The organism is Bacillus sp. NEB1478 (assembly GCF_031582965.1).
In the GTDB taxonomy this organism is placed as follows: Bacteria; Bacillota; Bacilli; order Bacillales; family Fictibacillaceae; genus Fictibacillus.
Genome location: NZ_CP134049.1, coordinates 2,767,088 through 2,997,773, shown reverse-complemented (window position 1 = coordinate 2,997,773; position 230,686 = coordinate 2,767,088). Strand labels below are relative to the sequence as shown.

The following is a 230,686-nucleotide window of genomic DNA, read 5'->3' as shown; positions in this document are numbered from 1 at the left end:
ATCCATTTCAGGCGGAATCGACACTTTTGTTCTCAAATTTTTCGTTTCAATCACACCCGTATCATTTCTGCCGCCTGGCCAATGTGCTTTTAAGTGAAATACATGTTCAGCCATATTTCTTCACCTCATTTGTTATGTTTCTAGTGTAAAGGATATAGCCCTTTTCGTCATATCATCTGTTCGTTTTTAAAGACCGAATGGTAAAATACATAAGAATATGTATAAAATCTTGAGCAAACACACAGAAAGAAAAAAGAATATTAAAGACGGAAATAAATTGTTGGGGGTCAGTCCCCATAGTATACTTAAGCTTATTAAGTAATATTTGGCAGGTACATAAGGAGATGGAGAGATGGATCAAAGGGAAGGGAATTTGAAATTAGTAGTCGCTGGTTTGCTTCTGGGCATTCTAATGGCAGCTATGGATAATACGATTGTCGCAACGGCGATGGGGACAATTGTTGCAGATCTCGGCGGTTTTGATAAATTTGTATGGGTTACTGGTTCATACATGGTTGCGGTTATGGCTGGGATGCCGATTTACGGAAAACTTTCTGATATGTATGGCCGCAAACGGTTTTTCATTTTTGGACTAATCGTGTTTTTACTAGGTTCCGCACTTTGCGGATTAGCACAAAGCATGGAGCAGCTCATTGCATTCCGAGTCATACAAGGTATAGGCGGCGGGGCATTGATGCCAATTGCGTTCACGATTGTATTTGATCTCTTTCCTCCTGAAAAAAGAGGGAAGATGACAGGACTGCTTGGAGCGGTTTTTGGAACGTCCAGTGTGCTTGGCCCGTTACTAGGTGCTTTCATTACGGATGCCATCAGTTGGCACTGGGTATTTTACATTAATGTCCCTATTGGGATAGCTTCATTTTATTTGATTTTCCGATATTACAAGGAAACTCTTGAACATCGTGAACAGAAGATCGACTGGTGGGGAGCGATCACCCTGGTTATTGCTGTTGTTAGTTTAATGTTTGCTCTTGAACTGGGCGGAAAAACATATGCCTGGGATTCTACACAGATTGTTTCTCTGTTTACAATTTTCACAGTGTTCTTTATCGTATTCTTTGCGGTTGAACAAAAAGCGTCCGAACCGATTATTTCATTTTGGATGTTTAAGAAACGATTATTTGCGACTTCTCAGATTCTAGGATTTTTATATGGAAGTACGTTTATCATACTGGCCGTCTTTATTCCAATCTTCGTTCAAGCGGTTTATGGCGGATCAGCTTCACAAGCAGGACTCGTGCTGACACCGATGATGCTCGGATCCGTAGCAGGCAGTATGATCGGAGGGATTTTTCAATCAAAAACGAGTTTCCGAAACTTGATGATTATCTCTGTTATTTCTTATTTCACTGGCATGTATCTTTTAAGCGGCATGACGCCTGACACGTCTCGGACGATGTTAACGTTGTTCATGGTAATTGTAGGTTTTGGGATGGGGTTCTCATTCTCATTATTGCCTGCAGCTTCCATCAACAAAATGGAATTCCGGTACAGAGGTTCTGCCAACTCAACCAATGCCTTCCTTCGCTCTCTTGGAATGACACTTGGTGTAGCCATTTTTGGTTCCATACAGAACAGAATATTTACTGATGAATTAATGAAAAATTTAAAAGAGCTTGGAGCGGGCGGCGGATTAGCAAACTTTGATCCTCAAAAAGTTTTCCAAGCCAGCCAGCGGGCACATATTCCAAGTGAAGTCTTAAATGGATTAATCAATGCGATGTCTGAATCCATCACAACCGTATTCACTTATGCACTGGTACCGATTGTTATATCAGCGGTTTTTGTATTTCTAATGGGGAATGAAAGAGTGGAGAAATCAAATAAACCAGTAAAGCAAATACAAAAATAAAACACACAAACGCCTGGTAGAAGCGAAACCGGGCGTTTGTGTTATTCAAAACATTAGGTGGCATTAGAATGAGATTTATTCTTTTTAGGAAATAAGGTGTAGGATAAGGAAACGACAATATCCATTGCCAATATTAAAGTCCACAACCAGGTAAAATTATTAGCATTTGCATTTTGATAAAAAAGATCCGTTTCAACGAGCCACTTATTATCAATAACAAAATCCATCCATGATAGCATCCTTTCCGCATTTTTTTCAATAAAAGGATACCGTGGTAACTTAAATGAAACTTCCAACTATTGGATTATTTATTTTGGAAATCATAATGCAGTGTTACAAATTGGTTGAAGGTTTTAACCGATTTCAGATTGAGTGATTTTTCAGGGGTATGCTCATTAAACAATGAAATTCCTCGTCCCAATACAACAGGTATGTACGTTAAAATTAATTCATCGATAAGGTTTTCTTTAAAGAAAGTCTCAGCAAGATTAGCTCCGCCAACTAGCCAGATGTCTCCGGGTTGATCTTTCTTACGTAACTCATTAATTAGTTTTGAAGCACTTCCAGAATAATATTGAAATTCTGGTGGATTTATTTCTTGGGATTTGGATGTAAATACATACACTTCCTTATTGGCATAAGGAAAATGTTCAGATAACACAAGAATATGCTTATATGTGCTGTTGCCCATGATTACGGTTGAAATACTGTCATAGAATTCTTTAAACCCGTTATCACCTTCACCGCCTTCTGATTCGATCAGCCAATCAATCTCTCCGTTTTCCCTTGCAATGAAACCATCAAGACTTGCTGCGATAAATAAAACCACTTTCCGCATATAATCACTCCTCAATAATAATCTTTTGTCTTAAACATACAATAAATTTCCGAAGTAGACATTCCTTTTTATGGTAAAATTTTAGAGAAGTTCTAATTTTTGGAGGTTGTTGTCTAATGAAAAGTTTTATTCCCATTATTTTCGTTTTCCTGCTCATTCTTTTTATATTTTCATTTGTCCGATTTGTTTCTAACACGATTAAACGTCAAAAATACCAACAGAATGAACTTGCCAAACTGAATCATAAATTAGATGAAGTGCTGCATAATCAAAGAGATATGAGAAATAAGTAGAGAAAGGGGCACACCTTATGCATTTATATCAGGCAGATGAACTAAGGAGAATTCGTATTACGTTAGTAGTCATGACCATCATACTTTTATTCTCAGGAGGAAGAAGTGCTAATGTGACAGTGGATCACATTGATGAACAAATGACTGGAATACCAACGTACCATAAGAATCTGGTTCCGCTTGGCAATGGGTATTTCGGTCTCTACAGCGGGGATAGACAGTCAGAACAAGATAACAAAATGAAAGTTTATTATTATAATGATAAAGAAAACAAAATGGTACTTAAACAAGATGTTAATTTGGGTACAGTGGAGGAAAACTTGGAATAAATGGTATGGTAAATATCAGCAGAGTGATATTTACAGTAACTTCTTGTATTTTATGATATACTTTTCTAAATTGATAAAATTTAAATTCTTAGGAGGTGACAACTTATATTCCGGTGCATCTGGGGTATAAGGAGTCTTTTTGGACAGTTTGACCTTACTGAAATTACTTGCAGTAGCTCTTTTAATTCTATTAACAGCTTTTTTTGTAGCCGCAGAATTTGCGATCGTTAAAATCCGAAAGTCACGGATAGATCAATTGGCTGAAGAAGGAAACAAGCGTGCGATTGCCGCGCAAAAGGTTATTAATAACCTTGATGGATCACTTTCTGCCTGCCAATTGGGAATAACCATTACAGCATTAGGATTAGGTTGGCTTGGTGAACCTACGGTAGAAGCGCTGCTTGGTCCATTTTTTGAAAGCTTGAATTTAAATGAGACACTCGTTCATACGTTGTCATTTGCGATTGCTTTTGCAGCTATTACTTTTTTACATGTTGTACTTGGTGAACTCGCGCCAAAAACCGTTGCTATTCAAAAAGCAGAAACAATCAGCTTATGGCTTTCTCCATTTTTGATAGGATTCTACAGAGTGATGTTTCCTTTCATTTGGTTCCTAAACGGAAGTGCTCAGCTTTTAGTGAGAATGTTTGGTTTAAAACCTGCATCCGAACACGAAATGGCACATACGGAAGAGGAGCTTCGCTTAATTTTAAGTGAAAGCTATAAAAGCGGTGAAATCAACAAATCTGAGTTCAGTTATGTAGAAAAAGTATTCGAATTTGACGACAGAACTGCAAAAGAGATTATGGTCCCTCGTACAGAAATGGTTTGTTTGTATGCAGATAATACGCTGCAAGAAAACATTAGTATAATAGGCGAAGAAAAATATACTCGTTACCCTGTCGTAGGTGAAGATAAAGACAATGTATTAGGTATGGTAAATGCGAAGGAAGTATTCTTTGATCTTATAAAAGGCAAAGAATTTCCATTAGAGCATTACATCAGACCGACATTAAGCGTTTTTGAAAATACACCTATAAAAGAAACGTTGTTGAAACTTCAGAAAAAAGGATTTCATATGGCCGTTCTTGTTGATGAATATGGAGGAACTGCTGGAATTGTTACGATTGAAGATATTATTGAAGAACTTGTCGGTGAAATACGAGATGAGTTTGACGAAGATGAATCGCCAATGATCCAGGCTGTAAGTCCGAACGTTAAGCATTTTGACGGAAAAGTATTAATTCCTGAAGTAAATGAGATTTATGGATTATCAATTGATGATAGTGAATTAGATACAATTGGCGGATGGATATTGTCGCAGAATTCCGAGATTCAGGAAAAGGAAGTCATTTCATTTGATGGCTATGACTTTAAAGTTATCGAATTAGATGGACATCAAGTGAAAAAGATCGAAGTATCAAAAAGAAAGCCAGAAGGCGCTCAAGATCCTAAATCCACTGAAGAATCAAAACAAAATTTAGTCGAAAAAGAAGCGTAAATATATGTAAAGATCAGTCATTTGTGACTGGTCTTTTTTGTTTACGAAAAAATGAGCAGGGAAAGTATGTATTAAAGGGAGATGATTCATACATGAAATCTATTACTGTAAACCTTGAATATGATGAGCGAGTACTGCATGAAGGACGGGAAGTAGAATCAAAACTAGAAGAGCAGTTATATGGGACAGGGTTTCAGCTAGTTTCTGTAAAACATGAACCATCTATTGAAGGTGAAAGGAATAAGCTTGTTAAGCCGGATAAAGATTCTGCTGGTGCTGGCGGTCAGTCATCACCGCCACAAGAACCACCCAAAAAACAAAATTAAAAAGGACGAATTCATTCTCGTCCTTTTTTTGCATGATAATGTCGGAAGTTTATATTTTTAGTCGGACAGAAATAATTTGCAACTTATTTCCTAGGAAATCGACTTAAATTGACAGAATATATTGACAAATTACCCGGTTGTCAATTATGATTTATTTATAAAACTTTTATATTAAACATAATAACTTGAAAAAAGAAAAGGGGTTGAAGAAAATGAAGAGTTCCCCGCATTATCGTTTTTTTCGAGTGATCATGGGAGGTGAGATCATTGATATTGATATTTTTCAATATCCAAATAAAACAACAGTGGTTATCAGTATGATTTTTTACAAAAATGAGCAAGTTATTTTAGTTTCAAAGACAGATAAAGATCGAAAAACTGCAATTAAATTAGCCCAGCAAACCTTTAGCTTTTCTCGAGAATGCTGTGAAAAAAAGTACAGTTCACCCCCGATTATGGAAATTCCATTCTAAAACATCCTCCAAGTGGAAATATGTTAACCCGTCAGCAAGAAAGCGGAAGAAGATATTATCGGTAAGCCAATATGAGACAACATTCCTTCAGTAGGTCATGAAATAGTTGAAGTAAGAATTCATTCAAGCAAAAATGGCATTGTTCCGATGCCTCTTGATTAGACTTGGATTACTCAAATAGGAAATCGAATAATTGTTGAAACCATTGGATTCCCGCTCATGTTTTCATCCGATGCTATTGTTAGCAATCGGGTATTACAAAACAAAAACTTGAGGAAACCAAAACAGCCGTCCATTTGATTTTAATTACACCAAGTATGTCGTAAACCATTTTAAAAATTTGCTTTGAAATATTGGCTGGCCATTCCCCTGATGGAATGGTCAGTTTTTACATGCGAGCCAAATTTCTTAGGGTTTTCTATTTAAAGGTTGTTTTCTAAAAGATTGTTGCTTTTTAGTCATTATCGTAATAAGCCTTTATCGACAAGTTGATTGTAGTACAAGTTGCGAGACTCATGAAAATCACATTTTCTTCGTGCGATGTAACGCTGATGAAACTTTCCTTGTCCTGCTGGATCAGTGTGCCTTCCACCTGAGTATCCTTCTAGTAAGGCATTGACGAGTAAGCTCGTATCGGCAGTATTTACTTGTAGACGCAGGCGCACACATGCTCTCGATTCATCCAACTTCAACGGAGGCTCACCGCACGCGCCGCGAAGCGAGCATTCTGTAGCGTGAATTCAACCACTTCTATGAGCAACAAAGAATGCGAAAACAAACTTTGAGAAATAACTTCCAATTTTATACACATTTGGTATATAATCAAAACTGTACTAATAATAATAATACAGTAAATACAGTATTAACTATCTTTGCGAAGGGAGTGTATAGATGTTTGATTTAGACGTTCGAAGCAGGAAGCCCATTTATGAACAACTCGTAGAGAAATTAAAGGAGCTTATTATGAATGATGTGCTGAAGGTTGATGAACAGCTGCCATCTGTCAGAACACTGGCGCAGCAGCTTACTATTAATCCAAATACAATACAAAAGGCATACAGAGAACTTGAAACTCAAGGATACATTTATTCGATTAAAGGAAAAGGCAGCTTTGTAAATGCTACTGTGAACTCTGTAAATACTGAAAAACTTGAAAAGGTAAAGAAAGAACTAGTCAGGCTTTTAACAGAAGCGATGTACTTAGGCGTTACACCTCAAGAATTGCAAACCATTATTTCTGATATTGAATCGAATTTAGGGGGAGGGCAGCCGAATGATTAAAGTGACAAACGTAGATAAGCGTTATGATCAGCACACGGTTTTGAATGGAGTAAATTTTACAATTGAGAAAGGGTCGATTTATGGACTTCTCGGATCTAATGGAGCAGGGAAAACAACCCTTCTTAGAACAGTAAGTGGAATATTAACGCAAGATAAGGGACATGTGTTTATAGACGGAAGCCCTTTGTTCGAGCAGGTAATAATAAAAGATCGGATTGTTTTTTTGCCTGATACTCTTTATTTCATTCCTCAATATACGATCAGACAGATGGCGCAGTTCTACAAAAATATATATACACAGTGGAATGAAGAGAGATTTCAAAAATTAGGTGAAGTATTTGAAATCGATTTAGATAAAAAAATTCATAAATTTTCAAAAGGGATGCAAAGACAAGTAGCATTTTGGCTGGCAATGTCCGCCATGCCCGAGATCCTTATTTTAGATGAACCATTTGATGGACTAGATCCGGTTATGCGGAGGAAGGTAAAGAATTTAATAGTTCAAGATGTGGCAGAAAGGGAAATGACGGTGCTGATTTCTTCTCATAACCTGCGAGAGGTTGAAGATATTTGTGATCATGTTGGAATCTTGCATAAAGGCTCCATTATTCTTGAGAAAGATTTGGACGACCTGAAATCTGATGTTCACAAAGTCCAAGTTGCGTTTAAGAAAAATGTGCCAGCTGCTCTTTTTAATGAACTGGATCTTTTGTACAAAGAAGAGCGTGGCAGCGTTCTGTTATGTATTGTAAGAGGTAAACAAGCTGATGTTATGTCCCATTTTAAAGAATTTGAACCAGACATTTTCGATATTCTGCCATTAACACTTGAAGAAATCTTTATTTATGAAATGGGGGATGCGGGATATGCCATCAAAAACATCTTGGTTTAATAGAGAAATAATCATACAAAGTTTACGAAATTCAGGATGGATAGGTATTGTTTATTTTTTAGGACTAGTATTTGCTCTGCCATTAAGAATTTTGATGGACTATACAAGAACAGAAGAAAGCTATTATCAATCTATCACGGATTCAAATCTATTTGACTATCATTTGGATGTCCAAGTGATATTAATGTTCGGTATACCTATTATTCTGGCGATTTTCCTGTTTCGCTATTTGCAAGTGAAAAACGCTGCAGATTTCATGCATAGTATACCGGTCAAACGATCTACTCTTTATAACCATTATGTATGCATGGGGATTCTGTTTTTACTCTTGCCTATATTATTGGTTGCTCTAATTTTAGTCATCATGCATAACACGATAAATGTAGATGACTATTTTACACTTGGTCAGATTAGTGACTGGATCGTGATTACGTTTGTGGTCTCTGTGTTTATTTTTATGGCAACGGTGTTTGTGGGGATGCTTACAGGAATATCTGCGGTTCAAGGGGTATTTTCATTTGTATTATTAATTTTCCCACTGGCGATCAGTATTTTAATCGCTTTTAATTTATCCTTTTTATTGTATGGTTTTCCAGATGATTATTACATCGAAAAACAATTTGAAAAATACTCACCTATTACTCTCATAGATCGGTTGGCGGACAGTAAGATAGGATCCCTCGAAATTTTAATCTATTTACTTTTAAGTATTATTCTTTTTGTACTGGCTCTTCAGCTCTATAAGCTGCGAAAAATCGAGATGGTCTCCCAGGCTATAAGTTTCCCGCAATTAAAACCAGTCTTTATTTATGGGCTTACATTTAGCTTTATGCTTTTTGGCGGGCTTTATTTTGGGGAAACCCAGCAGCAGGATCTTTGGGTCTGGTTTGGTTACATTGCAGGATCTTTGATAGGCTATCTTATTGCTCAAATGGTAGTGGAAAAGACATGGAGAGTATTTAGAAAATTAAAAGGTTATGGAAAATATGCTGCAGTAATGGCAATCTTGTTCGTTCTGTTTCAGTTTGATATCACGGGATATGAAAAGCGTGTGCCGGAAGTACAGGAGATCGAAGGAGTTTATGTAGGTGACGGTTATTATGATTATTCAGGGGAAGATGATTCCCAATATGTAAGAATCAAAAAGAAGATGTTTACGACGTCGGAAAATATAAAATCGGTTCATGACTTCCATCAAGAATTGGTCAAAGGAAAGAATGATGAAGATGGAATAGAACCAATCTTTTTGTTGTATAAACTTAAAGATGGAGGGTCTCTTACACGTGAATATAAAATAAAATCGAAAAAACAATATTCTTCCTATTTGAAGCCGATCTACGAATCGTCGGAATACAAGAAAGCGAAAAATCCTTTGTTAACTTTAAACACTGAGAAAATTAAACGAATTCAATTTAATGCTGTTGGTCAAGTACCGAAAAGCTTATCCGTATCAGATCCAAAGGAGATAGCAGAAATTCTGAAAGCGCTAATGGAAGATATTAAAAATGAGTCCTTTGAAGAACAAACGGCTGAATTTGCACCACTGGCTTATGTTGAAGTTTATCTGAACAATAAAAAAACACTACCTTTAGATATTAAGCCAAATTACAAAAATACGCAGGAGCTTCTTAAAGATAAAAATAAACTTCAAGACACACTTCTTACAGCTGAAGACTTAAAATATGCAGTTATTTTTAAAAATACAGTGCTAAAAAGGGATCCGGAATCTTATCAAATAGATGAGCAATGGGCAGAAAAGATGGTTCAGGAAGGATCCGCGATAAAAGTAACAGAAAAGAAAGAGCTGGAAGAATCACTGAAAAACTTCAGCTATAATGAGAATGGAAAATATGGAGTAGCGCTTTTTTATGAAAATGAACAAGCGGATACAGGGAGTTTCAACAATCAATTTGTTCCTGATTTTGTAAAACAACAGTTGAAATAGGGAAGGAAGGAGACAATTGACAGCTATACATGATTCTATAAAACATATCGATTTTACTGAGATCTATCAGATGTTCTATAGAAAAGTTTATTCGATTGCTATTCGAATAAGCAGGGATGCTTATCTGGCAGAGGATATTATTCAGGAAACCTTCATTAAAGCTTATAAAAACCTGCATACAATTGTGGATACGCAAAAAATAGGAGCATGGTTATCCGCTATTGCCTCTCATACGGCAATCGATTTTATGAGAAAAGGGAAAAAATCAAACGAAACATTAACAGATTACAGCACATTTAATGGCATAGAAATTAAATGGGTAAAGAAAAATCTTATTGTTCGGGAATCAAGCTGGTTTTCAGAGCAGGAAATTTACGAAAAAATACAGAGATTGAAACAGAATGAACGGAAGGTTTTCATACTCAAATATGTGGAAGGGCTGAAGGAAGAAGAGATTGCTTCCCAGCTTCAGATTTCAAGAGGTGCTGTGAAATCCAGGCTTTTTCGTGTGAGGCAAAAAGTAAAAGCAGAATTATTAAAGTCTATTAAATAAATAAGGAACTGGCTCAAAAATGAACGGATTTGAGCCGGTTTTTTGTTTTAATTCCATACAAGGAGTTTTCGCCAAGCGAAAAGTAAGGTATCTTATAAAAAAGAATTTTGGAGATTTGGTATAAAAATACTCCTCACCCTAAAAGGAATATTCTCTTTCAACTTTACAAATACGCACATGGTAGCTGCTGTACCAGGTTTCTTTTCCCTTTCGCTGTGCGGCTTGGTGCTGCAGGTTTTCCTTCCATTTTTGAATGGCATCTAAAGATTCCCAATACGAGATCGTAATGCCGTATCCGTTGCTGTCTCTAGAGCTTTCTACATTAATAAAGCCTGGCTGTTTCTTAGCGAGTTCTACCATTTTTTCAGACATCGAATGATATCCTGCAGAATCGGATACTGTTCTTTGTGAAGTAAAGATAACGGCATAGTAGCTTTTCATTCTATATCCCCCAGTCTAACTATTTCCTACTATTATATCGATTTTATTAGAAGAAAATGAAAAAGCAGTTCCCAGAAAAAAAAGGGAACTGCCTTATATTACTTTTTATCTTTCATTGCAGCTTTCAACGCATCTGCTAAACTGTTTCCAAATCCCTCATCTGATTGGTTGTTGGCACTATATTTCTTCATCAGCTGGCGTTCTTCGCGTTTTGTAACTTTCTTTTTATTATCTTCGGCTTTGTCTACAATGTTACATGGTTTGCATTGAAAATACGTTCCGGCTTTTCCGTTATGAATCTCCATTTTTTTATGACACTGAGGGCATCGTCTGTTAGAGAGTTTAGGATCTTTGCGGCGGCGATACGAACATTCACGGTCCGAACATACCAGCACTTTTCCGTCACGGCCTTTTACTTCTTTTAATAGCTTTCCGCATTCCGGACATTTCGACCCTGTTAGGTTATGTGCTCTGTATTCTTGTGAGCTTGTTTTGATTTCCATCACAAGCTGCTTTGTTTGTTTGCGGATATTCTCCAAAAACTCTTTAGGATTTCCTTTTCCGCGTGCGATCGCTTCTAGTTCCTGCTCCCACTTCGCAGTTAATTCAGGGGACTTCAATTCATCATTGACTAAATCGATGAGCTGTTTCCCTTTCGGTGTCGGATGAAGTTTGTTGTTTTTTCGATCCAGTACTTCAGAACCAAGTAATCGCTCAATGATGTCTGCACGAGTTGCAGGTGTTCCTAAACTGTACTTTTCCATACGAGAAAGGAGATCAGCTTCTGTAAAACGAGCAGGAGGTTCTGTCAGTTTTTTCTCTAAGTTAACATCTTTAACGGATAACGATTGTCCTTCAGTTAAGTTTGCTAAAGCTCTTGGGCTTTCTTCTTCTTTACCTGACAGTACTTTGAAGCCAGGATCCAGCACAATCGTTTCACGTGCGATAAAGGATTCATGTTCCACTTTTAGCGTGGCAGTTAATGTTTCAGCTCTGTAAACCGGATAGAAAAGTGCAAGGAACCGGCGCGCGATCAAGTCGTACAGTTTACGCTCATCGCTTTCCAAATCACCAAGATGAAGCGGTTCATCGGTCGGAATGATAGCGTGATGATCGGTTACTTTGCTGTCATTGAAAACTTTCTTTGCTGTGACTTTTCCTTTTTGTTTAAGAAGAGGCTGCACTTCATCACGATAACCGGCAGACATTCCTTGCAGGCGGTCATACATAGTATTTTCCATGTCACTCGTTAAATAACGCGAATCCGTACGAGGATACGTGACAAGTTTGTACTGTTCATACAGCTTCTGCAGAACGGATGAAGTTTTCTTGGCAGAGAATCCGAAGCGGCGGTTCGCGTCACGCTGGAGTTCTGTCAGATCGTAAGGCATCGGCTGTGTCTCTGTTTTTTCTTTCTTTAAAAGAGACTCAACTTTCGCCGTTTTTCCTTTTACATGATTTACGATGTCTTTTGCTTTCTTCTCATCAAAAATGCGCTTCTCACCATTTTGTTCCCAAGAAGCTTTAAGAAGACCGATAACGGCATCAATCGTCCAATAGTCTTTCGGCTGGAAAGCGTTGATCTCTTGTTCACGTTCTAAAATCATCGCCAATGTTGGAGTCTGAACCCGTCCAGCGGAAAGCGGGTCGTTGTATTTCGTAGTAAGTGCTCGCGTGACATTCAGTCCAATCAGCCAGTCAGCTTCTGACCGGCAAACGGCAGAATGATATAAGTTATCGTACTGCTTAGCTGGTTTTAATTGACTAAATCCATCACGGATCGCTTTATCGGTTTGAGAAGATATCCATAACCGTTTCACAGGCTTTTGCCATTTTACTTTTTCGATGATCCATCGTGCAACGAGTTCACCCTCACGTCCGGCATCTGTCGCAATAACGAGTTCGCCAAGGTCTTTTCTTTTAGCAAGCTGTTCAATTGCACGGAATTGATGGCTCACTTGGCGGATTATTTTCAGACCCATATGTTTAGGGATAATCGGAAGATCTTCTAATCGCCATTGTTTATATTGTTTGTCATAGTCTTCAGGCATTTTTAATTCAACAAGGTGACCGAGTGCCCAAGTTACAATGTGTTTTGGTCCTTCAATATAACTTTTATTTGTTTGCTTACAGCCTAGTACACGTGCGAGATCACGCGCTACGCTCGGCTTTTCAGCTAGTATTAGTTGTTTCATAACGTACCCCTTTCGACGATCTACTTTAGTCATTATAACAGAGGTAGAAGAGAGATACTTGTTTGTATATAAATGGTATAATTGGAGAGCGTTTAATAGCCGATTAGGAGTAAAAAATGAATATAAACGTTAACAACAATCATTTTCAGTTTCTTGATTTTCTGTCTGTTGAGGAAAGTGAAATCGAAAAGTTTCAGAGATTAGCGGGGTCATATGCGGTTATTTCATGTGAAGGAAAGTTCCTAATTTGCTATAACAAGTGGAGAAATCAATGGGAATTGCCAGCTGGGAAAAGAGAGCGGGGAGAAACACCTAAAGATTGCGCCGCTAGAGAATTGTATGAAGAGACAGGACAACGTGTGGAGAATTTGTATTTCAAAGGCTTGTTAAAAGTTTCTAATCGATCAAACGGAGAATTAAAATTCAATCCAGTTTATTATGGAGATCTAGAGTCTCTACAGCCATTTTATGAAAATGATGAAATTTCAAGTATTATGTTGTGGGATACAAAAAAGGAAATCGGATATTTTGATCTAATTGATTTACAAGTATTGAAAAAATTTTTAAAAGTTCCTGAGAAAAATTGATTTCGGTGAACGGAAGGGAAAAACAATCATGTGGAAAAACCGGAATTTTTTATTGTTGATGTTTGGGCTTGGAGTATCCAGTACAGGCTTATGGGTCGGAATCATAGGGAACCTTGAATTCCTGCAAAAGAATGTGGAGTCATCCTTTTTACAGGCGCTCATTATTTTAGCCGGATTTTTAGTCGGTATCTTTCTTGCGCCGATGGCTGGAAGAATCATTGACCGAAGCAATAAGAAAAAGATATTGATTTATGCAGGGGTTGCCAGATGTGCTGCCATCTTTTTTATGTATTTCGCAATCGCTTCCAATAATGTATGGTGGATGGTGGTTTATACGTTAGTGATTGGGATTTCAGGAACGTTTTCTCAGCCAGCTATGCAGACGATGCTTCCGTTAATCGTAAAAAAAGAGGAGCTGTTGGACGCGAACGGTATCAATATGAACATTTTTACTGGTTCAAGGATTGTCGGTACAGCACTTGGTGGAGTGATGCTCGTTAGCATGTCGCTTTTTTCTTTATATACAGTCACTTTAATCTCTTATGTCATTCTTTTAATCTCTACATTTTTTATTGAAGTAGAAGAAAAGCCGAAAGAGCTTAGCAAGACAAATAAGAAGGAAAGTTTCTTTAGAACACTTGGTGAGCTGTATCCAATGGTGAAAAAGCAGCAGAAAGTGGTTTATGGAATCTTCTTGCTTTTGCCTGCTTATCTTTTTCTTTCGGGATTTAACTTGATGGTAATTGAGATCAGCGACCTTCAGCATAATCCGGGAATTAAAGGGATCCTTTATACAACAGAGGGTGTATGTGTGTTTATTGGAACGTTTTTATCCAAGAAATTTTTCCGGGATAATCCGAAGCTTTCCTATATGTTTATCATTACGTTTATTATCGCAACGGCACATACCTCTTTATTTCTAGCACACCATCCTGCCATGTCTGTAGTATCATTCGGTCTCTTTGGACTTGCGGCGGGAACTCTTTTCCCAGTTGTAACGACTATTTTTCAAACAGATGTACCGTCTGATTATCATGGACGATTCTTTTCAATTAAAGGAATGGTAGATAATATCATCTTCCAAATTCTGATGCTCTTAACTGGATTGTTCTTAGATACAATCGGTCTTGAGAAGATGGTTATCGGATTTGGTATCACCTCATTTATAATAGCATCACTGATTCTGCTGCAATATCAAGTTCGTGGAAAGCAGGGGCAGAAAAATGTTGCACTAACAAAATAAATATTTAAAAAAGACAGTCAGCAGGCTGTCTTTTTGTTTGATAGTCAGACCATAACAGCAAGATAAAGGACGTTTTATGAATGATAAATTGATAAACTATAAGTAGAAAACAATCGGAATAGGAGGTTGAATGATGGAGACAATCAGAATGTCGTTTGAAGAGAAGTGGGATAAGATCATGGAATGTGACCGCTCTTATGATGGCTTGTTCTATACGGCGGTAAAAACGACAAAAATTTATTGCCGGCCTTCATGCAGATCGAGAAAACCGAAAAAGATAAACGTGGAATTTTATCGGTCTTTACAAGAGTGTGAAGCTGCAGGGTTTCGAGCATGTAAGAGGTGTCAGCCAGAGATTGAAAATTGTCCTCAGATAGATTTAGTAAGAAAGACATGTGAGTACTTAGTAAATCACTCTAATAAAAAAATTGTTTTGCAAGATATAGCCGATCACGTTGGTGTCAGTCCCTTTTATTTGGAACGCCTTTTTAAAGAAGAAATGAAGGATACACCAAGAGAGTATTTAGAAAAAATCCGTCTCGACAAAGCTGCATTTCTTCTTGCAACTTCTGAAAAAACAAACTTGGAAATTTGTTATGAAGCCGGTTTTCACAGTCCTTCAAATTTTTATAAAGCATTTCGAAAGTATAAGAACTGTTCTCCAAGTGAGTATCGGAAAAATAAGGAGTCCCAAAATGTTAAAAGCTAATCAAGGCTCTGTACTGATGATTAATACGCCTCTCGATTTTAACTTTATGGAGTGTCTCGTATTTCTAGGCCGGTCGGATAAAGAAATACTGCATCAAATAGAAAGTGAGATTTTATATAAGCTTATTAAAGTAAAAAATCAGCTCATTTTGTTAAAGATTAGAGCTAGTCAGAATACGCTGATGATTGAGTTTCCAGATCGTAAACCATCTGAAGAAGATCTAGAAAAAGTGACGGCCTTTGTTACGGAGTTCTTTGACTTAAAAAGAGATATTTCTGGTTTTTATGAGATAGCGTTAACAGACCAAGTACTTAAGAAAGCGGTGAACACATATAAAGGTTTGCGAATCATAGGAATTCCTGATCTATTTGAAGCGCTGACTTGGGCGATTATGGGTCAGCAGATCAATCTGACATTTGCTTATACGTTAAAAAGCAGATTCATAGAACAGTATGGTGAGAAATTGGAATTTGACGGTCGTACGTTTTGGCTCTATCCACCGTTTGAAAAAATAGCCGCATTAAAAGTGGAAGATTTGCGAAAGTTTCAATTTACAACACGCAAAGCAGAGTATGTGATTCACACCGCAAAAGCGATGGCAGCTGGTGAGCTATCAAAAGAAAAATTACTTACATTACAAGATTCAGACAAGCAGCGGGAGGCGTTGATTAAATTAAGAGGTGTCGGAGCGTGGACAGCTGATTACGTTATGATGAAATGTTTGCTGAGGCCAGATGCTTTTCCAATTGCTGATGTAGGGCTGCATAATGCGATAAAAGTACAATTAGAATTACAGAAAAAACCGAAGATTGATGAAATTATGAATCTAGCGGAAAACTGGTGCGGATGGGAAGCCTACGCTACGTTTTATCTATGGAGGTCATTGTATGAATAACACTTATAAGCTGTACTACGAATCACCTATTGGAACACTTGAGCTCAAAAGTAATGATGATGCTGTTCTTTCAATCATGTTTGAAGATCGAAAAGAAACGGACCATCCAGAATCCGTTCCTCAAGTTCTGAAGGCATGCTATGAGCAAATACACGAATACTTTGAAGGTAAGAGACAGGAATTTACCTTTCCCTATATGTTGAACGGAACACCTTTTCAAAAGACGGTTTGGAATGCATTATTAAATGTACCTTATAGCGAAACCGTTTCTTACCAAGACATTGCGAACGCTATTAAAAATGAAAAGGCCATTCGGGCAGTAGGAAATGCAAATGGAAAAAACAAATTGAGTATCATTATTCCTTGTCACCGGATCATAGGTTCAAATGGAAAGTTAACAGGTTATGCGGGTGGATTATGGAGAAAAGAATGGCTGTTAAACCACGAGAAGAAATTGTCGTAAAAAATAAATTCGTGTAGAAAAATTCACTTTCTTAATATAACTTTTATATCCAAAACATTAATCACATATATTGTCTAAATATTTATAAAATTCAGTAATAACAGTGATTTAAACTCTGTTATTATTTTTTTTGAAAAAAAACCGTCATTTAATTTACAATTTTGAGAAAAAGTATTAAAATAAGAAAGTTCCAAATAATAGAAATACAGGGGGTTTTTTTCTATGAAAAAACTATTAGCTTTTACAGCGGCTGCACTTCTTGCGTTTAGCGTAGGCTGCAGCAAGGAAGAAGCAGAACCGAAGAAAAAAGAAGAAACAAAACCAGCAGCAGCTACAGAGAAAAAAGACGAGACTTTAGCTGAAAAGCAATCACTTTTAGCTTTTGAAGGAGATCTTGTGCTAAAGCTTCGCTCATACCATGCAGCATTTAACGCTTACGCTGCAGGATTAGAAAAAGAAGGCGAAGAAGCACTTCCTAAAGAAGAGCTTGATAAATTAAAAGCTGACGCAAAAGCATCTGGAGAAAAAGCGGTTGCAGAAATTCCTTCTATTGAAGTACCGTCTGATCTAACTGAAGATCACCAAACGGCAGCTAAAGGCGCATTAGAAGAACTTAAGAAGTCTTACGAAGCAAGAGTTGCAGGATTAGAAGATGAAGCGAAAGCTACAGAAGCAGACACTTTATTCACTGCATTCCAAGATAAATTAAATTCAATCCATGAAGATCTTAAATTAATTCCTGGTAACTTTGCTAAAGAACTTTAAGATGTGCTTAAAACTGTTTTCTCTTTTTGAGAAAGCAGTTTTTTTAATGGATAAGAAAGAATTCTCATGTTTCTCCTGATTTTTATTTTTGTCGATTTAACTCGATTCGCGGGTATTTTATGCAAAAGTGTGAGATGGAAGCTGAAATGTGTGAAATGAAAGCTCAAAAGTGTGAGATTCAAACCGAAAAGTGTGGGAATACCCCATTTATTTCATAAATGCGGATCAATGGGTTAAATGAATTTTCCGTTTACCTTATAAAGGATATATTTATTCTGAAATGAAAGAGAGGGGTATAAAATGATTAAGGTAAGATACGAAAATGAAGAAGATATCACTGCCATCCGAAAAGTTAATAATCTTGCTTTTAAAGGAGAGGACGAAGGAAGATTAGTAGATGCGATCCGGAAATCTGAGTTCTTTATTCCAGAATTATCACTAGTTGCAACAATGAAAGGTGAGATTATTGGCCATATTTTGTTTAGCGGTGCAGCCATTGAAACAGAAGCAGGTCCAGTCGGAACCTTGGCACTGGCACCCATGGCGGTTCATCCTGAATACCAAAACAAAGGCATAGGCTCACTATTAGTTTCAGAAGGGTTAAAAAAAGCGAAGGAATTAGATTACGAACATGTTGTTGTTCTCGGACATCCTTCATTTTATCCAAAGTTCGGTTTTGTACCTTCTCGGCAAAAAGAAATTGAATCACCATTCCCCGTTCCGGATGAAGTGTTTATGGTCTATGAACTTAAGAGTGGATCTTTAAATGATATAAAAGGAAAAGTGAAGTACCCTTCAGCTTTTGATACTGTTTCATAGGATTTTCCAATTGGAAAGAGAATTAGTAATATATCCTAATCGAAAAGGGGTTGTATCCATGTTTGCTTCTTCACAAACAGAGATCATGTCAGAGTATTTGCGCTCCGTCAAATCACGTTTTCAAGATGCTAAGGATTATGCTGAAAAGACCTTTTTACAGCTTGAGGATGAACATCTAGTATGGTATCCGAATGAAGACTCCAACAGTATTGCAGTCATTGTAAAACATATGAGCGGCAACATGGTATCCCGGTGGACAGATATTTTTGAGACAGATGGAGAAAAGCCCGAAAGAAATCGAGATGGTGAGTTCGTGAATACAATCAGAAATCGTGAAGAACTTTTTGAAGTTTGGAACAAAGGATGGGACGTTTTCTTTCAAACACTTGATAGTTTGAGAGAAGAGGATCTGCTACGTCAAATTTTTATACGCAATGAAACACATACGGTTATGGATGCGATTGATCGTCAGATGTACCACTATTCCTACCACATTGGGCAGATCGTGTACATTGCGAAGATGCTGAAATCAGATCAGTGGAAGACGTTGACGATTCCCCGGAAAAAATAAAATGATGAGGTGCTGCTGAATATATGATGAAAATTAGCACGATGAATTTTCAGATAGAAGTAAAAGTATTCAATCGAAGAAGCTAGATCGTTGCAAATAAGTTATTTTGTGAATTTTCTTCATTGACAAGTTGATTGAAGTGCAAGGTGCGAGACTCCTATGGGAATAGCGGGTCAGGTGAGACCATACAATGTCGCAAGGCGACGAGTGGGCTCACCACACGCCCCATGGAAAGCGAGCATCCTGTAACGGAAATCAACCACTTTCTGAGCAGCATGATTGAGAGAACAGTTCTTTATAAAAAATATCAAGTTTCTTGCAAGACTAGTGTGACATGAATCACTTTTGAGTTTTTTTATTTTTGTCGAAATTTTTCATCCTTCACATTATAGATATCGCAAGTCATTAGCGTAATAATAGTCAACACGTTTAAATCTTTGTATAATAAAAACGTAAGCGCTTAAAATTGCAGGGGAGGCGTAATTAATGAGTGATTTAACGCTGAAGAACTTTGAATTAACACGAGATTTTTTCCTGAAAAATATTGAAAGCATGAGTGCAGAGATGGCTGATATTCAGCCTGAAGGGTTCAACAATAACATTCGCTGGCATGTAGGGCATGTATTGGTCACGGCAGAGTATTTTATGTTTGGCTATCCTGAGAAATCAAAAGCATTACCTGTAGACTATATCCAACTTTTTAACAGAGGAACAAGTCCGGCTGATTGGAAAGGTGAGGTTCCATCACTCCAGGAACTCACAACTCAATTGAAAGATCAACTGGAACGAATTAAAGAAATTCCAGCAGAACGATTTCAAGATCAATTGAAACAGCCTTTCTTCGGTTTGAACACAGTCGGTGAACTAGCGGTGTTTGCTAACTACCATGAAACATATCATTCAGGTCAGCTTCATGCCATGAAAAAAGTAATTGCAAATCAAACTGTTAAACAAGCCTAAAAAAAACAGTGGGTCCAAAAGGACACCACTGTTTTTTTTGCATATAAAAATATGTACATTCCGCACAAGTTTATGGTATGATTTATAAGACGCACTTTTTCTATTTTTAGTATATAGATATATCCAATTATATTATACTATGAAATAGAAAAGCATGTCAACTATAAAAAAATTTTAGGGAGAGATCGAATGACTACATGGAATCGTGAGCAGGAAAAAGAACAAAAGCGAGTAGATGAAGTTGTACAAAATCTTTCTCAAGAGACTGACAATCTGCAACATCATTTAGGCGGAAAAATGGCAGACGTTGTACAGCTTCGTAAAAACTTCTGGTCTGATGTGACGGTAAACTTGGATGATCCAGACGATGCGATAGAAACAGCAGCAAGTATTAAACAACAGGCGGAGCTGCTGTCTGAGATCGAACGGAGTCACACTTCTGCTGAAAGTCAGCTGAAAACCTATGAAAAATTGAAAAACTCGCCTTATTTTGGCCGTATTGATTTTAAAGAAGATGAAGAAAGCGAGTCTGAAAAAGTTTATTTAGGCATTGCTTCTTATTATGATGAGGAATCTATGGCTTTTCTAGTTCATGACTGGCGTGCACCAATCTCCAGCTTGTATTACGATCATTCTTTAGGAGAAGCGAAGTATAATGCTCCTGGTGGTGTCATTCATGGGGACTTGCAATTAAAAAGACAGTTTATTATTAAGAATGCAAAAATAGAAGGTATGTTTGATACAGGCGAAGCCATTGGAGACGATTTGCTTCAGCAAGTGCTAGGGAAACAAGCAAATACTCAAATGAAAAGTATTGTCGCAACGATTCAAAAAGAGCAAAATGCAATCATTCGAAATACGGTGAGTGATCTGCTGATTGTTCAAGGCGCTGCCGGCTGCGGAAAAACGTCTGCTGCTCTTCAGCGGGTTGCTTATTTATTGTATCGGGATCGCGAAACACTGCAATCGCACCACGTTGTCCTATTTTCTCCAAACAACATGTTCAATAGTTATGTTGCGAACGTTCTCCCAGAACTTGGAGAAGAGAATATGGAACAAACCACATTTCAAGCGTATATCAACCACCATCTGTCTGATCATTTTTCAGTGGAAACACCTTTTGAACAAATGGAGGAACTGCTTTCTGGATCAAGTGATGCTGTGCGGCTTGAAGGTATTCGATTTAAAGCGTCTGTTGAGTTTCTCCAGGCAATTCATAAGTATGTGGAGCAATTAAGTGAATCAGGTTTGATGTTTTCAGATATTAAATTCCGGGAGAAAACGATCATACCAGCCAAACGAATAAAACAATACTTTTATAAGCTGGATAACAAAGAGACCGTTCCTTACCGCATGAAAAATACGGCTGAATGGATTTTAGAAGAATTGAAAAAAGCAGAAAGACGCGAGAGGAAAAAACCTTGGGTTGAGAAAGAGATTCAGCTTCTCGATCAACATGTGTACACAAAGCTTTATGAACAGCTGCAAAAAAGAAATAAATATCGTGATGATTCTTTTAATGATATGGCAAGCGAACAGAAAGTTCTTTCCGCATATATAACTCGTCTTGCGTTCAAACCTGTTCGGGAATCAGTTGAGAAATTTTCCTTTTTAGATATGAAAGGAATCTATTCAAAGCTGTTTCAGATGAACCAAAAAGGAATGGATGACTATCGTACGTGGAGTGATGTATGCAAATTCACTTTATTTAATTTAAAACAAAACTTCCTTTCTAACGAAGATGCAACGCCATTTCTTTATGTAAAAGAGCTATTGATCGGTTTTCAGTCGAATGCAGCGGTAAGGCATGTCTTTATTGACGAAGCGCAAGATTTTTCGCCGTTTCAGTTTGCGTTTATTCAGCGCATTTTCCCGCGTGCTAACTTAACGATACTTGGAGACTTAAACCAGTCGATCTATGCCCATTCTTCTGACAATTCGTTTAGTATGCTGGAGAATCTTTTAGATAAAAAAAATCCAGAGATCATTACATTAACGAGAAGTTACCGTTCTACAAAAGAGATCGTAGAATTCACGAAAAGCATGCTCTGTGATGGGGGAGAAATCATACCTTTCAACCGATCGGGTGAAAAGCCTGCTGTTGTAAAATTAGTTGATGAGGCTAGTTTGGATGATGAACTGGAATCAACCGTTCAAAAGTGGAAAAATGAAAATCATGATACGATAGCGATTATTTGCCGAACAGCAAAAGAAAGCTATGAAGTTTATGACAAACTAAAGTCGCGTCTGGATATGAAACTGATGGTGAACGAGGACACGGCCTTTCAAAAAGGAATCATCATCATTCCATCATATTTAGCAAAAGGAATTGAGTTTGATGCAGTTGCGATCTACAATGCGTCTGCTTATCAAAATGAAAGAGAACGAAAACTGTTCTATACCGTCTGTACTCGCGCCATGCACGAACTAACTGTTTTTTATCAAGGTGAACCCTGTCCCTTTATCGAAGAAACTTCAAAAGAATTATATGACGAGGTGAAGTGCGGGAGATAAAAGTTGTGTAGGGGCAGATGTTCTTACCGACTAAGGATATAATCAAACAAACGGAAAAAAATGAGGCTGGCTCAAACTCGAGCTGGCCTCATTTTTTATATTCCACTCAAGTTCTTTTGTTGTTCGAAATCGCCGCACACAAGAGAAAAGCAACTGCAAATCCCCAGCCGATTTTTGCTGAATAAGAGGTAGCATTCTTCAGTGTCATCCCTAAGAGGGGTGATATTCCAAACAACAAACAAAATACAGCTGTGAAATTTTTATTAGACTGCATGAAATTATTCCTACGTATTTTATTTTATCTCGTTAAGGGTATAGCTATTAGACGAGGAGGGTTACGTATGAGTTTTGATTATGACCTAGATTTTGAAAAGATAAATTTTAGAAAGCACCCGGAAAAATATCGAGTAGGCCGTGGTGAGCAAGGAGTCCTTCTTGTAGAACCGTATAAAAGTGAAATCTTGCCGCATTGGCGGTTTAAAACCCCTGAAGAAGCAAAAAAATCTTCCGAGAAAATTTATGATCTTTTCCTAGAGTATAAAGAAAAAGATGACTTTGTTGGCGCGGATATGGCACGTAAATTTTTGCAGATGGGCTATACGAGAGCCCGCCGTTACACAAATTACAAAGGCGGTCGAAAATACAAAGAAAACGGTGAAATCAATGAGCGTCAAATCGATCCTGTTAAAGCAAAGTCGGCAGCGATTTTTGAAGAGAAATGGAAGCTCGCCCGGACGGATGAAGAATATTTAAAGATGAAAAAGGCTCATCAAAAAGAGTTTGGCTAAACCAACCGTTTAAGGGAGCTGTTCTCACTGTTACCCATCGCCGTTCGTATAACGATTATCTCCCATTTGATAGTTTGTGCTTTCACCTGGCTTCGCTGCGGCGTGAGTAGGGTGCTGGGAGTTGTTATTATTCTTTTTGCGCCGCCAATCAATCAAGAAGGCAAACACCAGCAGACCGATAATAAAGATATATAGCCATGTCATATGGAACCTCCCATTAAAATCTTTTCTTACAACTAAGGTATTAACAAAAAAACAGTAAAGACCTTATTTTCTAAGATGTCTTTACTGTCTGCTTCTTTTTTCGACTTCAGTTTCCACTTTAAACACTCTTTTGTTCAATGCTTCGGATGTACCGTCAAAATGATTGATGATTTTATCTGTGTAATCTCCCATGTTGCTGATCACATTTGAATTTAACTTTTCAAGTTTGTCTTCAATTCGGATATGACCTGCCTTCAACACATGAATGTCTTCCCGCATTTCTTTCATTTCCGCATGAACATTACTAAATCCAGTTTCCATTTTAGTATTCATCTTATTAATTTTACTATAAACTTCATTAAATTTTGTATTCATTTGAGTATTCATTGTATCTATTTGTGTATTCATTGTATCTATTCGAGTATTCATCGTATTCATTCCAGTGTTCATTTTAATTATTTCATTATTAACTTCACTAAAACTAGATTGCATTTCAGAACGCACCGTATTAATTTCATTAAGAATTTGCTTTAAGGCATTTTCCATCTTTCAAAGCTCCTCTTCATTAAAGATTATCTCGAGTATAACACCTCATTTTTTTAATGGAGATTCAGAATACCGAAAAATGATGGTAAAACATGTAAGATTTCAAATGAGATACTAAGGTGGTTCTATACAATTGAACGTTTTTTCTCTCGCTTCATACAGAAACTTACTCTTTTTCGGAATCAAACTCGCCAAACAGCAATTTATCAAGTGGTGCAACGTGTGCGATGAACTCTTTGTAAAGGTTGTTTACTTCTGGATCGGCATCAAAATCTTCCAATGTAATGCGTGCGTGTTCTTCAGATTGAAAGTGAAGAAGTCCAATCCAAAGTTCTTCATTCCCACTAATATCGAGTTTCTCTGCAAGAGGCGAGATTCCATAGGTCTTTGGTGCTTCAGATAGCTTATAGATTTGTTCAGAAACGCCGCCGTATTCCTGAAATTTTTTGTTCGTTTGTGCTGAAATCTCAAGGAATTTTTCTTTTGCTTCGGGCTTGATTTTATAAAAATAGACAAGCAGATGTGCCATTTATTAGCCTCCAATTTTTGTGAGCCATTTGGACTTAATTACTTCAACAACAGCATCAGGCTTATCCCAGTGAAGTAAATGTGTGCTGTTCTCTACTAGTTTGACAGTGCCATCAGCCCTTTGTTTAAAAACCTCAGCTGTATCAATCCGCTTTGATAATAAATGTTCTGGCAGTGTTGCAACCAGCAAAGTAACTCCCTTTGGCACGAGGTGATAAATGTCTTCTGTTTCATTTAAATGCATCCCGCGAATAATATGTCTCGCCGTTTCGCCTTTAGCATGCCAGCAAACTTTCCCGTTACGTTCCACACCTAAATCACGGACTTGAATTTCGATTTGGGATGACCAGGTCAAATAACTGTCTTTTTCTGATTGGCAAAATGCTTCCCATGAATCGAATATATACTCATCAAAATCCTTCTCATAATCGTTCATTTCTTCTTCCATTGAGTCCGACCAGGTCCGCTTTGTTTGATATCCGCCATCAATCAAGAGGGTATCAATAACGTTCTCGGAATACTTCACTAAGTAATGAAGCCCTAAGAAACTGCCCCAAGAATGTGTAAGCAAATAGAAACTGTCAATATTCATGAATTCGATTAGGCCTTGGAGCCAATCAACAAGACGTGGCATTTCGTATTCTTCAGCGGTTTCGAAAGCTTCCGATTTTCCGTGGCCGGGAGCATCTAGCGCAATAATGCGAAAGTCATCTTTAAGATTTTCTGCTATTCCTAAAAAACTGAAGCTGGTACTGCCCAATCCATGCAAACAAAGCATAACAGGCTTATTCATATCGCCCCATTCTGTTACGTGGATCTTTTTATTCCTGTATTTCATCAAGTAGCGTTTCAACTCTCACACTCCAAATCAATTCAGTACTTTTTGTACAATTTCACGGGTAACCGTAAAGCCGGATTTCTTATAAAAATTTCTGGCGATCGTATTATCAATCCAATAATCTAGCTCAATTTTTGTCGCGCCTATTTCTTTAGCCATCTGTTCAATATGAGAAATAAACTTAGTGCCAGCACCATTATTGCTGCTGTTTTTATCCACGCTGATCTGATGGATGTACAAAGATTTAGACGCTTTTTTAAATGCGGAATCAGTGGATTCTTTAAGAGTCATCCATACATAACCGAAAGGGACGTTATTATTTTCAATTAAGAGAAAAATCTGCTTGGGATCAGTTGTTATTTCTTTGAAAAAATCACGAATCGGTTCATATTCGTAAGGTTTAAAATAAGTTGGAAAACGATCTGCATGTATATCTTGAACGTTTTTATTAAGCTTTGCGAGCGTTTCATAATCTTGAGTTTGTTTAATCTTCATAAAAAGGTCCTTTCAACAATGGGGTTAACAAGATTTGTTATTTCCCAATTTTACCATATAGTGATTAAAAATAGAGAATATTATGTTAATTTTTATCGGATTAGGGAACCGAGTATACGAGCAGGAAATTCTTGTGACATTGTTCACAAAACCGCCAAAGGAAATGTGATTTGAATCACATTGCGTTCACTGAAGTTGTTTTAACATAAGGATGTAAACAAAAACCTTAGGGGGAATTGACATGCTGCAACCAAAAACGATCGAAATCATTAAGTCAACAGTACCTGTATTAGAAGTACACGGAGAAGCCATTACTTCCCGTTTTTATCAATTACTATTTCAAAAACATCCTGAACTATTAAATATTTTTAACCACGCGAATCAAAAAAAAGGACGTCAGCAAGCAGCACTTGCTAATGCTGTTTATGCAGCTGCCGCAAATATTGATAAACTCGAATCCATTATTCCAGTCGTAAAACAGATCGCTCACAAGCACAGAAGCTTAGGGGTAAAACCGGAACATTACCCAGTTGTCGGCGAAAACTTACTCGCAGCTATAAAAGATGTCCTTGGAGATGCGGCTACAGATGAAATCATCAATGCTTGGGCTGAGGCGTATGGAGTCATTGCAGATGCCTTTATTGGTATCGAGAAAGATATGTATGAAGCTGCAGAAACACAAAAAGGCGGATGGGAAGATTTCAGACCGTTCGTAGTAGCAGACAAAGTTGAAGAAAGCACCGTGATTACTTCATTCTATCTAAAGCCTCAAGACGGAAAAGAAATTGCTGACTTTAAAGCAGGACAGTATATCAGTGTGAGAATGGAAATCCCAGGAGAAGAGAATACGCATATCCGTCAATACAGCTTGTCTGATGCACCTGGAAAAGACTATTACAGAATCTCAGTTAAAAAAGAAGCAGGCATGGAGTCTCCAGATGGCATTGTATCTAATTACTTGCATAACGGTGTAAAAACTGGAGATGTTCTTTTCTTAAGCGCACCGGCTGGAGATTTTTACTTAGATAATGAGGTAGAGCGTCCGCTTGTTTTACTTAGCGGAGGTGTTGGTTTAACACCTATGGTGAGCATGTTGAAAACAGCATCAGAAAGACAGCCTGACCGTGAAGTAACATTTATCCACGCTGCGATCAACGGTAAATTACATGCACTTAGAGATGAAGTATTATCTGTAACGGCAAAATCTGATCACATTACGAGCTATTTCGTATATGAAAAGCCCGAAGAAAATGACGAAGGCTATGAGAAATCAGGATACGTGGACATGGATTGGCTACGAGATGTATTGCCAATCAACAAAGATGCAGAGTATTATTTCTGCGGTCCACTACCTTTCATGAGAGCCGTTTATCATGCACTTCTCGACCTGAATGTTCCTGAAGGCCGTATCCACTTCGAGTTCTTTGGACCGGCAAGTGATCTTGGGAAAAAAGAAACTGTGAATGCTTAAAAGAAAAAGACCTCTTTAACGGAGGTCTTTTTCCATTTCATTCAGCCAGTGGAATTTATGAAGCATTGATTTTCTTTTCCACAATAATAAAACAAACAAAATAACTAAACTGCTGCTCGTAATGAGAGCGCCAAGATAGATGCCGCCGAACATAAAGAATTCATCAATACGCACGGAAAAGAAGATCCATCCGATGATACCGGTAACGCCGAGACAAAGGTTGATCATAAGGCTGATAAAAAAATGAGGAATGACCATACCTGTGTTCGTTACCGTAAAAACGGCGTATTTATAACTGATCGGAAACCCTAGTAAAAGATAGAGTGTATAAAAAATAATATTATAGTCTGCTTCACTCAACATAAGATCGCCTCTTTCCCGAAAACTTTATTTTGATAATGAAGTCTGAAGCAAAGTTAATTTCGGCAACTGTCGATTTTAGTCGTTTCGCGTGTATCTCATGAAAAAGTGTGTTATTTATGCCTAAAAGTGTGGCATTCAAGCCGAAATTTGTTAGTTTCCATCCACAAAGTGTGGGATTATCGAATTCACATGTTAAATGGGATGAACTTATCTATTCGGAGAGAGTCTACTCATTAATATGTCAAAAGAGCCTTAATCGAAAGGCTCTTTTAATGCGGTCAGCTATCCTTCAGATCCCGTTTTCATAATTCTTTCAAACTGTTCTTCTGTCATTTTTTTTACCGGAACAGTCAATTCCTTTTTGCGGAATAATCGTTTTCTCACCGTATAAGCTCCTTGAGACAAGTACTGGCGTTTCATAGCCTCCACCATAAAATTCATCGCAAGAATGGCAATCGCAAAGCCGGCTAACGGTGTATAAATAACCCATGTGTTACCGCGCAATTCATATATATAGGCTCCGATCATACTGGACCACTCGTTGATCATAGCAACTGGCAATGTGTTGTTTTCCAGCGGATCGAGTGTGATGATATCTGTTCCACCGATGAAAACTTGCAGCACACCTAGATGTGCCAGCAATAATAAGGTTGAGATTACTTGCTGACTGTACAAAATACTTAATCGTGGTTTTAAAAAAGGCAGTACATGCTTCCGCATAATATGAAATCTGCGTCCGCCTAATATTTTTACAGATGAGATAAATTCATTCTCCAGATACTTGGAAGTTTCGCTCGCCACTGTTATCATGACCGGCGGTACAGCGATTAAAACGAGAATTAAAAAAGCGAAAGTAGTTTGTTGAGTTTTAGGGATTGACCAGGTGAAAATTTGCAAAACCGGATACAGGATCAAATAAGCAATAATCGTCGCAGGTGCATAATAAAAAGTTTCAAATAGTTTATTCAGCATACGAAGGACAGTCTTTGGAAACTGGCTGACAATCAGGCCTAGCAAGGTTCCAGCCAAAAGTCTGGCAAATGCAATGAGAAAGGCAAATCCAAGCGTATACTTAGCACCGTCAATTACTTTATGAAGCATACTGACGCCGAAGCGGTCCGTACCCAATGGCATATCCTTAAAAGGTGCAATTGGGGGAGAATCGATCGGAATTTTGTTTTCATCATACTTTATGACCATCATAGGCTTTTTTGAATCGGGCACATAATGACTATATAGGATACTGCCAAAAAACATCGTAAGGATGATAAGGAAACCAAATAAAAAAAGTGGGCTTTTCCATACTGTCATTTACACGGCCTCCTCTGCTGTACGGTTTAATTTGGATTCCAGGATGTAGGAGATTATTGTGAATAACAGGTAGAATGGAAGAAACATCAGCATGAGACTAACCGTTATAACGTCAGGCGTTGTGGGTCCGTTATTCAGCATAAACTTTGTAATTCCCGGTATGTACATCACATATTCCACCATGAACAGACCGGATATCAAAAGCCAATACACGTTTTTCGTATAAAAGAAAAGGCTGATCAATGAATTTCTAAGCATGTGTATATATAACACGATTGAATACTTAATACCTTTTGCTCTAGCGAATTCCACATAGGTTTTCGAATCTTCATCATCCAGTAAAAACAACAAAGTTCTTGTTAAAAATAAAGTCGGTAATATTGCTAAGCATACCATTGGCATAAGGTATGCAGGATTCTGTTCGCTAAAAACTATGGGTAAAAGCAGCTCGCCAGTCTTGCGATAAAGAAGAATAATAAGGTATTGAGCCATCACCACGATAAAAATGTCCGGTAAGGATTCAAAAGAAAAAAATAAAAAGCGAATGGATTTTTGTATTTTACCCGGTAAGATTTTCACAACTAACGCGAGAATGATAGATGAAGCTGCCGCAAGAAAAAAAGCACCAACAACAAGTTTTAATGAATAGTAGAAGTAAGGCAAGATCGTCGGAAAGATGTATTTCATTTGCTGGCTCTCGTAATATTCAACGTTTGAAAAAGTGAATAGTTTTCCCATCAACAATAAGATTTTTTCGATGTAAGGTCTAAAATATAATCCTAAGTCCTGATCCAAAAAAAGGGCATTTTTGATAACACCCATTTCCAAAAGGCGCATGACACCTTCAATCGCACGTACATTGCTAAAAAATAAATATGGAAGGGCACCGATAAAAAATACACCGATGATAGGCAGTGAAAAAGAGACGACCCTCCTTAAAACCAAAACAAACAATGAATTTTCCCCCTTAATCTATTTCTCTCTTTTTATAACGTTTTCACTTCGACAAAAACACCCATTTCCCTTCTTTTGGAAAAAGAAAGACCGCTGCATTGTGCAGCGATCTAAAAGTTATTAATTTTTTCAATTACTGTCTTTATTACATCAATGGAATCTACCACGTGATGATCATATTCCAGACTATGATTGACATCTGGAAGAACGATGTATTCGATGTTTTCATTTTGTCCTAACTCATTTATTAGGTCTTCCTTATAAAACCGGTCCTTGTCTCCAATGACGCACAGTCCTTTATGTAAGCTATTTTTCATAGGTTCGAAGACTTCTTCTTTTGTAATGAGCGGGGTGAGCCAAATAGCTTTAGCGTTCTGCAAGAGTTCTCTTTCCAATGCTTTACCCATAGCGAGTGTTCCGAACGATTTTCCGACGATGTAAAAAGAATCGTACGCTGAGTCTTTTAATACTTCATCCAGCACGGAGCTAACATCCAAATGTATGAACTCCACAAGCTCTTCATAAGAAAATAAATCATATTTCTCATCGGAATATTGATAATTCACATGCAGAACATCATAGTCTTTATTTAGAAAAACTCCTGTTGAATAGTGGAAGACAGGCGCTTGAGAGGTGTATCCCATGCCTGGAATCAAGATCGCTAATCCTTTTGGCTGATCTGTTTTGCTTATGATTTCATATGGTACTTTCATATCTTTACAGCCGATGATGTTGCTAGAACGAACATTTAACATAACTGCCTCCTCATAGTTTTAATATACATAATATTCCAACCATGGAGTGGAGGCAAGAGTTTATTTTAAAATACTCAAATATTCCTTCCACGATCCAACATCATCATGATATCTCTTGGCGATGACTCTCGTAATTTGGGTGATATGAGTTAAATCATGAACAGACCATGTAGATAATAGTTCTCGAAGTTTTACAGTTCCGTAAACAGGATGGGTCCCTTTAAGCTCATAATCGGTTTGACTTGTAATCAAAGTTCTCAATTCTTCTAAGCTTTCATTTCGCACTTGTTTAAATTCTCTTAGTAGCTCGTCTATAGTTTTCCCTTTTACTTGTTCGATGTGAGCAAATCGATCAAAATCAGGAAAGGTTTGAGATTCTCCTTTTGTTAAAATCATCTTAATACGGGGAATCCAGTTCACTTTTTCAGCTTCTATTAAATGTCCGACTACTTCTAGAGCATTCCACGTACCTTCTCCTTCATTACAGGTCAGCCAGCCATCGGAAAGTCCTGACAACAAACTTTTCAATGTATCTGGTGTTCGTTCTAATAATTCAATACCTTCATCTAATTTGAAATTCATGGCACATATTCCTCTTTTCTAACGATTGATAACTATGACTTCGAGATACACCATTTAACTCCTGTTAATTTTCTAGTTATTTTCATTTTTATAAGGCGGATTTACTAATTAACTGAATTTTGTGAAAAAAACTTACCCTTTTTAAGGCGGAGTGATAAAATATTGGTGAAACGTTTCGACTGAAAGAAGTTATTGTAAATAGAAGGGAGAACACGATGAAAAAAGGGAGAATGATAAGCTTTATATTAATGTTTAGTCTTTTTGCTAACTTGATTGTGTTACCAACGGCATCGGCAAATGATAGCGGAAACGATCTTGCATTCCGTGCAGAATTGAAAGCGATTGCAGATAAGACATATAAATTTTATCAAGATCATACCGATCCGAAAACAGGGATGACTTATGATGAGACGCGCTATACGGCAGAAGGAAAGAAGGATGCTGCACACACTTCACCTACAAATATGGCGATGTATATGATGAGTACCGTTTCAGCTCAGCAGCTTGGGATTATCTCACGGGATGAAGCGGTAAAACGAATTCAAGTAACGATAAGCACTTTGGAACGGCTTGATAAGTGGAACGGTCTTTTTTATAACTGGTACAACACGGAAGATGGCTCGTTAAAAAAAGATTGGGGTCAGTTCATCTCACAAGTTGATAACGGCTGGCTTTCTGCGGGACTTATCGTAGTCGGACAAGCATATAAGGAATTACATCCGCAAACGAGTAACCTTGTTGAAAATATGAACTATACAAAACTTTATGATCCAGAGGTGGGTCAATTTTATGGCGGGTACGATGTCGCACAAGGGAAGTATACTGATCATCATTATGGACAGTTCTATACAGAACCTCGAGTTGCAAGCTATATTTCGATCGGAAAAGGCGACGTTCCAAAAGAGCATTGGTGGAAATTGTATCGAACTATGCCAAAAGAATGGGATTGGCAATCACAGATTCCTGAAGGACAAGATGCTGTCTATGATGGTGTTACCGTATATGAAGGTCATTATGAGTATAACGGTGTGAAGTTCGTACCGAGCTGGGGTGGGAGTATGTTTGAGGGCCTCATGCCAGGAATCGTAATGAAAGAAAAAGAGCTTGGCAAGTATGCATTAGGCTTGAACAACAAGCGCCACGTACAGCTGCAGCAAGATTTTGCAAAGTCAAAAGGATATCCTGCTTGGGGATTCTCGCCATCCGCAACACCGGATGGATACAGCGAATTCGCAGCAACACCCCTTGGCACTTCTGGCTACAAAGACGGGGCAACCGTAACGGCTCATGCATCGTTCTTGGCACTAGACTATGATCCGTTGGCTGTACAAAAAAACATCAAAGTTCTAAAAAATCTTGGCACGTATTCTCAGTACGGATTCTATGATTCGGTTAACATGGAAACAGGCGAAATCGCAAAAGCTTATTTAGCTCTCGATCAAGGGATGATTATGGTATCGATCGCGAACTATTTAAAAGATGGAGTGATCCGAAATTACTTCCATCAAGATCCGATCGGGAAAAAACCAGAAGAATTATTGGAAAAAGAAGTGTTTTCGATTCAATAAATGTTAATGAGCACCAATATCCTTTGCGGATATTGGTGTTTTTTATACCTGATGAGCTCTTTCCGAACATTGAGTGCGAAAATGAAGAGTTTATGATAATCATATTTTTATGTGGAATGGTGTAACAGAGAAAATAACACGTACTGTAAATCATCAAGGGAAAAACGGAAAAAAATGAATATTCCCTTATTTGACGTAAAAGATTATTTAGACTTACAATTATTCTGAAAAGTTAGATAATTATAAGGAGTTGATGTCCATGCACATAACTTCTCAAGAACAGCAGACAAAAGGCAAGAATTCATATACTTTCGAAGAATTTCTGGCTAAGCGGGAAAGTCTGGATTGGTATCGGGATGAACCATTTCTCCAAAAAGCAGTTCAGCGATTCGCGGAACATGACTTTGATCATGTCCATCAGGCTATGTTATCTTTTTCGCCCAATGCTTCTTCAAAATGGAACCAGTTAGCTGAACGGGTGGCAAGACCTGAAGTAAGGCCATACATGCTGCATTATGATGGTTTCAATAATCGGATTGACCGGATCGTACGTCCGATGGAAATTCATCAGTTTGAAAAAGAAGTATTTGGCGAAGGTCTTTTTTCCTCTAAAATGCCTCCGTGGGAAAGCTTTGTGAAGCGGATGCTAATCCATCAATTAGGAGAAGCAGGAGTCGCCTGTCCTTTAACATGCACGATCGGATTGATTGCACTGCTCGAACAGTATCCAAATGACACGCATCCAGAACTTCAGGAAATTTTACAGCATACAAAAGAGGGAATTCGAGGAGATTTTGCAATCGGAGCACAATTTATGAGTGAAGTGCAGGGAGGATCAGACTTGCCTGCCAATGTTGTTGAAGCAGTTCCAGAAGCAAAAAACTATCGTTTATATGGAAATAAGTTCTTCTGTTCCGTTGCACATGCGGATTATTCGGTCGTTACAGCTAAAATCTCAGGAACAGATAAAATCTCAACGTTCATCGTTCCTTCATGGCTGCCTGGTAATAAAGAGAAAGAAAAACGAAATGGATATCAGATTAACCGGATCAAATGGAAAATGGGAACGGCAGAACTTCCGACAGGGGAAATTCAATACAACGGAGCTCTTGCTTATCCAGTGGGACCTGCCGGAAAAGGGATTGCGGTCGCAGTCGGAATTGTCCTTACTTTATCCCGTTTAGAAATTGGAATAGCTTGTGCTGGTTTTATGCTCCGCGCTGCAAGAGAAGCGAAACTGTATGGAGATTTCCGTACTGTTTTTGGGAAAAAGGTAAAAGATTATCCGCTTTCCGCACGCACATTAAAACGGATTGAAGAAGCAGCTGATCGTACAACAGCGGGTGCTTTTAAAATATATGATCTTTTCCTACGGCTGGAGAGGCCATTGAATCCTGGGATTCCTGTCGAGCAGCCTCTTGAAATAAGAAAGCAGCTTTTCAATTTAAGAGAGCTTGTTTTATTGCAGAAAATCTGTGCGACAAATGAGGGAGCAGAAGTTTTAAGGGATGCGATCTCTGTTTTTGGCGGGCATGGTGTGATGGAGGAGTTCTCATCACTTCCGCGTATTTTCCGTGATGTTGTCGTCAATGAGCAGTGGGAAGGGCCTCGGAACCTGTTACTGACGCAAATTTATCGTGATATTCAAAGAGTAGCAGTTTGGTATCCGCCAGCAGATTTTGTTGCTAGTGTGCTGCAAGGAGCATCATCGGAAAAGATATCCACCTTTTCAAAACAATTGACCGACTTGCTGCAAAAACCTGTTTGCGGGGAAGTGAGTGAAGAATCGATTAGAGCCGCTGAAGAGTGGGATACGTTCTGTGATTCATTTTTCAAAGTTTATCAGTCTGTCGCTGTTACAGAAATTAAGCAATAGGAAAAATAATGTAGATGATTCAAAAGTGTGAGTAAACCAGCATTTTTGAGTCATCTTTTTGCGTATTTTAACCGTTTTATTATGAAAATCAGATGTTTTGAAGATTTCCGTTTATCGGAAATTACAACATTTGATGTAATACGGGAGGAAGCAGTAAAAACGAGGGCGGAACCGCTCTACAAAAAAATGACCCACCAGCGTGTACAAATACACGTTAGTGAGCCAGCCTTAAAGATTATTTCATCCCGGAAATCGTATAACCTTCGATAATGTGTTTCTGAAAGATGATGAAGATGATAACGATCGGTACGACCATAAAAGTCGAACCTGCCATTTGAAGTGCGTAATTTCCTCCATATTGACCCTTCAGGAGACTTAAACCAACAGACAAAGTATACAAGCTTTCGTCGTTCGCCATAATCAATGGCCATAGGAAGCTGTTCCAGCCTGCGATGAACGTCAAGATACCTTGTACGGCTAAGATTGGCTTTGAAATCGGCAGAATCAATTGCATGAAAACGCGGAATTCACTTGCGCCATCTAAGCGTGCGGCTTCGATCAATTCATCCGGAATCGTTGACATGAACTGTCGGAATAAGAAGATGCTAAACGCACCAACTAATCCTGGTAATACGATTCCGGCCATCGTGTTCGTTAATCCCATCTGATTTAATATGAGGTAAACCGGGATCATTGTGACTTGCCCTGGAATCATCATCGTAGCGAGTACAAGATAAAAGAGTTTATCACTGCCTTTGAATTTGTACTTGGCGAAGGCATAGCCAGCCATCGCATTAAAGAATAAGCCGACAAAAGAACAGAGAACAACGATAATCGTGTTTTTCAAATAAACACCGAAGTTCATATTCTCAAACAAATAGAGGAAGTTCTCTGTTGTGAACGTTTCAGGCCATAGTGTCGGAGTAAGTTTAAGCACTTCGCTTTCTGGTTTGAAAGCAGAGAGAATCATCCATATAAAAGGAATCGCTACAAGAATTCCGCCGATCGTCAGGATGAGAGCGGCTAACCTGGCTTGAAAGCGATAAGTTTTTTTAGCATTTGATACATTTGTTTTCATGTTCTCACCTCAAATCCTAAAAGTCGGTTTCTTTCTTTTGCAGTCTGAACTGAATCATCGTAATGATAATGATTGCGACAAATAAGATGAAGGAACCTGCCGCAGCATAACCAAAGTTGCTTAACTGAAATCCGTTGCGATAAATAAACAGAGCAACAGATGTCGTACTGTCGAGAGGGCCGCCTTTTGTCATGACAAAAGGTTCTTCGAAAAATTGCAGCCATCCAATCATCGTCGTAATGGAAACAAAGAAAATCGCATAGCGAAGGAGTGGAAGAGTAATATTCGTGAGCTGCTTCCAATTGTTTGCTCCGTCTAGCTGCGCCGCTTCATAGTATGTTTTCGGGATACCTTGCAGAGCAGCGAGGAAGATAATCATGTTCACACCAATTGCGCGCCAGACGGCTAGAGCAATCAATGAACCTTTTGCGATTGTTGGATCCTGCAGCCACGGTATCGCAGGGATACCGACAAGTCCGAGCAAATAGTTGAATAGACCAAATTGCGGATTGTACAAGTACGTCCAGACTACCGCGACAGCAACTACGTTTGTGATAGAAGGCATATAAAAAATAAGGCGAAAACCACGGAAAATTCTTGATGTACCAAAGTTGATCAATAAAGCAACAGCAAGTGAACAAATGATAACGAGCGGAACGCCAAAGACGACATAAAAAAGCGTGTTGCCAATTGATTTCATGAAGATCGGATCTGAGAAGATATTTTTATAATTTTCAAGTCCGATAAAGCTGATATTGGAAAAGTCGGCAAGACCGGCAAGATCAATATCTGTAAAACTGATTACTAAAGCAACTACTATCGGAAACAGTGAAAATACTGCCAGCAAAATTAAGGCAGGGCCGATAAAGAGATAGGGAGTTGATTTAGAATAGCTTTTCACGTTTTTCACATCCTTCGTAATGGCAAAAAAGTTTCTGAATAAAAAGGTAACGAGCAGGATAACCTGCCCGTTATACCTATATCAGATCGTTATTTGCTTAAGATCTTCTCAGATTGCTTTTGGAAATTGTCCATTTCTGTTTTCACATCTACTTTGCCGCGATAAATTTTTTCGAAGCTCTTTAGATAAGTTTGCGCAATTTCTTCCCATTGCTTAATAACAGGCATTGGCTGTGAAGCTTTCATCTGCTCACCAAATGCATTGTAGTATTCATTGCCTTTTAAGGATTCGTCATCCCAAGACTTTTGAGTAGCAGGTAGAGAGTTCGTCATTTCCATCCATTTTAATTGTGTTTCTGGTTTACTCATAAATGCTGCGAATTTAACTGCTTCTTTTTCGTTCTTCGTGTATTCAAATACGGATAAGTTAGATCCGCCAAGTGCTGAAATGTTGTTCTCTTTTTTAGGAAGTACTGCTGTTGACCATTTTCCTTTAAGGTCTGGAGCTTGGTCGTTGATCATCTTGATCATCCATGGACCACTGATGAACATCGGCAATATACCGTCTCCGCTGAAAGCTTGGATAATGTCGATTCCTAAATCATCTTTTGGAGTAGCTCCATCTTTATAGAAGCTGTTTAAGTATTCAATAGCTTCAACAAATTTAGGATCGTTAAACTTAGGTTCGTTATTTGGTCCTAATAGTTCTGCACCGTTTTGACGAGCGAACATGAAACCAAGACTCTGTTCTTTCGAGTCAAGGCTGATACCGTATTTTCCTTTTCCGCGTTTAGCCAGCTTGTCTGCAGCTGCTTTTAGCTCTTCCCATGTTTTTGGAGCTTCTTTAAACCCTGCTTCTTCAAGCAAGTCTGTTCTATAGTAAAGTACACGTGTGTCAACGTACCACGGAACGCCTACCATTTTGTCTTCGTATTTTGTAGTTGCAACAGAACCTTCAAAGAAATTTTTAGGATCTAGTTCTGGGTTGTCCTTAATAAAAGGTGTTAAGTCTTTTAGTGCACCAGCAGCCCCAAATTCAGGAATCCAAGTTGTTCCCATTTGAACAACATCAGGACCTTTTTTAGATGCAACAGCTGTTAAAAGCTTATCGTGTGCTTGATCCCAAGGAATTGCTTGAACTTTTACGTCAATCTTCGGGTTTTCTTTTTCGAATTCCTCAGCGATTTTAGGTAGAGATTTTGCTTCTTCTCCCATTCCCCAGACAGTTATCGTCTTTTTATCTCCATCGGAACCTGAAGAGCAGCCAGCAAGAGCGCCGGATAAAACAAGTGCGCCGAGCATTGATGTTACCATTGTTTTCTTAAACCAATGTTTTTTCATGTGTCTTCCCCCTATATTTGCTTTCGTTTTTGTTCAGCAGAATGAAATCTGCTGGTTAAACAGGCAACTATTTTTACTATTCCCTTGATTTCGTAAAGATTATTGTTGAAACGTTTCGATAAGCACATTATAATTCAAGTTGTAATCGTTTTCAACAGGATAATTTTAAAAAAGATTTTGTTTGAGGAAATTGGCAGATATACCTTGATTTCAAGGGGATAACAGAGGAATTGTAGAGTGCTGGTAAATTGACTTTCATTTTCTTTTCACATTATAATTTCCATGAAATCAATAGAAACGTTTCGATTTAAGACTGAGTATTTATAAAAAAGAAACAAGGAGCGCGGATAACTATGAACAATAATCGTATTGCATCATTAGTAGAAAAAATGACGTTGCACGAAAAAATCGCTCAACTCATTCAGTTAGCAACACCATTTTATAAAGGTGCTTCCAATGGCGGGAAGATTACAGGGCCAATGGCTGAACTAGGTGTTACTGACGAAGATGTAATCAATAGTGGTTCGGTATTAGGAGCATCTGGTGCAAAAGAAGTAAAAAGTATTCAAGAAGCGCACTTAAAGGAAAACAGACACGGTATTCCTTTGTTAATGATGGCGGATATTGTTCATGGTTACAAAACGATTTTTCCGGTTCCGCTTGCGATTGGCTGTTCTTGGGATTTAGAAGCAGCTGAAAAAAGTGCGGAAGTAGCGGCACGAGAAGCATCTGTCAGCGGTGTTCATGTTACATTCGCACCGATGGTTGACCTCGTTCGTGATCCTCGCTGGGGAAGAGTAATGGAAAGTACGGGTGAAGATCCGTATTTGAACGGTGAATTTGCGAGAGCATTTGTCCGAGGCTTTCAAGGGAAAAATCTTACAGAAGACAAAGATCGCGTGGCGGCTTGCGTGAAGCATTTTGCGGCATACGGTGCTGCAGAAGCAGGACGCGATTATAACACGGTCGATATGTCAGAGCGTCAGCTTCGTGAATCATATCTTCCAGCTTATAAAGCAGCGCTTGATGAAGGCTGTGAGATGGTTATGACTTCTTTTAATACAGTGGAAGGCGTTCCAGCGACGGGAAACAAATGGCTGATGCGTGACATTCTTCGAGAAGAGATGGGCTTTAATGGTGTATTGATCTCAGATTGGGGTGCTGTAAAAGAACAGATCCCCCACGGAGTCGTTCGTGACGAAAAAGAAGCCGCTGAAAAATCTATACAGGCAGGCGTCGATATTGAAATGATGACAGCGTGCTATATCAAAAACTTAGAAACGCTTGTTAAAGAAGGAAAAGTAGCAGAACAAACAATTGATGAAGGCGTCTATCGCATTTTAGAGCTGAAAGAAAAGCTAGGACTTTTTGAAAACCCGCACCGAGGTGCAGATGAAGAACGTGAAAAAGAGGTAATTTTAAGTGAATCACATCGAAAAGCGGCTTATGATCTGGCTGTAAAATCAACTGTACTTTTAAAAAATGAGGAAGTTCTCCCATTAAATAACGAGAAGCAAATTGCATTAATCGGGCCTTTTGCAAAAAGTGGTGACATCTTAGGTGCTTGGTCATGGATGGGATCACATGAAGAAGCGGTTAGCTTATATGAAGGTATGCAAAAGAAAGTGAGTGCAGAAAATTTATTAACAGCAAAAGGCAGCGGGATTGAAACAGGATCTGAAGAAATGCTGAACGAGGCACTAGAGGCTGGGCAGAAAGCAGATGTGATCGTACTGGCACTTGGCGAAGAATCAGGAATGAGCGGGGAAGCTCGCTGCCGTGCTGATATTCGTTTACCTGAAATTCAGTTAGAGCTTTTATCCAAAGTAAAACAGCTTGGCAAGCAAGTCGTTGTCGTTCTTTTTAACGGACGTCCGCTCGATCTAACTGGAATGGAAGGACAGGCAGATGCCATTTTAGAAGCATGGTACCCGGGAACTGAAGGCGGCAATGCACTTGCTGACATTTTATTCGGTGACGTGAATCCATCTGGTAAACTTTCGATGTCATTTCCTTATACACTTGGACAAGTCCCAGTGTATTACAACAATTACAATACTGGCCGTCCAAAGAATGCTGCCGTTGATGAATATGTCTCTAAATACTTGGATATCCCGAATGAGCCGTTGTATCCGTTCGGATATGGATTAAGCTATACCGCTTATGAATACAGTGATCTATCACTTTCATCAAACAAGATGACACCAGATAGGCCAATAACCGTTTCTGTCTCCGTTACAAATAAAGGAGAGAGACAAGGTGATGAAGTTGTTCAGCTTTATGTACGAGATATGGTCGGGGAAGTGATCCGTCCATTGAAAGAATTGAAAGCATTTGAAAAGGTAACATTAGCTCCAGGTGAAATGAAAATAATCGAATTTACTCTCACTGAAGAACAGCTTCGTTATCACCACAGAGACTTGTCTTTTACAAGTGATGCCGGGGAGTTTACGATTTTTGTCGGACCGAACAGCCGTGATGTTTCAAGTGAGACATTCGAACTTACTAAATAGAGAATCGAGGAGAAAACGATGACAACAAAGACGAGAGGAAACTTTGAAATCAAAGCCGGTGATGTTCGTTTTACTTTTTTAAACACAGGTGATATTTTCGAAGCTTCTTATAACCGTACGATGATCAATCAATGGCTAAGTAATCCGATTGATGGCGCACTGAACAATTTGTATCTTCGTCTTTTTAAAGAAGACGGAATTTCGGCTGCACCACTTTTAGGCATCCATTCAGACAGCAAGGTATCCTATACAGAACAACAAGTTTTCTGGGAAGGTGCGTTTGAAGAAGTTACTTACAAAGTGACGTTCACATTAACGGATAAAGCGATATGGTTTTGGAATGTTGAACTTACAGGATCTGATATTAAAGCAGATATCATTTATGGGCAGGATGTAGGACTTGCAGATAGAGGTGCGGTCCGTACAAATGAGGCATACATGGCTCAATATGTTGATCACCGTATTTTTGAAGATGAAAAGCTAGGCTATGTCGTTTGTTCTCGTCAAAATCAGCCAAACGGAACAGCTTTTCCTTATATGCAGCAAGGTTCACTGACAAAAGCAATCGGTTATTCTACTGATGGCTATCAGTTCTTCGGCCGTTCTTACAAAGAAACGGACACACCAGAAGCTCTTTTCAAACAAAACCTTGTTAATGAAGTGTATCAATATGAGTTTGCTTATACGGCACTTCAAACAGAACTGGTGGACCTTGATGGAACGAAGCAATTTGTGTTTTACGGCTGTTTTAAAGAAGACCATGCAGAAGCGGTTACGGACGTTGAATTTACAGATGAAATCTTAGATTCATGGAATAAAGTTCAAAACATTGTTAGCAAAGAAAAAGCTTCTCTTCCAAAAGTGACACGCAACGAACAGTTCGCAGGAACATTGAAAACATCCGATTTCACGATCGAAGAAGTAACAAAACGATATCCGGACAGAATTTTAGAAGAGTACGAAGGCGACACATTATTATCTTTTTTTACTCCAACATATGAACATATCGTATTAAAAGAGAAAGAAAGAATCGTAGAACGTCCGCACGGGCACATTCTTGTTACAGGCAACAATGTTCATTTGAAAGAAGATACGATTACGACGACTTCGTACATGTACGGTCTGTTCAATTCCCAGCTAGTTGTCGGAAACACTTCTTTCCATAAGATGCTGACGAATGCACGTAATGCATTAAATATCATGAAAACGTCTGGTCAGCGCATTTATGTAGAAATCGATGGTAGACTGAAACTTTTAACGATGCCATCACTTTTTGAGATGGGTTTCAACTTTACACGATGGTATTACAAAACCGATGGCGAAACATTTATAATCACGAATTTTACGACGGTTGATACGCCTGAAGTTCAGCTGGAGCTAAAAACAGAAAGCGGAAGAAACTACCGATTTGTTGTAACGAACCAAGTATCGATGAACAACATGGAATATGAAGTGCCTTTTAAGATGGAAACAAAGGGTGACACGATTTCATTCTTTGCAGATCCATCGTCTGACAGCGGAAAAACATACAAACAACTAAGCTACCGTATGAAGTTATCGGGCACAGAAATGAAAGTAACCGATGAAACTTTCTTTGGTGATAACATCGAACCTCTTTCTGCTTCACTCGTTGTGTGTGATCTGGAGCCGACGAACGAATGGATGATGACAATCCAAGGATTGATTTACGGTAAAGAGATTCCGTTATCGGAAAAAGAAGCAGAAGCTGAAATTCAGCGATATCGCGAGTTCATTGTGAAAACGAATAGAGGCTTCCACCTTTCAAAAGACGGAAATGAAACGGAAGAGCTTCAAAAAATGAACGCATTGGCACATTGGTATACCCACAATATGCTGATTCACTATTCGGTGCCGCACGGCTTAGAACAATATGGCGGAGCAGCTTGGGGAACACGCGATGTTTGTCAGGGACCAGCCGAATATTTCTTGGCAACACAGCATTATGATGCTGTAAAAGAGATTTTGCTCACTGTATATTCTCACCAATACGAAGAAACTGGCAACTGGCCGCAATGGTTCATGTTTGATCAGTACTACAAATTCCAGCAAGAGGAATCTCATGGTGATATCATTGTTTGGCCGCTGAAAGCTGTAACGGATTATTTGGCTGCAACAAACGATTTTAGTATTTTAGATGTAACCATTCCTTATACAGACCATTCGTTTGGATTTACGGATGAAAAAGTAACATTGTTTGACCACATCCAAAAGCAGATCGATTACATGAAAGCGAACTTCCTGCATGATACACACCTTTCTTCTTATGGAGATGGTGACTGGGATGACACGCTTCAGCCTGCCAACCCGCAGCTTAAGAAGTTCATGGTAAGTTCATGGACAGTTGCATTGACGTATCAAGTCATGAATCAATTTTCTTCATTGCTGAAAAATGTAAACGAAGAGAAATCATCGGAACTGAAGACGTTAGCGGAAAATATTAAAAATGATTATGAAAAATACATGCTTCAAAATGATGTTATTCCAGGCTTTGTTTTTATGGAAAATGCAGACGAACCGAAGCTGATGCTGCATCCGACAGATAACACAACAGGCATCAACTACCGGTTATTACCGATGACGCGCAGTATGATCGCTGAGCTTTTGACACCAGAGCAAGCACAAAAGCATCTTGACGTAATCATGGATAAGTTCTATTGTCCGGATGGCGTCCGCTTGATGGATAAACCCGCACATTACAAAGGCGGTGTCAGCACTCATTTTAAGCGTGCTGAACAGGCATCGAATTTTGGACGAGAGATCGGGCTGCAATACGTGCATGCACATATCCGTTTTGTTGAAGCGATGGCGAAACTCGGGAAGACGGAAGAAGTTTGGAGCGGTTTAGAAAAAATTAATCCGGTTATGATCCAGGATAAAGTTCCGAATGCAGAACGTCGCCAAAGCAACGCTTATTTCAGCAGTTCAGACGGTGATTTCAAAACGCGCTATGAGGCACAAGAACGTTTTGGTGAGCTGAAAAAAGGTGAAGCGAAAGTAAAAGGCGGATGGCGCATCTACTCTTCAGGACCTGGAATCTACATGAATCAATTGATAACCAACTGTTTAGGAATTCGTCCAAATGGCGAGAATCTAATTTTAGACCCAGTCCTCTCAGATGACATGGACGGAATTGAGTTTCAATACATGGTCGACGAAAAGCAAGTAACGTTTGTTTATCATAAGAAAAATGCAGGAGCAGCTCGTCTTGTAGTGAACGGAAAAGAATTAAATACGACGCCGTACAAAAACGTGTATCGTGAAGGCGGAGTAGTCGTAAACCGCAATGAATTGATCAGCCATCTAAGCGCTGAAAACCATACAGTCGAAATTTATTTCTAAAAGCTGTTTTTGTATTCATTGTTGCTCTTGTAAGTAGTTGATTTCCGTTACAGGATGCTCGCTTTCCGCGGGGCGTGCGGTGAGCCACTGCATATGCTTATTAAATCCTGCTCCTGCGTCTGCACGAAAATTCTGATGAAGCGAGCTTCATCGTCACATGCCTTGCGAGAAGAATACTCAAGTGGCTGGCACGCTGATCCCGCAGGACAAGGAAAGCAACGACAGCATTACATCGCACGAAGAAAATGTGATTTTCATTTTCGAGGAGTCTCACACCTTGCACTCCAATCAACTTTTCAATGAAGCGAATTAACAAAATGCCTCATAAACAACCATCTTTTAGATAAGAGTATTTCTAAAAATAAAGCTTGTACCGACTTTTTCTAAAAAAGGTATAATAAAGGAAAACGTTTACAACGAGAGATAGGAGAGAATTACGTTGGTAAGTATAAAAGACATTGCGAAAAAAGCAGGTGTTTCCATTTCCACGGTCTCCTATGCCTTGAACGGGAGTACGAAAGTAACAAAGGAAACATCTGAGAGAATCATAGCGATTGCAAAAGAACTCGATTATATTCCAAGTGCCGCAGCTCGTTCTTTAAAAAAACGCGAGACGAAAATCATCGGTGTGTATTTAACAGATTACAGTGGTGCATTTTACGGACAGCTGCTGCAAGGGATGATGGAAACACTCACACAGAATGGATATGAGCTGATTGTCTGCAGCGGAAAAGAGTCACACCGTTTCTTGCCAGAGCGCATGGTGGACGGGGCTATTATTCTGGATGCAACATACGATACAGAAGAACTTTTGAGCCATGCAGAGCGCGGTCATAAGCTCGTCGTGATGGATAGAAGAATCGATCACCCGAATATTTCGCAAGTATTGTTAGATAACAAAGCTGGAGCAACATTGGCAATCGATTATTTAGCTGAAAAAGGACAAAACAAAGTGTATGTAGTTAAAGGTCCTGAAGAATCGTTCGATGCCCTCCAGCGTCTGGAAGCTGTTCAAAAAGCGGTTCAACGCTATTCTCATATCGAATACATCGAGCTGGATGGGGACTTTAATAAACCATCAGGTGAAGCAGCTGCTAAGAAAATTCATGATGAATTTTCCGATCCTGTCAGCGTATTTTGTTTGAACGATGAAATGGCCATCGGTGTTTTCAACTATTTTAACAGCACGAAACTCCAGATCGGCAAGGATATACATGTGGTCGGATTTGATAACATCGAAACGGCTCAATATATTCAGCCACGTTTGGCAACGATCAACTATTCGAAGTACAAATGGGGTGCACTAGCCTCAGAACTTTTGTTGAGATTAATTAAAGATCAAGAAATTGGTCACGAACGAATTAACGTAAGCCTAGTTGAAGGCGATTCAGTAGGGAATCGATAATTAGGAGCCGGCTCAGTGAAATGAGCCGGTTTTTTTGTTTTCTTAATCACTATGACCTTTACACTTTATGCTAATATTTACATATACATAATTTTCTGATATATGCGGGAGATATTTATGGAGGCACTTAGTAATGAGTTATATTTGGGAAGGTAAGTTAGTTCGATTAAGACCCATTCAACCTTCAGATTGGGAAAGTTTCCATAAAGATGGTTTGGATTCTGAGATATCAAGATTAAATGATGCAGTTTATGGTCCAAGGTCTAAAGAAGGTACTAGAAAATGGACTGAGAGCGAGTCTGACAAAGGCTGGGATGGACATAACTTCAGACTAGCCATTGAAAGTATCGACGGTGAATTAGTTGGCAGTATTAATACAGATAAATGTGATCAACGTAATGGAACCTTTAGTTATGGTGTAAGTATATTTCGTGAACATTGGAAAAAAGGATATGCTAGTGATGCCATAAAAATTATATTGCACTATTTCTTTAATGAGCTTCGCTATCAAAAAGTGAATGCATACGTTTATAGTTTTAATGCTGGCTCTATCCGACTTCATAATCACCTCGGTTTCACTAAAGAAGGGTGTTTACGAAACATGGTTTTTACTGAAGGAAGATATTATGATTTATTCATTTTTGGTTTAACAAAGCAAGAATTTAATACAAAAAAGGTAGAATGATGAGGCTAATTTTTAAAGATTGTTGCTTTTAAATTTTTGAAAGACAACCGATGATATATAAGTTGATTGGAGCGGAAGATGCGAGACTCCTGCGGGAGAAGCGGGACAGGTGAGACCCAACAGGCGCAACGCGCCGAGGAGGCTCACCGCACGCCCCGCGGAAAGCGAGCAACCTGAAGCGGAAATCAACCACTCAATAGCATCAAAGTTTACGAAAATAGCCATTGATAAAAACATAAAGAAAAAGGTGAAATCATGAAAGTAACTGTATTAGGATGTGGCAGATGGGGAACTTTTATCGCTTGGTATGTGAATAAAGTCGGACACCAGGTCATGTTATGGGGAAGAGAAAACTCAAAAAATTATAAAGGGCTAAAAGAAAATAGAAGGAACGATTACCTTACGTTGCCGGACGAAATCGAACTTAGTGATTCGTTAGAAAACGTTGTAACCGCAGCAGAAACAATCATCATATCAATCAGTGCTCAAGAGCTTCGATCCTTTGCGAAACAACTGAGTCAATTAAAAGAAATAGAGGGTAAAACTTTCATCTTGTGCATGAAAGGGTTAGAAGCGGAAAGCGGTAAACGGCTCACTCAAGTTTTTAGTGAAGAAGTTGGGAAAAACACAAATGTTGCGGTTTGGGTAGGACCAGGGCATGTTCAGGATTTTGTGAATCATATTCCGAACTGTATGGTAATCAGTTCAGAGAATATTGAAATTACGAAAAAGATTGTCCAAGAGTTTAATAGTGATCTAATCCGGTTTTATTATGGACAAGATCTCATTGGGAATGAAATCGGAGCTGCTACAAAAAATGTAATGGGGATAGCAGCCGGCATGCTGGATGGCCTGAATTACAGCAGTTTAAAAGGGTCGTTAATGGCTAGGGGAACGCGTGAGATTTCACGTCTTGTCCGGGCGATGGGCGGTAATGATTTAACGATTTATGGATTAAGCCATTTAGGAGATTATGAGGCAACATTGTTCTCGCTTCACAGCCATAACAGAAAGTTCGGTCAGATGTTCGTTCAAGGGGAAGACTTTGGCAAACTGGCAGAAGGGGTTTCTACGGTTAAGGCATTAAAGGAACTTTCGGAGCAGTACCATGTAGAACTTCCTATTTGTGATGCGATCTATGAGATTCTTTTTGAGAACAAAAATGCAAAAGATACGTTAGAAGATTTAATTTTACGACCAGTGAAGTTTGAATTTTAGCATAAGGAATGCAAAGCGGACTCAAAACAATAAGAGTCTGCTTATTTTGTTATGAGTTAGAAAATGATTGTGAGGTCTCTTAAGCCTATAAACGGTAAGGTTTCAAAAAAATGTGAGAGGGAAAATTTAAAACAAATGAGGAGGTGTAGGTAACTACTCTTCATATCTTTGTGACCAAAACCAATAAACTCTAAATCTACTGTGTAATTTCTTACTAAACATCTACTATAATCTATAATAGTTTGCCAAAAGATAAGAATAATAAGAGTAGCTGGTTTGTCGATTAACGAGTTTATTAAAGAAAATGGAGAAAATACTTATTAATTGAGGAGGATTCCTGATGCAATTAAAAAGAATTTTCATGCTTTTCTTCGTGTTAACATTTTCTTTTGTCACTCCGTTTTTGACAACACCCGCTAAAGCAGCTGGATGGGATTTTCTTGGTGGTGATAGATTTAGTGATGAGACGGATATCTGGCCATCTGGTGGCGGCGATTATAAAATTTGCCTTAGTTCTGAAAGTCAGCCAGGTTACTATCAATTATTTGAAGAGGATCCTTATAATCCCGATGATCAAGTAAGAACAGGTCTCTACTTTAAAACGGCTGGCAGTAATGATTTTGATTCAAAAGGCTGTCATGTCTACAAGAATATCGGTGGATTTGTAGATGGAGATCAAGCCGAATTTTATTTGAAAAAATACTCTAGTGGAGAATCATTTGTATGGTTTTACGATTGATTTGTAGCAGCAGTCGAGTATTATGGAATTGGTGAATTTTAATTATCAGAGATTTTTATGATCTTTAATAACGACTCTTTTAGAAGAGTCGTTTTTTTGTTAATCACCATTTTATTAGCTCTTTTCTAAAATATTGTTGCATTCAAATCTTATTTTTATTGTCTTCTTTGACTGTTGATTGGAGGGGAAGGTACGAGTCTCCTCGAAAATGAAAAGCACATTTTCTTCGTGCGATGTATTGCGGCCGAAGCTTTCCTTGTCCTGAGGGACAGGCGGGCAGTCCGAAAAGCGAAAACGGTTTGGTCAGCCCAGACAAGCAAAAGTGAAACGTCCAAATGTGGCTCACCGCACGCCCCGAGGAAAGCGAGCATCCTGGAACGGAAATCAACTACTTACAAGGTCGACAAAGTATGCGAAACCAGCCTTATATTAAATAAATATTTAAAAAGAGTTTGAAAATTTAAATTAATGCTGTTACAATAAACAAAAATGAAACCGGTTCCATTATGACTTTTTGAAGCGAGAACTCGGGAAAGTGAAGTTTAAGAAGCTGCTGTTATTCATGCAAAATTCGCTCGTCACTTACGAACAGATTCATCGCCTACAGAATATCATTAGGTTTAGAAGTTCAGGAAGGTATTATGGAAAAATCACAATCAACACGAATTACGATAAAAGACGTAGCTCTGCAAGCCGGGGTTTCGAAAACGACTGTTTCTAGATATTTAGCAGGGAATTTTAATGAAATTGCTCCGAAAACAAAAAAGCGGATTGAGGACACAATTTCTGCTTTAAATTACAGACCGAATATAATGGCACGCGGTCTTAAAAGAAACACCAGCAACTTAATTGGCATGGTTGTGGCGGATATTACGAATCCTTATACGACCGCTATTATGCGTGGAGCAGAAGATATTTGCAATCAAAACGGATACAACTTGCTCGTCTGTAACACAGATAATGATCCGCTAAAAGAGAGCGACTACATCCACATGCTTCAAGCTCATCGTATTGATGGGTTAATCATTAACACGACCGGAAGAAACAATGAAGCATTGAAAGATCTTGCGAATGATGATATCCCTGTTGTGCTCGTTGATAGAAAAGCTCCTGGCTTACATTTTGACGTGATCGGTGTTGAAAATCATCAAGCGGTTACCGAAGCCATGCATCACTTGATCAACCAGAAGTTTGAACGAATGGCATTTTTTACTGAATCATTAGACGGTGTAAGCTCGAGAAAAGAACGAGCAACAGCTTTTGAGCAAGTGCTAAAACAACATGAACACCAAAGCTCGAATGAAATATATGAGGTGGATCTGGCTGATGAAAGCTCTTTGCTAAAACAGCTATCAGTGTTTATTCAGAAATCCAATGGCCAGTCAAAAGCGATTTTCGCAGTAAACGGAGTTGTTCTTCTTCAGCTGGTCATTGCTTTACAGAAGCTGAAGCTATCCATACCAAAAGATGTGGCATTGATCGGATTTGATGATCCAGAGTGGGCACTCGCGGTAGGTTCAGGAATCACAACCATTGCTCAGCCAACTTATGAAATAGGAGTAGCTGCGATGGAAAGAATTTTGCAAAAAGTAAAAGGCGATAATAAGACATTTCCTCAAAACATTTCATTTTCTGCAAAACTTATTGTGAGAGGCTCTACAACAAATCGTTAAAAAGATCTTCCTATGTGAAGATCTTCCTTAATAAACAAAAATGGAACCGTTCCCATTTTAAAACGGATTTTATTTTTACAATAAAACGGAACCGGTTCCACTACTTAGGAAAGAGGAGAAGTCTCATGAAAACTGTTGTTGTAACCATGAATTCTTTTCGTATAGATGAAGTCCAAAAGTACGGGCAAGGTGAATTTATAAATCTCATCGCAAAGGCCGGTGCTAAAGGAGCTGAAATCAGAAGAGAGCTTTTTGTAGATCAAACGCTTCCTTTAAAAGAACTTGGAGATCAAATAAAAGCTGCTCAATTATTTTCAATCTTTTCAGCACCTGTTGAATTATATAACAAGGCTGGAAATCTAGATGAAAAGTCTATTAAACTGATTGTTTTGGAAGCGGTTACACTCGGATCGAAAATCGTTAAATTTTCATTGGGTCATTACACTTCAGAAAGATCAAATGTACATAATCTAAAAAAGCTTCTTCATTCTTTGGAGATAGAGAAACATAACTTGCAAGTGACGATTGAGAACGATCAAACAATGCATGGCGGAAATCTTGAACGCATTTCCCAGTTTTTAAAAGAGACAGCAAAGCACGATGTACCTGTAAAGATGACGTTTGATATCGGTAACTGGCTGTATACGGGGGAGAAAGTTTGGTCAGCGGCAAAGCGACTTTCACCATATGTGATTTATGTACATTGTAAACATGTTGAGAGGTTTGGAAATGAACTTGTAACTTTACCTTTACCTGTAGCAGAATCTGCTGATTGGAGAAAGCTGATCGCGCTTTTTGCCGATGGCAGTCCGTATGCGATTGAGTTTCCTCTACGAGGCGAAGACTTAATGGAGACGACAAAACAATACACGTTATTATTAGCAAATACCTGAATAGGAGAGGGGAACGAACGATGAAAAATACAGATATCATTACATTCGGCGAAGCGATGACGATGTTTATCGCAGATCAATTAGGGGAGCTGCACACCGTTTCGAATTTCACGAGAAATTTGGCAGGTGCAGAGACAAATGTTGCGATCGGGCTTTCAAGATTGAATTTCAAAGTTGGATTCTTAAGTAAAGTGGGGAACGATCCGTTTGGCCGATATATTGCAGATTCCCTTGAGCGAGAAAACATTGATATTTCAGCGGTTAAAACAGATGAGTCACGTTCTACTGGTTTTCAATTGAAATCAAAAGTGACGTCTGGTGATCCGGCTGTTCATTATTTTAGAAAGAATTCAGCAGCAAGCACGATGTCGATTGAAGATTTTCAAGATATTGCGATTCAAGATGCAAAGCATTTACATATGACTGGGATTCCTCCAGCTCTTTCAGAAAAAGCGAGAACTTTTGCACACTACATGATAGACACGATGAAGCAGAATGAAAGAACGGTTTCTTTTGATCCAAATCTCCGTCCAAATCTATGGAACTCTCAGCAAGAGATGGTAGAGGAAATTAATAAACTGGCTTTTAAAGCGGATTGGGTGCTGCCGGGTATCGGTGAAGGTGAGATTTTAACGGGTTATACAACATCTGAGAAAATAGCAGATTTTTATCTTATGAAGGGGGTGAAACTCGTCGTCGTTAAGCTAGGTGAAGATGGTGCTTATGTAAAAACTTCAAATGGAATGTCTGCTCAAGTACCAGGATTTTCGGTAAAAGAAGTTGTAGATACAGTCGGCGCTGGTGATGGATTCGCAGTGGGTCTGATTACAGGTTTGTTGAAAGGTGAAAGTATTATGGACGCTGTCAAAATGGGTAATGCGATTGGTGCTATGCAAGTGATGTCACCTGGGGACAGTGATGGTCTGCCGGATTTTGAACAACTAAAATCATTTATGGCTGAAAGGGAGTGCTTACAATGAAAACAATGGATTCTTTAGCAACAAGAAAGCGTTGGATTCGATTAATTCCGATTGCTTTTATTACGTATAGTTTGGCGTATCTTGACCGTGCGAACTACGGGTTTGGTGTGGCTGGAGGTATGGGAGAAGACCTTGGGATCACCGCTTCGGTTTCATCATTTTTGGCATCATTGTTCTTTTTAGGTTATTTCTTTTTTCAGATTCCAGGTGCGATTTATGCCGAAAAGAAAAGTGCGAAAGTGTTGGTTTTCTGGTCACTGATTCTGTGGGGCGGGCTTGCGACGGCAACGGGTCTTGCTACAGATGTCGCTTGGCTTTATCCGATTCGTTTCTTTTTAGGGGTTGTAGAAAGCGCTGTCATGCCGGCTATGCTTGTTTTCTTGAGCGGCTGGTTCTTGAAAGCAGAACGTTCTCGGGCAAACACGTTTTTAATTTTAGGAAACCCGGTAACGGTACTTTGGATGTCGATTCTTTCTGGTTATTTAATCAGAGCTTATGAGTGGCGCTGGATGTTTATCGTTGAAGGATTACCAGCAATTTTGTGGGCATTTATCTGGTGGAAGCTCGTAAACGACAGACCGAAAAATGCGAAATGGCTGACAGATGAAGAAAAGATAAATCTTGAAGCCGAGTTTCAAAAAGAGCAAACAGGAATGAAGCCTGTTAAGAATTATCGTGAAGCGTTTAAATCTAAAAAAGTAATTCTTCTTAGTCTGCAATACTTTTTCTGGAGCATTGGTGTTTATGGTTTCGTGATGTGGCTTCCTTCTATCCTTTCGAATGCATCAAAAATGGACATCGTGGCAACAGGATGGCTGTCAGCTGCACCTTACGTTCTTGCTGTTGTGGGGATGCTGTTAGTCTCTCATTATTCTGATAAGACCCTGAATCGTAAAAGCTTTGTCTGGGTTTCTCTATTAATTGGAGCAATTGCGTTTTACGGATCGTATGCGATCGGAAATTCAAACTTCTGGCTTTCTTTCGTTTTATTAGTAATCGCTGGCGGAGCAATGTACGCACCATACGGACCGTTTTTTGCGATTATTCCAGAAATCCTGCCTCGTAACGTAGCGGGTGGAGCGATGGCACTTATCAATAGTATGGGAGCTTTAGGGTCGTTCGTCGGTTCTTATTTTGTAGGATATTTGAACGGTGCAACAGGAGGACCAGGTGCATCTTACATCTTTATGGCCGGATCATTAGTTCTTTCTGTTATCTTTACACTGCTTGTAAAAACAGCAAAGGTTGAAACGGTGAAAAGAACGGAGGCGCAAGCACTGTGAACATCCAGCTCGCACTAGATCGGCTTTCGATAGAAGAGGCAATATCCATCACAAGAAAAGCGGAACCGTATATCGATTGGATCGAAGTGGGGACGTCTCTTATTAAGGAGTTTGGGATGGAAAGTGTGCGTTCTATAAGAAAAGCCTTTCCTGACAAGACAATCGTAGCTGACATGAAAACGTTCGACAATGCGACTTATGAATTCGAATTATGCTTTGAGGCAGGAGCAGATGTGGCCACCGTAATGGGAGCTGCACCTTCTGTTTCGATCGAGGCTTGTTTGGGTGTTGCAGAACGCCATGGCAAACAAGTGATGATTGACCTGCTCAACACTTCGCCTCAACAGATAGCGAGTTTAAGTGAATACGAGAATGCGATATTGTGTGCCCACTTAAGCAAAGACCAGCAAGAAAGCGGAAAGGAAGTACGTTTGCATATACCTTCCTTCTCGAATAAAAATAGCAAGCTGGCGGTTGCCGGAGGAATATCTGTGGATACTTTTTCAGAGATTGCTAAGTTGAATCCTTACGTAGTTATTATCGGTTCTGCCATAACCAAAACAGAGGATCCAGAAAAGGCTGCCGCGGCTTTTTATGAGATGAAAGGGAGGGTTGAACATGAATGATTTAGACAAGATATTGAACGAGATACAAGGTGTCCTTAAGAAGGTAGACTCTGAATTAGTGGAGAAGGTTTCGAGTCTATTACTCACTGAAAAAAGGATCTTCGTGATCGGAGAGGGCAGGTCAGGATTTATGGCCAAATCCTTTGCGATGCGTCTCATGCATCTTGGCGCACACGTCTATGTCGTGGGTGAAACAATTACTCCTTCTCTGCATTCAGGGGATGTTGTTGTAGCTGTCTCCGGCTCCGGAACGACAAAGAGTGTAGTCAACACGGCCCAAAAAGCGAAGGAGCATGACTGTCCGGTAATCGCCATCACAACAAAGCTAGAATCAGAGCTTGCGAGTTACGCATCCTTGGTGGCGCATATTCCTGCAGCTACAAAATTCAGAGGGGAAAATGAATCAGAGAGCATCCAGCCATTGGGGTCACTTTTTGACCAATGTGTGCATGTATTCTGTGATGCCGTCTGTTTACAAGTTGCATCTAAGCAATCTGAAAATAATAGTACCGCATTTTTACGGCACAGCAATCTAGAATAGGGGAGAAGTCTTATGACAAAACTTGCTTTTAAAGAGCTGGAAGAGAACAAACAACGAGAGATTTTAAAAGGTACCCAACTGATTGCTGTTTTGCGTGCACCATCTGTTGAAGAAGCGATCGAAAAGGGCAAAACTCTAGTGGAAGCGGGTATCCGTTGTCTGGAGTTAACTTTTACGATTCCTGAAGCTGAAAAAGTCATCCGGCATTTTGCTGAACATGAAAACTTAATCGTAGGGGCTGGGACCGTTTTGAATGTAAGGCAAGCTCAGAGCGCCGTTGATGCTGGGGCAGCTTTTATAATAAGCCCAGGATACGTAGAAGAACTCGTAAAATTTTCTAAAGAAAAAGACATCCTGTACATTCCAGGGGTCATGACCCCGACTGAAGTGGTAAGAGCGTATAATCACGGTCTCACTTTATTAAAGCTGTTTCCAAGTAATCTTTTCGGAAGTTCTTATTTGAAGGGACTTCGCGATCCATTCCCAGATGTTGATTTCATTCCGACCGGAGGGATATCGGCGGAGAATGCCAGAGAATGGCTCGATGCCGGCGCATTTGCGATCGGAATCGGCGGAGGGCTGACCAAAGGAACACCAGAAGAGATAAAAAATACAGTATTTCGATTAAAAAAAGCGATAGGGTAGATGCAGAAGCGGACTTTTTGTAAAAAAAGTCCTTTTTTTGTGTAAATACGAGCGCCATGAGGAAAATACGAGCGTCATACACAAAAATTGCTCCTTGAAATTCAGCAATTTCTGATGGGGCAAACTTCAGTGCCGGCAGTAAAATATATATGAACTTGCATGGATTAAGTTAGAAATGAGGCGCTGAATATGTTGGCAAAAGATAAGTTGAATTTCCATCCGCTTGCGTGGGGAGTTATTTTCGGGACGTTTCTGTCACGTGCCGGTTTCTTTATGAGCTTGCCGTTTCTCGGAATTTATCTGTACGAGGTGAAAGAAATCGATCCTGCAACAACGGGTGCCATTCTGTCTGTCAGTTTTATTGTCAGTACGTTCATAAGCTTTTTTGGTGGAGCGCTTTCTGACAGACTTGGAAGAATGACGGTCATGTTCGGATCGATGCTGCTGTGGGCTTTGGTTTTTATTGGTTTCGCCTTGGCAGATCAGGTCATCACTTTCTTTTTATTAAATGCGTTAAACGGGATGTGCCGATCTGTTTTTGAACCATCGGCCCGTGCATTGCTTACAGATGTAACGCCAGAGGAAAGACGAATGTCTGTTTTTAATGCACGTTATTATGCCATTAACTTAGGTGGAGCTATCGGCCCTTTAGTCGGTCTTTCATTAGGGGCTTCAAAAAATCCGCTTCCGTTCTTAATTAGTGCCGGGGTCTATTTTGTGTACACGGTCATTATTCTTTACTGGCTTATCCGCTACAAACCAAACGAGGACCAGAAGAAGGAAATTAATCATGTCTCCATAAAAGAAAGCATCATTATCATCGTAAAAGACAAAGTTTTTCGGTATTTTCTAATCGGTAATATGTTTGTTACGGGAGCCTACGCTCATCTGGATACAACGCTTTCTCAATATTTAGGGACGGATGATGTTACTGCGTATTCGATGCTGTTCATATCAAATACCTTATTTATCTTGATTTTTCAGTATCCGATCATAAAAGTGATGAAAAAGTACAGTTATCTTACGGCATTAAAAGCAGGATGTATCCTTTTTGGACTGGGATTGTTCGGATTTGGTCTATCCAAATCTATCCCACTTTTATTATTGTCCATGTTTCTTTTTACTGCGGGAGAAATTTTGTGCTTCATTATTGGAGATGTGCTGATCAGTGATATTGCTCCCGACAATATGCGGGGTGCTTATTTTGGAGCTGCCGGATTGCAGTTTATCGGCCAAGGCGGTTGTGCGTGGCTTGGGGGTTTTTTGCTTAGCTGGCTTGGATTTGGAGAGGGGATTTTTATTTTTAGTATATTAGGCGGTCTGGCAGTCTTAGCATTTCCGTTTTTCAAAAAAGGCGAACGACTATTTTTGCAAAGAAAGAAAAGGGTAAATGAGGAAATCGGTGAATATTCTGTAAGTTAAGTATATGATGAGGGGAGAGATTTTTTTAAGAAAAGAGGGAGATTCATGCGGTCATTAAATTTAAAACTTCAGCACAGTAAATTGATGATCACTCATTTATCACCACTGTCTTCCGATCCCATCGAACACGATCACGGAGAAGACTATCAGATTTCTATCCCTCTTTCAGGAACACCGTTTATTGATTTGAATCAGAAGACGAGTCCGCTTAACCCAAATTTGAGAACGATCACTTCTCCAGGTGAAAAACACCTCCATTTTACAGCAGATTCGGAAAGCAAGATTCTTTTAATCAACCTGAATAAACATTTTGTGGATGAAGTGGTTTCTTCCAAATTCAAAAATGAAATAACAGATATCGTTTTTAACAGTGTTGAAAAAGGATCTTCTGAAAAGTTTATAAAAATTGCAGATGAAATAATCAGGAAAAGTTTATTGCTTCCGGCAGATGACTTGACGATAGCTGAGCTGGAATGGCAGCTTGCTGAAACGTTGCTGACCTTGCAAACGAGTTCATACAGTGAAAAGTGGAAAAAGGAAGTTGTGTTGAACCATCATCCGATAATCAAAAACCTGACAGCTTTTATTTATGAAAATTCAGCACTCCCTATTTCGCTAGAGGACTTATCAAAAGAAACGAACATGAGTAAATATTATTTGATTCGAACGTTTAAAGAAGTGACGGGGATTACTCCTGGACAATTCATCACCCAAGTACGATTGGAGAAGGCAATTGGACTGTTAAGAAAAACAAACATAGATATCACAACGGTAGGATTTCAAGTTGGTTTCGGCAGTTTAAGTACATTTGAACGTACATTTAGAAAACGGTATGGCATGTCGATCTCAGTTTATCGTAAAAACTATCTGCTCAATATGAAAAAATAATAGTCCGCATCCTCGTAGGCTGAAAACAATTCAACGACTGGGGAAACCGAGTAGAAATAGACTATCATTACGACGGCAAAAAGGATCAATTTCGCATCCCTTGGACTTACCTTCTTCTTCTTTAAAAAGATCTTGACGAGCGGAACAGCGATGATTAAATAAACGACAGAGATAAGGATATCAATGTAATATCGATGAATGTTATCCACTGCACTTTTGAACCTATCCAGATCTTCACGGTTGTCTTTGTTTTCAGAAATCGTACTTGTTATGTGATGCTGACGGATTTTCCAGGTAAACGAATCTTGTGTTTTAATTAACTTGTATTCGTACCCCCAGGTTTTTTCTTCAGCTATTACTTTTGAGGCTGCTGAAACACTGCAAGTAGGAATAAGAGAAAAGAGAAGAAAGAGCAAAATAAAACGATTAAAGCGCACAGCACTACCTCCTAGTAAATTATTTAGAATGGTGGAATCAACATTGGAAATAAGAACAAAAAAAGATATTATCCAATTAATTAAAAATGATCAGTGGATGATGGAAATATTGAAAGCAGTAAAAGCAATTGATCTGCCTGAATGGTGGGTATGTGCGGGATTCGTACGTTCGAAAATTTGGGATACATTGCATGGATTTGAAAAAAGGACGCCGCTGGCTGATATTGACGTCGTTTATTTTGATTCAAAGAACACGGAAACAAGTGCTGAAAAAGAATACGAGAAACATCTTCAGGAGAGAATACCAAACCTTCCATGGTCCGTTAAAAATCAAGCAAGAATGCACGCTGTAAACGGATTTGATCCTTATGAATCTGCAGTCGATGCGATATCGAAATTTCCTGAAACGGTAACTGCGTTAGGTGTTAGACTAGATGAGGATAACGAGGTAATTTTAACTGCACCTTGTGGCATAGAGGACGCCATCAACATGGAAGTGTGGCCAACAAGACTTTTTTCTGAGGTGAACATACATAAACAAAAATATAAAATGCGGATCCAGAGTAAAAATTGGCAGCAGACATGGCCAAAAGTGAAGATTAATGGGTTATAGGATAGTCAATTTTAAAGTGCGAAGGTCAATTTTTAGAGCGTTATGGCCAATTTTTGTCGGGTGATGTCGACTTGGGAGTTTATTGTATTTATTCGTGAGATTCTGCTCAAAATCCGTGAGAATATATTCCGAATCCGGGAGATTAATTCCAAAACCCGTGAGATTATCCAATGAGAGTGCCTAAAAAGAAAACGAGACTGCCAACCAAACAGTGTGCAGCCTCGTTTTCTGCTATAAATCAAGGCTGAAGCTCATAATTTACCAGTTTCTGCTTCAAGTTTTCTTTAACTTTTGGCCATTCGTCATTAATAATGGAATAAATGACCGAATTTCTTATATAGCCATCCGCAAGCACTTTATGTTTTCTTAATATCCCTTCTTTACTTGCTCCTAAACGTTCAATTGCAGTTTGCGAGCGTATATTCCGCTCGTCTGTCTGGAATTGAACACGGTTAAAGTCCAGCGTCTCAAAACAGTACTCAAGCAGCAGCAGTTTGCATGTAGTGTTAACAAAAGTACGCTGATAATCTGCCCCATACCATGTAAATCCAATTTCACACGATTTGAAATCGAAGTTAAAATCATATAATCGGGTTGTTCCAATTACTTTTCCAGATTCTTTTAATGTCACTGCAAACGGAAGCGCCTGTTTATTTTCTCGTGTTCGTACAGCTGATTCGACTAGGTTTTCCATGGCTTCTAAGTTTTCATAACGGCTTATCATAAAATCCCATATAGAAGGGCTTTGTACTTTAAACAATCCCTCTGTATGTTTCATATCCATCGGGACAAGTGCGATTCTGTCATCAGAAAGAGTCGGTGGATCGATAAAAATGTTGTTCATATGTATTCCTCCAATGAATATAGATAATTACTCTGGACACTTATACTTTTCAAAAAAATTAGAACCGAGCCAAAATCCGATTGAACAAATGATGCTAGTACCAAAGATCGCATATTCACTGATATCCTCAGCCCAATAAAAAAGGGAGTAGCGATATCCAGATACGATTATCACAGTTAAGAAAATATACAATGCGAAACGTAAAAAAGCAGAAATTACATTTTTTTAATTCGCTATGTACTCAATGATTAAAGATGCAGGCAATGTGCAAAAAAGCATAAAAGGAGAAGAAAAAAACAGTCCGAAAACTAAGCTGAATAGAACCCCTCTATTACCGATTTCAAGAATGTTTCCCTCTGGAATTGTAAAGAAGAAAAGGGCGCCGCTAATTAGTGATACTGCAATTGAAGTTAAGGTTTTCACACGGTCAGCCCCCTTTCAAAGATTTTATTTTATGTAAGAACGGACGATGCTTAACAGCTTTTCCTTTTCATGCTGTGGCAACGTTTCGTTGAGTCGGGCAGCTGCAACTGGCAATACCCACGATTGAAATTCTTCATGATCGATGGGGAATCGTTCCTGATAGTAATTAACATATTGATCAGCTATTTGTTCTCGAAATAAATATTGAGATTGTAATTGTAACAATGAAGAATTCTCTTCGATTCCGCCAAACTTTAACAGCAGTGTTGTTCGAGCTAAATCCCCGATTCGATTACCCTTAACAGCATCTGTCCAATCAATAATAACAAGTCCCTCATCAGAAACGAGAATATTATTAAAATGAAAGTCACCGTGACAAATGGAATTACCATCAGAAAATTGATCTAATTTACTCAAAATATAGTCTTTTTCCAGATTACTCAGCTCAATCACACATTCAATTCTATTTTGTAATACCTCTTTTTGTGAGGGAAGAGAAGGTAATTGTTTGTTATGAACCATAACATGCAGACGTGCCATCTCTTTTATCACATGGGTTGCATCCAAAGGGTTTTCCATTAAAGATTTCATCAGCGTATCACCAGCAATCCTTTCATATACAATAGCTGTTTTTCCATCAATTTCTTTTAATTCATAAACTGCTGGCACAGGCAAACCGGATTCCAACATACGCTTATTGATTTCGAATTCGTACTCTATGGCGGAAAAGGGGACATGTGCATGAAAGATTTTTGCGGCTTTCTTTTTATTGTATAAAATCACTTGAGCTGTATTTCCCACCCCGAGTATTTTGGCATTATCCATAGAAACTATCCCTTCCGAACAATCTTTTTAAAATGATTTCACATGGATAATTTTAACACATAGTATGAGGAAGCGATTACAAAATGCAATCTAAAATTAACGAAAAAAATCTTTTGACTGACCGGTCATTTATGTATTATAATGCTTTATGTTAAGTGTGACTGTCTGGTCAGTAGGAGTTGAGAGAGTGGAGAAAGTGAAAAAAGATAAACGAGTAGAGATTATAGAAAAAGCAATCGAAATGTTTGCAGATAAAGGATATCATGCAACATCCGTTTCAGAAATTGCCAAAGCACTCAATATTTCTAAAGGCGGTTTTTATACGTATTTTCCGTCCAAAGATGAATTGATTATAGAAATTTTTCACTATTATAGCGAGAAGATGAGAACCGGAATGAAGCAGGTCAGTGTAGAACTCCCGCCAAAGAAACGCATGGAGCTTCAGCTGAAAGTACAGATTGAAAATTATATCGCTCATAAACCGTTCATGCAGATGCATTTTCGGGAACAAAACGCTTCAATCATAAAAGGCATACAAGGTTTTATCCGGAAAAACTTTTTTGAACTGACGAAATGGTATGAAGGTCATCTGCTTCAAATGTATGGTCCAAAGATCGAGCCATACTTAAGTGATGCCATCACAATCTGTGAAGGGATGAAACAGTCATTCATTCGGGCATTCATGTTCAAAGAAGGACCAGTTGATAGTGAGAAGTTCACGATTTATCTTATGGAGAGATATGATGATGCCATCCAAGGTCTTTTAAAGTCGGAAATGAATCCGGTATTGGACAATGATGAAATCAACAAGAAGCTCAAACCCTGGTCGGAAAAGGAAGAAAAAGAGGAAGAAGCAAAAGCAATACTTAACCTCATGAAGGATCAAGTTGAGCAGGAACCACTTGAAGAAAATCAAAGGCAAGAATTTATTCAAGTCTTAGAATTCATTCTGCAGGAAATAAAGAAAGAACAGCCTCAAAAAATGATTATTCAAGGCATGCTTGCAAACTTAAGAGGCGTCAAAGCAATAGAAAGAGAGCGTGAACGTTTCGCTGAAATGATGAACGTTCAGCTATTATAAGGAGAATCAATAATCATATGGAAACACAACAAAATAAATTAAACACAAAGCTTATATTAGCCGGTTTGATTATCGGGATGTTTTTTAGTGCTCTCGAACAGACGATCGTTGGAACAGCAATGCCGACGATTATCGGAGATCTTAACGGTTTCTCAATTTTCGCTTGGGTAACAACAGCTTACCTGATCACTTCAACAACAGTTGTGCCAATCGTCGGTAAACTTTCTGACTTGTATGGCAGACGTAAGCTATATTTGCTAGGAAACTTGATTTTTATCGCAGGATCAGCACTTTGCGGTACAGCAACATCTATGGAACAACTTATTATTTATCGTGGTATTCAAGGCATTGGCGGCGGAATGATCATGCCTTTATCGCAAACAATTATCGGTGATATTTTCACAGCAGAACAACGTGCGAAATGGCAAGGTGTGTTCGGTGCCATTTACGGTTTAAGTTCCGTTATCGGACCTTTCATCGGAGGATTGATGGTAGACAACATCAGCTGGCACTCCATTTTCTACGTGAACGTTCCTTTCGGCTTGATCTCAACAGCAATGATCGTAATGGGAATGAAAAACGAATCAATCAGACGTGAAGGTAAAGTGAATATCGACTTCATGGGTATCCTTACTTTTGTACCAGCGGTTGTCTTATTGCTTTTAGGACTTACGTTCGGCGGAGATAAATTCGAGTGGCAATCAACAGAAAGCTACTTATTGTTTGGCGGCTTCATTGTTTTATTAGGATTGTTCTTTTTCTTTGAAAAGCGTGCAGTTGAACCAATCCTTAATCTGTCTTTGTTTAAAAACAGAGTGTTTGCGACAACAAATATACTTGGATTTTTATTAGGACTTGGGATGTTTGGGGCAATCATGTTCGTTCCGATGTATATGCAAGGGATTTTAGGCGTCAGTCCGACAAAAGCTGGATCTACAATGACACCGATGATGGTATCATTGATTCTTGCAAGTATTATCGGCGGAAGGTTATTGTTAAAATTCCGATTTAGAACAGTTTTAACAGCTGGTATGATTATTACTGGAATCGGCTTTTTCTTGATGAGCACGATGGGTGTGGATTCGAAAGAAATTACAGCTTATGCCTACATGGTTGTATTAGGGTTCGGTATGGGTCTTGTTATGCCTACATTAATGATTGCGGTCCAGAATGAATTCCCAAAAAGCCAGCTAGGTGAGGTTACATCTGCTTCAACTTTCTTCCGTTCAATCGGAGGAACAATCGGAATTACAATTCTGAACGCAGTTATGAACCATTCACTTACGGATAAAATTAAAGATGCAGCAACAAGTGAATCTAACCCGATTTTGGCAAAAGCATTAACTGAGATCGGCAAGAAAACGGATGCAATGTTCAGTTTGCTGCTTAAACCAGATTTATTGCCACTTCCGGATCAATTAAGAAATCCAGTCATCAATACGATCAAAGAAGTATGGTCATCATCTTTCTCGAATGTATTCTACACAGGAATAATCTTTATCGGAATCGGAATTATTGTTGCTTTATCAGTAGGGAAAAGCAGAATTGTAAAAGTAAAACCTGAAGAAACACAGCAAGAAGAGCAATTGGCTCCAAAAACACTCGCAACCGAATAAAAAGAAGACCAAAAAGGATATCAAAAATCCTTTTTGGTCTTTTTTATGTGTCTTTCCTTAACTATAAATTACTTAAAAGGTGAAAATCCAACAGGATTGAGCAATAATCCAATGGAATCGAGCAATATTCCAACAGGATTGAGCAATAATCCAACGAGATAGAGCAATATTCCAACGGGATAGAGCAATATTCCAACGAGATAGAGCAATATTCCAACGAGAATGAGCATTAATCCAACGGAATTTTATAATATACTCCCGAACTGACAAGGTTCGACAATCCCAAACACTGCACCATGAGGTATAAAAAACATGACTCAAAAGTAAACATACCTTTGAGTCAGCTTTATCATTTGTTCTTATTCACCATCATATCCAGTAAAACAGAATCAGTCGTTCCTGATGTTTCGTTTCCTAATCGGCAAAAGTTCTCAATTGTCTTCTCTACATCTTCTTCAATAAAGCCGTTCGTTGAAGGAATGCACAACCCTTGTGAAGCGAGAAGTGCTGATTGGACAGCAGCACTTGAACAAGTCGCCACTTTCATCGCACAGCCTGCTTTTGCTCCGTCACACACCATACCGCTCACATTTCCTAACGTGTTTTGAATCGCTGCTTTTATATTAGGAAGATCGTCCGTTAATAAGTAAGTGATCGCAGCCGAAGCACTAGCACCAGCTACCGTTACCCCGCAAAGAGCAGACAATCGGCCGAACTTTGATTTCATGTAGATGGATAATAGATGACTCAGCGTTACAGCTCTAAGCATTTTATCTTCATCAACACTCATCTTTTCAGCAGCAGCGACGACGGGCATCGTTACCGCGATCCCCTGATTGCCGCTGCCGGAGTTTGCCATGACCGGCATCGTTGAACCCGCCATACGTGCATCTGAACCAGCGGCAGACAAGGCCATGGAGTACGTTGCAAGATCATTGGAAAGAAGTCCTTTTTGCGTTTGTTCATAAAGTGTTTTCCCTACTTTTAATCCGTAATCGTTTGAAAGTCCTTCTTCACAAATCGCTCGATTCAGTTCAACGCTTTTCTTTACAAGAGCTAATCTTTTGATAGGGACTTCATTGATAAACGTATACAGATCTTCCACAGTCAATTCAGGGAATTTATCAGTTTTTATATGACTAGATTTTTTCAAATCTGATTGGTCTACAATGACCGTATCGTTAAATGAGATGAAGCTGACATTTGTATGTTCACCTGAAATGATCACTTTCGCAGTGTCGTTTCTGGATGTTAAAACGACCTCGATATACAACTTTTCGGGTGTGTCAGCATTTTGGACAGTGACATTACCTTCACGCACCAATCGAATAGCTGCTTCCTCATCAGACTTTGTAACGCCTTCCAATACTAGGAGCTTTTTTGAAGGGTCACCGGCAATGGCCCCTAAGGCAGCGGAGAAATCGATCCCGGTATAACTCATCCCTGGAATTCCAACAGATAAGGCATTCTTTATAACATTTCCGCTTGCTGATACGGAGATATGAGTTATTTCGTCTTTAACAAACTCACTAGCCGTAGCTGCTGCTAAAGCTATTGCAACAGGTTCTGTACAACCTAATGCGACAACGAGTTCTTTTTCTAGCAGGCTGAATATTCTCTCCATGTTACACAACTCCATCCGATGTTTTTCTCTTCTATAAACATAACGGGTAAAGTCATAAAAAGGAAAGAGGAAAATTTTATTATTTTTGAAAGTTTGTTTTTAGAATTCTTTTAGAGACATTAGAAGATCGCTTGAACCTATGTATAGCAACTTTAGTTAAAACAATTTGAGTATATATTACCGTTAGACTCATCCAGAAGTCGTTTTTAGAATTTTAAAAAAGATATAACTTATTTGCATGGCATTCGGAAAAGCTTGGCGTCAGCCAAGTTTTCTTTATATAGGCTTAATGATATTAATTTCTCAATTAATAAAATTAATATGGTTTACATCTACTTTAATATTATTAATTCATAAATTAAAATTATTTAATTTTATTGTTTACTTTTTTAATTTTATTGAATATAATCTAATTAATTCAAAGAAAGGAGTCGGATATGGCTCATCCATTACTTACAAATTGTCCTGTATGCAGCAAAACACTAAAGATTACGAAACTGCATTGCACAGATTGTCATACAACTATTGAGAATGAATTTGAATTATCTAAGTTTGCCTCATTATCAAAAGAACAGCTTCATTTTGTGGAAGTCTTTCTCGTTTGCAGAGGAAACATCAAGGAAGTAGAAAAGGAACTCGGCATCTCTTACCCAACTGTAAGAGGAAAGCTGAATGAAATCGCATCTTCATTAGGATATGAACAGAAAAAGAAAAATGAAGTTGATGAGAAAAAAATCGTCGTGATGCTCGAGCGCGGTGAGATTACCGCTGATGAAGCCCTGAAAATGTTAAAAGACGAATAGGAGGAATGTTTAATGAAAACCGAGATCGAAAAAGTACTGACCATGGTTCAAGAAGGCAAGATTGATGCAGAAAAGGGTACAGAGCTGATTCAAGTATTAAAGGATAAAGAAAATGGAGAAACAGCGGTTAGAAATTCCTCCAGTTATGCACCGGCAAGACCATCCAGCTATCTCGATAAAATCTTAAAGATTCGTGTGGTTTCTGCTGAAAAAGATAATGTAAATGTGAATTTGCCGATTAAATTAGTAAAAGTTGTTTTAGCGGCGGGTCACAGCATTGCTTCTAAGATCCCCCAATCCGAACAATATGTAAAAGACATTAATATCGATCTCATTTTGGAGGCAATCGAAAACGAATTGGATGGACCGATTGTTGATGTGAAATCTGCGAACGGTGATACCGTTTCAATCGTTATCGAATAGGAACCAGCTATGTTAAGTGTGAATGTAAAAACAAAAGGAGCGAAGTTTACTATTCCTGTTCCTTATATCTTGTTAAACATAGGTGTTTCAATTCTAACCTCCAAATTATTGATCAGGCATGCAAACAAATGGTCAAAACCTCATCTGGATCAGAAAAACATTTCATTTACCATTCCATCTATAGATAAAAAAGTACTGAAAAAGATTATCCGTGAACTGAAAAATCATAAGGGATTCGAACTGGTCAATGTAAGGGCGCAGGACGGTACAGAAGTCAAAATCCGATTATGAAAAACACCGATTTTTTATTCGGTGTTTTTGCTTGTCCCATTTCTAAAAAATTGCCTGTATTTAGACCATTTTGTAAAAAGCCTTCATTGACAAGTTGTTTGGAGTTCAAGGTGCGATACTACGGCTAGAATCAGCATAGCCTCTTTATTGGTCCAAATACAGATTGAAGAATTGATAATGATCTTTTCCTGTTATTTTGAGCAGAAGCTTTTTCTCACCAGGCTGCAGAAGTTTCTCGCGGTCGAATGAGAGGCTTAATTTATCCGGGAAATCATTAAAGGTAAATGTGTATGTTCCTATCATCTTCTGTTTACCGTCTTTATCATAAGCCGTGCTTAATGTAAAAGTAAGAGAAGAAGGGAGATTTCCGTCAGCAGTTTTATGTTTTAAAGAAAGCTGATTGACAGCATTTTTCGCAACAGAAAAATCAGCTTCCCAAAAATCGTTTTCTCCATTAAAAACCGTAACGTCCTTAACTTTTTGATTTTTAGGCTGAACCATGGTTTCTATTTGATCAGAGTCTCTAGAGAAGAATGATAAAGCAGTTGTAAAACTGATTAAAAGAATAGCGGCAAGCAGCAACCTTCTTTTTATTGTCATTTATCATTCTCCTCCTTTACCTTTTAAAAAACATTCTACGGGGAAAAAAAGAATCCTTGTTACATGGATTCAGTCAAAGAAATAAATCGTTCCATTCCTTCACGAATCTGTTTTTCATTAGCATAAGAGTAACTTAATCGAATAAAAGAAGAAGGTTGTTTTAACGGATCACAAAACTCACCAGGAACAAATGAAATGGAATGCTCAATGCTTTTTGCTAATAATTTTTCTGTGGAAATTCCTTCAGGAAGCTGAACCCATAAGTTCAATCCGCCTTTTGGGCTGATCCATTTCCAGCCAGTTTCAGCTAGTATCTCCTCCATAATCTCTTTTCGAATTTGCAGTGCGATCTGAATCTTTTTAAGGTGCTGCTGCATACGAAGAGAGGAGAAGTAATGCAGAAAAATCTTTTGGTTCAAAAGAGGTGAACCGTTATCAATCAGTGATTTTGATGTAATCAGTGTGTTCCTTAATGGTGAAGGGAAGACCATTGCTGCTATCCTTAGCCCAGGAGAAATGTATTTACAGAAACTGCGAACATAGATTACGGTTCCAGCTGTGTCATACGTAAATAAGGGTGAAGGTGCTGGATGTCCAAAATGAATATCATGATATGGATCGTCTTCTATTAGAAGGCAGCGATATTTTTCAGCCAGTTCTACTAATCTTTTTCTTTGTGCCGATGAGATACAAAATCCAGTCGGATTATGAAAGGTAGGATTAAGATAGAACAAACGGGGCTTGAATTCCTTCATAAGCGCTTCAATCTGATCTAAATCATACCCTCTTTCTGTAATGTCTGCCGTGACAATTCGTGCTCCCTGATTTTTAAAAACATCAATGGCCGCACTGTAGCTAGGCCGCTCAAATAATATGACATCTCTAGGTTTAATGAATGTTTGAGCGATGATGTGAAGCGCTTGCTGAGAACCAGAAGTAATTAATAGATCATTAGCTGAAAGGTGCATTTTATATTGGTGGGTGAAATAGTTTGCTAGTGTTTCCCTAAGCTCCTGATCACCTTGAACCGTAGAATACGTAGAAAGAACCTTTGGGTATAGATCAAATACTTTCTTTACATATTCAGATAGAAATTGGTTCGGTAACAAATTTGGATCGATTACTGCATGTGAAAAATCATAGTTAACTGGTGTTTGATGGATCTCGGACAGATAGTTTTTCTGAACATAAGCATGAACGATTGGGTGATCCGGATTTTGAAGATGGCTGGAAGTATGGGAATGGACATAATAGCCGGATTTATCTTTTACATAGACGAGATTGTGCTGTTTTAATAATTGATATGCTTTAAATACGGTTAGCCGGTGAACATTTAATTCGATAGAAAGCTTTCGTATGGAAGGGAGTTTATCATGTTCTCTCCATTCATTCCGTTCAATTTTATTTCGTGTATAATCATAAACTTGTTGAAATAAATAATCTTTATTGGAAAGGGATTTACTCATCTCGACTCCTCCGTTCTAGTTTTGATTTTATCATGTTCCAAGTGAAACTGTTCTGTTTAGTTCCAACTGTTCTGTTCTCATGCATTTATGATGGAGAAAAGGAGGAGTCAATCGTGGTCTTTTTTAATTATGTTGTGATGTGTCTCATTTTTGGAACAACCTTCCTAAGTATAAAAATCGGGGTGGATGAGGGTTTGCCGGCTTTCTTTTCTGCGGGGATCCGATTTTTTTTGGCAGGAGTCATTCTATTCGTATTCTTATGTGTGAAGAAACGAGTACATCTCCGCCTCTTGCTTCATAAAGAAATGATAATTATGGGGGTCTGCTTGTTTGGTACGTTTTCTACACTGTATTGGGCAGAACAATATGTAACATCAGGTATTGCAGCCGTTTTGTCGGCCACGGGTCCAATGATGATACTTGCGATGCAAACCGTTTTTTACAAAAAGAAGGGGAGCAGAAGTGCGGTAATCGGCTGCATAATAGGGCTGTCAGGTGTTGCCTTTCTTGTCCTGCCGGGTCTCTCATCAGAAATCAATATAAAATGGGCAGCCGGCTGTTTGGCGGTGATTGTAGGTGAGATGTTTTTTGCTTATGGCACAATCTTCGGAAAGCAGGTGAGCAGTAAATTTCACTCCACAACTCCTTTTGCATTGAATGCAGCCCAAATGATTTACGGCGGACTGCTTATGATTTTATTATCGGTGTTTACTGAAAACATCCATCTTGAAGCATTTCAAAATGCTGCTGCTATCGGTTCGCTGGTCTATCTCATCTTTTTTGGGTCGATACTCGGGCACAGTCTATACTATTGGCTGGTGGCGCGTACGAATCCTGTTTTTCCGTCAACGTGGCTTTATATATCACCATTGATAGCGGTTGTAATTGGTGTCTCTTTTTACAACGAATACTTCTCGTGGTGGACCGGAGTTGGTGTAATTACCATTTTAATCGGATCTTTACTAGTAAACTGGGAAACACTGCGTGAACTGCTAAACAGAAAGAACATGTTAAGAAAAGGAACTGTCGTAACTGTAGAGAAATAATAAAAAGGCGAGAACACACAGTTGGGTCTGTGTATTTTTTAATGAAGAGTAATGCAGTAGGGACAAGTTACTTTATAGAAAAAGGTGCGAATATGATAACCAAAAATTTAACGATAAGACCTTTTGAAGAGAGTGACGATAAAGCTATTTCTAATTACTGTTTACCTAGTGAACAGGCAATCTTTACTTCGTTACCCACATTCGTAGTGGAGACATTCAGGGAAGATTCGTTTAACCAGCCGTATATGATTTTTTCGGGGGAAGATTTAGTCGGCTGCTTTGTCTTGTATTGTGATAAATCGGGAAATATTTATACGGAAAACGAGAGCGCAATTCTTTTAAAATCATTTTCTATTGATTCCCGGCATCAGAAAAAAGGGTACGCACTTCAATCTTTGCAAAGTTTACCAGACTTGGTGAAGAACCATTTTCCGGATAAAGATGAAATTCTTTTAACCGTTCATAATATGAACATTCCAGCCATAAATTTGTACAAAAAGGCAGGCTTTTTGGATAAAGGATTAGCATATGAAGGGGAATATGGCACAGAATTGATTTATCATTACGAACTGGGGGCACATTTGAAAGAGTTTCTGAATGTGTAATCCAACAAACGACGTTCCCAACTCAACAAAGAAAGAGGCCTCAGATGGCCTCTTTCTATTTTTTATTTCTTCTATATAAATCCATTGATTTGTAGCCATCCCCTATGATGGTTTCCATTTCTAATAATCGCTTTTCTTGGGTTTCCTTCCGGGCAGCACTATAAACATAGCGAGCCCAGTCTTTTTGATAGCCGAATGTTAATCCATTATAAGTGTTAAGTAAGTCTTCATTTCTGCTCAAATGCTGCTTAATATCATCAACATGTTTAATATAATCATCAACACATTGACTCTTTTTTGATCCTGAAGCTTTTTTCGTTTTTTTCGCAACAGCTTTCATTCCCACAACCGTGAATACATCATTTAGGCTGATCATTCTTGAAAACTTCAAATTGCTCTCCGGAAAAAATCCATCTTCGCCAACATTGATATATGGGAATATTTCATCACGCTCGATGTATTCCTTGTATTGTTTGTTATTCTTTTTCGGATAGGCGATAAATATATATCCGTTATCCCTTAACAAGCTCTTTTTATTAACGAACTGCAGCTGCTCAGCGAAATCTTTTAAATTAAAAACAAAAGTAAAAATCAGATCATACTTATCGGCTTGAACAGTAACAGAATGATCCAGGTCTTGAAAGTCATCGACATCTGCGGGTGCATTTAGAATCAATCTCTTCGTGTATTTCTGTAAGTTCAATTTTTCTACAACACTTTTCGTAGAATTCATACCCAGCCTCCTAATAAATTCCGCTAATAAAATTATATACTCAAAAAGAAAAAGAGCAAACACGATTGATAACTCGAGAATACATGCAACTGAATCAGGAAAAATAGCCATTAGTTGAGAAACTGAAACCACGTTTACATACAAATTTTAGGAAATCAAAGGGATTAAACGTATTTTTATCGAAGTATTATCCAATTCGTTCAATAAAGAGGAAATAACAGAAAGGTAAAAAAACCAACATATACGATCATTTATTAATCGGTTATTCTGGAGGATGCAAATGTTACATGTAAAAGAGTTAAATTATGAAGATCATGAGCTTATTCGTGCTGCAGAAGAAGTAATCGTGAAAAATTATGTTTATGGTAAACATCATATTGGAGCAGCAATAAGAACGAAATCCGGAAAAATTTATGCGGCTGTTCACTTGGAAGCGAACGTAGGAAGAATTGCCGTTTGCGGTGAAGCGGTGGCGCTGGGAAAGGCAATTTCTGAAGGGGATCATGAATTTGAGACGATCGTCGCTGTTGCTCACCCGCATCCGCATGAGGATATCGAGAAATGCTGGGTGGTTACGCCATGCGGGATGTGCCGCGAATTGATAAGTGATTACGGAAAAGATGCACAAGTCATTATTCCTTATTACGGGGAAATCATGAAGTGCACCGTTATGGAACTGCTGCCAGAAAAATATGCTAAAGGTCGTTCTTTTGACGAATGATGAAACGATTCTGTCTGTTCAGTTTAATCATCGTGCTGTTTATCCAGTTTCATAAACCCGTTTCTGCTACAAGCTGGGCTTCTATTGAGCCTGGTGAAGTAGAGGGGAGAGCGAGTGTGATTGTTTTAGGACAGTATGACTTTTCGAGTCAGCCTAAGCATGGGCAGATTTTTCAAGGATATTCGTTTAAGGTGAAAAACGTGTATAAAGGAAATTCTAACGGAACGATCATAGCTGGCATAGATGGAAATGACATCGGATGGGCAGAAGACTTTCAGCAGCAAGGTGGCGAATTTCTTTTGTTTTTGGAAACAACAAAGTACTTTGATTTTATGACACCTGTCGGCGGACCGAACGGAATGATCCAGATAACCGATAGTGTAGTAGCAGAAACAGAGAAGAACAAGGTGTATTACGAGACCTTTTTAAAAAACAACTCGACAAAAGTGAGTGAAGGTTCTGCCCGAAAAAAGAATCCAAACAAAACAATTCCTCAATCGGAATCGAATGGAGAGAAAGTGATTATTAGTTGTGTGCTGATCAGTATCCTGTTAGTGATCATCATAAAATTAAAAGCAAAAAAGAACCTTTACCGCTAAAAGGTTCTTTTTATGAAGGAGTCAATCGATTAACAGGTGTTATCATTATGTGTTTGGTTGTTTTACAGTTGTAGACGTTGTCGGATTTTGTCTGTTTATGTCGGTTTGTGAGTTATTAAAAATCCGTGGGTTTATAGAAGCTAAAATTAGCATCTTTGGGTCGTTTTTTATCCATTTTTCTTCATTTTTTTCTTAAGCCAGATCACAGCAACTACAAGTATATAAAAAACAGGAAGCCAAGCCAGATATTGAAGCGGGATATGGTTTCCAACAAAGTATCCCCCTACGATAAATACTAAAGTCCAAATGACCGTTCCGACTGAAGCGAGAAATATATAAGGAACGAATGGAAATTGCAGTGTACCCGCAATATAGGGGTTAACTTGCCGTATTCCTGGGAAAAAGTTCGCAAATACAATCATGTAACGTCCATAACGCTGGAATTGGCTATCAACATAATCCCACCGTTCAGGCGTAATAAATACATACTTGCCGAATTTCTTAATAAATTCTTGTCCTGCTTTTCTTCCAGCCACGTAGGCAGTTAACATTCCTAGGACGATACCTATGAAAGCAGAAAGAAGAGATAAAGATAAATTAAGGTGATGGTTGGAAGCTAGTACACCAACAAACACCATAAAGGTTTCCTCTGGTGCTGGTATGCCAACTATTCCGCAAAACAGGCATAATACGATAATGATATATCCATATTGCAATAAATAATTTGATATAAGTTCAAGGTTCAGCATATTAAAAACTCCTCATGCACAGATCGGACTGTGAATGGACAGCATTACGTTTTGTCATTCGCGGGAAGAGTAGAATTGTGCTTTAACTCTCTCAGCAGTGTCCAATATGGTTCAGTAACTGTTTGAATGTTTCCGGTTTGTTGTTCATCTTTTAAAACTCCAGATATAAAAGATAAAATGCTATTGGAGTCCGTCAATTCCAAATACGAAAAGTACCGGTCAATCCTTGATTGGTACTGCAACATTTCTTTTTCGTTTTTTAATAAAGAGATGATTTGTTCCATATACGTTTTTCCCTTTGATAATTTGTAGACTAGCCGCTTTGATAATAGGACATTCAGGTTCACATCTTCTTGTCCAGGAAGAGCAGAATTAACAAAAATAGGCACACGCTTTTTCAAACATTCACTGATGGTCACACCACCTGGTTTCGTGACGATCGCATCTGCTTGTTCATATAAAAGGTTCATCTCTTCTTTTGAAGAAATATATGGAACAACTTGAATTGACGGATCATTCCATGAGGATAGATCATCATATAAATGTTTGTTTTTCCCGCATAAAATGATGAACTTAACAGGAAAATGCTGATTTAAGGATTCTTTAAGAAATCCTTGTATATCACCAAGACCGCTGCTGCCGCCCGCTATCATAATGGTATAAGCATTTTCACAGGATTTAGCTTGTTGTACGGTTTTTAAATTTTCATGAGTGGGAATTCCGCTTATTTTAATATTTTTAGCTGGAATGCCATGTTTTTCGACGAGTGCTGATTTGATGGTATGGTCAGGAACCAAGTGATAATTAATTCCGTTAATGCCCCAAACACTATTGATGAAGAAGTCTGTATACACATTGATAATCGGTACATTATTTATCTTTCCTTTTTCTTTTAACCGGCTGATTAAGAAAGAAGGGAAACCGTGCGTACACACGATTAAATCTGGATCATACTCTAAAATCAGTTTTTCCATTCTTCTTAAAAATAATTTTTCATAAAAAGATAAAGAAAGATTATGAGTGCTGTTTGTATAAGAATAATGATAATACGCTTTATTGTATGTTGAAGGAGACGCAGCAATCCACTTCAAATAGATCGATGAAACGAGCTTTTCCAGACCCGGATTTACATAGTGCAAGAAATCAATTTTTTCGCATTCGAATTTGTAGGAATGCTTACGAATGGAATCCATTAATGAATCTGCCACATGATGGTGACCGGATGGCATCTGAAACAATGGAAGAAAAAGAATTTTTTTCATCATGCATCATTCCTTTCAAAAACTTGTACGGGATCGATTTGTTAAACCATTTGGAGAATTTGCTTTATCTTCCTCAAGCCCATGAAATAAAATACCTTGGTTTGCTGTCTTCACAAACATCTTCCTTAGAGCATCAAGCATGATGCCTGGAGCAAGCTTGTCAGCTCCAAAAGTCTCACCGCAATCATGAAGCAAGATAATTGATCTGTTTTCTAAATGACTAAGCAGCCTGTCTGTTAACGTATTGGTTTCCATCACGTTCCAATCCCGAGGAGCATATTTCCACATGATGATTTTGAAATCTTTCATGGCTGTCCAGGAAAACAGATTGAAATGTCCCCATGGCGGTCTATAATAATAAGGCTTTTCACCTGTGATTTTTTCAACTCGTGCGGTGGCTTTTTTTAATTGATGATAAAACGTAAAAGGATCCGTAAACCAATTACTTGTATGTTTATCGTTGTGAATGCCGATTGTGTGGCCTTCTTCTTTCATTCTCAGAATCAACTCTGGGTATTTTTCTGCTTTCTTGCCTAATACAAAAAAAGTAGCTTTTGCGTTATACAGTCTTAATAAATCGAGCAATAACGGTGTATAGAGAGGGTTTGGACCATCATCGAATGTTAGATGGACAATTTTAGTATCATTGTCTTTCTGTATGGATTTCTTAATTGAAAAAAGCCGGAATAACAAAGTAGGAATTAATGCATAAATCATAAAAGCAACTATGAGCACAAAAAGAATCATCCACATTCTAAGACCCTCCTTTCAAAATTTTGTTTCTAAAATTGGACAAAGTTATCTTTTCGAGTATAAATAGTTTTATTATCCAAAAGTTCTTTATGGGCGAAAATACATATTTTCTTTACAAAATATCAACAGTTTATAACTAAAAAACCTCGAAGCAGCAAGGCTCCGAGGTTAAAAATTATGAGTGTTTTCGTAAACTTTCAACATGACTTTTTCTATTATTTTTTCAATTCCTGCCCCATGCCTTTTAGAAAGTTAAGACCAAAACCTATTGCGCGGTTGATGTCTGGGTCGTTCAACACTTTCATCAAGTCGAATACGCCAACCTTTTTCTCGCTTTCCACAAAGTTTTCACCTTGCTTTACGCCGGCAACGACACTGTCTAAAAGTTTTGCTGTCACTTCAGGATCCATCTTCGTTAAAACACCAGCAGCACCCATCAAGTTGTTGATCAGGTTTGTAACGGGTTCACGCGTTGCTTGTCCGAGAGCGATACCCGCGATCTTTTCCTTCGCTTCTAACATGGCATTGGCAGCATCCAAAGCGCCCATGCTATGAAGTTCACCGATAATATCGAGTGTCTTAGTGAGTGCCTCATCTTTTTCAGCCAATGCAGCTTGAAGTTCTAAAAGTTTTTCTTGCTGAATCTGTTCTTCAGTTTTTATCGTTTTTTTCACAGTTGTAATCGGTTGAGCCATCAATCATACCTCCTATACTTCATCCGTTAAGTGGACATAGCCAGGGCGGTTCCACTTTCGCTGAACTTCAACACCGTTTTGCGGATATCGTTTCTTGTTTCTCGGATTATGACCCGGGAGCTTCACTTCACCTTCGCGGCTGATGATTTCCATGCGCACTTTTGTCTGCTTATAAGCAGGTGTGCGCGTGCGATGATCCACTGCCGGTCCTGTCAAGAAATTGATGGCTGACTCTTTATCTACAGAGTTCATCGGTAAATATAACTCGTTATGCTTCACTCGGTCAGTTACGAGCGCGTTCAATTTTACTGCACCAAATGGTGAGATCAACCGAACGACAGACCCGTCAATAATACCGCGTTCTTCTGCAAGAGTAGGCGCCACTTCAACGAAAACATCCGGCACTTTTTCCTGAATACCGCGGGATTTATTCGTAAGGTTTCCTTCATGGAAATGCTCAAGCATTCTTCCGTTATTGATGTGCAGATCGTATTCTGCAGGAAACTCAGTTGGCGAGACCCAGTCAGATAAGGCAAAGCGCGCTTTCTTATCAGGGAAGTTAAAGCCATCTGTATAAAGAAGCGGAGTGCTCTTTCCGCTAAAATCTCCCCATAAAAAGCTGCCCCAGCCTTCAAGTACAGAATAGTTTGCTTCACCGAAGAGCGGTGATAGGGAAGCCATCTCTTCAAAAATTTCGCTTGGGTGCGTGTAGTTCCAATCTGCCCCCATTCGAATCGCAATACTTTGCATAATTTCCCAATCCGCTCTAGATCCGCCAGTCGTCGGAAGAGCTTGGTATAAACGCTGAACACGGCGTTCCGTATTCGTGAACGTTCCGTCTTTCTCAAGGGAAGGAGCTGCCGGTAAAATAACGTCGGCGTATTGAGCAGTCTTCGATAAGAAAATATCTTGTACAACAAAGAATTCAAGCTGCGAAAGCATTTCATGAACATGGTTAGAGTTCGCGTCAATAAGCGCCATGTCCTCACCAACAAGATACATTCCTTTAAGTTCGCCGCGGCCGATCGCTTCTACCATTGTGATACTGTCCATACCAGGTGTGTCACCGATCTCTACACCGTAGGCTTTTTCGAATTTAGCTCGGGCAATATCATCTGTAATATGCTGATAACCAGGCAGCCATGCAGGAAGAGTTCCCATATCACATGCCCCTTGCACATTGTTGTGACCTCGAAGCGGGTAAGCACCAGCACCTGGCCGGCGATAGTTTCCTGTTGCTAATAGCAGGTTTGAAATCGCAGCAGACGTATCACTTCCGCCTGTGTTTTGTGTAACTCCCATGCCCCAAAGCACACACGTTCCGTCAGCGTCGCGAATCATCTCTGCTACTTTTATTAAGGTTTCTTCTGAGATACCGGTTGTTTTCTCGGCATATTTCAATGTGTATTTTTCTAATACTTCTTTAAAGTCCTCCAAGTAATGGACATTTTCTTCAATGAACTTTTCGTCGTGCCAGCCTTGGTCTATCATATATTTTGTCACAGCCATGAGCCATACTTGGTCTGTTCCTTGTTTTGGACTCATAAAAATATCAGAGCGTTCAGCCATTTCGTGCTTGCGAAGATCCGCAACGATCAGCTTCTGACCATGAAGTTTGTGAGCACGCTTCACACGAGTCGCAAGGACCGGATGACCTTCAGTCGGATTCGCGCCAACGATGATCACTAGACCAGCTTGCGCGATATCTTTGATCGTACCTGCATCTCCGCCCATACCTACTGTGCGGAAAAGACCGTCTGTTGCAGGCGACTGGCAATAACGCGAACAGTTATCGACGTTGTTTGTTCCAAATACTTGTCGGGCAAGCTTTTGCATCAAGTAGTTTTCTTCGTTTGTAATTTTAGAAGAGGAAACAAAGCCTAGCGCTTTCCCGCCATGTTCAGCTTTAATTCCACCCATCTTTTCAGCAATCAGATTCAGTGCTTCATCCCAAGTGGATTCCACGAACTCACCGTTTTTACGGATGAGCGGGGTAGTGAGGCGTTCCTCGCTATTGACGAAATCCCAGCCGAATTTTCCTTTTACACAAGTCGAAATCGCATTAACCGGACCATCGGATGGCTCGATTTTTAAAATCTTTCTCCCTTTTGTCCACACTTCGAACGAACAGCCGACTCCACAAAACGTACAGACGGTTTTCGTCTTTTTCGTCCGTGTTTCACGCATAGCCGCTTCGACTTCTGAAACCGCAAAAATACCGCTATATCCAGGCTCGACATCTTTTACTAGCTCGACCATCGGCTCTAGAATTTCTTCTTTTAAGCCTGTCATGAAACCAGCTTCACCTAGCATTGATTTTTCCATTAATGCGTTACACGGACAAACGGTGACACATTGTCCGCAGCTCACACAAGAAGAGTCGTTGATAGGGGAACCTGCATCCCAAATTACGCGGGGACGTTCGCGTTCCCAGTCGATTGAAAGGGTTTCGTTCACCTGGAGATTCTGACAGACTTCCACACACTGTCCGCATGTGATACATTGGTTCGCATCATAGCGGTAGAACGGATGAGACATATCAATATCAATTGGCTGTTCCTTGGGTGTATATGGAATCGCTTGATGTTCAATCTCCATCATTTCAGCCGTATTATGTAACTTGCAGTTTCCGTTGTTGTTGTCACAAACCGTACAATAAAGAAGATGGTTTTCGAGTATACGATCCATCGCTTCTGTTTGCGCCGACTTTGCTCGGTCTGAAGAACGCTCAATGTGCATTCCGTTGATCGCAGTGGTTGAGCATGAACGAACGAGTTTGCCGTTCACTTCGACAATACACGTATCACAGGTCTCGATTGCATCCACTTCTGGGGTATGGCAGATCTGCGGGTGAGAGAGTTCGTTTTTGTTCATGATATCGAGAATAGACATGCCTGATGCTTCTTCGTACGTTTTTCCATCAATCTTTATCTGAATCATATTGTCCATTTAAGAATCATCCTTTCACTTAAATTTGCACAAAAAAATCCACCACGAAAGCATAAATTCTGTAGACTTACAGAAAAAAGGCGTTAACATGGTGGAATAGTTGAATAGCAGGGCTTACTTATACTATTTGACCAATCCATCTGGGTATATTTTTGATATGCGGCGAATCTCGTCGTCAGTTTCATTTTCTCTGTGCTTATTTAGAAGTACTAAACTCCGCGCCTCGAACCTTCACTTCCTCGACCTTCTTGCATCTGAAAAATATACGATCATTTTGATATGCGGCGAATCTCGTCGTCAGTTTTGATTCTGCGGTACTCACGTATGCGAAATACGATCCGCTCCTCGAACCTTCACTTCCTCGACCTTCTTGCATCTGAAAAATATACGATTTAATTTTGATATGCGGCGAATCTCGTCGTCAGTTTCATTTTCTCTGTGCTCATTTAGATGTACTAAACTCCGCGCCTCGAAAACCTCACTTCCTCGACCTTCTTGCATCTGAAAAATATACGATCATTTTGATATGCGGCGAATCTCGTCGTCAGTCTGATAGTAAGAAAGAAAAAAATCTAATGATTTATTTTCCAACTTTTCATTCTTATTATAGCGCTTCTACATTTATTAGACAATGAATCTCTGAAATTAATTCCGTGCAAAATGTCAGTTTTTAGTGATATATTTTAACCATTAAACAGAAACTTGGTGGTGTAAGGAATGTCGAAGAAAGTGCATGATTTTAATGATATTATTCGAAAACTGCGCAAAAATCTGCTTGGAAAAGGACCCGAGAAAATTCATACGGTGTTTGTTGAAAACATGGCGATTTCCACAATGTACGGCAATTTGACGCCAACAGAAAAGTTCATCGCACGGACATCAGAAGGCAAAGAAATGGTCCATGCAGCTAGAACGCGCCTCATTCAGGATGTGTACGCAACTGCCCCTCCCGAAGGATTGGAAGAGGTGACAGGAGCAAAGTTTGTTCATCTATTTTCAGATTTTAAAGTGGATGAAGATATGGCTGTATCTGTATTCGTATTTGATAAACCGATCGCTTAAGGAGAACTGATTTTCATGAAACCTGTTGAAATCAAGCGCGAAATTTTTCAGTTTAAAAATGGTGAAGTTTCATCTATTGAAGATACGATCGTAACCGAACAGCCAGTGACGATTAAAATAAACGGCGAGGAATTCGTAACGATGGTCTGCAGTCCGGAGTACATTGAAGATATGGCCGTCGGTTACCTAGCATCAGAAGGGATCATCAGAAAATACCAAGATATTAAAGACATATGGGTGCAGGAAGACGGAAGCTATGTACATGTCACAACAGATAAGCTGAACCCTTTGTATCAAAATCTGCAGAATAAAAGATACATAACTTCTTGCTGCGGAATGAGTCGGCAAGGATTTGTATTCGCGAACGATGCATTAACGGCAAAAAACATGAAAGAAGTGCGTGTGGCAGTTACACCGGATGACTGTTACAGATTGATGAAAGAAATGCAAGAGTCTGCAGGGCTTTTCCAAAAAACCGGCGGGGTGCACAATGCGGCACTTTGTGATGTGAACGGAATTGTCCTGAGCCGTATGGATATCGGAAGGCACAATGCACTCGATAAAATATACGGATATTGCTTAAAGAATGATATTTTTATAGGGGATAAAATAATTGTGTTCAGTGGACGGATTTCATCCGAAATCTTACTAAAGGTAGCGAAGATCGGCTGTGAAATTGTTTTATCCAAATCTGCTCCAACCGAATTCGCACTTCAATCAGCCGAAGAGCTCGGTATCACAACAGTCGGTTTTATAAGAGGAGATTCAATGAACGTCTATACCAGACCGGAGAGAATACGGAAGAAATAAGTGAACTTGGCGATTGCCAAGTTTTTTTTATGTTTGAAAGGAGAAGAGAAGGAAAAAAATAGAAGTTTGTCGTATTTAAAAAAAATATAAGAAATTAAGAAACTTAGGGGGAAAGACTTATGAGTAAACAGATTTTGAGAATCTTGGTTCAATTTGTGGGTATAGTTGGTTTTTTCTTAGCGATTCTTGATATCCAAGCCGGATGGGTTATTGGTTTCTTTTGCTCAGGTGTATGGTTTCTTTTCTTATTAGATAGAGAAAAAAAGACATTGGATTATGGGTTCGGATCCCTTTCCCTGATGTACTCTTTCTACATTTTACTCGTTTCCTATTATTCAGTGTAATGGATTGATGAATCAAAAAGTCAAAAAGGCCGGTTAAATCGGTCTTTTTTTATGTCATAAAAAAAATCGAACGAAACAACAAATGATCCGTTATGAAAATGAACTGCAAAGAGTATATAAGGAAAAGCAGCAATAAATATAAAAAAGGACGGCTTTTAGCAAAAAAGCCATCCTTTCTTTAGTATTGGTTAGTTATACATATTAAAGCTAGTTACATAAGTTGTTTAAAGTATAAATTTACACTTTTTATTAGAGCCTATAATAATATATCCACGGTAAATCGGAATATATCCACGTTAATTCAATATATATCCACGTTAATTTCATTTTATCCACGAAAAATCGAATTATATCGACGTTAGCTTAATTTACTCGATTTTTTTGGTCAATATTATCAGTTACCAGCCTCTTTGTCCCCATTGGTCATCGGAAACGGTGACTCGTTCTTTGTTCCCATCATGATCAGCAGTGTACACATCATCTACATACCAGCCGCGGCCGTTTACGGAACCGTCTGTCTGGTAAAGGAAGCGGACATATTGCGATCCTTCAGGTAAATCTATTTTATCATTCATCCACACTTCATCCTTGCCAGTATAGTAGTCAGGAAGTGTTGTCCAATTTTCTCCATCAACAGATACTTGAACAAGCCCTTTATCACTTTCTTTCTCAACACTGAACCATGTTTTAAAAGAGAGTGACGTTTGATCAGGTTTAACGGAGAATGTTAACTTTTTAGACAGATTATCGCCATATCCTGAGAACCAAGCTTTATCACGTTTGTGCATCGGAACTGAGATTGAATCCGCTGCAAGTCGGGCAACCTGGCGTCTTGTTGCATTCGTTGAAACCGTGTTGCGTGATGGATGAACACGGTTCGTCAACGTTAAAACGATCATTTGATTTTTCGGTGAAACTACCATTGAAGTACCGGTGTATCCTGTGTGGCCGAGTGTCAATTCATTTGATAGGGAGTCCATGTACCAGCCCTGGTTCAACTCCCAGCCAAGACCGTGTGAGTTGCTAGGGAATTGAGGCAGCTGATTTTCAGTTAATAAACGTACTGTTTCTGGTTTTAAAATTTGTATGCCGCCGTAAGTGCCTTTCAATAAGATCATTTGGCCGAAAATCGCTAAGTCTTTTGCTGTGGAGAAGACACCTGCATGGCCTGCTACACCATCAAGACTCCACGAGTTCTCATCATGCACACTGCCCCAAACTAAGCCCCGACCAAGAGCTGGCTGATATTCTGTCGCCGCAATACGGTTGCGGAGAGAAGCGGGAGGATTGTACATCGTATCCTTCATGCCCAGTGGTTTTGTGATATTCTCTTTTACATACTCATCAAGACGTTTGCCTGAAAGTCTTTCTACTAAAACCCCGAGTGTGATCAAGTTAAGGTCACTGTATGTATACTTTGTTCCAGGCGGATTTTTCAGTGGGTTCTTCAACGCGATCTGAAGCCTGTCTTCACGATTCGTCCCCATGTTATAAAGAGGAATCCAAGCTGTAAATCCTGAAGTGTGCGTCATAATCTGTCTGATCGTCACATTTTCTTTCCCGTTCTCGTTGAATTCAGGAATGTACTTCCCGACAGGATCATCCAAGTTAAAAAGACCTTGTTCGTAAAGTTTCATTGCTGCAGTTGTTGTGAATAGCTTGCTGATTGAGGCGATATCAAAAATCGTATCCTTCTTCATTTCAACAGGATTGTCCATTTCGGTAAACTGATCATCTGTGTAGCGGGCGGAGTAGCCGTATGCATCCCACTTTGCGATCGAACCGCTGCGCGCAACTAACACCACGGCACCTGGCATCGTGCGTTTTTCGATTTCTTGTTCAATAAAAGGATCAATTTGACGAAGTGGTTCCCGATTTAAGGAAGCGCTTTCAGGAGTTCCCGGATGTAGAACAGATGAAGTATGACTTGGACGGTTCCAATCGCCAGGTTGTGGAGCGTTATGCCTTGAATTTTCTTCTGCATGGGTGATTGGTACAACGGCAGATAACAGTAGAGCAGTACTTAACATTGAGCTGAAAATGACACGTTTTCCTCTCATTTACTCATCTCCTTTATTCTGAAAATTCTTACACTTTATTACAGTAGCAGTGTAGACATAATGATGTCTATCACACATACGTCCTAAAGAAACCGTCCGACTTTATACACAGGAAAGGAATTATTGGAAGTGATCAAATGGATTCTATTAAATTACATGACCTTCCGACTATCTTTATTTTTATATAAACAGGAGTATGTATTGAGTTTTGGGATGGTATAATTTTACTGAAAAAGAAGCAGTGAAGGGGGATTTTTATGATGAATACTAGAGAAAAAATCAAAGCAAGCAAAACACTTACAGGACCTTTTCCGATATTTGATATAGAAAAAACATCAGAATACCCGCATGAATTATTTCTTGAATGGTTTCAATCTGCAGTTGATCAAAACGTACATGAACCGCACTCTATGATTCTATCGACAACAAGTCTAGACGGATCACCTGATGCCCGTGTTCTTATTTTAAAGGATGTGGATGAAAAGGGTTGGTATTTTGCTTCTAGTTCAATAAGTAATAAAGGAAAGCAGATTGATGCGAATCCCAATGTTGCTTTGACATTTTACTGGTCGATGATCGGCCGTCAAGTCAGAATTCGCGGAGCAGCCGTTCCTATGGGGAAAGAAATGAGTAAGAAAGACTTTTTAAAAAGAGGGAAAACTGCTAGAGCCATCGCATTGATAGAGAGGCAAAGTTCAATATTAGAAGAGCAGTTTGATTTCGATCAAGCCATAAAAATACAACTTGAAAAGATTCAAAAAAATCCGGAGATCATATCTCCTAACTGGACAGTATACAGGGTTGCTGCTGAGGAAGTTGAGTTTTGGCAAGGAAACGAAGACAGAAAGCATATTAGGCTCAGGTACAAACTAATTGAAAATAAGTGGATAAAAAATAGCTTATGGGCATAGTCAAAATCATTAAGGGCAGATCTAGTCTGTCCCTTTATTTTTTATGATAAGAATATCATGGAAATAACAGGGACATTTTAACGTTTTATCGAATCTTATAAGATTGATAGATTGAAAGGAGATCAAATTGTGTTTTCTCAACTAACTCCAGCTCTAATAACCTTTATCATTACAGTTTTAATAGCACCTGTACTCATCTTCATTTTGGATAAATTAAAATGGACGCAACCGATACGTGCAGAGCTTCCGGCAGATCATCAAGAGAAAAAAGGAACTCCGTTGATGCTGGGCATTGTATTCCTTGTTGGGGTCGCAGTTGCTTTTTATTATGATCAAAGTCCAGCGATGCTTTTTCTTTTGAGTACGTTTTTGTTGTTTAGTTTTATCGGTTTTCTCGATGATCATTGGAAGGCATCGAAACAAGATCCTGGTGGGGTTTCTGGTAAAACGAAGCTGCTTTTTCAATTCGGGTTCACGATACTGCTTTTGTTTGCAGCCGTAAATTTATTTGAGCTAGATCCCAGCATACATCTAACAGAATCACTGCAAATCGTTTTGCCTTATAGTTTTTATTTCGTTGTCATCACATTGTTTATCGTAGGAACGGCGAACGCGATTAATTTTACAGATGGAATGGACGGGCTGTTAGGAATGGTAGCCATCCCTACATATTTCTTTTTCTTTGTGATCAGCGAGCATGCAGAGGTGAAGATTTTTAGTTTGGTGATGATCGCTGCTATTTTAGGATTCTTAATCTACAATTTATACCCGGCTAAAGCCTTTATGGGTGACACTGGATCACTCGCAATAGGAGGAACACTATCCTTTCTTGCCATAATAGAAAAAGTAGAGATTCTCATTCCTATTCTTTTTTTCATTTATCTCGCTGAACAGCTATCCGTTATTTTACAGGTTACCTATTTCAAGAGAACAAAGAAAAAATTATTCAGATTTACACCCATCCATTATCATTATGGAATTAAATATGGCTGGTCTGAAAATATGATCGTCACCGTGTTTGCGATGGTGTCGTGGGCGGCGTGTTCGGTTTGTTTAATCTACTACAAGGTACTTATGTAGAATCAAAAGTAAAAGCCTGGCGCAATGCCAGGCTTTTGGTTGTTTATAACATTAGTCGTTTACCAAATTTCTTCAGCAAACTCAGGGTGATCGATGAATGGATTTCGGTTGTGCTGGTAATCGTTGTAGATAATGTTGTTTCGGTTGCGTTCCCAGTTATCAACGGGATCTTCTGCATTCCATTGCAATAATACAGACATTTTACCTATATATGGCGCCGCTCCGTTATTCACGTTGTTGTTCATCTCTAGCTGAGGTTCTCCGCTGTCTCCTTCATATCGGACTGCCATATAAAAAATCATTCGGGCTACATCGCCTTTTACAGCATCCCTCGGTTCCCATGAATCACTGTCATAATAGTTGCCTCGTGCTTCTGGATGCTCAGTGCCCCCGTTGTCAAAATCCAGGTTGCCTCTTGAGCTGTTTACGCTCGCGTCTGTTGGCCGTAGATGATGAAGATCTGTTCCTGGTCCCATCGCTGTACCAAAATCACCATGGGATTTCGCCCAGACATGTTCACGGTTCCAATCATCAACTCCTGAGCCGTTTGAGTTTTTACTTTGAGAACGTCCAGTATACAGTAAAATCACATTGTTGCTGTTGTTCGGGTCTTGGTCGGTTACTTTTAATGCTTCCCAAACAGCTGAATAAGAGATTTCTGTATGATCATCGATTATGTTATGAAGGGCAGTTTTTAATGCAGCTCCTGTTTTTCCTCTAGCCGGGTCATAATACGAATCATCATAAGGCGGTGGATTTGTCGGATCAGTAGGGTCAGTCGGCGGATCTTCGGGATCAGATCCAGATGTTTTCTCCATGGCAGTTGGATCTTTTAATCCGGGATGTGAAAAGTATGCGGTAAGATTTCCGGTTACTTTAATCGCTGTATCCTTTAAACCTGGATTCGTTTTTAATCCAAATGTCGATCGGAATGAAGATGGAATTTGTACGTACACCATGTTTGAAGTATTTGTTTCAGATGCACTGTCAGCGAGTGCTAGAGCATAGTCGTTCGGATAATTGCTTGATACAACGGTTGACGTCGCAGTAGGTTGTCCTACGACATAACCTTGTACAGTTTTTACACCGTTATTTTGATTGGAAATGGCTTGTGCTACGGAATATGGAGAGTTTGTAGAACCATCTCCGGTAGCCTGAAGAGAAGGAATAAAGGTAAGTGTACTTATAGCAAGTGCAACTACAACGGAAAAGAGAGAAAGGAACTTTTTGTTTCCGTGCCTATTCATAACCTGCACCTCCATCAATTTTTGGAAGGTGGGGTCAGACCCGGGGTCTGACCCCACCTTCCTTTTTAAGCGAAATGCTCTATTACCAGCATGTAATTTCTCGATGTTGGTGAAACTGTTTTTATTTTACAATCACTGTATTAATTTCATTTTACAAGGTTGTAAATATTCTCCACAGTTGCAAAGGACCGAAATATAACGGTTAAAAAAACAGTTAGAAATGCCTACTCGTATGAAAAAAGGCTATGACAGCAATCACGAATTCTTCTGCATACTAGTTATGTTGTCCATTTATAATAAATGAGTTAACTGTTTTATGTTGAAATATGAATACATTCATAATATTCTTACAACATACTGAAAGCGTTTTTATTATTTTACAAAAATGTTTAAAGCGCTTATTCACGTTTTGAAGGGGGACATATAAATGAAGAAGATTTATAAAAATCTCACGTTTCAAGTATTAACTGCAATCGCCGTAGGTGTGCTCGTTGGCTTGATTTGGCCGGAAATCGGGAAGCAGATGAAGCCGGTAGGAGATACGTTCATTAATGCTGTTAAGATGGTGATCGCCCCAATCATCTTCCTGACGATCGTTCTTGGAATAGCAAAAATGGGTGACATGAAAAAGGTAGGAAAAGTTGGAGGAAAAGCTTTTATTTATTTTGAAGTTGTTACAACACTCGCTCTTATTATCGGTTTGATCGTCGTTAACGTTTTAAAGCCTGGAGCAGGTTTGGATTTTGATAAGCTTCAAAAAGGAGATGTATCACAATATACATCTGACGGCGGCGGGAAAATTGACTGGATGGAGTTTTTTACTCACATTGTTCCTAGCAATATGGTAGACGCTTTTGCAAAAGGCGATATCTTGCAAGTCCTGTTTTTTTCCGTTCTTTTCGGTGTTGCACTGACCGCTTTAGGTGATAAAGGAAAAATCATCATCGAATTCTTCGATAAACTGCTCAGCGTCTTCTTCAAAATTGTAGGATATATCATGAAAGCAGCGCCTCTTGGAGCATTCGGGGCGATGGCTTTTACGATAGGCAACTTTGGGCTTGAGTCTTTATTGCCGCTCGGAAAGCTGATGATTTCAGTTTACACAACCATGTTTTTCTTCGTATTTATCGTGCTGAACATCATCTGTAAAATGAATGGATTCAGTCTTTGGAAGTATTTGAAGTATATAAAAGAGGAGCTGCTGATCGTACTCGGGACAAGCTCTTCAGAATCGGTTTTACCGCGTATGATGAATAAGATGGAAAAGTTCGGCTGTTCGAAATCGGTTGTCGGACTTGTTATTCCAACAGGTTACTCGTTCAACCTGGATGGAACGTCAATCTATCTTTCTATGGCAGTGGTCTTTTTAGCACAAGTGTTCAACATCGATCTCAGTTTGACACAGCAGCTGACGATCATCGCTATTCTAATGCTGACATCGAAGGGAGCAGCAGCCGTTACAGGCGGTGGCTTTATCGTACTAGCTTCAACCTTATCAGCCATGTCAGTTATTCCTGTTGAAGGATTAGCTCTATTGCTTGGTGTTGACCGATTCATGAGTGAAGCGCGTGCGATCGTGAACTTGATTGGAAACGGTATTGCGACAATCGTCGTTTCGAAAAGCGAGAACGAATTTGATGAAAGTCAGAGTGAACAAGCTTTGAAAGAATTGAATGATTCAAAAAAAATAGCAGTATAAATAAAAAGGCTGCAGTCAAAAACAAGACTGCTGCCTTTCCTTTTTAGCACTACCAAAAAGTATAACTTGTAGCGAAGAGATTTTAGACAAAAGTAGATAGTATCAGTGTAAGGCTGACGGGTTAGTAATAGCGTTATCCAAGATTTCTTTATAAAATAGAGATAAGAACTCTATTGTTGAGGTGAGAGAATGCTGAGTAAACGATTGAACATTGAAATATCCAATCATTCAGGCGGGGATGGCAGGTGGACCGACCACAGCAGATCTTGTTGCTACAGTAAGTAATGCAGGTGGTCTTGGTACACTAGGGGCAGGTTATATGCAACCAGAGGATATCAAAAAAGCAATTTTACAAATCAAAGATCGAACGGAAGCTCCATTTGCCGTAAATCTTTTTCTTCCACAGTCCTATGAAAAAAACGAACAACAAATTCTGAACATGCAAAAGCTGTTGAATCACTACCGAAAAAAGCTCGAAATACCAGAGATACATACGATTCCAGACATGAAAGATATTTTTGAACAGCAACTCGAAGTTGTTATTGAATCTGGAGTGAAGATTGTCAGTTTTACATTTGATCAGCCATCTGTAGAACTGGTGAAAAAGCTAAAGGATAAAGACATAATCGTTATGGCCACAGCTACGAATGTTGAAGAAGCGGTAGTTCTTGAAAAAATAGGAGTTGATGTTATCGTCGCCCAGGGAAGTGAAGCGGGAGGACATCGAGGAACGTTTATCTCAAATGAGCACGAAGCATTGATCGGAACGTTTGCCTTAGTTCCACAGATCGTTGACGCAGTCAGCTGTCCTGTAGTCGCAGCCGGTGGAATCATGGACGGAAGAGGTTTTGCTGCAGCCCTTTCGCTTGGAGCATCCGGCGTTCAGCTTGGAACAGCATTTTTAACGGTTAACGAGAGCGGAGCAAATGACATCCATCAACAAGCGATTCTATCCAGTAATGACACCGATACGAAAATCACAAAATCTTTTTCAGGAAAAAGTGCGAGAGGTATTAAGAATGAGATGATGATGGAACTCGAGCAAATTCCAACGGGAAATTTGCCGCCTTATCCCTTCCAGCACATTTTAACTTCTGATATTAGAAAAGAAGCAGGTCGAAGAAAAAATAAAGAAATGCTCTCGATGTGGGCTGGGCAAGCTTCAGCTATGAGCAAAAGACAGTCTGCGAAAGAACTGATCGACAGAATCGTGGTAGATTGTAATCAAATCATTACAAAACTGCACAAGCAACAACCATGAAATAGTAGAATTTTTGCTAACGTGGATATATTTAAAATAACGTGGGATTATTGAGGTTTACCGTGGAAATATTTACCTTTACCGTGGAAATATCTAGTTAGGATAAATTTCAGTGGTAACTGAAAGCTATCATTTTAATGATTTATAGCTCTTTATCAGAGATAACATTCAATTGTAATAAAATTGGAGAAAAAAGCGGTCCCAAAGCGATTATTTTCACTTGGAAATCGCTTTTTTTCTTTTGCATTAAGGTCTTTTTCGCCCAAATTTCTAATATTCATATTACAAGTAATGGTTTGACAACACTCTTTTAGAGGAGGCAATCAGATGAGTCTGCTTACAACTTTTACACCGTACGTTGGCCTTGCTGTCATTTTATATGCCATTCGTCAAACGAATCGTGTTTCTAATCGGTACATTCCGATCATCGCCGTTGTTTTAGGAGTTCTTTATGCTTTCTGGCAAGATGGTAAATTTACTCCAGGCGGATTGTTAGTAGGGCTTCAGTATGCGCTATATGGGATCGGGACAGTTGCCTCTATCAAATATTTTATAACGAATAATGGAGCAGCCATTAAAGTGAAAAATAACTAATGATTTTTCAGAACAGTTAAAAAATTTATTGCCTTACTTTTCTATATCTGATAACATTAAAAACGCTTAGCATTACAACAAAATTAAAATGAAGAATCTGCAAGTACTGCACATTTTTTATTTTATTAATTAATAATGATGAATGATTTCTCTGCACGAGTATGTAGAGACGTTAGACAACATTCGATTAAAGCTTATCTTCGTATAAGTTTTTTTGGATGTTGTCTTTTTTATTAACTGCCGTTTTGGTAGGATTGAATGTCATTATGGTAGGATTTTTTGTTGTAAGGGTAAGTAAATAGAAAGGTTAACCAAATTAACTTTTGAAAAGGGGGAAATAAAAAAATGAAAAAGACAAAAAATCGCTGGCTCATCGCTTTATCCGCAGTTGGCATCCATCTTTCAATCGGATCTGTATATGCTTGGAGTAACTTTACAAATCCATTGATCGATAAATTCGGCTGGTCGGCATCACAAGTACAAATGACCTTTAGTATTGCCATTTTATTTTTAGGATTATCAGCAGCTTTTCTAGGTCATTTTGTTGAAAAACACGGTCCGAAAAAAGCAGGATTGCTAGCAGCTATCTTCTTTGGGATAGGTATTGCAGGTTCTGGACTAGCAGTAAATATTGGCTCTTTACCACTATTGTATGTTTTTTACGGTGTACTTGGGGGAATTGGGCTTGGAGTTGGGTACATAGCTCCGGTATCAACACTGATCAAATGGTTTCCGGATCGCCGCGGTTTAGCAACTGGACTTGCCATTATGGGATTTGGATTTGCTGCTGCAATCAGTTCTCCAATCATGGATTCTTTGATCAAATCTTCTGGAGTCGCAAATACCTTTTTTATTCTAGGAATTGCTTATTTTGTAATCATGACATTATCTTCTCTGTATTTAGAAAAACCGCCTGAAGGCTGGCTTCCAGAAGGGTTTAAAGAAAATGTGGATAGCGGCAAAGTAAAAGTCAAAAAAGACCTCTCTCAACTCACAGCAAACGAATCGGTAAAAACACGCCGCTTCTATTATTTGTGGATTATGCTCTTCATCAATGTAACGTGCGGGATCGCAATCCTTTCTGCGGCTAAACCGCTGGCACAAGAAAGCATCGGTCTCACAACAGCTGAAGCGGCAGCACTTGTTGGGGTGCTAGGATTATTCAACGGTTTTGGGCGTCTCGGCTGGGCAACGATTTCCGATTACATTGGGCGTCCGAACACATATACAACATTTTTTGTACTACAGATCGCATTGTTTTTCTTATTGCCTCACACGACATCAGTTATGTTGTTCCAGGTAATGCTGGCGATTGTTTACACATGCTATGGCGGAGGATTTTCATCTATTCCTGCGTATATCGGGGACCTATTTGGAACTAAAGAAGTGGGTGCGATCCACGGATACATCTTAACAGCATGGGCAGCAGCCGGTCTTGCTGGGCCGTTATTTGCAGCATGGATCAAGGATACAACAGGTTCTTATGCGAACAGCTTAACCTTCTTCTCAGGTTTGTTCGTTGTGGCACTAATCGTTTCGGTCTTAATTCGATTTGATATCAAAAGATTGGAAGCAAAACAAAATAAATCAGTAGCTTAAATCATAAATGGAAAGGAGCTGGAAATCGGCTCCTTTTTTTATTTGACCGACATGTTTCGATGCCTCCTCTACGAATGTTATTATGTTCATTTAAGTTATAAAAAGGAAGTTTATAGAAAAGAACTCATAGCTCGAAAGGAGTTCTTTTGTTTATATATAGCAACAAAGGGAACGGTTTTAAAAAGGAGTGAGAAAAATTGTCTAGATTACGTCGCAACAACAGCAAGAAAAATACAAAAAAGCGCAACGTCGTATTATTCAGCGCACTAGGTGCGGTTCTCATAGGATTGTTGTTTTTACCGAAAGATGCCTTATTAATGGGAAATGATGAGCAGCCTGAGAAACATAAAGTAAAAGAACCAACGCATAAAGTTGTGAAACTTCAGCCTGATGGAACAACGAAAGAAGAAAAAGTCACTGATAAAGAGGACAAGCAATCGAAGGATTCTCAAAATGATGATTCTTCAAAAGAAATCGGTATAAATCCGGATAAAGAAGAACAGAAAAAGCAAAAAGCAGAAGAAGCCCAAAAAGCAGAAGAGGCTCAAAAAGCAGAAGAAGCCCAAAAAGCAGCGGAAGCAAAAAAAGCAGCTGATGCTAAAAAAGCTGCAGAAGCGAAAAAGAAACAACAAGCAGCTAGCGATCAGCCAACAATAAACAAACCGATCGGAACGTCTCAAACTGGACCGCACACTTCTAGTTATGAAGAAGGAAGTGTCGATTGGAACGAGAAGCTAAAAGCGATTCGATTAGCGACAGGATTAGACGAAAACATGACAGTGTGGAAAATTGCGAACGGCGGAAGCCCGCAAAAATCTGTAGCTGAAGTAAGTCCGGACGGAAAATCAAACGAAAGATATACTGTCAATCTTGAATGGGTTGATAAAAAAGGTTGGAAAGTAACAAACGTACAGAAATAATTGAGTGAAGCAGTCCCGAGATAAAAGGGACTGCTTTTTTAGTTTGTTTTGCTTAATTTTGTGATAACGTACACTTTATCTTCTACTGCAGCCACCTAATATCTTCTTTATTTCTCCATCATCCAATGAAATATCAACACCACAGGGGCTCAATATAGCTGAAATACAAAGTGTCTTTTCGTTTTCGAGTGCGAATACAACCGCATGATCATAAATAAGGAGCTCATGACGAGTTTGTAATTCTTTTGAAAAGATAGAAACCTTTTTCACGCTTGTTTCTATTGGAATTTCTGTTTTAGTCGGGCTTACCGGATTACCCTCATAATCTGCTTCATAGGTAATTGGCGGCGGTTTCTTCTGTTTCTGAACAGAGATTTTCCAATATTCTTCATCATTTGGGGTCTCCAGTAATCGACAGGTGAACGCTAATATTTCTTTTTGTTCATAATTTCTTAAGAAGACTGTCGCGTAAGAGTGGTATGAAGTCAAGCCATCCTTTTTAGTAATGGAAGAACCGAATATAGAAGTAAGTCGCTGTCCAATCAAATTGTTTAGCAGATTGACTTCTTCTTTCTTATGCAGGGCTTCATACTTTATCATGGGTACACTTCCTAACCAGAAATCACTTCATAAACATATCCATTGAAAAAGCAATAAGAAAAGAGCTGGCGGCTAAAGCAACTAGGCATAAACTTACAACACTCGTTAATAAATCCGGGATAAGGAGGAAACTGTAAATCGCTCCGATCGAACCGGTTATTAAAAAGACGATAACGAAAAAATATTTTATTTTTTTCTTATTTGGCGCATAAATATGAATGGCATAAAAGAGGAAAAATAATAAAAATGTGGCGCCTGCTAGCATTGTAATAATATACTCCATCAATTAGCCCTCGCTTTTAGAATAAATCGATGCTGTCTTACATCAAAATAACCTTTCGATTGAATTATCAAATGGATGTTATAAATCTCTTCCAAGTAGTTTTCACTTTGGAAATTAGGAATTTGCCAAGGAATCGCTTTTAAATAATAGAGAAGGGCACCCACATCATAAAAACGCTGGACAGGAAATTCTTCTTTCGCTTCTAACACTACAAAACCATGATCCATCAGCTCTTTTTCAGCAAATGACAAATCCCAATGAGAAAACGCACCATTCAATGAAACACCAAAATGTTCATTGATTTCAATGCAATCCGTCCCCCCTACTTGCTGTGTCAAAAAAACACCATCATTCGAAATCACACGACGGACTTCTTTCGGTGAATACTCTTCATGCTTGTTAATGATCAAATCGAATTGACGATCAGTAAAGGGAAGAACATTATCTTCTCCGATTTGATGTACCTTTACACCTAAAGGTTCTAACCGCTTTTTTGCTATAGGAACATTGGGAAGATACGCTTCAGTGGCACATATCATCTCAGGAAAAGGCTGTAGCTTTGATAAAAGTTCACCGCCGCCAGTTCCCATATCAAGCATTGAGTTCGCATCTCGAATTAGCGGGATTACCATACTGCCGTATGACCACGAAAGCATATTGCTACTCATTCGTCCCGTTTCCGTTACAAAAGAAAAATCCCACCCAGAAAACGGTTTTTGTGCAACATTTACATACATTTCAAATTCTTTATCATGTTTCATTCATGCACCTCCGTATTGTTTTAAATAAGTTAATCAAAAAAATTGGAGGTCCTCTGCAAGAATGACGGTTTTACTGGTCATGTTCAAATGAGCTCATGATTTTCTCCTTTATTCGAAATTCCTTTTAGATTGTATTCTTTACTACACACTTAACCCCTTCAAAAAAGTCAAAAAAAGGGTAATGCAACATGTTGTCGAAAAATAGCAGAAGAATGAATTAAATGGAGGAATCATTAATGACTCATCATAATGTAAATATGCTGGATTATCATGTTTGGGCTAATCAAACCATATTTAATCGTTTATTGGAGCTTGGCAATGATGTTTATCACAAAGAAATTCAAAGCGTCTTCCCATCCATTTCAAAGGTAGTTTCTCATATGTACATTGTTGATCAACTCTGGTTCCACATCATTTCTGGAATTAGTATGAGTGATGCGCTGGAAATTGAAAAAGTTGAAACAGATTCGAAAAACATTGAAGAGATTTATCAAATGTTTGCGGAATTATCGAATCGGTATAAAGATTTTTTTACCAAACAAGAAGATTTGGATAAAAAGTTAGTGCTTGATACTCCTTGGGCAGGACGAAGAGAAACGAGTCTTTCTGAAATGGTGACGCATCTTGTTACACATGGCGCTTACCACCGCGGAAATATCACAGCGATGCTGCGTCAAATGGGTCATGCGTCTGTCACAACAGATTTAACGAGCTATTGGTACAAATAAAACGGATTAATATACTTTAAAGGGTGAAACGGAGTGAAAAAAGTTCTAATCATCATCATCGTATCTATCGTTATTTTTATTGCTGCCGGATATGGTCTTTTAATATTAAGCAACTCGAGAGATTTTCAGTTTTACGGTGGTCTTGTCACAAAAGCGGATACAGACGAAAAGGTGGTTGCCCTTACTTTTGATGATGGTCCGACAAAGAATACAGATCAGATATTAAAAATATTGAAAGATGCTGATGTTAAGGCGACCTTCTTTTTAACGGGAAGAGAGATAAAAGAAAACTTTGGAGAAGCAGAAAAAATCGTGCTGGCAGGTCATGAACTAGGGAACCACTCTTATTCGCACAAACGAATGATCCTCAAGACTCCAACCTTTATCAAAAATGAAATTGAAACGACAGATGCTTTAATCAAAAAAACAGGATACAAAGGACCGATCGAGTTCAGACCGCCATATGGGAAGAAACTGGTCGGCTTACCGCGTTATTTGGACAAACAGAATCGAAAGACGATTCTTTGGAATATTGAACCTGATTCCTATCCAGAGATTGCTTCTGACTCCCAAAAAATAGTGGAGCACGTGAACAAAAACATCGAACCTGGATCGATTATTTTACTGCATGTTATGTATGGGTCTCGTACAGAATCAATAGAAGCTGTGAAAGATATAGTAGACAGTTTAAAAGCGAAGGGCTACAAATTTAAAAAGGTTTCTGAGATGGTGGAATAAAAAAAGGAGCGAACTCATAAGGAGTCCGCTCTATTCTATTTAGTAATTAGAACGGGAACATTTGCGTCATGCAATACTTTTTGACTGACGCTTCCGAGTACGAATTTCTTCAGTCCTGTCAATCCTCTGCTTCCAATGACGATGAGATCGATGTTATATTTCTCTGCATAGGCACAAATGGTATCAGACGGAGCTCCATTCAGCAAAGCAGTCTTCGTCTCAACTTCAGGTGGAACTTTCGCTTGCGCTTTGTGCAAGATCTCCTCACCATGAGTCTGTTCCGCTTTTTCAGCCTCCATTACTTCTTCACGAACCATAGAAGTACTTGCAACACTTAGCGGATAAACACCGCCATATAGTGGCAAAGGTGATTCTTGCATAACATGGAGAAGCGTTAATTCTGCACCTGAATTTTTCGCGATCTCAGAACCGTTTCTTAAAGCTTCGATGCTGCCCTCTGAACCATCAATTGCAACGAGAATTTTACTGTATAACATCATATGATCTCCTTTCTTTTAAAAATAGATTAAAAGGCAGAAAATTATGAAAATTGCCTTTATTAATAAATACCCGTTTCACTTTAATATCAAACGAAGTTCATTTTTTCTCTTTTCAGACATTGTACGATTAGGCAGTCTCTCGTGGAGTTGCGCACCTTATACTCCAATCAACCTTCCAATTAAGCAGTTACAATAATGCCCCTGAAGCTCATAGCTCTCATATTTAATAGGAAAGAGCCTTTTCTATTAAAGTACTTTGTCACAAAATGAAACCCATTATCGTCTTGTTTATAAAATCAGAAAGTGGTGATTCATTTGAATACATTTGATGTGGCAATTGTTGGCGGAGGGATTTCTGGATTGACGGCTTCTATCTATTTAGCGAAAGCTGGTTTATCTGTTGCCGTTTATGAAAAAGGAAAAGAAGTTGGCGGGCGTGCCCAATCCGTAAAGAAAAATGGTGCGATGCTGAACCTTGGGGCACATGCGATTTACAAGGGGGGAGAGGCAGAAAAGATTTTGAAAGAATTAGGTGTGACTGTATCTGGCGGAACCCCAGATGCGAAAGGGAATGCGATCTGGAATGGCAAGCTGCATGCTCTGCCTGGCTCTTTAACATCGCTCTTTACAACACGATTATTATCCTGGTCCGGGAAAATGGAACTGGGTAAAATGATGATTCAATTGCAAAAGCTGACTCCTGAAAAGATACCGCATATCAGCTTGCGGGAATGGGCAGAAAGTGAGATTAAAGATCCGATGGTCCGTCACATCTTTTATGCTTTATGCCGAACGGCAACGTATGGTATTGATTTTGAACGTTTACTTGCCAGTGCAGTACTTAAGCAGTTACAGCTAGGATTGAAAGGTGTCACTTATGTAGACGGCGGTTGGCAGTCAATGGTCGTTAGCCTCCGAGATAAAGCGCTAAAATCGGGAGTCATCATTCATACACAAAAATCGGTTTCAGCGATTGAATATGAAAATGGCAGCCATCATGTTTATTTTAATGATGAAGACCAGATAGAAGCTCCATTCGTAATAGTAACGACGGGGCCAAATCAAGCGAACAAACTTGTTAAAGGGGCAGAACATTCTTCTCTTCATGTGTGGAAAGAAAAATCGATGCCTCTTTATGCGGCTTGCCTGGACGTTGTTCTGAAAAAGCTTCCTATGCCAAGTCAAAATTTTGCGATTGGGATTGACCAGCACATTTTATTTACCAACCAGTCACGTGCAGCGAAATTAACGGATGATGGTTCTGTTGTTATAAATGTTCTGAAATACCTTGGAAGCGAAAAAGAAGTGAACGTGAAAGCAGTTGAACAAGAGCTGGAACAAATTATGGATCTCATGCAGCCTGGGTGGAGAGACGAAGTAACAGCGCGTCAATTTTTACCTCATATCACCGTTGTTCAAAACACTGCTGCGGTACACACATCGTTTTTGGATCCTGCAGTGTCTGAAATTCCAGGCCTATATATGGCAGGAGATGGAATGGGGCATGGAGAAATGTTGGTGGACGCAGCATTTGCGAGTGCCAAACGTGCCTCCGATAAAATCATTCAGCAATTCGCTTTAACTAAGATAAGAAAGGAAGCTTAAATATGCTCGAATCCAGTACTGTAAATCTCTTTACATCCTATCAGCCATTGTTATTTTCACTGGCGTATCGCATGCTGGGCAGTGTTCAGGATGCAGAAGATATTGTACAGGATGCGTATATCACACTGAATGAAGTATCGATCGAAAACGTTAAAAATGTGAAAGCATATCTTTGTAAAATCGTAACGAACCGATGTATCGATGAGTTAAAGTCAGCCAGAAAGAAACGGGAAACTTACGTAGGACCCTGGCTGCCTGAACCAATTGTGAATGAGAAGCTGGATTCAGATCCAGCAAACAAGTATGTCATGAAAGAATCGATTTCCACAGCTTATTTGCTTTTATTAGAACAACTTTCAGAAACCGAGCGTGCCGTGTTTCTTTTAAGAGAAGTGCTGCAATACAATTACGAAGACATTGCTGATGTCGTCGGAAAAACGAGTGCGAATTGCAGACAAATTTTTCTGAGAGCGAAGAAGGCATTGGGTGCTCATCCGGAATACAACAAAGCTCCATCTGAAAAAGCTGTGACCATAACAGAACAATTCGTTAAGGCTATAATGTCTGGCGATGTCAGCACATTATTACGTTTACTGGCAGTGGATGCGAAACTTCTATCAGATGGCGGTGGAAAAACAAAAGCGGCACTATTGCCAATTTTGGGTGCTGAACGAATTGCTCGTTTTTGTATGGGAATTATGGCGAAAACAACGCAGGAAATCACATATACCCTTCAACAGGTAAATGGGGGACCTGGAATGCTCATCTTCTTGGATGGTCGATTGTACGGTGTTATTTCGTTCAATGTACAAAATGAAACAATCCAAGATCTGTATTTTATCGTGAACCCGGAAAAACTTGCACATGTGAAACAGGTGCAACAATGAAGATTCAAAAACAAATATTCATTCAAGCTCGTTATCTACCAAAAATGCGTTCAAGGAAAAAGAGTGGCTTTACGCTCTTTAAGCCAATTGAAATAAAGAAAAATGACACGAATCTAGAAACTATTCTAAATGATAATGAAGACTCAACTCGGAGGCACACAATGAATCCAATCCTGCTAGACTTTCCAGCAGAATTCACAACTGATAGACTGCTGATCCGCATGCCAATGCCTGGTGATGGTAAGGCCGTATATGAATCAATCAACGCTTCACTTAACGAGTTGAAGCCATGGATGCATTTTGCTAACATCGACCAAACGGAAGATGATGTAGAAGCAAACATCAGAGGAGCACACACGAAATTTTTAAATAGAGAAGATCTGCGTCTGCTCGTCTTTTTAAAAGAAACAGGCGAGCTGGTCGCCTCGTCTGGTCTGCACCGGATCAATTGGGATGTTCCAAAGTTTGAAATCGGCTATTGGGCGGACAGCCGGCATACTGGCAAAGGATATGTAACAGAAGCTGTGCAAGGAATAACAGAATTTGCAGTAGACGAATTAAAGGCACGCCGTATCGAGATTAGGTGTGATGTACGGAATAAGAAGAGTGCGGCGATACCTGAGCGATTAGGTTTTACACTAGAAGGCATCTTGCGTAATGATTCACTTGCAACAGATTCGTCTTTAAGGGATACATGTGTATATGCAAAAGTGTTTTAAATCGAGAAAAGGGTTGCTTTAGCAGCTCTTTTTTTATTACTGATAAAAAAAGTTGAACAAAATGACATGCTCATCCATCTAATGTGCACAGTGAAAGGGGGGGGAACGTGTGAAAGAGATGGCCATAAGTTTTGAAAGAGTAAAGGTAGTAACAGACAGAGTGGCGTTAGCGAAAAAGGGTGACAAAGACGCATTTATCTTCTTAATTCATGAAAATAAAACAAACTTATATCGAGTAGCAATGGCGATGCTGAAAAATCAGGCAGACGCGGAAGATGCCATTCAAATGACCATCATGAAAGCATACGAAAAAATCGGACGGTTGAAAAAGAATCTGTATTTCAAAACGTGGTTGATACGAATTTTGATTAACCAGTGCAATGACACATTAAGGGCAAAGAAGAAAGTGATTTCGCTAGACAATATGAATAGAGAATTTGGGGGATATGAAGATTCTTATAAAGACTTGGATGTGCAAGATGCGATTTATTCATTAAAAGAAGAACTCCGTTTGGTGACTGTCCTTTTTTATTATGAAGATATAACAACAAAAGAAATTTCAAAATTATTAAAGATTCCTGAAGGTACGGTTAGATCCAGACTTTCAACGGCCAGATCAACCTTGCAAAAACTTCTTCAAATCATTGATGAAAATAAGGGGCGTGATTAGATGGAGAACTTATTTGATGAAAAACTTAGAAATCGTATTTCACATGGAAAAGTTGTTATTCCGCATCGAACAGAAGAGAAAATTAAAAGCACATTAGAAAATCTTCCTGAAAGAAGAAAAGGAAATAGGAAACGAATCGTCGCTGCCTCAATTGTAGCTATTTGTGCAGCAACGTTCCTTAACCTAGACACTTTTGCAGATGATATTCCTATTATTCAGTCCATCCAAAAACATTTTCATTTAAATTCAAATTACGAAAAAGTAATGGATCCAACACCTTACACAAAAGAAAGCAACGGGACAAAAGTTACGATAACAAACACTGTCTTTGATGGAGTAGAACTCTTGGTTTCTTATAAAGTTGAAGGTCAGGATGCGTTTCAAACCAAACCATACCTCTTCACAGACGCATTTATAAATAACAAAAAACAAGGCTGGGTAAGTTCGAGTAATGAGTTTGGTGAATTTAAAGATAAAGAACATAAAATGTACGAAGGTACCACTCGTTTTCTCATCACACCAGAAACTTTGAATTGGCGAGATGAAGATGCGAATGTTAATGTAAGCAGGCTTCCAGAGAAATTTACTCTCCTTTTACAATTGGATCGCTTAGGAGGTATAGATGGACCTTTCCATGGTAAATGGAATTTTGAACTCCCGATTAAAACTGAAAAAGTAAAGAGTTATACGAATGAATTCTCAGTAAATAAAGCTTTGCCATTTATTGATTCTCAAACAAAATTAGAAGAGGTAACGGTTACGCCATTGAGAATACTCTTAGAAGGTGAAGTTAGCACTAGTAACCCTATGCTTAATTTCATAGTAGTAGATCATAACGGAGAAACAATCAAATGGGTCAGTGGTGACACAAAAGAGAGTGCTTCTGGAACTATGTCCGTTAGAAGTTATTATGAAAATACAGGGAACCTGCATGATTCAATTACTGTCATTCCGTTTAATGTAAATAAATCTCATAGCGGATATGATATAAGTAATGGAACTCTTTTAAACATAAAAGGCGCGACGACCATCCCATTAGATAATCAAAGAAACTTAACCATTACGAAAACAATTGAGCAAGGGAACAAAACGTACGTTTACTTCTCTTCAGAATATCCGATCAATCAATATCTACCAATGTTTTTAGTTGACGAAGATGGCAAAGAATATTTTAGAAATCTAGAAGAAAGCAAGATTGCTCCAAAAGGAAAAGAATCCGTTCTAGTTTTTGACGGGCATATTTTAAACAAGGAACTAAAAGTCGTTAATCCAAATAAAGTTTATTATGATGAGGCATTTAAAGTAAAAATAAAATAATTTTTAAAAACCCTAAGCTCTTTATTTAGGGTTTTTCCTGTTTTAATGAATGTATATAAAGCTGTTCAGGCAATCACTAGACTCCGCTATTAATTATTTTAAGATACAGATAAAAAGCCATTGTATTTCCTTTTTTTATCAATTAGAATAAATCGAATCCTTCTATTTTATAAAGAAAATCTTACTAAAAAGGTGAAAACATGAACGAATTAAAGTTTAGAAATATGCTGAGAAAAACGAAGAGCCAAGACCCTGAAAAACGCTTTGAAGCACTGGGTGCTTTATTTGAATATAAAGAAACACCAGATTTGGAAGTCAGAGTGGACCTGTTAAAAGAAGTGGTTGAGACAGCTGCAAGCTCTTTCCCTGATCCGGTTGATGTGTGGGATCAGCCGTCTTATTACTTAACAGATTTTGTGTGTGACTATGCAATGCCTGAAGTAGTCGAACATTTAATTAAGTATTTTGACAAACTATCACCTGATGCAAAAGTAAGAGCGTTGGAATTATTTTTAGTTACTGAAGATGAAGAGATCTTTTTTGAAATTGAAGATAAAATCGCAAAGTTAATACAAGAAGAGGAAGTAATTCTGCCAGTCGAACAGCTCTGTGAATACCCTGTCTTTGTACGTAATGTGGTTGATAAAGTTATGGATAAATTAAATTCTCCTCATTATAAATACATGATGTATGATTTTATTCTCGCAATCAATGAATCCGGGGTTGAGCCGGGTTACAAGAAACAAACCGTACTGCCTTCGTTATTAAAAGACTACGAGAATCTGAGGACAGAATATCTTTCGTATGACAAAGATTATCAAGCGAAATACGTGTACACATCTTGGAAAGAAGACTATTTTAAACTCCGCTATAATATGAATCTGCTTCTTCAACTCACAAACTATTATTTTACGGCCGATACCGAGGACTATTTAAAAGAGGCGACAAACTTTCAAGATCCCGTTATCGCTGCAAAAGCAGTACACATTTGTATGGAAAAGAATCTTGATTTCGATAAGTCAATTCTATCCAAGCTAGCTGCAGATTTAGAGAGTGCAGAGATGATTTACTGGGATTTGAAATCAAGTAATAAAGAGCATTTATTTCCTATAAAAGAGGGCAAACAGCCTCTAATCGCGAAATCAAAACTGCTGACACATATCGTTTATCTTCGGGATGATGAAGATCAAATGATAGGAAAGTTTCCAGAACAAATTAATATAGTAGATTCGATTGAAACGGAAAATCAATACGGACAGCCAATTCGTTATTATTTGATGAGTTTCAAAGAAGGTAATACGGATTATGTTGGATGGGTCGGTGGATTTTCTTTGGAAGACGGTGATGACACCGCTCATATATGGGAAGGAACATACACAGACTTTGTTGAGCTGAAATCGAAGACCTTATCTGAGCATAAAGAAGATTTCTTTTCCAGGCGCGAAGAGTTAAGCCAAAAATATCATGAAGAGATTCATTATATGAGTTCACCGAAATTGCCAAAGGGCTTGTGGTTCTTTTATGCAATCCTCATTACGCACTGGGGAAGAATGATTTTTGACGGTATAGATGAGGGGATTTATATCTCGATTGGATTTACGGTAATCGGTCTTCTTCTAACCGCTTATGAGCTTTGGAAAAAGAAACGCAGCAAAGTGATGGTTGTAGGACACGATGTCGTGGTTACGAAAGGGAAGGCGAGCAAAGCTATAAAGATTCAAGATATTAAAAAAGTGAAATACAATAAAAAACATGTACAAATCTACAATAAGCAGAATGATATTCAACTTCTGATCCCTTTTAAATGGGTAGATTACGATCATTTCTCACATGTCTTATTTGAACATACACAGCATTTGCGTGAGACACCTTTTATAGAAGAATAGATTCATAGGAGGCTGAGTCTTGATTAAAGCAATTTTTTTCGATTTGTATGAAACGCTCATAACGGAGTGGAAGGAAGAGAAGAAAAAAGCGGTTTATTCTACTAGGGAATTAGGACTAGATCCAAAGATATTCAAACAAGAATGGGACAGCAGAAGATTTTTGAGAATGGATGGAACTTTCCCAGATCATCAGAGTGTGCTGAGAGATATTTTAAGTGCGCACGGTAAAAGAGCCGATCATGACGCGATTGAAAAAGTACATCAAGAACGAGTTCGTGTAAAAGCCGTTCCTTTTTGTGAAATGCATCCAGAAGTAATGGATTTATTGAAGCGCCTAAAAGCGATGGATATCAAGATTGGGCTTATAAGCAACTGTGCACCAGAAGAAGTACAAGCATGGAAGTCATGTGAACTGCCTGCTTATTTTGATACTGTCATATTTTCATATGAAGTGAAGTACGCGAAACCTTCACCTCAAATCTACCATTTGGCCTGTGAGAAACTCGGGGTATCTCCACAAGAGTCAATTTTTATAGGTGATGGCGGATCAGATGAGCTGAATGGAGCACAGGATGCTGGGATGCAAGCCTATCATGCAACGTGGTTTTTGCCTGAAAAAATAAGTGAGAAAATCACAGGGTTTCCAAAACTATCAAATCCTCTTGCCCTTTTATTGGAAGACAGCCTGATGTTTGTTGACGTACAATGAAGGATGACAAGGAGGGAATTTAAGTGACTTCAAAAGTGCTATTGTCGATTTTTATGATCTTATTCATCGTCTCGGGCTGTGCGAGTAAGTCGGGTCAAACGAATGAAAATACTGCCGGGAACGAGAATAAAAGTAAGACGTTCATTCCCGATAAGGAAGATGTTATCCAAGATTCTTTCTATCTAACAAATGTAGATAAGCTGGAAAGGTTTATTGCTGACATGAACAGTAAGGTGCAGGGCAAGATTCGCGTTGTCCGCTACCTTGAAGGAGACAAGTTCGCTGACCCTGATGCCCCGATTATTTTTGATTTGCAATATGTATATGATAAGCAAGCAAAGCAAGGCTGGATTCAAGTTCAGCCTGATCGAAGCTACTTAAGTTCAAAGCAAGCTGAAAAAGAGCTGATGAATAACCCGCAGCAATGCAGTACGATCACAAAGGATGAAGAACGAGGCTATTACATGCTGACGGAGTGCCATGACGCCTGGGAATATAAACTGTTTCCTTTAGAAGGAGATGTAGTCGGGAAGACAAGAGGCTCTGGTTGGTAAAGTGAATAACTTAAAAAGAGAGACGCCTCAAAATGAAACCCTTTGAGGTGTTTTTATTTCTTTTTCGGTATGTATTTTACCGTTTGAGCATCTTATTTGATAAAAAACAGGTTGGATTTAGGAAAAAGGTTATTTCAACTCTGAAGTTATGCCGCATTTCATGTATTGAAGCTATACTTTTGATTTAATTCCACGGTAATGTCGATTATATCCACGTTAAATTCGATAATTCCACGTTATTTTCGATATATCCACGTTAATTCCAATAATTCCACGCAACCCATTTTTTATATCTCCGCAAACCTTCCTAAATGGGTTATTACATGATTGTTCGGACTAAAGAAACGGGTCTATGGTAGTGTAGGTAAAATATGACAAAAGACACTATGAAACAAAAAAACACATTTTCTGCTAGTAACATCTCTTTAACTTTCTGAATATTCGTATAAATTCAGCGAAAAGGGTGATATGATTTTGCTTGCTAGCTAATTTACTGAAAAAGGAAAATGGAGGTTTTATGATGATGAAAAGAAAATGGGTAGCGATGGGGATCGCAGCAACACTAGTATCAGGGGCACTCGGTACACAAGCATCAGCTGCATCAAACGAAGTAAAAGTGAAAGCACAAAGTGATTTTGGAACGCCCTCATTTTTATCAGGGAAGCTAACAGCACCATCAAAGGCAACTGCTCAGAAAGTTCTTTTCGATTACATAAACAGTCATAAATCCGCATACAAAATTGGAAATAATAAAGCAGAAGACTCTTTTGCCGTTAAAGAAAGTACAACAGAATCGGATGGGACAAAGGTTATCCGACTTCAGCAGCAATACAACGGCGTTCCCGTCTGGGGATCGACTCAAGTGGCGCATGTCACAAATGATGGTGTGTTAAAAGTCGTGTCTGGTTCAGTCGTCCCAGAATTGGACAAGCAGGAAAAACTGCAAAGTACAAAAACGATTAAATCCAAAAAAGCCGTTCAAATAGCCAAAGACGCATTAGGACTCACACCTCAATTTGAGAAAACACCAAAAGCAGAGCTCGTTGTATTTATGAAAGACGACATTGCTCATTATGCGTATTTTGTTAACTTAAACTTCTTAACACCTGAGCCAGGGAACTGGAACTACTTTATCGATGCAGCAACAGGTGAGGTTCTTAGCCGCTACAACAATATGGATGAAGTATCAGGTACAAACGCCACTGGAACAGGTGTAGGGGTACTCGGAGATTCCAAAACTCTTAATCTCACACTCTCAAGCGGCAAATATTATTTGCAGGACAACACGAGAGGAAACGGCATTTTAACGTATGATATGAAAAATAGAACGTTCTTGCCTGAGTTGTTCCTTCCAGGCACTTTATATAGCAGTACAGACAACGTATTGAACAGCACGTATGAAAGAGCGTTTGTTGATGCCCATTACTATGCAGGCGTGACATATGATTATTATAAAAATACGTTCGGCCGCAACTCGTATGACAACAAAGGCGCACAGATCAAATCTTCTGTTCATTTTAATAAGAACTATAACAATGCGTTCTGGAACGGTTCACAGATGGTTTATGGAGATGGCGACGGAACGACTTTCACATCGCTTTCAGGCGGAATTGACGTAGTGGCACATGAACTTACACACGCTGTAACAGAGAACAGCTCGAATCTCGTCTATCAAAATGAATCTGGTGCTCTTAACGAAGCGTTGTCCGATATTTTCGGAACGCTAGTAGAATATCAAAGCAACAACAATCCAGACTACGAGATCGGTGAAGACGTGTACACGCCAGCAACAACAGGAGATGCTCTCCGTTCCATGTCTAATCCGGCTAAATACGGTGACCCTGATCACTATTCTGTACGCTACACAGGTACAGGGGATAACGGCGGCGTTCATACGAACAGCGGTATCATCAACAAAGCCGCTTATCTGCTGAGTGAAGGCGGAACTCATTATGGAGTGACGGTGACAGGAATCGGGCGTGCGAAACTGGGAGCAATTTTCTACCGCATGAACACTTCTTATCTAACGTCTTCATCAAACTTTAGCCAGTCAAGAGCAGCAGCCGTTCAATCTGCAACAGATCTGTATGGTGCAGCATCTCCAGAAGTAACATCCGTCAATTTGGCATTTAACGCAGTTGGCATCCAATAATAGAAGACAGCCAATCCCAATAAAGGGGCTGGCTGTTTTTATGATTCTATATCTATAGGTGAAGAAATTTTATCTTCATATAAGTCAAAGTAAAGTTGACTGTTTGTCCCCCGGACACAGTAAGCAATCTGATGGAGCGTCAATCCCCTATTCTTGATTTCAGCGTCTAACCATTCCATTGTTAATTGATTTTGTGCCAAGTTATTTTCAATCAATTGTCCGTCCATAATTAATTCAATGGGAAATGCAGATTTCGTTGGCGTGAAAATGCCAAGATCTTTTTTCTCAGCTTGACGAAACGGTGATTTTTTTAATACGGATAATTGTCCGTCAGCTTCAATCACAGCATAATCTACTTCATCAACATCAAAAATATCTTTTCCTCTCAGTGCCTGATTCATAGAATCCAGAGTCATTTTTAGTTTTTTTAGGTTTCTTTCAAGTATTTTTCCATCCTGTATGATCACAGTTGGCTGCCCATTGAATAATGCTCTGACATTCCTGTTTTTTAATGAAAGGAGAGAAGCCAAAAAAGTAATGCCGCTAAATACAAGCAAAGATACAATAAAATTTATGAAAGGCACAGCTGTGTTGAATGCAAAATTTCCTGCAATTGAGCCTAAAGTAATTGAAGCGATAAAATGATGGTAAGTCATCTGTGATATCGTTTGTTTACCAAGCTGATGAACGATATAAACAATGATAAAAAAGGAAAGGGCGCAACGAATAATAACTTCTGTAATATCTCCCATAGTATTTTCTCCTTCTATGCATTCTCTCTATTTCTTAACATGAAGAATATAAAACATACATTGGAACAGATAAATGATGGAAAAATTTTGGTAAAATGAACTTAGCAAAAAAAGTTAAGAATCAAAAGACAATCGTGGCTATGATAGATGCAGGGTAGGTGAAAAAGGAATGAATTATGAAGTTTGTATCCAAAAAACACTGGATTATATTGAAGAAAATCTGCATGAGCGCATTACGTTAGAGGAACTTGCAGAGCTCGCTTGTTTCTCGCCTTTTCATTATCATCGGGTGTTTCATTTTCTGGTTGGTGAAACCGTCATGGAATATGTGAGAAAAAGAAGACTCACACACGCTGCACAAAGGCTTCTTAACTCTGATGATAAAGTGATCGATATCGCGCTGGATCTTGGATTTCACTATCATGAATCATTTAACCGGGCATTTAAAAAATTCTTTGGCGTTTCACCTAGAGAGTATCGTGATACGAACGTCATCGCTAAGTTCCTGCATCAAAAAGCTTACCTGAATATGAACCGATTGACGGGAGGACTTACATTGGAAATGAAGTTAGTTACAAAACCGGCATTCAACATCATGGGGTATGAGCTGAAAACGAGCAATATAGATGGAGAGAATAATCGCGAAATACCGAAGTTCTGGCAGCATTACCTTCAGAACAACTTAGGTGCAAATATTCCGAACCCGTTAAACAAAAACGAAGAACTCGGGTTGTGTACGGATTATAATACAAAAACCGGCGAGTTTGTTTATATGATTGGAATGGAGGTCGCTGAGGGGAGTTCTGTTCCTGAGGGAATGACGTACAGAAGTTTCCCGGAAATGGAGTATGCTGTTTTCACAACACCGCAAGCAAGAGAAGAAGACTTTCCATCATCCATTCAGTCTACATGGGTAGAAATTTTTTCAAAATGGTTCCCGGATTCAGGCTATGAGCATGACGGTACAATTGAGTTTGAGCTATACGACGAGAGATGCTACGGAAAAGAAGAAAAGCAAATCGATATCTACATCCCTGTAAAAAAACAGGAAGCGAAAGTTAAATAAAGAAGTAAAACCTCTGGATGAATGCCAGAGGTTTTTTTATTAAGGGAAAAACTGGAATAATGTGTTAAAGTTAGATTATATAAATAGATGAGGTGATGAGTCCATTGTTCAGCATTTTTGGTTTGTTTAGCGTGTTAATTTGGTTAGCTGTTCCGGTTTTTGTCATTTATGTTGCCATTACTATTATTAATTTAATGAAGCAAAAGAACGAGTACTTAATGGAAATAAGAGATGAGTTAAGGAAAAATAATTTTAAGATATAACAAAGAAAGGATGGCTCATATGGAATTAAATATTCATCAAGTTGTTTTCAGCAAAGCACTTAATGAAGTTGGAAGGACAATTTCAAGCCGAACATCTCTTCCTATTTTGTCAGGTATCAAAATTATTGCTGAAAACGATGGGATTACGCTTATTGGTAGCAACGCTGATATTATCATAGAGCGGAAAATCCCATTACAGATAGAAGGTACAACAGTAGCCGAGGTCATACAGACTGGCAGTGTCGTTGTATCGGCTAAGTATTTTACAGAACTAATAAAAAAATTACCTGGAACAATCTCAGTTAAAACGAATAAAATGAACAGCATTACCGTAACAACGGGTGAAATCATAACTCATTTTAATGGTTTTGATGCCGATGATTATCCGGCTCTCCCAACATTTTCTGTTGGAAATCATATATACATAGAATGCTCAGATATTATTGAAGTGATGAAACAAACCTCATTTGCTGCCTCGAAAAATGAAACACGGCCAGTTCTAACAGGAGTTAATCTTACATTCACTAATGGCAGACTAACTGCAGTTGCGACTGATTCCATAAGGTTAGCATTGCATGAATTTGCGATCGACTCTCCTTTTGAAGGATCGATTATTTTACCAAACACGAGTGTAACAGAACTATTAAAACTCTTAAATCACTATTCAGGGAAAGTAGAGTTGCAGATAACCGAAAGCTCTATTCTTTTTATCATGGGGGATATCTATCTCTACTCACGATTAATAGCAGGCAATTATCCTAATACTTCAAGCCTAATTCCCAATGATCACAAAACTGAACTTATATTAAACAGAGAATCTTTGATTAAAGGAATGGATCGAGCCAGCCTGTTTGCGAATGAATGGAAAAATAATAATGTGAAACTTAGTATGACGAATGAACAAAAACTGAGCATTTCTTCAAGCTCTTCTGAACGAGGAACGATTGCAGAGACACAGGAGATTATTAGATTTGAAGGCGAAGAGGAACTGATTATTTCAATCGATGGAAACTTTATGCTCGATGCCATTAAAGCTATTAAAGATTCAGAGATAAAAGTAAAATTTAGCGGCACGATGAAACCAATCATTATCGAATCAGCAGAAGAAAAATCACCATACCTGCATCTCATTTCACCAGTTAGGTCTTATTAATTCCAATACATTAAACCCAAAAGGGAGGAATAATAGATGAATTTACCTGCTTTGGTGTTGTTTGCGGCAGCATTTATTGGGATTGACTTTTTAGCAGATAAGAAATTAAGAGCTAAATATAGCATTCATAAAAGAGAAGGATGGGTGTATCGGACTGTAAACCGATACCATATGTGGGGAGAATTCTTAATCATTGCTGCCTTTGTTACAGGAGCGGTGATGGGACTTGGAGATATAAATGAGGGCACTGATTGGATTTCGAAATACTGGATCTTTATTTTTATCATCTCTTTAAATATATTTCGAACCTTTATGGAGTGGAAGTTTAATAGAGAGAGTAAAGAGTACATTGTGCAATTTTATTCGTTGATTACTTTTTCCTTTATCTTTTTGCCAGTACTTTTTATATTTTTTTAGTAAAGGAGAAGTAAATGAATGGAGAGAAAGAACGGTGAATACCAAATTCATCTCAATGGAGTTAAGCATTGGGTTAAAGTTGATGGATTCGAAAACAAGACTACACCACTAGTTATTATACACGGTGGTCCTGGGGGAAACCATTATACCTTTGAACATACAGTGGGTCCTTTTCTTGCTAAAGAAAGAACGGTTGTTTATTACGAACAACGTGGTTGCGGAAGAAGCGAAAAGCCAATATCAGATACAGATTATACGATTGAACTCCTTACAAAGGATTTCATAGAATTGAAAAACTGGTTAAAAACAGAAAAGGTAGACCTGTTAGGCTACTCTTTTGGAGGAGAACTTGCTTTTGAGATTGCGTCAGCTATTCCAAATGATATTAATAAGATTGTAGTTTCTGGTCCTAGCTTGCTGCAGTCTAACATTCAGCAAATCATACAGATACAAGGCTTTATGTCAGTGGCAAACAGTAAGATCCTTGGTGAAATTGAAGAAATATTAGAGGCGGATATCAACTTACAAGAAAAGTACAATAAAGTCTGGAGTTTTGCTGATCATAAATTAGTAGATCAATTATTATTTGAGAACCAAGAGATTGCAAAACTAAACAGGAGACTTTGGGAAGAAAGCAAACTAACCAATACGGGTCTAATGATAAAAGTACTTCAAGAAAATCCGCCGAAACAGCCACTTCTCGAACGTTTAAACAGAATTGAACACAAAACTTTAATTATTTCAGGAGTATTTGATCGTAATACAGGCTTATCTATTTCAAAATTGATAAATAATCGTCTTAACGATAGTCATATCGAATTATTTCTTCACAGTGCACATTTTCCAGATTTAGAAGAAACGGAGAAATTCGTAAAAGTCACCATAGATTTTCTTAATTAGTTTTATAAAAAGGGTGAAAAATATGACCATACGATATGAGATACCCGATAAAAAGTTATCTGTTGAATCTTTCTTATCTCTAGTGAATGCCGTTTGGCCAGGCAACTATAATAAAGATCGAGTGTATGATGCTATACAGAAAACGATCAACATTACGGCATGGGACGAAGAAAGATTAGTAGGCTGTGTCAGAATATTAACAGATGGCTATTTCTTCGGGACGATTTCTGAAATTTTAGTCCGGCCGGATTATCAACAACAAGGCATTGGCAAGCGTCTTATGGAACTAGCATGGGAAACAAGTCCAACTTCACTATTTTTAGGTGCTCAGCCTGGGAAAGAAGAATTTTTTGGAAAACTGGGATACAAAAAGTCCATACAATCGTTTCAGAAGAAGAAGGAACGAGTCAAATAATTTTAATCGAGGTAAAAATATGCTCAATTTTATTAAGAAGATACCAATGGATAAAAAAATAGCGAGTGTCCACTGTATTCCCATTATGGAAAACGGTACAATCCTGATGGCTTGGGATGAAGAGGAACAGCTCCTCACGACGATTGGCGGCAGAAGAGAAGGTGCAGAAAATCTGTATGCAGCACTTGAACGTGAAGTTATGGAAGAAGCGGGCATAACGCTTCAGGATGAGAAGATTCCATTTGCTTCATGGTACTGGGAATCTACGGATACATATACAATTTGGTTCTTAGCAAAGGTAGACCGGTTTGTTTCCACAACGTTTGAGCATGAAAAAACAGGTTACGTCATCTTTAACTTTGAAACAGCAAAACAACTGATTCCAAAAGTGGAAGAGAATCCGGAATTCAGAATACAAATAGTAAACGAAGCAGAGCTGCGGGCTAAAGACCTGGAATGGATATAGGAGATGGAGAGTATTATTATGAAGCACCAACACTTAAAAGTAAGATTACGAGAATTATTAATTGAGGATGCTGACGATCGTTATAAATGGTGCTTAGATGAAGAAGTAACGAAGCATTTGAACATGCCTGAAAGATATCCTCCATTCAGCAAGAAAGAGACTCAAGAATGGATTCAGCAATGTATCGATAAAACTAATGGCTATGAACAAAAAGCTATTGTTACTGAGAATGGAGAACATATCGGGTGGATTGACCTTAAAAATATGGATTTGCTAAACAAGCATGCTGAACTTGGGATCACGATAGGTAATAAAAGTTATTGGGGTAAAGGTTACGGATTAGCAGCTATGGAAGAAATGCTCGAATTCGGATTTACTGAATTACAATTAAATAAAGTATGGCTTCGGGTTGAGATTGATAACGAAAAAGCCATTAAATCCTATAAAAGAGCAGGATATACAGAAGAGGGGATACTAAGGCAAGACCGCTTTAGAAACGGTCAATTCATCGAAGGATGAGTATTTTAAAAGAAGAATGGAAGAAAAACATAAAGAATAACTAAAAGCTTGAGGCAGCGAGCCTCAAGCTTTTCTTATAAATTGCTCTAAAAAAGGAAATAAATAATCGACACAATCACGTTGCTCGGATTGTAAATATTCACTGATGGCATTTGATTCATTTTTCAACGTAACAAGATTTTTAAATTCAGGTTGTTCGCCTTTTGCAATAAGTTCGTCACAATAACTTTCATAGTTTTTCTGCAATTCCTCTAACGTCAGATCTAGTTTTATATGAAACAATACTGCTATAAAATCATACATTCCACCGGTTTTAATGAATTGAATCGTACTATGACATCGACTTTCGATATCTTCTATTCCAAGTTCTTCAGCCATTTCTCTTAGGACATTTTTTTCAATATCAAAGAATTCCCCATCCATATCTTCCTCATCAAGACCGCCGCCGACACATTGAAGTCTGCCGGGATATGCCGTATGATCAGCCATTTCTCCAAACACAAAGAACGAGTCTTTTGTTTCTGCTAAACCTGCTCCATAGATTACTTTGCAGCCTTCATCCCCGATGTATTCACTTCGAACTGTATGTAAATAATGTGCATAATCAGAACTGCGCAGGTTGAAATCAAAACGATCTTCATGCTCATCAATGGAATGAACATGAAAGACTTCGCCTCGTCTGAAACTGCCATTTACGTTGATCGTCTTCCAGAAGTGTTCGATCTCTAACTTAAGTTGTGCAGACAACTCTAATGCACATCCATCGATTTTCACTTTTATTGGTTTTGAGATGGATGTAAGTACTGTTGGTTTCATATTCATAATCCTCTTGATTCAATTTTTTTCTCTTTCATAAAAGAAGCTGGAGTCAATTCTTCGCTTTCAATAACGATCGCGGTTAATCCATTGTCTATACGTGTTTCGTGATATTCATCCTTTATCCAAAAGACTGCCTCGCCTGCTATTAAAGGAACGAATTCTTCACTTTCTCCACGAACGTATCCTTCGCCGCTTACGATAAGCAGCAATTGAGGAACAACAGCTTGGTGATAACCGATTATACCGCCTTTCTCTAAATGCATACACCCAATATGAGCAGGTTTTTTTGTCAGTACAATTCGCGACATTATAAAATTAGAGTCAAACTTATCGATGGGAGTTCCAGACTCTTTGCCAAAATGAAACAATTGCATGATGATCCCTCCTAAAACATATAAGGTCCCACAGTTAAGGACAAAAAAATAACATTGACGACTACAAAATAACATAAGGTGGCGAGCATTCCCCAATTGCCTTTCTTACCAATAAGAACTGCAAGACCGCTGATCAATGCAATAATGACAGGAAGTATAAATGAACTGCCGCTGAACGTAAGGAAGTCAGGTGCGAAAAAATAAAAATGGTCATTGAACAGTTTCTGAACAAAGATAAACTGGATACCGAGGTACAGGGCTAATATGGCATACTTCACACGCTTATCCTCGTCTTCCATTAGTTGAAGTTTCACTAAATAAATGATAAGGGCAAATAGAGCGGCTGGTGCAACCCAATACAATGCGCTCATACCTAGAATAAGTCCTTTGAACATAGAAAGAATGGTATTCGAAGCCGTTTGTTTAATGTCTTCTTTTGTTGTGATAAGACTCTTCTCAATAATCTCTTGATTCGTTGAGGCACCGCTATACGTAAATTCTTTCTGTCCAGTCATATTCATCCACATAATAGACTCATTTCCGATCCATTGAGGATGAATAGAATTGTAGTTTGTTGTGCTTCTTCTCTCTGTTAGCCAAATATCACCTTTTTGCTTCGCTTCATAAACATTGACTGCCTCTTTGTCGAAAGATTTTTTTGCTCGTGTTGTGAAGAGAGTTCTGACTTTGTTGTTCTCATCAACACCATACTGGACAAACTTAGGATTTTCGAGTTCAACGCCATTCTTATCCTGAAAGGTCATCGGATTGAAATTCCAATCGGAGTTTGCGTCCAATTTATTCGTTCCATGGTAAAGGGTGTATGATTTTCCGCCAGAATAGTTTTTGAACAGCATATAATACACGGTTAAATCAGAACCGTTTTCTACAAAGTAAAAGCTGGACCGGTTCTCTGAAATAGCTTCATCCGTGTTTAACAGTACATGTTTAGAAAAAGCATAATTCTTATATTCATAAAAAATAGCTTTAATTTTTTTATAAGGATTCAAATAGCTTGTCTTAGAAATAAAAGATTTTGAAGTGTTATTCAGAGCAACAGATTTAAGATCTTCCTTCACCTTATCAAGCGATTGAACCTCAAAAGATTTTGAATCAACACTTAAAATTTCATGCCTTTTAAAATAAATAATGGCATTTTTATTAGAATCCATGCCTAGAACATCTTTATCGAGGACACGTTCTTGTTTTCCGTCAAAATGGATGAGCTGAGTTCCTTTTACAAAAATGAAGTCTCCATGATCGGTCCAGAAATTTTGCGCGCTTGGGATTGAGACAGGTATTGTTTTCTTATGGCTAACCTGCAGCTTATCGTTCACCCAAAAAGATAGGACTTCGTTTTCTTTTGGTACAAATACTTGATAGTGGCTATTTTCTTTAAAAACGACTGGCTTAACTTCGCCAAAAGTTCCTGTATTTAATGGCAGGGAGCGACTCCAGCCCTCTGCGGGAAGTTCTTTTTCGTGTGCGAGATTCTGACTCGTTAATACTGAAAATACAATGAGAAAAAAGATGATGGGAATAAAAATGGGTTTGAGTATTCCTGTTGTTTTCTTCAATGATAAATCCCCCTTATTCCCAAAATTCGACAAAGTCCATAATTTTCCTTTTTAAACGTATCAAATAGATTTATAATGGGTGGAAATAAATAGAAATTAATTAGGGGATGGTCTGATGAGATACTGGGTATTGCTCTTCGTAACTATATGTTTCTTATCCGCATGTCAAAAAGAGGATCAGGTTGTAAGTACAAAAAATGAGATCAAGATGGGGAACAGCAGGATTGAAAATGGAGAACGGTTGTACCATTTTTCAAAAAGCTCTGCCGATCATCAAAGTGACAAGATACGGATTACACAATATACGAAAGAAGGAGATCCGATTTACCAAGATATAAATTATGATGGCAAGACCTATAAATATAAACTAGATACAACTGAAGATAAATTTGGAGTCGGAGAAATTAGGAAAACATCGTGTCAAATGTTTCATATGGAAGAGAAAAATAATGAGATGACTGCGGTTTTAGAACAATGCGGTGATGCACTGCAAATTGAGCTCTTTACTTTACAATATGATAGTTCAAAAGAAGGCAGGTTTGATTTTGCACTTAAATACGGAGCGAATTTGGAAAATGTCATCGATACAAACAATGCTCCGATGGAAAATAAAGATAAGAATATCGTGTTAAAGAATCTAGTATTTATTAATTATCAAATTCGGGAATATGAACAAGATACATGTACGACATCTAAAATGAAGTACGATCTTACCGTATGGATAAATGAAGGAAAAAAGCATTATAAATGGAGTGACTGCGACAAGGAAGAAGATGCGAAGGATTTTACCGAATTGGCTGAAACGATAATACAAGTCTATAAGAATCAATAAAATAGGAGGAGAAAAAATGGAAAACAATACAAGGTTAGGACTAGTTGTTTCTCTTTTTGTATTAGTAGGTTTTCCTATTCTGTTTAGCATTGTTTCTATCATTACTGGTGAGTGGAGATACCTGTTATTCAGTATTCCAGGCTCTTTTACTGCCGGATTTGTAAGCCTGATCTTTATCATTCACCAAATAAAGAAGGAGAGGAGAAGTTCTTAATATTAAATTCTTCCTGAGAAAAACACGTTATATGATAATCTCGCGGAAAATGAAATAATCTCCGAAAACGTATTGAAATGAAAAAGGTGTCCGTATTGAAAGAATACGAATACTGAGATACCCGAAAAATCCAAAAATCCGGAAAATAAATGAACCTTCCAGACTAGTAAATTAGGATGGATTCTTCTTTTTCCTCTTTTACAGGTTGTTCATCTGAAAAGATTGATTTATAGTCTATGTAAACGATTACACATATGGACATGAGATTTTTTTCTGAACATATGTAAACGATTACATACAAGAGGAGGAGTTTCCATTGCAAACAACTAGTGAGATGAAAAACAAGTCAACTAAAAGATTAGTAGGGGATTTTCCGAGAGTTGGTATTCGTCCGGTGATCGATGGGCGTCGGGGAGGCATACGCGAATCATTAGAAGAGGTAACAATGAATCTTGCAATCTCGGTCTCAGATTTTTTACAAAAGAAAATTAAATACCCAGATGGTTCACCATTAGAATGTGTCGTTGCAGATACATGTATCGGAGGGGTGACAGAAGCAGCCCAAGCACAGGAGAAGTTTCGGCTTAGTGGGGTAGATATTACGATTACCGTAACACCATCGTGGTGCTATCCGACTGAAACGATTGATCAAGATCCATTAACGATAAAAGCGATCTGGGGCTTCAATGGAACTGAGAGGCCAGGCGCTGTTTATCTGGCTGCTGCCTCTTCTGCTCATAACCAAAAAGGATTGCCTGTTTTCAATATATATGGACGTGATGTTCAGGAAATGGAAGACTCGTCTATTCCGGAAGATGTTCAAGAGAAACTGCTGCAGTTTACGAAGTCGGCAGTGGGCGTAAGTATCATTCCAGGAAAATCATATTTATCCATTGGTTCTGTATCCATGGGAATCGCGGGATGTATCGTGGATGAGGACTTTTTTAAAGAGTACCTTGGCATGAGAAATGAGTATGTGGATATGAGTGAACTGATCCGCAGAATGGAACTCAACATTTATGACGAAGGAGAATTTCAAAAAGCTCTTCTTTGGGTGAAGGAAAACTGTAAAGAAGGTCAGAACGTTAATCCACCTGAACTTCAGCGGTCACCTGAGCAGCAGGAAGGAGACTGGCAGACGGTTGTCAAAATGACGCTTATCGCAAAAGACCTCATGATTGGAAATCCGAAGCTTGCTGAAAAGGGATTCGGTGAGGAAGCTTTGGGGAGAAATGCGATCGCTTCTGGGTTTCAAGGACAGCGTGCTTGGACAGATTTTATGCCGAACGGTGATTTTATGGAAGCCATTCTTTCTTCATCATTCGATTGGAACGGGATTCGGGAACCGTTCGTCATCGCCACAGAAAATGATACGTTAAACGGAGTAACGATGTTATTAGGTCATCTTTTAACAAATGCTGCACAGATTTTTGCGGATGTAAGGACGTATTGGAGTCCGAAAGCCGTTGAACGAGTGACAGGACAGAAGTTAACCGGAAAAGCAGAAAATGGAATCATCCATCTGATCAACTCCGGACCAGCTGCACTAGATGGAACAGGGCAGCAAGAAATCAACGGGAAACCAGCCATGAAACCACATTGGGAGATCACGGAAGAAGAAGTTGGAAAGTGCTTAGATCATACAGAATGGTGCCAGGCAGTAGACTTTTTCCGAGGGGGCGGGTTTTCGACGGATTATACAACAAAAGGTGAAATGCCCGTAACGATGGCACGGATCAATCTTGTAAAAGGAATCGGACCTGTTTTACAGATCGCTGAAGGATATACTGTTGAATTGCCAGATGATGTTCATGACACATTGGATAAAAGAACGAACGCCACATGGCCGACTACTTGGTTTGTTCCGAAGCTGACAGGCAAAGGAGTTTTTAAAGATGTGTACTCGGTGATGTACAACTGGGGATCCAATCACTGTGCATTAAGCTATGGCCATGTCGGTGCAGATTTTATCACATTAGCATCGATGCTGCGGATTCCAGTATCCATGCACAATGTGAATGAAGAACGAATCTTCCGTCCAAGTGCGTGGAGTGCGTTCGGGACAGATAATCTGATGGAAGCCGACTATCGTGCATGTTCTGCGTTTGGCCCGTTGTACAAGTCATAATCTTTTTTATCAGAAGGGAGGAGTCTTATGGGTGTCAAATATTCGATAGGTATTGATTTTGGAACAGAATCGGGAAGAGCAGTCCTTGTTGATATGGCAAATGGAAGAGAAATCACCAGTTCTGTCACACCTTACAAACATAAAGTGATAGATGAAACACTTCCCGATGGAACAAAGCTTGGAAGTGACTGGGCGCTTCAGCATCCCCAAGATTATTTCGACGTGCTTTACAGATCTGTTCCGGACGTTTTGGAGAAAGCGGGAATCAGCTCGAATGACGTGATCGGGCTTGGCATTGATTTTACATCATGTACGATGCTGCCTCTCGATGAGAATTTAAAACCATTATGCTTGGATGAAAGATGGAGCAGCAGCCCGCATAGCTGGGTAAAATTGTGGAAGCATCATGCGGCACATGTTGAAGCGGATGAAGTCACAAAAACGGCTGAAGAAATGAACGAGCCATTTTTACAAAAATATGGCGGAAAGATCTCTTCTGAATGGATGTTCCCGAAGATCCTACAGATTTTAAAAGAGGCACCTGAACTTTATGAAGCTGCAGACCTCTTTTTGGAAGCGGGTGACTGGGTTACATCACAGTTAACCGATCAGTTGGTACGAAGCAGCTGCAATAGCGGTTATAAAGGGATCTGGAATCGCGAATCAGGCTATCCGAGCAAAAAATATTTAAAAAAATTGCATCCTAGATTAGAAGATATCCCAGAAACAAAAATGCGGGGTGACGTATTATCGATCGGATCAAGAGCTGGAGTACTTAACGAAGAGATGGCTGTTTCAATGGGGCTCGCTCCAGGCACTCCGGTAGCTGTCGGAATCATTGATGCTCACTCAGCAGTACCGGCAGTCGGTGCGGTAAAACCAGGCCAGCTCGTGATGGCAATGGGAACTTCAACGTGCCACATCTATCTTTCGGATCGAGAAGAATATATAAAAGGTGTTTCAGGTGTTGTTAAGGATGGAATCATCCCAGATTTATACGGATACGAAGCAGGACAGGCAGCCGTTGGAGATATTTTCGGATGGTATATCGATCAAGCTGTTCCCGCATATATCGAACAGCAAGCAAAAGAAAAAAATCTATCTGTTCATCAATACTTGGAAGAAAAAGCAAGTGCTTATCAGCCTGGACAGATTGGACTTCTCGCATTGGATTGGTGGAACGGAAACCGGTCCATTTTAGGAGACCCGAATTTAAGCGGTCTGATCGTTGGATTAACGTTGAACACAAAACCGGAAGAGATCTACCGGGCACTGCTCGAAGCTACAGCTTTTGGGACGAGAAAAATCATCGAGACGTTTGAAGAGTCTGGACTTGAAATCAATGAAATTTTCACGTGCGGAGGTCTCCCGCAAGTCAATCAATTGTTGATGCAGATCTATGCTGATGTGACGAATCGGGAAATGAAGATTGCGGATTCCAGACATACGCCTGCATTAGGTGCCGCTATGTTCGGTGCCGTTGCGGCAGGAAAAGGCAGCGGAGGTTATGAAACCATTTTTGAAGCCGCTGAATACATGGCACGGGTAAAGACAGAAAGAATCAAACCAATACCAAAAAACGTTGAGATTTATGATCGCCTATATGAGCATTATTTGAAACTTCATGATACGTTTGGAACCGAAAATAACATGCTGCATGATTTGAAAAAAATGAGCAGATCGTGAACAGGATGATGAAGTTAATATCCCGTGTATAATAAAAAACATGTAAAGTTTAACTTCAGTCAGGGAGTAGATGATATTGCCGAAAGTGACAATAAAAGAAGTAGCGAGGGAAGCCGGTGTTTCAACGGCTACCATCTCCCGCGTGTTAAATAATAAAGGCTATATGAGTGCAGATATAAGAGAAAAAGTGTTAAAAACAGTGGAAAAGATGAATTATCAGCCCAACTCAATTGCGAGAAGTCTGAAACAAGACAAGTCACGTAGTATCGGGCTGGTTCTTCCGGATATGACGAATCCCTATTTCATGCAGATGGCGAGGCAGATCCAGCGAAAATGCCTCGGTGCTGGCTACCATCTCCTAATCATGGATACGGAAGAAGACTCTTCAAAGGAAAAAGAATCGCTCAATTTCCTTTTGGAGCAAAGGGTAGAAGGGATCGTTCTGGCGGGTACTGGCGAAAATGTAGACAAAATCAGCAAAATCACAGTTTCCGGTATACAAGTCATTTTAATAGACCGCCAGATAAAAGGGCTGAATCTCGATGTCGTTGCAGAAGATAACGAAGCGATTGCTGAAAATGCGATAACATACTTATTGGAAAAAGGACATCAGCAAATCGGAATCATCAGCGGACCACCAACTGTCATTACGGCAAAAGAAAGATGGAGTGGAGCGATAAACGCTTTTGAAAAAGCAGGAAAGTCTATGAATCCTAGTTTTGTCTATGAGGGTGATTTTACGAGACGATCAGGAATCGAAGGAATCAAACGATTAATGAAACTTGAACCGCAGCCGACAGCAGTTTTTTCATTGAATAATGAAATGACATACGGCTTATATCTTGGTTTACAGGAGTTAGGCGTCGAATTGGACTCTATTGAAGTCGTTTCGATTGGCGATTTGGAATTTTCTTCTTTATTTAAGCAAAAACTCACCGTCATTATGCAGCGTCCTGACGAAATCGGAGGTATTGCGGGTGATTTGATCTTCTCCCGGCTGAAAAATGAAGAAAAATCGATTGATAAGAAGATTTTGATGCCGGAGATGGTGAAGAAATAATAAGAAGAGTGGAATTGTAGGTGTTGATCCTGATTTTGGAGCTGTGATTCTACCTGAGGAAAACATTTTTTAATAATCTCGCGGATTTTAGCATTAATCTCGCGAAAAATAAAATAATTCAACAAACACAAAAAAGTGTCCATTCAGAAAGTACATCGAGCTCAAATATAAGTAGAAGGCTGACTATAGATATCAGCCTTTTTTTTCATGATTAACTCGAATAAGCCACTCCGAAACAAGCTCCTGTACCAGTTCTCTTTTTTCAATCTGCAGCATATGACCAGCCTCGTCCAAAACCACAAAAGAAGCCCGCTGAAATTTTTCTAACAGGACAAATGGGTCCTTATAACTGCAGATCGAATCCTGCTTGCCAGTCACAATAAGGGCGGGTTGATCCACTCGATCAACTTCTCCAAAGAGTTCTTCACTAAAAAAGTAACCTTTTTCTCTCCAGTTTGAGAGCAAAAATTCTCGGTTTGCGAGCAAACGTCCAGGCTGAATCTCCCGTAAAAAATACTCAAAGTGCTTTTTATCCTGATAGATCATCAATGTTTCAAAGCCTGCTCGAATATTTGGATCCAGCTGGTTTAGAAGTTCCTCATCACGAGCCAAGACAACTTTTTCAGGAGAAACTCGATTCCTCATATGCAGGGCGGGACTGAGCAGACAGATTCCTTTTATTTGCTCCAGTCTTTGATTAAGAATGCCCTGAGCTAAATATCCTCCATAAGAAGTGCCGATAATAGAGAAAGTTTGTTGTGGCAGTATGTAATCAATAAAGTCTAGTAAATTTTGACGAATATCATCTGAAGACTTCAAGTCGTTCGAAATCTGGCTATAACCATGAGCAGGCAGATCAACGTAAATACGTTTATAGCCCGTGATTTTTTCAAAGATTGGTTCAACCCAAGCCTTCATCGACCGGTGATCTGTGCCCATCGCATGCAGTATAACAATCGGAAAACCTTCACCAACTATCTCGTAAAAAAGACTCCCCTTAGAAACAGAACAAATCATACATTTCTCCTTATTTAAAAAGCATTTTTAAAAATATTTCTCTTCGATGGCTCTTTTTTCCTTTTTTAAGCGATTTAAAAGATGAGTCAAGCAAAAGGGAGGAAGAAAAATTGAGAGCAGGAAACATCCAGCAGTTTAAAAGGTTTAGCCAGTTTAACAGCATAAATGAGTTCAATGAGCATAAGAAACGTTTTTTAGAAAATCATCCAAGTCTGTTAACAAAATCAGAGTTTATGGCCTTTGACCTGTTAAGCCAATATAGCGTTGTTGTCCCAGGAGTGGCGAACGCGAAGATCGATACACTCGTCAAAAAAAGCACAGAAAAAAAGAGAAGCCTTTCTCGTGCGACGTTCATTAGAATGCTTCGAAAAGCAAAAAAAGCAGGAATTCTAGACGTACATAAAACATACCGGGCTAATGGAGGATTCGCACATAATGTCTTTGTGTTTCAACGATTTGATCCACCGAGCGTAACGGAAATGATACAGCGTGAAGAGACCGAGATTCTAGGCGAGAGTAAGGAGGAACATGTGAATTCCGGAACAGAATCTATAAATCTCTTAAAAAATCTCCAAGATCAAAAGATAAACATACGTAAAGAAGACGCCCCGAATAATAATACCTCTTCTTCAAGTCCCGATCTTCAAGACCTCGATGAAACCTTCGTTCCTGAAAATGTTCCACAAGATTTTATACAGACAGTAAAACCCTTTTATAACAGGGCACTAGAAATCTATAATTTTTGGGGAAAAGCGCTCCTTGCCTACAAAAAGTTTAACTTCGGCCGTCCACTGGAATTCATGGTTCCTCTTGTAATTGACGCCTTCAAAACAACGGTTTTTCAATACAAACACCGCCGGATTAAAACGAGTTTCACACAATACTTTTATGGGACGCTAAACGGGATGTTCAGTGCAGAGAAAAGAAGGGAGCATGCTATGCAAAGGCCAAGGTATAACTGGCTGGATGCTTAAGCGAGAACTCTCATATATAAAATAATGCAGAACGTTCCGCTGTGATCGTTAATTCCGTAGGCTGGTCGGACTGAACACTTAAGTTTCCCGGTGATGCGCTCAGTGCACCGCTGGAGTTGAATCGACAACAGCTGTTACGGAGCCGGACTCGCTGCAGAATTGAAAAATCTCAAACGTTCCTGAAAAATAACTTCCAGCCGGTGCAGACCAAACAACAAAAGGGGTGCTTATTAGGGATGAACACGTATCCCGTTACTACGCAATTCACTCAGTGCTCAAGAACATCAGTGACAACCTCTGCACAAAGCAGAGCGATCAATGCGACAATTTACAGCAGCTAAAAATTAAAAAGAGAGGATCCAAGGGTAGCCTCAAAAGTTATATATTCATTAAGGCATTTTTTTGTAATAATAAATTTCTTTTGACATTATGTAATTGGTAAAACTATAATTGTGTGTACATACAACTATTATTTATTTTTACTCTATAAGGTGGATAAAATGACCAACGATCAAAAAATTGCACTTGTAACTGGCGGTAACAGAGGTATTGGTTTTGAGTTGAGCAAACAATTGGCAGAGAACGGTTTCCATGTTTTATTAGGCTGTAGAGATCTTGAAAAAGGAAATGCAGCTGCTGCTAGATTGAAAGTGTCAAACCTGAATGTTGCACCTGTTGAACTGGATGTCCATAATCCAGATACACTGCAAAAGGCAGTTCGTTTTGTTGGAGAACAATATGGGCGTTTAGATGTCTTGATTAACAATGCTGGGGTTTTCCGTGATGGGAATCATAGTTTAATCGAACTTCCAGCTGGTGTTCTTGAAGGAACGATGAACACAAACTTCTTTGGTCCTTATCATATGATTCGTGCATTCCTGCCTTTGATGGAAAGAAATAATTATGGACGGATCATCAATGTGTCATCCGGTTTTGGACAGATGAGAGAGATGAGGCATCCTGGCCACGGATCTTACAAAATTTCTAAGTATGCATTAAACGGACTGACACAAGTGCTTGCTTCAGAAGTGAGTGGCAACATTAAGATCAATGCAGTATGTCCAGGATGGGTAAGAACAGATATGGGAGGACCAAATGCGCCGAGAAGTGTAGAAGAAGCAGCACAATCGATTCTTTGGCTGACTGAGATAAAAGAAGATGGTCCAAATGGCGGATTTTTTAGAGATGGCGAGGAAATTAGCTGGTAAACAGCAATTGATTAGAAAAGAGTGAAGAACTTTGGCAGAACAACTTTCCATACTAAATTCCTTAATTGCGGCAGCGCCAATTTTTCAAAAAGCTATACCAATGCTCGAACCAGGTATGCCAATTAAGCAAGGTACTCCTGCATATGAGGTACTTACAAAAGCGTAAATAAAAAATAATTACATGGAGGAATTCATTTGAAAAATAAAATCGTGTTAATCACAGGTGGCAATTCGGGAATTGGTAAAGCAACAGCTCTCGAACTTGCCAAAAATGATATGACTGTTGTTATTCTTTGCCGAAGTGAAGAAAGAGGGAGAGCTGCTGTAAAAGAAATTATTCTTGAGAGCGGAAATGAAAATATCCATTTGATCGTTGCAGATCTTTCTTCTCAGCTGCAGGTAAAGAAAGCTGCAGAAGAGTTTAAACAGAAATTTAATAAGCTTGATGTTTTAATCAACAATGCTGCTGTATTTTTGCCAAAACGATCTGTTACTGAAGATGGTATAGAAATAACCTTTGCCACAAACTATCTATCACACTTCTTGCTCGCTCACCTTTTGTTAGATTCATTAGAGGCGAGTGGAGAGGGCCGAATTATTAATGTTGCATCCAAACATAATGGCATAAAAATGAACTTTGATGATTTAATGGTCGAGCGAAATTATGCGTTTTATAAAGCTGTAGGTCCTACGAAATTGGCATTGATCCTTTTTACAAAAGAACTGGCAAAACGTCTAAAAGGCAGACACATCACTGTAAACAGTCTTCATCCAGGGATTATCAAATCAAACATTATGCATCAGTTGCCTTGGTTTCTGAAAACGATTTTTGGCTTAATTTCATCAAAAACGGAAAATGGCGCTGTCACACCAGTATATCTTGCATCATCTCCTCATGTAAAAGGAATCAGCGGAGAATATTTTGAAAAATGCAAAGCCGTGCAAACATTGCCAAATGCAAACGATCCAGAAACGGCTGAGAGACTTTGGGATGTGAGTATGAAGCTATTAAGGCCAGATGTACTTGATCATAATTTTAACAAAACTGATTTGAAAGATCGTGTGATTTAATCAAAATACATGAAAAGAGGAAAAAAATGAACGCGAAGTTTTTAGTAATCGGCGGAACAGGGAATATAGGTAAAGAATTAACAAAGCTACTGGCAAAAAACGGACAAAAAGTTCGTGTCAGCGTTCGTCCTTCAAGTAAAACCGAAGAATTAAAAGCATTAGGTGTTGAATTGGTACATGCAGATCTTCAAGATCAATCTTCCCTGAAAGAAGCTATGAACGGAATTGAGAAAGTGTTTTTCGCAGCACCATTTGTTCCAAATATGGTAGAGCTATCTCTGAATATTGTTCAGGCAGCAAAAGAAGCTGGTGTAAAACATCTTATCAAAATCTCAGGTGCAGGTGCTGAGTTGGAAACCATCACAGTAGCAAAATGGCACAGTGCAATCGAAAAAGAAATGGAGCAATCCGGAATAGCATACACTTTCCTGCGCCCGAACTCGTTCATGCAGAACATAGTTAATTTTAGCTCCCACACGATTAGGGATCACGGAACCATTTATGCACCAATTGGTGATGGGAAGGTTGCGCTAGTTGATGCAAGAGATGTCGCAAAAGTGGCGTACAGCGTTTTAACTGAAGTTGGGCATGAAAACAAAGCGTATTATTTATCAGGACCTGAAGCCATTTCTTATCATAAAATTGCGGACGTTCTTACTTCTGTGACAGGCAAACCAGTTCAATATATAGATGTTCCAGCTGAAGGTGCTCGCCAATTTATGGTAGAAGCAGGAATGCCAACAGAGATAGTTGATGCCTTGATAGAGCTATATCATATTAATAAGTTAGGATATACTGCTGAGGTTTCAGAAACAATAGAAAAAGTCACAGGCCAAAAAGCCGCTTCTTTTGAATCGTTCGCAAAAGATTATAAAGATGCCTTCATCGGATAGCGATTAATCATTTGTGTCCAATTAAGCGATTTTTAACAATAACGCTTTCTGTTTTTACAGAAGGTAAGGAGTGAAGAACTGACATGAGATATAAATTACTAGGAAAAAGCGGTCTTCGAGTTTCTGAGTTAGCTCTTGGAACAATGACTTTTGGTGAGGATTGGGGATTTGGTGCTTCTAAAGAAGAAAGTGAAAAGATCTTTAATGCTTTTGTTGAACAAGGTGGAAACTTTATTGATACAGCCGTAAACTATACAAATGGTACAAGTGAAGCTTTTTTAGGCGAATTCGCAAAATCAAAGCGTGAAGAGTTTGTTATCGCGACAAAATACTCACTAACGACTCGACCGAACGACCCGAATGGCGGCGGAAATCATCGGAAAAATTTAGTTCAATCAGTTGAAGCAAGCCTTAAGAGACTGCAAACTGATTACATTGACCTTCTATGGCTGCATGCCTGGGATTTCACGACACCGATTGAAGAAGTGATGAGAGGGTTAGATGATCTCGTCCGTTCTGGAAAAGTTCTATACATCGGAATCTCTGACACACCAGCATGGATCGTTTCACAGGCGAATATGCTTGCTCAATTAAGAGGATGGACATCCTTTATCGGGCTGCAAGTTGAATATAGTTTAATGCAGCGTGCACCTGAACGTGATCTATTGCCGATGGCACGTTCGCTAGATATTGGGGTAACGGCATGGGCGCCTATGGCAGGCGGTGCGTTAACGGGTAAATACAAAAATGAAAATTCAGATACCACAAAAAGACTTTCACCAAACAGTGCAAGATTAAAAGATAAAAATGTAGTGATTGCTGATGTTGTAGCTGAGATTGCAAAAGAAATCGATAAAAGTCCATCACAGATCGCATTGAACTGGGTTCGTCAGCAAAGTGGAGTAATTATTCCGCTTATAGGTGCCCGCAAAGAATCACAGATGAAAGAAAACCTGCAATGTCTTGACTTTACGCTTGATTCTGAGCATCTTGATCGTTTAAATGAAGTGAGTAAGATTGAATTAGGGTTCCCTCATGAGTTCCTTTCTTCTGAGCCTGTTTTGAATGCGCTATATGGCAAAACGTATGATAAGATTGAAAATCATAGAAGATTTTAACATTGACAATTTACGGGTTTTAAGATAACTTGTATGTACAAGCAATACTGAAAAGGATGTTTTACCATGGATAAAAACAATATGGATAATTGCATATTAGATAACTGTCTATATTTTACCGTTAATAAACTTTCTCGAGCGATCACAAGAATGGCAGAAGATTCGTTTAAAAAAACGGGGTTATCTCCTACGCACGCATTCTGTCTCATGTTAGTGAATAATAAGCCAGGAATCTCACAATCTGAGTTAGCCGAACAGCTGCATATGATGCCTTCTACAATTACGCGTTTCATCGACAAGCTCGTTATGAAAGGGTTGATCGAGCGAAAAGCAGAAGGAAAGAGATCGTTTATCTTTCCAACAGAAGAAGGAGAAAACACACAGGAAGAGATTCGAGCGGCTTGGAAAGATCTTTACCGAACGTACTCTGCTATTTTAGGCGAAGAAGAAGGTAAATCATTAACAACGCTCATTCGTGAAGCAGGAGATATTTTAGAAAAGTAACATCAACAAATCCTTCATCAGGGGGGACTATACTCTCTGATTTAGGATTTTATTAACCTACAATGTTTGTTTGTACAAACAACTAACTTAGATAAAACGAAAAGAGGAAAAATAAATGAGAACATTAGTTATTGCAGCACATCCCAATTTAGAACAATCGAATATCAATAAAACGTGGGCAGCTGAGATCGAAAAGCATGAAAATGTCACGGTACACCGTTTATATGACGTATATCCGAACGAAAAAATTAATATTGAAAATGAACAAGAGCTTCTTTTAGCTCATGACAGAATCGTATTCCAATTTCCTATGTACTGGTATAGCACGCCTTCTTTATTAAAAAAATGGATGGATGAAGTGTTGGCATTTGGTTGGGCTTATGGTCCAGGCGGGAATAAACTGCAAGGCAAGCAGTTGTTAATCGCACTATCTACAGGCGGTCCTGAGATTTCTTACGTTGCTGGAGGCTATAACCATTATACGATCAGTGAATTACTTCGTCCGCTGCAAGCAACGAGCAACTTGATCGGAACCAAATACATCACACCGTTTACAGTACATGGCGTACGTTTCCTTTCAAAAGAGCAAGTTCAAGAAAGTGCTGAAAGATACGTACAATATGTTCTAAATGAAGATTTGTAAGACCTAAAACATAAAACAGATTAAGATAGCATACCAACTCTCATGAGGAATTGTGTATGCTATTTTTTATTTGAAGTTGCCATGCTCCGTTCCCCTAAAATGCATTTGCTTTAAAATGGGCATTAAAGTTTGTCCTAAATCGGTCAGCGAGTATTCAACTTTTGGTGGAACCTTATTATACGAGCCACTGAAGAGGAAATTAACATCATTCAAAGCAACAAATTATACAAAATGGCAGCGATTACATGTGCGAATTAACAAGGTTTATGAACAACTAAGGAAAAATAGGTTCAATAAAAGCATGTAAGATTTTCTGACACGACTCTTGATTGAGCACCAAAACCCTTTAAAATGAATAAAAATACTTCATGTCAGCTTTTATAACATTAAAATATTCTAAAATCAATTAGGAGGCGTTTTTCCGTGAAAGAAATCATGTTTTCATTAAATAGTGTCTGGCTCATACTCGGCGCTATACTGGTCATCTTAATGCAAGGAGGCTTCATCTTACTTGAAGCTGGTTCAACACGTATGAAAAATGCCGGCCATATTGCAGGGAAGACAGTCTTTACGTTCGGAATGGCATCGATCGTGTTCTGGGCGGTGGGGTACGGATTTATTTTTGGAAATAACGGAAACTTCTTTGTCGGATTGACTGACTTCTTTTATTCCGGCAAACAAGCTGAAGGAATGGATTATTCAACGTCAGCATACTTTTTATTTCAGCTCGCATTCGCAGGGATCTCCTTAACGATTGCGTTCGGAGGGTTTGCAGAACGCGCAAAACTTACGGCTTATGTTGTGTTTTCGATTCTTTTCTCTGCGATTGTGTATCCGATCATTGCCCATTGGATATGGGGCGGAGGATGGTTAGCTGAACACGGCAAGCAGGATTTTGCCGGTTCAACAGTTGTTCACTTAACAGGGGCAGCGGCATCGCTTGCAGCTACGATTCTTTTAAAACCGCGAATTGGGAAATTTAATAAAAATGGTTCAGTAAACAATATTTACGGTCACAATCAAGTTTTCACAGCTTTAGGCGTCCTCGTTTTATGGGTAGGCTGGTTTGGATTCAATGCAGGAAGTACGTTTGTAGTAGATGACGGTTTCTTCGGTTTTGTAGCGTTGAACACGAACATTGCTGCTGGTGCCGGTGCAATTGCAGCATTGATTATTTCGTGGATGGTTCTAGGCAAGTCGGACATTACGACGATCCTGAACGGAGCATTGGCAGGGCTCGTTGCCATTACAGCTTCATGTGCATTCGTTGAAACTTGGGCAGCAGTAGTAATCGGTTTTGTTGCCGGAATCCTTGTATTTTATAGTGTAAAGCTATTCGATAAACTGAAGATTGATGACCCGATCTATGCACTTTCTGTTCATGGTGCAGCAGGTGTTTGGGGTACTTTATCGAATGGATTGTTCGCGACAAAAGAATTAGCAGCAGTAGGTAAGCCAGGCTTGTTTTATGGCGGTGGATTCCACCAGTTAGGCGTGCAAGCGATGGGTGTTGCAGTTTGCGGACTATTTGCTTTCGTCGTATCATTTGCAATCCTTTACGTCATGAAAAAAGTAATGAATGGTTTGCGTGTAACTGAGGAAGAAGAGATCATCGGTTTAGATGTAAGTGAACATGGAAGCTACGGTTATCCAGAAGCTTTTATGAAAGAAGAACAAATAAAAGAAGAGCAAAAGGAAGAACAAAGCAGATTGGCGAATTAGTGATGAACGACATAGGGGTCTGTCCCCGGGACAGACCCGGGTCAGACCCCTATGTTTTTTCATAAATAGGATGTGTTGAAATGAGTATGGTGATGGATTCGTATGATTCATTAAAAAAATGGCGCGATAGTGAAATCGAAAATCATCTGACGGATTCGGCTGAATTAAATCATTTTCATGATAATGTGATGAAAAATGTTTACGATATTGCATTGGACCGAGTAAAAGAAGAATGGGGCGAGCCTCCTTGTCTATTTTCTTGGTTTGTTTTGGGAAGTGCAGGAAGGTTTGAACAGGCAATCATTAGTGATCAAGACCATGGTTTGATTTACGAGCAATCTGACGAAAAATCAAACGAATTTTTTCAAAAGCTTGGAAAAGAAATTACATCCGGGCTGCATGCAGTCGGTTATCCGTATTGCGATGGAAATGTGATGAGCTCAAACCCTTTATGGTGCAAATCAAAAGGGGAATGGAACACACAAATAATGAAGTGGTTGGAGGAAGAAAGTTTTGAATCAATTCGCTTTCTGCTGATTTTTTATGATGCTCGAGTTTTAGTTGGTGAAGAAAAATACGTAAGCGAATTAAAACAGCAGATCTATGATTATATTGAGAGCAATCCTAATTTTATGGAGCGCTTATTAGAAAATACGATTCATGTGAAGAAAGCGGTTGGGGTGTTTCAGCAGTTTTTGACAGAAACACACGGTTCGCATACAGGAAGTATTGATCTAAAACATGCAGGATTTTTCCCTTTTGTGAATTGCATCCGTTTGTTTGCACTTAAAGAAAGGGTAGAATCATCATCTACACTTTCGAGGATTGAAGAGCTTTCTAGATTGCCAGCTTATGATGGTGAGCTGGATGCATATCGGGCAGACTTTGAAAAGTTGCTCAGTTACCGGCTGAAACAGCATCAAAAGAGTACGGAAATGTATGATGATGTTCATTATCTGGATATAAAGGAACTGGATAAAAAGGAGAAAAAAGAGCTGAAACACCTTTTAAAGAACGGGAAAAGGCTTCAGGAATTTACGAAATCAACTATAAAAGGGAAGCTGCAAAAATGAGATTTGATCCGCTTATCCAGTTTATGAAACAGGTTCAAGGAAAAGTGAATTCAAGTGTTTATGCGTCATTGCAAGGTCAATCCAGTGCACAGCAGCTAGCTTTTATTAGACAGTTAGAAAAAGAAGCAAGAAATGAAAAAACGTTGAGTATTCCGTTAAATGAATTGAATGTTGTTGTGTTCGATCTGGAGACAACTGGCTTTTTTCCTGATCAAGGTGATGAAATTATTTCGATCGGAGCTGTAAAAGTGAAGGGTGGGATTATCCAGCACGATGAAACATTCTACTCTCTAGTTCGCTGCAATCAAAAGCTATCACCTGAAATTAAGGAGCTTACTGGGATTCATGATGAGGACATTGCGGAATCTCCTGAGCTTTCAAAAGTGCTGGTCGATTTTTATGCTTTCGTAAAAGGGGATGTGCTAGTTGCCCATCATGCGAGTCATGAAAAGAAATTTCTGCAGCATGCGAACTGGAAGCTTTTTCGGAAAAAGTTTATCCACAGAATTGTAGATACATCCTTTTTATATAAAATCGCAGAACCTAATGTTGATTTAGTCCGTTTAGAAGACTTCTGTGAGCACTGTGAAATTCCCGTTGTAGAAAGGCATCATGCATTAGGGGATGCAAAGATGACGGCAAAATTGTGGAGCATTTATATAAAAAGAATTCAAGATCTCGGCTTGAAATGCTTGCACGATGTGTATGAACGGCTGGCAAGATAAACAATAATGAAAAAATAGCTGGTTTCTCTGATTTAGGAGAGGTCAGCTATTTTATTTTCTTATATTAAATTGTGCATTGATTTGACCGCGTATCATTTTGTTTCGCTCTTCTCTCATTTTTTCATTTTTCTTTTTCGTCATTTCTTTTTTGATTTCATAGGTTTGTACACCATCTTCAATTTGGTCGGCAATCTCCATCAATGTTTCAACATCTGAAAAAGAATACTTGCGAGTGCCACGTCCTGTTCTTTCAGGGAATATTAATTTTCTTTCTTCATAATAACGGATTTTTCGTTCAGATAGTCCAGTGAGTTCGCTTATGATTCCAATCGATATAACTTTTTTATCTTTGTAAGAGTTTTTATCAGCTGCCATCATAATCCCCTTTACCGTGGAAAAACTAAATTTTTACTATTGTATCATTTTTATGTTAGTTTTTCTTACATTATAGTTTGAATGAAGAAAAATTAGTGAAAAACGGTTATGAAGGGATAAATAACAAATGACAAAATTAAATATTTGTCATTTGTTACTAGATGGATTATAATTAAATCATCACTATCGGAGGTTAAGAAAATGAATAAAAGAAAATTAGGAAACAACGGACCTGAAGTTTCAGCAATAGGTTTAGGATGTATGGGAATGTCAGATTTATACGGCAATGCAGACCGAACAGAAAGCATCGCCACGATTCACGAAGCTTTAGAAAAGGGAGTTACCCTGTTTGATACAGGTGACTTCTACGGAGTAGGGCATAACGAACTTTTATTACGTGAAGCATTACAAGGCACAAAACGTGAAAATGCTTTTATCGCAGTCAAAACTGGCGTACTCAGATCTCCAGATGGCGGCTGGATCGGGATGAACAACAGTCCGCAAGCAATTAAAAATAATTTAGCTTATACACTTCAACGCCTAGGTGTCGATTATATTGACCTTTATCAGCCGGCACGAGTAGATCCTAATGTTCCCATTGAAGAAACAATCGGTGCGATGGCTGAAATGGTGAAGGCTGGATATGTTAAAGAGATCGGGCTTTCTGAAGCGAATGCAGAAACAATCCGCAAGGCCCATGCAGTTCATCCTATCGGCTGGCTGCAAATCGAATACTCACTTTTCAGCCGTGGTATTGAAGCGGAAATCCTGCCAACTTTGCGTGAACTCGGAATCTCTCTTTCCGCATACGGTGTTTTATCCAGAGGTCTTTTAAGCGGTAAATGGTCAAAAGATCGCCAAGGTCAAATCGACTTCCGATCATTCTCTCCGCGTTTTATGGGTGAAAACTTAGATAAGAACTTGGCGTTAGTTGAAGCATTGCGTGAAATCGCAGAAGAAAAACAAACAACAGTTGCACAGCTTGCGATTGCTTGGGTTCTTTCTCAAGGTGAGGATGTTATTCCATTAATCGGTGCACGTAAACGCACACACTTAGAGGATGCTTTTGGAGCGTTAGAACTGAAGCTGAGTTCTGAAGACTTAGCAAAAATTGAAGCGGCTGTACCTGCTGAGGCCGTAGCAGGAACTCGTTACGCTAAAGAACAAATGGGTATGCTGGGAGTAAAATAAAAAATGGCAGAACCGTTAAAAAAAGAACAGATTTTAGATACGGCTGAACAAGTTCTCAGACGTTACGGACTGGAGAAAACATCGGTGGTGGATGTGGCGAGGGCACTAGGAGTCAGTCATGGTACGCTTTATCGCCATTTTCCAAGCAAATCAGCATTGCGTGAGGCTGTAGGTGAGCGGTGGCTACACCGGGTTTCAAGTCCTCTTGCAAAAATCATTCATGAGGACTGCAGCTCTATTGATAAGCTGCGAAAATGGTTCGATAATCTCATAGACACAAAGAGATCAAAAGCAATTGAAGATCCTGAGCTTTTCGCCATGTATAACGCACTTGCTGAAGAATCGGTCGAAGGAATTACGGCACATATTAATGAATTAATTCAGCAATTATCCGAAATTGTAGAAGAAGGAATAGAGAACGGAGAATTTAAACGTGGTGAAGAGGGTGAAATAGCCGAAGCATTTTTTTATGGAACAGCGCGTTTTCACCATCCTGCACTTGCAAAAGAGTGGCAGTCACCAAACATCGATCATGAATTTGAGCTTGTTTGGAACATGCTGCTTTCTGGATTAAAATTTTAACATTGAAAAATGATTAAAGACCTTGTTCGCATTTATGGACAAGGTCTTTTTATTGAGAAAAAGAAGAATTCAGCCCCTTCTATTTTCGATCATAAGGTTTCGACTGATTTTTTATAGGTAATGATTGAAGTAGGAGCAACCATTAAAGGAAGGTGAAAAGATGAACGAACTGTACGGTTTTTACACGGATATTTATGAGGGCAATAAAAGGCTGATCCAGGACACGAAAGAGGTTTCACATCCGATTTCAATGATTCTGCAGGAGGCACTGAAGGAACAGCAGGCATATCTCGAAAAGCTGATTCCAATGCTGAAAGACGACTGGACACTCGATGAAATTAAAGAACCTGTCACGATTATTTATCACAACTTTGATGCTGTGAAACCTTTATTTAATGCTTTAATGAGAGCTGTTAATTGGGTGAATATCAAAGAAACATCTGTCATAAACGATTTAAAGCATGTTTTGCCGGGTATGAAAAAAAACCTGGAGGCCATTGCGGAAGATCTTGAAAAAAGGTTCGGAGCTGAAAAGATCAAATACATCGTGCCTTCGTTTTATTCACCAAGAATTCGATAGGAGGGATATGGATGGCGTGGAATGACGAAAGAATCGATCAGAATATTTATAGTCAAGGTGAAGTGGACAAGTGGGTTTATAGTACTTGTAACATTTGTTCTGTTGGATGCGGCTGTTATGTTGCGGTAAAAGACAAAAAGATTGTCGGCATTAAAGGAAATGGCGATCATTCCATAAACCGTGGCAGGTTGGGACCGAAAGGAGAAAACCAATGGTACGCAAACAACAGTCCAGACCGGTTAACTTCGCCATTGATCCGGAATGAGTCAGGTGAATTGATGCCAGCCACGTGGGATGAAGCGATGGATTTGATCACATCAAAAGCGAAAGATACTTTAGAAAAAAAAGGCACGAACAGCGTAGCGATCTATTCGACAGGACAAGGGTTCCTAGAAGACTATTATTCAATCGCTAAAATTGGGCGAGCTGGACTGCAGACTCATTTATTGGACGCAAACACGAGACTTTGTACAGCAACGACTGAGTTTTGTCTTCTTCAATCGTTCGGAGCAGATGGAACGCCAGCTTCTTTCGATGATTTAGATGAAACAGAAACACTCATGCTGTTCGGGCATAACGTTGCGGAAACAGGAACTGTATTATTTGAGCGTATTATGGAACGGAAAAAAAGGACAGGAAAACCTTACTTGATTGTTGTTGATCCAAGAAAAACCGCCACAGCAAAAGAGGCAGACCTTCATCTGCAATTATATCCGGGTTCGAACGTTCCTTTACTGAACGGCATTATTCGAGCCGTCACCAAAAATGGCCAGGTAGATCAGGCATTCACTGAAAAATATACGATTGGCTATGATGAAATGCTTGAATCTGTTGAAGACTGGACGCTTGAAGAAACATCAAAATTAACAGGGATCGAAATCAAACAGCTCGAAAAAGCATGTGAGCAGATCGGCAGTACTTCTTCTCTCGTGACGACAACACTTCAAGGAACATATCAGAGTGCAGATGCAACGACGGCATGTGTTGCTATAAACAACCTGCATTTAATTAGAGGTTTAATAGGAAAACCAGGCTCTGGTCCTTTGCATATGGCAGGTCAGCCGAGTTCTTCATCTAACCGGACAGCTGGCGGGGTCGGTACATATCCGGGACAGCGAAATTCTTCCAACCCTAGCCATATTAATGAGATGGCTGAACTGTGGAATGTAGATGCGTTAAGTCTGCCTGTCGGACCTGAAAAAGGAATCGAAGAACAGATCGACATGATCGAGAGTGGTGAAGTCGGTTTCTTTTGGAATATCGGAACAAATCCTCTCGTTTCACTGCCAAACCGGCAGCGAGCAAAAAAAGCGCTGGAAAAGATTTTCGTCGTCATTCAAGATCCATTTTTAACAGAGTCAGCGGCAGTAGCTGACGTGATTCTCCCTGCAGCATTATGGGGTGAAAAAGAAGGCACGATGGAAAATGCGGATCGGACAATAAACTTGCTGCGAAAAGCCGTTAAGCCGCCTGAAGGAGTTCGAACAGACTTTGAAATTTTACTCGATTTTTCAAAAAGAATGGGCTTTAAAGACCGTGACGGAAATTCGTTAATCCAATACAGCACACCAGAAGAGTGTTTTGAAGAATGGAAGGTTATTTCGCGCGGCCGCCCTTGTGATATGACAGGAATCACGTATGAAAAGCTGGAAGAAGAAAATGGTCTCAGATGGCCGGTGAATGAGGAACATCCGAAGGGAACTCCAAGATTGTATACGGATTTCAAGTTCCATACGACTGTTGATTATACACAGAGTTTTACAAAAGACCAGTTCACAGGTCGTGCTTTAACGAAAAAAGAGTTCGAAAACAAAGGAGCGAATGGGAAAGCGATCATCCATCCGACACGCTTTGTTCCACCATCTGAACAGCCGAACGATGATTATCCATTATGGCTTACGACCGGCCGGCTTGTATGGCATTGGCACACTCGAACGAAAACGGGGCGTGCACCACTTTTAGATGCTGCAGCACCAAACGCCTATGTAGAAATCCATGAGGAAGACGCCAAAAAGTTTTCGCTAGTACCTGGTGAAAAAGTTCGCGTGTCTTCACCAAGAGGATGGATCGAAGTGGCTGCCCGTATCGGAACAGCGGTTCAAAAAGGTCTTCTTTTTGTTCCTTTCCATTATGGCGGCTGGACGAATCATGAAGCAGCAAATGATTTAACCGCTGATTTCACTGATCCATTATCCAAACAGCCGACATTCAAACAATCAGCCTGCAAAATTGAAAAGATCCGAAACAAACACAAAATCAGCCCGCAAGAATCCATACAAAAAATTGCTGAAGAAAACGGAATCTCAGTAGAAAATCTATTAAGGGCGAACGGGCTGGAAACCGTTAATGAAGTTCATACCGGAATAGAATTAGAAGTTCCGGCATCTGTCAAAAATGTTCCGATCCCGCCATTTTTACCGTATCGAATATAGGAATGAGCCTCTCAAGTGACATTGGGAGGCTTTTTTTGTGTGTTGGGTGTCGAAATTTGTAGAAAGACTTAATTATTACGAATCAGACTTAAATCGGGATATCCGCCTAATTTTCCTCAACGCATGCAGTTCTCAATAATCGATTCCGAACGAGTGAAGCTGCAATATAAATAAATTGAGGGGAAATCTAAGATACCTAGCAAAAATAACAGAAAAAGAGACTGCTCAGACGAGTCAGCCTCTTCCTGTTTTACAATTTCAATTCCCATGTTTCACCAACTAAATCATGACCCCAGCTATGATGCTTTTCTTCCGATATGAGTGTAAATCCTTTTTTCTGATAAATATGACGTGCATCAAGCAGTATGCTGTTTGTCCAAAGGATCATCTTTTTATAACCAACTCGGCGGGAAAATTGGATGCACTCTTCGACTAACCTCGTACCTAGACCTAATCCCCGTGCTTTTGGATCAACCAATAGCATTCGCAGTTTGGCAACCTCTTCATTTTCTTCTACAACAAAAACAGAACCAACAATTTCACCATTCATCTCAGCAATCCAGCAGCGTTCTTTTTTCGGATTAAAATGATTGATGAAATCAGCGGCGATTCCCGAAACGAGAGCTTCAAACCGCTCATCCCAGCCATACTCTTTGGCATAAAGAGCACCATGTTTATGAACGATATAGCCCATATCCCCTGGCTCGTGCTGTCTAAAAAAAATAAGGTTCGGCAAATTTAAATCGGCTTTGATTTAATAAACTCTCGATCGTTTGCATCGCACTCACTAATTGGTTCTGTTCTTTTTCGCTAAGTTCTTCCAGCAGTTCAGCAACTTCCTCATATGAGCGTTTGTTTAGAAGGGAAAAAGCTTCTTCTCCCTCAGAGGTCAATTTTAAAATACGCTGGCGGCCGTCTGATTCTGAGCGTTCTTTTAACACCAAACCGTTTTGTTCAAGACGTGCCAGAATCCGGCTTACGTATCCAGCGTCGAGTCCTAAAGCGTGCGTTAACTCAGACGGTTTTATCTCATGGCTGTTCGCGATTTCAAATAATACCCTCGATTCTGTTAGTGTAAAGGAACTGTGCAGCAGACCTTCGTGCAATGCGCCGATTTGTCTGGTGATGAAACGGTTAAAATGGCGTACATTTTTTATACGATCTTCAAAAGTAGCAGCCAACATGATCCCTCCAAAAAAATATTTGCTTATGGCAACTATTATCCTATATTTAATTGCTTTTATCAAATAATTATCATGAAACTAACAACATAACATGCCTGAATTTGTCGGTTTTATTTTATTAATATACTTAGATGTCCCGGAATATTTGTAGAGGGAGAGGAGTGTGGTCGTATTTGAATGTTATGGAGGCAATAATATCTCGAAGAAGTATCGGGAAAGTGAAAGACTTGCCTGTGCCTGCTAATCTCATAGAAAAAATTCTGGAAGCCGGAACGTATGCGCCCAATCATTATCGAACAGAGCCTTGGCGGTTTTTCGTCATAACAGGAGATGGAAGAAAGAAACTTGGTGCGGTTTTAGAAGAAATTACAACCAAAGAAAACACGGGCTTGCCACCTGATGAACTAATGAAGAAAACAGAAAAAGCAAAGAACAATCCATTAAGAACGCCCGTTATAATCGCAGTAGGTGTTGAACCGAGCGATAAGAAAAATGTAATTGTAAAAGAAGAGTTTGCTGCAGTCGCAAGCAGTATTCAAAATATGCTGCTCGCGGCATATTCTCTCGGATTAGGAACGATTTGGCGTACAGGTCAAGTAACGTATCACCAGAAAATCAATGAATTTTTCGGGTTATCGTCAAAAGGTGAACTGGCGGGATTCATCTATATCGGCTATCCCGACATGGAACCTCCAAAAGTTAAAAAGACCGGATTTCAGAATTATACGAAATGGATTAATTAACGAAACTCAAACTCTTATAAAATGGTAGAATAACAAATAAAAAGGGTGGAAGATTTCATGAGTCAACTTACAGAGATGAAAACGGTTCTAGTGACGGGATATGCAAAAGCGCCTCAGGGGAGTTCCATGTACGAAATTTACAAAACATCCGGAATTGTCATGGAAATCGACACCGAAACGAACAAAATCGTGAATGCTGAATTTACGTTCGTAACAGATTTAGCGAAAGACTTTTTAAGAAGAGTTATCGTCAATTATGATTTAACGAACGGCATCGAAGACTTGATCAAGCGAATTGAAACCCATTATTACACACCATCAACAAGCTCTGTAGTTGTTGCGGTGAAAGCGGCTTACAAACGTTACATCGAAAAGACGAAACATTCAGAATAATACTTGCGCGGCGGAATTCTGTTTGCTATAGTAAACGTAATCAACTAAAAAAACTTGAAGTCTACTAAACGGATTAGTGTCTTCTTAATGGTGAAACACACCCATTTCACAAAAATTAAGAAAGCCTAGCTTATCCTTTGTAAGTAGGGAAAGAAATTGTTTCCTTTTTACTCTGGTTAAGTGCGGGCTTTTTTTGTTTTCTAAAAAAGACATATAAGTAAATGTTCAGGAGGTGGAGAAGTTGAACAAAGTAAAAAGTTTAACGGAAGCCGTACAGCATGTGAAAACAGGAATGACTGTCATGGTCGGTGGATTCGGATTAATTGGAGCCCCATTGTCACTGATCGAAACGTTAACCGATCATGATGTGACGAACCTCACCATCATCTCTAACAACCTTGGTGAAGCGGGAAAAGGACTTGGCGCCTTGCTGCGTCAAGGAAAGATTAAGAGTGCGATAGGTTCCTATTTTACTAGTAACCGGGAAGTTGGAGAGAAGTTTCATGCGGGAGAAATTGAAATCACACTTTTGCCGCAAGGGACATTTTCGGAATCAATCCGTGCAGGAGGAGCGGGGATCGGAGGCTATTATACAAAAACAGGTGTGAACACAGAAATTGCAGTCGGAAAAGAAGTTAGAGAGATCAACGGAGAACTTTATTGTTTTGAAAAAGCATTGTCGGCTGATGTAGCGTTGGTGAGGGCTCATAAAGCAGATCGGCTCGGGAATCTAACATATTACAAAACAGCCAGGAATTTTAATCCGATGATGGCAACCGCTGCAAGTTTGGTCATAGCAGAAGTGGATGAGATCGTGGAAAACGGTACGTTAAATCCGGAAGAAATCGTTACTCCGCATCTGTACGTCGATGCACTCGTTCTCAGCAATAAGGTGTTAACGAAGGAAGGGGTGGTTTCGCGATGAGTGCTGAACTCTCAGAAAAAGAAAAAATCGCGAAACGTGCAGCAGAAGAAATAAAACCAGGATCTATCGTTAATCTCGGGATCGGGATACCGACACTCGTCAGTAAATTTATAAAATCTGAGGATATCTTTCTTCATACGGAGAACGGGCTTCTTGGGGTTAGAGACTTAACCTTTGAAGACGAACTAGATCCTTTAATCGTGAATGCCGGAAAACTTCCGATCGGTGAAACAATCGGTGCATCATATTTTGACAGTGCGGAATCATTCAGTATGATTCGCGGCGGACATATTGATGCAGCGATCCTTGGTGCATTGCAAGTCGATGAAACAGGCTGCATTGCTAACTGGGCGATTCCTGGACAAAACATCATTGGGGTAGGCGGCGCTATGGATTTGATGGCAGGCGCAAAAAAAATCATCGTCACAACAATGCACACAGATAAAGCAGACAGACCAAAACTCGTAAAGGAATGCACGTATCCAATCACCTCTATCAGAAAAATTGACGTGCTCATTACTGAACTCGGCGTGTTTGAATTTAAAAATGAAACGTGCTACTTAACAGAACTCATGCCAGGTGTTGATCTAGAAGAAGTCTTACAAAAAACAGAAGGTACAATTGAAGTAAATCTTAAAACGAAGAAAAAATAAAGTTGAAGAAATTTTCTGAAATATGTCATAATTAGTGAATGCTATTTTTAAAAAATTATTTTGAAAGCGTTTTCTGTTAGTTGATTATAAAAAGGAGGAGTTGCATGTGAAAAGCGAAGTGAATTTAAATCATGATCTGAACAGTATTCAATCTCAATCCACACCCCCTCAAACATTAGGGCAGAAGCTAAAAATGATCGGTCCGGGATTTGTTGTTGCGGCAACAGGAGTAGGTACAGCGGATATGATCACCGCGATCGTCATCGGGACATCTTTCGGGATGACTTTTGTTTGGGCAATCATCATTGGTTCTATTTTAAAATACTACTTGAACGAAGGAGTCGGCCGCTGGTACTTAGCAACAGGGCAGACGATCCTGCAAGGCTGGCAAACACTTGGGAAGTGGGCAACTGGTTATTTTGGTGTCTACTCCGTTATATGGGGTTATATATATGGTGCTGCTGCAGCCTTAACATGCGGACTCGGCATGCATGCCATGTTGCCGATCATGCCGATTTGGGCGTGGGCCATCGTCCATTCTTTATTAGGATTCGCATTAGTTTGGACAGGCCGTTACTTGCTTTTTGAAAGAATCATGACTGTATTGATCGGTGTCATGTTCATTACGATTATTGGTACAGCAGTACTGTTCCTTCCAACTTTAGGTGAGTTTGCAGGCGGATTAGTGCCGACGATGCCAGAAGGATCGTTTATGCTTGCTCTTGGATTGATTGGCGGAGTTGGCGGAACAATCACGATGGCGTCATATGGTTATTGGTTAAAAGAAAAGAACTGGAACGGCAAAGGCTGGATGCCGGTTATGAAATTGGATGCGAAAGTCGCTTATACGATTACGGGGATTTTTTGTATGGCTGCCCTGATCATCGGAGCGAAATTTTTGTACGGTACAGATGTTAAGCTTCAAGGCGATCAAGGTTTGCTGCAGCTAGGTGAAATGCTTGGAGAAGAATTCGGAACACCTCTCAGATGGCTTTTCTTAATTGCTTTCTGGTCAGCAGCGTTCACTTCTTTACTAGGGGTTTGGAACGGGGTGCCTTATTTGTTCGCTGACTTTGTTAGAACGATTCGCACAAAGAAAGAGGACTTGCATAAGGTAAAACCCGTATCTGAAAAAGACCCATCTTATCGAGCTTACTTGGCGTGGTTAACTTTCCCCCCGATGCTGATTTTCTTTTTCGGCAAGCCCGTTCAGCTCATCATCCTTTACGGAGCACTCGGTTCACTGTTCATGCCGTTTCTCGCAATCTCGCTTATCATTCTGCTAAACTCTAAAAAAGTAGAAGCCGAATACAGAAACAAATGGCTGGCAAACGCAGTATTAGCAGGATGTCTGCTCATGTTCCTCGTACTTGGCATAAATGAACTGCAAAAACTGTTTTAGAAAGATAGAAGGTGTCTCTAGTACTTAGGGACACCTTTTTTATCTATTCTGAGATGAAAATCATTTTAAAGATTCTTTGGAACAGTCTCTTTTTGTGCAGCAATCGCTATATTATTTGATACGGTTTGTATTTGCATCTAGCACATCAGCATTCACAATCCGTATAGGCGCTCCATCTACAAAATAAGAAAGAATGTTATCGATACTCGTTGATAAGAACTGATGAAACATATTATCCGTCTTCCACCCAATGTGAGGAGTAAGAATTACATTTTCCATCTGTAATAACGGATTATCACCGTCCACCGGTTCTTCTGAAAATACATCGAGCCCTGCACCGCTGATCCAATTTTCTTTTAGGGCTATCGCCAATGCTTGTTCATCTACCACTTCACCTCTGGAAGTGTTGATGAGAAAAGCATCTTTTCTCATCTGCTGAAAATGCTCTCTCCTTAAGAGGTAGCGCGTTTCTGGAACAAGTCTGACAGCGATGACTACATAGTGTGAAGACTGCAGCAAATGTTGAAGTTCAGCGTATTCCACACCTTCTGCAATGGCGCGTTCTTCCGTTAAACGGGGACCCCAAGCGAGAACATTCATATGAAATGCTTTTGCGATCTTCGAGACACCTGAACCAATCTTTCCAAGTCCGATAATCCCGACGGTTTTACCTTCTAATCCGAACCCGACAGACTGAACCCAATTTCCATTTTTCATCTCTTCATTCAGGAAAACAAGTTTTCGAGAGTGAGCGATCATAAGTCCAAAGATAAGCTCCACTACTGAAGCAGAGCCGCCTGGAGTAGTGGCGATTGGAATTTTAAGTCGATTTGCTTCGTTCATCTCAATATGTGCCAGACCTGCACCGGTTTGTGCAATCAACTTTATTTTTCGCAGACTCTGTAAGATTTCTTTAGAAAAAGTAGTGCGTTCCCGGATCGGAATGATGACATCCGCGTCTTCAATCCGTTTAATCAAAACATCTGCAGCTGGCTGATCATGATAAATTTCAACTTGGAAGTGTCCTTGTAATCTCTCAATCTCGGAATTTGCTCCAAAACTTTTTTCCCAATCATCTAATATAACAACTTTCATTCAATGCCCCTTCTTTCTTCGTTTTCATTTCTTTTATTTTACAATAGAAGAAAGTGTTATCTGAAATTTTACAAGAAAAACCTGTTTGTTTTGCTGCTTGTTAAAAATATTTATAAGAATAAAAATCGGATCGGAAGAAGGGGAGGAAGATAAACGTTAAGATTTTCTTTCAACGAAATTTGAATTTAGGAAAACATCCTAGGACTGAAATCTACCAAAGGATTAAAGCACACTAAATAGAATATATTGTAGGGGTAAAAAACGCTGCTCAGCAAACTGGGTGAATTGTCAGGAGAGGTAAACATGAACTTAATTTTTGAGGATGAGCCGCTAACCGTTGCTGTTGTTAAGGCTATTCGCACTGGTGATGTCCAATCTTTGAAGCATCTGCTTGTCGAAAACCCGAATTTGGCCACGGCTAGAATTGTAGGAAGAGCCTTTGATGAAAAGTGCACCAGCTTGGGTATGTCGCGTACATTGCTCCATGTGGTAACCGATTGGCCGGGTCACTTTCAAAACGGTGCGAAGAGTGTGGGTATACTGATTGAGGCAGGTGCTGAGGTGAACGCTCGGTTCACAGGGCCACACACCGAGACCCCACTCCATTGGGCTGCGAGCAGTAATGATATGGAAGTGCTTAACGCTCTTCTTGATAGCGGTGCAGACATTGAAGCACCAGGAGCAGTTATCGGAGGAGGTACACCATTAGATAATGCGGTGGCATTCAGGCAGTGGAATGCTGCACGTCGGTTAGTTGAATGCGGAGCACAGACCAAGCTATGGAACGAAGCCGCACTCGGGCTAATGGATCGCGTCAAAGAACGCTTTGCATGCAACCCAATTCCCGCCTCAAACGAGATTACTAAGGCTTTCTGGCTAGCGTGTCACGGCGGACAGCTGAGTGCAGCTGAGTATTTTCTCGAGTATGGTGCTGACCTCAATTGGATCGGCTACGACGGACTTTCTCCCCTTGATACAGCACTACAAAGCAGTGCTGAAGATCTAGTCGAGTGGTTGCGAGGTCAAGGCGCAAAATCCGCCAGAGAGCTTGTATAAACAGTTGTGACTATTCATTGCAGTCGTCGAGTAATTTCAAAATAGGATATAAGTTCTTTCTATAGAAGTAATAGATGAACAAAAAGGAGTGACTTTTATGTACGAACTGAAAACAAAAGAAACGGACAGAAGTGTTATCGAGTTTATTGAAAATGTAGATAATCCAAAGAAACGTGAAGATGCATATAAACTATTAGATATTTTTACAGAGACATCAGACTTTGAGGCTAAGATGTGGGGACCGAGCATCATCGGATTTGGATCCTATCATTATAAATACGATTCTGGTCATGAAGGAGATGCACCATTGGTTGGTTTCTCGCCGCGCAAAGCGAAAATTAGTTTGTATTTTGCGACAGGTGACAAGAAACGTGAGGAGTTGCTGAAAGACTTTGGAAAGCATACTTCTGGCAAAGCGTGTGTGTACATCAACAAAGTAGCTGATATTGACGTAGAGGTTTTAAAGAGGTTGATCAATCAATCAATCGATTTTTTGAAAAAGACTTATCCAAATTCATAAAATGGAAAAGGAGTCCACAAAAAGGACTCCTAATTTTACGGATTAGTGTTTGCATCTACATCTTTTTTTCTTTTTTTTCTTACATCGTTTACATTTTAAAATAAAGCTTGAAGAAGAGGAAGAAGAAGATTCATGCTTACAACATTTGTTCCACATTCGTAGTTCACCTCACTGAGACTTCCAGTTCCCCATTTTTCTTGCGTTGGTTAATACATCATATGTTAAAGTGGACAAGATGTTTGGACATTTGAAAGGTGTATGAAAAATTAGTAAAAACATACAAAGAGAATAATCCTCATAATATATCAATGGACTTCAAGAAAATGACTGCGTGGTGGTAACGTATGGAAATCCTTTTGTTATCTGGAGGTTCTGGAAAAAGATTATGGCCCTTATCCAACCAAATCAGATCTAAACAATTTCTAAAGCTGTTAAGATCTGAGAAACATCATTATGAATCCATGCTGCAAAGAATTTGTAGGCAATTAGATTCCATCGGGCTACTTTCTTCGACACACATTATTACATGCAGAAAACAACTCGATATGATCCACAATCAAATTAATAGATATATTCCGATCATCACGGAACCTAGTCAAAGAGGTACCTTTTCGGCAGTTTCATTAGCAGTAGCTTATCTGCATTCAGTCCATCAAATGGACCTGGATAAACCTGTCTGTGTACTCCCAGTCGATTCCTTCGCCGAAATTTCATTTTTTCAAACAATAACGACCATTCCTGACGTCCTATCTCAATCAAAAGCTGACCTCGCTCTCTTAGGCGTACAACCGAACAATCCTTCCAATCAATACGGATATATCGTACCCAGAATTACTGCTGAGTCTGAATATTACCCGATCTCCCAATTTATCGAAAAACCTGATCGGAAAAAAGCAAGATTGTTAATCCAGCAAAAGGCTATTTGGAATTGCGGGGTGTACGTTTTTCCGCTGCGGTTTATGCTCCGCTTTTTAGAGAATAAAAGCCTTCCGACTGATTATGAGGGAATGCTTAAAAACTATCATGAACTCTCTAAAAGAAGCTTTGATAGTGAGGTAGCCGAACAAAGCAAGGGATCGATCGTTATTCCTTTTCACGGAGAGTGGAGAGATGTTGGAAACTGGGAAGCGCTAAGCGAACAAATGGAAAGTTCAATCATCGGTTACGGAGAAAAATCAAAAGACTCGATCAACACTCATATTGTGAATGAACTTTCTCAGCCTATTCATGTGATCGGAATATCCGATAGTATGATAGCAGCGGGACCTGATGGCATTCTTATTTCAAATAAAAAGAGATCTTCAGAAATAAAGCAGTTTATAAAAGAAGATGTACCCCGATATGTTGAAAAACGATGGGGCAGCTATAAAGTACTGGAGAAATCGAAGACTGCAGAAGGATTGGAAACTTTAACGAAAACTATGAATGTGTTAAAGGATCGGAATATTAGTTACCAGCTGCATCAAGAAAGACAAGAAATATGGACGATTCTATCAGGCATTGGAGAAGTCATAGTGAACGGCGTGGTAAGATCGATCAAAACAGGTGATGTTATTCAAATACCGATTGGTGCCAAACATTGTGTAAAGGCAAAAACCCAGCTTGAATTTATCGAAGTGCAGCTAGGAGTAAAGCTTTCTGAAGACGATATTATGCGCATCACTTATTCTTGGGAAGAAGCATTGCAATGCTGTAGATAAGGTGGGATTGTAATGATTTCAATCGTTTGCTGTACCATGAGAGAACGTTTTATGGATAATGTTTTTCAAAACTATGAAAAACAAATATGGCAAAAAAAAGAGATGATCATCGTTCTAAACAGTGATGATTTACTTGTGGAGAAATGGAAAACAAAAGCAAGAACATACAAAAATGTTTACATTTATCAGCTTCCCCAGGAACGCACATTAGGTGAGTGTCTCAATTTTGCCATACAAAAAGCGAATTTTGACTATATTGCCAAGTTTGATGATGATGATTATTACTCTCCTCAGTATTTGGTCCATGCGATGGAAACACTGAAGCAGACAAAGGCAGACGTTGTAGGGAAAAGAGCCGTCTATATGTACTTTGAAGACGAGAAACTACTGACCGTACATCAACCTGAAAGAGAAAATAAGTTTGTCAGACAAGGGCTTAAAGGAGCAACGCTATTTTTTCATAAAAGTATCTGTGAAAAGATCATATTTCCAACATTGAATCTGGGTGAAGATACCGTTTTTTTGAGACGATGTGTAAAAAACAATCTAAAGTTATATGCATCAGATAAAAGAAACTATGTTTGCATACGTCTTTCCCTTTCTGGACACCACACATGGAACGCTAACAATAAAATACTCTTAAAAAAATCATTGATCGTGTGTCATACGAACGATTTCAAACCGCTCATCCTAGAATAATACAGGCAGAAATGAGTGAAGAACAATGGTGGATTACCAGGTGATATGGAAAGGTCCTTTGTTAGATGCAACAGGATATGGAAATGCTAGCCGTGAATACGCATTATCTCTAGACAGGCTTGGTTTGGATGTGAAAATTGAAACATATACATGGAATTTCCCGTTTTCTTTTCAAGATCAAGTTAAAAGAGAACGATTACAATCATTGATAGATAAGAAGTATGCTGAAAATAAACGAAGACTGTTTATCTGTCATTCTCCTCCTGCGATCATTGACGCAAAGGAAAAGAAAAAGTTTGATCGCAGTATATTGAATACAGTATGGGAAACGAACATAATACCAGAAGATTGGGTCCCTATCATTAACACGTTTGACGCTGTATGTGTACCGTGCACTCCAAATTTGCAAGCAATGAAGAGCAGTGGCATAACAGCTCCGTTGTTCTTAGCACCCCATGGGGCAGATCCCCTCAACTTTCATCCAAATAACAAACCACTCTCTTTAAGTGAATCGGAAGGTAAGTTCGTATTCGTCTCCATATTTGATTTTCAGCATCGCAAAAATCCTGAAACGTTATTACGCGCTTATTGGGAAGAGTTTACTGATGAGGATCCTGTACTTCTCGTAGTCAAAACATATGGCAGTTCACGAAAACAAATACGAACTGCCATCATGAATTATAAAAAAAGATTAGGATTCGGTAATGAGACTGCACCGCTATATGTGATGGCCGGTATAAGTGAAGAAAAAACAATAAAAGGAATTTATACACTAGGAAATGTTTTTGTGCTTCCGACAAGAGGGGAAGGTGTAGGGCTTCCGTACATAGAAGCCTTATGCAGCGGAACCCCTGTTATCGCAACGGGCTGGGGCGGGCAGATGGATTTTTTAAACGACCAGAACTCATTTTTGGTGAATTATCAGCTCCACCATCCATCAATTAGCATGTATGGTAAACATGCCATTTCAACGATCTATCGAAATTTTGATGGAAAGGGGCAACTATGGGCGGAAGCCGATTTAAATCATCTGAAAAAACAGATGCGAACCGCTTTTGAAAGCCCCGAAATCTGCAAACAAAAAGGAAAACAGGGCAGAAAGGATATGCTGAAAATGACTTGGGATCAAGCTGGCATTGCGTTAAAAAGGGCAGCTGAAAAGGTAATAAGTTACTAAACTAGCCGATATTCTCAATTTCATTCCGTATATTTTGAACAATCGCTTTCCATGAAAAACGTTCATTGATGCATGTTTGGCCATTTAAGCTGATGGTCTGTAATATTTTTTTATCACAACAAAATTGATTCAGTTTGTCAGCAAATTCTTCTTTTTCGGCAAGGATAAAATGTTTATGATCAAGAAGAGGCAGCCCCCTCACTCCGAACTTTGTCGAGATTAACGGCAGACCAGCTGACAAAAACTCCAATGTCTTCAAATTTACACCTGCACCTGTAAACATCGGATTAATCGCTAAATCAACATTTGAAAAAAATTTCAACTTTTGTTTGTGCGGAATCCTGCCTAATAGTTTAACGTTGTATTTCGTGATGTTTGAAAAAGAATGACAGCACGCACCAGCGATCATGAATTCCATAGCAGGACATCGATCAGCGAGTTGATGAATGATATATTCGACAGATTCAATGTTCGGCGGGTAACAAGATCCAATGAAAAAAACTTGAGGGCGTTTATTGGCTATTTCACTACGCGGAAGCCATACATTAGCGTCTATACCATTCGGAGCAATTTTAACTTGTTGGGGATTCTTTTTATACATGTTAATAAAGCTATTTTTTTCAGTTTCAGAAGTGGCGAATACGAGATCTGCAGCATTTACTAATTTCTTTTCGCACTCAAAAAGAACAGGGAGGTATGTCCTCGATTTATCTTTTTTCCAAATTTGACTAGCTAGCAAGTACTCGTGATTATGACTGTTATAGATTCGCAGTTTCTGATCCAAACCCAACTGTTCATCATATCCGACCAAAAATGGCGATTCATGAATGATGATATCGCAAGTTTTGTATAACTCTTCAAAATGGTCTTTAAAGCGAGTGAGAAATCTAGTACTTTCCATATGTTTGATCAATGTATTTTCATAGTTTACTACACTGTGTCCCAAATCATTTTCAACTTTATATTCTCTAAAAGTGTGGGAATAACGGAAAATTCCGCCTTTGTAACTGTTTGTTTGGGACAAAAGTGTAATGTCATAATAGTTGCTAAGTTCGTGATACAGATGGAAATATCGAAGAGTTCCTCCGCTTGTTGGAGGAAAAACAGTCGGAAAATGATTAAGAACAAGAATCTTCCTCATCGAGTCCCTCTCCTTATGGAATGCTCTGTTATCACATTTTGAAAAACCTTCAGCGCTTCTTTTGCGCTTCTTTCCCATGAAAAAGCTTTTGCACGAATTCTGCCTTTTTCAATAAGATTTTTTCTAATATTTGTATTGAGTAATTTTACTATTTTTAGTGCAATGTCTCTAGGATCTTCAGGGTTAAACATCAAAGCAGCACCGCCTGTGATTTCGGGAGTGCTTGCTCTATCCGAACAAACAATGGGGCAATCTGTTTTCATCGCCTCAACGAGTGGAATTCCGAATCCTTCATATAACGATGGAAAAACCATACACGAAGAAGCGGTATACAAATGAGGCATATCTTCTGGCGGAACGAATCCTAAAACCCTTACTTGATTATCTAAATCATTGTTCTTTATAAACTGTAAGGCAGATTGATAGGTATTGTTTTCTTTAGAGGTAAATCCTGTTAGAACAAGCTGAACATTCTTTTTATAGTCATCCCGAAGCAACGCAATGGCTTTTAAAAGATTAAGATGATTTTTATGTGGATTAAAGCTTGCAGGGTAGATCATGTAATTTTCTTGTAAGTTGTATTTCTTTTTCACTATTAATTTCGACCATTCCTTATTTATTAGACGGAAATCATGAGGAGCGTCCAGGTAAATAGAGTTGATTTTTTTCTCTGGAATAGGAAGGTGTTCCGTTATCGCTTTCTTAGAAAACTCAGAAACAGTTAGAACACCATCAAACAAAGCTGCCGATTGCTCATAATAGTGATGAATCGCCTCTATTCGTCCGGACACGAACTGAGGGTAGCTTGTATGAAGTACATCATGGATAGTTACGACTCTAGGGAGAGAGATGTTTGGCAAAGCAGACATATGCAATGGCGAAAACCAAAGATCTAGCTGGCAGCTGTTAATCATGTTAATAAGGGAGGACTGAACGCGTGATTGTTTGATCATCATCTTCTTCATACGCGTCTGGAATTCAGGAAAGAGGTCTCTATGCGGTCGAGTAAGGAACAAATAAAAAGTGATTTTTTCATCGGCCCTTAAGATATCTTCCAATATATGCTTTACATAGTGTTCAACCCCGCCAAATCTGTCATGCAAAAGATTCAACAAATCGACCCCGATTTTCATATGTACCCCCCAAATAAACGTAAGTGACTCCATACGATTATATGTAGGTGTAAAGGAAAGGTGAGGAACCTTTCATCCATTTTCACATATATAAATTAATGGAAATGTCAAAATCTATTTGAAAACCAAAAAAATAATGAGATTTTAAAGGAGCTGTATCCAATGAGTGATAAAGGTCATGAAAGTAAAAAAAACAGATGGGTGAAGATAACAACTGGTCCATTTTTGATTCCGGCAGAGGTTGGCTCTGAAATGCAGGGTGGCCGGGATAATGACCGATTGATTATTATTTTGAAAAACCCGACGAAAAAAGAACTGTGTGTAAGAGTTAAGTTAGGCGTGTGTTTAGAACCTAAAAAGACCTGCACCAACAGTTCTGTTAACGTTTTTAAAAACATTTGTGAAAAGGATTTTGACTTAGGTTCATTTAAGTTGGAACCTCATTCGTGTACCAGAATAGAGAGGAATATTGCTAGTGATTTAGGAAGTGGGAAAGATGAAAGAAATGCGATTTTCCGCATTACAGCTAAAGGTGACTTCAATGCCTCGGCGACACAAGTGTTATGCGGTCTTGCTGAAATATCTGTAATTGGCGGAAGTGTTTTTAATTATCTTGAACCAGGTCTAGAACAAGCGGATCCAGCATTGTTCTTCCCTTTTAGCAATTTTGTTTTATGTGAGAAGTGTTAAGGAATAGGTAATGTAGAAGCCGGTTCATTTTAAATGAGCTGGTTTTTTTATTTAGGCTTTTTCCAAAAGGATGCGGAAGTCAACCACACCTTTTTTGGGGTTAAACAGCAAAATTTACGAAAATAGACTTTTTTAAATTTGAATAATTTCACGTACCGTAATTTTTTTAAAAAGGAAATACCCTTCTGAACTTGAATTTTAAATAGACTTTAAATATCGTCAGGAGGATAAACAATGAATCCACAAACTGTATTGTTGAGACAAATGGATGCTAACCATAATGAACCAAACTGGTTTGTTCCGGTGGAGCAGGCAATAGATGGGCTGACAGAGGAACAAGCAGCTCTCAAATCTGGAGACAGCAATTCCATCTGGGAGATCGTTACCCATCTCGTATTTTGGAACGAGTGTTATTTGAGTAAATTCAAAGGAATCACACCAGCAAAATCAATCGAAAGTAACGATGAGTCGTTTCATAAGGATGATAATGAAGATTGGGAAACGACGAAACAGCGGCTTCATCATATGCTTTCAGATTGGAAAACTCTATTAAAAGAAGCGGATGATGAATTTCTTCAGCAATCTGCACATAAAGATCGTCACGAACCTTGGTATTTCGTAATCGCGAACATTAATATCCATAACGCTTACCATATCGGTCAGATCATCGAAATCCGGAAAACAAGAGGAAACTGGGATCCGAAGAACGGTGTTCATTAGAGCATGAAACCCTTTCTGGAGAAAGTAAACGATTCAAAAGAGAAAATTTACCTCTTTTAATCGTTTTTTGTTATTTTGAAGCACGTGGACAGTTAAATAGGACGTCCTAGCCAAAATCCTTATTGATTCTACTCTTTTGAAGCTCTCGATTTTATTTAATTCCACGGTAATGTCCAATATTTCCACGTTATTTTCGATAATTCCACGGTTATGGGCGATATATCCACGTTACTCAAAATGATACAGTTTAGTGCACTTTTAAATGAGTAAGGGCGGAAAAAAACGACCAGATTTCTGTCTGGTCGTTTTCGATATTATTTAGAGATCCATTAAAAGTATTGTTTCAAATACTAAAAGGTTTACGAATTACGATTTTCTCCTCCAGAAGAGAAGCAGGTAATAAAAAACGGCTGTCTTTTTTATTTAGCTGATTTTTCAACTACAAATCGTACAATCGCTTTAAGGAAAACCCATCCAAGAACTAAAAGAACAGCTACCTCAATAAAACCAACGGGATTAAACAATATGGCCGCCTCCAAAATGTCATTTAATTATGATGTTAAGTGATCGTGTTACAGTGTGTGATGATTCTCTATTTCTTCGTTCCGCTGCTCATTAAATATTGGGAGGGTAATGTTAAATGTCGTTCCTTGATTTATCACACTATTCACCGAAATTCGGCCTTTATGGTTTTGAATGATGCGATAGCTTACCATCAAACCTAATCCTGTGCCAGTCTCTTTCGTTGTGTAAAAGGGTTCACCGATTCTATTTACTTGCTTTTCATCCATACCCACACCATTATCTTCAATGGAAAGAATAACGTTATCTCCGGACCTCTTTGTTTTGACACGGATAATACCACCATGAGGTAAGGCTTCCATCGCGTTTTTAAATAAGTTGATAAATACTTGTGTTAACTGATTTTTCTCTCCATACACATTCACTTCTTCAACTGAAAAATGTTCGACAATAACGACATTTTTTAAGTTTGCTTCTGCTTCAAGTAGATACATGACCGTCTTAAGAATGTCTGTTACGTTCAATTTACTGAAGTAAACAGCGTGTGGCTTCGCTAACACCATAAATTCACTTACAATCAGGTTGATTCGATTAATTTCATCAAGGATAATGTCGGTGTAAAGCTCTCTTTTTTCGTCTGTACTCGTTTGAAGTATTTGAACTAATCCTTTTACGGTCGTGAGCGGGTTGCGAATTTCATGAGCGAGACCTGCTGCCAATTCGCCAACTAAAGATAGCTTTTCTGACTTAAGAAGCATCTCTTCTGTTCGTTTTTTTTCTGTAATATCGTACTGTATCGAGATGTGCTGATAAGCCTTCCCTTCCTTATCCAAGAATGGAACGATTGTCACATCTACCCAGTAGAGTGATCCATCTTTTGCTCTATTGCAAATTTCGCCTTTCCATAACACTCCATTGTTGATATCTTCTCTAATTTTTCTTATGAATTCATCTGTATGAAAGCCGGAATATAACATGTCTCCGTGGCTTTTCCCAATCAGTTCTTCTCTTGAATATTGGGTGATGTTGCAAAATTGATCATTTACATATGTAATTCGATCGTTAGGATCTGTAATGGTAAAAATGGTAGCTTCATTTAATGCTACTTTAAAGTCTTTCATTTCTCTTAATGTTATGTTTAAATCTTCGTTCGTTTCTGACAAGGTAATCTTCGTATTCAATAAACTTTTTGTAGAATAAGAGGTTATCGAATGAGAAGCGTAATCCAAAAGTGGATCGATCTGTTTTATGATTTGTAATACGCTGTTTGAAGATAGCCGATGGTTTTCTGATTCATTTTCCAAAAGTTCTAATAAAGATGCTCTTGAATGAAAGATGATAGCAAGTGTCTCATGGAGTGAAATCTCAGCAATTTGTGTATCTTCAAAAATATTAGACCAAACTTTAATTTGTTCTTGAGTATGATTATTCTCTTTGCATAAGGCATTTCCAAGACAAAGAAACAGCATTCTAACCCAATGCTTGTATTTCTGATGATTGATCTCAGAAGGGGTAGAATGATGCATTTTTGTAACTTTATCAGCCAGCCATTCACTTTCACGAATGATCTTATTGCCAAACCTTTTGATTTCATCATCCATGTTTCGTCATCTCCTGACAAAAGTACGTAATATGTTATTTTATTAATTTGACAATTAGGATGATAATCCCTTTTTTTATAAGTGGCGAATATAGGTCATATCTCCTGTTTTTGAAAAAAATTATTCTTTAACTAAACAAAAAGGTGTGCTGAGTCTTTCAGCACACCTTCTCGTTATTTTTCTGTTTATTTACCAAGTTTCATCAAGGTTCTGGGCGTAATAAGTAATCCCGCGTTTAAAGTATTGAAGTTTTTCGTCGTTCGTTGTTTCCATTAAATTCATTAATGCAATTTCCATAGCTTCTTTATAGTTTCCTGTATTGTACAAAGCCATAGAATAGAAAACCTGCAGACCCCGATGTTCAGGAAATTCTGTCACGCCTCGAAGCAGTGTTTCTAAGGATTCTTGATAGAGTCCTAAAACACGATACGTACTGCCAAGACCGAGTAAACATCTTTGCAAATCTGGTCCTGAAAGTCCCAGATCAATAGCTTTTACATAATAAGGAATTGCTTCTTTTCCAAGTCCCATATTGTCATGGGCAATTCCAGTCTGGTAGTTTACTTCAGCGTGCTCGGGATATGCGGCAGCCAGTTCTAAAAGAAGTGTACGTGCTTCGTTCAAAATCGTCTCATCCTGCTTTGCACGACCTTCTTCACGCATCTCAATTGCCTTATCCAAACGTGTACGCAAATTTGTTGTTTCAGAAGTATTTACTAATTTTTCATTCATTTTTTTAATCTCCCCAAATGTAGTCGTACTGCTAATGGCATGGTAACGCTTGTATCACAATACTTCCAGGGGAGTTTATTAGTTCTGGATTCGATTTTGCAAAAACAACATCATGGTTTCTTAATCCTCCTTGAAAATTCAAGAATGAACACCACACTTCAATTGTATAATATTGTATTTTCGGATGTGGGTCAACCGTGATTTTTTAGTTTCTATAAAGGAATGAAATCGATTTTAGAGAAAGAAGAAACTAACTTGAGAATGTATAAAGGAGTGGACGTTGTTGATTAGACTTGCAAATTATGAGGATACGAAAGAACTCGCCAGACTCTGTGCGGAGTTGGACTATGAAGCTTCTAAAGAACAAGTAGAGACTAGAATGGGTTGGATTCTCCAGGATAGCGATCATGCTATTTTTGTTTTTGAAAAAGAGGAATCTGGTCTTGCTGGGTGGGCGCACGTTTTTGGAAAACATTTAATAGAATCTGTGTATGCCGAGATTGGCGGATTAGTAGTCGACCAAAACTGCAGAAGGCAGAAAATTGGCGAGAAGCTGATGAGAAAATGCGAAGACTGGACGAAAGAAAGGGGCTATACAGAATTAAGGTTACGCTCAGGCGGACACCGGAAAGAAGCCCATGATTTTTATAAACAGATTGGCTATGAAAATATTAAATCACAGCAAGTTTTTAGTTTGAAACTGAGTAAGTAGGAAAACAAAAAAAGAAGGAGATCGTCCCTTCTTTTTCGCTTATTAAAAACCAGTCCCGGAACCCCATTTGCCCCAGCTGCCTGGAGATCCCCATCCGCTGCCTGGAGGAAAACCTTGTCCGCTCTGGCTGCCCATGCCTGATCCGAAAACAGGGGGAATAGGACCATAGTACGGTATATCATTAAAACTAACCAAAGTGGTTGTTACACCACTTGGAGTATAAATGGCTAAGGTAGCACCATTGTATTTGTCTGATTTAACTACATTTGCAACCACTTGTCCATAGCCTGTAATATACGTTGAAATATACTGGCCTATATAAGGGATTAATATTTTGTAGCTAATCGCTCTTTTAAACAAATCTACCATCCTATTAAATATTTATGTTCTCTTACCTAGATAAGGAAATTGAAAGAGACTGTACCTTTTCTTTAAAAAACGGATTAAAATCCGCCAAATCCACCGAATCCACCAGGAAACCATGGAGGGAAGAACTGCTGACCGCCTTGTTGACCGCCTTGCTGACCACCCATCTGGCCCATGCCGCCTTGTTGACCGCCCATCTGACCGCCCATCTGACCGCCCATTTGTCCCATACCCTGGCCCATTCCGCCAAAAACAGGAGGAATAGGTCCTTGATATGGAGCAATTCCGAACATATCATTTTGATGTACTTGTAATGCTCTTACCCCGCTAGGAGTAAATACATTCAATGTAGCCATTCCTGAAGCTTTATCGAATTTAACCACTTGCGCCACTACTTGGCCATAACCTGTAATCGCAGTTGTAATGTATTGACCAATAAATTGCTCTAACGTCTGACCAGGTACAAGGTATGCTCTTTTACGCTGAAACAAAAAAATCCATCCTTTTTAAAAATTAATTTTTAACTCTTTATATGTATATGGGTATTTATAAGATTTGAATGGACGAGTACACAGAAAAAATTGAAATAAAGACACCAATCTTAGAAAAAAACTTAGCATGATACAATTTGATGACTTGATCGGCTGGTTAGACAGACAAATAACAAAAGCCTAAACCTTTTTCCTTGAAATATCGTCTATATGGAAAAGGGGGAAATACCATGAGACGATTGGGTCTATTTATGCTGTTGTCAGTATTTTTGTCTGGCTGCAATAACATCTGGATGCCAGGGATGCATACTATTATTGACTGGGTCGATTTTGTGAAATGGGATGGGGTTGAGTACGACGCCATTCATACAGGAGCTTTAGCGGATGAAAAGTTTATTGGCAAAAAGATAGGTGAAGTGAAATTCAAAGTTGATGAGAACGTAACTAATTCTCATTACAAAACAAAAGATGGAGATGCAGCATTTCACGAAAAGGGTACAGAGCTCTATTCGATAAAAAATGAGCCGGGCTTGATTGCTGTTAAAGTTTCTAACGAATTAAACGGATATCGCGTTTATCGCTCAGGAGAAGGTTATGATGACAAGTATGACTTTAAAAATGTACCTTTAGAAAGTGTGAAAAAAATCGAGATCTATAAGTCCGAGTGGGAAAAAATAAATGAGGTTAAGAATCCAAAAGAAGTAACAGTGTTTCTGAATACATTGAAAAACAGCAAAGAAGAGCCAGGATTCCAATATGATATATCAAAAGGAGATCCTATATTTTTCGATATTGTTTTATATACGAATGAACCTGTTGCGTATAAGTATTTCATACAATTTGACGGCACTTCTTACTTCTGGGCACCGAATGATATCGCTGTTTTACCTAAAGAGATCGGTACATTTTTTATGAAATAGAACCATTTTAGATGGCGATTCTTGTATTTTTAAGAGTCGCATTTTTGTTGATTGACAGGCAACTAATAGGTTGCGTATAATGAAAGAAGAAGGAGGTGGGAACTTATGGATCATGTGTTCAAAGCTCTTGCCGATGTCAGCCGCAGAAAATTGCTTGATGAACTTTACAAGGAAAATGGACAAACACTGCGTGCTCTAAGCGAGCATCTTGATATGTCACGGCAAGCCGTTACGAAACATCTTACCTTATTAGAAAAAGCAAACTTAGTTGTTGTTGAAAGGCATGGGCGAGAAAAATTCCATTACCTGAACCCGGTTCCCATCAATGAGATTTATCATCGCTGGATTCACAAATTTGAAAGTCATCATGTGCAAGCATTATATAAACTGAAAAGTAATCTTGAGGAGGATAATCAAAATGAATAAACCGAAATTTGTGTATGTTACTTACATTGCAACAACACCTGAAAAACTCTGGGAAGCACTGACAAATGGGGATTTTACAGAACAATATTTTTTCGGGAGCCGTGTAGAATCGGAATGGAGTGAAGGTTCAACGATTACTTATTCCCGTAATGGTGAAGTGACCGATTATGGCAACATTCTTACTTTTGAACCTTACAGCAAACTTTCATTTACATGGACCTACAAAGGCGACAAGACTTCACGTGAAAGTGAGACAGTAGTTACGTTCCAGCTGCAGCAAATGAATGAGACAGTAAAGCTGACACTTAAGCATGAACACTTGTTAGAAACAGATATCGTTGACAAAGAAGATACCTTTGAAGGATTTAATAACGGCTGGCCGGCAGTTATGAGCAACCTTAAGACTTTTTTAGAAACAGGTAAGGTACTGCCGCCTGTTATTGTGTAAATGAGGAACAACTAAACAGACAAATTACTGACCCAAAGGATAGGAATAAACCTGTACTTTGGGTCTGTTTTTTGAGATAAGACTATTTGTTCATTTGCATTTAAACTGTTCATTTTGCACATTTTTTTAATTGGAACGGGAATATTGTTAGTATTCTCAACCAAGGAGGTAGTCATGAGAGCAGTTACTTTTCAAGGTGCAAAGGACATTCAAGTAAAGAACGTGGTTGATCCAGTCATTCAGAAAAAGGATGACATCATTGTTCGGATTACTTCTACAGCGATTTGCGGCTCAGATCTTCATATTTATCAAGGGGCTCTTCCTACAAAGAAAGATTATGTGATCGGGCATGAACCAATGGGCATTGTAGAAGATGTAGGACCAGAAGTCACAAAGGTTAAAAAAGGTGATAGAGTGGTCCTGCCTTTCAACGTTTCGTGCGGGCATTGTTTTTATTGTCAGCATGATCTTGAGAGCCAATGTGATAATTCTAACTCAAACCCAAAGGTGGATACAGGAGGGTATTTTGGTTTTACAGAACGCTATGGAAATTATCCAGGCGGCCAAGCTGAGCTGCTGCGTGTCCCTTATGGAAACTTTATGCCGTTTGTAATCCCTGAATCATGTGAACTAGAGGATGAAGCACTGCTCTTCATGTCAGATGTACTTCCGACCGCTTATTGGAGTATTGAAAACTCAGGAATGAAAGAAGGGGATACGGTCGCAGTGTTAGGCTGTGGTCCTGTAGGTTTGATGGCTCAAAAATTTGCCTGGATGAAAGGGGCAAAGAGAGTTATCGCCATTGACAACATTCCTTATCGATTGAACCTTGCTAAAACAAAGAATCAATCAGAGATCTTTAATTTTGATGAACACGATAATATGGGTGCTCACATAAAAGAAATTACGAGCGGAGGCGTAGATGTTGTTGTCGATTGTGTTGGAATGGACGGTAAGAAATCGGTGGTCGAGGCAATCGAACAAAAACTGAAGCTGCAGGGCGGTACTCTCAGTGCCATCGAAATTGGTCTGAACGCCGTTCGGAAATTTGGGACCATACAACTGACGGGTGTATATGGTTCCATGTACAACATGTTTCCGCTAGGTAATATATTCGAAAGAAATGTTACATTGAAGATGGGACAGGCACCTGTTATCCATTACATGCCGATGCTGTTTGATAAAATCATGAACGGTGAGTTCGATCCTACTGAGATCATTACGCATAGAGTTCCGCTGGATAAAGCAGGAGAAGCTTACAAGACGTTCAATGACCATGAAAATGAATGTATTAAAGTCGTTTTGAAACCATAAAATCATAAGAATCCAATCCCTTAAAGATCAGGAGAACACTCATGTTTCTCCTGATTTTTATTTTTGTCGATTTAACTCGATTCGCTCGTATTTTATGTAAAAGTGTGAGATGAAAGTAAAAAAGTGTGGGATTAAAGTCAAAAAGTGTGAGATTCAAACTGAAAAGCGTGGGATTATCCGATTTAGTCTTTAAATGCGAATCAAATGGGAGAAGACGGATCGTCATCCCTCTTATTTTTCGTATTCAAATGTAAGATTCCAGCAAAAAAAGCTGAAAAATTCTAAAAAACAAGAAAAAAAGAAAGAAGATGGAAACATCCATGTTCTAACCGCATTAAAAAAGGTCCTCTAAATAGTAGGACGAAGCTAGGCGAGAGGAAGATGGTTGAAAATCCATCTTCCTTTTTTATATGGGAAAAAAGGTCATATTTTTCCAGTAAATGTTATAATTAATCAAAATACAAATATAAAGGAGCCAGTTGATGATGAATAGAGAGTATGGATTAGCTGGATATAACGAGAAATATAAAGAATTTAAAAAATAATAAGTTGAAGGTTCTTTATGAAAAAGAAATTTTATTTATATGGTTTACTAATTTGTATTGTACTTGGATTAGGGATTTATTCGTATATTAGCAGTGTTGCCATTTGTGGTACATCGGACAACGGAGTCTGGAAAGCCAGCTATCAAAAAAACTTTGACAAAGGAGTCGGTGGTTGGATAGGGCATGTCAAACAAACTTCAGAGGACAAAATCAAATTAAAAGAGATTCGTTTTACAGATAACGAAAAAACGTTAATGAGCGATCATATATTTATTGATGAAAGAATGGAAGATGGTTCTGTAACAAAACTAAATCCAGTTTCAATAGATTTTTACCTAGGCGACCCTCCAAAGGAAAATCACAAATACAAATTACATATTACATGGGAGAAAAAGGGAAAGTTACATACAGATATTTTTCAACTTAAATAGTTACTAATCATCAGGGAGTAAACGTGATAAAAAAATGAGAAAAAAATCAAGTCTATTAAGTATTATTTCCATTCTATTTATAAGTGTGCTGCTATTTGTTATTCACACGATTTACGTTGAAACAGAAGGAAGACAATATTATTTTAAAAATCTTCAATCAACCAATCTTTCTAAGGAAACAATCAATAGCATAAGATTACATGAAAACATAAATAGTCCAGCTTTTGAAAGAACATATGGAAATGCTTTGGGCAAAGACAACAATGACATGTACGATTATTTTCATTGGAAAACAGGATTAGTAACAGCATCTCTTAATAAAGGAAAAAACAGAGGTGAGATTGTACGTTTAATCATTTCTATAAGTGACGAAGGTGAAAAGCCAGTTTTGGAGACTGCAAGGGGAATATCAGTAGGTGCACCGAAAATAAAAGTCCTCAATAAATACGGTGGGCACTATTATAAAAGATCAGAACAAGGAGTGGAAATTATCGGTTACGTTGATCATACTCAAAAATCTACGATCGAATTTTGGCTGGATGGTAAAGATAGAGTTTTTACAATCCGCTTTGATGATATAAAAGTGAAATAAAATTATATTTAGGAGCGATGCGAAGTGAGTTTGTATCAATTGCTGTATACAATCGTATCAACATCACTGATGACATTGATTGCACGATCGGAAAACGTTGTAATAGAAATAATGAGTGTTTTTGTAATTGTTCTAGCAACTATGTTTACCTATAATGCTATAAATAAAAATCCTAAAAAGTTATACCTAAAAATGCCTCTTTATGTATCAGCTGAAATTAGTGGAGTTGTTATAACTGGTTCGATTTTCTTTGTGAAATCATTCTTCTAAGAGATTATAAGGAAAAGTTTAAATAGGAGGGCTAATTCTTATGAATAGTTTAGGCTTTGTTATTGGAATAGTAGCTTTTGTTTTTGTATTAGACTGCAGATCTAAAATCAAAAAATTAGAAGACCGAATAAAAAAATTAGAAAAACATTAAGAGGGAGATTTCACTTTGAAGAAAAAGGTGTACTTGATCCTTGTTATCGCAGTATTAATTTTAGTAATCGCTCCGCCGTTAGCTGCCCCTTCAATTCACAACAACCATTCAGGAAAAAGCGCCATAAGGAATTTTCTTTACAAAGAGGGTCACCCTTATCAAAGTTTTCTTGCCATCATAACAGACCGGAAAATTCATGATCCTGCATATGGTGATATGTTTGATGTCTTGTGGAAGGACTGGGGTGCTGAAACTGGTCAAACAGCACAGATTTGTTATGCGAAAAAATTAAAGATTAACAGCTACAAGGTTTCTTGTAGTACTGGGCCTTGATCATTACGAGGTCGTTTCACAATTCGGGCGTTTACAAAGAGTTTTTTTGTTTGAGTTATCCGTTCAATTAACCAGGTTTGTTCTGAAATATGGAGGAAATGATATGAAAAAAATATTTAAAGGAAGATATATGGCAGACACAGATGAAAATTTTGTACTGTTCATCATAGGTATGCGTGTTAATAAAATTTTATCTTTTTCTAAATGGATTCCAGTCTTTAAAGCAATGGGTCCAATGATAAGAGAGTTATATCAAAACCCGCAATTAGGATTTCTTCATACCGAATTCCTATTTAATTGGCGTGGAGTAACACTTATCCAGTATTGGAGAAGTTTCGAACAATTAGAAGCATACGCTCATGGGAAAACCCATCTTAAAGCATGGAAGGATTTTAATAAAAAAATAGGTGACGATGGCAGTGTTGGTATATACCACGAAAGTTATAACATTGTTAATAAAGGGGCAGAAGCAATTTATAGTAACATGCCTAAATTTGGACTGGCTAAAGCTTATTCTTTAGTTCCAGTAACGAAAAATACGAACTCTGCTAGAGAAAGAATAAAGAGCTAATACGATTTATTATTCTAATAACAAGTGTCTAATTTGTATGAAATAATTCCTTCATGTCACGATCTAGTCTTTGGAGATGCAAGTCCAATCCATAAATTTTTTCTATTCCTCACCTGATAGCAGTGAAGTGGCCAAAGTTTATCGTTGCTGGATACTATAAATTATCTAGTTCAGCGTTCTTACCATTGATTTTCAATATGCGGTATCAACTTTTGATCATCCTTTCAAAGGTAATTTCTGTTTAAGAAAGGCTTGAGCAGAATAACAGGATACAATTAAAGAACAAAAAGCTAAGAACGTGTACATATTTACATACAGCGTATTCGTTCCCTGATTGAGCCAGCCGAACCTGTATATATCAGAGCCTTCAACAGTAGGAGGTCCACCAAGCTCCTTAATTAAATCATTAAAGAAATGAAACTCCATAACAATGGTCAGAATCAGAATACTTAAAGAAAATGCCAAGAGCATTATCCATTTTTTACTGGTCAGCTCAAATCTCTTTAATTGTTTTATTATTGAGATTCCGAACAACACGATGAAAATCAAAGAAAGACTTAGAGGAATTATACCGAGATTGCCGTTTCCTCCGATTCTGCCAGGCTTTTGAGTGAAGAGATCGACCAGATAAATAAACAATAAACTTAAGACAAGATAAGCTATAAATTCTTTCGGATATCTTCTCATCCTCCATATTTCCCCCTGTCAGTTCTATAAAATAATGCTACCATAAATTTCAAAATGCACATTCATTAAATTTTGCGCAGGCAAATAGAGCAATTATTGATTAGAGCTTTTTCTAAAATTAGAGTTATTATGAAATAAACAACATGAAATCAATAAGGAGCTGAACGCATTGAAAATAGGAATCATTGGATTAGGCGCGATTGGGCAGCGTCTATTAAAAATGTTTAACGAACATCCTGAAGTGGAAATCGTGGCGATATGTGATGCAAACGAATCAGTATTACAAGCAACGAAAGAACAGCTGCCAAACGCTGAGGCGTATACAGATTACCAAAATCTGATAGCTTCAGATGAAGTAGAGCTTGTGTATATTGCAGTTCCGCCAAAATATCATCATCAGATTGCTCTTGATACTGCAAAGAAAGGCAAACACATCCTTTGTGAAAAACCGCTTGCGAATAGTTTGGAAGAAGCAGATGAGATGAGAGAAGCCGTTCACGGGAAGAATCTTATAAATGCTATGAACTTTCCCATTTTTTATCGATCAGAGTTTCATCATATAGATACGTTAATCAAAGAAAAGTATATTGGGGAACTGCTCAGAGTCGAAGTGAAAGTACATTTTCATGAATGGCCGCGTCCATGGCAGCAAAATCCATGGATTGCTGGACGAGAACAAGGCGGGTTCGTGAGAGAAGTTGTTCCTCATTATTTGCAAATGGTTCAAAGGTTTTTCGGACCGATTACATCTGTAGATACTTTTATGGAGTATCCCGAAGATCCGGCGTTATGTGAAACAAGTGTGATCGCTCGGTTACAACTCGCAAACGGTGTACCGGTCCTTCTCGATGGACTGAGCCAAACGGCTGAGAAAGAAGAAGTACTCCTGAAAATTTACGGAACAGAAGGAACGATAGCACTGAGAAACTGGACGGTTTTAGAAATGGCAGGGAAAGGTGAGGACCTCTCAGCAGTTGAGGCAGACACAACTGAGGAACCACTTAACTTAGTAGATGAATTAATAAAAGCATTAAATGGAGAAGATGCGAAATTAATCGATTTTGAAGAAGGATATGAAATACAAAAAGTTCTAGAAAAAATACTCGTGAAATAAAATAAAAGGCACTTATCAAAAAAGATAAGTGTCATTTAATTTGAATAATAGACGATATGCCAATAAAGATGCAATCGCAATTCCAGTAGCATAACGAACTAAATCTATGAGAAGAAAACCTTGCCCCAGAATCAATGAGCCTAGCAAAGTATGCCGAATCTGATTGATCCAGTTTTCTTGATAGAGCTGGCTGAATTCTATACCGAAGCTGAATAGGAAACTAAGCCAAATGGCTGCAGATAACCTCATGCGTACGAATAAAAAACGGAACCCGAAATAAACCATCATGGCCCACAGCATATCCCCGGCATTCTGCGCAAAAAATGCCAGCAGCCAATCGCTGTATTTTCTGGAGGCAAGTCCTAATGGTATGGTAATCGCTGTTGCTATCAAATAAAATACTCTCATTTTAAGATAAAACTGGTTAGTAGATTCTTTCTTCGTATTCAATGCGTTCCCTCTTAACATAATTTAAATGCAATATTTGTAAGTTTCAATATAACGAGTTTACGAGGAAAAAACAACTTATGCTAGAATTTAATATAAGTGAATTTGTCAGGATATCGATTTGAAAAGGAGTGTATTAAAATGAAGAATGATATCGCTTTCATTAACGATGTACGGGAGAAACTTTGGGAAACTGTAGAAGGTTTCTCAGATGAACAGTTAAATGAAAAGGTGAAAGAAGATAAATGGTCTATTATGCAAGTGTTAGATCATTTGTACTTAATAGAAATGAGCATTACGAAAGCGATAAACAAAATCCTGAAGAACGGTGAAGCTGTATCAATCCAACTAAAACCTATTCAAAACACGGTAGACCGTTCAATAAAAATAGAAGCTCCGCCTTATGTTGTGCCTACTGAAAATTTTTTAACGTTAAACACAGTCAAAGAGAAGTTAAAGAGTTCACGAGAGTCGCTGTTACAGCTAGTAAACCAAACATCCAAAGAAATCCTGCAGGAAAAAGGATTCCCACATCCCGTCTTCGGCTTAATGAGCCTGGATCAATGGATACCCTTTATCGGCTACCATGAAAAAAGACACCTTGAACAAATAGAAGAATTAATTGCTTTAAAAAAGCAACCAGGTGAAATCGTTTAAAACAGAACTATATTCAAAAAAGAGCTTACCAGCGTGTGAGCTCTTTTTTGAGTGTTTGATGGTGTACAAGAAGAATGGTTTAACAGCGTTATTAATAATCTATAATAGAATGGCAAGTTTTACCGATATAGTAAATATGGCTTTTACCAATCTTGATTTTAGATTGGCTTGAATAATAGATAAGGAGTTTTATTAATGGAGGCAGTCACTCATACATATTATATACCTCTTGTTGTGCTTTCAATTATTATTGCAGTAATAGCTTCATTTGCTGCTTTAGAGTTAGGTGTTCAAATAAAAAAGGCAAAGTCTTCTGCGCGTCACATTTGGTTAATAACAGGAGCTATTGCCTTAGGGCTGGGCATATGGGCTATGCATTTTATAGCGATGCTTGCCATGCATCTTTCCATTCCGGTTACCTATAATTTAACGATGGTCATAGTATCAATTCTTCCAGCCGTTATTTCCTCAGGTCTTGCTTTTTATATCATCAGCAGAAGTAAAATGGGAACTCGGCAAGTTTTGCTGGGAGGATTTTTGATAGCATCAGGAATCGTGTGTATGCATTTTACAGGAATGACAGCTATGAAAATGGGAGCGATTATTGAGTACAGTCCTTTTTTATGGATTCTCTCTGGGATCATTGCCTTTATCGCTTCAATTGTCGCGTTATATTTGTTGTTCTTTGTAAGTGAAAACAGCAGCGATAAGAAAATGTGGTGGAGGAAAACAGGCAGTGCCCTCATTATGGGGATGGCGATTGCTGGCATGCATTATGTGGGGATGTCAGCTGTTAGCTTTAAACCTCATCATCATTCAAACTTAGCAGGAGCACAGATCGATAGTACATTTTTAGCCTATGTAATCGGAGCAGGCACACTCATCATTCTAGGTTTAGTTTTTATTAGTACTTTTATAGATAAACGATTTCGGTATCAATCGTTATTTTCAGAAAGAAAATTCCGTTCAGTTATAGAGTCCGCTAATGATGCCATTATTCTAGCTGATAGTAAAGGAACGATTATATCATGGAACTATGGAGCCCAGCAGATCTTTGGGTTTCAAGATAAAGAAGCAATAGGAAGAAATCTTCAAATCATTATACCTGATAAATATAAAATGGCTCACCAAAAGGGAATGGAACGTTTCCTTTCTGAAGGTAAACCAAAGGTAATGGGGCAAACCGTTGAACTGGAAGGGTTAAAAAAAGACGGTCTCGAATTTCCAATCGAACTTTCTCTGGCGGCGTGGAAGGAAAATGACGATGTCTATTTTAGCAGTATCATCCGAGATATTACCGAACGAAAAAGAAATGAGAAAAAAATTCATCAGATGGTTTATCGTGATCCATTAACCGGACTTCCTAATCGTCTGTTATTAAACGACCGTCTTTCCCAAGCATTAGAGCAAGCGGATGAAAATAAGCATACGATCGGTATCCTATTTATTGACCTGGATCGCTTCAAATTTATCAATGATACATTAGGACACTCGGCTGGTGATCAATTGTTAATAGAGATTGCCAAAAGAATTGAAGACAGTGTAGGGAAATCAGATACGGTATGCAGGCAAGGCGGGGATGAATTTATCGTATTGATCCCTCATTCAACCTCTGATGAAATCACGAAAAAAGCTCAGAGAATAATCGAGATTTTTAGTCAATCCGTTATGCTCAATGAACAAGAGTTATTTGTCACACCTTCGATTGGGGTAGCCGTGTATCCATCAGACGGCAAAGATATCGATACATTGATAAAAAATGCGGATACCGCAATGTACCGCGTAAAAGAACAAGGTAAAAATAATTTTCAATTTTACACGCCAGAAATGAATGAATTAGTATCAAAAAGAATGAAGCTCGAGATCGGGCTTCGGAAAGCACTGGAACAAAACGAGTTTAAGATTGTTTATCAGCCGCAGGTAGATGTAGTCACAGGGGAGCTAGTTGGGGTAGAGGCACTTATTCGCTGGCACCATCCTGAATGGGGGAATATCTCTCCGGTTGAATTCATCCCAATCGCAGAAGAAACAGGTTTAATTTTACAAATAGGAGAATGGGTTCTTCACGGAGCTTGTCTTCAAAATAAAACATGGCAAAATGCAGGATATCCCCCTATAAAAATGTCAGTTAATATTTCATCAAGGCAATTTCAACAGAGCGATTTAGTTAAAATGGTCAGTGGCATTCTGGAAAAAACGGAACTTCATCCTAACTATCTTGAGCTGGAGTTAACGGAAAGCATCATCCAAGATTCAAAATATGCGGTATCTAAAATGGAGCAATTAAAAAGCATGGGGATTCATTTGTCCATTGATGACTTTGGAACAGGATACTCTTCATTAAGCTATCTAAAGACCTTTCCAATCAATACTTTGAAAATTGACCAGAGCTTCACAAGAAATATCTATACGGATGCAAAAGATGCTTCGCTCGTGGAGACGATTATTAACATGGCTCATAACCTGAACTTAAAAGTAATAGCTGAAGGAGTCGAAACAAAAGAGCAGCTCCAATTTCTAAAGCAAAGACAATGCAATGAAGCTCAAGGATACTTTTTCAGCCAGCCGGTATCTGCTCAAGAAGTTTCATCCATGTTTGAACAACAAGTGGAATCGGACAGGACCATGTCCACAATGAATTAGTTTTTTGAAAATAGAAATTAAAATGACTTAAAAAGATGCTGTAACAGCTTTTTAAGTCATTTTTTTATGGCAGGTGCGAGAAATACGAGCGGAATATGAGAAATACGAGCGCAAAATTAAATAGGAAAAGGGGTCTGTCCCGGGACAGACCCCCTCATTATACAAAGTTAATTTCTTATTAAAAAAAGATTTGAAATTTATGGTAATCTAGTATTTGAATTGATCTTGTTAATGAAAATAGGAGATTATTAAAGTGGAATTAAAAGGCCAAGCCAAATGAAGAGAAGGATGGTTTCATGCTAATAAAAAAAGACGATTTAACCGGAATGGAGATTGCTGGTTTGATTAACGAGCACCTTTATAGCATGACGCTTCATTCACCACCTGAAAGCATACATGCATTGGATCTTGATTCATTGCGGAAACCGGACATTACATTTTGGAGTGTATGGGAAAGTGGAGAATTGATGGGTTGCGGGGCTCTTAAAGAACTGGACAGACAGCATGGCGAGATCAAATCCATGCGGACCTCATCATCGCATCTTAGAAAAGGTGTAGCGAGAAATATGCTGCAATACATAATAGATGAAGCCAAAACACGCGGGTATAAAAGATTAAGTTTAGAAACTGGATCACAGAAAGCCTTTGAACCTGCAAGAAGACTATATGCTAGTTTCGGATTTCAAAATTGCCAACCGTTTGCAGATTATAAAGAAGACCCTAATAGCTTTTTTATGACAAGAGAATTATAAAAAAATTCAAAAAATGGCTGTCAACAGACTATGGATACTCTATAATAGAATTACATAAATAAACCAATCAGTCGATTTTTATAAAAAGAGGAGGATTCTACATGAAAGATTACTTTTATGCTCAAAATCGCAGCCGTTTAAAGGAAGTGCTGCCGAATGAATCTGTGACGATTCTTTTTGCGGGGGAAGCACCTTTTAAGACTGCAGACGAACGCCACAAATTTGTCCCGAACCGTAACTTTTACTACCTCACAGGAATCAACGAAGCAAACGTTACCTTAGTAATCAAGAAGACAGGTAATGAAGTAAAAGAAACGTTGTATATCGAAAAAGCAGATCCTGTCATGGAGAAGTGGGTTGGCAAAACCGTTTCACAAGAAGAGGCAAAAGCGATCTCAGGAGTCGAAACGGTAGTGTTTCATGAGAACTTTGAAAAGATGTTAACTCAAACATTTTTTAATGAAAATATGAAACATGTATGCTTGGATCTAGAACGCCGTGAATGGTCTGGAACCCATACAAAAACGCTGCAGTTTGCCAAGCATCTGCGCGAACATTATCCACACGTAACAATCAGCAACGTGTATCCTGAAATTTGTGAACTGCGTGTTGTGAAAACAGCTGTTGAGATCCAAAAGATAAAAGAAGCGATTAACATCACAAAAGAGGGCATATACAACGTACTGAAACATGCAAAAGCAGGTATGATGGAATACCAGCTGGAAGCACATTTTGACTTTGTTCTGAAATCTTCTGGCGTGAAGGATTTTGCTTTCGGAACGATTTTAGCAAGCGGCAAGAACGCGACGGTTCTTCATTATGAAGATAACGATGCCCAGATCAATCAAGGGGATCTGATTCTGTTAGATCTTGGTGCACAGAAGGATTACTACAATGCGGATATTAGCTTTACATTCCCAGTCGACGGAAAGTTCTCGCCGCGTCAAAAAGAGATTTACAACATTGTGCTTAAAGCGTTAAAAGAAACGACGAAGCTTGTTAAGCCGGGCTCGAAGTATGCAGAATTAGATAAGCATGCTCGTAAAGTTTTATCTGAAGAACTAAAGAATATTGGACTCATTCAAGACGATTCCGAACTTTCGAAATACTATTACCATAGTGTAGGGCATTTCCTTGGTTTGGACACTCATGATGTCGGATCATACAAAGATCGTGTGCTTGAGCCAGGTATGGTTCTTACAATCGAGCCAGGCTTGTACATTGAAGAGGAGTCGATTGGAATTCGTCTCGAGGATGATATTCTTGTAACAGAAGACGGTCACGAGAATCTTTCAAAAGACATCATCAGAAGTGTAGAAGAAATCGAAGAATATATGGCAATGAACAAGCTGCTTGTTTAATAAATAATGAAAAAGTCTGAATCCAAAAGCTTAATTTTGGTTCAGGCTTTTTTAATAAAAGGCTCTGTTGTCCTGACTGCGAATCAGAACATATCGTTCGGCATGGCAGGTTATCTAGAATCACGATATAAACGTTACTGCTTGTTTAACTAACGGGCAGTTTAGTTCAACAAGAATACCTAGCCGATGTTTTTTGCTCTGTTTAAGAATAATGGTGATTTTTGATAACTCTTCGAAATCTTACTTTCAGTTACCTGTCAGATGGTAAGAGAAATAGGAATAGTATATTACTGGATTAATAAAATTGAAACAGGAAGAAAAATGAGGTGATTTTATTTTAGAAAAACTCAGGAAAATTAATATGAAAACTGCTGTATTTATGGGAATTATTTTTTACTCTTTGACTATCTTAATCCACTTTCTTATTATAAGCAAAAGTATTCCATTCACATGTGTTAATGGTGGAAGGTCTGAATCATTCGCTGAACAGCTACCAATATCTGTTATAAATATCGTTATTTCTATTATTGGAGTAGTTTTTACGTTGATTGTTGGTAGAATTAAACTATATAAATACAAAAGAGGAATAACCGTTATATGTTGGTTTTTTGTTGTACTTTGGTCTTTTGGATTTATACAACAATTGTTTGGAACACCTTTTGAAAAAATGGTTTGTTCGTTAGTATTGCTTATTGGAGTTATCTCGAACTTGCGTATGGCGATTGAAAAAAAATAGATGTAACTATTTAATTAATAAGTTTGTGAACAATTACACTTAAACTAAAGGGGTGCGTTAGTTTAACAAGCAAATATTATAAAAATGGAACTTCCACAAATTGGTAACTTTCATTTTTATAAGTAATATCAACATTAAACTTTAACAGAGCCTAATAAAAAAGCTCTGTTAATTGATAGTGTTGATAATCCTTGGAAGTCAGAAAATCCACTCCCTTTTCGCGGACGAACCGCCAAGCCTCCTCGTCGGGTCTCGGCAGTCTGTTTTTTAGCCTGAGTGTTAAGATTTTCTTTGCCATTTCAACAGCGATGTTTAACAGAGCCAACAAAAAAATATCCCGCATTTGGGATCTTTTTATCTGTATTTATCGTGCGAATCCATATTTCGATAAGAACGAAGGGACGTTATGAAGGCAGCGTATGCTCCAATAGCCGCATTTCCGTAAAAAACACCCATGAAAATGCCTGCCCACAAGTTATTTGGATGAGCAATGAATATCGAGATGAAAAGTCCTAACAAGTTGGCGACCGTTGGAATCCAGGAATGAAACTTTGGAAAAAAGGCTTTCAATAGTTCGATCAGGACAATGATTGCGGGCACGGCAATTAATGCATCCCAAAAGTTTGTATGAATAATAGGGAATTCCTCCAAAAAAAAGCCTCCTTAACCGTCCCGTGAATTTTGAAGTACATATATACTTTATACAGTTTACAGCTAATTTTTCCTGTTTTATTCATTGGAAAAGAACATATTTTAAACATCTTGCTCAATGTTGTGCAATAATGGAATCAATAAAAAACTGGGAGGTGCTTTTATGAATGTAGCATTAATAAGCAAGTGGCATGTACATGCAGTTGATTATGCAAGAGAAGCACAAGAAAATGAATCGATCTCCATCAAACAAGTTTGGGACGAGGATTCCTTACGCGGTAAACAGTGGGCTCAAGAATTAGGTGTTCCGTTTGAAGCAGATTTGGAAGCAGTTTTATCGAATCCCGAAATTGATGGAATCATTATCACAACTCCTACTAACCTACATAAAGAAGTCATCATCGCTGCGGCCAATCATGGAAAACACATCTTCACTGAAAAAGTTTTAGCATTCTCTGTAGAGGATTGTGAAGAAATCTTCTCAGCGGTTGAAAAAAACAATGTTCATCTTATGCTGTCACTTCCAAGGCTGACAGAGAGCTTCTATCTCTATGCACAAAATGTTGTCGATCAAGGTTTGCTTGGAGACATCACAAATGTGAGATGCCGAGTGGCTCATAATGGAGCAGTGCCGTCAGATGAGAACGGTAAAGGATGGCTCCCGGATCACTTTTTTGATAAGGAAGCTTGTGGAGGGGGAGCGCTGATTGACCTTGGTGCACATCCGATCTACTTAACGAATCGCTTAGGCGGAAAAGTGAAGAGTGTCAGCGGAAAATTAAGCCGTTTCCACAACCGTGAAGTCGATGATAATGCGGTTGTTATGGTTGAATACGAATCTGGAGCAATCGGACTCATTGAGACAGGATTCCTTTCATTTGGAAGTCCGCAGCAGCTGGAGCTTTATGGTACAGAAGGAACACTTTTAATCGAGGATAAAGTAGCACGAATTAAAAGCAAACACCTTGGTACAGGCGAGTGGGTTACGCCGGAATTTCCAGAACCAAAGTCTTCGGCAATACAGCAATGGGTGGATTCTGTTGAAAATGGAAAACAGCCATTCATCACAAAAGAAGATATGTATAATTTAACCGTAATTAACGAAGCAGCGGCTTTATCGAACGAAGAAGGCCGTCATGTGCTAATTTCAGAGATTACCAAGTTCCCAATCGTATAAATGGAGAGAAAATGGCTTAAAAGTGTCTTGAAATGGCACGTTTTAAGTCATTTTTTATTCTCGTCCATGTTTTGAGGGTGAAATTCATTAAAATTTAGGATTCGATGCTCTCGAATCCTCTTCATTTTAACCTTCGTCTTCATATATCCACGGCAAACAGTCATAATTCCACGAAAATCAGCCATAATTCCACATTAAATTCGATATAACCACGAACCGACAAAATACGGCGGCAAAATCAGCAGTCGCTCATGCTCTTGTCCAGCTACAATACCGATATTCAACAATTCTAATGAGGTGCAGCCGGTTTACCACGAATGAGGGAAACAACCCAGATAATCAAGGGAAAAAAGAACAACCATATGATTGCATATACATCATAAATAGGGGTGAATTCAATCAAATAACTGCTGCTTGGAAATATGACTAGAGATACAACAAACATCAATAGTCCGATTGGGAAAGTTAATAGTTTATAGTCATGGATTCTTAATGAGTGTGATATGCCAACACACAAAATATAAGTCAAAACAATTAATTTTACATAAACGGTAATAAACCAAATAAGGGCCATAAATGCTTCCACCCTTTGAAAAAACTCACGAATGTTGATGGTTTTCGATAAATCAAAAGTAGGATATATACTTCGGCTCGTTTCATTTACACCCATTACTAAAATGGATAAGGTGGATATGAGGATGAGTATACCGCCGCCAAGAAATGTTCCTAGCAAGTATGCACCTCTTGTTTTCTCAGGTTGGTTCACATTCGGAATGATCATTAAGAATAGGATAAGTTCCAAGAATGGGAATACGATTAATGAAACTGAGGAACGTAATACAGGTTTCATTCCGTTCTCTAAGATTGGTAATAGGTTGATGATTTGCATTTTTGGAAGAAGAGTAAAAAATAACACCACAAAAAGGATAACCAGCCAAGGCAGAAAAAGTTCCGTTGTCCGCGTAAAGGTTTCTAGTCCTAACCGGACACCATAAAGCACAATAATCAAGAACAATAGATGGATTGCTTCGATCGGTGTTTCGACCATCATAACCGTCGTCATGAAATCACCAATGTTACGCAATACAAATACGGCCAAGATAAAAACATAGCTTAAGAAAAAGATCAAAGAGAAAATTCTTCCTAAAACCGGGCCAAATACTTTTTCTATAATCTCTGCAAAGTTAATAAAATGAAATCTCTTAGAAAGTGACCAATTTAACAGAACCAAAAGTAAACCGATACCAAGTCCGATTAATCCAGCAAGCCAAACATCTTGCTTTGCATTTGCAGCTAGGATGGATGGGATAATTAAAATCGCAGTCCCCACCGTATAAAGGGCAACCAATATAGTGAATTGTCTAATACTGATGATTCCTTTTTCAAACATACGTGCCTCCAAAAACGTAGTTACAACCCATCAGTTATCGGTTTTAACAGAAAAGAAATCCAATCAAGGGGTGTAGGTATAGTTTTGCCAAGTATTTGCATGATTAAAAGGGCAAATCCAAAGCTAATCAGACCTAAATATATCCACAGATCTTTTTTATAGGTGTTTTTTATTTTGATTAGTGTAGGTCCATCAATAAAAAGAATGGCTGCAGCTATTAACATAGGAAACATATATTTAAACATCGTTATTTTTTATCAAACTCATTTAAGAATGAGTTGCTGTTTTTACCAATTTTATCAATATGAACATTGACCTTGCTTGTGATTTTTATCTTTACAAATTTTTCGTCCCATCCTTTTTTCGCAGTCTTCCAGTATTTTGGATCGGAACGATGGATGACTTTTCCTGCTCCGAGAAAATCTATTTTATATTTTTTTTGAGCAGCAATAGCAGCTTCGGTTATTTTTCCATGGATATCGTGTTCTACTAATTTTTCGATTTTATCAATAGTGGCTTGCTTAGTTAGATTGATGGAACACCCAACTTCCCCTACATTTGCATGTGCATTAACAACAGCATGTACGTGCGGGATGCCGTTCTCCATCTTACTTTTTACCTTTGTGTGTGTATCAATTATTTCTACTGATAGACGATCTTGCTTTTGATCTAAACAAGGGACCGTAACAATGGTACTTTTGACATTATCGTTGAAATAGTTGTAACCTTTGCTTTCATGTTCGGTCAGCCAACCTTTTAATTTATCTTTTTTAAATACAGCAAGATTGATATATTTCAGTCTGACTTTTGGATTAGTGGTTTGAAGATTACTCATTTTTTCGCCTTCCTTAGGATTTCCAATTATTTTTAAACCTGTAATGACCGGTTCTTTGCCCTCACTTGTTAGATCATCGATTAATTTTCCGAACGTAAGAGCATAAGAAGGCGCAAATACTTCTTCAGACGTTTTCAGTTTTGCAAAAATATTCTGTGCTGCGATCTTCTCCACTGGAACAAGGATATTTAGCACTTCATCAGCTCGATGCCCTTTAGCAACAACAACAACAAAGTCAGACCGGAATTCTTGATCTCTGGCAAGTAAATCGAGTGATTTAGAAAATCCTTCTTTAGCAATTTTTTCTCCTAAAACGAGTACTTTGAGATGAGGATAGAAAGTTTTCCTTGGTGCAGTTTTCGTTAATCGCCTAATCGCATCAAAAATCGTATCGCCTTTTTCTTGATAAGTAACAATTGGAGCTCTTGAAGTATCCATTTGTTTTGAAGCAATAGAAGCTGGATTAACAATCTGCACCGTAACAACATATTGATCGTCTTCTTTATCAATTCCCAGGGCTACGGCAAGACCTAATTCTTCTAACTCTCTGTTGTTCCAGCATCCTGATAAGAAAGGGCTTAACGCAAAAATAAAGATTAATATCCATTTTTTATAGAACATGATGATTACCTCTATTTCTGATCAGATGATGTTTTGGGTTCTCGATCGATATTTTTTTGATTGACTAAACGTGGGCGTGTGAGTAACTTCCATCTTGGTTTTCTCCATAGCGTATCTTTCATATCAGATTTAATATATGGTGCCATCGGAGCCATGTAAGGAATGCCAAATGACCGGAGGCTGCACAAATGAAGGGAAAGTGCGAATAAACCAATCGTAATGCCGTAAAGACCAAAAGTCCCTGCTAAAATCATGAAAATAAATCGCAGAATCCGAATGGAAATACCCATATTATAAGCGGGTATAATGAAGTTCGAAATCGCTGTAATGGAAACGACAATTACCATCGCAGCAGAGATAATTCCAGCCTCGACAGCAGCTTGACCAATTACTAACGCCCCAACAATAGATACGGTTTGACCGATCGCTTTTGGAAGCCGCAGTCCAGCTTCCCTCAAAATTTCCAGGGTGATTTCCATAATCAATGCCTCTATAACAGCAGGGAAAGGAACACCTTCTCTTTGTGCGGCAAGACTGACTAATAGTGTAGAAGGGAGCATTTCTTGGTGAAAGTTAATAACAGCGACATAAACAGAAGGTCCCAGCAATGATATAAAAAAAGCAGAAACGCGTAATATTCTTAAAAGAGTTGAAATATCCCATCTCTGATAATAATCTTCTGCCGCCTGAAAAAAGTGCGTGAACAAGGCAGGGACTAGCAAGACGAAAGGTGTTCCATCAATGACAATCGCGATGCGTCCTTCTAATAGCCCCGCAGCAATCACGTCAGGTCTTTCCGTGTTATATACGGTTGGAAAAGGAGTGTATGTCTCGTCTTGAATAAATTCCTCGATATAGTTGCTCTCGAGAATTCCATCGATATCGATTCGGTCCAGCCGCTGATGAACTTCTTTTACAAGTTTTTCATTCGCGATTCCGTGTATATATACCACTGCTACCCTTGTTTGTGTTACATTTCCGATTGGCTTGGACTCAATCCATAAACGGGGATCTTTAATTTTACGGCGGATCAATGTGGTATTGATTTGAATGGCTTCCGTAAAAGCTTCTTTCGGACCTCTTACAACATTTTCTGTTGCGGATTCTGAAACATCACGACCTTTCCAGCCGCACGTATCCATCCCGTAGCCCATTGATGCGGAGTCTAATAAAAGAACGGTATTTCCAGAAAGTATTGATCGGTAAAGACCAGTAAAATCATGTATTTCACTTAAATGGCTGATAGGAAGGGAAAGGTGCTCAATCCAATCGGATTGACTCAGTGTTACAGAAGTATGACTTTTCAGTTCTTTAGACGAGACGGAAATGTTCTCTAAGAAATGATTGATAATCTCTTTATTAACTAAACCCTCAATATAAATCAATGCCGCTTCTTGTTTGAGTGATTCATTTACTAGGAATTTAGCGAAAACTAAATCCGAACTATGCCCAAATGAAGTATTGATCTGAGAGATGTTTTTTTCAAGGTTTGAATACAATGCGTCTTCAGCAGAAGGAGCCGCATCCGATTTAATTGAATTATCATTGGCGATTTCATTGTCGAGTAGCTTTTTAATGCGTCTTTTTTTAAATACCATTGAACATAGCTCCCCGCGTATATTTTTTGATATTTTTACCAAAAAACACAATTCTATTCGAGAGCTATGATTCTTTAAAATCGTTCTTCACATGTAAAACATGATAAAATGAAACAAAACAATGGGAGTTGATTGAAAATTGAAACAAGAGATGATTGAAAGATTTACGTCTTATGTAAAAATCGATACGCAATCAGATTCTAGCAGTGAAAGCACACCATCTACACCAGGTCAGCTGACATTAGCCAGCCAATTGGTAGAAGAATTAAAGGGAATTGGCATGGAAGAAGTAACGATAGATGAAAATGGCTATGTGATGGCTACACTTCCATCCAATACAGAAAAGGATGTACCGACGATCGGCTTTTTAGCTCATGTGGATACGGCGACTGATTTCACAGGCACAAATGTAAATCCACAAATCGTTGAGAACTATAATGGAGAAACGATTATCTTAAATAAAGACTTACATATCGAATTATCACCGGCTGATTTTCCAAGTTTGCTAAATTATAAAGGACATACTTTGATCACAACAGACGGAACAACATTGCTCGGTGCAGATAACAAAGCAGGCATCGCCGAAATCATGACAGCAATGAAATATTTGATCGAGCACCCGGAAATCAAACACGGAAAACTAAGAGTAGCTTTTACACCAGATGAAGAGATTGGAAGAGGACCACATAAGTTCGATGTGGCTGCGTTCGGTGCTAAGTTCGCGTATACAATGGACGGCGGACCGCTTGGTGAACTTGAATATGAAAGCTTCAATGCAGCTGATGCAAAAATCACGATTAAAGGGAAGAACATCCATCCGGGTTCTGCCAAGGACAAGATGGTTAACTCCGTGAAAATTGCGATGGAGCTGCAAAGCAAGCTTCCAGTGGAAGAAGCACCTGAGCATACGGATGGGTATGAGGGCTTTTATCACTTGACTGGAATAAGAGGCGACGTAGAACAAACCAAACTCGGTTATATTATTAGAGATCATGACAAAGCACTTTTCCAAAAAAGAAAAGAAACGATGCAAGGAATCGTTGATGATTTAAAAGCAAAATACGGTGAAGACAAAATTGTATTGAAGATGGAAGACACATATTACAACATGAAAGAGAAGATCGAACCAGTAAAAGAAATTGTAGACCTTGCTTATAAAGCGATGAAAAATTTGGAGATTGAACCGATCGTCAAACCGATTCGCGGCGGAACGGACGGTTCACAGCTGTCTTACATGGGATTGCCGACGCCAAATATTTTTACAGGCGGAGAAAATTACCACGGCAGACACGAATACATCTCAGTCGACAACATGATCAAAGCAACACAAGTAATCGTTGAGCTTGTTCAGCTGTTTGAGCAGGAAGCATAAATTGATGATAAGGAGGTTAACTCGTTAGGAAGCGAGTTAGCTTTCTTTTTTAATGCCCGATCCTTGATGTCGGACTATTTTGATAGGATTCCGTCCCTCATTTGCAGGCGTATTTTAATTAAAAGTAAGGGAATAAAAGGAAGTTTGGGTCATTTTGTAGAAAAGGTATAAGCTGTTGAACCATTTGATCATAAGAAGTGATTGGCTGATGAAAAAAATTCACGAAACACAATCATCCAAAAGAACGTTTGATGAACAGGAACAAAAGATTTATTCGCCAATCGAGAATCTGCAAAATATAGAATCCGGAGGTTCGCTCAATAAAAAAGGGTTAGAAAACGTAAGCGGCTTGCCTAAAGGGATTAAGCTTTTGGGCTATGTCCTTTTCGGTCTGTTAGGTGCATCCATGCTGCTCGTGATGGTCTTGAACTTTTTTGAAAATCATTTGAAATAAAGAAGGTGCAGAGCTTGTTGTCACAAGGTGTCATTGTTCGAAACAATCAACTTTTGCTGGTCAAACAAAAAGTAAAACGAGGCGATATCGTCTGGAACTTCCCCGGGGGCGGAGTCGAATCAGCCGAGACGTGTGAACAAGCTTGCGTCCGAGAAGTAAGAGAGGAAACAGGGTATAACGTCAAAATCATCAATCTTCTTTTTAAAAATGGATCTAAACATTCCTATTTGTGCGAGGTTGTTTCAGGAGAACTTACTATCGAAGAGGATGAAGATATTTTAGATGTTCGCTGGGTAGATTTGTATGACGACTCATATTTTGACGATGTATCAACGCCGATTATTGAGCTTGTAAAAAAATTAACAATGCAGGAGAGGTAGAAACTCTATGTTTAAATCGAAAAAATTTATCACCTCGTTAGTCATTCTCAGTCTAATCATCCTGTTAATCTTTCAAAAAAGAGATGTGATCTTCCAACAAGGGAATCCCATTCCGTATGCATTGGCCATATCAAGAATGATTGTACAAGATAAAGGAATTGTTGAAGTGTGGAAAGGTGAGCAATATGTAGTAAAACGAAATAAGCTGGAGCCATTTATTACGAAGATGAAAAAAGATGGTTGGGAATACGTAGGAAGAGATAAGAAAGCAAATGCACTGCTTTTCAAAAAAGAAAATCAGTCGATGAGTGTCAGTTATCAATATTATACGAGATACTTCACGATTATTTTTACATAGACCATGAAAGATCAATTATTCATAGAGAACAAACTGCGCATAAGACGGATGCGTCAAGCAGACTATCCCATAATGATGAAATGGCTAAACGATCCCCATGTTTCAAAATACTATGAAGGTGCCCCGATTAGTTTGGAACAAGTCATAGATAAATATAAACCTAGAATTGAAGATCGGCATTACGTGAAACCATGCATTGTGGAATATCAGAATAACCCTATTGGCTATATACAGTACTATCAAATACCAAAGTCAGAATTAGAAAAATATGATTACTCAAGTGCTCAATTAATCTTCGGAATTGATCAATTCATTGGTGTAACAGAATTATGGGGTAAAGGGTTCGGTACTTCCATGATCAGAATGATCCTGAACTATTTAATGATAAGCAAAGGTGCTGCAATGGTCCTATTAGATGTAAAAAAAACAAATACAAGAGCCATTGCAAGTTATGAAAAATGCGGATTTCAAATCGTGAAGAGCTTAGATGCTGATTCATATTTGATGGAATGGGGCATGAAAAAAGAGGAGATTGAAAAATGAATTTTCACATTAGAGTAAGAGCAGGGGCAGTCATTATCGAAAACAATTCTATTCTTTTAATCGAGTTTACGGACGAAAACGGGCTGCATTACAACTTGCCGGCAGGCGGTACAGAACCCAATGAATCTATTAAAGAAGCAGTTCAGAGAGAAGTGAAAGAGGAAGCGTCTGTTGAAGTCGAAGTGGGACCATTAGCATTTGTTTATGAATATGCACCACACTTGAATCAGCAGAAATATGGAGACAGACATTCTTTAGGGCTTATGTTTGAATGTAAGATTAAAGAAGGATTTTCACCTAAGCTACCTGAAAATCCTGATTCGAATCAGACAGGTGTAAAATGGATACCTCTTTCTGAATTACATAACATCATCCTCTATCCAAATATCAAAGAACATATTATCGAGTATTCAAAAAACAAGAGAAATATAGACATGATTGAAGAACACGAATTAGAGAAGTATATATTAACCTGACTCTAAGGAGATTCATCATGCAAGAAAAAGAGATTCCTACCTTAACTGGGGATATCGTAACGTTAAGAAAAATTGATCCTGAACGTGATCGTGCAGCTTTTTATAAAATGTTTCTGGAACCAGATATGCATCTTTGGACAGGAAACCGGATTTTTCAAAATCAAACCGAAGCTTATGAGGAGTTAAGAAAATATCGCGATTTAGATCAATTAATGGCATGGGCTATCATAAAAAATGAGACACAAGAATTTATCGGAACTTATTGGGTGGCGCCAACCGTTGTGGAAGGAAAAAATATTATCTCTGCTGAAGCGCAGCGTATAAACAAAAGCCATTGGAGAAAAGGATATACAAAAGCATCCCGACATCTGGTTTATGAGTTTGTTTTTACTATTTTAGAAGTAGAAGAAGTTCATGCCCAAGCGTGGGAAAACAATATCAATTCATGCAGATCTATGGAAAAAGCGGGATTTGAGTTAATCCAGTCGATTGCTAAACCGTTTGAGAAATACAGAGAAACATTTAAAGAAAATCATTATGTCCTCAAAAAAAGCCGTTGGAATTCAAGAGTTTAAGAGCTAAAAGGTACAGAATCTACCTGAGAAAAACACGATAAAGTATTGGAATTCAGGATCAATCAAAAATGTGGACTGTTCAAACAAAAATCAGACTCAATCGATCAAAAATCAGGCTCAATCAAACAAAAAACATTTATATTCAGACAAAAATCATTCTCTTCATATTGATTGTTCATCTGAGAAAGACAAAAAAAGCTGACGAGAAAAAAAGTGTTAAAAAATAAGGAGCGGATGGTTTCAATGTGGAAAACAATCAGTTCAAAGTATCAATACAAATCACCGTTCGGAAACTTAAGGATCGATACTTGTCAACTACCAAACGGCAGCGTAATTGACGAATATTATGTGAATGAGTATTCCGATTGGGTTAATGCTGTTGTTATAACAAAAGACAATAAGGTTGTACTTGTTGAACAATACCGTCATGCAGGAAATGGCTTTTTCCTGGAAGTTCCCGCTGGAAAAGTAGAAGATAATGAAAGTCATGAAGAAGGGATACTTCGCGAAATAAAAGAAGAAACAGGCTATATATCTAAGGAAAAACCAATCCTTCTAGGGGAATTTTGGACAAATCCTGCAACACAAACAAATAAAGTAGCTACATATCTAATCCTAGATGCTTTTGAAGCATTCAATCAAACTCTGGATACATACGAAGAAATAAATGTAAGGTTAGTAGATTTTGATGACATGGAAGAAATGATTCAAAATAAGCAGATTACGCAGCTTTTTACAGTCAGTGCCTATTACATAACAAAAGTGTTTTTATCAAATAAGGAGAGAATAAATGTCAAATAGCCAATACATGAAAATTGCAATAAAAACCCAATGCAAAGACAACGAACTAACCATTCGTCCTATTTCAAATGAAGATATTTCGAGACTGTGGGATTTGTTATATAAAGACGAATCACCTGAATGGAAAAAGTGGGATGCCCCTTATTTTGAACATAAACATGTGCCATATGAGAAGTTTGTTAAAACGAAAGAAAACTATGTGAATCAGGATAATCGCTGGGCAATTGTTGTAAATGATGAAGTAATCGGTACAGTAAGCTATTATTGGGAGCACGAGCCTTCCAATTGGCTTGAGATGGGCATCGGCATTTACGATTCGAAATTTTGGAATTGCGGTTATGGAACGAGAGCACTTCGATTGTGGATCAATCATCTTTTCGCAACAATGCCATTAGTGCGTGTCGGCTATACAACTTGGTCAGGGAATGAACGAATGATAAAAGTGGGCGAAAAGTTTGGCATGACGATGGAAGCAAGACTCAGAAAGTGCAGACTTTACAATGGGAAATACTATGATTCGATTCGAATGGGGCTGTTAAGGGAAGAGTGGGAAGTAAACGCAAGATTCAACTAGAAAGTAGGTAAGCAAAAAATGAACATACAAGAGATTATAAAAGATTTAACAGATAAAGGTAAGCTGCAGCATCACATTCAATATGAACAGCTAAGCGGAGGAACAACGAGCAAGTTATATCTTTGCAAGGATGAGAATACAAAATTTGTGATTAAAATGAATGAACCGCACGTACTGGAAGAGGAGTCAAATTTCCTGAATTTTTATAAGCAACTCAGTTTGTTGCCGAAGCTTGTATATGTGGATCCTTCGTTCCATTATATTGTTTATTCGTTTATCCCTGGCTCCGTTCACTATAACCGCAGCAAGAAAAACGAGCTGTTATTTGACCTGGTGCATGACCTAATCAATCATTATCAGCCCGTATCTGATTCAGAAGGCTGGGGCTGGGCAGATGAAGTAGTGGATTCATGGCAAGCCTTTTTAGAACAAAGATTCATGGAGGCAAGTAAAACATTAGATTCTCATTTGCAAAAAGAAGACCTCGACATAGTTGGTAAACTGGTTAAAAGCCCGAATAGGAAAAGCAAAAAAAAGGAACCTTATTTACTTCATGGTGATTGCGGCGTACACAACTTTATTTTCGATGATCGGAAATTATGCGGTGTGATCGACCCAACTCCTGTTTATGGAGAACCACTTTACGATCTCATTTATGCATTTTGCTCCTCACCGGATGATTTAACTAAAGAAACAATCAATACGGCAGTGAGTCATTTAAAAAATAATAGTCGTGATGACAAGTTCTTGTATGAAGAGGTGCTGATCGGATTATTCTTTAGAATCGCAACCTGTGTCAGACATCATCCTGACGATTTAGAAGAATATTTACGAGCTTGGAGTTATTGGAAGGACATTGTGCTTAAGGGAGAGTAATGAGGGGCATGGTCCAACAAACGTAGGCTGTAGTCCAACAAATGAAGGGTATGGTTCAACAAACGTAGGCAGTGATCCAACAAATGAAGATTGTCCTTTCTATAAATCTAATAAAACGAAGGTCGCCCCTATATATGGGTCGGTCTTCATTTTTTTATTATATAAAGAATATATCTGGATGGATCTGCACGGTCTTTTTCTACATAAATTTCGCTTGTTTTACTATTTTCAAAGACTCTTCCGCCATTTAACAAACCATATTTATCACCTTTTAGTTGTACAGTTGTAGGTTCGAAATTAGGTTTTGGCCGAGGATCACTAGTTTGAATAAAAGAGCCTTTACTCACATACTCCTGATTGTTATAAGAAAAAAATTGCGGGAAATCCGCATCCTCCTATAAGAAATAATGGTTGATGAAAGAATATGCCCCAAACACCAAGAAAACGAGGCAAATCAAAAAGAAAAACTTTTTCATTTAATCACCTTTCTCTTTTTACTAATCAAATCTATTAAACTTCTATTAGCCAGTGATTAGGTACTCGAAGTGCAGGAGGTAATTTCGTATATTTATCTCCTCTAGCCGAGTTCACTTGAGCTTGGGTGAGAAAGATACTTCCGGTTAAATCAGCTCCACTAAGATCCGCATCTCTAAAGTCAGCGCCGATTAAATCAGCATTCCTCATATCTGCTTGCCTTAAATCAGCAGCGATTACCAATGCCCCTCTCAAGTTAGCACCTCTAAGTTCAGCACCTCGTAACTTAGCTCCAATCAAATCCCTGCCTCTGTTCCAGCCTTTGTTTACGGATACTTTAGATCGCACTAATTTACTTGTTTGTAAAAGCAGCTCATTTACAATGACTCTATGGACAGGTATGTCCAAGGCAAATATCGCCTCTGGACCTAACATCGTTAGTTTTTCCGTTTCTTCAAATACAGCCTCCAATTGTGGATGGATAGGCTTGGCATCATCTAATTGCAGCGCCTCATATAAATAGTAGAGCATCTCATGGAGCTGCTGCATGATTGGCAGTATATCAAACATTGTTTTTGCTGATTCGGGGTTATCCCGCCAATCGTTTCCTTTGAAAGTAACTCGAGAAACCTTTTGGCCAGCTCCAAAGCAATCATAGGAAGTACAACCGCGAAATCCATTTTTTCTAAGATCTTGATGGATGCTGCAACGGTAATCAGTCTGTAAATTACGGCATGGCGTACCGCTATCTTTATTGAATGGAAAATCAGCTGATTTTGCATATGGCAGTGCTACACAGCATAAACCAAAACAATTTTCACAATCAGCCCGTAAATTGGCAAGGGTCTTCTCATTGCTTTTTAATGAATTATACAAAAATCACACTTCCTTTAACGGTTTTACCATCGTATAAAACGTGCTGCCTGGAGGGTAGTCTTCAATTTTACCAACAACCTTATAACCGTATTTTTCATAAAAGGTTCGTGCCTGGAAATTAAAAGTGGATAACAATGCCTTTACAGCACCTTTTTTAACTGCAATTTCTTCAGTCTTCTTTAATAAGGTTTGGCCAATCCCTTTGCCGCGAAGCTGTTCACTAAACCAAAAGTGGTCGATCTCCAGCCAATTCCAATAAATCCTCGCTGATATCCCACCCAGCCATTTTTGGTTTTCATCCGTCACTATAATGTGAATAGGCTGGACGGCGCCAATTTTTCTTGACTCTTTATGATGAAATGAATTTTCATTATTAAATTCTTTAATTTGACTGCCCAAAAAAGCTGCGAATTCATTGTTTTCTTCTAAACTAACTTCAATCTTGTAATCCATATTTTCCTCCTGTACACTAAATACCGGCAAATTCCATATTCCATTTGATTCTCAAAATTCCTTCTCACGATTGTTCTCTGTAAAACGTTTTTATGTGGAAATGAGGTAGTTTTAGGAGTGGAAATAGCTCCGGTATGTGGAAAAATCCGGAGTTTATGTGAACTTTACAGCCAATTTAGGAAACGTGCAAAAATAAAAAAACACTACCGTAAAATTGTAGGGGGTCTGTCCCGGGACAGACCCCTATCCTTTTTTCGATTGTTTTTCGAGGAATATAATAAATTTCTCACGGGCTTTAGTGTTATCAATGATTTTATTAACGCGGCGTTTGCTCTGTAAATATTTCCGAACATGAACATTCGTAAAAAAGAATTTTCTATATTTTTCATCATGATAAAGCCTATTAAACCAATCATAGGTTTTCAGCTCATCAATATGGGCATCGATTCTTCGTGTATCGAGTCCTGTGAAATTACCATTAGAAAATAAATCAAACATAAAATCAATAAAATCCCTCAGCATGCCAATCGACCACTCCTTATCTTCATTAATATGGATAGTGTATATCTAAAGGGGGAAAATGCAAAGATTGGAAATTGCTCAATTCGAGTTCTGTTTAAACTTTTTTGAAGGTTATTGAATGAAAATATCGAAGCTAACTAGAACCCAAAAGGTTAATAAGGAGATGATCAACATGAAGGCAAATCAAAAGATTACAACGTTTTTAATGTTTACAGGACAAGCTGAGGAAGCTATGAATCTATATACAACTTTGTTTGAAGATGGTGAGATCACAAAAGTTATGCACCAACAAGACGGGACAGTACTGCACGCAATCTTTACCTTAAAGGGACAGAAGTTTATGTGCATCGACAGCACGGTGGACCATGATTTCAATTTTACCCCTTCGATGTCCCTATATGTTGACTGTGAATCAGAAGAAGAAATCGATCGTTTATTTGAGAAACTATCAGAAGAAGGTACGGTCCTTATGCCGCTCGGCGAGTCTCCATTTAGTGCGAAATTTGGATGGCTGCAAGATAAATTCGGGGTTTCCTGGCAGCTGAATTTTCCCAAAAGCTAAATATTTACTAAGACAGGGTGACTACCATAAACAAGTTACTCATTAAAATTTATTCTGAATACTGTACTATGTTATTTTTACGAAAGAATAAGTAGATTTGATGTATATATTCTAGCGCGCATTATTAAGGTTTACCGTCAACTAACAGAAAATGGACCGCCTTCTCGAAAGGCGGTCTATTTATAATTTTACATCTATTAATTTAAATCGCTCACAAACAAGCAACATTTCTTCTGAAAATTCGAGCCCCATTTTACTTAATTCTGCAGTAAAGAACGCTACATGAGCTTCTTTCCAATATCGATATGATCTGTCGCCTTCGCCTTCTGCAACTGCGAAATCTTCAGGGACTTCATTCATGGGCATTGTTTTTACCTCTGTTGTTTTGATAATGGCAAGAGGCACGTCTTTGCTGCTTAATATGATGCTATAATCTCCAACGGAAGGCAGAGGTTCGTTTTCCATTTCATAAAAAATTAAGCCAGAACAAGTGGCAGTTTTAACACCATCTATAACTAATTGAGCTAAATGATCAGGTTCAGCTCCGAATTGCCACGCGCTTACCGACGCCGGTTTATTCTTACCTTCACTTTCCCAAAAGTCATCCCAATACTTTTGTGCTGCTGTGTTCATATTTTGTCTCCTTTGATATGTAGAGTTTCATTCTTTTTTAATTAAACTTACCATAAAAATACATTTAATAGTGTGTTAAAGGACTGCAAATCTACTATACATCAGGAAATTTATTGAATTTAACCACTCCTATAGCCTTATATTTACAATTAAACTGATCCGATTCGCCATCCGCTCCGTTAGCTTAGTGCAAGAAAAAAAATTACAGGAGTGTGATGAATCATGATGAAAAAGCTTGCAACTACAGGACTAGCAGTGGGATTGGCATTAGGAGGAAGTACAGCAGCCTTTGCTCACGATAACGGCACATCTGTAGATCTCAGCACAAAACTGAACGCTGCGATTGAAAACGGGGACAACGTTTCAAAAGCAGAATTCGAAGGCTGGGCAAAATCAAATGATTGGGAAGAAGCTGATCTTCAGGCTTGGGCGAAAGCCGAAAGTATGTCAGAAGATGAATTGCAGCAATGGGCAATGGACAATGGCTGGAGTGATGAAGACAGCTCACGTTTAGACTTGAATCTTGATGCAAATCTTGATCTCGAAAATATTTTGGATGAGGATAACGATAATTGGGATGACAACGATAACTGGAATCATCACGATGACGTAGATGATGAAGGTATCTTAGATGGCATCCTTGGTGATATTTTATAAGCAGGCAATAAACACAAAAAACCGTTCTCTTAAATTGAGAGCGGTTTTTTTCTTGTTTAACCAAAGCACAGAAAGTTACGAATTTGAGAGTAATTGTAACGAACACGCTGACGTCTGCCGTTTTGCCACGTGTAACCTGATACATTATTACGCCGTACATCCGTTGGATAAAACCAGATTTCACGCCCGAAAGGTCCTTGGAAACGTAGACCTAATAATCCCCAATTCCCTAAACAGCGGCATATCATGGATCGAATTTGATAAGATTGTGCCTGAGTTGTAAAAAATCCTTGCGGGATTTGCTGGCCGAACTGCTGTGTAAGCGGCTGCGGCGGTGGAGTAGAAGGCACATCATCTTCAAATCCATCAGGACGGTCAACATTCATTGAATCCTCATAAGAATGCTGGTGGTGATGGTTATACGGATTGTTGTTATACATATAAGTTTCCCTCCTTGTCTCAAAAATCTGAACTCAGAATATTCATATGTTGTACAACTCTGAAGTGAAGCTTGTTTACAGCCTAAATTTGAGTCCAAGCTGATTTGAGAACATGTGAGAAATAAAAAAATTACAGCAGCACTATCCTCATCAATCACATATACATTCTTGTGGGCGCTCATCCCGACAGCACTCGCTTTCATCACAGCTTTGATGATGAACAATGAACGATTGTCTTCATCAGTAGAGCATCAGCGGGCTTCAGCAGAGAAACTGGATTATTGATTTTTAAAAAAAGACGTGTCAAGAATCGCACGTCTCTCTTTTTTTGCAGTTTTAAAAATAAGTCCTAAGGCACAAATACTTGTATATGCTCTGGTAAGACATGAAGTTCTAGAGGCAGTTCACACCCTTGATCACCATCCACATTTGAACATAATGGATGTGAAGAAGAAATTTTTATAGCAGATGTACTGATATATTCTACTGAATCATGATTTATATGTTCTCCTTTGAGGAGTGATGCAGTTAACTTCATCACTTGAAAAATAGATGCATCCTTAATGATAATGCATTTTAAATGTCCATCATCAACTTTAGCGTCAGGTGCAGCTTTATCGAATCCTCCAACTGAATTGGTTAGAGTCGCTAATATCAACAATGCCTCACCATCCCATGTTCCGTTATCATGCTGAAGTTTTATTGGGAAAGAATGGTTTGAAGTCAAGGTTTTTAGCCCTTCAATAAAATAAGCTAGAGGTCCAAGAAGTGTTTTTTGTTTGGCAGACACAGAAAACGAAGCTTCTGCAATTTCTCCAACAGCAACAATGTTCATGAAATAAGTTGTGTTTATTTTTCCTATATCTACTGGTCTCGTATATCCTTCAGTTAATAACTCGATCGCTTGATCAGGCTCTAGCGGGATATGAAGGGCACGAGCGAAATCGTTCACAGTTCCTAAAGGAATAATGCCTAATTCCGGACGATGCTCTTGTTCGGCCAATCCATTTATCGTTTCATTTAATGTTCCATCTCCACCCATCGAAACGACAACATCAAACCGTTCTCGACAAGCAAGCTTAGCAAAATTTTCGGCATCCCTTTCTTTTTCCGTCATGCGCAAATCGACTGTGAATTCTTTTTTGATGAGTATCTCTTTTACACGATCTACATTTTTTTCTGCTTCTTCTTTTCCGGAAGAAGGATTACAAATAATCATCGCTTTTTTCATCGTTATCACTCCCTTATGAACATAGTCATTCATTCCCGATTTCTTCGAATAAGTAACAATAGTTTGAAATGATAAATAGAGTGGTACAATTGGTAGAGAATCACATAATCATTATTCAAAAAATGGAGTAAAGAGGTAATCAATTAAATGGAAGAAAAGTTAACTGACTATGAGAAATTAGTTCCTGCAAAGTTTAAGTCTATTGAAGAAGCCTCTACAAGTATTCTTCAGCTCATAAGTGAATTCGTTGATGTAAATACTATATTTATTGCTAAAAATGATAAGCATACGAATAAAATTATTAAAGTGTTTAATAGAGAGGAAGTTCTTTTAGAAGAGGGAAGTATATTACCTTTTAATGAGACGTATTGCAAGCTATCTGTAGATAACGGCCGAAACCCCTTATTGATCCCTGATATAAATCAGAACGAATTAACCAGAAACTTAAATGTAACTGCAAATTTAGGCAGCGGTTCCTTTATAGGAATACCGGTTTATTTTGAAAATGGGGAGAATTATGGAACCATTTGCGGGCTAGATACTAAATCTATTGAATTTACCGATAAACACATTCATATGTTCGAGACATTTTCTTCGTTGCTCACATATATACTCGAGCTAGATATGGCCAATAATGCTATCCATCAATTATCAGTTCCGATTGTTCCTGTTGTGAAGGGTATCGCAATCTTGCCCATTATCGGAAACTTATATGAAGCGCGTGCTCAAATGCTAATGGAAATCGTATTAAATAGAAGTCAAACATTATCTCTGAATTATCTTGTCATTGATTTATCTGGCGTAAGCAATATTGATAACGATGTGGCCCACTATTTAATACATTTAGTAAAAGCGTTAAGACTGTTGGGAATTACACCAATTCTTACAGGGATTAGACCAGAAATGGCAATCAAGGTTATTCAATCAAATATTGAGTTTGACGATGTAATTATTCGAGCTAATTTAGAGCAAGCCTTAACTTATATTGGCTTTTCATTAAATGATAATAGGAAGTAATTCAATACAAAAAGCTATCCGCCACGGATAGCTTTTTGTATGTTTTTTATAGCTTTAAAATGGATGAATCCACTTTTTTCCTATTCGTCATCTCAATGACAGCAGAAATAGGTCAAAACCTCGGTTTTAACTGCTTGTTAAAAATATCCTTAATCAATCACCGTTCAACATATTGAAAACACCTTTTGCGAGGCTTCCTTCATCGGAAGATCCGCCGCGGCTAGGTGCAGCTGCGAATACACGGCTAGCAAGACGGCTGAAAGGAAGGGATTGAATCCAAACAGTTCCAGGTCCTCTTAATGTTGCGAAGAACAACCCTTCTCCGCCAAACAATGCTGTCTTCACGCCTTTTACCATTTCGATGCTGTAATCAACACCGCTCGTCATTGCTACTAGGCAGCCCGTATCTACACGTAAGACTTCACCAGGAGCAAGCTCTTTTTTATGAATCGTTCCACCTGCATGAACGAAAGCCATTCCGTCACCTTCAAGCTTTTGCATGATGAAGCCTTCACCACCGAAGAAACCTGTTCCGATTTTACGCTGGAACTCGATTCCGACAGAAACCCCTTTAGCTGCTGCTAAGAAAGCATCTTTTTGACAGATCACTTTTCCGCCCATCTCACTTAAGTCCATGGGAATGATCTTTCCAGGATATGGGGAAGCAAAAGATACATGCTTCTTGCCATGTGCCTGATTTGTGAATGTCGTCATAAATAAGCTTTCACCAGTCAACACACGTTTTCCGGCGTTGAAAAGTTTGCCCATTAGACCGCCGCCAGCGTTTGAAGAGCCATCTCCGAAAATCGTCTCCATATCGATGCCGTCTTCCATCATCATCAAGGCACCGGCTTCAGCGATAACTGTCTCATTTGGATCCAGCTCCACCTCTACAAACTGCATGTCGTCTCCATAAATTTTGTAATCAATCTCGTGATTGTTCATTTTCCAATTCCTCCATTTAGTAAACAATTATAATCGTGCTACCTTCAATACTGCCTTTGAAGGTGTAATGATTTCTTCCTCAGGTATTAATTCGCCATATTTCCTCGAAACCTTTGCATACTGAACCACTTTTTCTTCATTTACAAAGATTAATAGATAAATGTCATCCCTGTTTTTTATTTCACTAGGGTCATTAAAAGTAAAACCAAGTGTTTCATTGATTGTTGCTTGATCAGTATAGGGAGGAAACAGGAAGGCTTTATCCCATTTGAAATCTGTTAGTTCATTCAGATCCACTTTCGTATCTTTCTTTTGAGCTGACAGGATAGACTGTTCGAGATTTTGATTATGACGTACACCAACACTGCAGCTCATTAAAAGTGTGAGAGAAAAGAGTAATAGAAGTAATCTTCTCAAAACAGCCTCCTTTTTACGATGATATTTTGCATGCAAAATGGCGATTTCAAGTACCTTCAATATTCTTTTTCCCTAAACTAATCTTTTTGAACTTTTTTACCGACAAGGAAAATACGTTCGGTCAGAGGATAGGTTTCAAAAAAATTAATCTTCTTCAACGATTGGAATGATGCTTTTTAATGCAATCGGTGATGACAGGACAATTAGCGTAGTGGAATCTCCATGCTTTCCGCTGGCGTTGATAAAAGCCTCAAGCGCAACCATGGATTCTGTTACGACCTTTAGCAAATAATTATATTGACCGCTTATTCTGTGAAGTTCGATCACATCAGGTGATTCATTGCAAAACTGAATGAACTTATCGCAGTCTTTTGTATGAAACAGCAAGTAAGCGGATGTGTTTAAGCTAACTTTTTTCGGATCAACAACCGTTCGGTAGTGATCGATAATCCCTTTTTCTTCGAGTCTCCGTACTCGTTCTGTAACAGCTGGCTGTGACAAGGCAACAAGTTTTCCTAGTTCTGTCATAGATATTCGGCCTTGTTCTTGAAGATTGATTAGTATTTTTTTATCAATCCTGTCCATTTTTCTACCTCCATAGGTAATCACTTTAAAAGTATTGGCAAACTGACGATTCTAACTTTATTTTACAGGTAAATTCATTAAAATTCATTTGTTCCTAACTGTAAGAAAGATTAGTAATTTTCTAAAATAATAGTAAATCAGATAAGAGAATAGAGGCAAAAGATATGGATTCTCATTCAAAATTATTAGAACCTGTACAAATTGGGAACTGGCATTTAAGAAATCGAATTGTTATGGCCCCCATGACGAGGTGTTTTGCAGACTACCGAACAGGCGTCGTTGGCAATGATGTCGTTGAATATTACAGAAAACGTGCTGCAGATGGCATCGGTCTTATTATTACAGAAGGGATTATTGTAAGTTCGAGCGGTAAGGGTACTTTTAATCTCCCCGGTTTGTTTTCAAAAGAACAGGTCGAAGGGTGGAAAAGAGTAACGGATGCTGTACACAATGAAGGTGGAATCATTATTGCACAGCTATGGCATGTGGGCAGGCTTACTCACCATGAAATAACTGGCGGTATTCAGCCACTGGCACCTTCTCCTATTAAAGCAAAGGGGAATGTACACCGTTTTGGAAAGCCTTTTGAAATGCCTAAAGAAATGACGATAGCAGAAATACAAGAAGTAATCCATCAATATAGGCAAGCTGCTCTCAACGCAATGAATGCTGGGTTTGATGGTATAGAAATACATGGTGCTCATGGCTATTTAATCGACCAGTTTAATTCAGATATCTCCAATCAAAGAAAAGATCAATATGGTGGAGAATTGGCTCAACGACTTACTTTTATGAAAGAAGTTCTAAAAGCAGTGATTGATGAAGCAGGTATAGATCAAACAATGATTCGGTTTTCTGCACTAAAGGATGATATTCCTGATTATATGTGGACTAATCCTGAAACCGCGATAAAATCGTTCATAGAAGTCTTCAAGGAAGTTGGTATTAAAGTGATTCATCCATCAACCAATCATTTTGATCAAGTGATCTCCGATGGAAAAACTTTTCACCAGTTCGTCAGGGACTATTGGGATGGAACTATCATTGGAGTCGGGAATCTGAACCCAACAAGTGCAAATAAAGCTATTCAAAAAAATATTATTGATTTAGCAGCGTTTGGCAGACCATTGCTTGCCAATCCAGACTTTGTGCACCGGTTAAAGAAAGGCGAAGATTTAGTCGCCTATCAATCGAAAAAACATTTATCCGTTTTGACTTAGTTGATTCTGATCTCCATTTCACCAAAACGTATTTGTGGAAATATACCTTTATGTATGTGTATTGTGGCTCTGGTTTTCTCCAATGAAAACTTTAAAAACAAATCTGCCAATAGCAGAGAACTTGACTGTGCCGACAAAAGTCATGTAAAAAAAGTTATATTCAATAATGGTAATTGTTTCAAAAGAAAATTAGGGGGAATATTAATAGCATAATAGAGGAGGTGGAAATCATGTCTGTTTATGATCAAATCAACTCTTGTTGTAACAGGATTGAGAATGCAGACACGAAAGCCGAAATTCTAAGTGAAGTAGACAAACTGGATAATTTCGCTTCATATCTTAGTGATCCAAAAGCAAAACAACTCCACATCTATTGTGATAATATTCGTAAACTAAACGTTGACATTAAAGCAGAAACAATTAATCAAGCACACGAAATAAGGAATCTGTTCCAAATAAACAGCAAGGCTGCCAGGTAAAAGGGCAGTCTTGTTTTATGCTTTAAATCTTCCTTTTTTTATCGAATATGACATAATAGAATTGTTAGAAAAATTATTACTTCATAAGGAGTGAAAATGATGGGGCTGACGCTGGAAAAGGATTATGTTGAATATTTCACAAGTAACCGGGATGAATTTCAAGATAATCTATTAAACGAAGCAAAAAATGTTCGCAACAAAATTGAAGAAATTCAATTTATCGGAAACATAGACCTTTTAAACAATGCTCATAAGCTAGTCATGTATGCACTCAAAGGGAATAACAAGGAACTTGAAATATTCGCAAAGAACGAAGGTATTTCATGGGCTTCTCATAGTTTAACCTTAGCTTTTAAGCTGGAATGGGTACAAGCCATCAGAAGAACGATATGGCATTTTCTGCAAAGGTATGATGAAGAGAATACAAACAATGATTCCATCAGTTTTTATGATCTCGAACGGCAAATAAATGATAGTGTCGATCAATTTTTAAATACGTTCTTTCTGAGCTATTCTGAATTTAAGGATCAATTAATTGAAGCGCAGAGAGCATTAGTTGAAAATCTTTCTGTCCCGATCATTCCGATTACTTCAAAAGTTTGTGTACTTCCTCTAATTGGACACATCGATATGTCGAGATCCAGCACGATTGAAGAGAAAGTACTTTTGGAGATTAGTAAGTTACGTATTGGGACATTAGTTATGGATCTTTCTGGAATTGCTGAGATGGAGTCAGAGGTTATCGAACACATGATGAGAATTATGGAAGGCGCCAATATGATGGGGTGTGAGTGTGTGATTACCGGGCTGCGTCCTGAAATCGTAAGGAAAGTTACAAGACTCGGCTTAACGTTTGAAAATAAAGCTATTACGAAGGCTACCTTGCAGCAAGCACTTGAAGATTATTTAGGGAGTAAATGATTCTTTGTTAATGTTTGAATTCGGTGATGGAATTTAATTAAGCTTTAAATGACTTGAACGTTTATCCAAAGCATTTTTCGTAAAATTAGAAAATAAATTAATATAAGCAGAAAAACCCGCCATTTTTTAAGTGGACGGGCTTTTTCTGTTTTCGTAACTTTGATGGATATTAAGCTGAGACGAAGAAGTGGTTGAATCACAACTGACCACTTTCACAAAATCTTTATAAAAAAACAGTGTCTTTTAGAAAACAGCCTATTTTTTTAACAGTTTCTTCAAAATAATGCTCTCTAACGTCTTCCACGGCAAGATCATTTTCATGAAGATGTTCATCTTCACTCCGTTTCCGATCGGATAGCGAAGCTTTGGTGTTTTACTCATTGTGGCGATACGGGTTATAAGTTTCGCAACATCCAGCGGGTTTCCATGCACTACTTTTACATTGCCGATGTTGTTCAAAATGGCTTCCATATAAGTGTGGTAAGGTGATTTTGGATTGAGTGTTATCTTATCAAGCGTCGACCAAATGTTGGTCTGGTAGGAACCAGGTTCAACGAGCACTACATCAATTCCGGACGGTTTCACTTCAAGACGGAGGCTTTCACTGAATCCCTCGACCGCATGTTTTGATGCCGTATACGGTGACATGCCCGGAAATCCAAACCGGCCGCTGATACTGCTAATATTAATGATCCGCCCGCGCTGCTTTTTTCTCATGACTGGAAGAACAGCTTGCGTAACGGCAATCAGGCCAAAGACGTTCGTTTCAAACTGAGCGCGATAATCATCGACTGAAAGCTCTTCACAAAACCCGCCAGCCGCAAAACCCGCATTGTTCACGAGTACATCAACATGACCCAGCTGTAATAAAAACAGTTTAAACTCATTTATCGAATCAGACGATGTCACATCGAGCGGATGCAGACGTATGGAATCCGAAACGTTCTGCTCATCTGCTAATTTGAGCAGACTCTCTGATTTATCCATATTCCTAATCGTACTGATCACTTCAAATCCAGCCTTCGCCAGCTCAACTGCACTCAGCATGCCGAACCCGCTGGAAGAACCGGTAACGATCGCTATTTTTTTATTCATGAAAGTCTTGTCCCCAATACTTAAATCATTTTTAAATGGCCACACATTCAATTCTCTTCCACATTTCCATTCTCCTTTATTCATTTTATCAATTTACATTAAGGGAGAGAGATAGATTCTTAAAATATTTTGCTGATATTTTTGAAGAATGGATCCGAAAACCTGAATAATGATAATAATTCTATCGTTGCAAACATTTAATCAAGCCTTCAGACATTTTCTTAAACTAATCAGACAATTCTTCAGGATAATCAAACAATTTACCGAGGCAATCTAACCATTTTACAGACTATCGTCTCAAATAAACACGAATCGACACCACCTGACAAGGTTCGACTAGCTCTTTCGTAACGAAATATGTGATTTCTCATATATTTCATGATAATTGTTATTTCGCTGTAATCGCTTTAAAACCCCTTTGTTATATTTGGCTGTTAGTATGGGTCAGGTACGAATTAATAGAAGGGGATGGTACTTTGAAAAATTTAGTAGCAGGACTAGCAGTAGCAGGTGTTGTGGCATTCAACCCGGCAGTAGGTCATGCCGCGCTTGGTGACCAGAACTTAAAACCTGAGATGCAGAATTCAGACGTACAAGATCTTCAGCAAGCTTTAGATAAAAAAGGTTACTTTACTTATGACAAAACAACTGATTACTATGGAGACTACACAACAGCAGCCGTGAAAAAACTGCAAGATGACAAAGGAATCGCGGTTGATGGAGTAACAGGATTAGAGACATACAAAGCGCTAGGTGTATTCAGTAAAAAAGCGATTGTAGATACTGCAGAAAAATACGAAGGTACGCCTTATGTTTGGGGCGGAGATACCCCTGACGGCTTTGACTGCAGCGGATACTTAAAATATATCTTCAATGAAGGTACAGGTGTTCAGCTAAAACGCACGGTTGATGAAATGTATGCAGAAGGAACAAAAGTCGACAACCCAGCTGTTGGTGACATTGTGTTCTTTGACCTTGAAGGGAACGGACCGAGTCACGCAGGTGTTTATATTGGAGACAACAAGTTCAAACATGCTTCATCTTCAAAAGGTGTAACAACAAGCGAACTCGACAGCTCTTACTGGAAAGACAAATATGTAGGCGCAAAACAATATCGTTAAGGTTAAACAAAAAAAGGGATGGCCCAAGTTCAAATGGGTCATCCTTTTTTGCGGCATGCTTTAACGATGATGTCCGGGCGATACTGAAGAAAGCATGATTGAAGCCCTATCAGCCCCAAAAAAGCTGACTCACCATTAAGACGAGCCAGCCCTAATTTTAGTTATCTGCAGATTGCCGCATTTCTTTAATTAACAAAAATGAAATAGCAATGCCGATAACTATCATCACGAACAATACGCCATAGATGACGTGCATCCCTGAAGCTAGGATATCCTGCAGCTGTGAAAGTTTTTTAGCAGGAAGACTTCCGTGCTCAAATGAGGCGTTCAGATCAAGATCTCCCTGTCCGGATTTTTCCGCTTTTGAGAGTGTCACCATATTGAAAATGGTTCCAAAAACGGCTGAACCAAGGGTCTGACTGAAAGTACTCGTAAACGTATTCGATGCGACGGCTACCCCTCTTTTGTTAGAAGGAACGGAGCCTTGAATGATCAGCATGTAAATCGGTGTGATCAGTCCCATTCCTAATCCCAATATGGCTGATGCAAAATAGATCAGGAAAGAGGGGGAGGTTGTGCTTAGTGTGAAAAAGATCAGTGATGCTATACTGACCACAGTAAGTCCAAGTGTGATGATCCAATTTTCTTTCATACGTCCGACAAGATTACCTGTAACGAGTGAACCAATTGTCCAGCAAACAGGCAGTGGCATGAGCACGAAACCAGCTTCAGTCGCTGTTTTTCCCATTACGCCCTGACTCCATATTGGCAGGTAGATGGTGATGCTGATTACCACAGCACCAGAGATTAATGTCAGACCATTCACGATCAGTACGCTGCGGTTTGCAAAAAGATTGAGCGGAATAAGCGGTTCCGGAGATTTTTTCTCTATGTACACAAAACAAGCATAGATAAGAATTGCAGCAATAAACAAACCGATTATCAACGGATTGCCCCAATCATTATTCTGGCTGCCTGTTAATAGCGCATAAAGAAAAGCGATTGTCCCAAGCGAAAAAGTGACAGCTCCCCAATAATCAATATATGGTTTGCCTTTTGATAGATCTTCCTTATAATTGATGACCAGCAGCAAGAAAGCTAGTAAACCAAACGGAATATTTAAGAAAAAGATATAGCGCCAAGAAAGCGTATCTACTAAAAATCCACCCATTAACGGACCCAATACACCAGCAACTCCCCATACAGCACTGATCCATCCTTGCGCTTTTGCCCGATCTTTCGCTTCTGAATAAAGATCGCCAATAATCGTCATTGTTATCGGCATAACGGCTCCAGCACCAAGTCCCTGAATGGCGCGGTAAAAGATCAGCTGTTCCATGGACATGGCGATCCCGCAAAGTGCAGAACCCGCCAGGAAAAGGATGATACCGGATAGAATAACTTTCTTCCTACCAAATAAATCTGCAAGTTTTCCGTAGATCGGTGTCGATACGGCTGTTGCGAGCATATACACAGCATAAACCCAGCTGACGAGTTCAATGCCTGAAAGGTCACTCGTAATGCGCGGTATCGCTGTGCTGACAATGGTTCCTTCCATAGCAGCAAGCACCGTCACAAGCAATAAAGCAGTCATGATTTGTTTTCTCATAGAGATCCCCTTTCAAACAAACAGACTCCGATTTCTATAACAATCAAACATATTATCATGAAAGAGAATTATTAGCTATTTAATAAGCTCGGTCAACTTAAGAAATAGACAGTCTGATTTTCTCCTGCAGACCCTATTAAAGGCGTTTGAAAAGGAAAATTCTTATCCATATATCCATTCCATTTGTGGTAAAATTTACAATAAACACAAATGCCAATCAACAAAAAAGGAGAAAGCTGAAGTCATGTATAAGGTTTTATTTTTTATCCCGCATTTATTTTGGTTTCTGATGATGCTAGTTTTTGTTAAGGTGAACTTTTTTACGAATATTTTTGAACTAGCAATCTTCTTAATGATCAGTTTTATGTTTTATCTCTTTTTGGAGTTTAAGAGAAATAAAATGAATGACTCTAAGCAAAAAATGACAAAGATAAGAATCTTAGCTTTCATTATCTCAAATTTGATATTCGGGTATCTGGCAATCATGATCTATATGATTTTAGTGCCATTCTTCTCCTATATTTCTAATCCTGTTTTAGGACCGGATATGGAATTACTGCCTGTTCAAATCTACATCATTGCAGGGATATTCATCGTTACACTTTTGATCAACTCTCTCATTCTAAAAGTAAATTCCAAAACAAGTGTTATTTTGTTTTTAGCAAGCCCGTTCATCATGATCATTTCTCCTTTTGCCCTGATGCTTTTAAAATAAATTTATGAAGGGGGATAATAGATGATTTATGAAATGACCTATCAAGTTCGAGTATCTGATTTTAGCGAAGGGTTAAAATGGTATAAAACTTTATTAAATAAGGAACCTGATTTTACACCACACGATGGATTTGCAGAATGGGAACTGCTTCCTGGCTGTTGGCTGCAAGTAGCTGAAGGTATACCAACTGAGGAAAGTGGACCACTGCGTTTTGGTGTTTTATCCATTGAAGACGAGAGAAATAGAATGATAAGCGAAATGAAAGTAGAGCCTTTTGAAATACACGTAAGAGAAGAGGTTCCAGTGAGGTGGGCGACATTTGCGGACCCCTGGGGAAATCGTTTAGGCTTTTTTGAATATAAAAATGAAGCCGAAAAAAAGGATAGAATGAATAAAATACAGACAGTAAGTATAAAAACATAGAATTTCCTATTCCTTCATGTATCTAGAAAAGGCCAACTAGGTCTTTTTTTAGTTACATTTAATAAACATTTTTGTATAATAAGTGCAAGAAAGTCATAATTTAGTTGTATGATTTTGGTTTCCCATACTTAAAGGGAGGTCTCACTAATGAAAAAACCATTTTATTGTTATTGGTTTGCCTCTGCTAGTATTTCGTTAGCGGATGTTATTTATATCATGGTCATTACCACTTTTATATACCAACAAACAGGTTCTGCGTTTTTTGCGGCTCTTTTTCCTCTATTAAGAGCTTTGGCTAGTTTAGCAGCAGGGTTTACAGCACCGCTTATCCTTGAACAATTTTCTTTTTCAAAATTACTAGTCTTTATTCCTTTCATAAAAGCTAGCCTCATAACTTGTTTAATCGTTGGTTTTCCTTTTATAACCTCGAATATGACTTTACTGCTTTTTTGTGTTTTGATCATATCTTTCATTGAGGGATGGGGAAGTCCGCTTTTAAGCACGGTAGTACCGAAAGTAGTGGAAAAAGAGAATCTAGTAAAAGCAAACAGTTCACTATCCGTGACGAATCAAGCGGTACAGATTGCAGGGTATACATTCACCGGATTGCTCGTGATTAAGTTCGGGCATATGCCGACTTTAATAGGTGCCGCAATTCTGCTATGGCTTGCTGCAGTTTGTTTGTCTTTTATTGCGGGTTCCATCAAATTAGAAAATAATCAGCACAAAACAACTCAATCAAAATGGATGATGATCAAGGAAGGTTGGTCACATCTATGGAATAACGAAACGTTAAGATTAGTTACGATCATGGATATGATTGAAGGAATGGCAGGAACAATCTGGGTAGGTGCGATTACATTAGTTTATGTGAAAGAGGCATTGCATCAAGATGTACAATGGTGGGGCTATATCAATTCAAGTTACTACATAGGAACAATTCTCGGGGGCATCTTGACTTATTGGATGGCTAAACAAATACAAAAACATTTAATTATCAATATGGCAATAGGATCTGCACTATTCAGTTTGTTCACCCTGCTGTATGGCTTAAACAGCGTACCCATCCTTTCTCTGTTTCTCTGTGTTTTAATGGGGCCAGCTTACCAATTGAGAGATGTCTCACAGCAAACGGCCATTCAAACAAACGTGGATAGCGATCTTCTCCCCAAGATCTATGCTTCCAGAAATATCGTTTTATCGACAATTACTAGTATTTCAATTGCTATTTTTGGATGGGTTGCAGATGTGATCGGAGTTAGGTGGGTGTATGTGTTTGGAGCATGCCTAATTGGCGCGTCTGCGCTACTGTCATTTACTTTAATTAACGTACAAAGAAAACAGGGAAAATCAAAAGAGACTATCACTTTATAAAAAAAGGCAAAAAAGCTGAAGGAGGACAAAGGCATACCAAATGAACTGTTGGTTAGTCTTGTAGGGAATGGTGAAAAAATAAAGTAGTTAAATTTCTGGAGGAAATACCCCTTTTATAATGGAATAAAAATGAGATGTATCTATTAGTCTCTTAATGGAGGTATAGTTAGTGAAAACATGTACAAAGATTTTTATAAAACCGCTAAAAAATTAGTGATGCAGCATCCTTATTAGAACTTGAAATTAGGAACAAAGATTTTTTCAGCCAATATTCCATTAATCGAGATCCTGAATTCTATACCTTAGAAGGGCAATTGAAAAGGATGGAAAAGGCAGAGGAAACCAGGGATAGTGATTTAAGCTATTCCTTTGGTATTTACCTGAATCAATCCAATGATCTAATCGGACAAATAAGTTTATTTAAAATAGAAAGAGGACCTGCCCAAAAGGGTATGGTAGGATACTCTCTTGATATAGAGGAAAACGGAAAAGGATATATGACAGAAGCTCTTAAATTAATCGTTGATTTTGGGTTTGAAGAATTAAAGCTTCATAGAATAGAAGCCGAGGTAATGCCACATAATGCAGGGTCTATTAAAATATTGGAGAAGACAGGATTTCATAAGGAGGGAATCTCAAAGAAAAACGTGATGATAAACGGTAAGTGGGAGGATCATCAAGTACTTGCAATCATTAATGAAAACTATGAATAAAATATTCTATTTTAATAAATGACTTCTTATTTAGTTAAACGGTGCATTGCTCCAAGAAGGAGAAGTGCACTTTTTTATTGAAACTAAGTGGCATGAAAGGGAAAAAAGTAATAATAATTTAGTAAATTCATCTAATAAATAATTCTGGTAGCTTATTTTGAATTTTTTTTAAGGGGTTTATTATGGAACTAATTACTGGTAAGTTAATCACAATATCTTTATTTCTATTAATTATCACAATGATAGAGACTCTGGCTTATTCAACTAGAATTTCTGGGACAAGAGTGCAATTAATCGCAACTGCAATATCTTTGTTCAGCACACTAGTGATTGTTTCTAGATTTTCAACAATGATCCAGCAGCCTCTAACCGCAAAACTTATAGCTGAAGCACCTGATGTGAACAAATTAACTTTTAAAGAAGAGCAATATCGAATATTAATTGGAGTAACATCTTTTGGAGTTTTATTTGGAATCTTACTTTTTCCAACTTTCATAAATATTTTTTCTCGAGCCATCGTACAACTGTCAAACCAACGTGGTTCTGTAATTGCCCTATTTATTAATCAATTTAATTCAAAGGGAATTAAAAATGTATTTAAGTGCTTTAGAAAACCAAGATTGACTTATTTAAAGGGCGTAACCTTAAAGACGATTCCAAAACGTCTTTTTGTTATAAATGTAATAGTTTCTGCGGTATTTACTATTGGAGTGCTTTCCTCAATATATGCATCAATGCTAGTACCTAAAGATTATGCACAGGCTGCATTAATGTCATCAGGTATCATTAACGGTATTGCAACAATTTTACTAACCTTATTTATCGATCCGAAAGCTTCAGTCCTAGCTGATAGAGTAATGAAGAAACAATGTGATTACATTTACTTAAAAAGTTACTCATTGACAATGGTTAGTTCGAAATTATTCGGGACGGTTGTAGCGCAACTTCTATTTATCCCTGCTGCCTACTATGTAGCCTGGTTTGCAAAATGGATTTAATCGTTTCTTATTCAATTAACATGTGTATTAATCTCGGAAAGTTTGAAACAATGATTTGATATCAGGGATGAGATACGAATGCAGAATATGAAGAAAGTAAAAGAAGACTTTGATACAATTGGTAAATTTGCGGTCCAAGAGTTGGAATGGGATCACAATAATCACTATCATGATTATCTTCTGCGCTTTATACCTGATGATTGTAAAGTGGCGGTAGATATAGGCTGCGGAACAGGTGAGTTTGCCAGGAAACTAGCAGACAAATCAGAGCAGGTTTATGGATTTGATGTATCTCCTATCACGATAAAAAAAGCGATCGAGTTTTCTAAGTCATATCGAAATATTAAGTATAAGGCGGAAGATATAGTAGAGTATTCATTTGAAGATGAGTCATTAGATTGTTTTTCATCCTTTGCAGTTTTACATCATATCAACCTTCACGAGTTATTGCCCAAGTTAAAGAAGGCGCTAAAACCAGGTGGAGTTCTCATATTTCTTGATTTATATAATCAAATTACTCGTTGGGATTATTTACCTGATCTTTTAGCAATTCCGCTAAATCGTTATTATCTAAAAACAAAACCTCAGCGCTTGAAGACCGAAAAAGAGCTAATAGCAATGCAAGAACATATGAAACATGATAGATACTTAAGTAAAAAAGAGTTAATTAGCATTTTTGATACTTATTTGCCAGCGAATCAATTCAAAATTCATCTTTTTTGGAGATATTCATTAGTATGGCGTAAACCTGTTTAATAACCTTTTTCAAATACTGAAATGGATTTGTTTGTGCAGCTGAATAGTGCTTTAATGGAATAAAAAAAAAGCTCAGAAAAAAATCTGAGCGTTTTTTTAGTGATAGTTACTTTGCGTTACCTGATCCCTTTTCATAGGCGATAACCACAACATCTTTGTTAGACTGTCCTTTTAGTTTTTCCTCAAAAGATTTAATCTCACTTACTAAATTATCCGATAGATTTGCAGCAGTATAATCTTTATTGTTCATCCGTTTCAACACTCCTTTCAGTAAATATTCACAACACCATTATCGCCAATGTTAAAGCGGAATATTCAAAAAGAAGTAATTAAAAGGATAGTAGATTTGTTAGAAGAACCATTTGCTTCGAGGTACAGCGAAATATTCACCTGCAACGAGATTTGGAGGCACAGCTTCTTCAATTCGTTTTAAGTCTTCTGAATTTAAATGTAGATGAACCGCATTAAATAAATCCTGAAGTTGTGAACGTTTTCTTGCTCCCACTAATGGGATAATATCATCACCCTGCAATAGGACCCATGCAATGGCGAGTTGTGCAACAGTTACTTCCTTTTCATTAGCAATCTTACGCAAAGCCTCGACAAGTGCTAAATTCGTTTCGAGATTTTCGCTCGTAAACCTTGGAGCTTTTTGGCGCTTATCATCCAAATCCAACACTCTTTCTTTTGACCATTTTCCGCTTAGCAATCCTCGCGAAAGAACTCCATAAGCTGAAAGTGAAATGCCCAATTCTCGTAATGTCGGTAATATATCTAATTCGATACCCCTGTTAAAAAGGGAGTATTCACTTTGTACCCAACTGATCGGATGTACAGCATGTGCACGTCGAATGGTATCCACACCTACTTCAGAAAGACCAATATAACGCACATATCCCTTCTTTACCATATCTGCAATTGCACCAACTGTTTCTTCAACAGGTACATTTGGATTGAGGCTGGCAGTGGCAGGCTGATAAAGGTCGATGTATTCAACACCGAGTCGCAGTAAGGTATCCTCAAGAAAATTCTTTATGGTTTGAGGGTGGTTATTACTCCCCTGATGATTCTTGCCCAGCGGGTGCAGCTTGCCATCGAATTTTACTGAAATGAACGCATTTTCCCTTTGGATTCCTTGAAATGCTTCATGTAGAAGTAATTCATTGTGTCCGTCTCCATATAAATCTCCTGTATCAAAGAGTGTAATACCGCCATCCAATGCAGTGTGGATTGTTGCAATGCTTTCGCTTCGATCAGCTTGACCATATAACCATGACATCCCCATACAACCAAGACCAATTTCAGAAACTAACGGACCGTTATGACCGATTACTCTCTGTTTCATTGATAGATTCCTCCTGTTTTTGTGAGTCATATCACTCAATCAATGTCCATCTAGGTGTGTAACACACTTATTATATTGGTAAATTATTCAAAAACAAGACTACAATTATGAGGTTATTTATGGTAAAATATTAATAAGGAATCTAATGGCTGAATCGGATTTAGAATGATTTTGAACTTGGAAATTAATGTAAATAGAGACCTTTTAGGTATGGGGCTAAATGATCCCATACTTTTTTAATGCAAATTCAATTCCGTCTTCACTGGATCTTTTAGTAACAAAATCTGCAACACTTTTTAACTTTTCGCTTCCATTCCCCATAGCTACTCCAAGCCCCGCTAATTCCAGCATATCAATGTCATTATCTCCATCACCGAAGGCAATAGCTTCCGATCGGTCAATGCCAAAGAACTGTAAGACTTTTAGAATGGCTAACGATTTAGATACATCTTCTTGTAATACATTCAATACGAAAGGGTGCCATCTTTTAAAGGTTAGATGTGGAAACTTTTGTATGTATTTCTCAACTGCTTCGTCTGAAGCAAACAAGCACATTAAGTAGACCTCTTCTTGATAAATTAGCTCATTGATCGCTGGATACTTATTTAAAGACAATGTTTCCTTCAATGCGTTTAAGATTTCAGAGTCTTTTACACCGTTCATGCTGAACTCTTCTGTATAAAAAGAAAGACCATGGTTTTCTATACTCGCAAATTCAAACACTTCTTGCACGATCGTCTTATCCATTGCCACTTTATGAAGCACTTCTTGATTGTGTTTCACGAAAGCACCATTTGCCGTGATGAACGTATCTATGCCTAATTCTCTAATTTCATTGCACATGGATAAGGGTCTGCCAGTCGCTGCCACAACTGTTAGACCTTTGTTCTTTAATGCTGTTATGGCATCTTTCGTATGATTTGAAATGCTGCCATCCTCGTGGTGTGTTATCGTTCCATCCACATCGAAGAATGCGATTTTATAATCCATAGGAATCTCCTTTAGAAATAATAAAACAATATGTACATTATAACTAAATTTAAATATTTTCTGGAAATTTTTAAATATTCCTTTACACGTATATTCCTTGTGATGTATATTATAAACATGAAAACTATATTAAATGCTCTCGCCGAGCCAAACCGCTTGCACATAGTTGAACTTCTGCGTGATGGTCCCATGACGGTAGGGGAAGTCACAGAGAAACTGGGATTGAACCAGCCCCAAGTTTCAAAACATCTTCGTGTTCTGAGTGAAAACGGGCTCGTTGAAGTGCAGCCAATCGCCAATCGACGCTACTATAAATTAAGAGCAGAACCATTTAAAGAATTAGACACCTGGATTGATTCTTACAGACATCTCTGGAACGAACGATTGGACCGCTTGGACGAATACCTGAAGAATCTCCAAAGAAAGGAAGTGGACAAAAATAACCACCAGTAGCCGCTGAAATGTGTCACAAACAAATGGGATGATGAAGATAATCAGACTGAACTTTCTATGAAAATGGTCTTTAAATCAGTGGACGAACTTGAAAAGGCAATCAATGAATGTGGTGCTATGGAGGGAGCAAAGTACACCATGAACCTTCTGGTGGCACGAATGATAAAGCTTCAAACTAAAGCTGATTGAAATTTTTATATTTCTAGGAGGAATTAAAAAATGGCTGAAAATCATGTGAAGAATTCAATGACTACAACGGTTGAGGGTACTGACATCATCTTTACTAGAATCTTTGATGCACCAAGAGAACTTGTTTTTCAAGCACTGTCAGATCCTGAACATCTCTCACAATGGTGGGGTCCTAAATACTGGACGATTCCTGTAAGTAAAATGGACTTTCGTGAAGGCGGTTCGTGGCACTATTGCATGGAATCTCCTGATGGTGAAATGAAGTCTTGGGGATTAGCTTTATATAAAGAGATAGTTGAGCCTGAGCGAATCTTCTATGAAGATTATTTCTCAGATGAAGAAGGAAAAATAAACGAAAATTTGCCAGGCACTTTAATCACGTTAACACTTATCGAACACGAAGGTAAAACGAAACTTGTCAACCACGCTCAGTTCTCGTCAGAAGAGGCAGTAAAGACTGTACTGGATATGGGTATGGTCCAAGGCTTTACAGAAATGTGGGATAAGTTCGAAGCGTATTTATCAAAAATGAATTAAGATCTTTTAAACAATTTATGAAGGCGTACATTCCAACCTAGGAAGTACGCCTTTTTATTGCACTGGCTATACTGTACCGTTAACCATTTTCCCCACATAGGCAGATTGTGGCCTGTAAATGGTGTTGTCTTCTGATTGTTCAATTACGTGTGCTGTCCAGCCGACGATTCTGCTCGCTGAAAAAGTCGGGGTGAAAAGGGAAGCATCAAGATTAATAGATTTCATAATTGCCGCTGCGTAGAACTCGACATTCGTATATAACGATCTGCCAGGCTTGTATTCTTCCAATAACGCTACAGCAATTTTTTCCACATCGATTGCTAAGTCAAGCCATTTATCCTGTCCGACTAAGTTTAATAGTGTTTCTTTCAAAGCAATACTGCGAGGGTCGTGTGTCTTATAAACACGGTGTCCAAAGCCCATCAGTTTTTCTTTATTGTTTAATTTATTGCGGATCACTTTTTCTGCATCACCGACAAACGAGACTTCATTTAAAAGATCGATCACTCCAGATGGAGCGCCGCCGTGAAGCGGTCCTTTCATCGTACCAACCGCAGAAGTGATAGCGGACACTAGATCAGATTCAGTGGAAGCTGTAACCCTTGCTGAAAAAGTAGAAGCGTTCATCCCATGTTCGAGGGTCAATATCATATAGCTTTCGAGCGAAGTAACGTGCGCTTTTTGTGGAACGGTTCCATTCAGCATGTACAAGTAATTCGCAACATGATCTAACTTATCATGAGGAGGGATAAAATCTACACCATCTAACGCTCTTTTTCGGTAGGCGATAATTGTTGGTATAATAGCTGTCAGTTTGATAGCTTGAGAGATTGTTGGTTTCCAAGCATAATCTTTCGTTCCAAGAGAAGAAATAACGGTTCTTAGTACACTCATCATATCCATGTCAGTGGGAAGGCTGTTTAAAATATCGATCATACGGAATTCGAGTGAACGGTTTGCCTGCAATTCTTCTTTCAAAGCTTTTAATTCTTCCTCGTTCGGAAGCTTTCCGTACCATAATAGATAAGCTACTTCTTCAAAAGAGTATTTATTCGTCAAATCGTTGATCTCATAGCCTCTGTAAATGAGTTGTCCTTGATCTCCATCAATATGGCTGATGGAGGTTTCCGTTGCCACAATACCTTTTAATCCCTTAATCATAACAACATCTCCTTCCTTTACTTAGTATCATTGTATACAATGAAGATGATTAAGAAAATTAAATCTTTTTAAAGGACAGCTTTAGTATTTTTAATAAGGAGTGTAAACATGGAATTCAGCTGGCTTACCACTTTTATCACAGCAGCAGAGTGTGAAAACTTCAGAAGGACGGCAGAAATTCTTTACATTTCACAGCCGTCTGTAACCGTTCATATCAAACTTTTAGAAAAAGAAATCGGTACGGAGCTCTTTCGTCGTGAAGGAAAAAAGATCAAGCTTACAGAAGAAGGAAAGAAGTATCTGCTGCATGCGAAAGAACTGATCAACGTATATCAGCGGGGATTGGAAGATATGAAATCTCTCAGTCAAGGGTATACATCACAGTTTTCTATCGCGATATCACCTCTTATCGCAGACACCATCTTGCCTTCAGTTTTGAAGAGATACTTAAGTAAAAATCCTAATGTGGAAATTAACGTGAAGATCATCGAATCCATGGACATTGAAAAAGCAGTGCTAGATGAAGAAGTCGATATTGGCTTATCCTGTTTAGAAAGCACGAATCCAGATCTGACATGCCGACCGTTATATAACGATAAAGTTGTACTCGTTTCAGCACATGATGGACGAGATTCCGAAACGGCACCGCCATTGGATGAATCAGATGTACTGAACAACAACTATTTGCTGACCCATAATCATCCGGGCTATTGGGATGTGCTGCTCAAGCAAATCAAAAGTTTCTATCCATCACAAAGAATGATGAAAGTTTCACAGGTGCATATCACAAAACGATTTATATCAGAAGGAATGGGCGTTTCCTTCTTACCGTCATCCACAGTTAGGAGGGAGCTGTTGGAAGGCAGTCTGCTAGAGGTCGATTGCCATTCGATCACACTTCCGGATGCCAACACATATGCCCTCATGAAATATGAACATTCGAGACAAAAAGAGTTTGTAGAATTTATTTCTAAATTCCGATTTTAGTAAGGAGATGAAATCATGCTTAAACAAGAAAAATTGCAGTAACGCTGTTGGAATATTGTGATGAAAATGAATGGGATGAAAAAAGAGGATTCATCTATCGTTCAAAACGGTTCGATCATCGCAATCATCAAGGAAACCTTATTGTCGTTTCTATAATTGTGGATGCTGTAAAACCGCAATAAACAGCCGCGCTATTCGCCAATAAGAAAACTCATAAATCGCATGTTAATTGGCAATTGAAAAAGCACTGCAAATCGCAGTGCTTAAAACTATCTTATTTTTGCTTTTGTCTTATTGCTCCAAATCTTGAATACACAATCTTTTGTATTTAGTTCAATATAGCCGCCTTTTTAAGGGAGGACTTTAGGGTAGAACTCAATTTTTTGTAATCTGGTTCCCAATAATAACCACTACTATCTAGTGTGACGGTATTATCCATAACCCAAAAATTACCCCCATATATAGCTTTATTATCTGTTCTGATTAAAAGTTCTTTATACGGTTCTGGTTTATTTTGAGGAGGAAAATTGAAAGATTCAATCTTTGAATATTTTTTCATTTTTGAAACAACCTCTGCAATTTTCAAAACCTGTTTTTTATCTGTAACAATATAGGAATGGTTTTCTGTTTGAACAATAACTTCTTTTAATTCTTGTTTTGAAAGATTGAATCCCCAAATTGATAAATAAGTTTGCTGATAATAAACAAATGATCCGATTGCTACTAAAACGATAAATGCTAAAATACTCGCTATCTTTACAAGCACTCATACACCATCCCTTTATAAATTTGTGGCTGTTACTATATCCAATTTCACATTTATAACAATGAGAGAGATCTTCCAGCTTTTTAGGTGTACGCTGTTATTAATTTGAAATAAGTTTTTAGCACACAATGCATACTTAAGTGGTTCAGCAGTCTGTATTCGTTTGCGAATTATCCCTGTACTGTATATGTTTTTAATTGTTCTTGGAAAATGGTTTTCAACTCCAGTAAATCATCAATTACTATGTCAGCTTGTGAAAGTTCAATTTCTTGTGCAAAATCAAAATTGCAGCCTATCGAAACAAGATTATTTTGTTTTGCGGCCATAATATCTGACAAACGATCACCAACGACAGCACCACTCGATATCTTGTATTTATTCATGATGAATCGAACCAAATCGGACTTATTTTGTGTGGAGATTTGCTGTATACTAAACGTTTCCGTTACCCATAGATCCAATCCAAAATGAGCTACTATGGATGTTAAATATTCAGTTTGGCCGTTACTGGCAATAAAAATGGAACAGTTCTCATCCTTTAAATATTGAAAGACTTCAGTCACATTCGGGTACAATGATCCCATTCCTTCAAGGATATTTGCAATTAAATGGTCATGAAAAGTTGCATTAGCTTGTACATGATTTTCTATTGAGTGATTTGGCATTAATGTTTCCCAAACAACGGGTAAGGGAACTCCCATAATCTGACGATACTTTTCAATAGGTGTCACATCATTCCATTGCCCAAAAGACCGTAATCTATTAAATGTATCTTCGAGTGATCGTTCTAAAATTTTATCTGTTTGAAACAAAGTACCGTCCATGTCAAATATGAATGAAGTCATTTCTGTATCCCCTTAGTAATTTCAAATTAACCGCTTCAATTTCCCATCTTATCATTGGCTGGCTAAATCCATGTTACTGCATTTTCTCGATGCTCAACCACCATAAATCATCTCCAAAACGGAAAAAGTTAACTTTGTAATCGCCTTTGTAAAAAATAAACATCGTGTTGTTCGAAGATCTTTCGTCAGGTTTCTGTGCCATTGTTTTCATGATCTCTTCACGGTTCGCATGGATATTTACTTGGAAACTTGTGATGATTTTATCTTGATCGACATTTATGAATAGCTGATGCCCTTTATACGTAAAGGAAAGAGTAGTAATGTCATCACGCGTCTCTTCTTTATCAGGTTTACCGAAATTTCCGGTATTGACCGGTTCGCCGATTTTAAGAGGCAAAGGATTAATCATACCTTCATTAAATTTATTTACGAGTGTTTCGTTCAACGTTACATATTGACCGACTTCTTGCAACGGAGCGGCAGCAGTTTCCGATGGTTCAGTCTTCTTCTCAGCTGCTTCTGCTACCGGAACAGGTTTAACGAGTTCCCGCTCAAACTTCTTTATGTTATACACATTCCCACTGATAAAAAAGACGACAATCACGATGGAAGCAAGTCCCTTAACATGAAGAAAAGAAACATTGTAAAACTTACTTCTAATTTCAGGAAGCTTTTTAATCGCTTCGAGCATAAAGTTAATAGCAATAACACTCGCAGTGAAAAATAAAACCGGGATCAAAATCAGATGGGGACGAATTAAAATTTGATTATAAAAAGAACCGATCATACCCGACCATTCGTTCGAAACTGAAATGGCGATTTTATCTGCGTCACCAAAAGTGTATGGTTCTAAAATTGTTCCTCCAAAAAACATTTTCAACAGTCCCAGATGTGCAAAAAGTATCAATACGTACATCGTCTGCTGAACAAAAACAAAAGACAGCTTTGGCAGTAAATGTGGCAAAAGATGGCGCCAAAAGATGTGGAAACGGCTTCCTCCTAATAACTTCGCTCCTGTAACGAACTCTTTTTCATAAACCGTATCAATCTCGGATGCGATCATGACAGAAACAACCGGGAGGGCAATGACTGTCATAATGATAATTTGAAAGAAACCTTTTTCCCAGAAATCAAATTTTTCCGAAATCAAGACAGGAAACAGAAAAAACAAAGTAAGTAAAGCAACAGGTACATAGTGAATCGATTCTGAGACGCCTCTTAAAGTGTTCTTGAAAACAGGAGGGGAAAGGTGCAGAACCAACCCGATCAAAAACGAGATTAATAGTCTCAATAAACTGATGATGATAGCGATGCCAATTGTATATTTCGCACCAGATAAAATGCGGTAAAAGGAATCATAGCCAAACTGATCAGTCCCAAACCAAAAACGTGATGAAGGTTCAAAAGGCGCCTGATCGAGCGGAGTGATCCCATCTTTATCATAGATCACCTGCAGTTGCGGAATGAAGTCATCATAACGAACATGATGGTAGAAACTTAAGAATAATAAACTCGCAATAAAACAAAAACCAAACGCAAATAACGGTTCTCGAAAAACAGAAATGAACGGCTGAAGCACTTTTATTAAAACAGATAAACCTTTTTTAAAGTATGGAATCAAAAAAGAAAGTGAAGCTTCAACTTGTTCTTTTGGTGAAGTTTTATTTGTCACCCAATAACCGAACAAAAAGAACATGTAAACCGGAATGAAAATGAGAATACATACAATTGCAAAAATCTCTGGTGTTCCATATTCATACACAAAATTCGAAACGCCAAAAATATTGAATAAGAGCTCAATCACCAGCAAATTGGACAACATGAACCATATGATGACTTTTGACTGATGAAAAAGAGTCTTTAATGTATGAGGTAAAATATGATGAATCAATACGTGTAAACGAGTCAGACCTTTTCCTTTAGCAGTCAGAATATATGGTTCATCCCATTCTTCCTCCATCTGATGCAAAAGGATTCGAAAACAAAAGACTGCAGGGAGAATGGTCAAACAGAAGATCGGTATAAAATACGGCTGTTCATGATAGGAAGTAGCGACCGGAAACAATAAATGATTAGTCTTCTTGTAGTACCAGATGATAAAGAATTGCATACCCACGGCAATCATAATGTCAGGAACTGCTTCGAAAAGGAAAGAAATAAATCGTACGATCCTATATAAAAACGGAGGCAGAGCGGATACTAGTATGCTGAAGACGATAGCTATGGCCACAGCAATAAATAAGGAAGTAAATAATAGGGTCATTGAATAAAAGTAGGGATCTAAAATAGCGGGGATGACATCTCTTACAACGCCTGCTTCATTTTGGTACGTGATTGAAAAGGGGTGGAAGACGGATGAAATTATTTTGTTAATCCCTTCTAGATACCTAGAAAAGCTGAAGGTCATCCCTTGAAATGCAAAGGGGATCGCTCCCATAAACAATATTCCTGCTAAAGACAAAATGCCTATTACGGATAATTCTTTCTTTTTCAATAAGACCACCCTTTATCTCTTTTTCTATATTTTACCATATAAGTAACCTAATTACTGTTAGATTTCAAGAAAACCTCAGTGGTGGATTGTGATATAACAAGGCATGTTTGCCTATTTTTCTAAAACATATTTACGATGCAATTTTGTTGTAGGTATTTTTAAATGAATCACTTAATAATAATAGAGCGAGCGCAGCATTTACTGGGAGGGTTTTAGATGAACGGAGATGGCAGTGTATTACACCCAGATACAGGAGTTACATCAGGTTTGTTTGTTGATCGTTCGTTAAATGAAATACGTTTTTGGTCGAGGATTATGAAAGAACATTCACTGTTTCTTCGATTGGGCTTCAGAGCAGACGATACTCAACTCATTCAAGAGGCTAACCAATTTTACCGATTGTTTGAACATATCGAACAAACTTCCTATTCCTATACGAATCAAACAGATCCTGAAAGTATAAAAAAGTTTAATACAGAAGTCCAAATTGCGGCAACCAGTATTTTTAAATTTAAACGAAAAGTATTAGGGTTAATTCTCACATGTAAAATGCCGGGGGCAAATAATTTTCCGCTGTTGGTTGATCATACAAGCAGGGAAGCCAATTATTTTAGAAACCGATTAATTGAATTAAATGAAGGAAAACTGAAACCACTTCCTGACGCCATTATTAAAGAAAATGTCTTCTTCTTAAGGATTATGGCAGATCATGCGAAATTTATCGGTCACTTGCTGGATCCCTCTGAAAGGAAGCTAATTGATATAGCTCGAGATTTCAGCAATGATTTCGATCAATTGATGTATCAAGCGAGAGACCTTGATTCAATGCGGCCACAATCTCAAACAGTTCCTTTATTAGATCAATTCCTCGATCAAAATCGTGTGTCGGTCTCATCTCTTCGTGACTTCAAGAAAACGGCACGCGATTTAATTGAGCAATGTAAAATCAAGAGTATTATCCATCCGCTTTTAGCTGACCATGTTTTCCGTGAAGCGGATAGGTTTCTCGAAATCATTGATATGTTTGATGCTCATCTTACAAGCGGCAGCCAGCAATCCTGATCGTTTATTAAAGTGCCTTACTTCTTGAGGGAAGTAGGGTTTTTTTTATGAAAATTGGAAGGTAGTTAGTTGAAGGAACGAAATTTAACGTTTGTGTTTTTTAAAGGGAATAAAAACTTTTTGAGGAATTAAAAGAAAGTCCAATAAAAGAAGCATTCAAGCCCATTGAGATGAAATTGAAGATCTTGATTTAGAAGTATCCTCTTCAGAAAGTTAAAAGATTAAGGGAGGCGTAATATGTCTAATCACTCAAATGAAGAAAAACTAACCGGGGGAAACGTCTCCAGTGTGTATCGATCAGGTAATACTGTTTTGCGAGAGTTAAAGCCAAGCAGTCAGAAGATTCATAGATTGCTGCAGCATCTAGAAAATAAAGGCTATAAATTTGCACCGAAGTTCTTGGGGATCGATGAAAAAGGAAGAGAAATCTTAACCTATATGGAAGGAGAAGCAGGCAACTATCCATTGAAGACCTATATGTGGTCTGATGAATCGTTAATTAAAATTGCGAAGATGCTTCGTCTTTATCATGATGCGGTGAGTGATTTTCCTTTTGATGAAAATTGGCAGCCGTTAGATCAAACTCCAAAACCGTTAGAGATCATCTGCCATAATGACTTTGCTATTTATAACATCATTTTTGATAAAGAAGAACCTGTTAGTATTATTGATTTTGATGTGGCAGCACCTGGTCCAAGAATTTGGGACATCGCCTACACCCTATATACATGTGCACCTTTAAGCAGATTTTATCATTCTGAAAAGGGTGAGCAGATTAACTATGATTCATCAGTGCATGCGAATCGGATCAAAGAAAGAGTGAAAATGTTTTTCGATTCGTACGGTGAGGAAGTAAAACAGGTTTTTTCAGAAATGGTTTTGCTGCGATTAGAAGGATTATGCAAAACAATCACAAGAAAAGCGAATGAAGGAGACATTGCCTTTCAAAAGATGATAGAAGAAGGACATCTTGAACATTATCAAGAAGATATAAAATTCATTCGTGACCAAGGTAAAGAGTGGTTTATTTAACCAATTAGTGCTAACGTGGAATTATTGGAATTAACGTGGAATTATTAGAAATAACGTGGAATTATTGGCTGCGACCGTGGATAAAAAGTAAAATGACAGCTCCAAACGACGAAAGAAACGATTTTCTAAGGGGGGAACGACCTTTTATGTTGTCCTGTCCTTATTTTTTTGTCCAATCATGAAAAAACGAGTATAAAAAAAACAATTTATTGATCTCTTTTTGCTTTTTAAAACTTGTATACTGCTAGATTGATGATGTGGAGGACAAACAATGAGAGCTGCTTATCAAGTTTTAGTTTTACCTTATCTAATGGAAGAGAACTCGATAAAATTTGCCATCTTTCAAAGAGCTGATCTAGGGTATTGGCAAGGAATTGCTGGAGGAGGAGAGGAAGGGGAAACAATAGAAGATTCAGCTAGGCGAGAAGCATTTGAAGAGGCGGGTATTGCAGCTGATTCTGCTTTTCTTCAACTGGATACTACTTCATCGTTACCTGTAGAACATGTGGTTGGAAGCTTTCTATGGGGAGAAGAGGTGTTTGTCTTAAAGGAATATGCCTTTGGAGTCGAGGTCAAAAATAAAGATCTTTCCCTTTCGAAAGAACATGGATTATACAAGTGGACCACTTATGAAGAAGCACAATTCTTATTAAAATGGGACAGCAACAAAACAGCCTTGTGGGAGTTAAACCAGCGATTGATCAAGTGTAAAAACATGATACATAAGTAATTGGTCTTAAAGGAAAGCTGTCCGGTGGGGCAGCCTTTTAATTTTATAAATGTTAAGAAGTTATAATAATTCGTGGGAATTTTTGACAATATTAATAGTATTAGAGTATACTAACCTGAAAAATGAAAATATCGATGTAAGCGCTGAAGAGAAGAGTAGCTAACGATTAATTATTAGCAGAGAGCTCCCATATTGCTGAAAAGGAGTAATAATTAGTTTAGCGAAAAAAGTCTCGGAGCTTCTTATTAAGCTAATGAAACACATTAGGGATTATAAGACGGTTTCTTCCGATATAAAGATAGGGTATGTTTTGTACCTGAAGAGGTTGATATAGTGATGTATCAACAAACTGAGGTGGTACCACGATAGTTCAACTCTCGTCCTCAAGATTATTGATCTTGGGGGTGGGAGTTTTTTTGTTGTCTAAAAATAAATAAAGAAAGACATGAGAAAGGGGAAAACAAATGAATCCAATTTTATTAGAAGTTCCAATGCGAATAGAAACTGAAAGATTAATACTGCGGGTACCTTTAAAATCGGGGGATGGAATGATCGTTAATAAAGCAATAAAAGAATCCTTCAACGAATTAAAAGTCTGGTTGCCATTTGCACAAACGCTTCCTTCTGTAGAAGAAACTGAAATTAACTTAAGAGAAGCTCATCTGAAGTTTTTACAAAGAGAAAGTTTTCGTTTTCTAATTTTCCATAAAGATAGTCATGATTATATTGGAACAACGAGTATTCAAGGAATATGCTGGGACATCCCGAAATGTGAAATCGGCTACTGGATTCATACCAAATTTGGCGGGAATGGATATATGATTGAAGCACTAAAAGGTTTAACGAACTTTGGGCTAAACCAATTCCAATTTAAAAGAATAGAAATCAGGTGTGAATCAACCAATCATAAAAGTAGGGCTATCCCTGAAAAACTGGGATTTGAGTTAGAAGGAATTTTGAAGAATGAAGATTTATCCGCAGATGGTAGAAGACTTACTGACACATGTATTTACGCCTTAACTCAGTAATTAGAACAATATCAAAACGACCAGTTTTATGTCTGGTCGTTTTCTTATTTTTTTATTTTTCACTGATTTAGGTTATGTTGTAATGTCATACAACCACCACTCTTTTTACTTAGTTGAAGTAATTTTCCACAAACCTATAAATCCTGAGTGAGTCGAATCATATCCCTGCAATGTATACCATTTTCATAAATTTCTTCTGGATAGTGCTTAATGAAAAAATCCATATCAACACCAATAATTCTAAATCCACATTTTTGATAGAGAGCCAATTGTCCAATGCCTGCGTTTCCAGTACCAACTTCGATTGTTTTGTAGCCTTTTTTCTTTGCTGTGTTAATTGCATTCATAACTAACTGTTTTCCAATACCTCTACCATGTTGATCCTCTGTTACTGCAACATTCACTAACTCGATTGTCTCAGGTCTTGTTGGAAGTAATACATATACTCCAACGATCTTCTGTTCACTTTCTGCTATAAAACATTCTCCCCTATTAACATATTCCTTAACAATCTCTTCAGAGGGGTCTGCCAATAACAACAATTCCATTGGAAGATTTTCACCTATGTTTAATTTCCTAATATTCATTATTAATCTCCTATAAATTTATATTGAAACAATTTGTCAGTTCACTAATATCCTTACTTCAATAAAACTGGTCTCTTTTACATTATCCAAATTTAGTTTAGTACTAGTATCAACGCAGCCTCTTTTTGCGGTTTCTTCTACTGTTTTTGTGATATTTTCGAGTTTTTCTTTTTTTCCTCTTTTATTAAAATGACGCCAAACAGTCCCATTAAAGAAAAGAGAACAGGGATGATAAATCCATAATGATAGGCAGCATTTATTGAATGCTGAGGAAAGAGATCGAGTACACTTCCGAAAATACTTGGTAATAATACCGCGCTTAGAAACCCACCCATATTGGCAAATCCTGCGGCAACACCTACTTCTGTCATCGGGAAGGACTTTCTTACGACGGCAAAAGTTAAGGAGCTCGCACCATTTCCGAAACCTATGAATAACAGTAAAATGACTACCATAATAAAAGATGGCTTTATGCCGGACAAAAACAGTCCTATCCAACTAAAAAACACAACGATATGAATAAGGATATAGATCCTTTTTATCGAATCTAATCTGCTTGTAATCCAGCTGATTAAAGGACCGCCAATCATGGCGCCAAAAAGACCATACATAATAAGCTGGCTTGCTTCAGACCGCGACAAGTCAAACACGTGGATACCATATGGAACTCCCCAGGAACCTATAAATCCAACATATGTACCAACCACCCCAAAGTGGCAAAGGAATGTTGCCAAAGCTTGCCGAGTAGTAAAAATTCTGCGCAGTATGGACCAAACACTTGGTCTGTCCTCAACAGATTCCTTCTTCAATTTGGAATCATCATCCTTAAAGATTTGTTTTGGTTTTGCAACAAGAACGGTATAAAGAAGATAGGAAGATAACATTAAAATAATACCAATACTAAGGAATGGCGATCTCCAGCCTGTAAGTGAAATCCAATAGGAAAAAGGAACAGTAGCTGATAGTGACCCAAAGCTTGCGACCAATGAAACGACTCCTAACAATCCTACAAATTCCTTTACCTTAAACCATTGACTTAAAATAATAACCAAGTTGACAAAAATCATGGAATCTCCAATTCCCACTAATAAACGAGAAAAAATTAAAAGATACTCATTCGGAGCAAGGCTGAAGAGGAGGCTTCCTAAGCCATTAAGAAGTGTACCTATAATTAGGAATCGATTAGGCCCATATTTATCAGCTAAGAGACCAACCGGAATCTGTAATCCTGCGTATGCCAGAAATTGAATACTGCTCAATAGACCTATTGTGGAAGCTGATACATGAAAATCCTTCATTAATTGATCGGTAATAAGCCCTGGAGCTGTTCTTTGGCTCACAATTAAAAAGTAAGCAAATAAGACGGTGCCAAATACCACCCATCTATAGCTGCTTTCTTGTTTGTTCATCTTGATGTTTCCTTTCCTAAAAAAATACTAGATAATCTATTATTGCATATTATAGGCGATAAATACCCTGTACGGATGGAAAAAGATTCTAGTTAATTAAGGGGATCAGGGTTTTGACAATAAGGAGTCTATCTTTAATGTTTTGAAAAGGAAAATAATCCAACCGTATTGAATTATTAGGAGGACAAGCAATTCATAAGCGAGAAACGATTCAATAATAAAGGGGACAATGAATGTTAACGACAAAACAATTACAAGACATTGAACAATTGCAAAAAGAGTGCGAAACCCATGATCATGTTCAACTAAAGCTTAACTGGGAAATGTTAAGAAAACGCGAATCTGATCAGCTGGATTTTCTTCATTATGAAAAAGACGAACTTGTAGCATTTTTAGGTTTGTATCCATTTGGATCCATGGTAGAAGTGTGTGGCATGGTGAAACCAAGTGAACGGCGGAAGGGATATTTCAGCTTTTTGTTCCAGAGAGGAATGGAAACTGTAAAACAAAACAGATACAAGAAAATTCTATTAAACGCACCTGCTGGATCAGAGTCTGCAAAAGCATTTTTGATTAAACAAAATGCTGTTTATTCATTTTCAGAACATCAAATGGAGTGGCAAGAAAGAGCTCTTGAAGAAGTGGACGGTATTACACTCCGACAAGCAAACGAAGATGATTCAGACATGCGTATACGTATATCAGTTGAGGCATTCGGTATGGATGAAGAAGATGCCATTGCGATGGAAAGCAAGATCGATGGAGATGAAGGCAACGAAATGCTAATGATTGATGTGAACGGAAAGTCGGTAGGGAAAATTCGTTTCAGACGAGAAGATGGACAAGTCTGGATCTATGGATTTGCCATTTTGCCAGAGCAGCAAGGAAAAGGAATTGGAAGGAAAGTATTGCGCCAAGTTATTAAAGATCAAAATTCAGCTGGCCACTCGGTACACTTGGAGGTCGAAACGAATAATGACCGTGCTCTAGGTTTATATGAATCAGTTGGATTCGAAAAAGTACACTCACAAGATTACTATATTTATCAATTTTAAAAGCAAGTCAATTTTATAAAGAGAGGAAATTTTACATATGAAACTAGGAGCATTCTCTGTAAGTTTAAGTGTAAAAGACATACACAAATCGAAAGCTTTTTATGAGAATCTAGGATTTGAAACCTTGGGAGGAGACATTACCCAAAATTGGCTCATTTTGAAGAATGAAAGTTGCGTTATCGGTCTTTTCCAAGGAATGTTTGAAAAAAACATGCTCACTTTTAATCCGGGATGGAGTCAAAATGCCGAAAATCTCGATTCTTTTACAGACGTTCGTGACCTTCAAAAGCAGCTAAAAACAAAAGAAGTTCAATTTTTAACAGAAGCGGATGAAACAAGTGAAGGTCCAGGAAGTTTTATGATTAAAGATCCAGATGGAAATCCCATTCTTATAGATCAACACAGATAACGATGACTCAAAAGAAGACTAATTATTAGTTACGTGGAATTATTGGATATTATCGTGGAATTATCGAAAATAACGTGGAATTATTGGACTTAACCGTGGAATAAAATAAAAATGATAGCTTCATAGCAGAAGAAACAACAAGGATATTATGATTAGAAGACCTAATTATCGAGTCTGTCGTGTTTATTCTATAAAATGGCCACGAATAGTGGGAAAAAAGCTTCAAGATAATCAAAAAAGACTCCAAGATGTAAATTTCTCTTTGAGTTTTTTTATTTTTTTCTAATTTAAGTGCAGGAAATTTGCTGAACGATCTTAGTGAATAAAAGGTAAATGGCTGAATGCACTTTGTGCGAGACATTAATATAGTAAACTTATTATTTAATAGGATATAATGGTAGAAAATAGTTAAAAAGTCCTTGGAGGATCTTATGAATAAAGAATTGCAGCAACTCGGGGAAACAATTATCAAACAAAGACATGAAATCGCGGAGATCATTCATTCTGACCGGATGGAAGGCGTGATCATGACACAAGCGGAGAAGAACGAGTTTCAAAAAATAGAGCCGCAGATTCTAAAATTGCGAGCGGAGTTTATCAATCTATTTGGAGAAGCGTTAGTTGATTCTCATGATCAAAGCAGCTCTATTGAAAAGGTAAAACGCTGGGGGAAAGAAACAGGGGAGTACTTATTCAAGCTAGGAGCTCCATTAGAGGAAGCGTTAAAAGATACGAGCTTTTACCGGGAATCGATTTGGAAAGTCATTAAAAAAGAGGCAACTGCACAAGGTTTGTCAGCTGCTACAATTTTTGAAGTAATAGAGATTATTGACCCACTCTTGGATCATGCCGTTTATTATTTCAGTTTAAACTTTGTTCAGTCTCACCAAACAGTGCTTGAACAAGCAAAAGCAGCCTTCTTAGAGTTGTCTGTTCCTATTGTACCTTTAATAAAAGGAACAGGGGTTTTGCCGTTAATCGGTAATATTGATACAGAACGAGCAAAGTTATTAATGGAAGAAACATTGAACCAAGCAGTTAAGTTAAAATTAGAAAATCTGATCATCGATGTATCAGGTGTCTTGATTGTCGATACGATGGTAGCAGACCAGCTTTTAAGAGTAATTAGTGCTTTATCATTACTAGGAGTTAAGACCATTCTAACGGGTATCCGTCCAGAGGTAGCACAAACGATGGTTGCTCTAGGGGTAAACCTTGAAAACATCGAAGTAAAAGGGAATTTGCATCAGGCATTTAGCGATCTGCAAGCCTAAGCAATAGAGGGAAGCTCAAAAGCTAACGGAATTTTTTATTGAGTGAAAACATGCCAAACGTATCATAATTAGCACTAAAAGCCGCAGCGAAATTCGTTGCGGTTTTTTCGTTGTGGGTGGAACCACTCCTTTTACCACCTGGATTCGTATCATATTAATTGTGGCGCAGTAGGATTTAAAGGAAGGAATAACGAATATTTATTAAGGTGAAAAAATGAACTGACGTTAAACATTGGATAGTTGAACAAACAAGGAATTAAACCTTTGTTTATAATTCGAAGTTGTTATTTTAATGTAGAATCTATGTTAAGATAATACATGTAATCTATTTATTTTGGGCTTTTTTGACTTTTCTTAGTCACCCCCTTTATAAGGAAGGGAGTAAGAAATGGATACAATCAGTGTTTTCTTAGATGACTATAGGATAGAACCAGAAGGCTATGTTTTAACGGAGACGATTGACGAGTGTTTAGAGTTGTTACGAAACTTTAACGTCGAACATCTTTCTTTAGATCACGACTTATTAAATAAAAATAGGAATGGTTTAATGCTTGTTCAAATGATGGTGGATGAAAATCTATTTGCTAACCGCATTACTATTCATTCCGCTAATTCAGTTGGGGGCAAAGCTATGTTCAGATGTCTAAAACAGGCACAAACGGATTCCATTATTTCCAACGCCACCATTATATCCTTAAGGCCGTTGCCTCTAAATTTTTACCCGCCAGGTGTTCTGCAACATTATCTAGACGTAATGTAAGTTATGCATCTTTTAATTGGGAATTGAGGTCAATCCGGACAAAGCATCAAATTTTAAAAAGAAGATAGATTCGTGTATTTAATGGATTCTGCAGAAGAAAAAAACATAAAATACTTATAAAATAGCCAAGTAATTCGCATATGAATTACTTGGCTATATTTTGTATTTATTGAGTTTTATAGCAGCAAGAGGATATTTTTCTTTTATAGTTATGCCTTACTAATGTATCTACTATTATTTTCATCAAAATGGGACTTATCTTTATTAGATAATGAACTTAATAGCAATAAAATAATTCCCACATAGATAATACCACCACTTTGTAAGAAAAACTTTTTTAATAGAGAATTTTGTTAGATATCTCTTTGGAATCTCTTGTTTTTAGAAAATTATTAACTGCATCTAAAAAGTCTGGTAGATTATCATCGTGAACAAAGTGTCCCGCGCCCACTATTGTCACCAATTCGCAATTCGGAATAAGCTTTGAAACTTCTGTTAATTTGTCTTTTGGCGTTTTACTAGACCCACCACTTATAATAAGAGTTGGCATTGAAATCTCAGTCAAACCTTCCCACCATTCGGGTTTGTTATTAATACTAAGTATCGAGGGAACAACCTCCCAATCAAACGGTAGAGGATGAGAGGGCTTGGAAGGTATTTCTTTTGGTTTATCTTGAAAAGGAGGTCCAATGTCCTCAATAATTAATCGCTCTAACCTGGTTGGGTATGTTTCTGCGAAAAGATAGGATACTATTCCTCCCATTGAATGACCTATTAGGGTAAACCTCTCAAGATTCAATTCGTTAGCAAAATGAAGTAAGTCATCACACATGAGTTCAATTGTATATGTACTCGTTCTTGCACTTCCACCGTGTCCTCTTTGATCTAAAGCTAAGACACGATATTCTTTTCCTAATACAGCGGCCGCTTTATCCCATGATTCTGCACTTTCCCCTAGCGCATGGAGTGCAACAAGCGGCGGTGCAGTAGAATCTCCACTCTCACGATATGTAAAAGTAAGTCCATTCAGTTCAATTTGTTTTACTTGTATTTCCATTTTTAAATCAACTCCAATTGGCATTTTTTTAAAAAGCCCGATTTATTTCCATTCTTGTATTTCACCACTGTTGTAACAATTCCTGCTCAAGTCTACTTTTCTTTATAAGCTTTATTCGTCTTCCAAGCTCAGATCGTTGTATCGGGAAACATGCTCTGTTGCAGTGATGAGAAACGACGTATGGAATATTACATGAAACTCTAAAGATGTATGCCAAACCCAATGAAGAGCGAGACATCATGATTAAAAAAGTAGGAGCAAACGGTTTATGGTTCAGTGGTAATCAAGTGCATATGGAGCTTGTTTGATAATATTTGGGTAAAGAAAAAAGGAGAAACAACTTGAACCTTCCAGGTCATGATTATAGAATCAGAGGATGATTATTGGATTATAACGAAATGATACAATAAGAAGGAAACTAAGTGATATGGGAATAAACTTTTTTGAAAAAGTCCCTTACTTAAAACCTGAATTTCAGCTTTCTTTTAGTAAAAAAATTTAAGTGCAAAGGTGAAGTTAAGATGAGCAAAGTAGTCATTCTAGCAGAAAAACCATCACAAGCTAAGGCTTATTCAGACGCGTTTTCTATAAAAAAGAAAGATAAAACTCATATTGAGTTAAACCCATGCAGTATATTTCCGAATGGAGCAATGATTACATGGGGAATTGGTCACTTGGTAGAGCTGAAGCAACCAAAAGAATATAAACCAGAATGGGGAACTTGGCGCTTATCTTCCTTACCGATCTTGCCTGAACGTTATGAATTTAAGGTAGCTTCAGGAAAATATGAACAATTTAATGCTGTAAAATGGTTATTTAAAGAAGCTGACATTATCATTAACGGATGTGATGTTGATCGTGAGGGTTCTAACATCTTTTATTCGATCTACCATATGACAGGAGTTAGAGGCAAAATTATTAAACGCCTTTGGATTAACTCTCTAGAAGTGGATGAAGTCCGAAAAGGGTTTTCAAATCTTCACGATAACAAGAAAGATTTATTACTTTATTCTGAAGCTAAAACACGTCAAATCTCTGATTGGCTCGTTGGAATGAACGGAAGCCGCCTTTATACTTTACTTTTACAACAAAAAGGCCTTAAAGATAGCTTGAGCATTGGCAGAGTGCAATCTCCAACAACGTATTTAATTTATCAAAGGCACCTCGAAATTGAAAATTTTGTTCCAAAACCATTTTATGAAATTGAAGGTAACTTTTCAGCTGCCAACGGAAAATATAAAGGAAAAGCAAAAATAAAAAGTGAAAACAAAGAAGAAATTCTACAGCTGTTAAATCATCACAACATAACAGGTAACGATACTGGCATCATAAAATCCGTATCAAAAAAGGAAATGCGTATCAAATCACCTAAGTTGCACGCTCTCTCTACACTGCAATCAACAGCAAATAAACGATGGAAATACAGTCCAAAGAAGGTTCTTGATACTGTTCAGAAACTGTACGATAAGAAAATTCTATCCTACCCAAGAACAGACACACAATTCATTACGGAAAATGAGTTTGCCTATTTATCTGCTAATCTTGAATCCTATCAAGATCTAATAGAGAACCCCTTTACTGCAGCTTCTATAAAGCCAAATAAAAGGTATGTAGATGGATCAAAGGTACAGGAGCACTATGCGATTGTTCCTACAAAAAAGGTTCCAACACGTGCAAAAATTCAAGGTTTATCAATAGAAGAGAGAAATATTTACTTTGAAGTATTGAACACAACCTTAGCTATGTTTCATCATGATTATGTGTACGAAGAGACAAAAGTCACAACGGTTGTAAATGGTTTAGACTTTGAGACGGTAGGAAAAACAGAAATCAGCAAAGGTTGGAAGGAACTGTTTAACTACGGTTCAAATGACAACACAGCTAAGAAAGATGAAGCTTCTATTCAAGCACTTCCTAAACTTGAAAAAGGGGAGAAAGTAGATAGTATTGTCAAAATGAAAGAAGGTATGACCACTGCTCCTAAGCCATACACGGAGGGTCAACTTATTTCTATGATGAAAACGTGTGGGAAATCGGTTGAAAATGAAGAAGAAATGGAAATTTTAAAAGAAGTTGAAGGCTTAGGTACTGAAGCTACAAGAAGTGGAATCATCGAAACCATTAAAAAACATCAATACATCGAAGTAAAAAAGAACATTGTTCATATCACCGAAAAAGGGAAGATCTTGTGTCAGTCGATAGAAGGTAACCTGCTTTCCAGTCCTTCCATGACGGCCAAATGGGAAACATATCTAAAGAAAATCGGAAACGGAAACGGTACATCTCAAGCTTTTTTGGGAAGTATTGCAAGGTTCTTAAATAAATTGATTGAAGAAGTACCTGAACAATTGAAAGTAGATTCCATCCAGCAGAGTATTGATAGTGTTAAGAATGTGAATCAGATCGCAATCACTGTATGTCCTCGTTGCAAAAAAGGAAGTATCACCACGAATCGTTCTTTCTATGGCTGCTCAGAATATGCAAGTGGTTGTAAACAAACCTTCCCAGGAAAATTACTCAGTAAAAATATTACTGAAAAACAGGTGAAGGATTTATGTACAAAAGGCAAAACCAATGTAATTAAAGGATTCAAGCCAAAAGCCAAAGAAAAGAAAAAGTTTGATGCTATGCTCATATTAAAGGATGACTTTTCGATAGGATTTGAGTTTCCGCAAAAACAATTTGCTAAGAAATAAATAAGTATAACAATTTAGTGCTTTCCAACTAAATGGGGAATTTATGGAGGGGCGAAAAGAACAATGGACACACTGACAACCACTTTAACTTTTGTTTTACTTACTAGTCTCTTATGGAAGTGTTTATCTCACCGTTAAGCATGCAAGTACACTTAAACGTTTGTTATTCCATAAATGGATGCGTTGATCCAAAAATGGTGACCAGATGCTCCATCTCCAAATAAACAAGAGGAAAAAGAGTAATTTATCTAATATTCAACAATCGGGACAGATTGTGGAATAATACTGTCGTTGCGTTAGTAGACAAATACTGGGTGTTAAGAAGGAGTTTGATTTTATTTTATAGAATAACATGGGTGAATGTTTTATGGAGAGAAAAAACTAACGAAAAAAGGGTGTATTATGGAAGTGATTGCTGAAACGGAACGATTGCTATTAAGGGTTTTTAATGAAATGGATGTAGAGGATGCAAAGGCATTTTGGGGAGATCAGGAAGTTATGGAGCATTGTCTCGGAGCTATTCCTCACGATCACTTACATAAAGCTTTGGCTGCATATGCAGCTTGCCACCAGGAAAAAGGTCTTTCAGTATATGCGGTTATAGAAAAAGAGTCAAATAGGGTAATTGGTTCAGCTGGATTTAACGTAAGAACTACTATTGAATCAGTAGAATTGCTTTACCATTTTTCTAAAACTGCATGGGGAAAGGGATACGCAACAGAGGCTGCAACAGCATGTGTTGATTTTGCTATTAAAAATCCTAATTTAAAGATGATTTACGCATCCGCTGAATCAAAAAATACTGGTTCTCTAAAAATATTAGAAAAAGTTGGGTTTGAGTACAAAGGCATGAAATGGTTTGATGATACAAATCAGGAAGAGCCGTATTATGAATTAAATATTAAAGTAAAAGTAAAAAACGGTAGTACCTAATTTAAGATTAAATACTAATGGATCTTAAAATTTAAAGCAAAATAATTAAACAAATTTGGCTTAAGTCATTGATAGGTTTTCTTTAACACTCGATTGCATTTCTTCAAGAAGGAGGAGTGCATTTTTTATTGAATTTCTTATTGAACAAACGTAGCAGTTTAGTTGAATAAGAAAAACAATCAGCAGAATATAATTATATGACTACATAAATAGTTTACAGGAGAATTCTGTGAATGATAAATTTTACCAACATAATTAGGACGCAAATGACATTTGGAAGAAAATAGGGGATAGTATCGTGTTAGTATTATTACTTCATATTTTGATAAGTTTCATGGTGTTAGGAATAGCATTGGTTCTAGGTCGAATAGTTGAATTTAAAAGAAGTGCTCTAAATAATATGGTTGCGATAACTGCATTATCAGGGATTTTTTTAGTAGGTACAGGTATGTACATTGGAATAGGAGAGTCTTTACATGCATATTTCTATATAACCTTTATATTACAGTTAATTATTATTTGTCTTTTATTTTTTAACTATCGTCATTTTAAAAAGGCGGGCAATTCAAAATTCATAAACATCTCTTCCATGATTCTAGTTATTATTAGTTATTTAACTTATGTTTACTATATTATAGGGAGCTATTTATATTAGTGGGTGCGTTAATTGAAGATCCAAAGGGATGCTTACCAATTTATAATAATAAGGGCAGCATTAGTTAATAATTATCTAACTAAATAATTTTGAGGTGAGAAATAGATGTATGTCAATGAAGTGGTTAACGAACTGCTGAATCAGTTTAAAAACAGAACAAATAAAGAACGCCCTTTTAATATAGCTGTTGATGGTTTGAGCGGATCAGGAAAGACAACTTTAGTAAAAAAACTAGAGAATGAGCTAAAAAATAAATGTATTGTTAGCTTATTTCATATTGATGATCATATCGTGGAAAGAAATAAAAGATATAATACTGCTTTTGAAGAGTGGTATGAATATTATTATTTACAATGGGATATGGAAATGATATCCGAAAAATTGTTAAAAAGTTTACACAGAAACTATTCAGAACTAAACCTTCCTTATTATGATAAATCTATTGATAAAAATGCAAATAAGAAAGTACACATAACACCTAACAGCATTATTCTTATAGAGGGTATTTTTCTGCAAAGAAGAGAATGGATAGCATTTTATGATTACACTATTTTTTGGGACTGTCCAAGAGAAATAAGGTTTGAAAGAGTTTTAAATAGAGATTATATTGGTGATTCCCAAACAAGATTAGATAAATATAAAAGAAGGTACTGGCTGGGAGAAGAGCATTATTTAAATACAGAAGAACCCATAAAAAAAGCAAATAAAATTTACATAGTTAATTAGATTTCGCCAAAGATTAATGTATAGTTATTTTTTTTACTTAAAATCGGGTGTATTTCTTCAAAAAGGAGAATTGCACTTTTCTATTGAAGTAAAAGAACAGCTTAATAGAAAAGATTTGAGGAGAGAAATAAATGTTAATAAATAAAGCGTTTGAAATAATCGAGGATCATTCAGATGACGCAGATTTTATTGGTGAAATTAAAGATCAAATAATTGATTCTGCTGAAGCAGCATTAAATGTAAAATTCCCGATGAGTTATAGACTTTTTTTGAAGAAGTATGGTCTTGGAGATATTTTTGGAGAAGAAATTTACGGTTTGGGAATTGAAGAAAATGGAGTTCCAAGTATGACTTGGATTACAAAACAATTTAGACAAGAGGAAGACTTACCAAATCATTTAATTTGCTTTTACTTCACAGGGTATGATGGCGTGTATTTTTGTTTAGATTGTTCCAAAGTACAAAATCAATATGATGATAATGCTGAGGTTGTTTCTTTTGTTAGTGGGTTACCGATTGAAGAGCAAAAATTTGAAGTTGAAGCAGGAAGCTTTGGCGAATTTTTATTAAATACATTGCAAGAGTCAATAGAGGATTGATTAACTAATAGCAGAATCGGTATTCAACGATCGGGTGCATTTCTTTAAAAAGAGAAGTGCACTTTATTTTGGAAATATAGGACAGATTACATAAAAATAATTAAGAAAGAGGAATAAATGATGAGTATCATTCTAACGGTTATACCATTGGTTTTTTTCGGGATTTTTGTATGGCTAATTTTTTCGACACTCGTAGATATAACTGAACAGTTGAAAGAACAGAATGACGTTTTAAAAGAATTGGTTCGAGAGAGAAAAAATAACTAATTGCTAGGATTTTAAAGCATATTTAGTAAATTAATATTCTACAATCTGGTGCATTTCTGTAATCAGAAATGTGCCTTTTTTATATGAAACGGGTGCTTTAGTTGAAGATCAAAAGGGCTGATAATAGCATAAGAAATAAACCAGGAGCAATAAAGGTTGCTCCTAATCTTATTCTATTTAAACAGCAGTAAAGTAATAAGATTATCAACCAGGAGCATTTATATTAACCATCCTTGTTGTATTTTTTAGAACACTTTCTGGTTCTAAAAAAATTCGAGTTCCTTTTTAAGTAGAAAAGGATTGTAAGGATCTCTTGTGGAATGGAATGTAGAATAAGAAAACAAAAAGGAGAAATTATGTGCCGAAACATTAGAACATTATTTAATTTTGACCCACCAGCTACCGATGAAGAGATTCATGCAGCAGCTATTCAGTACGTCAGAAAGATAACGGGCTATAACAATCCCTCAAAGGTAAACGAGGATGCTTTTAATCACGCAGTCAATGAAGTAGCAATGATAACTAAGAATTTATTTGATACTATGGAAACCAGTGCAGAACCTCGCAATCGTGAAGTCGAAGCTGAGCGTGCTCGTGTCAGATCAGCTAAAAGGTTTGGTACAAGTTAGCGAGGAATAACATTCTTATAATGAGCAACAATCAGTGCATATCTCTAAAAAGAGGTCTGCACTTTTTTATTGAACTTACAAACGAGTAGAAATGTTGAAAAACATGGGAACTTCGGTTGATTTGCATGAAAACGAGACTTTAATGTTTTCAATATCTACATTTAATAGTAAAAATCATCACGATATGGTTATGGAAAAAGTTGATAGGAATAAGGAAATTTCGATAATAGGATGCATTTCTGTAGTAAGAAGAAATGTGTCCTTTTTTATGCATCAGGCCAGATTTTGGAGTAAGGAAGGTAATTAGGTGGTTCATCTTGAAGTTGTAAGTTATGTCAGAACAGCACGCCGTAATGAATTTTATCCAACACATTATCTAGTAGAAGGATTACATTGGAGGGAATAGAAAATGGATGTAAGGACACTTTTGTTACAGCAATGGGCAAGCTGCTTAGATCAAGAAGACTGGTTTCCACCACTTGAAAAAGTGTTAGAGGATATCA

Annotated in this window: 248 protein-coding genes, 2 pseudogenes and 1 other annotated feature (2 of these 251 cut by a window edge); of the genes and pseudogenes, 169 read left to right on the top strand and 81 right to left on the bottom strand. The window is 38.3% G+C overall.

Annotated features, from left to right (window positions below; translation table 11 throughout):
- Positions 1-114: the 5' portion of an OsmC family protein gene (locus RGB74_RS15035; protein WP_310760114.1), read on the bottom strand. The gene continues 330 nt to the left of window position 1, outside the view; the window shows 114 of its 444 coding nt (coding positions 1-114); the start codon lies at positions 112-114; the stop codon falls past the left edge of the window.
- Positions 115-352: 238 nt separating this feature from the next.
- Between RGB74_RS15035 and RGB74_RS15030 the strand changes: the two genes are divergently transcribed.
- On the top strand, positions 353-1,873 hold the full coding sequence (locus RGB74_RS15030) for an MDR family MFS transporter (RefSeq protein WP_310760113.1): 1,521 nt from the start codon (positions 353-355) through the stop codon (positions 1,871-1,873).
- Positions 1,874-1,926: 53 nt separating this feature from the next.
- Here RGB74_RS15030 and RGB74_RS15025 read toward each other — a convergent pair whose 3' ends face one another.
- Together RGB74_RS15025 and RGB74_RS15020 are read right to left on the bottom strand one after the other, a co-directional pair.
- Positions 1,927-2,100 (bottom strand): hypothetical protein, encoded by a 174-nt coding sequence (locus tag RGB74_RS15025; RefSeq protein WP_310760112.1) that lies wholly within the window; start codon positions 2,098-2,100, stop codon positions 1,927-1,929.
- Positions 2,101-2,177: 77 nt separating this feature from the next.
- Entirely contained in the window at positions 2,178-2,711 is a 534-nt protein-coding gene (locus tag RGB74_RS15020) for a dihydrofolate reductase family protein (RefSeq protein ID WP_310760111.1), read from the bottom strand.
- A gap of 116 nt (positions 2,712-2,827) precedes the next feature.
- Between RGB74_RS15020 and RGB74_RS15015 the strand changes: the two genes are divergently transcribed.
- The 9 genes from RGB74_RS15015 to RGB74_RS14975 all read left to right on the top strand — a co-directional run bounded on the left by RGB74_RS15015 (position 2,828) and on the right by RGB74_RS14975 (position 10,304).
- Positions 2,828-3,004, top strand: coding sequence for a DUF4083 family protein (locus tag RGB74_RS15015; RefSeq protein ID WP_310760110.1), 177 nt, complete (start codon positions 2,828-2,830; stop codon positions 3,002-3,004).
- Between the two features lie 17 nt (positions 3,005-3,021).
- Positions 3,022-3,333 (top strand): hypothetical protein, encoded by a 312-nt coding sequence (locus RGB74_RS15010; protein WP_310760109.1) that lies wholly within the window; start codon positions 3,022-3,024, stop codon positions 3,331-3,333.
- 148 nt (positions 3,334-3,481) lie between these two features.
- Complete coding sequence (locus RGB74_RS15005; protein ID WP_310762894.1) at positions 3,482-4,834, top strand: hemolysin family protein; 1,353 nt, start codon at positions 3,482-3,484, stop codon at positions 4,832-4,834.
- Positions 4,835-4,926: 92 nt separating this feature from the next.
- The gene (locus tag RGB74_RS15000) at positions 4,927-5,160 is read left to right on the top strand and encodes a hypothetical protein (RefSeq protein WP_310760108.1); all 234 of its coding nucleotides are present in this window, start codon (positions 4,927-4,929) and stop codon (positions 5,158-5,160) included.
- A 212-nt stretch (positions 5,161-5,372) separates the two neighbouring features.
- Entirely contained in the window at positions 5,373-5,633 is a 261-nt protein-coding gene (locus RGB74_RS14995) for a hypothetical protein (RefSeq protein WP_310760107.1), read from the top strand.
- Positions 5,634-6,524: 891 nt separating this feature from the next.
- Positions 6,525-6,914, top strand: coding sequence for a GntR family transcriptional regulator (locus RGB74_RS14990; RefSeq protein WP_310760106.1), 390 nt, complete (start codon positions 6,525-6,527; stop codon positions 6,912-6,914).
- Complete coding sequence (locus RGB74_RS14985; RefSeq protein ID WP_310760105.1) at positions 6,907-7,806, top strand: ABC transporter ATP-binding protein; 900 nt, start codon at positions 6,907-6,909, stop codon at positions 7,804-7,806. The genes RGB74_RS14990 and RGB74_RS14985 overlap by 8 nt, the downstream gene beginning before the upstream one ends.
- Complete coding sequence (locus RGB74_RS14980) at positions 7,781-9,751, top strand: DUF6449 domain-containing protein (RefSeq protein WP_310760104.1); 1,971 nt, start codon at positions 7,781-7,783, stop codon at positions 9,749-9,751. The genes RGB74_RS14985 and RGB74_RS14980 overlap by 26 nt, the downstream gene beginning before the upstream one ends.
- A 16-nt stretch (positions 9,752-9,767) precedes the next feature.
- Entirely contained in the window at positions 9,768-10,304 is a 537-nt protein-coding gene (locus RGB74_RS14975) for an RNA polymerase sigma factor (protein WP_310760103.1), read from the top strand.
- 138 nt (positions 10,305-10,442) lie between these two features.
- Here the strand turns inward: RGB74_RS14975 and RGB74_RS14970 are convergent, their stop codons facing one another.
- Together RGB74_RS14970 and RGB74_RS14965 are read right to left on the bottom strand one after the other, a co-directional pair.
- On the bottom strand, positions 10,443-10,745 hold the full coding sequence (locus tag RGB74_RS14970) for an antibiotic biosynthesis monooxygenase family protein (protein ID WP_310760102.1): 303 nt from the start codon (positions 10,743-10,745) through the stop codon (positions 10,443-10,445).
- Positions 10,746-10,843: 98 nt separating this feature from the next.
- Positions 10,844-12,940 carry a DNA topoisomerase III gene (locus RGB74_RS14965; RefSeq protein ID WP_310760101.1) on the bottom strand — a complete coding sequence of 699 codons (2,097 nt, stop codon included), beginning with the start codon at positions 12,938-12,940 and terminating at the stop codon, positions 10,844-10,846.
- A gap of 116 nt (positions 12,941-13,056) precedes the next feature.
- Here RGB74_RS14965 and RGB74_RS14960 point away from each other — a divergent pair, with 116 nt between their 5' ends.
- The 10 genes from RGB74_RS14960 (at position 13,057) to helD (ending at position 22,466) form a co-directional block, all read left to right on the top strand.
- Positions 13,057-13,527, top strand: a complete 471-nt coding sequence (locus RGB74_RS14960) for an NUDIX hydrolase (protein ID WP_310760100.1) — start codon at positions 13,057-13,059, stop codon at positions 13,525-13,527.
- 28 nt (positions 13,528-13,555) lie between these two features.
- Positions 13,556-14,770, top strand: a complete 1,215-nt coding sequence (locus tag RGB74_RS14955; protein WP_310760099.1) for an MFS transporter — start codon at positions 13,556-13,558, stop codon at positions 14,768-14,770.
- Positions 14,771-14,900: 130 nt separating this feature from the next.
- On the top strand, positions 14,901-15,479 hold the full coding sequence (locus RGB74_RS14950; protein WP_396135978.1) for a bifunctional transcriptional activator/DNA repair enzyme AdaA: 579 nt from the start codon (positions 14,901-14,903) through the stop codon (positions 15,477-15,479).
- Entirely contained in the window at positions 15,466-16,374 is a 909-nt protein-coding gene (locus tag RGB74_RS14945; RefSeq protein WP_310760097.1) for a DNA-3-methyladenine glycosylase family protein, read from the top strand. The genes RGB74_RS14950 and RGB74_RS14945 overlap by 14 nt, the downstream gene beginning before the upstream one ends.
- The gene (locus RGB74_RS14940; protein WP_310760096.1) at positions 16,367-16,837 is read left to right on the top strand and encodes a methylated-DNA--[protein]-cysteine S-methyltransferase; all 471 of its coding nucleotides are present in this window, start codon (positions 16,367-16,369) and stop codon (positions 16,835-16,837) included. The genes RGB74_RS14945 and RGB74_RS14940 overlap by 8 nt, the downstream gene beginning before the upstream one ends.
- Before the next feature lie 222 nt (positions 16,838-17,059).
- Positions 17,060-17,602 carry a hypothetical protein gene (locus RGB74_RS14935; protein WP_310760095.1) on the top strand — a complete coding sequence of 181 codons (543 nt, stop codon included), beginning with the start codon at positions 17,060-17,062 and terminating at the stop codon, positions 17,600-17,602.
- Positions 17,603-17,902: 300 nt separating this feature from the next.
- The gene (locus RGB74_RS14930) at positions 17,903-18,421 is read left to right on the top strand and encodes a GNAT family N-acetyltransferase (protein WP_310760094.1); all 519 of its coding nucleotides are present in this window, start codon (positions 17,903-17,905) and stop codon (positions 18,419-18,421) included.
- A 58-nt stretch (positions 18,422-18,479) separates the two neighbouring features.
- Positions 18,480-18,992, top strand: a complete 513-nt coding sequence (locus tag RGB74_RS14925) for a DUF1572 family protein (RefSeq protein WP_310760093.1) — start codon at positions 18,480-18,482, stop codon at positions 18,990-18,992.
- A 486-nt stretch (positions 18,993-19,478) separates the two neighbouring features.
- Positions 19,479-19,952: a DinB family protein gene (locus tag RGB74_RS14920; protein ID WP_310760092.1), complete on the top strand. Its 474-nt coding sequence runs from the start codon at positions 19,479-19,481 to the stop codon at positions 19,950-19,952.
- A gap of 189 nt (positions 19,953-20,141) precedes the next feature.
- Positions 20,142-22,466, top strand: a complete 2,325-nt coding sequence (gene helD, locus RGB74_RS14915; RefSeq protein ID WP_310760091.1) for an RNA polymerase recycling motor HelD — start codon at positions 20,142-20,144, stop codon at positions 22,464-22,466.
- A 106-nt stretch (positions 22,467-22,572) separates the two neighbouring features.
- Here the strand turns inward: helD and RGB74_RS14910 are convergent, their stop codons facing one another.
- A complete protein-coding gene (locus RGB74_RS14910; protein WP_310760090.1) occupies positions 22,573-22,740 on the bottom strand; it encodes a hypothetical protein in 168 nt (55 codons plus the stop codon).
- Positions 22,741-22,807: 67 nt separating this feature from the next.
- On the opposite strand from RGB74_RS14910, the gene RGB74_RS14905 reads away from it, so the two are divergent.
- Positions 22,808-23,254, top strand: coding sequence for a DUF4385 domain-containing protein (locus RGB74_RS14905; RefSeq protein ID WP_310760089.1), 447 nt, complete (start codon positions 22,808-22,810; stop codon positions 23,252-23,254).
- A gap of 30 nt (positions 23,255-23,284) precedes the next feature.
- Here RGB74_RS14905 and RGB74_RS14900 read toward each other — a convergent pair whose 3' ends face one another.
- The 5 genes from RGB74_RS14900 to RGB74_RS14880 all read right to left on the bottom strand — a co-directional run bounded on the left by RGB74_RS14900 (position 23,285) and on the right by RGB74_RS14880 (position 25,865).
- On the bottom strand, positions 23,285-23,458 hold the full coding sequence (locus RGB74_RS14900; protein ID WP_310760088.1) for a hypothetical protein: 174 nt from the start codon (positions 23,456-23,458) through the stop codon (positions 23,285-23,287).
- An 81-nt stretch (positions 23,459-23,539) separates the two neighbouring features.
- Positions 23,540-24,004, bottom strand: coding sequence for a hypothetical protein (locus RGB74_RS14895; RefSeq protein WP_310760087.1), 465 nt, complete (start codon positions 24,002-24,004; stop codon positions 23,540-23,542).
- A 166-nt stretch (positions 24,005-24,170) separates the two neighbouring features.
- Positions 24,171-24,533, bottom strand: a complete 363-nt coding sequence (locus RGB74_RS14890) for a hypothetical protein (protein ID WP_310760086.1) — start codon at positions 24,531-24,533, stop codon at positions 24,171-24,173.
- Between the two features lie 3 nt (positions 24,534-24,536).
- On the bottom strand, positions 24,537-25,385 hold the full coding sequence (locus tag RGB74_RS14885; protein ID WP_396135977.1) for an alpha/beta fold hydrolase: 849 nt from the start codon (positions 25,383-25,385) through the stop codon (positions 24,537-24,539).
- 15 nt (positions 25,386-25,400) lie between these two features.
- Positions 25,401-25,865 carry a GNAT family N-acetyltransferase gene (locus RGB74_RS14880; protein WP_310760085.1) on the bottom strand — a complete coding sequence of 155 codons (465 nt, stop codon included), beginning with the start codon at positions 25,863-25,865 and terminating at the stop codon, positions 25,401-25,403.
- A gap of 241 nt (positions 25,866-26,106) precedes the next feature.
- On the opposite strand from RGB74_RS14880, the gene hmpA reads away from it, so the two are divergent.
- Positions 26,107-27,336: an NO-inducible flavohemoprotein gene (gene hmpA, locus RGB74_RS14875; RefSeq protein ID WP_310760084.1), complete on the top strand. Its 1,230-nt coding sequence runs from the start codon at positions 26,107-26,109 to the stop codon at positions 27,334-27,336.
- Positions 27,337-27,351: 15 nt separating this feature from the next.
- Here hmpA and RGB74_RS14870 read toward each other — a convergent pair whose 3' ends face one another.
- The 5 genes from RGB74_RS14870 to RGB74_RS14850 all read right to left on the bottom strand — a co-directional run bounded on the left by RGB74_RS14870 (position 27,352) and on the right by RGB74_RS14850 (position 31,301).
- Complete coding sequence (locus RGB74_RS14870) at positions 27,352-27,699, bottom strand: hypothetical protein (protein WP_310760083.1); 348 nt, start codon at positions 27,697-27,699, stop codon at positions 27,352-27,354.
- 282 nt (positions 27,700-27,981) lie between these two features.
- Entirely contained in the window at positions 27,982-29,010 is a 1,029-nt protein-coding gene (locus RGB74_RS14865) for an ABC transporter permease subunit (protein WP_310760082.1), read from the bottom strand.
- The gene (locus RGB74_RS14860; protein WP_310760081.1) at positions 29,011-29,964 is read right to left on the bottom strand and encodes an ABC transporter permease subunit; all 954 of its coding nucleotides are present in this window, start codon (positions 29,962-29,964) and stop codon (positions 29,011-29,013) included.
- 110 nt (positions 29,965-30,074) lie between these two features.
- Complete coding sequence (locus tag RGB74_RS14855; RefSeq protein WP_310760080.1) at positions 30,075-30,719, bottom strand: alpha/beta family hydrolase; 645 nt, start codon at positions 30,717-30,719, stop codon at positions 30,075-30,077.
- A gap of 60 nt (positions 30,720-30,779) precedes the next feature.
- Positions 30,780-31,301, bottom strand: coding sequence for a DinB family protein (locus RGB74_RS14850; protein ID WP_310760079.1), 522 nt, complete (start codon positions 31,299-31,301; stop codon positions 30,780-30,782).
- Between the two features lie 215 nt (positions 31,302-31,516).
- Between RGB74_RS14850 and RGB74_RS14845 the strand changes: the two genes are divergently transcribed.
- Positions 31,517-32,869, top strand: a complete 1,353-nt coding sequence (locus tag RGB74_RS14845; RefSeq protein ID WP_310760078.1) for a glucoamylase family protein — start codon at positions 31,517-31,519, stop codon at positions 32,867-32,869.
- A gap of 259 nt (positions 32,870-33,128) precedes the next feature.
- Complete coding sequence (locus RGB74_RS14840; protein WP_310760077.1) at positions 33,129-34,745, top strand: acyl-CoA dehydrogenase family protein; 1,617 nt, start codon at positions 33,129-33,131, stop codon at positions 34,743-34,745.
- 235 nt (positions 34,746-34,980) lie between these two features.
- Here the strand turns inward: RGB74_RS14840 and RGB74_RS14835 are convergent, their stop codons facing one another.
- From RGB74_RS14835 to RGB74_RS14825, 3 genes are all read right to left on the bottom strand, one after another.
- Positions 34,981-35,823 carry a carbohydrate ABC transporter permease gene (locus RGB74_RS14835; RefSeq protein ID WP_310760076.1) on the bottom strand — a complete coding sequence of 281 codons (843 nt, stop codon included), beginning with the start codon at positions 35,821-35,823 and terminating at the stop codon, positions 34,981-34,983.
- Positions 35,824-35,839: 16 nt separating this feature from the next.
- The gene (locus RGB74_RS14830) at positions 35,840-36,724 is read right to left on the bottom strand and encodes a carbohydrate ABC transporter permease (protein WP_310760075.1); all 885 of its coding nucleotides are present in this window, start codon (positions 36,722-36,724) and stop codon (positions 35,840-35,842) included.
- 89 nt (positions 36,725-36,813) lie between these two features.
- Complete coding sequence (locus tag RGB74_RS14825; RefSeq protein WP_310760074.1) at positions 36,814-38,064, bottom strand: sugar ABC transporter substrate-binding protein; 1,251 nt, start codon at positions 38,062-38,064, stop codon at positions 36,814-36,816.
- 353 nt (positions 38,065-38,417) lie between these two features.
- On the opposite strand from RGB74_RS14825, the gene bglX reads away from it, so the two are divergent.
- The 15 genes from bglX to RGB74_RS14750 all read left to right on the top strand — a co-directional run bounded on the left by bglX (position 38,418) and on the right by RGB74_RS14750 (position 56,935).
- Positions 38,418-40,577 carry a beta-glucosidase BglX gene (gene bglX / locus RGB74_RS14820; protein WP_310760072.1) on the top strand — a complete coding sequence of 720 codons (2,160 nt, stop codon included), beginning with the start codon at positions 38,418-38,420 and terminating at the stop codon, positions 40,575-40,577.
- 18 nt (positions 40,578-40,595) lie between these two features.
- Positions 40,596-43,937, top strand: a complete 3,342-nt coding sequence (locus RGB74_RS14815) for a GH36-type glycosyl hydrolase domain-containing protein (protein WP_310760071.1) — start codon at positions 40,596-40,598, stop codon at positions 43,935-43,937.
- 439 nt (positions 43,938-44,376) lie between these two features.
- The gene (locus RGB74_RS14810; RefSeq protein WP_310760070.1) at positions 44,377-45,342 is read left to right on the top strand and encodes a LacI family DNA-binding transcriptional regulator; all 966 of its coding nucleotides are present in this window, start codon (positions 44,377-44,379) and stop codon (positions 45,340-45,342) included.
- Between the two features lie 133 nt (positions 45,343-45,475).
- Entirely contained in the window at positions 45,476-46,027 is a 552-nt protein-coding gene (locus tag RGB74_RS14805) for a GNAT family N-acetyltransferase (protein ID WP_310760069.1), read from the top strand.
- 255 nt (positions 46,028-46,282) lie between these two features.
- Positions 46,283-47,245 (top strand): NAD(P)H-dependent glycerol-3-phosphate dehydrogenase, encoded by a 963-nt coding sequence (locus tag RGB74_RS14800; RefSeq protein WP_310760067.1) that lies wholly within the window; start codon positions 46,283-46,285, stop codon positions 47,243-47,245.
- Positions 47,246-47,585: 340 nt separating this feature from the next.
- Complete coding sequence (locus RGB74_RS14795) at positions 47,586-47,984, top strand: hypothetical protein (protein WP_310760066.1); 399 nt, start codon at positions 47,586-47,588, stop codon at positions 47,982-47,984.
- 641 nt (positions 47,985-48,625) lie between these two features.
- The gene (locus tag RGB74_RS14790; RefSeq protein ID WP_310760065.1) at positions 48,626-49,657 is read left to right on the top strand and encodes a LacI family DNA-binding transcriptional regulator; all 1,032 of its coding nucleotides are present in this window, start codon (positions 48,626-48,628) and stop codon (positions 49,655-49,657) included.
- A gap of 125 nt (positions 49,658-49,782) precedes the next feature.
- Positions 49,783-50,550, top strand: coding sequence for a sugar phosphate isomerase/epimerase family protein (locus RGB74_RS14785; RefSeq protein ID WP_310760064.1), 768 nt, complete (start codon positions 49,783-49,785; stop codon positions 50,548-50,550).
- Between the two features lie 20 nt (positions 50,551-50,570).
- Complete coding sequence (locus RGB74_RS14780; protein ID WP_310760063.1) at positions 50,571-51,530, top strand: sugar kinase; 960 nt, start codon at positions 50,571-50,573, stop codon at positions 51,528-51,530.
- Positions 51,527-52,813: an MFS transporter gene (locus RGB74_RS14775; RefSeq protein WP_310760062.1), complete on the top strand. Its 1,287-nt coding sequence runs from the start codon at positions 51,527-51,529 to the stop codon at positions 52,811-52,813. The genes RGB74_RS14780 and RGB74_RS14775 overlap by 4 nt, the downstream gene beginning before the upstream one ends.
- Positions 52,810-53,439 (top strand): 3-hexulose-6-phosphate synthase, encoded by a 630-nt coding sequence (hxlA, locus tag RGB74_RS14770; protein WP_310760061.1) that lies wholly within the window; start codon positions 52,810-52,812, stop codon positions 53,437-53,439. Before RGB74_RS14775 ends, hxlA begins: the two co-directional genes overlap by 4 nt.
- Positions 53,432-53,980 carry a 6-phospho-3-hexuloisomerase gene (gene hxlB / locus RGB74_RS14765; RefSeq protein WP_310760060.1) on the top strand — a complete coding sequence of 183 codons (549 nt, stop codon included), beginning with the start codon at positions 53,432-53,434 and terminating at the stop codon, positions 53,978-53,980. The genes hxlA and hxlB overlap by 8 nt, the downstream gene beginning before the upstream one ends.
- 12 nt (positions 53,981-53,992) lie before the next feature.
- Positions 53,993-54,625, top strand: a complete 633-nt coding sequence (locus RGB74_RS14760; protein ID WP_310760059.1) for a bifunctional 4-hydroxy-2-oxoglutarate aldolase/2-dehydro-3-deoxy-phosphogluconate aldolase — start codon at positions 53,993-53,995, stop codon at positions 54,623-54,625.
- A 189-nt stretch (positions 54,626-54,814) separates the two neighbouring features.
- Positions 54,815-56,047: an MDR family MFS transporter gene (locus RGB74_RS14755; protein WP_310760058.1), complete on the top strand. Its 1,233-nt coding sequence runs from the start codon at positions 54,815-54,817 to the stop codon at positions 56,045-56,047.
- A 45-nt stretch (positions 56,048-56,092) separates the two neighbouring features.
- Positions 56,093-56,935 (top strand): AraC family transcriptional regulator, encoded by an 843-nt coding sequence (locus RGB74_RS14750; protein ID WP_310760057.1) that lies wholly within the window; start codon positions 56,093-56,095, stop codon positions 56,933-56,935.
- Here the strand turns inward: RGB74_RS14750 and RGB74_RS14745 are convergent.
- Positions 56,911-57,372, bottom strand: coding sequence for a geobacillin-26 family protein (locus tag RGB74_RS14745; protein WP_310760056.1), 462 nt, complete (start codon positions 57,370-57,372; stop codon positions 56,911-56,913). The two genes, RGB74_RS14750 and RGB74_RS14745, sit on opposite strands and share 25 nt — an antisense overlap.
- Before the next feature lie 43 nt (positions 57,373-57,415).
- Between RGB74_RS14745 and RGB74_RS14740 the strand changes: the two genes are divergently transcribed.
- Positions 57,416-57,985 (top strand): nucleotidyltransferase family protein, encoded by a 570-nt coding sequence (locus tag RGB74_RS14740; protein WP_310760055.1) that lies wholly within the window; start codon positions 57,416-57,418, stop codon positions 57,983-57,985.
- 238 nt (positions 57,986-58,223) lie between these two features.
- Here the strand turns inward: RGB74_RS14740 and RGB74_RS14735 are convergent, their stop codons facing one another.
- The 3 genes from RGB74_RS14735 to RGB74_RS14725 all read right to left on the bottom strand — a co-directional run bounded on the left by RGB74_RS14735 (position 58,224) and on the right by RGB74_RS14725 (position 60,077).
- The gene (locus RGB74_RS14735) at positions 58,224-58,829 is read right to left on the bottom strand and encodes a GNAT family N-acetyltransferase (protein WP_310760054.1); all 606 of its coding nucleotides are present in this window, start codon (positions 58,827-58,829) and stop codon (positions 58,224-58,226) included.
- A 225-nt stretch (positions 58,830-59,054) separates the two neighbouring features.
- Positions 59,055-59,252, bottom strand: a complete 198-nt coding sequence (locus tag RGB74_RS14730; protein ID WP_310760053.1) for a hypothetical protein — start codon at positions 59,250-59,252, stop codon at positions 59,055-59,057.
- A gap of 24 nt (positions 59,253-59,276) precedes the next feature.
- Positions 59,277-60,077, bottom strand: a complete 801-nt coding sequence (locus RGB74_RS14725) for a phosphotransferase (RefSeq protein ID WP_310760052.1) — start codon at positions 60,075-60,077, stop codon at positions 59,277-59,279.
- Positions 60,078-60,264: 187 nt separating this feature from the next.
- On the opposite strand from RGB74_RS14725, the gene RGB74_RS14720 reads away from it, so the two are divergent.
- Both RGB74_RS14720 and RGB74_RS14715 read left to right on the top strand, forming a co-directional pair.
- Complete coding sequence (locus RGB74_RS14720) at positions 60,265-61,158, top strand: TetR/AcrR family transcriptional regulator (RefSeq protein WP_310760051.1); 894 nt, start codon at positions 60,265-60,267, stop codon at positions 61,156-61,158.
- A gap of 17 nt (positions 61,159-61,175) precedes the next feature.
- Positions 61,176-62,774 (top strand): MDR family MFS transporter, encoded by a 1,599-nt coding sequence (locus RGB74_RS14715; protein WP_310760050.1) that lies wholly within the window; start codon positions 61,176-61,178, stop codon positions 62,772-62,774.
- A 349-nt stretch (positions 62,775-63,123) separates the two neighbouring features.
- Here RGB74_RS14715 and RGB74_RS14710 read toward each other — a convergent pair whose 3' ends face one another.
- Positions 63,124-64,398 carry an L-cysteine desulfidase family protein gene (locus RGB74_RS14710; protein ID WP_310760049.1) on the bottom strand — a complete coding sequence of 425 codons (1,275 nt, stop codon included), beginning with the start codon at positions 64,396-64,398 and terminating at the stop codon, positions 63,124-63,126.
- A 437-nt stretch (positions 64,399-64,835) separates the two neighbouring features.
- On the opposite strand from RGB74_RS14710, the gene RGB74_RS14705 reads away from it, so the two are divergent.
- From RGB74_RS14705 to RGB74_RS14695, 3 genes are read left to right on the top strand one after another with little or no spacing between them, the layout of a single operon-like run.
- Positions 64,836-65,201 carry a DUF2089 domain-containing protein gene (locus tag RGB74_RS14705; protein ID WP_310760048.1) on the top strand — a complete coding sequence of 122 codons (366 nt, stop codon included), beginning with the start codon at positions 64,836-64,838 and terminating at the stop codon, positions 65,199-65,201.
- Positions 65,202-65,213: 12 nt separating this feature from the next.
- A complete protein-coding gene (locus RGB74_RS14700) occupies positions 65,214-65,624 on the top strand; it encodes an SHOCT-like domain-containing protein (RefSeq protein WP_310760046.1) in 411 nt (136 codons plus the stop codon).
- A 9-nt stretch (positions 65,625-65,633) separates the two neighbouring features.
- Entirely contained in the window at positions 65,634-65,915 is a 282-nt protein-coding gene (locus tag RGB74_RS14695) for a hypothetical protein (RefSeq protein ID WP_310760045.1), read from the top strand.
- A gap of 144 nt (positions 65,916-66,059) precedes the next feature.
- On the opposite strand, the gene RGB74_RS14690 is transcribed toward RGB74_RS14695, so the two are convergent.
- Together RGB74_RS14690 and RGB74_RS14685 are read right to left on the bottom strand one after the other, a co-directional pair.
- Positions 66,060-66,515 carry a hypothetical protein gene (locus RGB74_RS14690; RefSeq protein WP_310760044.1) on the bottom strand — a complete coding sequence of 152 codons (456 nt, stop codon included), beginning with the start codon at positions 66,513-66,515 and terminating at the stop codon, positions 66,060-66,062.
- A gap of 59 nt (positions 66,516-66,574) precedes the next feature.
- Positions 66,575-67,981 (bottom strand): aminotransferase-like domain-containing protein, encoded by a 1,407-nt coding sequence (locus RGB74_RS14685; RefSeq protein WP_310760043.1) that lies wholly within the window; start codon positions 67,979-67,981, stop codon positions 66,575-66,577.
- Positions 67,982-68,094: 113 nt separating this feature from the next.
- On the opposite strand from RGB74_RS14685, the gene RGB74_RS14680 reads away from it, so the two are divergent.
- Positions 68,095-69,027: a DMT family transporter gene (locus tag RGB74_RS14680; RefSeq protein ID WP_310760042.1), complete on the top strand. Its 933-nt coding sequence runs from the start codon at positions 68,095-68,097 to the stop codon at positions 69,025-69,027.
- A gap of 92 nt (positions 69,028-69,119) precedes the next feature.
- Positions 69,120-69,632: a GNAT family N-acetyltransferase gene (locus RGB74_RS14675; RefSeq protein ID WP_310760041.1), complete on the top strand. Its 513-nt coding sequence runs from the start codon at positions 69,120-69,122 to the stop codon at positions 69,630-69,632.
- 55 nt (positions 69,633-69,687) lie between these two features.
- On the opposite strand, the gene RGB74_RS14670 is transcribed toward RGB74_RS14675, so the two are convergent.
- Positions 69,688-70,365 (bottom strand): YdeI/OmpD-associated family protein, encoded by a 678-nt coding sequence (locus RGB74_RS14670; protein ID WP_310760040.1) that lies wholly within the window; start codon positions 70,363-70,365, stop codon positions 69,688-69,690.
- A gap of 280 nt (positions 70,366-70,645) precedes the next feature.
- Between RGB74_RS14670 and RGB74_RS14665 the strand changes: the two genes are divergently transcribed.
- The gene (locus tag RGB74_RS14665) at positions 70,646-71,086 is read left to right on the top strand and encodes a cytidine deaminase (RefSeq protein ID WP_310760038.1); all 441 of its coding nucleotides are present in this window, start codon (positions 70,646-70,648) and stop codon (positions 71,084-71,086) included.
- Positions 71,083-71,685, top strand: a complete 603-nt coding sequence (locus RGB74_RS14660; protein WP_310760037.1) for a hypothetical protein — start codon at positions 71,083-71,085, stop codon at positions 71,683-71,685. Before RGB74_RS14665 ends, RGB74_RS14660 begins: the two co-directional genes overlap by 4 nt.
- Before the next feature lie 167 nt (positions 71,686-71,852).
- Here the strand turns inward: RGB74_RS14660 and RGB74_RS14655 are convergent, their stop codons facing one another.
- The 5 genes from RGB74_RS14655 to fdhF all read right to left on the bottom strand — a co-directional run bounded on the left by RGB74_RS14655 (position 71,853) and on the right by fdhF (position 78,093).
- Positions 71,853-72,434 carry a DedA family protein gene (locus RGB74_RS14655; protein ID WP_310760035.1) on the bottom strand — a complete coding sequence of 194 codons (582 nt, stop codon included), beginning with the start codon at positions 72,432-72,434 and terminating at the stop codon, positions 71,853-71,855.
- 44 nt (positions 72,435-72,478) lie between these two features.
- Positions 72,479-73,696 (bottom strand): MGDG synthase family glycosyltransferase, encoded by a 1,218-nt coding sequence (locus RGB74_RS14650; protein WP_310760034.1) that lies wholly within the window; start codon positions 73,694-73,696, stop codon positions 72,479-72,481.
- Between the two features lie 15 nt (positions 73,697-73,711).
- Positions 73,712-74,449 carry a polysaccharide deacetylase family protein gene (locus RGB74_RS14645; RefSeq protein ID WP_310760033.1) on the bottom strand — a complete coding sequence of 246 codons (738 nt, stop codon included), beginning with the start codon at positions 74,447-74,449 and terminating at the stop codon, positions 73,712-73,714.
- A 215-nt stretch (positions 74,450-74,664) separates the two neighbouring features.
- On the bottom strand, positions 74,665-75,144 hold the full coding sequence (locus RGB74_RS14640; RefSeq protein ID WP_310760032.1) for a helical membrane plugin domain-containing protein: 480 nt from the start codon (positions 75,142-75,144) through the stop codon (positions 74,665-74,667).
- Positions 75,145-75,156: 12 nt separating this feature from the next.
- Positions 75,157-78,093: a formate dehydrogenase subunit alpha gene (gene fdhF / locus RGB74_RS14635; RefSeq protein WP_310760031.1), complete on the bottom strand. Its 2,937-nt coding sequence runs from the start codon at positions 78,091-78,093 to the stop codon at positions 75,157-75,159.
- 717 nt (positions 78,094-78,810) lie between these two features.
- Between fdhF and RGB74_RS14630 the strand changes: the two genes are divergently transcribed.
- The 3 genes from RGB74_RS14630 to RGB74_RS14620 all read left to right on the top strand — a co-directional run bounded on the left by RGB74_RS14630 (position 78,811) and on the right by RGB74_RS14620 (position 80,309).
- The gene (locus tag RGB74_RS14630; protein ID WP_310760030.1) at positions 78,811-79,155 is read left to right on the top strand and encodes a Na-translocating system protein MpsC family protein; all 345 of its coding nucleotides are present in this window, start codon (positions 78,811-78,813) and stop codon (positions 79,153-79,155) included.
- Between the two features lie 15 nt (positions 79,156-79,170).
- Positions 79,171-79,965, top strand: a complete 795-nt coding sequence (gene fdhD, locus RGB74_RS14625) for a formate dehydrogenase accessory sulfurtransferase FdhD (RefSeq protein WP_310760029.1) — start codon at positions 79,171-79,173, stop codon at positions 79,963-79,965.
- A gap of 119 nt (positions 79,966-80,084) precedes the next feature.
- Positions 80,085-80,309 (top strand): hypothetical protein, encoded by a 225-nt coding sequence (locus RGB74_RS14620; RefSeq protein ID WP_310760028.1) that lies wholly within the window; start codon positions 80,085-80,087, stop codon positions 80,307-80,309.
- Between the two features lie 398 nt (positions 80,310-80,707).
- On the opposite strand, the gene RGB74_RS14615 is transcribed toward RGB74_RS14620, so the two are convergent.
- Entirely contained in the window at positions 80,708-82,369 is a 1,662-nt protein-coding gene (locus RGB74_RS14615; protein WP_310760027.1) for a serine hydrolase domain-containing protein, read from the bottom strand.
- A 260-nt stretch (positions 82,370-82,629) separates the two neighbouring features.
- Between RGB74_RS14615 and RGB74_RS14610 the strand changes: the two genes are divergently transcribed.
- Positions 82,630-83,280: a pyridoxine/pyridoxamine 5'-phosphate oxidase gene (locus tag RGB74_RS14610; protein ID WP_310760026.1), complete on the top strand. Its 651-nt coding sequence runs from the start codon at positions 82,630-82,632 to the stop codon at positions 83,278-83,280.
- 129 nt (positions 83,281-83,409) lie between these two features.
- Positions 83,410-84,360, top strand: a complete 951-nt coding sequence (mraY, locus tag RGB74_RS14605; protein ID WP_310760025.1) for a phospho-N-acetylmuramoyl-pentapeptide-transferase — start codon at positions 83,410-83,412, stop codon at positions 84,358-84,360.
- Positions 84,361-84,419: 59 nt separating this feature from the next.
- Here mraY and RGB74_RS14600 read toward each other — a convergent pair whose 3' ends face one another.
- Positions 84,420-85,607 (bottom strand): endonuclease, encoded by a 1,188-nt coding sequence (locus RGB74_RS14600; protein WP_310760024.1) that lies wholly within the window; start codon positions 85,605-85,607, stop codon positions 84,420-84,422.
- A 427-nt stretch (positions 85,608-86,034) separates the two neighbouring features.
- Here RGB74_RS14600 and RGB74_RS14595 point away from each other — a divergent pair, with 427 nt between their 5' ends.
- The 5 genes from RGB74_RS14595 to RGB74_RS14575 all read left to right on the top strand — a co-directional run bounded on the left by RGB74_RS14595 (position 86,035) and on the right by RGB74_RS14575 (position 91,680).
- The gene (locus RGB74_RS14595) at positions 86,035-87,306 is read left to right on the top strand and encodes a dicarboxylate/amino acid:cation symporter (RefSeq protein ID WP_310760023.1); all 1,272 of its coding nucleotides are present in this window, start codon (positions 86,035-86,037) and stop codon (positions 87,304-87,306) included.
- Between the two features lie 211 nt (positions 87,307-87,517).
- Complete coding sequence (locus RGB74_RS14590) at positions 87,518-88,567, top strand: NAD(P)H-dependent flavin oxidoreductase (protein WP_310760022.1); 1,050 nt, start codon at positions 87,518-87,520, stop codon at positions 88,565-88,567.
- A gap of 327 nt (positions 88,568-88,894) precedes the next feature.
- Positions 88,895-89,161: a phage holin family protein gene (locus tag RGB74_RS14585; protein WP_310760021.1), complete on the top strand. Its 267-nt coding sequence runs from the start codon at positions 88,895-88,897 to the stop codon at positions 89,159-89,161.
- Positions 89,162-89,506: 345 nt separating this feature from the next.
- Positions 89,507-90,760: an L-lactate MFS transporter gene (locus tag RGB74_RS14580; RefSeq protein ID WP_310760020.1), complete on the top strand. Its 1,254-nt coding sequence runs from the start codon at positions 89,507-89,509 to the stop codon at positions 90,758-90,760.
- Between the two features lie 197 nt (positions 90,761-90,957).
- The gene (locus RGB74_RS14575; RefSeq protein ID WP_310760019.1) at positions 90,958-91,680 is read left to right on the top strand and encodes a YrrS family protein; all 723 of its coding nucleotides are present in this window, start codon (positions 90,958-90,960) and stop codon (positions 91,678-91,680) included.
- A 75-nt stretch (positions 91,681-91,755) separates the two neighbouring features.
- On the opposite strand, the gene RGB74_RS14570 is transcribed toward RGB74_RS14575, so the two are convergent.
- Genes RGB74_RS14570 through RGB74_RS14560 form a run of 3 tightly spaced genes read right to left on the bottom strand, consistent with a single transcriptional unit; the run spans position 91,756 to position 93,324 of the window.
- Entirely contained in the window at positions 91,756-92,280 is a 525-nt protein-coding gene (locus RGB74_RS14570) for a hypothetical protein (protein ID WP_310760018.1), read from the bottom strand.
- A 22-nt stretch (positions 92,281-92,302) separates the two neighbouring features.
- Complete coding sequence (locus RGB74_RS14565) at positions 92,303-92,563, bottom strand: hypothetical protein (RefSeq protein ID WP_310760017.1); 261 nt, start codon at positions 92,561-92,563, stop codon at positions 92,303-92,305.
- On the bottom strand, positions 92,563-93,324 hold the full coding sequence (locus RGB74_RS14560) for a methyltransferase domain-containing protein (RefSeq protein ID WP_310760016.1): 762 nt from the start codon (positions 93,322-93,324) through the stop codon (positions 92,563-92,565). The genes RGB74_RS14565 and RGB74_RS14560 overlap by 1 nt, the downstream gene beginning before the upstream one ends.
- Before the next feature lie 236 nt (positions 93,325-93,560).
- Here RGB74_RS14560 and RGB74_RS14555 point away from each other — a divergent pair, with 236 nt between their 5' ends.
- Both RGB74_RS14555 and RGB74_RS14550 read left to right on the top strand, forming a co-directional pair.
- Entirely contained in the window at positions 93,561-94,052 is a 492-nt protein-coding gene (locus RGB74_RS14555; protein ID WP_310760015.1) for a DinB family protein, read from the top strand.
- 33 nt (positions 94,053-94,085) lie between these two features.
- Positions 94,086-94,790: a polysaccharide deacetylase family protein gene (locus RGB74_RS14550; RefSeq protein ID WP_310760014.1), complete on the top strand. Its 705-nt coding sequence runs from the start codon at positions 94,086-94,088 to the stop codon at positions 94,788-94,790.
- A gap of 35 nt (positions 94,791-94,825) precedes the next feature.
- Here RGB74_RS14550 and RGB74_RS14545 read toward each other — a convergent pair whose 3' ends face one another.
- A complete protein-coding gene (locus RGB74_RS14545; RefSeq protein ID WP_310760013.1) occupies positions 94,826-95,287 on the bottom strand; it encodes a universal stress protein in 462 nt (153 codons plus the stop codon).
- A 318-nt stretch (positions 95,288-95,605) separates the two neighbouring features.
- Between RGB74_RS14545 and RGB74_RS14540 the strand changes: the two genes are divergently transcribed.
- From RGB74_RS14540 to RGB74_RS14500, 9 genes are all read left to right on the top strand, one after another.
- Positions 95,606-96,895, top strand: coding sequence for a phytoene desaturase family protein (locus RGB74_RS14540; RefSeq protein WP_310760012.1), 1,290 nt, complete (start codon positions 95,606-95,608; stop codon positions 96,893-96,895).
- Positions 96,896-96,897: 2 nt separating this feature from the next.
- The gene (locus tag RGB74_RS14535) at positions 96,898-97,782 is read left to right on the top strand and encodes an RNA polymerase sigma-70 factor (protein ID WP_310760011.1); all 885 of its coding nucleotides are present in this window, start codon (positions 96,898-96,900) and stop codon (positions 97,780-97,782) included.
- A gap of 161 nt (positions 97,783-97,943) precedes the next feature.
- Positions 97,944-98,501, top strand: coding sequence for a GNAT family N-acetyltransferase (locus tag RGB74_RS14530; protein WP_310760010.1), 558 nt, complete (start codon positions 97,944-97,946; stop codon positions 98,499-98,501).
- Between the two features lie 118 nt (positions 98,502-98,619).
- Positions 98,620-99,171 carry a sigma-70 family RNA polymerase sigma factor gene (locus RGB74_RS14525; protein ID WP_310762892.1) on the top strand — a complete coding sequence of 184 codons (552 nt, stop codon included), beginning with the start codon at positions 98,620-98,622 and terminating at the stop codon, positions 99,169-99,171.
- On the top strand, positions 99,172-100,488 hold the full coding sequence (locus RGB74_RS14520) for a DUF4179 domain-containing protein (RefSeq protein WP_310760009.1): 1,317 nt from the start codon (positions 99,172-99,174) through the stop codon (positions 100,486-100,488).
- Between the two features lie 200 nt (positions 100,489-100,688).
- The gene (locus tag RGB74_RS14515) at positions 100,689-102,374 is read left to right on the top strand and encodes a hypothetical protein (RefSeq protein ID WP_310760008.1); all 1,686 of its coding nucleotides are present in this window, start codon (positions 100,689-100,691) and stop codon (positions 102,372-102,374) included.
- Positions 102,375-102,393: 19 nt separating this feature from the next.
- Positions 102,394-103,083, top strand: a complete 690-nt coding sequence (locus tag RGB74_RS14510; RefSeq protein ID WP_310760007.1) for an HAD family hydrolase — start codon at positions 102,394-102,396, stop codon at positions 103,081-103,083.
- A 23-nt stretch (positions 103,084-103,106) separates the two neighbouring features.
- Positions 103,107-103,637, top strand: a complete 531-nt coding sequence (locus RGB74_RS14505; RefSeq protein ID WP_310760006.1) for a DUF4362 domain-containing protein — start codon at positions 103,107-103,109, stop codon at positions 103,635-103,637.
- A 523-nt stretch (positions 103,638-104,160) separates the two neighbouring features.
- Positions 104,161-105,789: a M4 family metallopeptidase gene (locus RGB74_RS14500; protein ID WP_310762891.1), complete on the top strand. Its 1,629-nt coding sequence runs from the start codon at positions 104,161-104,163 to the stop codon at positions 105,787-105,789.
- A 38-nt stretch (positions 105,790-105,827) separates the two neighbouring features.
- On the opposite strand, the gene RGB74_RS14495 is transcribed toward RGB74_RS14500, so the two are convergent.
- Positions 105,828-106,541 carry a DUF421 domain-containing protein gene (locus RGB74_RS14495; RefSeq protein WP_310760005.1) on the bottom strand — a complete coding sequence of 238 codons (714 nt, stop codon included), beginning with the start codon at positions 106,539-106,541 and terminating at the stop codon, positions 105,828-105,830.
- 169 nt (positions 106,542-106,710) lie between these two features.
- Between RGB74_RS14495 and RGB74_RS14490 the strand changes: the two genes are divergently transcribed.
- From RGB74_RS14490 to RGB74_RS14460, 7 genes are all read left to right on the top strand, one after another.
- Positions 106,711-107,607, top strand: a complete 897-nt coding sequence (locus RGB74_RS14490) for an AraC family transcriptional regulator (RefSeq protein WP_310760004.1) — start codon at positions 106,711-106,713, stop codon at positions 107,605-107,607.
- A gap of 282 nt (positions 107,608-107,889) precedes the next feature.
- Entirely contained in the window at positions 107,890-109,023 is a 1,134-nt protein-coding gene (gene dnaN, locus RGB74_RS14485; RefSeq protein WP_310760003.1) for a DNA polymerase III subunit beta, read from the top strand.
- Positions 109,024-109,059: 36 nt separating this feature from the next.
- Positions 109,060-109,440, top strand: coding sequence for a DUF4181 domain-containing protein (locus RGB74_RS14480; RefSeq protein WP_310760002.1), 381 nt, complete (start codon positions 109,060-109,062; stop codon positions 109,438-109,440).
- Between the two features lie 18 nt (positions 109,441-109,458).
- A complete protein-coding gene (locus RGB74_RS14475; RefSeq protein ID WP_310760001.1) occupies positions 109,459-110,340 on the top strand; it encodes an alpha/beta fold hydrolase in 882 nt (293 codons plus the stop codon).
- Between the two features lie 22 nt (positions 110,341-110,362).
- Complete coding sequence (locus RGB74_RS14470; RefSeq protein WP_310760000.1) at positions 110,363-110,755, top strand: GNAT family N-acetyltransferase; 393 nt, start codon at positions 110,363-110,365, stop codon at positions 110,753-110,755.
- A gap of 46 nt (positions 110,756-110,801) precedes the next feature.
- A complete protein-coding gene (locus RGB74_RS14465) occupies positions 110,802-111,221 on the top strand; it encodes an NUDIX hydrolase (protein ID WP_310759999.1) in 420 nt (139 codons plus the stop codon).
- An 18-nt stretch (positions 111,222-111,239) separates the two neighbouring features.
- Complete coding sequence (locus tag RGB74_RS14460) at positions 111,240-111,740, top strand: GNAT family N-acetyltransferase (protein ID WP_396135976.1); 501 nt, start codon at positions 111,240-111,242, stop codon at positions 111,738-111,740.
- A gap of 63 nt (positions 111,741-111,803) precedes the next feature.
- Here RGB74_RS14460 and RGB74_RS14455 read toward each other — a convergent pair whose 3' ends face one another.
- The 3 genes from RGB74_RS14455 to RGB74_RS14445 are packed head-to-tail and all read right to left on the bottom strand — an operon-like array spanning position 111,804 to position 114,510.
- On the bottom strand, positions 111,804-112,556 hold the full coding sequence (locus RGB74_RS14455; protein ID WP_310759998.1) for an NUDIX hydrolase: 753 nt from the start codon (positions 112,554-112,556) through the stop codon (positions 111,804-111,806).
- Between the two features lie 2 nt (positions 112,557-112,558).
- Entirely contained in the window at positions 112,559-112,933 is a 375-nt protein-coding gene (locus RGB74_RS14450; RefSeq protein WP_310759997.1) for a cupin, read from the bottom strand.
- Positions 112,934-112,944: 11 nt separating this feature from the next.
- Positions 112,945-114,510: a hypothetical protein gene (locus tag RGB74_RS14445; RefSeq protein WP_310759996.1), complete on the bottom strand. Its 1,566-nt coding sequence runs from the start codon at positions 114,508-114,510 to the stop codon at positions 112,945-112,947.
- Between the two features lie 115 nt (positions 114,511-114,625).
- On the opposite strand from RGB74_RS14445, the gene RGB74_RS14440 reads away from it, so the two are divergent.
- The 5 genes from RGB74_RS14440 (at position 114,626) to RGB74_RS14420 (ending at position 120,430) form a co-directional block, all read left to right on the top strand.
- On the top strand, positions 114,626-115,342 hold the full coding sequence (locus RGB74_RS14440; RefSeq protein ID WP_310759995.1) for a DUF4362 domain-containing protein: 717 nt from the start codon (positions 114,626-114,628) through the stop codon (positions 115,340-115,342).
- Positions 115,343-115,358: 16 nt separating this feature from the next.
- A complete protein-coding gene (locus RGB74_RS14435) occupies positions 115,359-115,556 on the top strand; it encodes a hypothetical protein (protein ID WP_310759994.1) in 198 nt (65 codons plus the stop codon).
- A gap of 334 nt (positions 115,557-115,890) precedes the next feature.
- Positions 115,891-117,684 carry an L-fucose isomerase gene (locus RGB74_RS14430; protein ID WP_310762890.1) on the top strand — a complete coding sequence of 598 codons (1,794 nt, stop codon included), beginning with the start codon at positions 115,891-115,893 and terminating at the stop codon, positions 117,682-117,684.
- Positions 117,685-117,711: 27 nt separating this feature from the next.
- Positions 117,712-119,370 carry a ribulokinase gene (locus tag RGB74_RS14425; RefSeq protein WP_310759993.1) on the top strand — a complete coding sequence of 553 codons (1,659 nt, stop codon included), beginning with the start codon at positions 117,712-117,714 and terminating at the stop codon, positions 119,368-119,370.
- Positions 119,371-119,455: 85 nt separating this feature from the next.
- Entirely contained in the window at positions 119,456-120,430 is a 975-nt protein-coding gene (locus RGB74_RS14420; RefSeq protein WP_310762889.1) for a LacI family DNA-binding transcriptional regulator, read from the top strand.
- 192 nt (positions 120,431-120,622) lie between these two features.
- On the opposite strand, the gene RGB74_RS14415 is transcribed toward RGB74_RS14420, so the two are convergent.
- Positions 120,623-121,447 (bottom strand): alpha/beta fold hydrolase, encoded by an 825-nt coding sequence (locus RGB74_RS14415; protein WP_310759992.1) that lies wholly within the window; start codon positions 121,445-121,447, stop codon positions 120,623-120,625.
- 110 nt (positions 121,448-121,557) lie between these two features.
- Between RGB74_RS14415 and RGB74_RS14410 the strand changes: the two genes are divergently transcribed.
- The 8 genes from RGB74_RS14410 to RGB74_RS14375 all read left to right on the top strand — a co-directional run bounded on the left by RGB74_RS14410 (position 121,558) and on the right by RGB74_RS14375 (position 127,858).
- Positions 121,558-122,421 carry a hypothetical protein gene (locus RGB74_RS14410; protein ID WP_310759991.1) on the top strand — a complete coding sequence of 288 codons (864 nt, stop codon included), beginning with the start codon at positions 121,558-121,560 and terminating at the stop codon, positions 122,419-122,421.
- A gap of 500 nt (positions 122,422-122,921) precedes the next feature.
- Positions 122,922-123,629, top strand: coding sequence for an SDR family oxidoreductase (locus RGB74_RS14405; RefSeq protein WP_310759990.1), 708 nt, complete (start codon positions 122,922-122,924; stop codon positions 123,627-123,629).
- 31 nt (positions 123,630-123,660) lie between these two features.
- A complete protein-coding gene (locus RGB74_RS14400; protein WP_310759989.1) occupies positions 123,661-123,795 on the top strand; it encodes a hypothetical protein in 135 nt (44 codons plus the stop codon).
- A 29-nt stretch (positions 123,796-123,824) separates the two neighbouring features.
- Positions 123,825-124,700 carry an SDR family oxidoreductase gene (locus tag RGB74_RS14395; protein WP_310759988.1) on the top strand — a complete coding sequence of 292 codons (876 nt, stop codon included), beginning with the start codon at positions 123,825-123,827 and terminating at the stop codon, positions 124,698-124,700.
- 26 nt (positions 124,701-124,726) lie between these two features.
- Complete coding sequence (locus RGB74_RS14390; protein WP_310759987.1) at positions 124,727-125,593, top strand: SDR family oxidoreductase; 867 nt, start codon at positions 124,727-124,729, stop codon at positions 125,591-125,593.
- Between the two features lie 83 nt (positions 125,594-125,676).
- Positions 125,677-126,711: an aldo/keto reductase gene (locus tag RGB74_RS14385; RefSeq protein ID WP_310759986.1), complete on the top strand. Its 1,035-nt coding sequence runs from the start codon at positions 125,677-125,679 to the stop codon at positions 126,709-126,711.
- A gap of 66 nt (positions 126,712-126,777) precedes the next feature.
- Positions 126,778-127,215 (top strand): MarR family winged helix-turn-helix transcriptional regulator, encoded by a 438-nt coding sequence (locus RGB74_RS14380; RefSeq protein ID WP_310759985.1) that lies wholly within the window; start codon positions 126,778-126,780, stop codon positions 127,213-127,215.
- A 115-nt stretch (positions 127,216-127,330) separates the two neighbouring features.
- The gene (locus tag RGB74_RS14375) at positions 127,331-127,858 is read left to right on the top strand and encodes an NAD(P)H-dependent oxidoreductase (protein WP_310759984.1); all 528 of its coding nucleotides are present in this window, start codon (positions 127,331-127,333) and stop codon (positions 127,856-127,858) included.
- A gap of 66 nt (positions 127,859-127,924) precedes the next feature.
- Here RGB74_RS14375 and RGB74_RS14370 read toward each other — a convergent pair whose 3' ends face one another.
- Positions 127,925-128,071 carry a winged helix-turn-helix transcriptional regulator gene (locus tag RGB74_RS14370; protein WP_310759983.1) on the bottom strand — a complete coding sequence of 49 codons (147 nt, stop codon included), beginning with the start codon at positions 128,069-128,071 and terminating at the stop codon, positions 127,925-127,927.
- Between the two features lie 222 nt (positions 128,072-128,293).
- Here RGB74_RS14370 and RGB74_RS14365 point away from each other — a divergent pair, with 222 nt between their 5' ends.
- The 3 genes from RGB74_RS14365 to RGB74_RS14355 all read left to right on the top strand — a co-directional run bounded on the left by RGB74_RS14365 (position 128,294) and on the right by RGB74_RS14355 (position 131,378).
- Positions 128,294-129,580, top strand: coding sequence for an ammonium transporter (locus tag RGB74_RS14365; RefSeq protein WP_310762888.1), 1,287 nt, complete (start codon positions 128,294-128,296; stop codon positions 129,578-129,580).
- Between the two features lie 80 nt (positions 129,581-129,660).
- The gene (locus tag RGB74_RS14360; protein ID WP_310759982.1) at positions 129,661-130,653 is read left to right on the top strand and encodes a DUF294 nucleotidyltransferase-like domain-containing protein; all 993 of its coding nucleotides are present in this window, start codon (positions 129,661-129,663) and stop codon (positions 130,651-130,653) included.
- Entirely contained in the window at positions 130,650-131,378 is a 729-nt protein-coding gene (locus RGB74_RS14355) for an exonuclease domain-containing protein (RefSeq protein WP_310759981.1), read from the top strand. Before RGB74_RS14360 ends, RGB74_RS14355 begins: the two co-directional genes overlap by 4 nt.
- A gap of 51 nt (positions 131,379-131,429) precedes the next feature.
- Here the strand turns inward: RGB74_RS14355 and RGB74_RS14350 are convergent, their stop codons facing one another.
- The gene (locus tag RGB74_RS14350; RefSeq protein ID WP_310759980.1) at positions 131,430-131,753 is read right to left on the bottom strand and encodes a MerR family transcriptional regulator; all 324 of its coding nucleotides are present in this window, start codon (positions 131,751-131,753) and stop codon (positions 131,430-131,432) included.
- A gap of 201 nt (positions 131,754-131,954) precedes the next feature.
- Here RGB74_RS14350 and RGB74_RS14345 point away from each other — a divergent pair, with 201 nt between their 5' ends.
- The 4 genes from RGB74_RS14345 (at position 131,955) to RGB74_RS14330 (ending at position 136,538) form a co-directional block, all read left to right on the top strand.
- The gene (locus RGB74_RS14345; RefSeq protein ID WP_310759979.1) at positions 131,955-132,944 is read left to right on the top strand and encodes an aldo/keto reductase; all 990 of its coding nucleotides are present in this window, start codon (positions 131,955-131,957) and stop codon (positions 132,942-132,944) included.
- 3 nt (positions 132,945-132,947) lie between these two features.
- Positions 132,948-133,526 (top strand): TetR/AcrR family transcriptional regulator, encoded by a 579-nt coding sequence (locus tag RGB74_RS14340; protein ID WP_310759978.1) that lies wholly within the window; start codon positions 132,948-132,950, stop codon positions 133,524-133,526.
- 160 nt (positions 133,527-133,686) lie between these two features.
- Complete coding sequence (locus tag RGB74_RS14335) at positions 133,687-134,106, top strand: hypothetical protein (RefSeq protein WP_310759977.1); 420 nt, start codon at positions 133,687-133,689, stop codon at positions 134,104-134,106.
- A gap of 11 nt (positions 134,107-134,117) precedes the next feature.
- Positions 134,118-136,538, top strand: coding sequence for a molybdopterin-dependent oxidoreductase (locus RGB74_RS14330; protein WP_310759976.1), 2,421 nt, complete (start codon positions 134,118-134,120; stop codon positions 136,536-136,538).
- 250 nt (positions 136,539-136,788) lie between these two features.
- Here RGB74_RS14330 and RGB74_RS14325 read toward each other — a convergent pair whose 3' ends face one another.
- Positions 136,789-137,232, bottom strand: a complete 444-nt coding sequence (locus tag RGB74_RS14325; protein ID WP_310759975.1) for a GNAT family N-acetyltransferase — start codon at positions 137,230-137,232, stop codon at positions 136,789-136,791.
- A gap of 19 nt (positions 137,233-137,251) precedes the next feature.
- A complete protein-coding gene (locus RGB74_RS14320) occupies positions 137,252-137,722 on the bottom strand; it encodes a MarR family winged helix-turn-helix transcriptional regulator (RefSeq protein WP_310759974.1) in 471 nt (156 codons plus the stop codon).
- Positions 137,723-137,904: 182 nt separating this feature from the next.
- Here RGB74_RS14320 and RGB74_RS14315 point away from each other — a divergent pair, with 182 nt between their 5' ends.
- From RGB74_RS14315 to RGB74_RS14295, 5 genes are all read left to right on the top strand, one after another.
- Entirely contained in the window at positions 137,905-138,465 is a 561-nt protein-coding gene (locus RGB74_RS14315) for a nitroreductase family protein (protein ID WP_310762887.1), read from the top strand.
- Positions 138,466-138,522: 57 nt separating this feature from the next.
- Entirely contained in the window at positions 138,523-138,858 is a 336-nt protein-coding gene (locus RGB74_RS14310) for a DUF3870 domain-containing protein (protein ID WP_310759973.1), read from the top strand.
- 241 nt (positions 138,859-139,099) lie between these two features.
- Positions 139,100-139,783, top strand: a complete 684-nt coding sequence (locus RGB74_RS14305) for a CoA transferase subunit A (RefSeq protein WP_310759972.1) — start codon at positions 139,100-139,102, stop codon at positions 139,781-139,783.
- Positions 139,780-140,436 carry a 3-oxoacid CoA-transferase subunit B gene (locus RGB74_RS14300; RefSeq protein ID WP_310759971.1) on the top strand — a complete coding sequence of 219 codons (657 nt, stop codon included), beginning with the start codon at positions 139,780-139,782 and terminating at the stop codon, positions 140,434-140,436. The genes RGB74_RS14305 and RGB74_RS14300 overlap by 4 nt, the downstream gene beginning before the upstream one ends.
- A 106-nt stretch (positions 140,437-140,542) precedes the next feature.
- Entirely contained in the window at positions 140,543-141,838 is a 1,296-nt protein-coding gene (locus tag RGB74_RS14295) for an Nramp family divalent metal transporter (protein WP_310759970.1), read from the top strand.
- Between the two features lie 111 nt (positions 141,839-141,949).
- On the opposite strand, the gene RGB74_RS14290 is transcribed toward RGB74_RS14295, so the two are convergent.
- On the bottom strand, positions 141,950-142,933 hold the full coding sequence (locus RGB74_RS14290; RefSeq protein ID WP_310759969.1) for a D-2-hydroxyacid dehydrogenase family protein: 984 nt from the start codon (positions 142,931-142,933) through the stop codon (positions 141,950-141,952).
- 303 nt (positions 142,934-143,236) lie between these two features.
- On the opposite strand from RGB74_RS14290, the gene RGB74_RS14285 reads away from it, so the two are divergent.
- The 5 genes from RGB74_RS14285 to RGB74_RS14265 all read left to right on the top strand — a co-directional run bounded on the left by RGB74_RS14285 (position 143,237) and on the right by RGB74_RS14265 (position 148,085).
- Positions 143,237-143,989, top strand: coding sequence for an ankyrin repeat domain-containing protein (locus RGB74_RS14285; protein ID WP_310759968.1), 753 nt, complete (start codon positions 143,237-143,239; stop codon positions 143,987-143,989).
- Between the two features lie 97 nt (positions 143,990-144,086).
- Complete coding sequence (locus RGB74_RS14280; RefSeq protein WP_310759967.1) at positions 144,087-144,509, top strand: DUF1801 domain-containing protein; 423 nt, start codon at positions 144,087-144,089, stop codon at positions 144,507-144,509.
- Between the two features lie 344 nt (positions 144,510-144,853).
- Positions 144,854-146,209 carry a sugar phosphate nucleotidyltransferase gene (locus RGB74_RS14275; RefSeq protein WP_310759966.1) on the top strand — a complete coding sequence of 452 codons (1,356 nt, stop codon included), beginning with the start codon at positions 144,854-144,856 and terminating at the stop codon, positions 146,207-146,209.
- Positions 146,210-146,221: 12 nt separating this feature from the next.
- A complete protein-coding gene (locus RGB74_RS14270; RefSeq protein ID WP_310759965.1) occupies positions 146,222-146,908 on the top strand; it encodes a glycosyltransferase family 2 protein in 687 nt (228 codons plus the stop codon).
- A 40-nt stretch (positions 146,909-146,948) separates the two neighbouring features.
- The gene (locus RGB74_RS14265) at positions 146,949-148,085 is read left to right on the top strand and encodes a glycosyltransferase (RefSeq protein WP_310759964.1); all 1,137 of its coding nucleotides are present in this window, start codon (positions 146,949-146,951) and stop codon (positions 148,083-148,085) included.
- A gap of 1 nt (position 148,086) precedes the next feature.
- Here the strand turns inward: RGB74_RS14265 and RGB74_RS14260 are convergent, their stop codons facing one another.
- Positions 148,087-149,226: a glycosyltransferase family 4 protein gene (locus RGB74_RS14260; RefSeq protein ID WP_310759963.1), complete on the bottom strand. Its 1,140-nt coding sequence runs from the start codon at positions 149,224-149,226 to the stop codon at positions 148,087-148,089.
- Positions 149,223-150,359: a glycosyltransferase family 4 protein gene (locus RGB74_RS14255; RefSeq protein WP_310759962.1), complete on the bottom strand. Its 1,137-nt coding sequence runs from the start codon at positions 150,357-150,359 to the stop codon at positions 149,223-149,225. Before RGB74_RS14255 ends, RGB74_RS14260 begins: the two co-directional genes overlap by 4 nt.
- A 162-nt stretch (positions 150,360-150,521) precedes the next feature.
- Between RGB74_RS14255 and RGB74_RS14250 the strand changes: the two genes are divergently transcribed.
- Together RGB74_RS14250 and RGB74_RS14245 are read left to right on the top strand one after the other, a co-directional pair.
- Positions 150,522-151,049, top strand: a complete 528-nt coding sequence (locus tag RGB74_RS14250; RefSeq protein ID WP_310759961.1) for a hypothetical protein — start codon at positions 150,522-150,524, stop codon at positions 151,047-151,049.
- 234 nt (positions 151,050-151,283) lie between these two features.
- Positions 151,284-151,769, top strand: coding sequence for a DinB family protein (locus RGB74_RS14245; RefSeq protein WP_310759960.1), 486 nt, complete (start codon positions 151,284-151,286; stop codon positions 151,767-151,769).
- Positions 151,770-152,341: 572 nt separating this feature from the next.
- Here the strand turns inward: RGB74_RS14245 and RGB74_RS14240 are convergent.
- Both RGB74_RS14240 and RGB74_RS14235 read right to left on the bottom strand, forming a co-directional pair.
- On the bottom strand, positions 152,342-153,892 hold the full coding sequence (locus RGB74_RS14240; protein ID WP_310759959.1) for an ATP-binding protein: 1,551 nt from the start codon (positions 153,890-153,892) through the stop codon (positions 152,342-152,344).
- Positions 153,893-154,081: 189 nt separating this feature from the next.
- Positions 154,082-154,624: a tetratricopeptide repeat protein gene (locus tag RGB74_RS14235; protein ID WP_310759958.1), complete on the bottom strand. Its 543-nt coding sequence runs from the start codon at positions 154,622-154,624 to the stop codon at positions 154,082-154,084.
- A 283-nt stretch (positions 154,625-154,907) separates the two neighbouring features.
- Between RGB74_RS14235 and RGB74_RS14230 the strand changes: the two genes are divergently transcribed.
- Complete coding sequence (locus RGB74_RS14230; protein WP_310759957.1) at positions 154,908-155,336, top strand: GNAT family N-acetyltransferase; 429 nt, start codon at positions 154,908-154,910, stop codon at positions 155,334-155,336.
- 42 nt (positions 155,337-155,378) lie between these two features.
- Here the strand turns inward: RGB74_RS14230 and RGB74_RS14225 are convergent, their stop codons facing one another.
- Both RGB74_RS14225 and RGB74_RS14220 read right to left on the bottom strand, forming a co-directional pair.
- Complete coding sequence (locus RGB74_RS14225) at positions 155,379-155,696, bottom strand: hypothetical protein (protein ID WP_310759956.1); 318 nt, start codon at positions 155,694-155,696, stop codon at positions 155,379-155,381.
- 83 nt (positions 155,697-155,779) lie between these two features.
- Positions 155,780-156,193, bottom strand: a complete 414-nt coding sequence (locus tag RGB74_RS14220) for a hypothetical protein (protein WP_310759955.1) — start codon at positions 156,191-156,193, stop codon at positions 155,780-155,782.
- A 230-nt stretch (positions 156,194-156,423) separates the two neighbouring features.
- Here RGB74_RS14220 and RGB74_RS14215 point away from each other — a divergent pair, with 230 nt between their 5' ends.
- The 9 genes from RGB74_RS14215 (at position 156,424) to RGB74_RS14175 (ending at position 162,194) form a co-directional block, all read left to right on the top strand.
- Positions 156,424-157,113 carry a hypothetical protein gene (locus tag RGB74_RS14215; protein ID WP_310759954.1) on the top strand — a complete coding sequence of 230 codons (690 nt, stop codon included), beginning with the start codon at positions 156,424-156,426 and terminating at the stop codon, positions 157,111-157,113.
- A gap of 105 nt (positions 157,114-157,218) precedes the next feature.
- Complete coding sequence (locus RGB74_RS14210; protein WP_310759953.1) at positions 157,219-157,539, top strand: ArsR/SmtB family transcription factor; 321 nt, start codon at positions 157,219-157,221, stop codon at positions 157,537-157,539.
- Positions 157,532-157,987, top strand: coding sequence for an SRPBCC family protein (locus RGB74_RS14205; protein WP_310759952.1), 456 nt, complete (start codon positions 157,532-157,534; stop codon positions 157,985-157,987). The genes RGB74_RS14210 and RGB74_RS14205 overlap by 8 nt, the downstream gene beginning before the upstream one ends.
- Positions 157,988-158,161: 174 nt before the next feature.
- On the top strand, positions 158,162-159,301 hold the full coding sequence (locus tag RGB74_RS14200) for a zinc-dependent alcohol dehydrogenase (RefSeq protein WP_310759951.1): 1,140 nt from the start codon (positions 158,162-158,164) through the stop codon (positions 159,299-159,301).
- 562 nt (positions 159,302-159,863) lie between these two features.
- A complete protein-coding gene (locus RGB74_RS14195) occupies positions 159,864-160,277 on the top strand; it encodes a hypothetical protein (RefSeq protein WP_310759950.1) in 414 nt (137 codons plus the stop codon).
- Positions 160,278-160,311: 34 nt separating this feature from the next.
- On the top strand, positions 160,312-160,869 hold the full coding sequence (locus RGB74_RS14190; RefSeq protein ID WP_310759949.1) for a hypothetical protein: 558 nt from the start codon (positions 160,312-160,314) through the stop codon (positions 160,867-160,869).
- A gap of 24 nt (positions 160,870-160,893) precedes the next feature.
- Complete coding sequence (locus tag RGB74_RS14185; RefSeq protein WP_310759948.1) at positions 160,894-161,139, top strand: hypothetical protein; 246 nt, start codon at positions 160,894-160,896, stop codon at positions 161,137-161,139.
- 166 nt (positions 161,140-161,305) lie between these two features.
- Entirely contained in the window at positions 161,306-161,623 is a 318-nt protein-coding gene (locus RGB74_RS14180) for a hypothetical protein (protein ID WP_310759947.1), read from the top strand.
- Positions 161,624-161,726: 103 nt separating this feature from the next.
- Positions 161,727-162,194 carry a DUF4188 domain-containing protein gene (locus RGB74_RS14175; RefSeq protein ID WP_310759946.1) on the top strand — a complete coding sequence of 156 codons (468 nt, stop codon included), beginning with the start codon at positions 161,727-161,729 and terminating at the stop codon, positions 162,192-162,194.
- A 216-nt stretch (positions 162,195-162,410) separates the two neighbouring features.
- Here RGB74_RS14175 and RGB74_RS14170 read toward each other — a convergent pair whose 3' ends face one another.
- A complete protein-coding gene (locus RGB74_RS14170) occupies positions 162,411-162,881 on the bottom strand; it encodes a hypothetical protein (protein WP_310759945.1) in 471 nt (156 codons plus the stop codon).
- Between the two features lie 169 nt (positions 162,882-163,050).
- On the opposite strand from RGB74_RS14170, the gene RGB74_RS14165 reads away from it, so the two are divergent.
- A complete protein-coding gene (locus RGB74_RS14165; RefSeq protein WP_310759944.1) occupies positions 163,051-163,995 on the top strand; it encodes a Gfo/Idh/MocA family protein in 945 nt (314 codons plus the stop codon).
- A gap of 15 nt (positions 163,996-164,010) precedes the next feature.
- On the opposite strand, the gene RGB74_RS14160 is transcribed toward RGB74_RS14165, so the two are convergent.
- A complete protein-coding gene (locus RGB74_RS14160) occupies positions 164,011-164,445 on the bottom strand; it encodes a ribosomal maturation YjgA family protein (RefSeq protein ID WP_310759943.1) in 435 nt (144 codons plus the stop codon).
- A gap of 138 nt (positions 164,446-164,583) precedes the next feature.
- On the opposite strand from RGB74_RS14160, the gene RGB74_RS14155 reads away from it, so the two are divergent.
- From RGB74_RS14155 to RGB74_RS14135, 5 genes are all read left to right on the top strand, one after another.
- Positions 164,584-165,099 carry a DinB family protein gene (locus RGB74_RS14155; protein WP_310759942.1) on the top strand — a complete coding sequence of 172 codons (516 nt, stop codon included), beginning with the start codon at positions 164,584-164,586 and terminating at the stop codon, positions 165,097-165,099.
- A 195-nt stretch (positions 165,100-165,294) separates the two neighbouring features.
- Positions 165,295-167,742: an EAL domain-containing protein gene (locus RGB74_RS14150; RefSeq protein ID WP_310759941.1), complete on the top strand. Its 2,448-nt coding sequence runs from the start codon at positions 165,295-165,297 to the stop codon at positions 167,740-167,742.
- 296 nt (positions 167,743-168,038) lie between these two features.
- Positions 168,039-168,494 carry a GNAT family N-acetyltransferase gene (locus RGB74_RS14145; RefSeq protein WP_310759940.1) on the top strand — a complete coding sequence of 152 codons (456 nt, stop codon included), beginning with the start codon at positions 168,039-168,041 and terminating at the stop codon, positions 168,492-168,494.
- 101 nt (positions 168,495-168,595) lie between these two features.
- The gene (locus RGB74_RS14140; RefSeq protein ID WP_310759939.1) at positions 168,596-169,855 is read left to right on the top strand and encodes an aminopeptidase P family protein; all 1,260 of its coding nucleotides are present in this window, start codon (positions 168,596-168,598) and stop codon (positions 169,853-169,855) included.
- Positions 169,856-170,216: 361 nt separating this feature from the next.
- Complete coding sequence (locus RGB74_RS14135; RefSeq protein WP_310759938.1) at positions 170,217-170,591, top strand: hypothetical protein; 375 nt, start codon at positions 170,217-170,219, stop codon at positions 170,589-170,591.
- A 354-nt stretch (positions 170,592-170,945) separates the two neighbouring features.
- On the opposite strand, the gene RGB74_RS14130 is transcribed toward RGB74_RS14135, so the two are convergent.
- Complete coding sequence (locus RGB74_RS14130; RefSeq protein ID WP_310759937.1) at positions 170,946-171,242, bottom strand: hypothetical protein; 297 nt, start codon at positions 171,240-171,242, stop codon at positions 170,946-170,948.
- 163 nt (positions 171,243-171,405) lie between these two features.
- Between RGB74_RS14130 and RGB74_RS14125 the strand changes: the two genes are divergently transcribed.
- On the top strand, positions 171,406-172,419 hold the full coding sequence (locus RGB74_RS14125) for a Gfo/Idh/MocA family protein (protein WP_310759936.1): 1,014 nt from the start codon (positions 171,406-171,408) through the stop codon (positions 172,417-172,419).
- Between the two features lie 289 nt (positions 172,420-172,708).
- On the opposite strand, the gene RGB74_RS14120 is transcribed toward RGB74_RS14125, so the two are convergent.
- From RGB74_RS14120 to RGB74_RS14110, 3 genes are all read right to left on the bottom strand, one after another.
- On the bottom strand, positions 172,709-173,809 hold the full coding sequence (locus RGB74_RS14120) for a GerAB/ArcD/ProY family transporter (RefSeq protein WP_310759935.1): 1,101 nt from the start codon (positions 173,807-173,809) through the stop codon (positions 172,709-172,711).
- Between the two features lie 247 nt (positions 173,810-174,056).
- Positions 174,057-175,265 (bottom strand): Ger(x)C family spore germination protein, encoded by a 1,209-nt coding sequence (locus tag RGB74_RS14115; RefSeq protein WP_310759934.1) that lies wholly within the window; start codon positions 175,263-175,265, stop codon positions 174,057-174,059.
- Positions 175,266-175,276: 11 nt separating this feature from the next.
- Positions 175,277-176,863 (bottom strand): spore germination protein, encoded by a 1,587-nt coding sequence (locus RGB74_RS14110; RefSeq protein ID WP_310759933.1) that lies wholly within the window; start codon positions 176,861-176,863, stop codon positions 175,277-175,279.
- A gap of 139 nt (positions 176,864-177,002) precedes the next feature.
- On the opposite strand from RGB74_RS14110, the gene pepT reads away from it, so the two are divergent.
- The 10 genes from pepT to RGB74_RS14060 all read left to right on the top strand — a co-directional run bounded on the left by pepT (position 177,003) and on the right by RGB74_RS14060 (position 183,272).
- Positions 177,003-178,235 (top strand): peptidase T, encoded by a 1,233-nt coding sequence (pepT, locus tag RGB74_RS14105; RefSeq protein ID WP_310759932.1) that lies wholly within the window; start codon positions 177,003-177,005, stop codon positions 178,233-178,235.
- Between the two features lie 208 nt (positions 178,236-178,443).
- Positions 178,444-178,689, top strand: a complete 246-nt coding sequence (locus tag RGB74_RS14100; protein ID WP_310759931.1) for a hypothetical protein — start codon at positions 178,444-178,446, stop codon at positions 178,687-178,689.
- Between the two features lie 14 nt (positions 178,690-178,703).
- Complete coding sequence (locus RGB74_RS14095; RefSeq protein ID WP_310759930.1) at positions 178,704-179,069, top strand: NUDIX hydrolase; 366 nt, start codon at positions 178,704-178,706, stop codon at positions 179,067-179,069.
- A 7-nt stretch (positions 179,070-179,076) separates the two neighbouring features.
- A complete protein-coding gene (locus tag RGB74_RS14090; RefSeq protein ID WP_310759929.1) occupies positions 179,077-179,427 on the top strand; it encodes a hypothetical protein in 351 nt (116 codons plus the stop codon).
- A gap of 3 nt (positions 179,428-179,430) precedes the next feature.
- Positions 179,431-179,970, top strand: a complete 540-nt coding sequence (locus tag RGB74_RS14085; protein WP_310759928.1) for a GNAT family N-acetyltransferase — start codon at positions 179,431-179,433, stop codon at positions 179,968-179,970.
- On the top strand, positions 179,967-180,446 hold the full coding sequence (locus tag RGB74_RS14080) for an NUDIX domain-containing protein (RefSeq protein ID WP_310759927.1): 480 nt from the start codon (positions 179,967-179,969) through the stop codon (positions 180,444-180,446). Before RGB74_RS14085 ends, RGB74_RS14080 begins: the two co-directional genes overlap by 4 nt.
- Positions 180,447-180,463: 17 nt before the next feature.
- Positions 180,464-181,021: a GNAT family N-acetyltransferase gene (locus tag RGB74_RS14075; protein ID WP_310759926.1), complete on the top strand. Its 558-nt coding sequence runs from the start codon at positions 180,464-180,466 to the stop codon at positions 181,019-181,021.
- Positions 181,022-181,264: 243 nt separating this feature from the next.
- Positions 181,265-181,822: an NUDIX hydrolase gene (locus RGB74_RS14070; protein ID WP_310759925.1), complete on the top strand. Its 558-nt coding sequence runs from the start codon at positions 181,265-181,267 to the stop codon at positions 181,820-181,822.
- Positions 181,812-182,396: a GNAT family N-acetyltransferase gene (locus RGB74_RS14065; RefSeq protein ID WP_310759924.1), complete on the top strand. Its 585-nt coding sequence runs from the start codon at positions 181,812-181,814 to the stop codon at positions 182,394-182,396. The genes RGB74_RS14070 and RGB74_RS14065 overlap by 11 nt, the downstream gene beginning before the upstream one ends.
- 18 nt (positions 182,397-182,414) lie before the next feature.
- Positions 182,415-183,272, top strand: a complete 858-nt coding sequence (locus tag RGB74_RS14060) for an aminoglycoside phosphotransferase family protein (RefSeq protein ID WP_310759923.1) — start codon at positions 182,415-182,417, stop codon at positions 183,270-183,272.
- A gap of 510 nt (positions 183,273-183,782) precedes the next feature.
- Here RGB74_RS14060 and RGB74_RS14055 read toward each other — a convergent pair.
- The 3 genes from RGB74_RS14055 to RGB74_RS14045 form a co-directional block, all read right to left on the bottom strand.
- On the bottom strand, positions 183,783-184,622 hold the full coding sequence (locus RGB74_RS14055; protein WP_310759922.1) for a pentapeptide repeat-containing protein: 840 nt from the start codon (positions 184,620-184,622) through the stop codon (positions 183,783-183,785).
- Positions 184,623-184,625: 3 nt separating this feature from the next.
- Entirely contained in the window at positions 184,626-185,075 is a 450-nt protein-coding gene (locus tag RGB74_RS14050; protein WP_310759921.1) for a GNAT family N-acetyltransferase, read from the bottom strand.
- 243 nt (positions 185,076-185,318) lie between these two features.
- Positions 185,319-185,597: a hypothetical protein gene (locus RGB74_RS14045; RefSeq protein ID WP_310759920.1), complete on the bottom strand. Its 279-nt coding sequence runs from the start codon at positions 185,595-185,597 to the stop codon at positions 185,319-185,321.
- A 172-nt stretch (positions 185,598-185,769) separates the two neighbouring features.
- On the opposite strand from RGB74_RS14045, the gene RGB74_RS14040 reads away from it, so the two are divergent.
- Complete coding sequence (locus RGB74_RS14040) at positions 185,770-186,159, top strand: VOC family protein (protein ID WP_310759919.1); 390 nt, start codon at positions 185,770-185,772, stop codon at positions 186,157-186,159.
- A gap of 180 nt (positions 186,160-186,339) precedes the next feature.
- On the opposite strand, the gene RGB74_RS14035 is transcribed toward RGB74_RS14040, so the two are convergent.
- Positions 186,340-186,792 (bottom strand): ASCH domain-containing protein, encoded by a 453-nt coding sequence (locus RGB74_RS14035; protein ID WP_310759918.1) that lies wholly within the window; start codon positions 186,790-186,792, stop codon positions 186,340-186,342.
- Positions 186,793-187,014: 222 nt separating this feature from the next.
- Here RGB74_RS14035 and RGB74_RS14030 point away from each other — a divergent pair, with 222 nt between their 5' ends.
- Complete coding sequence (locus tag RGB74_RS14030) at positions 187,015-187,449, top strand: hypothetical protein (RefSeq protein WP_310759917.1); 435 nt, start codon at positions 187,015-187,017, stop codon at positions 187,447-187,449.
- Between the two features lie 56 nt (positions 187,450-187,505).
- On the opposite strand, the gene RGB74_RS14025 is transcribed toward RGB74_RS14030, so the two are convergent.
- Positions 187,506-187,889 carry a hypothetical protein gene (locus tag RGB74_RS14025; RefSeq protein WP_310759916.1) on the bottom strand — a complete coding sequence of 128 codons (384 nt, stop codon included), beginning with the start codon at positions 187,887-187,889 and terminating at the stop codon, positions 187,506-187,508.
- A 114-nt stretch (positions 187,890-188,003) separates the two neighbouring features.
- Between RGB74_RS14025 and RGB74_RS14020 the strand changes: the two genes are divergently transcribed.
- Positions 188,004-188,174 carry a hypothetical protein gene (locus RGB74_RS14020; RefSeq protein ID WP_310759915.1) on the top strand — a complete coding sequence of 57 codons (171 nt, stop codon included), beginning with the start codon at positions 188,004-188,006 and terminating at the stop codon, positions 188,172-188,174.
- A 64-nt stretch (positions 188,175-188,238) separates the two neighbouring features.
- Here RGB74_RS14020 and RGB74_RS14015 read toward each other — a convergent pair whose 3' ends face one another.
- The gene (locus RGB74_RS14015) at positions 188,239-189,120 is read right to left on the bottom strand and encodes a YegS/Rv2252/BmrU family lipid kinase (protein WP_310759914.1); all 882 of its coding nucleotides are present in this window, start codon (positions 189,118-189,120) and stop codon (positions 188,239-188,241) included.
- A gap of 147 nt (positions 189,121-189,267) precedes the next feature.
- Here RGB74_RS14015 and RGB74_RS14010 point away from each other — a divergent pair, with 147 nt between their 5' ends.
- Positions 189,268-190,137, top strand: a complete 870-nt coding sequence (locus RGB74_RS14010) for an STAS domain-containing protein (RefSeq protein ID WP_310759913.1) — start codon at positions 189,268-189,270, stop codon at positions 190,135-190,137.
- Between the two features lie 153 nt (positions 190,138-190,290).
- Here RGB74_RS14010 and RGB74_RS14005 read toward each other — a convergent pair whose 3' ends face one another.
- The 3 genes from RGB74_RS14005 to RGB74_RS13995 all read right to left on the bottom strand — a co-directional run bounded on the left by RGB74_RS14005 (position 190,291) and on the right by RGB74_RS13995 (position 192,084).
- A complete protein-coding gene (locus RGB74_RS14005; RefSeq protein ID WP_310759912.1) occupies positions 190,291-191,082 on the bottom strand; it encodes a TIGR00266 family protein in 792 nt (263 codons plus the stop codon).
- Positions 191,083-191,109: 27 nt separating this feature from the next.
- Positions 191,110-191,499: a hypothetical protein gene (locus RGB74_RS14000; protein WP_310759911.1), complete on the bottom strand. Its 390-nt coding sequence runs from the start codon at positions 191,497-191,499 to the stop codon at positions 191,110-191,112.
- A 144-nt stretch (positions 191,500-191,643) separates the two neighbouring features.
- Positions 191,644-192,084: an Lrp/AsnC family transcriptional regulator gene (locus RGB74_RS13995; RefSeq protein WP_310759910.1), complete on the bottom strand. Its 441-nt coding sequence runs from the start codon at positions 192,082-192,084 to the stop codon at positions 191,644-191,646.
- 176 nt (positions 192,085-192,260) lie between these two features.
- Between RGB74_RS13995 and RGB74_RS13990 the strand changes: the two are divergent.
- The 3 genes and pseudogenes from RGB74_RS13990 to RGB74_RS13980 all read left to right on the top strand — a co-directional run.
- Positions 192,261-193,304 (top strand): annotated as a pseudogene (locus tag RGB74_RS13990) (alkene reductase); the annotation flags it as partial.
- A gap of 230 nt (positions 193,305-193,534) precedes the next feature.
- Positions 193,535-193,783, top strand: a complete 249-nt coding sequence (locus RGB74_RS13985; protein WP_310759909.1) for a hypothetical protein — start codon at positions 193,535-193,537, stop codon at positions 193,781-193,783.
- 99 nt (positions 193,784-193,882) lie between these two features.
- Positions 193,883-194,704 carry an STAS domain-containing protein gene (locus RGB74_RS13980; protein WP_310759908.1) on the top strand — a complete coding sequence of 274 codons (822 nt, stop codon included), beginning with the start codon at positions 193,883-193,885 and terminating at the stop codon, positions 194,702-194,704.
- A 255-nt stretch (positions 194,705-194,959) separates the two neighbouring features.
- Here RGB74_RS13980 and RGB74_RS13975 read toward each other — a convergent pair whose 3' ends face one another.
- Positions 194,960-195,799, bottom strand: a complete 840-nt coding sequence (locus tag RGB74_RS13975; protein ID WP_310759907.1) for an oxidoreductase — start codon at positions 195,797-195,799, stop codon at positions 194,960-194,962.
- Between the two features lie 476 nt (positions 195,800-196,275).
- Here RGB74_RS13975 and RGB74_RS13970 point away from each other — a divergent pair, with 476 nt between their 5' ends.
- Positions 196,276-196,920 carry a C40 family peptidase gene (locus RGB74_RS13970; protein WP_310759906.1) on the top strand — a complete coding sequence of 215 codons (645 nt, stop codon included), beginning with the start codon at positions 196,276-196,278 and terminating at the stop codon, positions 196,918-196,920.
- A gap of 157 nt (positions 196,921-197,077) precedes the next feature.
- Here RGB74_RS13970 and RGB74_RS13965 read toward each other — a convergent pair whose 3' ends face one another.
- Positions 197,078-198,529, bottom strand: a complete 1,452-nt coding sequence (locus tag RGB74_RS13965; protein WP_310759905.1) for an MDR family MFS transporter — start codon at positions 198,527-198,529, stop codon at positions 197,078-197,080.
- A gap of 244 nt (positions 198,530-198,773) precedes the next feature.
- Here RGB74_RS13965 and RGB74_RS13960 point away from each other — a divergent pair, with 244 nt between their 5' ends.
- The 6 genes from RGB74_RS13960 to RGB74_RS13935 all read left to right on the top strand — a co-directional run bounded on the left by RGB74_RS13960 (position 198,774) and on the right by RGB74_RS13935 (position 203,508).
- A complete protein-coding gene (locus tag RGB74_RS13960) occupies positions 198,774-199,244 on the top strand; it encodes a hypothetical protein (protein ID WP_310759904.1) in 471 nt (156 codons plus the stop codon).
- A gap of 21 nt (positions 199,245-199,265) precedes the next feature.
- Positions 199,266-199,667, top strand: a complete 402-nt coding sequence (locus tag RGB74_RS13955; protein WP_310759903.1) for a VOC family protein — start codon at positions 199,266-199,268, stop codon at positions 199,665-199,667.
- A gap of 147 nt (positions 199,668-199,814) precedes the next feature.
- On the top strand, positions 199,815-201,041 hold the full coding sequence (locus RGB74_RS13950; protein ID WP_310759902.1) for an MFS transporter: 1,227 nt from the start codon (positions 199,815-199,817) through the stop codon (positions 201,039-201,041).
- 209 nt (positions 201,042-201,250) lie between these two features.
- Positions 201,251-201,754: a GNAT family N-acetyltransferase gene (locus RGB74_RS13945; protein WP_310762886.1), complete on the top strand. Its 504-nt coding sequence runs from the start codon at positions 201,251-201,253 to the stop codon at positions 201,752-201,754.
- A gap of 182 nt (positions 201,755-201,936) precedes the next feature.
- Positions 201,937-202,752 carry a lipid II flippase Amj family protein gene (locus tag RGB74_RS13940; RefSeq protein ID WP_310759901.1) on the top strand — a complete coding sequence of 272 codons (816 nt, stop codon included), beginning with the start codon at positions 201,937-201,939 and terminating at the stop codon, positions 202,750-202,752.
- A gap of 78 nt (positions 202,753-202,830) precedes the next feature.
- Positions 202,831-203,508, top strand: coding sequence for a class I SAM-dependent methyltransferase (locus RGB74_RS13935; RefSeq protein WP_310759900.1), 678 nt, complete (start codon positions 202,831-202,833; stop codon positions 203,506-203,508).
- A 106-nt stretch (positions 203,509-203,614) separates the two neighbouring features.
- Here the strand turns inward: RGB74_RS13935 and RGB74_RS13930 are convergent, their stop codons facing one another.
- From RGB74_RS13930 to RGB74_RS13920, 3 genes are all read right to left on the bottom strand, one after another.
- Positions 203,615-203,758, bottom strand: a complete 144-nt coding sequence (locus RGB74_RS13930; RefSeq protein ID WP_310759899.1) for a hypothetical protein — start codon at positions 203,756-203,758, stop codon at positions 203,615-203,617.
- A 99-nt stretch (positions 203,759-203,857) separates the two neighbouring features.
- Positions 203,858-204,853 (bottom strand): aldo/keto reductase, encoded by a 996-nt coding sequence (locus RGB74_RS13925; RefSeq protein WP_310759898.1) that lies wholly within the window; start codon positions 204,851-204,853, stop codon positions 203,858-203,860.
- Positions 204,854-205,069: 216 nt separating this feature from the next.
- A complete protein-coding gene (locus tag RGB74_RS13920) occupies positions 205,070-205,843 on the bottom strand; it encodes a Cof-type HAD-IIB family hydrolase (RefSeq protein ID WP_310759897.1) in 774 nt (257 codons plus the stop codon).
- 102 nt (positions 205,844-205,945) lie between these two features.
- On the opposite strand from RGB74_RS13920, the gene RGB74_RS13915 reads away from it, so the two are divergent.
- Entirely contained in the window at positions 205,946-206,296 is a 351-nt protein-coding gene (locus RGB74_RS13915; RefSeq protein WP_396136071.1) for an ArsR/SmtB family transcription factor, read from the top strand.
- Positions 206,297-206,515: 219 nt separating this feature from the next.
- A complete protein-coding gene (locus RGB74_RS13910; protein ID WP_310759896.1) occupies positions 206,516-207,022 on the top strand; it encodes an SRPBCC domain-containing protein in 507 nt (168 codons plus the stop codon).
- A 66-nt stretch (positions 207,023-207,088) separates the two neighbouring features.
- Here RGB74_RS13910 and RGB74_RS13905 read toward each other — a convergent pair whose 3' ends face one another.
- A complete protein-coding gene (locus RGB74_RS13905; RefSeq protein ID WP_310759895.1) occupies positions 207,089-208,183 on the bottom strand; it encodes a citrate synthase/methylcitrate synthase in 1,095 nt (364 codons plus the stop codon).
- A gap of 108 nt (positions 208,184-208,291) precedes the next feature.
- On the opposite strand from RGB74_RS13905, the gene RGB74_RS13900 reads away from it, so the two are divergent.
- Complete coding sequence (locus RGB74_RS13900) at positions 208,292-209,170, top strand: LysR family transcriptional regulator (protein ID WP_310759894.1); 879 nt, start codon at positions 208,292-208,294, stop codon at positions 209,168-209,170.
- Between the two features lie 38 nt (positions 209,171-209,208).
- A pseudogene (locus RGB74_RS13895) lies at positions 209,209-209,352 on the top strand (SAM-dependent methyltransferase); the annotation flags it as partial.
- 146 nt (positions 209,353-209,498) lie between these two features.
- Here the strand turns inward: RGB74_RS13895 and RGB74_RS13890 are convergent.
- The 3 genes from RGB74_RS13890 to RGB74_RS13880 all read right to left on the bottom strand — a co-directional run bounded on the left by RGB74_RS13890 (position 209,499) and on the right by RGB74_RS13880 (position 213,275).
- Complete coding sequence (locus RGB74_RS13890; protein WP_310759893.1) at positions 209,499-209,936, bottom strand: hypothetical protein; 438 nt, start codon at positions 209,934-209,936, stop codon at positions 209,499-209,501.
- Positions 209,937-210,106: 170 nt separating this feature from the next.
- Positions 210,107-210,781 (bottom strand): HAD hydrolase-like protein, encoded by a 675-nt coding sequence (locus RGB74_RS13885; RefSeq protein ID WP_396135973.1) that lies wholly within the window; start codon positions 210,779-210,781, stop codon positions 210,107-210,109.
- 73 nt (positions 210,782-210,854) lie between these two features.
- Positions 210,855-213,275 carry an ABC transporter permease subunit gene (locus RGB74_RS13880; protein ID WP_310759892.1) on the bottom strand — a complete coding sequence of 807 codons (2,421 nt, stop codon included), beginning with the start codon at positions 213,273-213,275 and terminating at the stop codon, positions 210,855-210,857.
- A gap of 216 nt (positions 213,276-213,491) precedes the next feature.
- Here RGB74_RS13880 and RGB74_RS13875 point away from each other — a divergent pair, with 216 nt between their 5' ends.
- From RGB74_RS13875 to RGB74_RS13860, 4 genes are all read left to right on the top strand, one after another.
- A complete protein-coding gene (locus RGB74_RS13875; RefSeq protein ID WP_310759891.1) occupies positions 213,492-214,337 on the top strand; it encodes a DUF2935 domain-containing protein in 846 nt (281 codons plus the stop codon).
- Positions 214,338-214,574: 237 nt separating this feature from the next.
- The gene (locus RGB74_RS13870) at positions 214,575-215,369 is read left to right on the top strand and encodes a phosphotransferase (RefSeq protein ID WP_310759890.1); all 795 of its coding nucleotides are present in this window, start codon (positions 214,575-214,577) and stop codon (positions 215,367-215,369) included.
- A 271-nt stretch (positions 215,370-215,640) separates the two neighbouring features.
- The gene (locus tag RGB74_RS13865) at positions 215,641-216,099 is read left to right on the top strand and encodes an NUDIX domain-containing protein (RefSeq protein ID WP_310759889.1); all 459 of its coding nucleotides are present in this window, start codon (positions 215,641-215,643) and stop codon (positions 216,097-216,099) included.
- A gap of 134 nt (positions 216,100-216,233) precedes the next feature.
- Positions 216,234-216,487: a binding site (T-box leader), on the top strand.
- A 76-nt stretch (positions 216,488-216,563) separates the two neighbouring features.
- Positions 216,564-217,127 (top strand): GNAT family N-acetyltransferase, encoded by a 564-nt coding sequence (locus RGB74_RS13860; protein WP_310759888.1) that lies wholly within the window; start codon positions 216,564-216,566, stop codon positions 217,125-217,127.
- Between the two features lie 134 nt (positions 217,128-217,261).
- On the opposite strand, the gene RGB74_RS13855 is transcribed toward RGB74_RS13860, so the two are convergent.
- Both RGB74_RS13855 and RGB74_RS13850 read right to left on the bottom strand, forming a co-directional pair.
- On the bottom strand, positions 217,262-217,714 hold the full coding sequence (locus RGB74_RS13855; protein WP_310759887.1) for a GNAT family N-acetyltransferase: 453 nt from the start codon (positions 217,712-217,714) through the stop codon (positions 217,262-217,264).
- Positions 217,715-217,851: 137 nt separating this feature from the next.
- Complete coding sequence (locus RGB74_RS13850; protein ID WP_310759886.1) at positions 217,852-219,123, bottom strand: MFS transporter; 1,272 nt, start codon at positions 219,121-219,123, stop codon at positions 217,852-217,854.
- A 233-nt stretch (positions 219,124-219,356) separates the two neighbouring features.
- Between RGB74_RS13850 and RGB74_RS13845 the strand changes: the two genes are divergently transcribed.
- The 4 genes from RGB74_RS13845 (at position 219,357) to RGB74_RS13830 (ending at position 222,621) form a co-directional block, all read left to right on the top strand.
- Positions 219,357-220,178, top strand: coding sequence for a GNAT family N-acetyltransferase (locus tag RGB74_RS13845; protein WP_310759885.1), 822 nt, complete (start codon positions 219,357-219,359; stop codon positions 220,176-220,178).
- A gap of 37 nt (positions 220,179-220,215) precedes the next feature.
- The gene (locus RGB74_RS13840; RefSeq protein ID WP_310759884.1) at positions 220,216-220,587 is read left to right on the top strand and encodes a VOC family protein; all 372 of its coding nucleotides are present in this window, start codon (positions 220,216-220,218) and stop codon (positions 220,585-220,587) included.
- Positions 220,588-221,018: 431 nt separating this feature from the next.
- Positions 221,019-221,861: an STAS domain-containing protein gene (locus RGB74_RS13835; protein WP_310759883.1), complete on the top strand. Its 843-nt coding sequence runs from the start codon at positions 221,019-221,021 to the stop codon at positions 221,859-221,861.
- 388 nt (positions 221,862-222,249) lie between these two features.
- A complete protein-coding gene (locus tag RGB74_RS13830) occupies positions 222,250-222,621 on the top strand; it encodes a cyclic-phosphate processing receiver domain-containing protein (RefSeq protein WP_310759882.1) in 372 nt (123 codons plus the stop codon).
- Positions 222,622-222,958: 337 nt separating this feature from the next.
- On the opposite strand, the gene RGB74_RS13825 is transcribed toward RGB74_RS13830, so the two are convergent.
- Positions 222,959-223,678, bottom strand: a complete 720-nt coding sequence (locus RGB74_RS13825; protein WP_310759881.1) for an alpha/beta fold hydrolase — start codon at positions 223,676-223,678, stop codon at positions 222,959-222,961.
- A 521-nt stretch (positions 223,679-224,199) separates the two neighbouring features.
- Here RGB74_RS13825 and topB point away from each other — a divergent pair.
- The 7 genes from topB to RGB74_RS13790 form a co-directional block, all read left to right on the top strand.
- Positions 224,200-226,374 carry a type IA DNA topoisomerase gene (gene topB, locus RGB74_RS13820; RefSeq protein WP_310759880.1) on the top strand — a complete coding sequence of 725 codons (2,175 nt, stop codon included), beginning with the start codon at positions 224,200-224,202 and terminating at the stop codon, positions 226,372-226,374.
- 360 nt (positions 226,375-226,734) lie between these two features.
- On the top strand, positions 226,735-227,307 hold the full coding sequence (locus tag RGB74_RS13815) for a GNAT family N-acetyltransferase (protein WP_310759879.1): 573 nt from the start codon (positions 226,735-226,737) through the stop codon (positions 227,305-227,307).
- A 760-nt stretch (positions 227,308-228,067) separates the two neighbouring features.
- Entirely contained in the window at positions 228,068-228,688 is a 621-nt protein-coding gene (locus RGB74_RS13810; RefSeq protein WP_310759878.1) for a kinase, read from the top strand.
- A gap of 131 nt (positions 228,689-228,819) precedes the next feature.
- Positions 228,820-229,287 (top strand): SMI1/KNR4 family protein, encoded by a 468-nt coding sequence (locus tag RGB74_RS13805; protein WP_310759877.1) that lies wholly within the window; start codon positions 228,820-228,822, stop codon positions 229,285-229,287.
- 120 nt (positions 229,288-229,407) lie between these two features.
- On the top strand, positions 229,408-229,554 hold the full coding sequence (locus RGB74_RS13800) for a hypothetical protein (RefSeq protein ID WP_310759876.1): 147 nt from the start codon (positions 229,408-229,410) through the stop codon (positions 229,552-229,554).
- A gap of 356 nt (positions 229,555-229,910) precedes the next feature.
- Entirely contained in the window at positions 229,911-230,183 is a 273-nt protein-coding gene (locus tag RGB74_RS13795) for a DUF2277 domain-containing protein (protein ID WP_310762884.1), read from the top strand.
- A gap of 409 nt (positions 230,184-230,592) precedes the next feature.
- On the top strand, positions 230,593-230,686 hold the beginning of the coding sequence (locus RGB74_RS13790) for a DinB family protein (protein WP_310759875.1). 395 nt of this gene lie beyond the right edge of the window; only the first 94 of its 489 coding nucleotides appear in the window; it begins with the start codon at positions 230,593-230,595; its stop codon lies off the right edge, out of view.

Bases quoted from the DNA above. Each gene is read 5' to 3' on its own strand.
- RGB74_RS15030 (WP_310760113.1), top strand. From the start codon at position 353: ATGGATCAAAGGGAAGGGAATTTGAAATTAGTAGTCGCTGGTTTGCTT.
- RGB74_RS15025 (WP_310760112.1), bottom strand. From the start codon at position 2,100: ATGGATTTTGTTATTGATAATAAGTGGCTCGTTGAAACGGATCTTTTT.
- RGB74_RS15020 (WP_310760111.1), bottom strand. From the start codon at position 2,711: ATGCGGAAAGTGGTTTTATTTATCGCAGCAAGTCTTGATGGTTTCATT.
- RGB74_RS15015 (WP_310760110.1), top strand. From the start codon at position 2,828: ATGAAAAGTTTTATTCCCATTATTTTCGTTTTCCTGCTCATTCTTTTT.
- RGB74_RS15010 (WP_310760109.1), top strand. From the start codon at position 3,022: ATGCATTTATATCAGGCAGATGAACTAAGGAGAATTCGTATTACGTTA.
- RGB74_RS15000 (WP_310760108.1), top strand. From the start codon at position 4,927: ATGAAATCTATTACTGTAAACCTTGAATATGATGAGCGAGTACTGCAT.
- RGB74_RS14995 (WP_310760107.1), top strand. From the start codon at position 5,373: ATGAAGAGTTCCCCGCATTATCGTTTTTTTCGAGTGATCATGGGAGGT.
- RGB74_RS14990 (WP_310760106.1), top strand. From the start codon at position 6,525: ATGTTTGATTTAGACGTTCGAAGCAGGAAGCCCATTTATGAACAACTC.
- RGB74_RS14985 (WP_310760105.1), top strand. From the start codon at position 6,907: ATGATTAAAGTGACAAACGTAGATAAGCGTTATGATCAGCACACGGTT.
- RGB74_RS14980 (WP_310760104.1), top strand. From the start codon at position 7,781: ATGCCATCAAAAACATCTTGGTTTAATAGAGAAATAATCATACAAAGT.
- RGB74_RS14970 (WP_310760102.1), bottom strand. From the start codon at position 10,745: ATGAAAAGCTACTATGCCGTTATCTTTACTTCACAAAGAACAGTATCC.
- RGB74_RS14965 (WP_310760101.1), bottom strand. From the start codon at position 12,940: ATGAAACAACTAATACTAGCTGAAAAGCCGAGCGTAGCGCGTGATCTC.
- RGB74_RS14960 (WP_310760100.1), top strand. From the start codon at position 13,057: ATGAATATAAACGTTAACAACAATCATTTTCAGTTTCTTGATTTTCTG.
- RGB74_RS14955 (WP_310760099.1), top strand. From the start codon at position 13,556: ATGTGGAAAAACCGGAATTTTTTATTGTTGATGTTTGGGCTTGGAGTA.
- RGB74_RS14950 (WP_396135978.1), top strand. From the start codon at position 14,901: ATGATGGAGACAATCAGAATGTCGTTTGAAGAGAAGTGGGATAAGATC.
- RGB74_RS14945 (WP_310760097.1), top strand. From the start codon at position 15,466: ATGTTAAAAGCTAATCAAGGCTCTGTACTGATGATTAATACGCCTCTC.
- RGB74_RS14940 (WP_310760096.1), top strand. From the start codon at position 16,367: ATGAATAACACTTATAAGCTGTACTACGAATCACCTATTGGAACACTT.
- RGB74_RS14935 (WP_310760095.1), top strand. From the start codon at position 17,060: ATGAAAAAACTATTAGCTTTTACAGCGGCTGCACTTCTTGCGTTTAGC.
- RGB74_RS14930 (WP_310760094.1), top strand. From the start codon at position 17,903: ATGATTAAGGTAAGATACGAAAATGAAGAAGATATCACTGCCATCCGA.
- RGB74_RS14925 (WP_310760093.1), top strand. From the start codon at position 18,480: ATGTTTGCTTCTTCACAAACAGAGATCATGTCAGAGTATTTGCGCTCC.
- RGB74_RS14920 (WP_310760092.1), top strand. From the start codon at position 19,479: ATGAGTGATTTAACGCTGAAGAACTTTGAATTAACACGAGATTTTTTC.
- helD (WP_310760091.1), top strand. From the start codon at position 20,142: ATGACTACATGGAATCGTGAGCAGGAAAAAGAACAAAAGCGAGTAGAT.
- RGB74_RS14910 (WP_310760090.1), bottom strand. From the start codon at position 22,740: ATGCAGTCTAATAAAAATTTCACAGCTGTATTTTGTTTGTTGTTTGGA.
- RGB74_RS14905 (WP_310760089.1), top strand. From the start codon at position 22,808: ATGAGTTTTGATTATGACCTAGATTTTGAAAAGATAAATTTTAGAAAG.
- RGB74_RS14900 (WP_310760088.1), bottom strand. From the start codon at position 23,458: ATGACATGGCTATATATCTTTATTATCGGTCTGCTGGTGTTTGCCTTC.
- RGB74_RS14895 (WP_310760087.1), bottom strand. From the start codon at position 24,004: ATGGAAAATGCCTTAAAGCAAATTCTTAATGAAATTAATACGGTGCGT.
- RGB74_RS14890 (WP_310760086.1), bottom strand. From the start codon at position 24,533: ATGGCACATCTGCTTGTCTATTTTTATAAAATCAAGCCCGAAGCAAAA.
- RGB74_RS14880 (WP_310760085.1), bottom strand. From the start codon at position 25,865: ATGAAGATTAAACAAACTCAAGATTATGAAACGCTCGCAAAGCTTAAT.
- hmpA (WP_310760084.1), top strand. From the start codon at position 26,107: ATGCTGCAACCAAAAACGATCGAAATCATTAAGTCAACAGTACCTGTA.
- RGB74_RS14870 (WP_310760083.1), bottom strand. From the start codon at position 27,699: ATGTTGAGTGAAGCAGACTATAATATTATTTTTTATACACTCTATCTT.
- RGB74_RS14865 (WP_310760082.1), bottom strand. From the start codon at position 29,010: ATGACAGTATGGAAAAGCCCACTTTTTTTATTTGGTTTCCTTATCATC.
- RGB74_RS14855 (WP_310760080.1), bottom strand. From the start codon at position 30,719: ATGTTAAATGTTCGTTCTAGCAACATCATCGGCTGTAAAGATATGAAA.
- RGB74_RS14850 (WP_310760079.1), bottom strand. From the start codon at position 31,301: ATGAATTTCAAATTAGATGAAGGTATTGAATTATTAGAACGAACACCA.
- RGB74_RS14845 (WP_310760078.1), top strand. From the start codon at position 31,517: ATGAAAAAAGGGAGAATGATAAGCTTTATATTAATGTTTAGTCTTTTT.
- RGB74_RS14840 (WP_310760077.1), top strand. From the start codon at position 33,129: ATGCACATAACTTCTCAAGAACAGCAGACAAAAGGCAAGAATTCATAT.
- RGB74_RS14835 (WP_310760076.1), bottom strand. From the start codon at position 35,823: ATGAAAACAAATGTATCAAATGCTAAAAAAACTTATCGCTTTCAAGCC.
- RGB74_RS14825 (WP_310760074.1), bottom strand. From the start codon at position 38,064: ATGAAAAAACATTGGTTTAAGAAAACAATGGTAACATCAATGCTCGGC.
- bglX (WP_310760072.1), top strand. From the start codon at position 38,418: ATGAACAATAATCGTATTGCATCATTAGTAGAAAAAATGACGTTGCAC.
- RGB74_RS14815 (WP_310760071.1), top strand. From the start codon at position 40,596: ATGACAACAAAGACGAGAGGAAACTTTGAAATCAAAGCCGGTGATGTT.
- RGB74_RS14805 (WP_310760069.1), top strand. From the start codon at position 45,476: ATGAGTTATATTTGGGAAGGTAAGTTAGTTCGATTAAGACCCATTCAA.
- RGB74_RS14800 (WP_310760067.1), top strand. From the start codon at position 46,283: ATGAAAGTAACTGTATTAGGATGTGGCAGATGGGGAACTTTTATCGCT.
- RGB74_RS14795 (WP_310760066.1), top strand. From the start codon at position 47,586: ATGCAATTAAAAAGAATTTTCATGCTTTTCTTCGTGTTAACATTTTCT.
- RGB74_RS14790 (WP_310760065.1), top strand. From the start codon at position 48,626: ATGGAAAAATCACAATCAACACGAATTACGATAAAAGACGTAGCTCTG.
- RGB74_RS14785 (WP_310760064.1), top strand. From the start codon at position 49,783: ATGAAAACTGTTGTTGTAACCATGAATTCTTTTCGTATAGATGAAGTC.
- RGB74_RS14780 (WP_310760063.1), top strand. From the start codon at position 50,571: ATGAAAAATACAGATATCATTACATTCGGCGAAGCGATGACGATGTTT.
- RGB74_RS14775 (WP_310760062.1), top strand. From the start codon at position 51,527: ATGAAAACAATGGATTCTTTAGCAACAAGAAAGCGTTGGATTCGATTA.
- hxlB (WP_310760060.1), top strand. From the start codon at position 53,432: ATGAATGATTTAGACAAGATATTGAACGAGATACAAGGTGTCCTTAAG.
- RGB74_RS14760 (WP_310760059.1), top strand. From the start codon at position 53,993: ATGACAAAACTTGCTTTTAAAGAGCTGGAAGAGAACAAACAACGAGAG.
- RGB74_RS14755 (WP_310760058.1), top strand. From the start codon at position 54,815: ATGTTGGCAAAAGATAAGTTGAATTTCCATCCGCTTGCGTGGGGAGTT.
- RGB74_RS14750 (WP_310760057.1), top strand. From the start codon at position 56,093: ATGCGGTCATTAAATTTAAAACTTCAGCACAGTAAATTGATGATCACT.
- RGB74_RS14735 (WP_310760054.1), bottom strand. From the start codon at position 58,829: ATGAACAACATTTTTATCGATCCACCGACTCTTTCTGATGACAGAATC.
- RGB74_RS14725 (WP_310760052.1), bottom strand. From the start codon at position 60,077: ATGGATAATGCCAAAATACTCGGGGTGGGAAATACAGCTCAAGTGATT.
- RGB74_RS14715 (WP_310760050.1), top strand. From the start codon at position 61,176: ATGGAAACACAACAAAATAAATTAAACACAAAGCTTATATTAGCCGGT.
- RGB74_RS14710 (WP_310760049.1), bottom strand. From the start codon at position 64,398: ATGGAGAGAATATTCAGCCTGCTAGAAAAAGAACTCGTTGTCGCATTA.
- RGB74_RS14705 (WP_310760048.1), top strand. From the start codon at position 64,836: ATGGCTCATCCATTACTTACAAATTGTCCTGTATGCAGCAAAACACTA.
- RGB74_RS14700 (WP_310760046.1), top strand. From the start codon at position 65,214: ATGAAAACCGAGATCGAAAAAGTACTGACCATGGTTCAAGAAGGCAAG.
- RGB74_RS14695 (WP_310760045.1), top strand. From the start codon at position 65,634: ATGTTAAGTGTGAATGTAAAAACAAAAGGAGCGAAGTTTACTATTCCT.
- RGB74_RS14690 (WP_310760044.1), bottom strand. From the start codon at position 66,515: ATGACAATAAAAAGAAGGTTGCTGCTTGCCGCTATTCTTTTAATCAGT.
- RGB74_RS14685 (WP_310760043.1), bottom strand. From the start codon at position 67,981: ATGAGTAAATCCCTTTCCAATAAAGATTATTTATTTCAACAAGTTTAT.
- RGB74_RS14675 (WP_310760041.1), top strand. From the start codon at position 69,120: ATGATAACCAAAAATTTAACGATAAGACCTTTTGAAGAGAGTGACGAT.
- RGB74_RS14670 (WP_310760040.1), bottom strand. From the start codon at position 70,365: ATGAATTCTACGAAAAGTGTTGTAGAAAAATTGAACTTACAGAAATAC.
- RGB74_RS14665 (WP_310760038.1), top strand. From the start codon at position 70,646: ATGTTACATGTAAAAGAGTTAAATTATGAAGATCATGAGCTTATTCGT.
- RGB74_RS14660 (WP_310760037.1), top strand. From the start codon at position 71,083: ATGATGAAACGATTCTGTCTGTTCAGTTTAATCATCGTGCTGTTTATC.
- RGB74_RS14655 (WP_310760035.1), bottom strand. From the start codon at position 72,434: ATGCTGAACCTTGAACTTATATCAAATTATTTATTGCAATATGGATAT.
- RGB74_RS14650 (WP_310760034.1), bottom strand. From the start codon at position 73,696: ATGAAAAAAATTCTTTTTCTTCCATTGTTTCAGATGCCATCCGGTCAC.
- RGB74_RS14645 (WP_310760033.1), bottom strand. From the start codon at position 74,449: ATGTGGATGATTCTTTTTGTGCTCATAGTTGCTTTTATGATTTATGCA.
- RGB74_RS14640 (WP_310760032.1), bottom strand. From the start codon at position 75,144: ATGGCTCAACCGATTACAACTGTGAAAAAAACGATAAAAACTGAAGAA.
- fdhF (WP_310760031.1), bottom strand. From the start codon at position 78,093: ATGGACAATATGATTCAGATAAAGATTGATGGAAAAACGTACGAAGAA.
- RGB74_RS14630 (WP_310760030.1), top strand. From the start codon at position 78,811: ATGTCGAAGAAAGTGCATGATTTTAATGATATTATTCGAAAACTGCGC.
- fdhD (WP_310760029.1), top strand. From the start codon at position 79,171: ATGAAACCTGTTGAAATCAAGCGCGAAATTTTTCAGTTTAAAAATGGT.
- RGB74_RS14620 (WP_310760028.1), top strand. From the start codon at position 80,085: ATGAGTAAACAGATTTTGAGAATCTTGGTTCAATTTGTGGGTATAGTT.
- RGB74_RS14615 (WP_310760027.1), bottom strand. From the start codon at position 82,369: ATGAGAGGAAAACGTGTCATTTTCAGCTCAATGTTAAGTACTGCTCTA.
- RGB74_RS14610 (WP_310760026.1), top strand. From the start codon at position 82,630: ATGAATACTAGAGAAAAAATCAAAGCAAGCAAAACACTTACAGGACCT.
- RGB74_RS14600 (WP_310760024.1), bottom strand. From the start codon at position 85,607: ATGAATAGGCACGGAAACAAAAAGTTCCTTTCTCTCTTTTCCGTTGTA.
- RGB74_RS14595 (WP_310760023.1), top strand. From the start codon at position 86,035: ATGAAGAAGATTTATAAAAATCTCACGTTTCAAGTATTAACTGCAATC.
- RGB74_RS14585 (WP_310760021.1), top strand. From the start codon at position 88,895: ATGAGTCTGCTTACAACTTTTACACCGTACGTTGGCCTTGCTGTCATT.
- RGB74_RS14580 (WP_310760020.1), top strand. From the start codon at position 89,507: ATGAAAAAGACAAAAAATCGCTGGCTCATCGCTTTATCCGCAGTTGGC.
- RGB74_RS14570 (WP_310760018.1), bottom strand. From the start codon at position 92,280: ATGATAAAGTATGAAGCCCTGCATAAGAAAGAAGAAGTCAATCTGCTA.
- RGB74_RS14565 (WP_310760017.1), bottom strand. From the start codon at position 92,563: ATGGAGTATATTATTACAATGCTAGCAGGCGCCACATTTTTATTATTT.
- RGB74_RS14560 (WP_310760016.1), bottom strand. From the start codon at position 93,324: ATGAAACATGATAAAGAATTTGAAATGTATGTAAATGTTGCACAAAAA.
- RGB74_RS14555 (WP_310760015.1), top strand. From the start codon at position 93,561: ATGACTCATCATAATGTAAATATGCTGGATTATCATGTTTGGGCTAAT.
- RGB74_RS14545 (WP_310760013.1), bottom strand. From the start codon at position 95,287: ATGTTATACAGTAAAATTCTCGTTGCAATTGATGGTTCAGAGGGCAGC.
- RGB74_RS14535 (WP_310760011.1), top strand. From the start codon at position 96,898: ATGCTCGAATCCAGTACTGTAAATCTCTTTACATCCTATCAGCCATTG.
- RGB74_RS14530 (WP_310760010.1), top strand. From the start codon at position 97,944: ATGAATCCAATCCTGCTAGACTTTCCAGCAGAATTCACAACTGATAGA.
- RGB74_RS14525 (WP_310762892.1), top strand. From the start codon at position 98,620: ATGGCCATAAGTTTTGAAAGAGTAAAGGTAGTAACAGACAGAGTGGCG.
- RGB74_RS14520 (WP_310760009.1), top strand. From the start codon at position 99,172: ATGGAGAACTTATTTGATGAAAAACTTAGAAATCGTATTTCACATGGA.
- RGB74_RS14515 (WP_310760008.1), top strand. From the start codon at position 100,689: ATGAACGAATTAAAGTTTAGAAATATGCTGAGAAAAACGAAGAGCCAA.
- RGB74_RS14500 (WP_310762891.1), top strand. From the start codon at position 104,161: ATGAAAAGAAAATGGGTAGCGATGGGGATCGCAGCAACACTAGTATCA.
- RGB74_RS14495 (WP_310760005.1), bottom strand. From the start codon at position 106,541: ATGGGAGATATTACAGAAGTTATTATTCGTTGCGCCCTTTCCTTTTTT.
- RGB74_RS14490 (WP_310760004.1), top strand. From the start codon at position 106,711: ATGAATTATGAAGTTTGTATCCAAAAAACACTGGATTATATTGAAGAA.
- dnaN (WP_310760003.1), top strand. From the start codon at position 107,890: ATGGAATTAAATATTCATCAAGTTGTTTTCAGCAAAGCACTTAATGAA.
- RGB74_RS14480 (WP_310760002.1), top strand. From the start codon at position 109,060: ATGAATTTACCTGCTTTGGTGTTGTTTGCGGCAGCATTTATTGGGATT.
- RGB74_RS14475 (WP_310760001.1), top strand. From the start codon at position 109,459: ATGGAGAGAAAGAACGGTGAATACCAAATTCATCTCAATGGAGTTAAG.
- RGB74_RS14470 (WP_310760000.1), top strand. From the start codon at position 110,363: ATGACCATACGATATGAGATACCCGATAAAAAGTTATCTGTTGAATCT.
- RGB74_RS14465 (WP_310759999.1), top strand. From the start codon at position 110,802: ATGGATAAAAAAATAGCGAGTGTCCACTGTATTCCCATTATGGAAAAC.
- RGB74_RS14460 (WP_396135976.1), top strand. From the start codon at position 111,240: ATGAAGCACCAACACTTAAAAGTAAGATTACGAGAATTATTAATTGAG.
- RGB74_RS14455 (WP_310759998.1), bottom strand. From the start codon at position 112,556: ATGAAACCAACAGTACTTACATCCATCTCAAAACCAATAAAAGTGAAA.
- RGB74_RS14450 (WP_310759997.1), bottom strand. From the start codon at position 112,933: ATGCAATTGTTTCATTTTGGCAAAGAGTCTGGAACTCCCATCGATAAG.
- RGB74_RS14440 (WP_310759995.1), top strand. From the start codon at position 114,626: ATGAGATACTGGGTATTGCTCTTCGTAACTATATGTTTCTTATCCGCA.
- RGB74_RS14435 (WP_310759994.1), top strand. From the start codon at position 115,359: ATGGAAAACAATACAAGGTTAGGACTAGTTGTTTCTCTTTTTGTATTA.
- RGB74_RS14430 (WP_310762890.1), top strand. From the start codon at position 115,891: ATGAAAAACAAGTCAACTAAAAGATTAGTAGGGGATTTTCCGAGAGTT.
- RGB74_RS14425 (WP_310759993.1), top strand. From the start codon at position 117,712: ATGGGTGTCAAATATTCGATAGGTATTGATTTTGGAACAGAATCGGGA.
- RGB74_RS14415 (WP_310759992.1), bottom strand. From the start codon at position 121,447: ATGATTTGTTCTGTTTCTAAGGGGAGTCTTTTTTACGAGATAGTTGGT.
- RGB74_RS14405 (WP_310759990.1), top strand. From the start codon at position 122,922: ATGACCAACGATCAAAAAATTGCACTTGTAACTGGCGGTAACAGAGGT.
- RGB74_RS14390 (WP_310759987.1), top strand. From the start codon at position 124,727: ATGAACGCGAAGTTTTTAGTAATCGGCGGAACAGGGAATATAGGTAAA.
- RGB74_RS14385 (WP_310759986.1), top strand. From the start codon at position 125,677: ATGAGATATAAATTACTAGGAAAAAGCGGTCTTCGAGTTTCTGAGTTA.
- RGB74_RS14380 (WP_310759985.1), top strand. From the start codon at position 126,778: ATGGATAAAAACAATATGGATAATTGCATATTAGATAACTGTCTATAT.
- RGB74_RS14375 (WP_310759984.1), top strand. From the start codon at position 127,331: ATGAGAACATTAGTTATTGCAGCACATCCCAATTTAGAACAATCGAAT.
- RGB74_RS14365 (WP_310762888.1), top strand. From the start codon at position 128,294: ATGTTTTCATTAAATAGTGTCTGGCTCATACTCGGCGCTATACTGGTC.
- RGB74_RS14360 (WP_310759982.1), top strand. From the start codon at position 129,661: ATGAGTATGGTGATGGATTCGTATGATTCATTAAAAAAATGGCGCGAT.
- RGB74_RS14355 (WP_310759981.1), top strand. From the start codon at position 130,650: ATGAGATTTGATCCGCTTATCCAGTTTATGAAACAGGTTCAAGGAAAA.
- RGB74_RS14350 (WP_310759980.1), bottom strand. From the start codon at position 131,753: ATGGCAGCTGATAAAAACTCTTACAAAGATAAAAAAGTTATATCGATT.
- RGB74_RS14345 (WP_310759979.1), top strand. From the start codon at position 131,955: ATGAATAAAAGAAAATTAGGAAACAACGGACCTGAAGTTTCAGCAATA.
- RGB74_RS14340 (WP_310759978.1), top strand. From the start codon at position 132,948: ATGGCAGAACCGTTAAAAAAAGAACAGATTTTAGATACGGCTGAACAA.
- RGB74_RS14335 (WP_310759977.1), top strand. From the start codon at position 133,687: ATGAACGAACTGTACGGTTTTTACACGGATATTTATGAGGGCAATAAA.
- RGB74_RS14330 (WP_310759976.1), top strand. From the start codon at position 134,118: ATGGCGTGGAATGACGAAAGAATCGATCAGAATATTTATAGTCAAGGT.
- RGB74_RS14325 (WP_310759975.1), bottom strand. From the start codon at position 137,232: ATGGGCTATATCGTTCATAAACATGGTGCTCTTTATGCCAAAGAGTAT.
- RGB74_RS14320 (WP_310759974.1), bottom strand. From the start codon at position 137,722: ATGTTGGCTGCTACTTTTGAAGATCGTATAAAAAATGTACGCCATTTT.
- RGB74_RS14315 (WP_310762887.1), top strand. From the start codon at position 137,905: ATGGAGGCAATAATATCTCGAAGAAGTATCGGGAAAGTGAAAGACTTG.
- RGB74_RS14310 (WP_310759973.1), top strand. From the start codon at position 138,523: ATGAGTCAACTTACAGAGATGAAAACGGTTCTAGTGACGGGATATGCA.
- RGB74_RS14300 (WP_310759971.1), top strand. From the start codon at position 139,780: ATGAGTGCTGAACTCTCAGAAAAAGAAAAAATCGCGAAACGTGCAGCA.
- RGB74_RS14290 (WP_310759969.1), bottom strand. From the start codon at position 142,933: ATGAAAGTTGTTATATTAGATGATTGGGAAAAAAGTTTTGGAGCAAAT.
- RGB74_RS14285 (WP_310759968.1), top strand. From the start codon at position 143,237: ATGAACTTAATTTTTGAGGATGAGCCGCTAACCGTTGCTGTTGTTAAG.
- RGB74_RS14280 (WP_310759967.1), top strand. From the start codon at position 144,087: ATGTACGAACTGAAAACAAAAGAAACGGACAGAAGTGTTATCGAGTTT.
- RGB74_RS14275 (WP_310759966.1), top strand. From the start codon at position 144,854: ATGGAAATCCTTTTGTTATCTGGAGGTTCTGGAAAAAGATTATGGCCC.
- RGB74_RS14270 (WP_310759965.1), top strand. From the start codon at position 146,222: ATGATTTCAATCGTTTGCTGTACCATGAGAGAACGTTTTATGGATAAT.
- RGB74_RS14260 (WP_310759963.1), bottom strand. From the start codon at position 149,226: ATGAGGAAGATTCTTGTTCTTAATCATTTTCCGACTGTTTTTCCTCCA.
- RGB74_RS14255 (WP_310759962.1), bottom strand. From the start codon at position 150,359: ATGAAAATCGGGGTCGATTTGTTGAATCTTTTGCATGACAGATTTGGC.
- RGB74_RS14250 (WP_310759961.1), top strand. From the start codon at position 150,522: ATGAGTGATAAAGGTCATGAAAGTAAAAAAAACAGATGGGTGAAGATA.
- RGB74_RS14245 (WP_310759960.1), top strand. From the start codon at position 151,284: ATGAATCCACAAACTGTATTGTTGAGACAAATGGATGCTAACCATAAT.
- RGB74_RS14240 (WP_310759959.1), bottom strand. From the start codon at position 153,892: ATGGATGATGAAATCAAAAGGTTTGGCAATAAGATCATTCGTGAAAGT.
- RGB74_RS14235 (WP_310759958.1), bottom strand. From the start codon at position 154,624: ATGAATGAAAAATTAGTAAATACTTCTGAAACAACAAATTTGCGTACA.
- RGB74_RS14215 (WP_310759954.1), top strand. From the start codon at position 156,424: ATGAGACGATTGGGTCTATTTATGCTGTTGTCAGTATTTTTGTCTGGC.
- RGB74_RS14210 (WP_310759953.1), top strand. From the start codon at position 157,219: ATGGATCATGTGTTCAAAGCTCTTGCCGATGTCAGCCGCAGAAAATTG.
- RGB74_RS14205 (WP_310759952.1), top strand. From the start codon at position 157,532: ATGAATAAACCGAAATTTGTGTATGTTACTTACATTGCAACAACACCT.
- RGB74_RS14200 (WP_310759951.1), top strand. From the start codon at position 158,162: ATGAGAGCAGTTACTTTTCAAGGTGCAAAGGACATTCAAGTAAAGAAC.
- RGB74_RS14195 (WP_310759950.1), top strand. From the start codon at position 159,864: ATGAAAAAGAAATTTTATTTATATGGTTTACTAATTTGTATTGTACTT.
- RGB74_RS14190 (WP_310759949.1), top strand. From the start codon at position 160,312: ATGAGAAAAAAATCAAGTCTATTAAGTATTATTTCCATTCTATTTATA.
- RGB74_RS14175 (WP_310759946.1), top strand. From the start codon at position 161,727: ATGAAAAAAATATTTAAAGGAAGATATATGGCAGACACAGATGAAAAT.
- RGB74_RS14170 (WP_310759945.1), bottom strand. From the start codon at position 162,881: ATGAGAAGATATCCGAAAGAATTTATAGCTTATCTTGTCTTAAGTTTA.
- RGB74_RS14155 (WP_310759942.1), top strand. From the start codon at position 164,584: ATGAAGAATGATATCGCTTTCATTAACGATGTACGGGAGAAACTTTGG.
- RGB74_RS14150 (WP_310759941.1), top strand. From the start codon at position 165,295: ATGGAGGCAGTCACTCATACATATTATATACCTCTTGTTGTGCTTTCA.
- RGB74_RS14145 (WP_310759940.1), top strand. From the start codon at position 168,039: ATGCTAATAAAAAAAGACGATTTAACCGGAATGGAGATTGCTGGTTTG.
- RGB74_RS14140 (WP_310759939.1), top strand. From the start codon at position 168,596: ATGAAAGATTACTTTTATGCTCAAAATCGCAGCCGTTTAAAGGAAGTG.
- RGB74_RS14135 (WP_310759938.1), top strand. From the start codon at position 170,217: ATGAAAACTGCTGTATTTATGGGAATTATTTTTTACTCTTTGACTATC.
- RGB74_RS14125 (WP_310759936.1), top strand. From the start codon at position 171,406: ATGAATGTAGCATTAATAAGCAAGTGGCATGTACATGCAGTTGATTAT.
- RGB74_RS14120 (WP_310759935.1), bottom strand. From the start codon at position 173,809: ATGTTTGAAAAAGGAATCATCAGTATTAGACAATTCACTATATTGGTT.
- RGB74_RS14115 (WP_310759934.1), bottom strand. From the start codon at position 175,265: ATGTTCTATAAAAAATGGATATTAATCTTTATTTTTGCGTTAAGCCCT.
- RGB74_RS14110 (WP_310759933.1), bottom strand. From the start codon at position 176,863: ATGGTATTTAAAAAAAGACGCATTAAAAAGCTACTCGACAATGAAATC.
- RGB74_RS14100 (WP_310759931.1), top strand. From the start codon at position 178,444: ATGAAAAAAATTCACGAAACACAATCATCCAAAAGAACGTTTGATGAA.
- RGB74_RS14090 (WP_310759929.1), top strand. From the start codon at position 179,077: ATGTTTAAATCGAAAAAATTTATCACCTCGTTAGTCATTCTCAGTCTA.
- RGB74_RS14085 (WP_310759928.1), top strand. From the start codon at position 179,431: ATGAAAGATCAATTATTCATAGAGAACAAACTGCGCATAAGACGGATG.
- RGB74_RS14080 (WP_310759927.1), top strand. From the start codon at position 179,967: ATGAATTTTCACATTAGAGTAAGAGCAGGGGCAGTCATTATCGAAAAC.
- RGB74_RS14075 (WP_310759926.1), top strand. From the start codon at position 180,464: ATGCAAGAAAAAGAGATTCCTACCTTAACTGGGGATATCGTAACGTTA.
- RGB74_RS14070 (WP_310759925.1), top strand. From the start codon at position 181,265: ATGTGGAAAACAATCAGTTCAAAGTATCAATACAAATCACCGTTCGGA.
- RGB74_RS14065 (WP_310759924.1), top strand. From the start codon at position 181,812: ATGTCAAATAGCCAATACATGAAAATTGCAATAAAAACCCAATGCAAA.
- RGB74_RS14060 (WP_310759923.1), top strand. From the start codon at position 182,415: ATGAACATACAAGAGATTATAAAAGATTTAACAGATAAAGGTAAGCTG.
- RGB74_RS14050 (WP_310759921.1), bottom strand. From the start codon at position 185,075: ATGGATTACAAGATTGAAGTTAGTTTAGAAGAAAACAATGAATTCGCA.
- RGB74_RS14045 (WP_310759920.1), bottom strand. From the start codon at position 185,597: ATGCTGAGGGATTTTATTGATTTTATGTTTGATTTATTTTCTAATGGT.
- RGB74_RS14040 (WP_310759919.1), top strand. From the start codon at position 185,770: ATGAAGGCAAATCAAAAGATTACAACGTTTTTAATGTTTACAGGACAA.
- RGB74_RS14035 (WP_310759918.1), bottom strand. From the start codon at position 186,792: ATGAACACAGCAGCACAAAAGTATTGGGATGACTTTTGGGAAAGTGAA.
- RGB74_RS14030 (WP_310759917.1), top strand. From the start codon at position 187,015: ATGATGAAAAAGCTTGCAACTACAGGACTAGCAGTGGGATTGGCATTA.
- RGB74_RS14025 (WP_310759916.1), bottom strand. From the start codon at position 187,889: ATGTATAACAACAATCCGTATAACCATCACCACCAGCATTCTTATGAG.
- RGB74_RS14015 (WP_310759914.1), bottom strand. From the start codon at position 189,120: ATGAAAAAAGCGATGATTATTTGTAATCCTTCTTCCGGAAAAGAAGAA.
- RGB74_RS14010 (WP_310759913.1), top strand. From the start codon at position 189,268: ATGGAAGAAAAGTTAACTGACTATGAGAAATTAGTTCCTGCAAAGTTT.
- RGB74_RS14005 (WP_310759912.1), bottom strand. From the start codon at position 191,082: ATGAACAATCACGAGATTGATTACAAAATTTATGGAGACGACATGCAG.
- RGB74_RS13995 (WP_310759910.1), bottom strand. From the start codon at position 192,084: ATGGACAGGATTGATAAAAAAATACTAATCAATCTTCAAGAACAAGGC.
- RGB74_RS13985 (WP_310759909.1), top strand. From the start codon at position 193,535: ATGTCTGTTTATGATCAAATCAACTCTTGTTGTAACAGGATTGAGAAT.
- RGB74_RS13980 (WP_310759908.1), top strand. From the start codon at position 193,883: ATGGGGCTGACGCTGGAAAAGGATTATGTTGAATATTTCACAAGTAAC.
- RGB74_RS13975 (WP_310759907.1), bottom strand. From the start codon at position 195,799: ATGAATAAAAAAATAGCGATCGTTACCGGTTCTTCCAGCGGGTTCGGC.
- RGB74_RS13965 (WP_310759905.1), bottom strand. From the start codon at position 198,529: ATGAGAAAACAAATCATGACTGCTTTATTGCTTGTGACGGTGCTTGCT.
- RGB74_RS13960 (WP_310759904.1), top strand. From the start codon at position 198,774: ATGTATAAGGTTTTATTTTTTATCCCGCATTTATTTTGGTTTCTGATG.
- RGB74_RS13955 (WP_310759903.1), top strand. From the start codon at position 199,266: ATGATTTATGAAATGACCTATCAAGTTCGAGTATCTGATTTTAGCGAA.
- RGB74_RS13950 (WP_310759902.1), top strand. From the start codon at position 199,815: ATGAAAAAACCATTTTATTGTTATTGGTTTGCCTCTGCTAGTATTTCG.
- RGB74_RS13940 (WP_310759901.1), top strand. From the start codon at position 201,937: ATGGAACTAATTACTGGTAAGTTAATCACAATATCTTTATTTCTATTA.
- RGB74_RS13935 (WP_310759900.1), top strand. From the start codon at position 202,831: ATGCAGAATATGAAGAAAGTAAAAGAAGACTTTGATACAATTGGTAAA.
- RGB74_RS13930 (WP_310759899.1), bottom strand. From the start codon at position 203,758: ATGAACAATAAAGATTATACTGCTGCAAATCTATCGGATAATTTAGTA.
- RGB74_RS13925 (WP_310759898.1), bottom strand. From the start codon at position 204,853: ATGAAACAGAGAGTAATCGGTCATAACGGTCCGTTAGTTTCTGAAATT.
- RGB74_RS13920 (WP_310759897.1), bottom strand. From the start codon at position 205,843: ATGGATTATAAAATCGCATTCTTCGATGTGGATGGAACGATAACACAC.
- RGB74_RS13915 (WP_396136071.1), top strand. From the start codon at position 205,946: ATGTATATTATAAACATGAAAACTATATTAAATGCTCTCGCCGAGCCA.
- RGB74_RS13910 (WP_310759896.1), top strand. From the start codon at position 206,516: ATGGCTGAAAATCATGTGAAGAATTCAATGACTACAACGGTTGAGGGT.
- RGB74_RS13905 (WP_310759895.1), bottom strand. From the start codon at position 208,183: ATGATTAAGGGATTAAAAGGTATTGTGGCAACGGAAACCTCCATCAGC.
- RGB74_RS13900 (WP_310759894.1), top strand. From the start codon at position 208,292: ATGGAATTCAGCTGGCTTACCACTTTTATCACAGCAGCAGAGTGTGAA.
- RGB74_RS13885 (WP_396135973.1), bottom strand. From the start codon at position 210,781: ATGACTTCATTCATATTTGACATGGACGGTACTTTGTTTCAAACAGAT.
- RGB74_RS13875 (WP_310759891.1), top strand. From the start codon at position 213,492: ATGAACGGAGATGGCAGTGTATTACACCCAGATACAGGAGTTACATCA.
- RGB74_RS13870 (WP_310759890.1), top strand. From the start codon at position 214,575: ATGTCTAATCACTCAAATGAAGAAAAACTAACCGGGGGAAACGTCTCC.
- RGB74_RS13865 (WP_310759889.1), top strand. From the start codon at position 215,641: ATGAGAGCTGCTTATCAAGTTTTAGTTTTACCTTATCTAATGGAAGAG.
- RGB74_RS13860 (WP_310759888.1), top strand. From the start codon at position 216,564: ATGAATCCAATTTTATTAGAAGTTCCAATGCGAATAGAAACTGAAAGA.
- RGB74_RS13855 (WP_310759887.1), bottom strand. From the start codon at position 217,714: ATGAATATTAGGAAATTAAACATAGGTGAAAATCTTCCAATGGAATTG.
- RGB74_RS13850 (WP_310759886.1), bottom strand. From the start codon at position 219,123: ATGAACAAACAAGAAAGCAGCTATAGATGGGTGGTATTTGGCACCGTC.
- RGB74_RS13845 (WP_310759885.1), top strand. From the start codon at position 219,357: ATGTTAACGACAAAACAATTACAAGACATTGAACAATTGCAAAAAGAG.
- RGB74_RS13840 (WP_310759884.1), top strand. From the start codon at position 220,216: ATGAAACTAGGAGCATTCTCTGTAAGTTTAAGTGTAAAAGACATACAC.
- RGB74_RS13835 (WP_310759883.1), top strand. From the start codon at position 221,019: ATGAATAAAGAATTGCAGCAACTCGGGGAAACAATTATCAAACAAAGA.
- RGB74_RS13830 (WP_310759882.1), top strand. From the start codon at position 222,250: ATGGATACAATCAGTGTTTTCTTAGATGACTATAGGATAGAACCAGAA.
- RGB74_RS13825 (WP_310759881.1), bottom strand. From the start codon at position 223,678: ATGGAAATACAAGTAAAACAAATTGAACTGAATGGACTTACTTTTACA.
- topB (WP_310759880.1), top strand. From the start codon at position 224,200: ATGAGCAAAGTAGTCATTCTAGCAGAAAAACCATCACAAGCTAAGGCT.
- RGB74_RS13815 (WP_310759879.1), top strand. From the start codon at position 226,735: ATGTTTTATGGAGAGAAAAAACTAACGAAAAAAGGGTGTATTATGGAA.
- RGB74_RS13810 (WP_310759878.1), top strand. From the start codon at position 228,068: ATGTATGTCAATGAAGTGGTTAACGAACTGCTGAATCAGTTTAAAAAC.
- RGB74_RS13805 (WP_310759877.1), top strand. From the start codon at position 228,820: ATGTTAATAAATAAAGCGTTTGAAATAATCGAGGATCATTCAGATGAC.
- RGB74_RS13800 (WP_310759876.1), top strand. From the start codon at position 229,408: ATGAGTATCATTCTAACGGTTATACCATTGGTTTTTTTCGGGATTTTT.
- RGB74_RS13795 (WP_310762884.1), top strand. From the start codon at position 229,911: ATGTGCCGAAACATTAGAACATTATTTAATTTTGACCCACCAGCTACC.